The sequence below is a fragment of the Acanthopleuribacter pedis genome, assembly GCF_017377855.1.
In the GTDB taxonomy this organism is placed as follows: Bacteria; Acidobacteriota; Holophagae; order Acanthopleuribacterales; family Acanthopleuribacteraceae; genus Acanthopleuribacter; species Acanthopleuribacter pedis.
The window spans coordinates 1-186,903 of the sequence record NZ_JAFREP010000023.1 but is presented as its reverse complement, the minus strand read 5'-3'; the positions used below and the strand labels follow the sequence as shown (position 1 = coordinate 186,903).

The window sequence follows — 186,903 nt, the reverse complement described above, 5'->3', positions numbered from 1 at the left end:
TGGTTTGATTGGTGTAAAACGGCAAGCCGGGCTGATCGACCAACAAACGCGGCGGGGTCTGATCAAAAACCAGGGCATGCTTAAAGGTGCGCGCGGGTAAAGCGGCATGGGTCGCGCGAAACAGCAAGGTGTTTTCGCCTTCAATCAATGGAACAACGACGGAAAAGGCCCCGGATGGGTCCGGCGTCACGGCGTTGCCGTTGAGGAACAGCACGGAATCGGCGGGCGACAGGGTACCGGCCAAGGTTGCGGTCGGCGTCGCTTGATAGCGGTCATAGGGCTGCAAATCGAGGGAAATAGCGTCCTGCGCAAAAGTAAACAACATGGGCACGGACAAAAAGAGAAAAAGGGCAAGGCGAGGCATGAAAAACTCCAGCTTGCTGTTGTAAATGAGGTAAACGATGGTGAAAAAGAGTGGGTGAGAAAAAACAAATAAAGTGTTTAGCGTGAAATGTTTCGCAAATAATAACGTGAGATTGCGATCATACCACAAATGGGGCATTTTGAATTAAGAAGGCGGTTGGGCGCATTGCGGTCGTGTGCCCAAAAATTCCGGTGAGCCGGCTTGGTGGTAAAGGGCTCGGTGCCGGAGAATCATGCGACCGGTTTGCCGGTGGTTGCCGGCCGTGTGGCGCTTCTGCAGGCGTGGTGTCCATCCGATCACGGTTTTCGTTCAAAAATGATGACTTCCGATTCGAAACCGTTGTCGTAGACCTGGCCGAACACGGCCGATTCAATCGCCTTTACCGCATATTGGTTGAAGTAACTTAGGTAGTGTTCGCGCGTGGTGCGTTTACGCACGCCGACCGCGGTATCGGTTTCGGCGGTCACTTTGCCGTAACGGCTGTTTTTGAGCAGGATGGTGTGGCTGGTTAGCCGGGTTACCTCGGTTGCATAGTTCTTAACCACCTCGGGCTCCATTTCCTGAAACGAGGTGGCGTTGACGAATAATTCGAAGTCGCCCACCAGGGCCGGGAGTTGCCAGGGGCAGATGACCGCCGCACGAAACCCGTTGGCGCGCAATTGTTCCACCCTAATTGGCGCCAGGTCTCGGGTTTGCAAGTAGTTGGCGACCTTGCTCCGTCCAAAAGCGGCCTGCAGGTAATAGGTGGAAACCGCCGCGGTCGGCGGAATATCCACATTTACATAAAAATAATCGCGGGAGGGCGAACGCATGAAAATCTCGCCGAGTGAGCCGTAGCCGCCCCCGATTTCCAGCACGTTGCGGATGGGTTCGGTGTCCACTTTCTTCTTAAGAAAAGCAAGGCACTTAAGGTATCGCAGCATGGCGCAACTGTAGGTGCGACCATCAAATACGAATTGCTCCACCGGTTCACCGACGACCGATTCAAACATGCGATCAAATGCTGGGGCGCGGTCGAGATCGGCCGCGATCACCAGTTCGTAATCGCGACGTGCCTGCTCGTGGCCGTTGATGCGGTCGCGCCACAATTCAGCGAGTTCCGGCATCTTTTTGCCGAAATCATCGATGAGCCCGTCCATCGCCGCGCGGTCCAAATAATAATCGACCGAGCCGTAAATGGGCACGAACATATCGAGTGCACCCCGTTGGCGGCGAAAGTTGTGGTAGCCCTGTTGTTTGAGATCGCGAAGAATCGGCATCATGCCCTGGGCCCAAAATTGGGTGGGTTTAAACAGCTCGGGTGCTTTGGGGACGTCGGCCAACATGGCTTCAAGCAGCGTATCGTCCATGGGATGCTCCCTCCTAACGCAAGCGCGGCATGGGTTTCGCTCTTTTCTCGTGGGAACCGCGAGGCATGAGCCGGTGGATTGGTTTTTTTGCGATTGTAACCGATGAACGGCGGGGCAAGTGCTTTTATCCCAAGAAAAAAACCGCCGTGAACGGGGTTGGGCGTTCGCGGCGGCGTGCGGGTTTCCCCGCGGTTGAGCGGGCAAGGTGCGGTTTTATTAGAGCAGTTCCATGTTGGCGAAGAGTTTGCGGACCAAGGGCTTGCGGTGTTTCATGATCTCGCTGTATTCCTTGCCTTCCAACCGGAGGGCGTAGAAGTACAAACCTTTGCGGTGCTCGAGGTAACCCACCATCCAGCCGACCTTGGTGTCGTCCGGCATGCGGCACAGGCCGGTTTTCCCGCTAAAGCGATAGCCGTCACCTTCCTCCAGAATCATGATGTCCTTCATGGTGGCGGTGGTTTTTTCCCGCAAACCCAGCTCTTGGTTGTAGAACCGGCGCAGAAAAGCAACTTGGTCTACCGGGCTGACGCCGTAGTTGCCTTCAATCCAAAAATAAAAACCGGACGTCAAATTTCCGGGTACCGGGTACTGCCAATCTTTGAGATGTTTGGCAATCACTTTGTTGGTCATGGTATCCGCGAGGGTGCAGTAGTACCAAACAATGGAGTGTTTGAAGGCGAGGGCCAGTTTAGCCTGGTCGGTTCGCCAGCTTTTTCCCCACCAATCCTGTTCGGGGAACTTTTCTGCATCGCGTTTGATCACGGTGTCACGGTCTTTCAACACGCCGGTTTCCAGACCGACCAAGGTGTTGGGGATTTTGAAGGTTGAACAAGGCAGGGTGCCGATGTTGCTTTTGGCGGGATTGTGGATCCAGGTTTGATCGCTGTGCTGTTCGTAAAGAACCAGGGTCGCATCGAACCCGTCAAACAGGGTATCCAGGTTGCTGGGGGCGGGCGGGGTGTTGGTCTCCGGGGCCGGTCCCGCAAAGGTAGCAAGCACAAGCAGGGGCAAGACAAAGCTCATGATTGAAAACTCCAATGTGCAAAAGTTTGTTTATTGAATGAATGGTCTGGGGCCCGTGACAGAGTCTTCAGTTGTGCCAATCTTTCAACTTTTTGCACGCTTCATCCTTGAATCATGCTCGTCACCATTTCCGGGAACGCGATGAGCAGCGCCAAACCAATGAGTTGGATGATGATAAAGGGAATCGCGCCTTTGTAGATTTGGACCGTCTCGACCTCCGGCGGGGCGACCCCGCGTAGGTAAAACAGCGCGAAGCCGAAGGGCGGCGTGAGGAATGAGGTTTGTAAATTCATGCCGACCATGACGCCGAACCACACCAGGTCGATACCGAGCGCCGCCGCGGCCGGTGCCAACAACGGGATGATGATGAAGGCAATCTCGAAGAAGTCGATGAAAAAACCCAATATGAAAATGGTCAGGTTGGCGACGATCAACAAACCAGCCACCCCGCCCGGCAGATTGGTGAGCAGCGCCTCAATCCAAATGTCGCCTTCCAAGCCGCGGAACACCAGGGCGAAGGCGGTGGAACCGACGAGCAGGAACACCACCATCGCGGTCAGTTTGGTGGTGTATTGCATGGTTTCCTTGAGGCGGTCCAAGGTCAGGCGCCCGTTGATTGCCGCAAGAATGACCGCGCCGAGTGCGCCGAGCGCGCCGGCTTCGGTCGGCGTGGCCAGCCCGGTGAAAATGCTGCCCAATACCAGCAGGATCAGCGCCAACGGCGGTACCAATACCAGCGCGACCTGACGGAACAGGGCGGCGCCGCGCACCTCGCGCGCCTCGGGCGGGAGGGCGGGCATGAGGCTGGGTTTAAAGAACGCAACCGCCACCGCGAACAGAGCGTACAGGCCGGCCAGCATCAAACCGGGAATCAATGCACCGCGAAACAGGTCGTTGACCGAGATGCCGAGTTGGTCGGCCAAGACCACCAGCACCACGCTGGGTGGGATGATTTGGCCCAGTGTGCCGGATGCCGTGATCAGGCCTGCCGAAAGTTCCTTGGCGTAACCGTAACGGAGCATGACCGGCATGGAAATCATGCCCATGGCGACCACCGAGGCGCCGACGACACCCGTGGCCGCGGCCAAGAGGGCCCCGACAAAAACGACCGCCAGTCCAAGACCGCCGCGAACGGGGCCGAACAACATGCCGATGGTTTTGAGCAAATCCTCGGCCAAGCGCGATTTCTCCAGCATGGCGCCCATGAAGATAAAGAAGGGAACCGCCAATAGCACGTAGTTCGACATAATGCCAAAATTTCGATTGGAGAGCGCGAACAACAGGTGCCAGTCGAAAAAGCCTGCTTGCACGCCGATAAAGGCAAAAATTAACGAGGTGCCGCCGAGCGCAAAAGCCACCGGGTAGCCGCTAAAAATGAGCAGGAAGGCCACCACGAACATCAGGGGACCGAGCAGTGAATCATCCATGGTCGGCCTCCCGTTCGCGATCGCCGGTGTGGCCCAAAATCACCGCAAGATTTTTGAACAACTCGCTCAAACCCTGAACGGCCAGCAACAAAAAAGCGATCGGCACCATGGTTTTGATCGGGTACCGCGGCAAACCGCCGGGATCGTTGGAAATTTCCCAAACCTTCCAGGAATTGATCACGGAAGGCATGCTGACCCAAATCATCAGGGCGCAGAAGGGAAACAAAAAAATCAACGTCCCGACGACATTAATCCAGGCCTGGGCTTTTTCCGATAGCCGCCCGTAGAGGACATCGACGCGAACATGCTCACCATGGCGCAGGGTGTAGGCGGCGCCCAGTAAAAAGATCACGCTGAACATATACCATTGGAGTTCGATAAAGGCATTGCTGCTGAGATGAAAACCGGTCAGGCGGTCTGTTTTTCGGGCGACGGCGTTCCAGGCACCGATCACGACCATCAACAAAGTCAGCCAGCAGAGGGTTCGGCCGGTCAAATCGGAAAAGCGGTCAATACGGGCGGCGATACGCAAGTAAAGCGGCGGCATGCAAGCCTCCAGGCAGGAAAAAGGCGTCACTCCCAACGCGCGCACAGCTTGCGTTTCTTGCAGATCCGCGGGAACCGCGAGGAATGTGCTGGGTGAAAGGTCCGCGGTATTCTTGCAAACCGGAGCGCTTTAGGTCAAGGAAGGGTGGCGGGTGTGGGCTTATTTGGCGTTTTTTGTCGTCGGACCTTTGCCGGTAATCCTTGCTACAATGGGGCGACAATTACCTAAGAGGCGCGATAAGCGTGCGGGATTTTGGCTAAAGATCTGGAGCGAAATGGTTTGAAAAAAGCGGACGCGCACCCATTGGGTGCGTTGAGCATTTTTTCATGCCGTTGCAGCCCAGAGGTTTAGCTAAAATCACCGCGAGTTATCGTGCTTCTTAGGTATTATCCGAACATCATTAATAAAGGATGCATGTATGGTTTTCCGATCCGCTCAGCCTCCCAGCGAACCCAAAAAGGTTCAAGCCAAAACCGGGCGACGCGCCTTTTTATGGAAGGCGGCCTCCGGCTTGACCGCCGCCGCGCTGGTCACCCACGGGTGTGGTGGCTCGTCGCCCAACGGTCATGCCGATGGCGGTCCCGCCGTTCACACCTCGCCCAAGGTACGCTGGCGCTTGGCATCCAGTTTTCCCCGTGCACTCGACACGATTTACGGGGTGGCCGATACCCTGGCCAAACGGGTTAGCGATCTGACCAACGGGGCCTTCACCATTCGTCCCTATCCACAAGGCGAATTGGTTCCTGCGATGGAAGTGCTCGACGCCGTTCAGCAGGGCACGGTGCAGATTGGTCACACCGCTTCCTATTACTACAAAGGCAAAAATCCGGTCTTGGCTTTTGATTGCGCCGTTCCCTTCGGGCTCACCGCGCGCCAGCAAAGTGCTTGGCTGGTTCACGGCGGCGGCCTGGAGCTGATGCGCTCCGTGTTTGCCGATTTCAACATCGTCAACTATCCCGGCGGGAATACCGGCATGCAAATGGGCGGTTGGTTTCGTCGAGAACTCAACAATGCCAAAGATATCAACGGTTTGAAAATGCGCATTCCCGGACTCGGCGGTGAGGTCATGAGCCGCATGGGCGCGACCGTGCAGGTTCTGGCCGGTGGGGATATTTTCCCAGCCTTGGAGCGCGGTGCCATTGACGCCACCGAATGGGTCGGCCCCTACGACGATGAGAAACTGGGTTTCTACAAGGTCGCCAAGTTTTACTACTATCCCGGCTGGTGGGAACCCGGCCCCAGTTTGTCGTTTATGGTCAATCAAGCCGCGCTTGAATCCTTGCCCGCCCATTATCGCGGTGTGCTTGAGGTTGCCATGGCCGAAGCCGACCACGACATGATCATGAATTACGACCGCAAGAACCCGCCCGCGTTGGCCCGTTTACTGGAAGCCGGGGCGCAGTTGCGGCCTTTTGCGCGGGACATCATGGAGCTGGCGCGCAAGACGTCCTTTGATTTGATGGAAGAGCTGGCAGCCAAAGACGCCGGTTACCGCAAGGTCTACGAGCAATGGTCGGCATTCCGCGATGCGAGTTACCAATGGTTTAATACCGCTGAGACCGAATACGCCGCCTTTGCGCGCCAAATGATGGAATCGAAAGGTTAACCCGCGGTTCTTGCAAGCGTTAAGATCGCGCGGCCTGGACTATTGTGACCCGGCCGCGTGTTGCTTTGCTAAGCGAAAATGGGAACCCAAGGTGTGCCTTTTCAGCTTGGGTGAAATGGAATTGATGAGGAGCATGCATGCGTTTGATCTCTGTGTTGGTTTGTTTGACCGTTAGTTCGTTGTGGGCGCAAAACGAGGTTCGCCTTTCTTACACTCAGGTAACCCCCAACCTTTTTATGATTGAAGGGGTCGGCGGCAATATGCTGTTGTCGCGCGGCAAAGACGGTTTGTTTTTGGTGGACGATCAAGTCGCCTCGGTGTCTGAGAAAGTGGCTGAAACAGTGAAAGCGATTGAGCCCGGCCCGATTAAGTTCATTATCAACACCCACTGGCACCACGACCACACCGGCGGCAACGCCGTTTTCCGCAATGGGGGCACCCTCACGGTGGCCCACCGCAAGGTGCGCGAGCGGATGCAAAAAGAAAACTTTACCCACGCGCTTAATCGCAAAACCCCGCCTTCTCCCGAGGCTGCATTGCCCGTGATCACCTTCACCCGCGAAATGCGGTGGTATTTTAACGATGAGGAAATTCATATTTACCACGTCGGCAACGCCCACACCGACGGCGATTCCATCGTTTGGTTTAAATCGAGCAATGTCATTCACATGGGCGATGTGTTTTTTAACGGGTTGTACCCCTTGATTGATTACAGCAGCGGTGGCACCATGCGCGGCATGATTAAAGCCGTCAAGCGGGTGTTGAAAGATACCGATTCCGAAACCAAAATCATCCCGGGTCATGGGCCCATCGCCACCAAGTGGGACCTGATCCAATACCTGGAGATGCTGGAAGAAGTGGGCCAAAAGGTGCGTTCCATGAAAAAAGCCGGCAAAACGTTGGCAGAAATTAAAGAGGCGGCTCCCACCAAAAAGTGGGACGAAATTTGGGGCAAAAAGTGGCTCAAGCCGGATGAGTTTGTGGCCATCGTTTACAACGCACTTTAGCATTGCGCTTCTTGAAGAAAACGCCCGCGGTTGGGAAAAACAACCGGCGGGCGTTTTTTTGTGCCCGCTTCTCAAGCGCTTCCATCCAACGGTCGATAACCCTGTCAAACTGTTCATGTTTCTCGGAGTTGTTATGTCCTTTGCCACCCCGCGTCGTTTTGAGCGTTTTAATTGCGATATGGCCGTTTGGATTCACCCCAGCGGTGAAACCGAACCTTTGTTGGCCGAGGTCTTAAACATCAGCGGCGGTGGTTTTTTGTGCATTGTTGATCGACCCATGGAAACCCATCAACGCATGGATGTTTCCGTTGAGTTGCCGCAGCGTTCGGAGTTGGTGCCGGTGATTGCCGAGATTCGCCACATCCGCGAGCACGAGGATGGGAATTACCTAATTGGGTTGGAGTTTAAGGAGATCGAAGGCATGGCCGTGCCGGCGTTTATCGCTTACATCGAAGCTATGTTCCTGTAGGGCGGGTTGCTCATGAATGAACTCATGTTGCGTGAACGGATTGAGGATATTCTCAAAACCGGCAACAACAAGTTGTTGCGGCAGTTCTTAGAGCGGGAACTGTCTACCAACCGGCGCCAAATTTTGCCTTTGTTAAGCGAGGTCGTGGTCAACCTCGAGGGTCGGGAACGCTTGACGTTCCTCGAGGCGCTTTTGATCGATTCGGAACCCGACATCATCCCCGTGTTTATTGCCGCCATTCTCAAAGAAGGCAACCAGCTTTTTGCCAAAAGTATGTTGCTGATTTACCGAAACCTGACCCACTTTGAGGCGATTGCCGCGCTGGAGCGCGTGCGGTCGCAGTTGATGCCCGCGCTGCTGCCCGTTGTCGAGAAGGTGATGCTTGTGTTGCGGGGCCGGCACCACCATCGGTTTTTTATGCAGGCCTTTACCGAAGCGCGTGACGGCGGTGAGGCGCTGGACAGCGTTCTGGAGGACATGCTCAAAACGCCCAATCCCGATTACGTGCCTTTTTTCATGGAACACCTGCGCCAGGGCAGTATCCCGCAAAAGTTGGCCGCGTTGCAGGGATTGATACGGGTTGGCGAGGCCGATTTGATCGACGATGTCTTGGTTTTTTTGGCCGATGCCGCCAAGCGCCGCGACCGTTTGGAGAAATTTCGTCGCTTTCTATTGCGTGAACAAGGTTACGCGGAACGGGTTCCCGCCGATTACGCCGCGCTGATTGGGGCCATTGCCGCTTGGGATGACAATCGCCAACAGGCCTTTAAACGCCTGTTGGGCGGCGAGGGGTTCGAGCAGGCGTTGGCGATGGTGCGCGAGAGTTTTGGTTTACAAGAACCCCTTTGGCTTGAGGTGCGGGTTTTTCTCGGTCATGTGCTGGAGGGCGAGCTTCAATTAACCGGGGCGTTATACCGTTTGGGGCGTGCCTTCCAAAGCTGGGCCGACCAACAGCAGGATTTACTTCGGTCGACCTGCCACCTGTTGGGCATTTTACGCAACAGAAGCGGTGGTGAAGACCTGACCCAAAAGATTGAAGATGTGATCCATGAAAACGATCCGCTTCGCCCCGTATTTATGGTGGCTTATCTCAAAGGTTGCCAATCCAAAAACGCCCTAAAATTACTGCAGGCCTATATTAGTTTTCCGCCCGACGACCATGTCTTGTCTGTTTCGCTCGAGGCGCTCGGGTCTTATAAATTAGAACGACTTCCGCCCCAGGTTGTGAACCTGCTCCACGAACACGATGCCCCCGAGATCCACCGTCAAGCCGTCGGGCTGATGATTGATGCCGGTTTCGCCGAGGTCTTGTTCGAAGAGTTACTCATTGAATATGTACCCGCCTTGGTGGCGACCGCGGCGCCGGTGATCGCGGAACGCAAGGTGCCCGAGGGTGAGCTTTGTTTGGCAAAACTCCTTGAGCAGGTTGTCGACGACGAACAAGCCTTGATTCTCATCAAAGCCTTGGCCGCGTTTCCCGCCCCGGAGACGGGCGAGGCGGTTGCGCCCTTCTTTCAGCCGGGAAACCCTGTAGAAATTCGCGACACCGCGCTGTGCACCTTGCTGACTGCCGGCGGGCCGCGGGCTTTTGCCACTATTTTGGAGGTCCTTGAGCTTTATCCCGTCCAAAAGAAAAAGCAGCTTAGCACCGTCTTGATAAAGATGTTGGCCGAGACCGAGCCGGCCCGATACCCCGAGGATTTGGTGTGGAGTATGGCGTTTTGGACCGCCATCCTGATGAATGAACTGGACCCGGAAATCCGCGATGCGACCCTCGCCGTGTTGCGCAAGGTTGACTGGCACGGGGCCCATCATCCCGGCGTGTGGGTGGAAACCTTGCGCGAGATTGCCGAAAACCGCGATGGGTTGTTGTCCCAGCAGGACTGTACCCAATTGCGAACCCTGGCCTATAAAGTTGAGTCGACCCTGGGGCTGCGTCAAGGCGCGGGGGAAGATCGCAAGAGCCTCACCTACATGCTGGACAAGGTGGATGATCCCTGCCACCACGGCAGCGCCGGCGCCTTCCGGCGGCTCAACCTCATGTTCAAACCCCACATGCTTGAAGATTATCCCTACGAATACGAGCGGCTTATCAACATGGTTTTACAGTTTTTGGACCGCAACCAAGGGGTTCCCGAATTGGTCAAGGTCGCCATTGGTTTGTGTGTTCGGGTTGCCGATCCGCGGTTGGTCGAACGGGTTGATCAGTTTTTGGCCGACCCAAACCCGGAACTTGTTCAATTTGCCGACCGCGCCATGTCTTTGCTGCAGCAGCGCAAGGCGCCGCGACCGATTCGATCCATTCACGTTGTGGATGACACCCGTTTGATCACACGAACCCTTAATGCCGTGTTGAGCAAGGCGGGTTATGAAGTCGATATCGATAACTGCCCTCAAGACGCCATGGCTCGCTTAACCCAACGCAATTACGATCTGGCTATTGTGGATCTCATTATGCCGATTATGGATGGGCGTGTCTTTATCCGTGAGATGCGGGAGCGGCGCTTGGCGCCGGACCGGGTCATCGTGATTACCTCGAGCCGCGACGGCTCGGAGCACCAACGGGTGAAAGCGCTCGGCATCGACGGCTTTTTACTCAAGCCGTTTCCGATGGGAAAACTGGTTGAAATGATTGACAATCTCAGTACCGGGAGCAGCTAAAATTCGGTGTATCCCGGCCGGGGAATTGTTTTCGGCTCGGTACTTGCATCGCCAATCTTGTGTCTGCGGATGAAAAACAGCGAATAGCCAATGTTTCCCCACGCTGTTTTTCATTCGAGATCCACCAAACATGGCGATTTATGTCGTCACCTTGTACTCCCTTGTTTAACCCGTGACCCCGTCATGGGTTTTTCTTTTTTTTGGGGCGGGGTATTCGTTTTATCCAAGGGTTCTGCGCAAACACCGATGAAGCGCGGGGCGCCCGGCGCATCACACCCAAAAGGGCAACCCCACTGAGGAAAAAGAATGGGCAATGGAACTGCCTTGTTCAATCCTGGGCGGGAACAACAGCGCCGGTCGTGATAAACGAAACCTCTCATTTATTTCCATGCCAAAATCCACCAGCCATCCTTGCTCCATGTCACACTTTGCGAGAGAATGTGGGTGGTTTCATTTCCGCCTTGGACGGATTCATCGGAGTTGCTCATGTTGCGATTTTTTGGTGTCGGTTGCTTGCTCTTTCTTTTGAGTCTGCCGGTTTTTTCCTATGATCGTGTGACGCCGTTGCGTGCGCGCAAGTACTCCGCTTTCCGGGCCCACAGCATCTTGCCCGAGAATTTTCGCTATGTGATCCACAAAAACGGAAAACACCTTTTTGCCGGATTGGAAGCCGCGCTTGACGTACCCCAGAAAGACGTCACCGTGGAGCGTGTCATGCTCGAAAATCGCAAAATTACCCAACTTGTGAACAAGCAGGCACCTTTTGGGCAGGTGGCCCGTCAAATGGGTTTTGTTTCCGGGCTGGTTGCCGTGCTGGTCGACCCCTCGGAAACCGGTCCCAAACATGTCAACGAGGGTTTTGATTTTTACCTCGACAAAAAACTGGATCGGTTTCATTTTGTGTTTGACGGTTATCCCGGTCCCACCGTTACCGAGGATTGGCTCTCCACCCAGTTACAGGATGTGGTTAAGACGCGGACCCAGTATCGCGACATTCTCACCAAGGGTTATCGTCAGGTGAACGGCAACAGTCGTTACCTTTTTGACGAGCGTCATCCTGTCTTTGGTGTTTGCTCTATCTACTTTTCCAATGTGGCTCGACTCTCAGCGCATCTCTGGTATCATGCATGGGCTGCTGCCGACGGTGACCTCACCCGTACGCCTCTATTGCGCGAAAACCTGTCGCGATTGAAGTAATCCGACCGCGCGGAGCGTCACCGCCCCTCGCCCGCGTGAAACGGCACAGCAATGCTGTGGCATCCGCGTTTGCGCCCGTGGCGGGGATCTGTCTGACGTGCCTCGGTGCTGTATTCTTTTGTGCAGCAGGCCCAGGTGGGTCGGTTTGGCGGCCAATACGATGCGGAGAAAAAAGCGGCATGGCTACACAAGTGAAACGAGCGTTGATCAGTGTTTCCGATAAAGCGGGTATTGAAGACTTTGCACGGGCTTTGGTGGACAAGGGGTTTGAAATTCTCAGCTCCGGCGGCACCTTTCGTCATTTACAGAACGCGGGTTTGTCCCCGGTCAAAGTCGCGGATGTGACCGAGTTCCCTGAAATCCTCGGTGGTCGGGTTAAAACCCTGCACCCACGAATTCACGGCGCCCTTCTGGCTCGCTATGAACTGGACGAGCATCGCCAAGAATTGGCGAATCACAACATTCAACCCATCCAAGTCGTGGTGGTGAACCTCTATCCCTTTGCCAAAACTATTGCCAAGCCCGACGTTACCTTGGCTGATGCAATCGAGAATATTGATATCGGCGGCCCGACCATGGTTCGCGCCACGGCCAAAAATTTCAAGCACCTTTCGATTTTGACCGATCCGGCCGATTACCCCCGTTTCTTGGAAGAGGTTGACGCCTCCGGCTTGCCGAGTTTGGCGTTGCGGCTGCATCTTGCCCAAAAGGCGTTTCAACATACTTTTGCCTACGATCTCAAAATTGCCGATTACCTCGATGGTTTACAAGCGCAAGACGACCAATTGTCGCCGCTTGAGGATCAAGTATTGCCGCCCACGTTCCGTATGAGTGCCGCTCGCGAGGAAGTGTTGCGATATGGGGAGAACCCCCATCAGCGCGCCGCATTCTACCGCGTTGACGGTGCCGCGATGCCCGACTACATGACCCAGCACCAAGGTAAGCAGATGAGTTACAACAACTTGGTGGATATGGAAGCGGCTTGGCGTTGTGTTTGTGATTTCGAACGGCCCACCGCCGTGGTCGTGAAGCACACCAACCCTTGTGGGGTTGCCTGTCACGATGAACTGGAGCAGGCCTTCCGGCGCGCGCGTCAGGTCGATGCAACCTCTTCTTTTGGTGGTGTTATTGCCTTTAACCGGGAAGTGGACGAGGCGACCGCCGCCGCGGTTAACGAGCAGTTCGCCGAACTGGTGATTGCGCCCGCCTTCAGTGAGGCCGCCCGCAAGAAATTCAAGCGCAAGAAGAACCTGCGCGTGTTGCAAATAACCCTGCCCGAGAGCGGTCTGCCCCAAGGGCTGGAAGTGAAACGATTGGATCACGGTTTGTTGGTTCAAGATAAGGATACCGTGCGGATTCCCTTTGGCGATTGGAAGTTGGTTTCCGAGCGAAAACCCACGGATGAGGAACGGGCCGCTTTGATCATGGCCTGGACCATCGTTCCCCACGTGAAGTCAAACGCCATTGTTTATGCCGATGCTGATGGTGCGGTTGGTATCGGCGCCGGCCAAATGAGTCGGGTTGATTCCTCAAAGATCGGTATCAGCAAAGCCGCCGAGGCCGAGCTGGCGATCCAGGGGAGTGCCATGGCGTCCGATGCCTTTTTCCCGTTTCGCGATTCCGTGGATGCCGCCGCCGCCGCGGGGATTACCGCCATTGTTGAGCCAGGCGGCTCTATTCGCGATGAGGAAGTGATCGCCGCCGCCAATGAGCATGGGATTGCTTTGTTCTTTACGGGTACACGTCACTTCAAACACTAGTTGGTCCTCCTTGCGGAAGGCCCCGTGGGAAGGTGATCGTGATGCTGCATTCAGGCGGGACGGTGTTTGGCGGTGATCGACACGGTCCCGTTGTGGGTGAGGTGAAGCAAGGGATAAACAGGCATAAAAAAAAGGAAGTCGCCGAGGCGACTTCCTTACCGAGGAGGAGATTTACAAAGATTGTAATTTTTATGTCTATTCGCGGGGAGAAACGCGAATTCAGAGGGAAAAACTAAGTGTGTGCCGGTAACTTAAACACCTGTATCATTGCTGTGCATCTACGAAATATATCGGCCGAGGTGTGTCAATGTTTAATTAAATTGTGATTTTTTTCACTGGAGAGCCAGAAAAATGTATCTGGATTTGCAAGTATCTGAATTTTAACAGTTTGTTGCGGTGGGTTGCGCGTGTGTTCATGCTGCTGCTCGTGCGAAAAATTCTGAGGACCGACATAATATGCACTTTGGCGCACGCCGGTGCCGGCGTGATCGCGGGAAGCCACGCACCCTGTTTTGTTGTTGATGAAGCGCCGGTGGGAAAGCGCGGCTAGGGCGCGGGGTTTGTCGCGTTTTCCTCGGGTTCGGCCGATCTAAGCTGCTTGCGCATGGTGATTTGGTTCCGCTCGCCCGTTCGTTGGTAACTGAACTGGTCAACCAAGTTGCGGATGATATAAATGCCGAGCCCGCCGATGGGGCGATCTTTGATGTCGCTTTCGAGATCGGGTTCCGGGGTGTCGCTGGGGTTAAAGGCGACGCCGGGATCACATATGGTGGTGACAATCGCATTGTCTTCACGGCTGATTTCGAGCTGAATGTGGTGGCTTCCGTGGGGCAAGCCGCTGTACTTAATAATGTTCGAGACCCACTCTACCAGGGCGAGGTTGAGGGACATCAGGCCGTGTTGGTCCATGCCCTGCTCGCGGCAAAAAGCTTCGACCGCTTCGCTCATGCCGCGAATGGCTTCGAATTCATTGCTTATTTCGAGGGTGGTTCGGGCACTCATTACGCGTCGGTTTCGGAAACAAGCGTGAGGCTGGGTTTGCGGTTTGTTTCAACGAACAAGAATATGAAGCCGCCGAGAATGGGAAGTAACACCAGCGCAACAAGCCACTTCCAGCGTAGGTTGGCAGGGGAAAAGGTTGCGTCCCACCACTTTATGAACCCGAAACCGGTTACCGTCAGCCAGCTAAAAGCAAAAAAGACCCAAAGCGTGGTTTCAACGCCCATGGTTTGCAGCATCGTTAGGGAAAGCCAGATCACCGGACCCAGGGATATTAGTCCGATCGCGGCCAGCATCAAAACGGGGATTAGGTAGGCCAGATCGGAGAACCGGAAGCGTTCTTCCTTCTTTTGCAAAGCGTCCTCCTCAATTCACCCAAACATTATAACCGAAGCCCGAGTTGCTTGGGGACGCTTCCTGGCCGGGTGGTGGTTCCCGAGAGGGACTTGTGTGACGGCCGTGTTTGTGTCGGTGGGGAAATTCACATTGCCGGGGATTTTTGAGAGAAGGGTAAGCTCGCTTACCGATCAGCGGGAAGCAAGGGCAGCCGTTGTTGAAGCAGCGCTTAATGTAAAGGGTTCGCCGTGGAATTGTGCCTCTGGTTACATTCGAAAAAAACGCGCTTACAATAGCGGGTTCTTAAGTTGCTCTCATTGGGTAGCTTGTTGGCTTGGGCGGCGATAACTGTGAAAAATGTAACACTTGCGTAAAGAAAAAGAGTTGACTTCTTTTTCTGGTGAAGTATCCTGAAACACGCATCTAACACCTGTCCTTACGCTGGTAATTTATTTGGCCTCAGTTGACCATCGCCTAATGGTCTTACTTGAATCCGGCCAAAATCGTTCATATGTTTTGAAATTCAGAGGAGAACAAAAAAGATGAAAGCTTATTCAAGACTCCGTTCTTGGAGCAAACCCCTGCTCGTATTCGTCGCTTGCCTGTGCGCAATTACCGCCATGGCCGCCGACAAAATCGATCTGCGTCAACAGCCCGACATGTGGCGTGCCGCTAACTTGAACCCCAACGAAGCGCTGGTAAGCGTTGTGGGTTTGGACGCCGCCACCAACCAATTGACTTCTTTTTCCGACCGTACCGACGCCACCACCAAATTGCGTCACACCCGCTACCAACAGTACTACCAAGGTATTCCTGTTTGGGGTGAGAACATCGCCGTTACCCGCGATGCTCAGGGTGCCATCGTTCGGATGCACGGTCAGATCGTTGCCGGGATTGGTTCTGAGTTGGTTGACGTAACGCCCGCGGTTCCCTCCAAGCAAGCTTTCGCCGCCGCGATTCAAGACACCGTGGCTGTTCAAAACTTCGCTTCTCCAACCATGGAGAACGAAAAAGTTCAAATGGTTATTTACATCGCCGACAACGGCGAGCCCCGCTTGGCTTACTACGTCTCGTTTTTCGCGGATGAGAAAGCCGGCGGCAAACCCACCCGTCCCACCTACCTGGTAGACGCCAAAACCGGCGACTTCCTGCTCCAATTCGAAGGTCTGGCGCATGCTGATGCGACCGGCCCTGGTGGTAACCAAAAAATCGGTCGTTACGAATACGGCTCCAACGGTGTTCCTTTCTTGAACGTTGCTCAGAGTGGCAGCACCTGCTCCATGTCTAACGCCAACGTTCGTACCGTTAACCTGAACGGTGGTACTTCCGGCAGCACGCCCCACAGCTTCACCTGCCCCGAGAACACCGTTAAAGAAATCAACGGTGCTTACTCTCCCCTGAACGACGCCCACCACTTCGGTCAAGTTGTTTTCGACATGTTCAGCCAGTGGTTCAACACCGCGCCGCTGACCTTCCAGTTGACCATGCGCGTTCACTACAGCACCAACTACGAAAACGCGTTTTGGAACGGTTCCGCCATGACCTTCGGTGACGGTCGCAACACCTTCTACCCCTTGGTTTCTTTGGACGTATCCGCTCACGAAGTTTGCCACGGTTTCACCGAGCAAAACTCCAACCTGGTATACCGCAACCAATCCGGCGGCATCAACGAAGCTTACTCCGACATGGCCGGTGAAGCTGCTGAATTCTTCGACCGCGGCTCCAACGACTGGTTGGTTGGCCAAGACATCTTCAAATCCAACGGCGCCCTGCGCTACATGAACAACCCTCCCCAAGACGGTCGTTCTATCGATCACGCTTCCGACTACACCAGCGGCATGGACGTACACTACTCTTCCGGTGTATTCAACAAAGCGTTTTACTTGATCGCGACTTCTTCCAACTGGGACACCCGCAAAGCTTTCGAAATCTTCACCCGCGCCAACCAAAACTACTGGACTTCTTCTACGAACTACCAACAAGGTGCCCAAGGTGCTTTGGACGCGGCTGCCGACCTCGGCTACGACGCTGCGACCGTTGTTAACGCTTTCGGTCAAGTCGGCATCACCCTGAGCGGTGGCGACACCGGTGGTGACACCGGCGGCGATACGGGTGGCGACACCGGTGGTAGCGAACTGCAAAACGGTGTACCTGTTACCGGTCTTTCCGGCAGCACCGGCGACTTCGCGTTCTACACCATCGAAATCCCTGCCGGTGCACGCAACCTGAGCGTAAGCATCAGCGGTGGTTCCGGCGACGCCGACCTCTACACCCGTGCCGGTGCGCAACCTACCACCAGCCAGTACGACTGCCGTCCCTACCGTTCCGGTAACTCTGAAACCTGCACCGTGGCCAGCCCTGCCGCCGGCACCTTCCACATCGGTGTTCGCGCTTACAGCGCCTACTCCGGTGTAACCCTGGTCGCTTCTTACGATGAGGGCGGTCCTTGTACCTTGCCTAGCGACTCTGAGTCCGGTTTGAGCGCTTCTTCCGGCAACTGGGTCTACCGCACCGTCACCGTTGGTGAGTGTGGCGCTACCTTGAACGTCAACATCTCCGGTGGTTCCGGTGACGCCGACCTCTACGTTCGTGCCGGCGCCCAACCTACCACCACTTCTTACGACTGCCGTCCTTACCGCTGGGGCAACACCGAGTCTTGCTCGGTAAGTGTTTCCGCCGGTACCTACCACATCGGCATTCGCGCTTACAGCTCCTTCAGTAACCTCAACCTGAGCTACGAAGTTGTTGAATAAACCAAACCCACATAACCCGTCACTTCGCTGACGGAAACCAAGACCCCTTCACGCTACGGTGTGGAGGGGTTTTGCTTTTTGGATGCTCGTGTGGTGCGTGGTTTGGCGTCTTTTTTCGTGGCTTGGTATCCTTTATTTCTCAGGATAGCAGGATGAATAGAGGATGGGCGATGATGGTTTGAGCGCGTCCCGGCGTGGTAGCGCCTTGGATAACGGGGCCACCTGGAACCTGGTTCCGCGACGGGTGGCGTTGTCTGTAAAACAAACTGTCGTTTAGGATGGGTGAACGCATCAAGCGCGTGCCGAGACGCGTGTTTTTTTTCAGAGAGTCCACGGCGGTGAGGTTATTGGTTTACGATCCCGAGGATGATCGCAGGGGTGACGAATCCGCGTGGGACGCTTAAACCTAAGAAGCGCGATATAAGCCAAGGGTTTCTGCTAAAGATATGGAGCAAAATGGCTTGGGGAAAGCGGGCCGGGTTCGCGCACGACGTGCACCATTGGGTGCGGTGCGCATTTTTACAGGCCGTTGTAGCCCCGAGGTTTAGCGAAAATCACCGCGTTTCAACGCTTCTTAGGTTAAAAAAGGCAATGATCCAGGTGGACCCCTTTATCCGCGGCGCCTCTGAGCAGGGGTGAAGCAAGTCGCTGACCGCGTATCCTGTAATCATCCTGGTTTCCTGAGAAATAAAGAATCCCAAGCCCTGTCTAAAAGGAATCCCACGCCGGCGAACCCGGCCGCGCCAATGCGCGCTAATCCATGTATGCTATCAACCAACAATCCAAGGAACCGAGAAAGGGGGGTGGGTTTTGAAAATACCAGTGACCGCCGCGGTGCGGGTGCTGCGCCAACACAAGGTGGACTTTGAACCTTTTTTGTATCGCTATGAGCCGCAAGGCGGGACCGCCGCTTCCGCCGCGCATTTGGGTGTTGATGAGCACCAGGTCGTGAAAACCCTGATTTTTGAAGATGAGCGCCGTCAACCCCTGGTGGTTTTGATGCACGGTGATCGCCAGGTTTCCGCCAAGGAATTGGCGCGTTTGCTCGGCGTTAAAGCGATTTCGCCGTGCAAGCCGGAAGTCGCCCAGAAACACAGCGGTTATATGGTTGGGGGGACGTCCCCTTTTGGGACCAAAAAGAAGATGCCGGTTTATGTTGAACGCGGCATTCTCGAGCTGGAAAAAATTTACATCAACGGCGGCAAGCGCGGGTTTTTGGTTGCGATTGCGCCCGCGGTGTTAGCCGATGTTTTGTCGGCGCAGCCCGTGTCCGCGGCCACCTAACCTAGCGTAGAAGCGGGTGACGGGAAATGCGGATTAGTTGCTGTTCAGGGCAGCCATGGGTTGAGCGCGGCCTTTATCCAGTTGTTCGCCGAGGTTGGTTAAGGGGTTGATGTAGATCAGGGTGTGGTTTTCCTCGGGATGGAGGCGAACCACCATGCCGATCAATGTTCCGTTTTCTTGAGAAAAGACCGGTGAACCCGGTTGCGATCCCAGCGTGACCCTTTTGTCCAGGCGTGCGACCAAGCAACCCGGCTCCGTGGCCAGTATTTCACCCTCGCGCCATTGGAAGCCGAGCTTGGCTTTGAAATTTTTGTCGGCAAACCAAATACGGGTGCCGAGGACCGGGCCCTTGCCGCCGGATAGCGTTAAGATTTGGTTGCTGGGAAGTGCGCCTTCCAGCAGGAACAGATTGAGGTCGTCGCGGACATCCAGCGGCGTTTGGCTACCCGGGCGACCTGGTTCACCCAGTCGTTGGCGACTGGGTAGCGCTTGGGTTGGGTCCGTGACGGGCAGCCAGGCCACCGCGGTGGGTAAACCGCGGTTGTCCGCCGCCAGGTAGGCTGCCGCCGTGACGCCGATCAGTTGCTTGTCGGGAGTTTGAACCACAAACCCGCTGCCTTGGAGGGTTTGGTCGCCCTCTTGCCAGTACCACAGCGGTTGAAAAAGAAAAGGGTGATTGGGTGGCGGAACCTGGGTGAAGCCCGCGGCGGCGGCGTCGCTTGTCTGGTCGGCCGTTGCCGCCTGGTTTGTTTCTTGACCGGGGTCGGGGGTGTCGCCGCGGAACAGCCACATGCCGAACAGGGTCATCAGGAGCAGGGCAAGGCCCACGGGGGCGACCACTTTCAGCAAGGTTTTGGGGTCTTTGAGTTGTTCCGCTTGGGCGCGCCAATCCGTTTCGCGCAGGCGTTCCGGCAACCCTTTGAAGCGTGCGGGAAGTTCTTTGATGCGTTCGGGGAGTGCGCGTGCCTTGTCTTTGAGCGCGTTCATGTCGAATTCGCTCAGGCGTTCCTTGAGGGTGGCGATCAGTTCTTTTATTTTTTCGACCATGGGCACTTCCTCTTGGGCCGCTTATCGTCCGCTGCGCGGGCTTTGTTGAGCTTTTCATGAAGGATCGGGGGCCCTTGGCCTGCGAAGCTTGCGCGGCCTTGGTCCGCCGGCTATACTTGCGTTGCATTCTCGTCGGCAAGGAAGGATTGGATCGGTTCGCGTTGTGACCTCAGCGCGTGTAGTCTGTTTCGCCGCACACGACCGGCATCTCTTCGATCCATCCCACGATGTTGTGAACGTCCTGTTTCCACGAGGTGCCGATGGTTCCGGTTGATGTTTGCCAATGGTTTCGTAACAGCGCGGCGGCCCCGGGGTACGGGCGACCGCTGCAAATACAGCAACATACCCAAGGGGGAGATGATGGCCGGCATTTTTAAAGCATACGACATTCGCGGTGTTTACGGCGAAGTACTTGACGCGCAAATGGGATACAAGATTGGGGTGGCATTCAGCAACCTGATCGGCGCGGGTAAAACGATTGTGATCGGTCGCGACGGCCGTCCCCATTCCGAGGAACTGCAAGCGGCTTTCATCGAAGGTGTGCGCGACGGCGGCAGTCACGTGGTGAACATGGGTTTGTGTACCACGCCGACCTCTTACTTCGCCTGTGTGCGGGGCGCCTTTGACGGTGCCGCGGTGATTACCGCTTCCCACAATCCCGGCCAATACAACGGTATCAAATTGTCCCGTGCGAAGGCCGTTCCGGTTGGTTACGCCGAGGGCATCAACACGATGGAAGCGGCGATCAATGAAGACCGTCTGGTTAAAGCCGGGCAACGTGGTGATTTGACCGAACAAGATTTCAAACCCGCCTACCTTGATTTCCTCAAGGAAGCCTGCGCCTTCACCCACAAGTTTAAATTCGCCGTGGATTGCGGCAACGGCATGGGCGGCTTTTTGATTGAGGATTTCCTCAAAAAAACCGAACAGGAAGCGGTCGCGCTTTTTTGGGATATGGATTTTACCTTCCCCAACCACCTGGCCAACCCGCTCGACTTCACCACCTTGGAAGCGTTGCAGGCTAAAGTTCGCCAAAAGGGTTTGGATTTTGGGGTTGCCTTTGACGGCGACGCCGACCGCTGCTTCTTCGTTGACAATCAAGGTGAAGTGGTTCCCGCCGACATTCTGACCGCCTTGATCGCGGTTGACTTCCTCAAGAAACGTGGGCCCGGCGCCATCATTTACGACATTCGCAGCTCCAAGGTTGTTGCCGAGCAAATTATCGCCAACGGCGGTACCCCGGTTCTCTGCCGCGTCGGTCACTCCTTCATGAAGGCCAAGCTGCGCGAGATGGACGGCCCCTTCGGCGGCGAGTTGGCGGGTCACTTCTACTTCAAAGACTTCTTCTTCGCCGACAGCGCGTTCTACACCATGATTACGGTCATGAACATCATTGAAGAATCCGGTAAAACCCTGGCGGAACTGATTGCGCCCTTTAAGATCTACGTACCTTCCGGCGAAATCAACTTCAAAACCGAGATTGCCGACGATTTGCTCGCCGAGGCCGACACGGTATTCCCCAACGGTCAAGTCAACACCATCGACGGCGTTCGCATTGATTTCCCCGATTGGTGGTTTAGTCTGCGCAAATCCAATACCGAACCCTTGTTGCGTTTGGTTGTCGAGGCCGACAAGCAAGACCTGTTGGATGAAAAGGTTGCGGCTGTTCGCAAGTGGTTGGGTGACCGCGGCGCCGTGGAAATGGCCGGCGGCCACTAGGCTTCTCTGTTTAAGATAACCCGGTATGAGACGCGCGCCGGCCCGGTACGGGTCGGCGCGTTGTTGTTTCGTGCCCGTTTTTTGGCGCCTGTTCGCCGGCTGAGCCACAACCGGCAGGGCCTCATACCGCATCGTTGCTGAGACACTGAGTCACGAAACCGTCTGGTTTGAATCAGCCCTATTCTTTCCCACGACGCGGTGGAAAAGCGCCGGGGCCTACTGCATTCCGGCATTTTACCCAGAGTGTGTTTCTTGGTGGGAAAGTGGGTTCTCGTAAAAAATCTGACGGATAACTCCGTGGTACCCAGATAGCCAGACACCCCGCGCCCTTTTAGAATAAGACGACATCGTTTAATGCCCGCCGTGGTTGTGGTGGGTTGACGGGGCGTCGGTCGATGAATCACCAAGAAGACATACCGAAAATCGGGCCTAAGGTTCAGCTTCAAACCGCCTTCCTTGTTCTTTGTTTGGAGCCCGAGACCCTTTACAGTTGTGGCGGCGTTGCCGCGCGCGCCCAAGCGCGTCATTACGCACGTCTGCGTGATTCACTATCCCAATTTGCGCGTTCCAACAGTTTTTGCGGTTATCGCGAAGCGGGGTTAAGCGGGAAAATCAAAGCGGCCAATGGACGATTGGTGCCGGCCTACGCCGGTTCCGTGTGGCAGCGTCATGTGGGATACCACACCCTGCAAATCGCGCTTGAGCTTGCCGCGGTGTTGGCGCGATCCGCGCCGGCCGCCGGCGATAGCAATCAAGCATGGTGTGCCGATGCCATTGCACGCCGCTCCTTGGCCGGTGTTGTGGATCAACGGGAAGTTGCTTTGCGCACCCGCTTGTTACGCAGGCTTTGGCGTTTTTGGTTCGGGTTTTCCGTCGAATCAGATCAACCCTTGCCGGCCGTGGATTGGTGCCGGTGTGTACCTGAAGAAACGCGCCGCCTGGCCTTGGCTTGGTCGCGTGGGAGTAGCCAAGTTGCAGGTTTACCCCCGGTTTCCGCCGCATTCCAAGCCGCTTTGCTTTATGGGGGACGGCCCGTGGACGCTGACGTGTCCCACGCCGTGGTGCCCACGCCGCGATTCACGAATCCGGGGTGGCTGACCCCGGCGCGATTGGCGCTCGTCGCGGTGATGTTGATTGGCTTTTTGAGTGTTGGCTGGTGGTCGGATCGTCCGCGTTTGCCCGGCGCGATCATCAGCTCGGGGTCGGTCGCGTCGGTTCATGTGCACCGTGATGACGGGGCCTGTGCGCCTTGCTTGTCGCGTTCCGTGACCGGCGCCTTTGATGCTTGGAATCATAGTGAAAGGTCAGGACTGGATGGGGTAACCGGCGGGGTTCGAGGGGCGCTGCCAACACCGTTTCGAACACCGCCCAATCCCCCAACGCAGCCTGACTTGGTGCTGGGTTTCGTGCCGATGTCGCCTTAGGCTAGGAACGAAAACCGGGTCGGGTCGGACGGGGTGGGGGCTGCATTCCCATACCCCGTTGCGACCTCGGCTCGGGGCGGCGTCCCGCTGGACTCGGCCACGAGCCGTGAGCCGTTGTCAATGTCCGGTGGGTCGGGGTTTGGGCCGATGGTGCCGTTATCGGCGGAAATGCCTCGCACGTCTACGACATCTCGGTCTGGGAAACGTTCGGATTGAAGGGTGCTTGTGGGCTGGCGCAATGGTGCGATGGTGGTTGGATCAACCGGCGATGCGCGGTTGATGGGTAATAATTCAGTCAATGTTCCTCCTCGGGAGCATGGCATCGCCCTTCACCGGCCGGCCTTTCTCGGCGGTGTGTTGTGAAGCGGAACCTGGAACCCCGGCAAGAAACCACCTAGCCGGTAAGGTGCCGTTTACGAGGCGATACCCTGGGTATCGAACATCGGAGATGCCGTACCCAGGTTGAAACGGTGGGTGATCAGTGGGATTTACCCGACTCGTGGTGAGGGCAGGTAAGCTGCCTAGTTATAAGCTTTTAACGGTTCCGCTATCGCTTGTCGGGTAGATGGGCGCACCAGGATGAGGTGCTCTGTGCAACAACCCCGGGTTCGCGCGACCTGAGACACGCCGGTCGGTAGAAGCCGCCGCGAGGATCGGCAAGCACGGCTATTCGGCAAAAAGCTGAAACCATTGGCAGGTGACTCTAACACAACAGTCCGTTGCATCCCCCGTCAAGCTTTTCTGTGACACTTTGCCAAAAAAACAGCCCGTGCGGATAAGCGAGGCTTTGCTCGGGAACCAATTGATAAGCATGCTCGGTTGTGACATGTCCTGAGGAGGGGCGTGCCCGCGGGCGATCCGTTCGCAAAACGCGAAGTTTGGGTTCTGCACATTGACGGTGTTGGGGGTGGGGGCTTCGGCTGATGTTTGCTGCTGTTTTTTGATCGGCGGGAGGATTGCGATTTCAGGCCGGGATCATGGGCATTCCCAGTCTTCAAGCAGTTCCAACTGCTCGCCGGCATAAAGGTCGTTTTGGGCTTCGACATGCGCGCGCACTTCTTCGACCAAACGATCTTCCGTCCGTCCCTCGCAGTGGGCGAGCAGGATGCGGTTAATTTTGGTTTGAATCAATTTATCTTGGGCCTGAAGTTGGGTAAGTCGTGATTCCGCTTCCGTATTCGCTGCTAAGCTTCCGGCCAGGTCACCGGTTAAGCCTCTGAAAAAAGCGAGGTCCCCGTAGGCCACACCCGTGTTGAGTGCATCGCCGATACGTTCAAATTCCGCCAACTCTTTCTCAGCAAAGGTACGCGCCGCCGCCCAGCGTTTTCTTCCAAAGCTGACCTTGGCTTTGAGGTGGTAAAAATGACCGAGGTGTTTGACCTTGCCGCTTTCGAATCGGCTGAAAGCGATGTTCAGCAGTTCGTCGGCGCGTTCATAGCGGCGTTGGAACACCGCCGCGCTTGCCATACCGATCTCGCATTTAAAGAGATTGTTTTGTTTGTCGCGCAGCCGGTAGAGGTGGTGGGCCGCCTCGAAGCCGTTAATCGCATCCTGGTGTCGTGCCTGGTTAAGCGCGAGGTAACCCTGAAGGTAGTGGCAATGGGCCGCCAGTTCTGTGTCCGGCTGGTGATCCAGAATGTAAACCAGATTGCGTTCCGCCGCTGCCTGGTCTTGGTTCAGGTATTGGGTCCAAGCTAAACCGTATAACAGGGTTAAATGGCCGCTTTCTTGGAAGCGAGTTTCGAAAAAGGCCTGCGCTCGAGCCGGGCCTTCCTCGGTGAGAAGACGCATCCCGTCTCGGTAACTCTGGTCGGCCTGTTCCTTGGTAAGTGTGGTGAACAGGGTTCCGGTCGGCGTGGCCGAGGGCCTTGGCTGAGAATGGTGCCGATTAAGACCTAAGAAATAAGCGATGATTAAGGCCTGGACAAGAGCAATAAACATCAGTAAATATTTGATATTCAAGTCGTCGCGCTCCAGGTTTCATGATAGTTAGGGAGGGGACCCAGGCGATGCTTTTAATATAAGCAAAAACCTCCCGAGAATGTTTGGGAACCTGATCTGAGAATCCTTTTGAGGTTTGCCGGGAAGAAGGGAGCGGCAAGGGTTAACAGGGTGTGAATTGAGGGGTTGATGGGTGTGATGCGGCCGTCGAAACCGCGCGGGCCATGCGTTGCCGACAACAGGATTTGTCAAAAACAAGACCAATAGCGGCGTTACTGATGTATTTCATGTCAACTTGGTTGCTGTTGGGGTTCCAGCCCAAGTATTTGCCGCTACTAAGCCAGCTTTTGGCCCTGACGTGCCGCACATTTAGGACGTAGATTAGGGTTGGGCGATCACCCGTCGGATCTCTTGACTCCGCGTCTTTCCGAGAGTCTCGGGTACCGGCGGTTTTGCCGGGGCGCTTCACGAATGTCTTTGCGCATTTCCGGTGAGGTTGGGCGGTCCGCAAAACCAGATCGACCGAATGAGGCAAGAAGTGAGGGACGCGATGGTATATGAACGAGAAGCCGGTCTGCCCGGCCAAGAACAACCGGTACTGATTCTGTTGCATGAAGAAGAGTACGAAAACTGGGACCTCGAACGCGTCATCGAAAGTGACGGCATCATGCTCCTGGAAGATTTGGCGCGCATTCTCTTTTTGGATGAGGCGCGTTTGTTGGCGGTGTTACACAATCAGCCGGGGGGATTGATCCAGCAATGGCAGCGTTGGTTTGTGGATCTCGCCTATTTTCGCGAAGGTTTTGAGGGGTTTGCCGATGCCGATCCCTGCGAGCGACTTGCGGGCTAAAACGACCAAAGCCGCACGGTTGGTGCGGCTTTGGTTTGCGATTCTCAAATGAAACCCCTGTTGGTTCGGCGGGAAGGTGGCGCGGGATGCCTACAAATTGTCGAATTTGCGCTTTAAATCGAACTCTTTGCTGGTGACGATGTCTTCCAATTGTTGAATGCGGCGTTCAATGTCGGCGTATTGGTCTTCTAGCTGCGACATGGCGATGGCGGGGGTTTGGTGGTATTCGTCCTTGGAAATCGGTTCCTCGAAGGGGCCGTCATAGGTTACGGCATGTTGTGGGGGCATCCACAAGGTGAGGAAGATGTAGGTTAAAACAGCCAAAGCGCCGAGTGGTGGGAGCACCAGGGTGCCAATGGCCGCGAGCCGCAGCATGATGGGTGAAATGTCCAGGTGCTCCGCGAGGCCGCCGCAAACACCGGCAAAAATTCGATGGCGACGTACCGGACGGGGGCGACCGCGAAACATCAGGCGCTTGCCGCGAGCACGGTACCGGCGTGAGCGGGATGCGCGTCTGGAATCTCCTTCCATGAATTGGTGCCGGTAAGTGGTATAAGCCATAATTCCTACTCCTTCAAAGTTCCTACTAATGAACGGTGACCAAGTGCCTGGGGTTTGGTCCAAACCAACAAAAAAACGGGGGACACCCATAAAAACGGGATCGACGCGACCGAGGGGGCCGCAACCGGGAAAGCGGTGGTTAGTGGTGAGCGCGCTCGTATTCTGGTTTCTTTGTGAAAACAAGATAGACGATAAAACCAAGCACGGCCAGGGTTAAAACACTTTTGCTGAGCAGGAAGTGGAGGATTGAGCCGGCGATGGCCGCGATCAATCCCAGCAAGCCGGTCAGTACCTTGAGCACGAGCCCGGATAACCAGATCGCACCGACAAGTGCGGCGCCGATGCAGGCGACTTCAAACACTTTTTTCATGAAATTTTTCCTTGTTTCGTCTGGTGCGCGAGAATTTCTTCCAAGTGACCGAGTCGTTCCTGCAACCGTTGGGCGCGTTCCTGAAGGGGCCGCGGGTTCAGGGTCGGGGGCTCGCCTGGCTCAAGCGGGGCGGATTCGCTGCCGGGGTTGAGTTTTGCCATGCGTAGGTCGAGCAGGCGGTTGGCGAGGCGGTAGCCCATGTACAGGAGCGTCAAGGTGACGGGTGTGACAAAAAAAATAAAAAGTGGAATGAGATCATCCAAGGTGATACCTCCGGTGGCCGGCCGGGCCAAGGTGCATGGGGCGCGCGCCACCCCATGTGTAAGTGTGGTGAGAACGGCGGGAAAGGCCCGCCGCGGTGCGTTAGCCTACGGCGGCGGTTTCTTTCTTGGGGGGGGCGATGGCCTCGTGTTCTTTGGTCGCGATACCCCGTTCTTCCTTTAGGCGCTGCAGCTCCAGCTCGACGGCTTCGTTTTTAACGAGATCGGAGAACTTTTTCTCAAGGCTCTGGTTGCTGATCGACATCACCTCGGCTTCCGCGCGGTAGCGGTCGATGCGTTTTTCGTAATTTTCGAACTTGGCAAAGGCACCGGTGGTATTGATACGGTAGATTTTGTCTTCAACAGCACGGCGGTTTTTGGCGCTTTTGTGGCCGGCGATGAGCAGACGCTGACGACCGCGGGCGGCTTCCAGCTTTTCTTCCAAACGACCGATATCGCCTTGGTATTGGTTGCTCAAATCGGTGGACTCTTTGTGTTGCTCGGTTAACTCGCGGACTTTGCCTTCCGCTGTTAATTTTTGTTCCAGAGCTTCTTTGGCAAGATCTTCGCGGTTGCGATCCAAGGCAAGATTGGCTTTAGCTTGCCAATCGGAAACGCGTTGTTTCTCGGTATCCAGGGCGCGTTCAATACGAATACGGTCCGCGACAACCTCGGCGGCGGAAGATTTAACCTCGGTCAGGGTGTCTTCCATTTCGTGAATCATCAGCTTAACCAGTTTCTCTGGGTTTTCAGCCTTTTCCAAAATAGAGTTGACGTTCGAATTAACAATTTCGCTAATTCTAGAGAAAATACCCATAGTGTCCTCCTGTGTGGGTTTGTCACGCGGGATACCCATTAGCAAGCATGTTGCCAAACTTATCGATCATTATTAAATAGTTGGTTTTAATGTAGCTTATGGAGTTGAGGCTGTTCGAACTCTGCCGGCTTAGGCGGGTGCAATCGCCAAGGGTTGTGGCGGTCTGTTTGGCGAAAACTGCGTGGATGTGGCGATATATTAAAGGTGGTTTTTCGGCGCATTGTTTCGCATGCCCGCGGGGTTTAAGAAGGCGTCGCTCGTGATTCCCGTCTCCATTTCATGTATGGTAAAAAGGTTGGGTCGGATGACCCGATAGGATTGAAGAACGAAGGTTAAGGACACACATGGAAGCCAAACTCACCAAAGACATTGAAGAACATATCGCGCTGTTTCAAAAGTTGCGCGACGGCTATCTCGGCGAGGTTGAGGCCATTGGCCGTTTGCTCTGGAAACGCCTCGAGCAGGGCCACAAAATTTTGGTGGCCGGCAATGGTGGGTCCGCGGCGGATGCCCAGCACTTCGCCGCCGAGCTGGTGGGTCGTTATTTGGTTGAACGCCGCTCGCTGCCCGCGATTGCCTTAACCACGGATACCTCCATATTGACCGCGGTTGGCAATGATTATGGGTATGACCAGGTGTTTAGCCGTCAGCTTGAAGGGCTCGGCCGTGAAGGTGACGTTTTTATCGGAATTAGTACCAGTGGCAACAGTGAAAACCTGGTGCGCGCCATGAACAGCGCCAAAAAGATCGGTGTGACCAATGTCGCCTTGGTCGGCAAAGGCGGCGGGCGTATGAAACCGCTCGCGGATGTGGCGCTGGTGGTTCCCTCCGACCATACGCCCCGCATTCAGGAAGGCCAGCAGTGGATTTGGCATACCTGGTGTGACCTGATCGATCAATTCCACGGTTAAACCGAGAATTCCGTTGGACGCACCCGTTCGGGTTCGATCACCTGTTTCGCCATGGCTTTCCGTGGCGGCGGCCCTGGTTTTGACCCTGCTCACCTTTGCCGCGGGTGCCATGCTGGGTGTCGCGGAACTGCAATGGCACGATCTCTGGCAAAGTGAAAGTGTCACCGCGCGTATTTTTTGGCAGTTGCGTGTGCCGCGGGTGTTAACCGCTTTCTGTGCCGGCGCAGGTTTGGCAAGTGCCGGCCTCATTTTTCAGGCCTTGTTTCTCAATAGTTTGGCGACGCCTTACACGCTCGGCGTGTCGAGTGGGTCGGCCTGCGGCGCCGCCGCGGCGATTGTGCTCGGCGGCATGGCCTCCGGTGCAACTGGTATGGGGGTGACCCTGGGGGCCATGACCGGGGCCGCCGCGGCCACCGCCCTCATCTTGGCCTTTAGCACCACCCGTCTGGGTACCCAGCGCCATGTTCTGCTGCTCGCGGGTGTTGCCGTTTCTTTTTTCTTCTCCAGTTTGCTGATGCTGATCCAATCGCTGGCGTCCTTTTATCAGTCGTTTCGCATTATTCGCTGGTTGCTGGGAGGAATCGCCGTGGTGGGTTATGGTGAAGCCATGGCGCTTGCCGTTGTCTCCGGCTGTTTCTGGTTGGTTATGCTGGGTTTGGCCCCGCATCTGAATCTTTTGTTGCTCGGTGACGACCTGGCCCACGCGCGCGGCCTAGCGGTGAAAACGATTAAACGCCTTTTGCTGGCGGGTGTGTCGCTTTTGGTGGCAGTGATTGTCAGCATCACCGGTCCCATTGGTTTTATCGGGATGGTGGTTCCCCACGTTTGTCGGCTGGGTTGGGGTGGCGATCACCGGCGCTTGGTGTGGGTTGTGCCCCTGGTCGGTGGTTTGTTTTTGGTGTGGTGTGACTTGGTCGCCCGGTTACTCATGCAACCCTCCGGGTTACCGGTCGGCGTCATGACTTCTCTGATCGGCGCCCCGTTTTTCTTTTTCCTGCTGATCTCAAGTAACCGCCACGACCGCGTTTTGTAGCTTGAAACTACAACGAAAAAGCCGACCGGCGGGCACCGGTCGGCTTTGCTGCAAGGGCGTTTTTTGGAGAATTAGTACTTGCCGAACTCACTGTCGTCCAGCGAGATGATTTTGCTGGGGTCGATGGCGCTGCCGGTCCGTTTGGCCGGGCCGCCATAGCCGCCGGCGGGTGGCGCGCTGGGTGCCGGACCGGGGGCGATGGCCGGGGCCGGCATGCCCATTTGCTGTGCCATAAAGTCCTGGAACATTCGCATCATCTCGGGTGAGATGTTTTGCGCCATTTGCGGTGCTTCGCGTTTTTTCAGCTTGAACTTGGTCATGACCTCGCGCAAGTGACTGGACTGGCTCGACAGCTCTTGGCTGGCCGCCGCACTTTCTTCCGCGTTGGCCGTGTTTTGCTGGGTGACCTGTTCCAATTGGCCCAAGGCTTTGTTGACCTGGGAAATCCCCTGTGCCTGCTCGTTGCTGGCGGCGGCGATTTCGGCGACCAAATCGGTGACCTTGGTAATGCTCTCGACGATTTCGGTCAGGGCACCGGCCGTGTGACCGGCGATTTCGGTGCCGGTGTTGACCTTTTTGATGGATTCCTCGATCAGGGCCGTGGTTTCCTTGGCCGCGTTGGCACTGCGCGCGGCCAAGTTGCGAACTTCTTCCGCCACAACCGCGAAGCCTTTGCCGTGAACCCCGGCGCGCGCCGCTTCAACCGCCGCGTTTAATGCCAGCAGGTTGGTTTGGAAGGCGATTTCGTCGATGACCTTGATGATCTTGGAAATGTTTTTACTGGATTCGTCGATGGCCCGCATGCTGGCCAACATTTCCTGCATTTGGGTATTGCCGTTTTCAGCCGAGGAACGCGTTTGCATGGCCAATTGGTTGGCCTGGGTGGCGTTTTCGGCATTTTGGCGTGTTTGCGAGGCCATTTCGGTCATGGAAGCCGTGATTTCTTCCAGCGCGGCAGCCTGTTCGGTAGCGCCTTGGGACAAACTCTGACTGGCGTCGGATACCTGGCGGGCACCGGTGTTGACCTGTTCCGCGGTGAGTTGGACTTGGGCCAGAATTTCATTTAATGAGTTCAGGGTTTCGTTGAGCGCCGATTTCAACATCCCGTGATCACCCTGGTAGTCGCCGGTAACGAATGCGGTTAAGTCGCCGTCGGAGACCCGGGTCAGCTTTTGTTGCAACTCACCAATTGGTGCCACAATGGCGTCGATGATGTTGTTAATGCCCTTCATCATGGGAATGTAGGAGTCGGTCAAATTGCCGGTCTGGCCCCGTTTTTGGAGATTGCCGACGTTGCAGGCTTCAATCAGTTCGTTCACCGAATCGCGGTAGCGGGCGCGTTCGTTGTAGTCGATCCACTCAACCGCGTTGCCAATGTGGTTGCCGTCGTCATCGTAAAGCGCGCTGGCGTTGAGTCCGAACTCCAGTCCGGCGACAGAGATTTCGCTTTTGTAGGGCAAGTTGCGAACGTCGCCGAGGATGGCGCGTTGTTTGGCGGGGTTTTGGTGGAAGCTGTCGATATTGGTTCCGACCAAGTTGTTGGCGTCAAAATTATCGAATGCCTTGCGCAGCTCACTGGTGTACTGCCCGAGCAGGTTGCGGACCGCCGGGTTACAAAAAGTAATGTTTAAATCCCGGTCACACATCATGAGGTTGGTGGCGGCGCCTTCGATCATGGATTCGAGGGCGGTGGCGCGTTCGGCGCGTTCACGAGAGCGGGTGACGTCCTTCCATTCCAGCGAGTTACCGATGTAGTCGCCATTGTCGCCGTACATGGCGGAGACGTTGAGTTCGAACAGGAGGTCGCCCACTTTAATATCGGCGCTGTGGGGCAAGTTGGTAGGGTCACTCAGTAAACCACGCTGATGCGACGGTTTCTTGTGAAACTGGTCGATATTGGTACCGATCAGGTTCTCGGCTGAAAAACCGGGGTACTGATGACGGAACTGCTCGATGTTGGTGTTGAACAACCGGAAGGAAGCGGGGTTGATGGTGCGAATGACCAGATCGCGGTCGACCGTGATCATGGCGGTACCGGAGCCTTCCACCGCGGATTTGAGGCGGGCGACCTCATTTTGACGTGCGCGCGTTTCGGTCACGTCGTACCATTCGAGGGTGTTCCCGATGTATTCCCCTTCCTCCGTGACCATGGCCGTGACTTGCAAATTAAAAATCAGGTCGCCGATATAAATATCGGTTTCATAGGGCATGTTTTCGGGAGAACTGAGGACGCGGCGCTGAACCTGAGGGTCCTTGTGAAAGCGATCAATGCAGGTGCCGACCATGCTGTCGAGTGTGAATCCGGTGTAGACCCGCTTGAAGGTATCGAGATGGCGGGCGATCATGCGCCGCGTGGCCGGGTTGATGTAGGTGATCACCAGATCGCGATCAATCATTATCATCGAGGTCCCGGAGCCCTGAATGGAGGACGTGTATTGGGCGATGCGGGTATTCCCGATAGCGCCTAGGGCCATCTCTTCCAGCACGACCGTGGCGCCGGTGGGTTCGCCTTCGTCGTCAAGCCAGGGGTTGATTTTTATGCTGAGGGTGACCGTTTCGTGACTACCGTGGTGCTCGAAAGTGATCGAATCATTCAGCGCTTCAGCGTCCCGCATCGCTTGATCGATGGGGGTTGCCTTGCGCTTGGGATAAAACGCCGTCCAGCATTTTTTCCCGATCACCGCGTCGGCTTTTTTGCCGGTAAGCAACTCGCAGGCGTCGTTCCACGCGACGATCTTGGCGGCCGCATCCACAACAAATGTCGCAATTGGGTTGCTTTGAAATAAGGTGGCAAAGTCAATTGATCCGCCGGCCTCGGTCATAATTTCCTCCTGTCTTGGGGGTCCCTGGTGTGTATTAAGGGATGAATCATTGTGCGCTTGGGTTGATCACGCTTCGGTGGGGGTTGGGTTTTCCGGGGGACGGGCATGGGCGGCGTTGCGGAACAGCAAGGCCTCCGCGTCGAGCAAGATTTTGACGTTTTCACCAACCTTGCCCATACCGCGCATGAATTGGTTGCCCCTCCCTTTGCGGAAGTGTTGGGATTCCTCGATGTAGGCGTCGGGGATTTCCAACACCTCGGAAACGGTATCAACGATGAGGCCCACGGTTGTGTCCTTGGCGTTGATGACGATAATGCAGGTGCGCTCGTCGTAGTCGCGCTGCTTCATGCCGAACCGGAGACGAACATCCATCACGGGAATGACCTTGCCGCGTAGGTTAATGACGCCCTTGACGTAATCGGGAAGATCGGGCACGGGCGTTATTTTTTGAATGCCGATGATTTCCGTTACGAAGCGAATAGCCAAGCCGTAATCTTCTTCGCCGAGAATAAAGGTGAGGAACTTTCCTTCCTGGGTGTCTTCGACGACGTCGTTCGCGGTTGTGCCGGCATCTGAAGTCATAAAAACGCCTCCAATGGCAAGAGGGCCGGAAGTTTGCAAGAGTCAATTTTTTGCGGGAGAAACCACAACACTTATCGTTCGCGTTGCTCGGTTTCATTAATCCGTTGTTTGGAAAATGCCAAAAAGATGAATTCTTTTGGGCGGTTGTTGGCGGAGGACGTGGATAACCGTGTAAAGCCAGGATTTACACGAACTGGTTGACGATGGTTTGGATGTTGAGAATCAGGCTGATACTGCCGTCGCTGAGGATCGAGGTACCGGAGACACCGGCCACCGAACCCAGGTAGGGCGAGAGGCTTTTGATGACGGTTTGGTACTGGCCGCGGATTTCATCGGCGAACAGTGCGGCCTTTTGGGTGCCGTGTTCAACCACAACGATAATGCCGTTTTCGAGCTGCTCGTGGTCGCAAGGCGTAGAGAAGAAACGGCTGAGGCGGATGATGGGGATGAGTTCCTCGCGCAAATGGAGATGGGCTTCCCGATCCACATCATTATGGATTTGATCGGGGCGGCAACGCAGAGATTCGCGAATGTAACCCAGGGGAATGGTGTAGAGCGCGTAGCCGACACGCACCAACATGCCCTCCACAATGGCGAGGGTAAGCGGAATGCGAATGGTGAAACGCGTACCTTGGCCCAGCACACTTTCCGTCTTGATGTTTCCTTTAACTGTTTCCACACTTTGGCGCACCACGTCCATGCCCACGCCGCGGCCTGAGATGTCCGTCACCTGCGCGGCGGTGGAGAAACCCGGTTCGAAAATCATTTCGTAAATGCGCTCGACCGGGGGATCTTCCGGCTTTTGCCACAAGCCTTTTTGGCGGGCTTTGGCGAGGACGGCGTCTGGATCGATACCGCGGCCGTCGTCGCGGATTTGGATGATAATTTCGCCGCCCTCATGGGCCGCGCTCAACCAAATCGTGCCCGTTTTTAACTTTTGTGACGCCTCGCGGTGGCTTGGGGCTTCAATGCCGTGGTCGATGGCGTTGCGGACGAGATGCAACAGGGGATTGGATATGGCTTCCACCATACTTTTGTCGATTTCCGTCTCTTCCCCTTCAATAATTAATTCGACCCGTTTCCCTTGCTTCTGGGCGACGTCCCGCACGACGCGGTTCATCTTGCGAAAGGTCGGCCCGATGGGCAACATGCGCAGGCGCATGACCGAATCCTGCAAATCGCGAGAGATTCGGTTGAGTTGGTTGGCAGCCTTGCGGAAATTGTCGAGCCGGTGACCCGCGAGATCGGGATTGGCCGTGACCATATTTTCGGCCACAATCAGTTCCCCGACCAAGGTAATCAAACCGTCTAGCTTGGACAAATCGACGCGAATGTTGTTCTTACTATTGGTTGTGGTGGAACCGCGGCTGGGTTCTTTGGCGCGGCGTTCCTCCTGCACCTTGAGCGCGGTTTGCAATTGTTGTTCGTTAATGTCGCCATGGGTTTGCAGAATTTCACCGAGGGGTTGCGCTTGTTTTTGTAAGGCGATTTCCAGGCGGTCGTTTTCAATGAAACCCAATTCCACCAAGATTTCACCCAACATGCCGGCTTCGCCTTGGCTACTTACCTCGGCAACCATTTGTGTGAGTCCGGTTTTTTGATAATCGTCCAGCAACTTGATCCAGGTGTCGGCGTGCTCGGGTACGCCCTCATTGGTTTCGAGGGTGCTGACGGAGTTTTTGAGCTCGTCCACGACTTTCAGCATCAGGTTGATGCCTTTTTGATCCGGTTTGAGCACATGGCTTTTGTAATCTTCTAAAACGGATTCGAAACTGTGGCCGATGGCCTCCAGCAGGCCGTAATTGAACAGACCGCAATTGCCTTTAAAGGTATGCATCGCCCGAAACGCGGCATCAATTGCTTCCTGGTCGCCTTGGTTTTGCTCAAGGGCCAACAGGCAGGTTTCGGTATGTTCGAGTTGTTCCTCGGCCTCAACCAGAAATATCTTCAGCATTTCGGGGGTGATGCTGATGCGTAGTTCTTCGGGTAATTCGTCGTTGATACCGATGTCGACAAAAGGGGTCGCCTCCGCGGCGTCGTCGCCGGAAGCAATTGAACCCTCGGTCAGGTGTTCAAAGGCTGTGACCAGTGCTCCGATGTCGTAGGAAAAGAAGGCTTCTAAATTGCTTGCCTGCAACAAGCTTAATAAATGGGACAGCGCGTTCATCGCCCGTGCGCTGAGGTCCATAAACTGAGTGTCGACCCGTTCCAAATTGGGCGGGCCGTTAAAAAACGAAGCCATTGGGCCGGCTAACTGGTATATCGGTGCGAGATTGAGGAAGTCGGCACTGTCTCGAATGGATTGAAGCTGATCGTGAATCGCGCGCCAAACACCCTGTAAGTCTTGGGGTTGGGCGTAGAGCGATTCAATGTGACCGTTGATGTCGTCGAGTACGTTTCGACTGTCTTCGGCAAATTCGATGAAAATATCGAGTTCATCAGCAGAATGTTGCGACATAAGGTATTAGGTCCCGCTATGGAGGTGGTGAAACGTCCTTTCAGCCCGGACCGCCTTGAATCGTGCAACCCGAACGATGGGGGCGACGGTCAGGCGACAACGTTATGCACAACGCCGACGGGGGCGCGCTCACAACCCAGCCGCCGGAGCGGTGTGGTGCTGAAAACAAAAATGCGAAGGTGTGGAATCCTTAGTATTATGCCGGCTTTTACGCGGGTTGAACACTGGAACATCGAAGTTGAGATCTCGTTGCCCCGATGGATTGGGGCTGCTACATTCTTCATTCTTTAGGGACTGGGTACATGACAAGACGTATCTTTAAAGATTTGGGAAGGAGACCGCGATGCGCGTACTTTTACAACGAGTGAGTCATGCCGAGGTATCGGTAGAGGGTTCGGTAACGGGCTCAATTAAAGAAGGTTATCTTTTGTTGGCAGGATCTGCCGCGGGGGATGACCTGGCCATGGTGCGGCGAATGGCGGAAAAAATTGTTCATTTGCGCTTGTTTCCAAACGAAGCCGGCAAATTTGACCGCTCCTTGCTCCAGGTGGGTGGTGGCGTTTTGGTTGTTTCTCAGTTCACGCTTTACGGTGATGCGCGCAAGGGTCGCCGGCCCTCATTTACCGGCGCCGCCCCGCCCGATTTGGCTGAACCTTTGGTTGAAGCTTTTGCCGCCGCCTTTGAGGCGCTTGATGTGGTTTCGGTGGGGCGGGGTCGGTTTGGTGCCCACATGAAGGTTAGCCTGTGTAACGAAGGTCCGGTAACCCTCTGGCTTGACTCCGACACGCTGTTTCCCCGGTAGGCCCACGGCCTGGCAGGCCCACCGCCGTGCCGCTTGAATGGGGGAGAAGGTGTCTGGTTTTGGCGCTGTCCATGCGGTCTCGCCGAAGTCAAACGGGCTTTTCCCCATTGCCCTCATTTCCGTGGTAGAACTCAACCTTTTTCGGGCCTCGCCGATACATTCCTTTACCAATTGCAATAACGCTTTTTGGCATTTCGTCGCCGGCTTCCCTTGACAGCAAAGGATGAAGCCCGGCTTATGGTTGGCACGGCATGTTACGCGGGCTTTTCGGTAAACAAAAGCAGTTACAGGGCAAGGACATTGAACTGCTTCTTAAGATGGTTCTGGTTGATCGTGAACCCGCGTCTGTTAGTAGTGATTCCTTCAAATTTGTCTCGGATGTGCTTGACTACGACGCCACCATTTTTCAGGTGAAAAATACCCTGACCCGGGACGAGGTGCTCTATCAACTTCGCGGCAAAGAGCTGGAAGTATTTTTTCCCTACGAGCTGACGCTTTACCGCGGGGCGACTTCTTTGGCCGGCTTGGGTCTGGTGCGCAACATGCAAACCCTGAAGTTTCGTGTACCGGAAGCCATGGTGCAGGATGAACACCGAGGCGCCTACCGTGTTTCAAAATTTACCGATAAACCGACGGTTACCTTTTCAACCAACTCGTTTGACCTGCTTAAGGCGGCGCTTGCCGACGTCTCCATGACGGGCGCGGGGGTTCGGCTTGATCCGCGCTGGTCGATGAGCGGGATCAGTTTAAAACGGGGTTTGGTTGTATTGATTGACTTGCGCATTAATCGCGACTTGCGGATCTCGACCTCGGCCGAGATTCGTTATCTCTCAGGCAACAAAATGGGGTTGAAGTTTCAGGAATTACCCAAGGACGCCAAAGAGGGGCTGTACCGTTTTATTGTCAAACAGCGTCGGGAAGAGCAGCGGGCGATGGTGGAGTCTCAAAAGAAAATTGCCGCGATGGACCGACCCGACAAAAGTGTCAGCGGCAACGGCAAACCGGTGGTTTTGGAGAAGCCGAGCGGCAAACCCATTGCGCTGGTTGCCGGCGATCAGGGCGAATGGTACGAGTCGCTGCACGGCGCGTTGAATCGCAAATTTAATGTGTTGCATTGCTCTACCAGTGTGACGGATGTACGCAATCATCTGGAATTGAAACCCAACCTCATCCTATTCGAAATCGGCCGCCAGGATTTGGAGGGTTTGGCGCAACTGAAACGCCTGTCACGTTTGACCCCGGCGGGATGTGTTCGCATGTTTTATGGGCGCGAGGTTGCGCCGGAGACCGTGGACCGCTTGGCGGAACAGGGTGGAGAAAAAGAATGTGTCGTAGACCTCAATCGGTTCAAAGTTCTGTTTTTGTTTAAAGCTGTCGACAATTATTACATTCGAAAGACGCCCCATTAACCCAAAACGCTTGCGAACCGCGCCGCGATGAACCCAATCTGTTGCAGGATGGTGGCGCTTTCGCCGTGTTCGCCCAATTGGTTCTTAAACGTGGGTTAATGAGCGGTCTCCGTTTCGAGGGCCAGCACAAAACGTTGATCCTCGTTGGGGTCTTGGTAATCGACCAAGGTGCCGGGTTGATGACCGCGGCGACGTGCATCCCGTTTCACCGCCTTAATATCGATGCCCGCGGCGCGGATTTTTGCTTCGATGTCTTCACCGACCAATTGCTCCAAGCGTTCCACCGCGTCGGCGGGAAATTTGAGGCGAACTTTGACCGATCCGTCCCGCCAGAGGGTCATGCTCAGGTGTCGCGCCACCGATTCAAAGCCCGCGTCGCTCACGGCGCCCTGTTCCATGGCGTCCAAATCCGATGCAAATCGATCAAGTAGGGGGCGCAGGCAAAGATGCCATGAAATTTTGGTTTGCCAGCGGTTTAGGTAAAACAAAAGGCCTTGGATGCTGCGCACCAGAAAAAAGATATCGCCGGGTGCGCTCATACGGAAGTTCCAGCGATCCTCGCCGAGAAGGTCGGCCAGTCGTTCATTGCGATGCCAGGTTTGGGTGTCGTATTGGGCTGGATTGCGAAAGGGCTCGAATAAGATCGCGCAGAGGTGCGGTAGCTTGCGGCGCATCGGCAGAAGGTGACCGAGGTTAAAACCCAGGTGCCCCAGCCAGGCGAGGGGGTCCCCTGAGCCACGGATGGTGGCGCGAATCAAACCGAGCAGCGCGAGTCGGCGTTGCCGATTGAGTTCGAGGACGGAACCGAAATCAAACATCACAATTTGTTGGGGGTCCTCGCGAAAGCGATAATTGCCCCAATGGGGATCGGCATGGGCCAAACCATGGGCGAACAACATGTCAAAAGCGTGTCTGGCCATCATTAACGCGAGCTGGAAACGCGTTTCTTGTGGCCAGGAAAGGGTTTCCGCCAGGGTTGCCCCTTCCTGCCATTGGGTAACCAGAACGCTTGGCCCGCACAGGGGGTCCATGCATTGGGGGACCACGATGTGGTCCGGGTTGGAAACCGCGTCGCGGTAGCGGGTCTGCATGCGCGCTTCTCGGGCGTAATCCAGTTCAACCTCAATCCCGCTAAGCAGCTCGTCGATGAGGGCGTCCATTTGGGGGCCGCCGATGAGGTTGCGTGCTTTGCCCGCCATTTTGACCGCGGCAAGGTCGTGGCGCAAGACGCGGTCGATGCCCGGAAAGGCGGTTTTAACCGCGACCTTACCAAATGATTTGGCGGTAGCACGGTGGACCTGGCCAAGCGAGGCGGCGTTGCCCTTCGGATCAATGTCCTCCAAAACCTCGCGCCATGGCTGTTTCCATTGTTTTTCCAATTGTTTCAAAATCACGTGGAGGGGAAGGGGTTGGCCGCCTTGGTTGAGTTCATCAAAGGCTTCCGCTTTTTCGCTAGAAGAAGCAAGCGAAAAAATTTGCCCGATTTTTTGAGGTAGCCCGCGCATGCCACCCATGCGTTGCGCGAGGTGGCGGCGTGCTCTGTCCAGGACCTCGGGATCCCCGTCTTTTTCTAGGCTGGAAAGTTGGACCATTTCGCGGGCCAGACCGGCATTGGCGAGGGTTCGTCCGAAACGTGACTTTTGCAAATGGGGTTCCTTGTTCAATAGGTATCTTCGCCGAAGGGCAAAAGGAGCTGGCTGGTTTCATTCATGGTGCGGTTGGCCAGGTTCGAGACCGTGATGCCGAGAAGCCGGACCTTGCGTTGGCCTGCTTCGCTGTTGCGCAAGAGCGACTTAGCGACGTGGGCCAGCGATTCGGCGTCATTCATAAACTGGGCCTGTGTACCGGAGCGGGTGATGGTGCTGAAATCATCATAACGCAATTTGAGGGTGATGGTTTTGCCGCGTGTTTTTCGTTTTTGAAGACGGCGGGCGAGTTCTTGGGCAATGAGGTCCAATTCGTGTTCCAGTTGGGCGAGGTTGTCTATGTCGTGGCGGAAGGTTTCTTCGACCCCGATTGATTTTGCTTCCCGGTGTGGCTTTACGGGGCGGGTGTCGATTCCTCGTGCAATGCGGTAGTACCAAGCACCGGCTTTGCCAAACAAGCGAATTAAGTCAACTTCCTCAAACCGCTTCAAATCAGCGCCTTTGAATATTTCAAGGGCGTGCATGCGTTTTTCAGTCGCTTTGCCGATGCCGAAAAATTTGCCGATGGGGAGTTGTTCAATAAAGGCTTCGGCCTGGGTTGGCGGAATGACGCAAATGCCGTTTGGTTTGTTGATGTCCGAGGCGATTTTGGCCAAGAACTTGTTCGGCGCGACCCCGGCGGAAGCGGTAAGGTCGGTGCGCTTCAGGATTTGGGCGCGAATCTCGTTGGCCAGCCAGGTTGCCGAGGGGTTGCCCGACTTATTGTCGGTGACATCAAGGAATGCTTCGTCAAGGGAGAGGGGTTCCACCAGATCGGTGTGGTGAAAGAAAATACGACGGATCTCTTGGGAGACGGCTTTATAGACGTCGAATCGGGGGCGCACAAAAACGGCCTCGGGGCAGAGGCGGTAAGCGGTGGCACAAGGGATGGCCGAACGAATACCAAAGGTCCGTGCTTCATAGCTGGCTGCACAGACCACGCCCCGTGATTGGGGGCTCCCCCCGACCACGACCGGCTTGCCACGAAATTCGGGGTGGTCGCGTTGTTCGACGGATGCGTAAAAGGCATCCATGTCGATATGAATGATTTTGCGTTGGGGAAAAGCGCCGTCCATCACAACCGTCCGAGCCGGAAACCAGCGGTTCGTTCCGTTCTGTGCGCGATGGGCGGTGAACGCCCGGCAGCCGAGCGGCAACGTATCATGGGAATCAGCGTGCTTTTGAGGGCGCTTAGGTCATCCGTTGACCGTTTCCATCTCGAACCTGTGACAGTTCATCCCGCCGGATCGCGCACCACGGGTACGAACCCTATCGGTTTTACTACGAAAACCGGCGAAGCGCGTTGCAAAATACGACAACTTTTTTGTTGTTAAGCTTGGTGGCGTGGTTTTCGGGTTGGAAACGGGTTGCCTGGCCGGCTTGCACCGGGGCCGCGGCGATTTATCGGCGTGGCTTCCTCGGAAAAAGCGTTTTGAGGATTTTGATTCCTGCGAGGTTAAACAGCCCGTACAAAATGGTCAGCCCATCGCTTTCCTTGAATTTTTTGATCCTGGCCGCGGCGGCTGCTTCCGTAAGCTTGCCACGCTCTCTTCGAAAGGTAATGAAGGAAATGGCTTTTTTCCGGACATTCTCCAGGGATCGTGATTCCCGATGAAGAATACGTTCCATTTCTGCGAGTACTTTTACTTCTTCATGGCGCTCAATTTGTAGTTCAAAAATTGCGGATACTTTCTTGTAAATAAAGTCGAAGCCGAACGCATTGCTTTTCTTGCCACGTGGCGCTCTTATTGTAAACAATTTTGAACGCATAATCACTTGCCACTCCAGACCGATGATCATCGCTCTTAATTCGCATTCCTCGAATCCGAACGTGAAACGCGGGTCGTTTTTTAAAATATGAAACATTAACATCGCGGCTGAGCCTGTCACCTAAGAAGCGCGATAACTCGCGGGGATTTTGGCTAAACCTCTGGGCTGCAACGGCCTGAAAAAATACTCACCGCACCCAGTGGGTGCGCCTCCGTTTTTTTTCAAGCCATTTCGCTCCAGATCTTTAGCCAAAATCCCTGGCTCTTATCGCGCCTCTTAGGTGTCATGAATAAGAAGGTAAGCGACCAGATGTTGGCAATTGCGATGCGCGGGGCTTTATCGTATTTAGTGACAATTTCCGCCAATGTGAAGCTCGCGCCGGTAAGAAAGGCAATTAAGTAATCCATAAGACACATGAGCTCCTGAACGACTCGGACGAATGAAGAATCTTGCAAGACTAAAAAGGTTATATAAAGGTTCGCAAAGATTAGGCTATGTGATAATGGGCTTGCTTGTGCTGATCTTTGGAGGGTAGCGTAAAGAAGTACTATCGGACGCTTACGAAAAGGAACCCTCGGTGATCACATTGCAAGTTGATGAGGCCCTCTTTTTGTAGATCTTTTAGAATGGTGTTGAGGTCTAGAGAGGACAAGCATGCTTCGGCTGCAAGACGGGGGGCGGCGATGAATTTTTTTTCCTGAATGAGATCCCAGGTGTTTTCGATTTCGAGATAACCGGGTTTGTTGGTTTTGCGTACCGCGTCTTCAGGGAAGACGAATGGCTGATTGTCTTTTTGTGCGTCGTGCGCATTGGGAAAGTTTTTTCATTTGAAAAGTGAACGGAAGAATGACATTTTTCGCCTCCTGAATGTTTTTTTTGTTGTGACCCTCAATATAGTCATCCCTGGTTGGGATTGCCAGGGTTTTTTTAAAAAAAAATCGATGTAACCCCCTGGCAGATGCGGGATTGGGGGTTCTGCGACTTTCGCCGGCACGTCCATTTCAGCCCGATTGACTTGGGCTGGATTAAAGCGTTTTGAGAAACCCGTTGGAAATGACAGGTTTAGTTTTGGTTGTGATGGCGCTTCTTGAACCGAAGCTCGCCACAGGGCACCCCGGTCTCAAGGAATTTCACCTCGAAATGGGTGCGTCCCGCTTCCGGTTCCGTGATGTCAATCGGGCCGGCGTAGGTTTCCATCATGCTACCCAGGTGCGGGTGGTGTGCTAACGCGTATCGAAACTCGCCTAAATAAAAGGCTTCGTTGGAGGCGATGACCAAGGTGCCGTTTGGTTTGATGAGTTTGGCGAGCAGCGGCAGTATCGGGTGGTAGGACCAGCGTTTTTGGCGGTGTTTCGGCGGCCACCAAGGGTTTGGGTAGAAGATGGTGATTTGGTCCAAACTTGCCGCGGGGAACTTCGGTAGCATGGGGATCACGTTGGTGTGCAAGCCAAACAAGTTGAGACGACCGGCTTTTTCGATTCGTTCCTGCATGGAACCACCCCGAAAGCTTCCTTTGTCGATGCCCAGGTAGGCCGTGTCGGGATTCCTGGCGCTCTCGCGAAGAATGTAGCGGCCCAAGCCACAGCCGAGGTCCAAGGCTCGGGTCGGATAGTCAAAGAAGGCCGGCGGTAAATCCGGCAAAACGCTGTTTTGCCAGCGGACCAGGTAACGCGTCAAATCGGCGCGTGACCAGGCTTTCTCCATTTGCCGAACCGCGTCGGCGTCAGGGTGGGGAATCTCAAAGGGCGGCGGTTGCATGCTTCCTCGTCTCGGCCCGGTTAAGGACCGAGCAGCCGGCTGGCTTTAGAATTGGTAATGGGGCGGTAAGATCCGGGTAACCGGTCTCTGGGGCGTTAGCAGGCGCTGCTCGCGAATCCGGTTGAGTAATGAGATGATGGTTTGCGGCGGCGCGCCGGCCTGTTGGTGAAAGACCAGCGCGGTTTCCAGAACGGACACGTATTCGGGCGCCAAGGATTCGGCGTGGGCTAAAACCTCGAAACCCTCTTCGAGCAGACCCGCGATGAGGTAGGTGCGGCACAAGGCCAGGGTGGTTACCACGGAAAAAGGGTTTTGGCGATGACCTTCTAAAAAGGCCTGCATCGCAATTTCTAGGTAGGTTTCTTTCTGAACCGCGTGCAGCGGGCCGTTGGTGAACAAAACCTCGTAGTTTTCAATTTCGAAAAACTCGGCCGTATCCTTGTCGATCAACCAATGGTTTTGTTCCGTGGCTAGGAAATAGAGATCGAGGAACATACAGCCCAACACATATTGGGTGAGGTAAAACTGTTCGCTGGTGGATAAGGCGTTGCGAATGCACATCAGCGCATGGTCGAATTCGCCACGTTGAAGAAAAGCAAAAGCCAAGTGGGTGTGGAGAATATCGCCCGCGGCGGTGCGTCGCTTGAGTAGGGCAAACCATAAGTCCACAGCCTCGCGAAAACCAGTTTCGGGAACGGCAAGGGTGGGTTCCCCGGCGGGCAAGGCGCGGAAGGTGTTGGCAACGCGGTGATCGCCGTATTCCTTGAGATCGCGGAAGAAAACCACAAGACCTTGGTTAAACAAGGCCTTGTGGCGTTCCGCTTTACCGATTCGTGCTTCGCTAAAACGCTTAAAAATCGCTGCCGCCTGATCAAACGCCTCGGTTCTGGCCAAACAGATACCGAGCAGGTTCCAGGTACGGAAATCGTCGGCGCCTTGGTCCAATTGCTTCTGCAACAGATCCTTGGCTTTTTGGAATTCGGCCCGTTGGATGAAGAGTTCCGCGTTGCGGAGGTTCGGTCCAATCGGGGTTTCCTTGGCGTTGCCGTGGGCGGTCAGGGATTTGTTCAAGCGCGCTCCTCAATGCCGGCCTGGGCGGCGGCAAGTTTGGCAATGGGAACCCGATAGGGGGAGCAAGATACGTAGTCGAGACCGACTTGGTGGAAGAAGCGAATGGAGTCGGGATCGCCCCCGTGTTCGCCGCAAACACCGAGTTTGATGTCGGGTTTGATTTCGCGACCTGCTTCCGAAGCCATTTTGACCAAACGGCCGATGCCTTTCTGATCAATGGACTTAAACGGATCGCGTTTGTAGATACCGGCGTCGATATACAGCGGCAGGAAGCTGCCGGAGTCATCGCGGGACAAACCCATGCCGCATTGGGTGAGGTCGTTGGTGCCGAAAGAGAAGAACTCGGCCGACTCGGCGATCTCATCCGCGGTGAGGGCGGCGCGGGGAATTTCGATCATGGTGCCGATGGGAATCTCCAGCCCGGATTCGCGGATGATGGGCTCAATCGAGCGTTTGACGTGGTCCAGTTCGCCCTTGGTTCCGATCAGAGGCACCATCACCTCCGGTTGGGCGTCGACACCCTCGGCGCGGGCGCGGTTGACCGCGCCGACGATGGCGCTCACCTGCATGCGGTAAATGGTGGGGTGGGAAATCCCCAGGCGACAACCGCGGTGGCCGAGCATGGGGTTGGATTCCTCGAGATCGCGAACCCGCGCCCGGACGGCCGACGGGGTCAAACCCATGTTGGTCGCCAGACTTTCGATCAGCGACGCCTCGTGGGGTAGGAACTCGTGGAGCGGGGGATCCAGCAAGCGGATGGTGACGGGCAGGCCGTCCATTTCGCGGAACAACTCGTAAAAATCCTGTTCCTGATGAGGTTGAAGGGCGTGCAGGGCTTCGATTCGCGATTCTTCGTCGTGGGCCAGAATCATCTTGCGCACGTTTTGAATGCGATCTTCACCGAAGAACATGTGCTCGGTGCGGCACAGACCGATGCCGCCGGCGCCGAGCAGACGCGCGACGCGGGCGTCGGCGGGGGTGTCGGCGTTGGTGCGAACCTTCATCACGGCGATGTCGTCAATCCACGACATCAGTTTGGCGAATTGTTCACCTTGGGAGCCGGCTTCGAATTGACCGGTTTCCAGCTCGCGCAACAGGGGCGAAGAGGTGGTGGGGATTTTGCCTTCCAACACTTCACCGGTGGTGCCGTCAATGGAGATGAACTCGCCTTCCTTTAAACGGCGACCGCCCATTTGAATGGTGGACGACTCGTAGTGAACCGTCATCACCGTACAACCCACGACGCAGGGTTTACCCATGCCGCGCGCGACAACGGCGGCGTGGGAGGTCATCCCACCGCGCTGGGTCAGAATGCCGGTTGAGGCGTGCATGCCGGCAATGTCTTCCGGTGAGGTTTCCTCGCGAACCAGGATGACGGGCAGGCCTTCTTCGGACATACTGACGGCTTTCTCCGCGGACAGGGCGATCACGCCGGTGGCCGCGCCGGGTCCGGCGTTGAGACCGCGACCGAGCAGACGACCGTCTTTGAGCAGTTGTTGTTTGGCTTCTTGGTCGAACTCACTGGCGAGCAGTTGCGAAAGCGAGTCGGGCACAATTTTTTGGATGGCTTCAATGCGGTCAATCAAACCTTCGTTGTAAAGGTCGATGGCGATGCGCAGGCTGGCTTTGCTGGTGCGTTTCCCGTTGCGGGTTTGGAGCAGGAACAGCTTGCCGTCTTCCACGGTGAATTCGGTGTCCTGCATGTCCTTGAAGTGTTTCTCCAGGACGACCAGGGTGTCCAGCAATTGCTGGTAGACCTCGGGCCAATGGGCGGCCATGCTTTCGGGATCGTCCGGGTTGTCGATTTTATTGGGGGTGCGGATGCCCGCGACCACGTCTTCGCCTTGGGCGTTGCGCAGGTATTCGCCGTAGGGACCGGGTTCACCGGTAGAGGGGTTACGGCTGAAGCAGACACCGGTACCGGAGGATTCGCCCATGTTGCCAAACACCATGCTTTGCACGTTGACGGCGGTGCCCCAGTTGTCGGCGATGTTGTTGATTTTGCGGTACAAAATGGCGCGATCATTGTTCCAGGAATCAAAAACCGCGTTGATGGCGCCCCACAACTGATCGCGCGGATCCTCGGGGAACGGTTGGCCGTGCTCTTCCTTGATGAATTTTTTATAGGTGGCGATGAGTTGTTTTAGTCCGTCCAGGGAAATGTCGGAATCGATCTTGACGCCTTCGGCCTCGCGCTGGTCTTCCAACATGTTCTCGAAATCGGAATGGCTCAGATCCAGCACCACGTTGCTGTACATTTGAATAAAGCGGCGATAGGAGTCATATGCAAAACGGGGATTGCCGGTTGCGTTCGCGAGCTGTTCCACCGTGTCGCGGTTGAGGCCCAGGTTGAGAATCGTATCCATCATACCGGGCATGGAAACCCGTGCCCCGGAACGAACCGAAAGGAGCAAAGGCGCGGCGTCGCCGCCACCCAACTTCTTGCCCAGTTCTTGTTCCAGCCAGGTTAAGTTTTTCTCAATTTCGGCGCGTAACCCGTCTTCCAACTGATGGTTGTTGTTGATGTAGCTGATACAGGAACGGGTGCCAATGGTGAATCCCGGGGGCACCGGCACGCCCATGCGGCACATTTCGGCAAGGCCCGCGCCTTTGCCGCCGAGTAGGTCGCGCATGGTGCCGTCTCCGTCGGTCACCGTTTTGGAGAAACGAAAAACATCGGACATCCTAATAGCTCCTTTTTTTCCCTCACTGTCTGCCAACTGGGATAACACAATGAGCCGCGCTCCGGCCTTGTTGCATCAGCCGTTGTCGCAGCGACGCGGCCAAGCACAGGGATCGTGTCGCCAATGGGTCGGCATGTGGCTCATTCAGGCTCATTGAATCAAAGCGTCCAAAAGCGTCCATTGCGGTTTGAGAAAGCGTTGTATGTAGGATGATCCAGCACGGGATCCGCGACAAATGTGTCGCGGCCCGCGAATTCATGGCCGGCGAAAACCGCGTGACGCCTTATTTTGGCGCTAACGTACTGATATCAGCCACCAATCCGAGTGTCAAGCCGATTTCCCGGCACATCGCCTTGCGGTTAAGGCGCAAGGCGTCCTCGTCGACGTTGATGTAAACGCCGTCGGTGCCGAAGTAGGCTTCGGCCGGATCGGCGAGGGTGACCATGAGGTCCATCGCATCCTCGTACCGTGCTTCGCCAACCGCCTTTTCGATATCGTGGCGGACGGCGGTGTATTCGCGCCAGAACCGCTGCTCGGCCGGGTCGCTCAGGAGGTTTTCGTCGAAATCACCCAGTTTATCGCTTTCATCGGCAATGACGTTTTTCATGCGCTTCAGGCTCAGCGACAATCCGCGGAAGTCTTCTTTTTCCTGCTGTTCCGCTACCGCGCTCGCGCGCTGATACACTTGGTCGACGCGCGCGTGGCCCGCGGCCAGAACCCCTTCGACCACGTCGTAATCGAAACCGCGCACCTTGCGCAGGTAGTGGCGGATGCGTTCGATGCAGAACTGCTGCAGCGTCTCCGCCAAATTCTCGGGCGGGGTGACGCCCGCTTTTTCGCGGTACAGTTCCAGCGATTTGGCGACCAGCGCGTCCAAATCCAACGGCAGCTCGGCTTCGACCAAAATACGAATGATCCCCTGGGCCGCGCGGCGCAAGGCGTAGGGGTCCTTGGAGCCGGTCGGAATCAATCCCACCGCGAAACAACCGACCAAGGTGTCGAGTTTGTCCGCGACCGAGATCAGGCAACCCAGTTGGTTGAGGGGGAGATCGTCGTCCATCGAGCTCGGTGCGTAATGGCTGTAAATCGCTTGGCAAACCGGTTCATCTGCACCTTGGTGACGCATCAACAAACCGCCGATTTCGCCTTGTAACTCGGCGAACTCAAACACCAAATCGCTGACCAAGTCCGATTTTGCGTGTTGGGCGGCCTGCTTCAACTGACCTTTTTCCACCGAGGAAAGGGACAGGCTGTCCGCCATGAACGCGGTTAGGTCGGTCAAACGGTCGGCTTTGTCGCGGTAGGAGCCCAGCTCCTGGATAAAGGTGACATGGTCGAGTTTGTTGTACAGATCCTCGAATTTTTTCTCGCGGTCCGTTTCCCAGAAAAACTTGGCGTCGTACAAACGGGCGTTGAGCACCCATTCGTTGCCCTTGCGGACCAGTCCTTTGCGGTCCTCGGGTACCGAGGCCACCGAGAGGAAATACGGCATTAGCTTGCCGTGATGATCCTGTACGGTGAAGGATTTTTGGTGTTCGCGCATGGAGGTGATCAAAACTTCGCGGGGAATATCGAGGAATTTTTCGTCAAAAGAGCCCAGCACCACAAACGGGCTTTCCACCAGATCGGTCACCTCGGTCAGCAGCGCTTCATCGGCGACCAGCATGCCGTTGATTTGGGCCAGGTAGTTGTCGATTTGGGCTTGGATTTTGGCTTCGCGTTCCTCGTGGCCTACCGCAATGTGGCGTTCGGCTTTGCGTTGGAAGTAGGTGTCAATCGCGTCAACCGCAAAAGCCTCGCCGCCGCTGAAGCGGTGGCCGAAGCTTTGGTTGGCCGCGGCCACGCCGGCGAATTCAAAGGGGATCACCGCGCCGTCGAAGAGGGCCAGAATCGAACGTACGGGACGAATGAAAGGTTCCTCGCAGGCGCCCCAGCGCATTTTTTTCGGGAAATGCAATTTGGCCAGCAACGCCGGGATTGCTTCCGCCAGGATCGCCGCCGTTTGCCGGCCCTTGACCTCGAGCTTGCCGGCAACCACTTCACCTTTTTTGCCTTGGGTGCGGAACAGTTGGTCCGGGTTCAGACCGGCGTTGGCGCGCAGGAACCCTTGCAGCGCTTTGCTGGGGTTGCCTGCCGCGTCGTAGGCGATTTTGACGGGCGGTCCGAGAACCGTTTCAACCCGGTCCTCTTGCGCCGCTTGAATGTTGCGGCAGGTAACCACCAACTGGCGGGGTGCGCCTAAGGATTCCATTTCGTCGAATTCGAGGTCGGCCTCGGCCAAAACTTTTTCCAAGCCGTCGCGCAGATCTTTATGGGCGCGGCGCAACATGCGCGCGGGAATCTCTTCAGTCCCGATTTCCAATAAAAACTCAGCCATGGTTGGCCCCCTCCTGCAATGCGACGTGAAGTTTGGCGACCGCGCAGGCTAATTTGCGGACGCGGGCGATGAAGGCCGGTCGTTGCGTGGTGCTGACCGCGCCGCGGGCGTCGAGCACGTTAAACGCGTGCGAGCACTTGAGCGTGTAGTCATAAGCGACCAAGGGCAGGTTTTCCTCAAGCAGGCGGAACGCTTCTTTTTCGTAAAGGTCGAACATGTTTTTATGGAGATCGATGTCGGCCGATTCAAAGCAGTACTTTGAGAACTCATATTCCTCGCGTTTGCGGGCGTCGCCGTAGGTCACGCTGTTGGACCAGGGCAGGTCGAAAATGTTGTCGACCCCGCCGAGGAACATGCACAATCGCTCGATCCCGTAGGTGATTTCCACCGGAATCGGCGCCGTATCAATGCCGCCGACTTGTTGGAAATAGGTGAACTGGGTGATTTCCATGCCGTCCAGCAGGACTTGCCAGCCGACGCCCCAGGCACCCAGGGTGGGGGCTTCCCAGTTGTCTTCTTCAAAACGAATGTCGTGGTCTTCGAGATTGATGCCCATCGCCGCCAAGCTCTGCAAATACAGCTCTTGAATGTTGTCGGGGGAGGGTTTGAGAATGACCTGGAATTGGTAGTGCTTGTGAACGCGGAACGGGTTCTCGCCGTAGCGTCCGTCAACCGGTCGGCGGCTGGGTTCGACGTACGCCACGTTCCATGGATTGGGCCCAAGCGCCTTCAGAAAGGTATGCGGGTTCATGGTGCCCGCGCCGACTTCGATGTCGTAGGGTTGGCTGATGACACAGTCCTGCTGCGCCCAATAATTCTGCAGCGCCAAAATGAGATCCTGGAATTTCACAAGAGCCGCCTTTCGTTAAATTGATGAACCAGATTCGCTCGGGTTTTAATGGGTTTTGCCAAAAAATGTTCCCAGATGTCGCCGAGTGCCCGATGCAGCCTGGTTAAAGCTCCCCATTGTAGTGCATAGTCAAGGAAGGGCTCAATCTTTAGTTCAAAGAGTTGCGTCGTGTAGTCGGTGTCACCGGGTAACCATGGGGCGGGCCGGATTCCGTGGTTTTCAGCCAGGTCCTGCAACAGCCATTGCAGCGATTGTGGGTCGCGGCTGAAAACCCCCGCGAAAACCAACAGCCAGGTTTCCAAATAGGCGTTGAGGTGCGGCATCATTCCCGGCAGGAGCTTGCCCGCTTTTTGGCGCCTTGCCAGGAAATCCATCAGGTGGATCAGGAGACGGGTCACCCGCGCATCCTCTTGGCCTTCCGGTTGGGATTGGTGGATCAGCCAGCCCCAGTGATGCATCAGGCTGAGCCCGAGGTAGTTGCCGGCCACGTCAAAGTTGTGGTCCAGCAAACGGATTTCGCGAATTTGATGCAGGTTTTGGTGTTGTTTGCCGCTGAGTTCGCAAGCCACGCGGCAGAGCGGCGTGAGGTACACCATGGTGACTTTTTTGGAGGTGCGCAGGATCAAGGCGCGTTGGCCCTCCTCCTCGGTGAACACATGGACAATGTACCGGCTCGCCGAGAGGCGGGTGTGGTGAACGACGAAACCCTGGCACTTCTGCTGCATCAAGGGCGAACTCCCGGCGGTTGCCTAAATCGTGAAGTAGTCGCGCAGCACAAACACGATGGAAAAGTAGACGCAGACCGCGATGAAATCGTTAAAGGAGGTTACGAAGGGGCCCGTGGCCAGCGCCGGATCGAAACCGATCCGTTTCATCGCAATCGGGATCACCGTGCCGGTAATCGCCGCCGCCGTCAGCGTACACATCATCGCCGTCAGCACCGTGAGCATCATGCCCAGGCCGCCCCAGTACAAGGCGAAAAAGCCAATCATAAAGCCGCAGACCACGCCTAGGGACAGGCCGACCTTGGCCTCTTTGATCGTTGAGGTACGTGCCTCGCGGAAGTTGAGTGAGTGGTTGGAGAGCAGGCGCGCCATGATGGTGGAAGACTGCACGCCCACGTTGCCGCCCATGGCCGAGATCATCGGCACAAAGGTGAAAATGCGCGCGGCATCCTCGCCGAACACATCGCGTTCCGTGAAACGCATAATCATGACCACCAGCAAGCTTCCCGCGAACGAGGCCATGATCCAGGGCAGACGCAGGCTCACAATTTTAAAGGTTTTGTCGCGCACCAACAGTTCCTCGTCCGAGGTCCCGATCATTTGGTACAGGTCCTCTTCCGATTCTTCCTGGATAACGTCGAGCACGTCGTCCACCGTGATGATGCCGCGTACATGGTTGTTGTCGTCGATGACCGGGACCGTCACCTCGTCGTGCTTGCTCACGATTTCGGCCACTTCCTCCTGGTCGAGGTTGACGTGGACGGGAATCACGTCGGTCCGCATGAAGCTGCCCAACTTGGCAGGTCGTTTTTGCAGCAACAACTGGCGCAAGCTTACCTGGCCGACGAGTTCTTTGTTGCGGGTGACGTAGACGAACATCAGGTTGATGGGGTCCAAATCGCGGCTGCCGCGGATTTGTTCAATCGCGTGTTCTACCGTTTGGTTCTCGTCCAGCGCCAGAAATTCCGTGGTCATGATGCGCCCGGCCGAGTCTTCCGGGTAGTTCATCAGCTGGCGAACGTCGTTTTGTTCTTCCTCGGGAATGCGGGCGACCAGTTGTTCACGGGCCGGTTCGGGAAAAAGTTCCAGCAGCCAAACCACGTCGTCGTCGCTGAGTTCGTTGAGCACAATCGCCCACTCGGGGATTTTCAGGAACGGATAGATGCGGGCCAGGGTGCTGGTGTCGAGGGAGATCAAGGCCTCCGCGCAATAACTGATTTCACTGAGGAGTAGGGTGCGGACCGCGCTTACGACTAAGTCGAAGTCAAGCGTATCCAGCACCGAGGCAAAATCTTCCGGGTAATTTTCGTGGGCCAACCGCAGTAGGGAGACGCGATCATCGCGTTCCAGCGCACTTTGCAGTGCATCGCGGAGCCTTTCCCATTGTTCGGGTGTGCTGACTTGTATGATGTCCATTATGGGGTGCGCCTCCGCCGCAAAAGGTTCGTGGTATGGCGTTGGGTTCCGGCAACGCGCTGTTTGTGGTTTCGGGAACAGGAAGTCGTTGCGGGGCAAAGCCCGATCCCCCCAACCGAAGCCAGGGTCGCGAAAATCATCACTGGTGCTTGAAGGTGGGGCAAGGCTCTAGGGTAAGCCGGCTTGTCCGATCTGGCCAGCCTTTTTCTCGCGCGATTTTTAAACCCGCATTTCTCACTAGGAATTCTGCTACGAAGCCGAAAGCCATGCGATTACGAGGGGGCGGCCCCGCGAAAAGTCGGCCCCCGGTGCCGTCTCTCGGTCGTCAGCTTCGACCTCACAAGGCTTTCACCTAAGAAGCGCGATAAGAGCGAGGGATTTTGGCTAAAGATCTGGAGCGAAATGGTTTGGGAAAAGCGGAAGCGCACCCCTTGGGTGCGGTGAGCATTTTCACAGACCGTTGCAGCCCAGAGGTTTAGCCAAAATCGCCGCGAGTTATCGCGCTTCTTAGGTTTCAGCCTCTCGCAACGAATCCTTGTGGGAAATGCGGGTCAGAAGCCCATCGCGCAACGGGTGACCGATCTCCGAAGAAGAACGCCGCGGTGATCGAATCCTGCCCGGGTTTTTGCAGCAATTAGGGCCCTTAGCCCGCATGTCTCACCAAGGATTCGTCGCGAGAAGCAGAATTCCTTGTGAGAAATGCGGGTTAGGGGTGTTCATCCGCGTGTTCATTGTTAAAATAGGGGTTTTGATGATAAGCGGTTCGGTTTTTTCATGTGCCGGACTCAAATCAAGGTTTACGACTTCTTTGCGTTTCGCCTTTTTTTCACGCCTATCGAATACCCCCCTCAGCTTCTCCCTATTTTCTCTTTTATGGTTCTTTTTAGAGGGAAACAATGAATCTGCTTTCGTTCGTCAAGGCTGTTCTGGTCTGTGTCTGGATTCTGCCCCTGGCCATCCATCTCGATTCCCGCCGTGTCGCCGCCGATTTGGATCCCCACCAAAACGGACTCACCCAAGCCTTACCCGACAACACGATAACTCTGACATTCGATGAACCCCAAATTCCCCTCAATCAGTCGGTCGACGGGACCGTGCTATTGAACCGGGACGGGGACCCCATCCCACCGCTGAGCTTTTCCTACGATGCCGCCAAGCCGGTATCGCAGACGCTGTGGTTCTCTCAGGATTTCTTGAACAACCGCCGCGCGGATTTTGAAACACCCGTGCTCGAGCCGGCCGACAACGAAAGTGTGTTGACCCTCGATTTCGGTGAACCCGTGGATCGCGTCCGTTTTGAATACGAACTCCAAGGGTTGCCAAAAGGTCGCGACGCCGTTTACCGTGTCGAGGCCTACGATCCGCTGGGAACGCTCGTCGGTAGCTGGTCCCGCGAGCTGGACGGCACCTTTCAGCAGTTTGAAGACACCATGGACTACGACTCCAACGTGCCTTTTTCGCGTTTGCAAATGCGCTTCGAAACCGACCGGTTTGCAGGCGAGGCCATCGCCGTGGGTGACCTGAGTTTCGTGCCCGCCCGTGAACCGGATCCCACCTGGTTCGATACCATTTGGGTTGCGCTGATCGTGTTTGTCATGGGTGTGATGTTGCTGGTGATGCGCAACCGCCGTGTCGGCCGGATTTAAACCGTTCCGGCCGCTACGTGAGCGACCTCTTTCATCCCGCTTGGCATTTCGCTTTTGAAACGATGGCGTACATGGTCGGCTTTCGCCTTTATTTGGCGCGCCGGGCCAAGCGCGACGGTGATGCTCAGGCGCTTGCTTCCCTTGTCGTCGCGGTGGGTGCCGTCTTTGGTGCCTTGCTTGGTGCCAAGCTCGTTTTTTGGTTTCAGGAGCCCTACCGCGTCGCCTTGCTCCTGCCGAATCCACGCGCGCTCATCGGCGGGAAAACCATCGTCGGGGGCCTAATCGGTGGGCGAATCGGCGTGGAAATCGCCAAAAAAATCATCGGCATGACCGAATCGACCGGCGATTCTTTTGTGACACCCGTCGCCGTGGGCCTGATTATCGGCCGTCTCGGCTGTTTTTTTAGTGGGTTACACGACGGAACCCACGGGATTCCCACCATGCTACCCTGGGGCGTTGATTACGGCGACGGCCTCGACCGTCACCCAACCCAGCTCTATGAGATCGTTTGGGTGGCCGTGCTATGGCGACTTATTCGCGGTTGCGAAGCGCGCTTCCATCGCGCCGGCGATCAATTTCGCGCCCTGCTTGCCGGGTACCTTTTCTTTCGCCTTGGGGTGGAATGGCTCAAACCCGAGGCGCCCTTGCATCTCGGCTTGTTGACCGGTATTCAGTGGGTTTGTCTGGTGACGCTCTTGATCGACGCGCCGCACCTATGGCGTGTGACGCGTGGGTTGTTCCGCGCTTAATGGAACGCTGAAACCACATTCCTATCCCGCTTTGCACCCGGTAATGCGCGATTTACAAGAGACAGCCTTAACCCGCCTTTCTTCCCGTGGGCGGCGTGCACCTCTACTTTAATTTTAGTTGAAGTGTCGTTGTTTCACCGCCTGGGTCTGCTTTTGGTTCGTTCTGATTTCATCGCATTCCTTGGGTAACTTTCGCTAAGATGGAACCCATCCGATGTGATAAATGATGGGACATAACGCGAAACGGCCGATAAGGTGTTTGCGTTTGTAAAGGAGGCGATTGCGTGACCGCCAAGGTGAGGCCTTATCTTTTTTACGATACCGCGACCTCGATTTGCAGCCGTTGCTACCGTCGTTGCGAGGCCAAAATCCTCATCGCCGACAACCGCGTTTACCTGGAAAAGTGGTGCCCATTACATCAACGCGAGCGTGTCCTCATCGCCGACGACGCCGATTATTACCGCGATGCGCGGGAGAACTACCTCAAAGCGCCGGAAATGCCGCGCCGCTTCAACACGCCCCTGCATTACGGTTGCCCCTATGATTGCGGCATCTGCCCCGACCATATGCAACACGGCTGCCTCACCCTCATCGAAATTACCGATCACTGCAACCTAGCCTGTCCCATTTGTTACGCCGGCAGTGGTCCCCATCGCCCCGGTTTTCGGTCGATGGAAGAGATCGAAGCCATGCTCGACGCCGTCGTCGCCAACGAGGGCGAACCCGATGTGGTCCAGATCTCCGGCGGCGAACCCACCCTGCACCCCGAATTCTTTGCCGTCCTCGAAGCCGCCAAGCAACGCCCCATTCGCCATTTAATGGTGAACACCAACGGCATTCGCATCGCCAAAGAACCCGATTTCGCGCGCCGCCTCGCCGATTTCATGCCCGGATTTGAGCTTTACCTGCAATTCGACGCCTTGTTGGATGAACAGGTACGTCCCTTGCGTGGTGCCGATCTGGTCGCGCTGCGTCGCCGCGCCCTCGATCGCCTCAATGAACTCGGCATTTCAACCACCCTGGTGGTAACCGTTAAAAAAGGACTGAACGACGGCGCCCTCGGTGACATCATTGACTTTGCCGTTGCGCAACCCTGTGTGCGCGGTGTGACCTTCCAGCCCGTGCAGGTCGCCGGCCGGACTGAGTCCTTTGATCCCGCCGTTGATCGCATCACCCTCACCGAGGTACGTCGGCGTATTCTCGAGCAAACAACCTTGTTTCAACCGCAAGATCTGATTCCGGTACCCTGCAATCCAGACGCGCTTGCCATGGCCTATGCCCTCAAAATGAAGGGAAGATTGCAATCCTTAACCGGGTTGATCGACCGCGAAATCCTATTAGGTGGGACCCGCAACACCCTTGTTTTCGAAAAAGATGAAACCCTGCGGCAACACTTTTTCTCCCTGTTCGCCACCAACCATTCGCCTCAAGGCGCCGCCGCCAAATTGGCCGATCTGTTGTGCTGCCTGCCACGGGTGCAGCTTCCCGGAACCTTGGATTACCGCAACGTCTTTCGCGTGTTGATCATGCAGTTTTTCGACGCCTACAGCTTCGACCTGCGCGCGGTCAAAAGGTCCTGCGTCCACATTGCCCAACCCGACGGGAAGCTGATTCCCTTCGATACCTACAACCTGTTTTACCGCGACGAGGCCAAGGAACGCCTCGCCCGAATCCGCGACGCGTTAGACCGGCAGTACCAATCGCAAGCCGAAAACGAATAAGGTTTACCCCTGGCTCCTTAGGAGGTTCCCCGTGGAAGACATGCCCGAAGCGCAAAACCAAGAAAACCAAGGCCTCGAACCCGAGGACCGGCCTCAACCCGATAGGGTCCGTTACGACAATGTTTGGTTGGGTTTGGGCGGCGGTTTGATCTTTTTGGTTTTTTTCTCCGTGCTGAGTCTCTTGTTTATTGAGCTCCTTGCATGGTGGCTTGCCGCGGGGGCACTCGTGTTTTTCGGCTCACTTTTTATGGGCTTTCGTCAATTTCCGCGGTTGGCATTGGGACTGATTCTGTCGCTTGGGGTCTATGTCATTCTCGTGGTGGGTGGCTGCATCCTGTTGATTGCCAACCTCGACTTTCATTAAGGCTTTTCTTTTTCTGCCGAAACCGTTTGAGTAGATCGATTTGGCCCAAATCCAATACGCGCCTCCGCGTGGGAGAACAATTCTGAGCACCGAAGAAGCATGGTGGAAACCTGAGCAAGGTCGTTTCACGGAGCATAACCGGTGACCCTTCGCCCATCGTTCCCATGACAGATCCTGGGAGAACCTTATGAATGATCCTATGAACCAAGGAACCACCAACCCGTATCAAGGCAACCGCCGTGCTTTTGGGCAAACCGCCTTGACCGATATGCTGGATCGCATGTTGTTGGGGGTCGCCGCCTCCTTTGTGCCTTCCGTCTTTGTGGTCGGTGTGGTTTTTAGCGGACTTGTGGAAGACGCGGATGGGCCCGGGTTCTTTTCCGGCTTTTTGATGATCGTGATGATGGGTGTGTTTCATGCCGGCGCCATGGTGCTCGCGCGATTCTTTGGGTGTAAGCGCCTCGTTAAAGGGCTTTTGTTTGGACCGGTTATTTTGGTGCCCGCGTTCTCCGTTCTCCTTGGTCTTATCTTTTTCCTTAATTAAAAAAGGCTTTTGCGTTTTTTGCGCCGGATGCAAGGGGCTCACTGAAGGAATGCCAAAGCGGCTTGGCGGGCCGCCTGCATCAGGTCTCGGTCGCGCCATGGATCGCCGAATTGGAAATCGGAGACACCCGACTGACGCTTGCCAAAAAATTCGCCGGCGCCGCGTCGCTCCAAGTCATATTCCGCGATCTCGAACCCATCGTCGTGTTTTTCTAGAAAACGCAGCCGTTGCAGTTGGTCCTTGTCGGGAACGCCGTCGACCATCAGGAAACAAAAGGCTTGGCGACCGCCGCGACCGACCCGGCCACGCAATTGGTGCAGTTGGCTGAGCCCGAAATAATCGGCGCCTTCGATTACCATCACCGTGGCTTTCGGTACATCGACGCCGACCTCAATCACCGTGGTTGCCAACAACACGCGGTGACGTCCTTCTTTAAACGCCGTCATCTCCGTGTCCACGCGGTCTTTGTCGAGGCGGCCGTGGACCAGGCCCACCGAAACGCCCGCAAATTCGTTCTCGCGGAAACGTTGCCACATGGCGTTCGCGCTGCGTTCCTCGTCTTCCGCCTCGCCCTCAATGAGGGGGAACACCCAAAACACCGATTCACCCGCGTCCAGCCGTTTGCGCGCGAAGGCTACCACCTCGTCGCGGTTGGCCGCGCGTTTGAGCGCCGTGCGCACCGGCTTTTGGAACGCGGGTCGCTGACGGATTTGCAGGACGTCGACCTCACCGAACAAGGTCATCGCCAGCGAGCGGGGAATCGGCGTGGCTGAAAAAGCCAGGTAATGGGGTTCGCGTCCTTTTTGGAGCAGGGACGCCCGTTGCGCCACGCCGAAACGTTGCTGTTCGTCGATCAGGACCAAGCCAAGTTTGGCAAACACCACATCCTCCGCCAGCAAGCGGTGGGTACCGATAACCAGGTCGATTTGCCCGCCGCCGAGGCCTTCCAACACCTCGCGGATCTCGGTGCGGCTTCGTTTGCCGGTCAGCAAGGCGCAGCGAACGCCGAGTGTCGCCAACAGTTGCGCCGCTTTTTGGTAGTGCTGATCGGCCAACACCACCGTCGGACATAACAGCACCGTTTGCCAACCCGCCAGCTTAAAAAACCAACCCATCGCCAGGCCGACCACTGTTTTACCGCAGCCCACATCGCCTTGGATGAGGCTGTTGAGTTTTTTACCGCCGCGCAGCCATGCCGTCATTTGATCAATCACGCGGCGTTGATCGCCGGTGAGTTGGAAGGGGAGTTTGGCTAGGAACGCGTCCCGTTCGCGGTCGTGGGGTTGCAGGCGGGGATAGTGGCGGCTGGGAACCTGTTGTTTCGCCTGGATGCGTTGGCAATGGAAGTGGAAGAACTCCTCAAAAACGAGGCGCCGCCAGGCCGGATCTTGGCGTTTCAGGATTTGGTCCAATTGCACGCTGTTTTCCGGGTTGTGGATGCGGCTGATCGCCTCGGCATGGCTGGGAAACAGAAAGTGGTTCATCACCTTGGCCGGCAGGGTTTCTTCCCGTGGAATCTGTTGGATGGCCGCCTGAACCCAGCCATTGATTTGCGCCGAACGCAAACCGCCGATTTCGCGGTAGACCGGTTCGATTTGGGGTTCGCCGGTTTCCGGGTTTGCATGGGCGGCGACCACCTCGAAGTTGGGACTGTTCATCGTGCGCCCGTTGCGTTCGTAGCGGATCTTGCCAAACAAGGACAGCGTTTGGTTTTTGATGATGCGGTCGTGGATGTGTGTTTGGTTAAACCACACCACGCGCAGGGTACCGTGTCCGTCGTCGACCAGAATTTCCAATACCGGAATGCGCTTGTTTTTGGTGATCGACAGCTCGCGCGAGATGACCCGGCCGCGGATGTGAACCTGCTTCTCCAGCGGGGCTTGAGGGATCGGCAGGATTCGGCTGTAGTCGAAATAATCACGTGGCAAAAGGGCGAGCAAGTCGCCAAAGGTGAGCACACCCGCCTTGGCCAATTTCTCCCGTGACTTGGCACCGAGACCTTTGATTTTCATTTTGGCAAGCGGTTGCGCTTGCCACGGGGTGTTTTCCCCGATTTGGGTTTCTGCGGCGGTCACGGTTCGGTCGCCACCTACAAATTAAGGTGGTGAATCAGTTTGGGCAGGCTTTTATTCGACGGTTCGCTGGCAATTAATTCGCCTTTTTCATTGTACACAGCGAGGTAGGGTAGGCTGCCGATGCCTTTTGCCTGGGCCAATTCCGAGTCCCAATTAACGATGTCCAGCTTGTAAACGACCAAACGGTCGCCGTAGGTTTTTTTGAGGCCGACCAGGCTTTTGTCCAGTTCTTTACAGGGCGGGCACCAATCCGCGTAAAAATCAAATACCGTGAAGTGGCCCGGTTTGACGTGGTCTTCCAGGTTAATGTCTTTCCCCGTGCTCAAAACTTCAAATTGGATCGCGACATCGGTCGTGGTGGTACTGCCGGGTGAACAGCATCCCAAACCGATCAACAAAACCAAAGATAACCAGCGTTGCATGCATCTGCTCCTTCGCGCGCTTCGCCCCGTATTCTACCTGAAAATGGGCGCCTTGCTTGTCGCCTCGCGCTTTTCAACTGCGATTTGCTTAGTTCAGGTCGGCGCCGCCCGGCCTGGCCGACTGCTGTAGCAGGTCGCGCCATGTTTGCACCACATCGCGCTGTGAGGTCAACGCCAAGCAGGTGCCCGCCGGCGTGTCCAGGGCCAAACACCGGCTGTGTAAGGCCTGGTAAGGCAGCCGCCACCGTGTTAAATAAGCCGCCGTGTTTTTATCTTCCAACCAACGTAAAAAAAGTTGCGGATCAGCCCCGTATTTTTTGTCGCCGACGATGGGAAAACCCAGACCCGCGCAATGGGCGCGCAACTGGTTGGTACGGCCCGTGATGGGTTTGAGCTCCAGCACGCTCATATCCTGGTCGAGGTCGTGCGCGACCGCGGCCACCTCGGTGCGGGCCGGTATGCCGTCGGGATCGGGAACCGCCTTTGTATAAATGAGGCTGTCCTTAGCCAGCGGCATCTCGATGATCGTGAGCTTGGTGGGGAAGCGCCCAAACACCAGCGCCGTGTAACTTTTGGCGATGCGGTTTTGTTGGAACTGCATTTGGTAGAAACCCCGCTGATCCGGCTGTTTGGCAAAGGCGATCAAACCCGAGGTTTCAATGTCCAGGCGATGAACCGGGCTAAGTGCCGCGTTATTTGTTTGTGCTCGAAGGAGATGCAGCAAGGTGTTTTGGTAAAAATCACCCGTCGGCGTCACCGGTAAACCCGGTGGTTTGTCAACCACCAGGAGGGAGGCGTCTTCGTGGACGATGTGGATGTCATCGGGGACCACCGGTTCTTCCCAAGGGGGTCGGAACAGCCGGGGCTGATCACCCGACCTGAGGACACTTTCGCGAGTGAGGGTACGATCATTACATTGGAAATAACCGGCTTCGAACCAGGTGTCTACCGGCTTTCCCACGAACAGCCGGGCGTGCTGCTGCAGGTAATCGTCGAGCACAGGTTGCCCGGGACCTTTGTTCTTCGGCAGCAGGATCCATTGACCGTGATTGAGGCGAGCCATTGGGCCGTTCCTTCCGCGGGACTTTGTCCCGCCCCCTCCTCGTGACTTCGTCCCATGCCTGCGGCGGGACTGGCGGAATTGTATCTCTTTTCCGCGGCGCCTCGGTTAGAATGTTCCCTTTCGGGGCATCTCGTCCGCCAATCGCCAAACTCGGTGGAGGTCCAGCTTGAACAGAGATCGTGACGGTATTTTCCTACCGCGGCGTATGGTTTTTTTGCTGATCGCCGGTTTCGTATGCATCAACGTCTTTTTTCTGTTGATGGGGATCCTCATTGGAAAGGACGATCTCAAGTGGAACGAAAAGTTAGAAAACCCTGATTTGGCCTCGAACCAGCCGCTCATCGACCCCAATCTCAATCGCTCGCCGCTGGAAGAAGAATTATCCGTCTTTGAAGACGAGGTGGCCTCGGACCCCGACGACTATGTCAACCAAGAGCCCGACTACCTGAACGACACCAACATGGATCGGCTTACCGAGCGCGTGGAAACACCGCCGCCGGTGACCACCGCCGCGGCGGAGCGGTCCGAGCCGGAACCCACCCGACCCGTTGTAAAACCGCGACCCAAACCGCCCGCCAACAAGGTGGTCGCCAAACAAGCGGCTGAGTTAAGGGGCGGGTTCTGGATTCAAATCCTCGCGGGCAGCGAAAAAAACAAAGTAGAAGATTTCCGAAAAAAAGTGTCGGCGCGCGGTTACGGCACCGCGTTGATTAGCGAAAGCGGTATGTACAAAATACAGGTCGGTCCCTACCGTAACCGACCCGAGGCCGATCAAGCCGCCGCAAAACTGAAGCGCGTTTTCGGGGTGAGTACCTGGATCCGAGAACGTTAGCGTCCCTTTTTGACGTTTAGCCGCGCGCCCGCAGGCCCCCATCAGGATGGTGGATCGTGACCCCGCTCGCCAACATGGGGCTTGGCGCCCTGGCGACAAAGCAGCCGCGAAAACCGCCCAACGAAGCAAAGCATTCAGCCCGTCCCCCATAAAAAAAGGTGCCCAATCCCCGCCGTGCATGGTGCTTGCTTCATGCATGGCCCGGATTGGACACCGACCACCGTTCGTGCCCGCTTTTCCGAGTTGGTTAAAGAACAACGCGCTGATGGAGAGGAATGCGGGTTACTCCGCATTTCTCACAAGGATTCGTCGCGAGAAGCTAAACGCCTTGTGAGTACGAAGATTACGACCGAGAGACGGTGCAGGCGTAGCAGCTGAGGCGAAGGCGACTCGACCGAGTAATGCGGAAGGCCGCCCCCTTGTAATCGCACGGCGTTTAGCTTCGCAGCAGAATTCCTTGTGAGAAATGTGGGTTAAGGATAGGCGTTGAGGAATCCGTCGGAGAGGATCAGGCGGACCGCGATCCGTTTGGCGCGCTGGATGGCGCGGTCTTTACGGCCTTCGCGTGACACGCGGTTCTCCCTTGAGAAACGCCGGCCTTCCCTGTTGCGGGCGCGTTCTTGTCTCATGAAGGTTTTTAGCGATTCTTTTTGGTTTTCTTCCAGCACGCTTTCAATGCCGTTGAGGGCCAAGCGGGTTTTGAGGCGTTTTTCACGGCTCAGCCGTTTGATGTCGCCCCGTAACGCGTTTAATTGTTCTTCTTGCTCGGGCGAGAGGTCGGCCCCGCCCTCAAGCTGTTTGCGAATGCCCGCGGCGGCTTCGGTCAGGGCTGTTTTGGCCGCGTTGAGCTGGGGGTCCATTTCCGTGTGCACCTGGTCCCAGTTTTGTCGGTAGCCGCGCAGGCTTGCGACTTGCTCCGGGCTCAAACTGAGGCTGCCCGCGAGGTCGGCTGCTTTGGCGTTGCGTTTCCAATCGCGGATGTACTTTAGGTCGTCGTTGTGGCGTAGGTCTTGGGCGTTGACCGTTGCCATTGAGAGCAAGCTTGCAATCAGCAGGACTTCGATGAAAACCAACACTTTTTTCATGGTGAACCTCCACGGCACAAATCGGATTCAGTTACCTCTAAGGTGCTGTGCCTGTTGCTGCAATGGACCGGGCACCACCGCGGATGGTTTAACGGCCGCTGTGATTTTTTTGCCTTCCCCTTCATGCATTGCCTGTTGTTTCCCCGCGTCGGTTATAATCCTAAGGAAACGCGATAAATCGCGGTGATTTTAGCTAAACCTCTGGGCTGCAACGGTCTGTGGGAATGTTGGCCGTACCCGGGGGGGCGCTTCGTGCGCGACCCCGGTCCGCTTTTTTTCAAGCCATTTCGCTCCAGATTTTTAGCGAAAATTCCTCACGCTTATCGCGTCGCTTAGGATAATGCCCCACCATGAATGACCCTACTTTTGATTCGTTATTTGCCCGTGCCGCTGAACGTCGTGCCGCCGGGCCGCGTTGTCGGTTCGCCCCCTCGCCGACCGGACCGCTGCATCTGGGCAACGCTCGTTCCTTGCTGTTGGCCTGGTTACACGCGCGCCTTTTGGGCGCCGACCTCGTGATGCGCATGGAAGACCTGGATCGGCCGCGTGTCAAAGCCGGTTCGGCCGCCCAAATTTTAGACGATCTGCGCTGGTTGGGTTTGGATTGGGACGAGGGTCCCGACATCGGCGGTCCGCTCGGCGACTACACCCAAAGCCGGCGCGACGCGTTGTACCAAACCGCGCTGGATCGGCTGATCGCTCGTGATCTGGTCTTTCCCTGTTTTTGCTCGCGCAAGGATATTGAACGCGCCGCCAGCGCGCCCCACGGCCATACCCTGACCTATCCCGGAACCTGCCGCCGGCTTGATGAGGCGGGGCGTTTCGCCGCCCAGGCGCGGCATCCCGACCGGCGGCCCGGCTTTCGCCTGGTGGTGCCGGACCGGGTGGTGACCGTTGAAGACGCCGTGCTCGGTGTTCAGCGCCAGGACTTGCGCCGCGAGGTCGGCGATTTCGTGGTGCGGCGTTCCGACGGTTTGTTCGCCTACCAATTGGCCGTGACCGTGGATGACGCCCTCATGGGGATCACGCACATTTTGCGGGGCGAAGATTTGTTTCCCAGCACGCCGCGCCAAATTTACCTATGGGATTTGTTAGGTTATTCATGCCCTGAGTTTTGGCATGTGCCCTTGATGTTGGACCCCGCCGGAAAAAAAATGTCGAAACGGGACGGTTCGGCCTCCATCGCTGAATTTCGCAATGATGGGGGGCGGCCGGAGGTTTTGGTTGGGCAATTGGCGGCCTCCCTGGGTTTGGCTGAATCCGGCCAGGCCCTTTCCGCGCGGGAATTGCTGGGATCCCATGATCTGTCCTCATTAAATAGATGTCTGGCGACCGCCGCCGGCCGCGTTTCGCCGGCCTAACAGCCGCGCGATTTCCGCTTTACCCAGCTTCATTTGACGCTAGACTGTAGTTGCGTGGCACTTTCCCGCCGCGCATGCAGGGAACGAGCGGAACACGAGGATTTCAAGGAAGATGGCGAACAGGGACGATCAGGATCACAACCGACGCGGTTTTCTCGGCGAATTTTTTTCGCACTTCCGCAAAGGGGTTGGCAACCAGGTGGATCGCAAGTTGGGCAAAATGCTCAAGGCACCCATCCGTCCGCCCGGCGCGCGTTCTGAACTGGAGTTCCTGGCGAGTTGCACCCGCTGCGGCGCCTGCATACAGGCCTGTCCCTACGGCGCGATCAAAAAGAAACCCATCGAAGCCGGCTTGACCCAATCCGCGCCCCACATCGAACCCTCCGTCCAAGCCTGCCACCTGTGCGAAACCATGCCCTGCATCCAAGCCTGCGACGACGGCGCCCTGATTCCCACCAAACCTGAGGCTGTTGACATGGGGACCGCCGTGGTTCAGCCCGAGCAGTGCTTGACCTTTGACGGCAAGGTTTGCACCCTGTGTTACGACGCATGCCCCTATCCAGAGCGAGCGCTTACCATCGGCGAAGATTTTCACCCACGCGTGCTCGACGCCTGCACCGGTTGCGGCTTGTGCGAACAACATTGCCCCGTCAACCCCGGCGGCATCCAGGTTTACAGCCCCACCCGTTACCGTGCCGAACGCGTGGAGCAAGACACTTTTTTTGGATGGATTGATGTTGACGATCAGCCACCCAAGCGCTGAGCCGCAAGCGTTGTGCGCGTTTTTGGTGCTGCCGCCTTTTTGTGACGGGGGCACGCCGTGAAACTTTTTTCCTGGTTGACGGTCGCCGTAGTACCCGACATGGCCAAATCGCTGTTGGCCGGTTCGCGTGAATCTTCCCGGCGGGGCGACCCGCCCGATCTCGAGGCCCTGATGCAGGCACACCTTCAAGGCGACGCCGACGCCTTTCCGCAACTCATGGAATACTACCGCCGCGATCTGTGGGGATTCCTGCGCAATCGCCTGCATTCCCACGCCGACGCGGAGGACCTGTTCCAAGATATCTGCCTCAAAGTTTTCGACAAACTCGCCACCCTCAAAGAACCTTCGGCCTTCCGCTCCTGGCTGTTCGCGATCGCCCTCAATCAGGTGCGCAAGTTTTTTACCAAAAAGAGGCCGATCAGCCTGGAGGCCGACGCCGAGGAGGAAGGCGGCGCAAGCATTGTTTTGGTGGATCCGACCCGCCTGCCTTCCGAGCAACTCGAACTCAAGGGCGATTTGGCAAAATTACGCCGTCATCTCCACGTATTAAAAGAAAGAGACCGCGACATTTTGTTGCTCGACGTGATCGCCGAGGTGCCCCAGCACCGCATTGCCGAGATGTACGACATGAACCTTAACTCGGTGAAAACCGTGATTCGCCGCGCCAAAATCAAACTGGCGCGTTTGATGGCGGAGGATCAAACATGAGTGAACCCATGACCCTCGACCGCCTGGAAGAACTGCTGGAAACCATGGAACCGGCGGAAATCCGCCGCGATTATGCCGCCGAACTCGCGGCCGACCCCCGCTGTGAGGCCATGCTTGAACACTTTGAAAAGCTGGACGCCAACCTGGAGGCCTTGGCCGAATTGGAACCCGCGCCCGCGATCCCGGTCCCGAGAGCCGAGGGGGCCGTGGTCTCGCTTCCCAAGCGACGCCCCTTGGTTCGTTGGCTGACCTTTGTCGCACCCCTTGCCGCCGCCTTGGTGGTGGCCTTGATGATCAGCAACGATTGGCATCCGCAACAGGTGCTGGACGATGTCCCCGTTGCGGCGGAACCCACCACCCGAGACGACGAGGGGCTTGCTTTTGCCATGGAGGAATCCAAAGACGGCGACAGCAGCCTGGAACGATTGCGCGAATTGCCCGCGGAAGGTGCGCCTTACCGCGAGGAATCCTCGCGATCTACGGCCGAAAAGGCAGACGGCCGGGCATCCTTCGGCGATGAAAGGGTGGTTGCTGAAGCGCCGGCGGAACCGACCCTTCCGTCCCGACAAAGGGCGCGAAGCGCGTCCGACGTCGCCGCCAAACCCAAATCGACCCCGGCACCCAAACCGGCCGCGGAAAAACTTCGGTCCCTGGCTGATTCGGTTCGGGCCTCGCCGCCGGCCACTGCTGAACCTGAGTCGCCTGTTGACCGGTCGGGGACGCGCCAAGTGGCATCCGCGCAAGGGGATGCGTCGCCGGAGCCCGCACGCGAAGAACGCGCGGACGACGCGATGCCCGGAAAAACGGTAGACGAATCCATCACCGTAACGGGATCGGCGCCCGAGGACGAAGTCGCCGTTGCATCTCATCATTCGCGTTCCGACGCGGCCAAAAAAAGCGAGCAGTTGGAGGCCCTTGCCGATGAGGTCACGCGCCCTGTTGCGGAGAAGGTCGCCGAGATGCCCGTGGCTGAGGCTGCCGGTATTGCCGAACAAGAGGTTTCTGATAAAGTGGCGGCGTCTGATCGGGAAGGTCCGACTGAGCAGTTGTATGACAGCGGGGATCTTGACTCTGTTGCGGTTGAAAGCGCCCCTGAATATGACGCGGCGCCGTTGCCCCGCTTGGCACAGAAACAAGCGGCACTTGGGGCGGAACAAATGATTGAGGTGACCGAGCTCTCAAAAGAGCGGCGCAAGGAATCCGACGTTGGGACCAGGTTAAGTGAGCTTGAAGCCTTGTTGTTAACGCCGAATCGCAGCAATCGTGCCGCGGTGGCCAAACTTGGCGAAACACGCGCGCGGCTCCTGACGGAACTAGAAAACGCATGGCAAACGCGTACCGAGCCGCCTACGAATCTGGTAGCCGGGCGTAAGTTATGGTGGCCCCCTTTTGGCGATAGGCCACTCGAACCCGAGCAATGGCAACAGTTTTGGCGTAACAGTCCCGTTGCCCGCCGCTCCGCCGTTTGGCTTTACCCAAAGACATGGCGCGGTGATGATCGGTTGCTGGTCGATGTCCAAATGAACAACCAAACCACCACCGTGCTCGTGGTTTTTCGCAACAACCGGCTGCAGTTGCGGCAACCCTGATCCCACCAAGAAAATCCGTAAGCGTCGCCCGCCTCCCTCTAATTGGATCGGCTCAGGTTTACGCCATGGAACCGACGGCGGGCCACTCTTGCAGGTTTATAACGGTCGGCGTTTGCCGTGGAGAACAAAAAAGGCACCCTCTGAGGGTGCCTTTTCAAATGCGAATCGGGTTTTTAGAAGCGGTAGATGCCGCTTACCGTGGCGGCCCGTGAAGAATCCGCCACCTCGACCGCCGCGTCAAATTGCAGGTTGGTCCCGAAAGACCAGCCTAAACCGAGCGAGTAGTGGTTGTTGTCGTCTTCAAACGCGTTGAGGAAAAAGACGTCGCGAACCGAGGGACGGTCGACGTCGCCTTCCAAGATTTGGCTGTCCTCAATGTTGTTGGTGGCCGCGTGGTACGGATCCAACCAATAACCCAAACGCAGGGAGAGGGGATAGGCCAGGTTGAGGAAGACATATTCCATACCCACGTGGATCTCCGTGACGTCCTTCATCGATTGGGTCACCAGCAGGTCCTCGACGCGAACACCCGAGAAATCAATCAGTTCGTCGGTGATTTCCGAGTAGTATACGCGGTTGGCGTCGACATTCACCGTGATGTTATCCAGCGGCGCGAAGCTGATACCGATGCCCAGTGAATCCGGTACCTTAAACAAACCGATCTGGGTGAAATCGTCGGGTACGCGTGGGAGTGGTTGGTCTTTGGTCAGGGTTGCCGTGTACTCGAACTCGGGCTGGCTTTTGTAGGTCACACCCAAGGAGAGTTCCTCGGCCGGACGCCACAGAAAACCAATGATACCGCCGAAATCTTCGTCTTCACCGCGCGCCAGTTTTTGAACCTGCACCGTGTTTAAGATTTGGCGAAACTCGATGATCGAGTCCGCTTGGTAATCCATTTGGCTGAAAAAGACCGACACGCCCATCGAGAACCGGTCGCCGATGCCGAAAGCAAAAGACGCCCCCACGTTGAGCATTTCAATGTCTAAAATGTCCGTGGACGGGTTGAACTGCAGTGGGTTGTCGTCCTGATCGCAGTTCGGATAAAAATCCGCGTTCAAGTGGCAGATGGTGATGGGTTCGGTGCGGTAGGACCGCTGCAGGTTGGCCTGTTGGTGCATGAAAAACCCATAGCGCAGGTTGTTTTTGGGAAAAACCATCGCGACATAAGGTACCTGGAAGGTATTTTCGGGTGCCTCGGATTCGGTGAAGTTGAAGTCAAATTCGAAAATGTTCTGCTGCTGGATGGTCCCGCCGAAAAACGGGATCTCGTTATCCTGGCGTTCGTAGTTGAGTTCAAATGCGAGCGAGCGTTTGGCGGTACGCAGCATGCCGGCCGGGTTGGCTACCGGCGCGGTGGCGTCGTCTGCCAAACCGATAAAGGCGCCGCCGAACCCTTGCGAACGGGCGCCGGGATTGCCGAAGCGGAACTGGAGATCGCGCGCCGAGCGGTTGTTGTGTTGGGCAAAACAGAGCGTCCCCGTGGCGAGCAGGAGTAGGCAAACCAACAAACGATTCATGGGGGTCCTCCTAGAAGCGGTAGATGCCGGACAGGCTGTAGGATTCGGAGCGGTCGGCGATGTCGGCGGCCAAATCGATGGCGAAATGTTGGCCGAAGCTCATGCCGGCGCCGAAGGTGATGTGGTTTTGATCCTCGGCAAACCGTTGCAGAAACGCGTTGTTGCGGAAGTCGAGCGCCAAATCACCGGCGGGGTTGGTGTACGCGAACAATATCTGGGTGTCCAGTTTTTCGTTTTGCAACGCGTGGTACGGCTCCAGGTAGTAACCCGCCCGCAAGGAAAGGGGGTTCTGCAGGTTGACCAGAATGTACTCCATGCCCGCGCGGTATTCGGTGGTATCCGAAACGACCTGACGGTTGTCGGCGGGATCGTTGGGGGCACCGAAGAAGGTGTGGAAATCGTCGGACATTTCGGAATACATCACGCGGTTCACTTCCAAGGTCACCAAAAACACATCGGTCGGTTTGAAGCTAAAACCCGCGCCGAAGCTGTCGGGCATGCTAAACACCGCGCTGCCGTTTTCCACCGGCAGTGGATCGAAGGACAAATCGTCGGTGCGAAGCCCGGAAGTACGGTGATCGTAGTCGAACTCCGGCTGTTGTTTGTAGGCAAAACCCACGGAGAAGCGCTCGTTGGGCGTGTACAGCAAACCGATGTTGGCGCTGATCGCGCCATCGTCGCCGTCGACGTCAATCACCGAGGCCGCTTGACCCACGAAGGGGGCAATCGCGTCCAGAACCCGGGGGTCGATGGAGAAATCGGGGAACAGCGCCGCGAAATCGGGGACCAGCAGCGAGGTGTTGCCCTCGTACTGAAAGTCGTTGTAGCTGACGGTCACCCCGACGGCGAGTCGGTCGGTGAGGTTGATACCGACGCTGCCGCCGATGGAGCGCATCTGCAACTCGATAAAGTTGCGGCTCGCCGAGAAAAAGACGAACTGGTTGAGGTCCAGGTAGGTTTGTCCTCGGAATGGCGGAATGGTCACACCGTTGGTTTCAAAGGTGCGGTCGAAGTGCGCTTGTTCCGCGTAGTAGACGCCCCACTTGATCTTGCTTTTGGTGTGAACATAAGCCAGAAACGGAATGGTTGACACCGATTCGGGGAAGTCGCGTTCGTTGAGGTCGAAGATGAAATCCTGAAGCCCCGACTGGGTAATGGTGCCCGAATAAAAAGGAATGTTGTTGTCCCGTTCCAATTGGCTGAACTCGCCGATCAGGGTGGTACTGGTCATGTTGGCCAGGCCCGCCGGGTTGGCGAGAATCGCCGTGGTATCGTCGGCCAAACCGATGAATGCGCCGCCCATCGCCTGGGCACGGGCGCCCGGATTGGTGAAACGGAACTGCAGATTGATATTGGCGTACATATCGTTTTGCGCAAATAACCCTAGCGGAATCAAGGGTATCAACAGAAAAAAGAGCTTTTTCATGATCATCGCCTTCGTCAAGAATTAAGCGGTTTGTATTGAGGGAGTTATGCCAGTATACCAACAGCCGCGCGCCGATGCACCTTTGAACCGATGAGAAAGTTGTCAGGGTGGGCGATGCTGCTGTTGATGAACCCGCCCAACCTAGCCGTCCAGCGTCTGTTGCGGTGGCATGGGGGCGGAGAAAGAAGCGCTAAACCTACCATCTTGTGCAGGTTAAACGGTGATCGTGGATCAGCGCTTCTCAAGGTAAGTGACCCAACTCACCGGATTGTTGCGGTCCGGCAAACTTTGGTGTTGGTAATCGAGGGCTTAACGGAAAAAAAAGGGCGGCGACTTGCAAAATATACCAACCGGTATGTATATTGGAGTTGAAAAGGAGGTCGCACGATGGGTAAATCGTCCGAAACACGCACCAAACTCTTGGAAACCGCTGTCAATTTGATTTGGCAAAGCAACTACAAAGCCGTCGGCGTTGCCGAGATTTGTAAACAGGCCGGGGTCACCAAAGGGAGTTTCTACCACCACTTCGAAAGCAAGGCCGATCTGTTTGTGGCCGCCTCTGAACACAGTTGGGAGCAGTTCCGCGCTGAATTCGACATTATTTATTCACCGCGTTTTGGACCCTTGGAGCAGTTGGAGAACTTGATTCAACTGGTTCTAGAACAAAGAGGTTGCGAGACGCGTGATGACGGTAATCCGGTGGCCGGTTGTCCCTTCTTCACCAGTGGCAGCCAAGCCGGTTGCGGGGAAGAAAAAGTGCGCAACGTGACCCTCGAAATGACCAACCGTTCCAATCGGTACAATGCCGCCCTGGTGCGCAACCTCAAAGGCGCGGGCATGTTGGAAGGGGATGTCGATCCCGATCAAACCGGACGCATGTTGCACCACTACATCCTCGGGCTGTTGATGTACGGGCGCGTACGCTTTTCAATTCAGGCAGTTAAGGACGATTTGCGCGACGGGATTTACCGTTTGATTTGCCTCAAGCCCGAGTTTCGCCGTACCCAGGCCGAGGCTGATGCGGCCGTGAAGGAAGCCGAGCCCGCGCTGTCCTAAGCTAAGATAACCAACCGGTACGAAGGATCGTCAGGCGTTGCGCCGCATGTTTTGCGGCTCAGCGCCTTTTTTGTGTTTGGTGGTGGATTTCGAAAAAGTAGTTGGTTGTTTAAGTTGTTGAGAGATAAAAGTTTTGCTGCTTTGGGTTGGAGCGGGCGGGGTGTGCGCCTTTTTCTTTGGGCTGAGCTTGAAACGAAACCGTTCCGCCTATTTACACGATTTTTTCAAGAAAAATCGGCCGATTACTTGACGCATACCGACCGGTACGTATATATTCCAGGTCATCAAATAAACCCGAGGTTCGTGCCTCAAGGAGTTTCCTATGACGTCTTCCACTCAGCCCGCTTCACGACGCAAGCTTTGGTCCTCCGCCCTGGTCCTGACGGTTGCGGTCGGCGCCGGCATTTTGCTGTTCCCCGCCCGTTCCACCGCTGATGTCCAACCCCAATCCGCCGCGCCCCCGGCCCCCGAGGTTCACGTTGAAACCCTCGCATCCCAACAAAAACGGACCTGGCAAACCTTTAGCGGTCGCTTGGCGGCGGTTGACCAAGTCGCGGTTCGCCCCCGGGTCGGCGGCATGATCACCGAGGTGCTTTTTGAGGAAGGCGCCCGGGTCGAACAAGGTCGTCCCTTGTTTGTGATTGACCCGCGTCCTTTTGAAAACGAACTGGCCGCGGCCAAGGCCGATTTGGGTTCTTCCCGTTCGCGCGTTGATCTGGCCCAACAGGAATTGCAGCGCCTCGACGGTTTGCTGGCACGCAAGGCTGTCTCCAAAAGTCTGTTCGACGTGGCCGAAAACGATTTGAAAGTGGCCAAGGCTTCTGTCCGCGCCGCCGAGGCCCGCGTCAAACAAGCCGAACTCAACCTCGAATACGCCCATATCAAAGCCCCGGTGACCGGCCGCATCAGCCGCGCCGAAATTACCTTGGGCAACTTGGTTGAGGCCGGACCCGGTGCGCCGGTTTTGGCGACCATCGTCGCCGACGACCGGATCTACGCCGAATTTGACGTCGACGAGCGGACCTACATCAGCAGTGCCGCCGCCACCCGTTCCGCGCGTCTGCCGGTTTCCGTCAAACTCAACAGCGAAAACGATCTGAGCTTCGACGGTTACTTGCTTGCCTTCGACAACAAGCTCGATCCTTCCTCCGGCACCATCCGCGCCCGTGCCCTGCTGGAAAACCGCGATCACTTGCTGGTTCCCGGCATGTACGCTTCGGTTCGTTTGGGTTCACCCAGCGAAACCTCGGTGCTGCTGGTGCGCGACGAAGCCGTGGCCACCGATCAGGACAAAAAATACGTCTACGTGATCGATGATAATAACCAAATCACCTACCGCCAGGTCACCTTGGGCCGTTTTATCGAAGGCAAACGCGAGGTTAAAACCGGGCTGAACAACGGCGACCGCGTTTTGGTGAACGGTCTGCAGCGCGTGCGTCCCGGTATGCCGGTTCAACCCGTTGAAGCCGGTAACGACCTGGGCTAAAAGCATCTGATCACCTACGCCACTTTGCCTATTCTCCAACCCATTTAATAAAGGTAACCCGACCGGCGCGCCGCTGCTTGCTTTTCGGCCGTCCGCTCTTTGGCGGACCCACGGCGACGCCCAGCCGTCGCGGTTACCTGTTGTTTCCCGTGCGCTGATTCGCGCCACGGTCGGCCCTTGCTGTGCCTGGGTCCGAGGAGCAGTCTGATGAATCTTTCCAAAGTGTTTATTGACCGGCCGATTTTCGCCGGTGTCCTGTCTGTCTTTGTTTTTTTGATCGGTTTGGTGGCCATGTTCCAACTGCCGATTTCGGAATACCCCGAGGTCACGCCGCCTTCCATCGTGGTGAACGCCTCATTTCCCGGCGCCAACCCAAAAGTCATCGCCGAAACCGTGGCCGCGCCCTTGGAAGAGCAAATCAACGGCGTTGAAAACATGCTGTACATGAACTCGCAGTCGACTTCCGACGGGCGCTTGACCTTAACCATCACCTTCGCCATTGGGACCGATCCCGACTTGGCCCAACAGCAGGTGCAAAACCGTGTCAGCCAAGCCTTGCCGCGCTTGCCTGCCGTGACGCGCAACCTGGGGGTGACCACCGTCAAGAGTTCACCCGACCTGACCATGGTGGTTCACTTAACCTCACCCGACGGTCGTTACGACAGCCTCTACCTGCGCAACTACGCCGTGCTGAATGTTCGCGACGAATTGGCGCGCATCACCGGCATCGGCCAAGTTCAGTTGTTTGGCGGCGGCGATTACGCCATGCGACTGTGGTTGAACCCGGAGAAAATCGCCGAGCGCGGTTTGACCGCCGGCGAGGTCATCGCCGCCGTGCGCGAACAGAACGTACAGGTCGCGGCCGGTGTGATCGGCGGCGCGCCTTACGACAATCCCGGCGCCCACCAGTTGCCGATCAACACGCAAGGCCGTTTGAGTTCGCCCGAGGAATTCCGTGAACTGATCATTCGCACCGACGACCAGGGCCGTATCACGCGTTTGGCTGATGTGGCCGAGGTGGAAATGGGCGCCTCCGATTACGCGCTGCGCAGTTTGCTCAACAACCGCAACGCCGCCGCCCTGCCGATTTTCGCCGCGCCCGGTGCCAACGCGCTCGACATTTCCGAAAACGTACGCGCCACCATGGCCGAACTCAAAACAAATTTCCCCGAGGGCCTCGAATACGAGGTTGTTTACGATCCTACCGTGTTTGTGCGTGACTCGATTAAATCCGTTGTCCGCGTTCTGTTCGAGGCGTTGATTCTGGTTGTGCTGGTGGTCATGGTGTTCCTGCAACGCTGGCGTGCGGCCGTGATTCCCTTGATGGCGGTGCCGGTTTCGATTGTCGGCACCTTCGCCTTTATGTACCTCTTCGGTTTCTCGATTAACGTACTGTCTTTGTTTGGCTTGATTCTCGCCATCGGGATCGTGGTCGACGACGCCATCATCGTGGTTGAAAACGTGGAACGCAACATAGCCGACGGACTGAATCCGCGCGACGCAACCATTAAAGCCATGCGCGAGGTCACCGGCCCGGTCATCGCAACCACCCTGGTTTTGATCGCCGTGTTTGTTCCTATCGCCTTCATCAGCGGGTTGACCGGCCAGTTCTACCGTCAATTTGCGCTCACCATCGCCATCTCCACCGTGATCTCCTCATTTAACTCCTTGACGCTTTCGCCCGCGCTGTCGCGTTTGTTGCTCAAGCCGGAAGGCCAGGAAAAAGATTGGTTGAGCCGCACCATACAGTTTTTGTTCGGTTGGTTCTTCCGCCTGTTCGATCGTTTCTTCAAGCGCAACGCCGACCGCTACGCCAACTCCATCGGCGGCGTATTGCGCCACCGCGGCCTGAGCATGGCGGCCTACGTCCTGCTTTTGGGCGGCACCTACTTCGCTTTTCAAAGCGTGCCTTCCGGGTTTATCCCGGTTCAAGACAAGCAGTATTTGGTCGCATTTGCCCAGTTGCCCGAGGGTTCTAACCTGGATCGCACCGAGGCCGTCATCCGTGAAATGTCGCAAATCGCCTTGGAAACCGAGGGCGTCGCCGATTCGGTCGCTTTTCCCGGTTTGTCGATCAACGGTTTCACCAACAGTTCCAGCGCGGGCATTGTGTTTGTGGCGCTCGAGGACTTCGAATCCCGTGATCGGCCCGATCTGGGCGGCCTGGCCCTGACCGGTCAGTTACAGGCCAAGTTCAACGGCATTGAAGAAGCCTTTATTGCGATTTTCCCACCGCCGCCGGTGCAGGGCTTGGGCACCATCGGTGGGTTCAAACTGCAAATCGAGGACCGCACCGACCAGGGCGACGCGGCCCTGGCGCGGGCGCTGCACGAGGTGATCGGGCGCGCTTACCAAACCCCGGAACTGGCCGGTGTGTTCTCCAGCTACCAAATCAACGTGCCGCAATTGTTTGCCGACTTGGACCGCACCAAGGCCAAGCAATTGGGACTCAACATTAACGACATCTTCGAAACCATGCAGGTTTACCTGGGTTCGCTGTACATTAACGATTTCAACAAGTTCGGGCGGACCTACCGCGTGATCGCCCAGGCCGAGGACAGCTACCGCGATCAGCCGCAAGACATCCTCAACCTGAAGGTGCGCAACAACCGCGGTGAGATGATTCCGCTCGCCGCGGTGATGAAGGTCGAAGAAACCTTCGGTCCCGAGGCCGCCGCCCGTTACAACGGGTTCCGCGCCGCCGACATTAACGGCAATGCCGCGCCCGGCTTTAGTTCCGGTCAAGCCCAAGCCGCCATCACCCGGATTCTCGACGAAACCCTGCCGCCCGGCATGCAGTACGAATGGACCGAATTGACCTACCAGCAAATTTTGGCCGGGGATTCGACCCTGATGGTCATGGGTTTGGTGGTGTTGTTTGTGTTCCTGGTGCTGGCGGCCCAGTACGAAAGTTTGACGCTGCCGTTGTCCATCATCCTCATTGTGCCCATGAGCATGCTCTCCGCGTTGGTGGGTATCAAGCTGACCGGCGGCGATAACAACATCTTCACGCAAATCAGTCTGTTCGTGTTGATGGGGTTGGCCACCAAAAACGCCATCCTCATCGTGGAGTTCGCCAGGGAATTGGAGAGCCAGGGCATGGCGATTGTGGCCGCCGCCATTGAAGCTTGCCGCTTGCGCCTGCGCCCGATTCTGATGACCTCCTTCTCCTTCATCATGGGTGTGTTTCCCCTGGCGATTTCAACCGGTGCCGGTTCCGAAATGCGCAACGCCATGGGGATCGCCGTATTCTCCGGCATGCTCGGCGTGACCTTCTTCGGCCTGTTCCTGACCCCCGTGTTTTACGTGATCCTGCGCAAACTGGAAACCCGCGGCGCCGCAACGACGCCCGACCAACCCACGCCGACCCCGGTGGTGCCTGACACGGCGGAGGTAGTTTCATGAAACGCACGATGATTTTGATGTTGACCCTGCTGGTGACCTGGTCCTGCTCCGTGGGCCGACAGATCCAAAGCCCCGAGTACAACCCAACCGTTCCCGCGGCTTTGCAAACCCCACCCGCCGAGCGTTTTAACGCGCGGGAACCGGTGGCGGCCTGGTGGTCGCAATTGGAAGACGAGCAACTGGTTACGCTGGTTTCGGAAGCCTTGGCCCACAACCACGATGTGCGGGTTGCCTTGGCAAACCTGGACGAGGCGCGCGCCCTGACCCGCGGTATCAAGCGCGACCGTCTCCCCACCATCGGGGTGAACGCCGCGGCCCAGCAACAGCGCAGCAGCGACGAGGGTCTGTTTGGCCCTTTGCCCGACCGCGACAGCGAACTCTATGACGTGGGTTTTGAAGCAAGCTGGGAACTGGACCTGTTCGGCCGCGTGCGCAACCGCATCTTGGCCGGCGAGGCGCGGTTGCGCATGGCCGAGGCCGATGTACAAGGCGTGTATGTCAGCGTCGCGGTTGAGACGGCGCGGGCCTACATCGACTTGCGCGGCGCCCAGTACCGATTGGACGTGGCCCAACGCAACGCGGCCAACCAGCGCAAAACCCACGAACTGATCCTGGCCCTGGCCGACGCGGGTCGTGGTGACCAACTCAACGTCGCGCGGGCACGCACCCAACTCGAGTTAACCCAGGCCGGTATTCCGATTTTGTCCGCGGAAATCAACGCGGTACTCAACCGCTTGGCGCTGTTAACCGGCGACACGGTTCCCGATTTGCGCGATCAGTTGGCCGCCGTCAAACCCTTGCCTACACTGCCCGACTCGGTCGCCGTCGGTGATGCCCGCGGTTTGTTGGCGCGCCGTCCCGACATCCGCCGCGCGGAACACGCCTTGGCCGAGGCGACGGCCCGCTACAACCTCAACGTGGCCGAACTCTACCCCAAGGTCAGCCTTTTCGGGAGCCTCGGGTTTTCGGCGACCTCCTTGGGTGATCTGGCCGGTGCATCAGCCTTGACGGGCGGCATCGGACCGCGTTTGCAATGGTCGGCCTTTAACCTGGGCCGGGTGCGCGCTCATATCGATGCCGCCGACGCCCGTACCCGTGCGCAACTGGCCACCTTCGAGCGTTCCGTTTTGGCCGCGCTCCACGAAACCGACGCCGCCATGGTCGGCTTGACCCGCGCTGAAGAAAGCCGCGCCCGTTTGCGCGAGGCCGCCAAGGCCGGTGCCGAGGCGGTTGAACTTGCGCGCCTGCGTTTCGACGCCGGCGTGGATGACTTCCTCGATGTGCTTGACGCCGAACGCACCTTGCTCCTCGCCGAGGAACGCCTGGCCCAAGGCGAAATTGAAACCGTGCAAAACCTAATCAATGTCTACCAAGCCCTGGGTGGCGGCTGGCAAACGGCCGCGGATTCCGGTTCTTAACCTTCGACCCCTTATCGCCTAGCCCGCATTTCTCACAAGGATTCGTCGCGAGAAGCTGAAAGCCTCGTGAGTACGAAGATTACGACCGAGAGACGACACAGGGGTCCGACCCTTCGGCGTAGCAGCGCTACGACGAAGGCGGCTCGACCGAGTAATGCGGAAGGCCGCCCCCGCGTAATCGCATGGCCTTCGGCTTCGTAGCAGAATTCCCAGTGCGAAATACGGGCTAGCACGGCCGCCGACTGTCTCAACGGCGGCTGCCCGCTTCCACCTCCATTTTCCCGCCGTGGTTTCCACCATGGCGGGTTTCTTATGCGCCAACCCGCACGGCTCACTTGCCCGCATTGCTTGCGACGAATCCTTGTGAGAAATGTGGGCTTGGGTTTCAGCCTCGCGGTAAGGGTCCTTGTGAAAAAGGCGGACTATGAGCCTTGTGTTAGCGCGCGGCTGTTCGGGGCACTGCCCACGACCGGTACCGTTTTGGGACGGACGCCCGCGATTTGCTCCACCACGTGTTGGGCCGACATCATCGCGCCTTCCTGCCATCCGGGCAGGCTTGAGACTTGGTCGCCGACCATGAAGAAGCGGCGGTCCGGCGCCAGCAGGCGCGCATAGGCGTCGCGGTCGGCGGTGCTGTCGGGCTGCCATTCGGCCCAGCCGCCCCGTTGATACGGCACCTGTTTCCAGGCAATCGAGAGGCCCAGTTCTTCCGGGACAATCCCAAAATCACGGAATTCGGGGTGCAGGTTCACTGCCCCGGAACGCGCGGTTTGCAAGCGTTCGGCCAGGCTTTGTGCCGCCAAGGTACGCGCCCGGTTTGAAAAGTTGTAGGTCCCCGTGAGCGTCCCCTTGGCCGTGAAGTAGTCGTTGGACGGGTACCACATTTGCGTCATGTTGTGGTTGATCCAACTGATCCCGCCGTAGATTTGGTTGGTGTCGTTTTCCCAGAAGCGGGTGTTGGCTTGCCAGCCGACCTTGCAGGTGTCGGCAAAACGACCTTGGTTCACCGCCGCGCGGTATTCCTGGGTGAAGTTGACATTCATGTGTTGCAGGACCGGGATCGGGATGTTGCTGATGCAGTGATCGGCGGTGGTCATCATTTCTGAACCGTTCAGCCTGTAGTACACGTTGACGTGGTTGTCGTGAATATCAATGCGGGTGACCGGCGCGCTAAGGGTGACGAGGTCGCCGACCTGTTCGACAAATCCCTCGACGATTTTGTCCATGCCGCCCACCGGTTGGAACAAGGTCGGCTGCCACGGGAAATCATCTGGTTGGTAGAAACTGTTCAGCCAGAATTCGGAGCGCAGCAGGCTTTGCAGCGGCAGTGGCGGTTCACCCAAACAGTCTTCCTGATTAAAAACGGTCAGCGGGAAGCGGCAGCCGGTGCGGTTGGAGCCACAATAGGTGAGGTCGTTACAAGCGTTGCTCGGTTGGCCGAGGTTGCCAAAGGTTTTTAACAGGCTGAGCAGGTTTGCTTTATCTTCCTCGTTGAGCATGTCGTCCAGCGCGCGGCGGTTCACGGCCTTGGCCAGCATTTCGGCGATGTAGCCGCGCGTGTCGTAATCCACTTGGCGGTAAACCTGGGCGCCGCCGGCAAAGGCCTGGTCGGTTTGGAACAGGTTGGCGGTGGTGTTCATGATGTAGGGTTCCAGCGCCACGTTGAGTTCTTGGCAATAGTGCAACACGCGGCGGTGGTGGTAGGGCAGGCGACCCGGCCCCATGTTGAGGTAAAGCCCCTCGTCAAATTGACAGGTTTGTTGGGTACGCCCGAATTGCGGGGTTTCCTCAATCACCGTATCGCCACGGCGCACGGTATGGCTGCGACCACCGTAGCGGTCTTGGGCCTCAAGCACGCGCACGACGTAACCCGCGCGGCTGAGTTCGTAGGCCGCGGTTAAACCACCGATGCCCGCGCCCAGGATCACGACGGAGCTTTGCCGCGACGCTTTTTGAGGGATTTTCGGGGGGCCGGCCCAGGCCTCGGGTTTGTTAACCAGGCCCATGGCTGTCATGGTTTCATACAGCGCGGCGGCGCCGCCGACACGGCCCACCTGCTCTAAAAAGGTACGGCGGGTGATACCGCCTTGCTTGCCTTGCCGCATCCTCGTCTCCTCGGACGCCGAACGGACCCGTATTTGGGGAGGACGAACCGGGCCGCGCGTTACCGCCGCTGCAGCGGATAGCTGATGGGTTTCATTTTTAAGGGTGAAGCTAGTTTCTCAGCCCTGGTAAAAAATGTCAAACGGCGCGTTGTGTTTGATGGGCAATAATAATAATGAGCGCGGTCTTTTCTGTTTAGGGAAAGCGATTTGGCCGATGGTACCGCGAGCCGGTTGCGCTTTCTTTCTCGGGCTGCATGGGATTGGCTAAGCGCAAGTTGGTATCAAATTCAAATGTGATGGTTGAAAAAGTGGGAATGCCCTCGGTCTCTAATTCGCGTGAAAGCGTGGTATTGATGCGGTCGCTATGGGCGGCCATGCCGCGGTCATTGGCGAGATAGGTCGCAATTTCGCGCGCCATATTCAAATCGACATCCGGGTTTTGATCCAGGTTGGGAACCAGCAAAACGTTGCGGTTTTCACGCCCCGTTTCCCGTGGAAGTTCATGTCGGCTATTGTTACGGGAACTTTTCGGGCGAAACCTTTGGCTGCAACGGCCTAAAAAATGCACTCCGCACCCAATGGGTGCGGTCGTACGCGACCCGGCTCGCTTTTTCTAGTTTTTTCGCTTCAGATTTTTTGCGGAAATCCCGTGCTTCAGCGCCTCTTCGGTTTTATTTCTGGATTCGGCCGGCCGGCCCTGCACGGGTTTGGAAAACCCCGGGTTTACTCTTTTTCCGCTGAGCTTTCCTCGTCGGCGGTGGGCGGTTCGGTGCGTAATGCGGCCGTGTCGAATTGATAGTGGGTGTTCGTTTCGCTGTGGGCGCCGTCCACCTCATTTTTGCGGGTGAAGGTGATGGCGATGTGGTGGGTGTTTTCCCCAAAAAGCGTGCTGTTGGCCAAGTGTTCGGCCATTAGGCGTGCTAACGCGGGATCGTTTTCAGGTGCTTCGGTCTCATTGGGTATCACGACCAAATTAAGTTGGTTGACCCCGTTTTGTAAATTGAATTGTAAGTCGTCGACGGTGACGGGAAATTTGTCCCCTAACCCCGCGCTGATTTCCTGAACTTGCTGTACCGCGTCCACCAGCCGGCCGCCGGTTTCTTTGATGGTGTCCCAATTCATGGTGATGAGCAGAGCGGCGATTGCGACCATTAAGCCAACGACGGCAAAGCAGCCGCCGAATAGGTGTTTCAATTTCATGGGTTGATCTCCTTGCTGGGTTTCATGCGTTGGTTGATTCGGCGTGAGGTCTCTCCAAATAGGGACGTTCCCTGGCGGCGCCATTTCTAGAAAACAAGAAGCTTGCTGTCTTCGGCTGTCAAGACGGGGTCAAAAAAACTTTTGGTTGTGAATCGGCAAAAAAACAATGATCGACCAAGCGTGGAAGTGGATACCAAGCTTTGTCGGCTCAAAGTGAGGATCGCTCAATGTGTGTTCGCGAAAACGAGCGGTTTTCCGAAAACAGCCGTGCCGTTTTTCAGGTGAAAAGGATTAGGTGACCACGCCAAACCGTCGGTTGTGTTTCAATGATTGTCGGTAAGTTGGTGCGAAATGCGGGTTAAAGTACGAACTCTAGGGCATCAACCAAGGTGGCCACACCGTGGACCGTGACGCCGTCTAATTTTTCTTCGGCGTTGGCCAATGGGCAAACGACCCGTTTAAAGCCGAGGTTGAGGCATTCTTTCATTCGCAGGCCCGCTTGGCTGACGGAACGGACCTCGCCCGCCAAACCCAGCTCGCCAAACAGGGCGATGTCACCGCCCAGGTTAAGGTTGCGAAACGAGCTGAAAATAGCCAATGCGAGGCCGAGATCGATGGCGGGTTCGCTGATGGCGATGCCGCCGATCACGTTGACGAACACGTCGAGGCCTTGCAGTTGCAGCCCCGCCTTCTTTTCCAGGACCGCCATGATCAGCGCCAGCCGGTTGCTGTCGATACCCATGGTGACCCGTCGCGGGCTGGCGTAGGTGGAGTTGCTGAGCAACACCTGGATCTCGACGAGCAGCGGGCGCGAGCCTTCAACGGTGGGGATGACCACGCTGCCGGCGCTTGCCTCGGGGCGTTGCTCCAACAGGACTTTGCTGGGGTTGGGCACCTCGCGCAAGCCGTCGGAGCCCATTTGGAAAATGCCCAGTTCTTGGGCCGGGCCGAATCGGTTTTTCTGGGCGCGAATCAGGCGCAGGCTGTGGTACTTGTCGCCCTCGAAGTAAAAAACGCCGTCGACCATGTGCTCCAGTGTTTTGGGGCCGGCGATGTTGCCTTCTTTGGTGATGTGGCCGACCAGGAAAATCGAGGTGTTGCGCGATTTGGCGATGTTCATCAACTTGGTGGTGACCTCGCGCACCTGGGTTACGCTGCCCGCGGCGGAGGGGATATTGGATGAGGCGATGGTTTGAATACTGTCGATGAACACCACATCGTAGCGATCCTTGTCGATGGCGTTTTCCACGTGTTCATAGGAGGTTTCCGCCAGCAGCATCAGGTCGTCCGCGTCGAGGCCCAGCCGTTCGCCGCGCATTTTTATCTGGGCCAAGGACTCCTCACCGGACACGTATAGGACGTTGCGGCCCAGTGCCTGCAAGTTGCCGGCAACTTGCAACATCAGGGTTGACTTGCCGATGCCGGGATCACCGCCGATAAGCAGCAGGGAGCCCGAAACCAGGCCGCCACCGAGGACCCTGTCCAGTTCGCCGAGTTTCGTGGAACAGCGGGTGGTTTCCTCGGTGACAATACTGCCGTAACGCATCAGGTTGGCACCTTCACTGTCGCGCTCGCGCCGGCCCGGCGGCCCGCCCACGGTGGTTTGGTTCATACTCCCCCAGGCGGCGCAACTGGGGCACTGACCCAGCCATTTGGGGGTTTGGTGTCCGCAACTTTCACACTGGTACACTGATTTAATTTTGGCCATGGGCTTGCCTCCGCGCAGCATCATAACAAAAAGCAACAGGTCCGGCGGTGTCACTGAGCGGGAAACCTGTGTCGGCGAGGGGTGTCTTTTCTGCCGTTGGGTTATTCACCAAAAGGTCATCGTTCGAGTGAAGTGGCTTGCGTTGGGTGGATGGATAACCCACGAGAAATGATTTATTTTCGCGGGGTATCATCGGTAAATGCGCTGGTTTTTTTACGGATGGCTCGCTATCGATTTCACCTTAAAAAACCAGACTTGGCTGAATGCTTTGTCATTTTTTACCGTATAATAACCAAAACCTTTTACCTGGATCCTTACCAAGGCTTTGCAAGGAGTGGAACTTGAAGAATGGCTGGATTGCGCTGATGGTCGGTTTGACGGCCCTGATGATGAGCTTCAGCGGATGTGTACCTCAAGATCCCATGGTCGAAATTCGCAAGTTGGAATCGCAAAAGAAAATCCGTGAGGCGAAAGATAAGTTCGAGGCGTACCTTGGCTCCAAAGAGGATCAGAACGTCAGCCGCGAATACGTCAAGTTTCTGCATCGCAACAACCAGTTACAGTTTTTCCGCGATCAGGCCCGTGAGCACCTCGCTAAGTTTCCCGACGATACCGACATTAAAGAATTGCAGTACGAGCATTTCAAAGACCTCGCCGTTTCATCCGAGCAGCGTGGTGACTTCGGCGATGCGATTCGGTACATTACCAAACATTTGCTCTCACCCGATTTTCCCGAGCACAAGGATTGGGAAAGCCGGCTGTGTAACGTGCTGCTCAAGTGGTACAACAGCGGCAAGGAAAACAACAACAAAAACCTGATGGGAAAGGTCTTGTTGGATATGGAAAACCTTGGCTGTGAGAATTTGGCCAAAACCCTGAGAAAGCAGGACGGCCTTTAGAAACGACCCAAAACACGCGCTGCGCCGGCGGCGTTCTGCCGCTGTGCCGGCGCGTTCGGATTTAGACGGTTTCGGGTTTCTCGGCCATTTGGGCGCGTAACCCGGAGACCCGGTTCATAGCGTCGCCGACCGCGTATACCAAGGTTTGGCGGCGACCGTAGATCAAGACCGACTTTTTGGCACGGGTTAAGCCGGTATAGATGAGTTCTTTTTTGCAGAGTGCGTTGCGGTGTTCCGGCAGCACCAGCACCACATGGCCGAACTCACTGCCCTGACTTTTATGGACGGTCATGGCATATGCGAGCGTGATGTCGCCGCGTCCGGCGAAGGGCACGGCGCGGTAACCGGTTTCCGTGCGGAACACCAGTTGCCGTGAGAGGTTGCCCAAATCATCGGTAACCAGGAGGCTGATGCCGATATCGCCGTTAAACAGGCCGCGTTGGTAATCGTTGCGGGTGATCAGCCAGGGCGCGCCCTGTAAGAAGAACGTTGGGTGGCGGAAGGCGCGTTCGATGATGCCCTTGCCCCGGTAGATGCGTTCTTTGAAGAGTTGGTTGAGGGTGTCGACACCGGTCATGCCGCGCTGGGTCAGGCACAGGACGCGCATTTCGTCCAGCGCACGGAAGATCTTGGTGAGGTTCTCCTGGTCGCGCGTCAAATGAAGCGGCATCGCCGAGAGGTGTCGGTAAGGCGTGAAGTAACGGTTGCAAAGCAGGTCTACTAAATCGAGATAACCCAGTTTGTTTGGTTCGGCGAGGGTGACCCCGGACAGCGGTGGGACCTCATCTTGTGCCAGCAGGTGGATGTGTTGGCCGGGGTCGTTGCCGAACAGCAGTTCGGGCTGCATTTGGTTACTTTTGGCCGCCACGGCGCTGATGTTGCGGCCGCCCGCGTCTTTGCTTTGGCGGAACGTGGTGACCAGTTGCACCACGCAGTCGCGCAGGCGGGAGACCGGTGCTTGAACGGTATCCTTGGTGCCGCGCCGTTGTTGGAGGTTCGCGATCAAAGCCGCGTGGCCGTCGTCGGCGGGTGTCGGGCCCGCCTCGCGGGTCAGGTCGCGGAATACGGCGCCCGCGTCGACCGAGGGCAATTGGTCGGCGTCGCCGAGCATGATCAGACGGGTGCCGGGCGCGAGGGCGGCGAGCAGGCGGTCGGTGAGCAGAATGTCCAGCATCGAACTTTCGTCAAGAATGACCACTTGGGCCGGAAGCGGATTGATGGGTCCATGTCGGTAGGTGGAAGAATGGGGCGACCAGCCGAGCAGGCGGTGGACGGTGCAGGCTTGCGGGAGGGCGCCAAACCAGGATGCATCGGTGCCGACGGGGTCGATGGTTCGGCTGCCGCGTAGGAGGGATTCACTGATGCGGTTGGCGGCGCGACCGGTAGGCGCGGTTAATTGAACAGCCTCGGCGGGCACCCCTTGTGCCTGGAGCAAACGCAGGATGGTGAGCACAATCGAGGTCTTGCCGGTGCCGGGTCCGCCAGAAATGAAACAGACCGGGGCGTGCAAGGCGGTGAGTGCCGCTGTTTTCTGTTCCAGCGCCAGGTCGATCGGGCGACGGTCGGGATCGCCGAAACCATGGGTTCCGACCGGGTAGGTGTCAAAGATTCGGGTCAGGTGTTCGGACAGGTCCGTGCCGACCGTGCGCCAAGGGCGACTGCAGAAGGCGCGGAGGCGGTTGGCGATGCTGCGTTCCGCCTGGAAAAATCCCTGGCGGTACAAGGCGTGCCGTTCGCTGTCCACCACAAAAGGAACCGCGGGGTTGAGGGTGCCTACCGTGGTGAACAGATCGGTTTCGGCCGCGACCAGGTCGGCGAGGGTTTGGGCCAAGGATTGATCGTCGGCATGTCGGTAACCGAGCAAACCGAGTCGCTGTTCCAAAAACAGGGGATCCAGGCTGAGAAAGGTATTGCCCTCGTGGGTCGCGGCTTTTTCAGCGAGGAGCAGGGCGAGCAGTAAGTTGTTGGGTGATTGGGCCAGGGAGGCGATCTTGCGGGCGGCAAAAAAATCGAAGGAAGCCAAGCCGTATTGGGTGGCGCAGTCCAAAATGCGTTGTTCGTCGTCGTTCAACGAAAAGATGGTGTGTTTTTTTAAGCGCTGCATCACCGTGCCGAGCGCCGAAACATGGGTTTCCGTAGTCACCATTCCGCCCTAACCATGAAATTAAAACCAAGGAATCTCCGAGCCGTGACGGGCCCATTCTAACAGTCGGTGACGGGAAAAAAACGGAGGAATCACGGGGGGTCGGTAAAGCGCAACAGGCCGTGGTGTTTAGCAAATGTAAAATTTTTTCTACAGGTAAATCAATGCAAGATGTGGACACCCCTCAGCAATAAGCACAAGATGTAGGGTGTTTCAGTTCTGAAATTCCCGATTTCGTGCCGGCCGGCCGTACCTGGTTATGGCCGCCCCGCCGTTTTGGGTGAGCGTCCTGTTGGGGCCGGCCGTGCTTTCAAGTGGGCGCGCTTAGAATTGCGTTCCCAGCGAGAGGTACAGACTGTTGCGGTCTTGTTCGGCTTGGCCGTAAGCGAGGTAGACCGGGCCGAGGATGGTGTCGGCCCCGATGATGAAGGTAATCGCGTGGCGTAGGTTGTCCAGCCGGATTTGTTCGCGGGTGTCCCAAACGTTGCCGCTTTCGATCCAGCCGCCGAGGTAGACGCCTCTCCCCAGCGCGGCCGGCAGGGAACGGAAACGGTTGTAATAACCAAATCGGGCGACACCCAGCAGTTGTCCGCTGAGTTGGTCGGTACGGTAACCGGAAAAGGAGAGCAGGCCGCCGGCGGCGAGTAGGTCGTAATTAGGGAGCGTGCTGTTGAGGTTGTGGCCCAGGTTCATGCTGCCGAAGAAGGTGTGGTTGCCGCGGGTGCTGAACATGTCGAGGGAGCCTTCGAGCTTGCGGTAGTCGTCGTCCGCGCCCAGTGATTCGCGGGTGTCCTGGTAAAGCAGGGTCAGGGAGGTGCCGCGGTGAGGAAAATTGGTTTTATCCAAGCGGTCGAGTTCGAGCGCGGCCGTCCACTGGCCTACCTCAAAGTTGGCATCGTTTAAATCGAACAAACCCGAGTCGGTAATGATGTCCGTGACCAGGTCGGTTTCCAGGTCCGTGCGCACCTCGCCGCGGTCGATGCCGACGCGGAACTCGCCCCAGGTGCCCATCTGGTAACCGAGCGCGATGCCCGCGCGGAAAAGGTCGATATCGACATCGGTCAGGGTTTCGTCGCCGATGAGGAACGGGACGGTGCGGGTGCCGAACTCGATCGAGGGGGCCGCGAACAGCGGGCCGCGGTAATTCAGCGGCTGGTAGAACTCGGTGAAGATGCGGTTGACGCGGCCCAGTTCGACATCGTTGCGCCATTCAGCGCCGAGACGGTTGATGCGGGTCATGGTGGTGTTGAGCAACAAGCCGAACAAATCGTTGTCGCGTAAATCGCCGCCCATGTTGAAGCCGAAGTGGAAGTAATTGGGACCCCAAGACTTCTCGCGCAGCGAAAGAACGAGTACTGCTTGTGGCGGGGTGCTCGGGTCCGGGGGGAGATCGAGGTATTCAACGCGGAAGCGCACGTCTTCAAAATCGCCGAGTCCGTGGATCGCCAGCAGGTTGGCCATGAGGATGTCGACGTCGATGGGTTGCCCGATTTCGAGACCGATGCGGTTTTCAATGAAACGGTGGTGAACCGTGTCGAGCCCTTCAATGGTTATTTGGGTGAGGATCGGCGCGGACAGGCGTTTGCTCTGGACTTGGTCGCGCCAGGCCCGCCAAGCTTGGGGTGTGACCGAGAGGTCCTCGAGTTGCTCGAGTGTGTGTTGGGGGATGAGGGTGCCGCGGCGTACCGTTTCGGAGAGGCTGATGAAGTCGAGGAGGCCGATGCCGTCGATGGGCGGCGTGATCAAGAAATCGGCTTGGCCGAGGACTTCTTCTACGTTGAGGCGCGAGAGCATGCCGACCGCTTGGTTGGTGACCGATAGGAAGGAATTGAGTTGGTCGCGCGAGACCAGGGGGTCGCTGATGTCCACGGCGATCACGATGTCGGCGCCCATGTTGCGCACAATATCAATCGGCAGGTTGCGGGTCATGCCGCCGTCGACGAGCAGACAACCGTCGAGCATGACCGGTGCGAGCACGCCGGGGATGGCCGCGCTGGCGCGAATGGCGTGGGCCGGGGCGCCGCGGTCGATGACCACCATGGAACCTTCTTCAATGTCGGTTGCCACGGCGCGGAAGGGAATCGGCAGGTCGTCGAAATGTGGGTGGTGGGCGACACCCATGGTGCGGGCCAACAGTTCCATGGTGAGTTTGTGCCCTGAGCGAAAACCTTGGGGCGTGGAAAGTTTGCCGTTTTGGATGCCCATCTGAAGGTCGAGCACATAGCGTTCTTTGTCCCGTTTGCGGCGAAAGTTGAGCACGAGGCGGTTGGGGGTGTCGACCAGGGCGTCGGACCAGTCGATGCCGGTCAAGCAGGCCTCCAGTTCCGAGGCGCTGAGGCCGGAGGCGTAAAGGCCGCCGACGACCGCGCCCATGCTGGTGCCCGCGATGTAATCAATCGGGATGTCCATGGCCTCGAGCATTTTGAGGACGCCGATGTGGGCCAAACCCTTGGCACCGCCGCCACTTAGGGCCAGACCGATGGTCGGCCGTCCCGGATCGTTGGCCGGTGCTTGGTGCTGTTGGGCGTGAAGGGTGCCGGGAGCCGGCAAGAGACACAATAAAAGCAAGATTCGCATTCGCATGGGTTCGCTCTTTTCCGGTTCGGTAGTGGGCTGACACGGGTGTGACTTTACGGGAAATCGGCGCTTTTGCAAAGGTGCGAAATCCGACCGGCCCAGGTGTAGAATTTGGTTCCGTAAAAAAAAGGGTGCGAATCCGCAAACCGTGGTGCCGGTTTCTTGCCAAATACAAGTGTGCCAACCTAATATAAATGGATGGGCGCTTGTTGACGGGCGTGTCATGGTGTTTTTCCACGACTGCCGCGGCGGATTGGCGACAGCATCTTTTGGGGGAGGCTTTATGAGCAGCAGTGACGCATTGGCCCGCGCCACAAACGACAAACCGGTTCCGGTTTGGCAAAACATCCTCGTGATTTTGGGAACCCCGATTGCGGCGGCGATTGCCGTGCCGCTTTATGCGTACTACACCGGCTTCGGCGCGTTTGAATGGGCGTGTTTCGCTTTTTTCATGTTGGCGACCGGTTTGTCTATTACCGCCGGTTACCATCGCCTCTGGTCGCACCGCGCTTATGAAGCCCATTGGTTGATGCGTTTGTTTTTCGCAATTTTCGGTGCCTGCGCCATCCAGAACAGCATTCTCAACTGGTCCGCCGATCACCGACGCCACCATCGCCACGTCGATGACAACGACAAAGATCCCTATTCCATCAAGCGTGGTTTTTGGCATGCCCACATCGGTTGGATCTTGTTTAATGAGAAAGGCGCGCAAGACTTTAGCAATGTCAAAGATTTGCAGCGCGACCCCATTGTTATGTGGCAGCACCGCTACAACCTGACCCTCACCCTGACCACCAACATCGCTTTGCCCCTGCTGCTCGGATTGCTGAGCGGCAAATTGTGGGGGGTGTTCATTTTGGCGACCCTGCTGCGCGTGGTGCTCAACCACCATTTCACCTTTTTCATTAACTCCTTGGCCCACATCTGGGGACGGCGCCCTTACAGCGAGGACAACTCCGCGCGCGACAACGATTTCCTGGCGCTGCTGACCTACGGCGAGGGTTACCACAACTACCATCACCGCTTTCAGTACGACTACCGCAACGGCATTCGCTGGTGGCAGTTCGATCCCACCAAGTGGTTGATTCGAAGCGCGTCTTGGGTGGGTTTGACCTCGAAATTACGCACCGTGTCCGCTTTCCAAATCGAAAAAGCGCGTGCGGCGCTACAGTACCACCGCACCATGGCAAGCCTCGCACCCCACTCCCGTTGCGAAGAGTTGCGCGCCAAGCTCGAGTTGCAATACCGCGAGTACCAACAGGCGCTCAACGATTGGACCACCGCCAAGCAGGAATGGGTCACCGCCAAACGCGGCCAAATCAACGACAAATTGGAGCGTTTGGACCAACGCATGCGCTACTTGGAATACACCTACCGCCTCAAGCTCCAACGCAAGCGGTGGCGCTTGCTCAACGCGCAACTGGCGAGCTAACCCGCATTTCTCACAAGGAATTCTGCTACAAAGCCGAAACCCATGCGATTACAAGGGGGCGGCCTTCCGCATTACTCGGTCGAGCCGCCTTCGCCTCAGCTGCTACGCCGATAGGTCGGACCCCGAATGGTCGGACCCCTGCGCCGTGGCTTGGTCGTCATCTTCGTACTCACAAGGCTTTCTGCTTTTCGCGACGAATTCTTGTGAGAATTGCGGGCTAAATCACTTCAGGCAAAACGAAAAAGCGGCCCGGTCGAGGCATCGACCGGGCCGCTTTTGTTTTGAGGCTTAACGCTTAGAAATCGTAGCGTAAACGGACGTAGTAGAAACCGCCGTTAAAACCGAACGGGGTGAATTGGCTGTAGAGGTTGCCTACGCCGGAACGGGCGCCGGGGTTTTCCTCGGGGAAGGTGTCGAAGATGTTTTGGCCGCCGATGGTGATGCCCAAACGTTCGTCCCAGGTGTAGGCCAGCTCCGCGTCGACGAGGTATTCGCCGCCGTAAACCTGCACGTCTTCTGAATCGAACCAGTCGTCGAAGTAGCTCAGGCGACCCAGTACGCGGAAGTTACCCATGCGGTGGTTGGCCGCCAGGTTCCAGCGGATTTCGGGCAAACCTTCTTGCAACTCGCGGATGCGGGTCGCGTCGAGGGTGTCGGGGTTGAACTCTTCAACCGAGGTCTCGGTTTGGTTGAAGACCAGGCTGAAGTCGGTGTCGCCGCCCAAGGCCTCGGGGCGGTAAGTAGCGACCAGGTCAAAGCCTTCGGTTTTGGTTTCGAAGTCGTTGGTGAAGAAACGGAAATTCTGCAGGTTGGCGGCGCTGGTGACGCCTTCGGCCAGCAGATCTTCAACCTCTTGGGGGGTCAGTGCAAACAGTTGGGTGACGGCCAAACGATCTTTCAACTCGATGTTGAAATAATCCAAGGTGACGTTGATTTCGCCCAGCTTGAAGATGGTCCCCACGGTGTAGTTAATGGATTTTTCTGCAACCAGGGGTTCGCCGCCACGCAGGCGGGCGACCGCGGAAGAAGAGGGAATGGTGCCGTTGTTGACGAGTTCGCCGGCGGCGATGTCAAACTCGGTGGATACGTTGAAGGCGTTGGATTGGCCGGGTGTCGGCGCACGGAATCCGCTGCTGACGGAGCCGCGCGTGGCGAAGGCTTCGTTGAAGCGGTAGTTGAACGCGAATTTGCTGTTCATGGTGGTGCCGAAGTCGTCGAAGTCCTCAAAACGGGTGGCAACACCGGCCGTCCACTTTTCGCCAGTCAGTTCCAGGTCGGCGTAAAACGCGAAGTTGCCGCGGTCCCAGGAACCGGCCGCGAGCGGCGAGAAACCAGGAAAACCGTTAGAGGCGGCGGAGAAACCCTGGTTGGCCAAGCCGCCGATGGCGTAAGACTCAGCTTGGCCGAGGCCGATTTCGAAGGTTTCTTCGCGGTACTCGGCGCCCGCCGCGATGTTGGCGCGTTCGCTCAACGCGTAAGAGGTGTCAAAGTTGAAGCTGATCTCTTCTTGTTTGTAGAGACCGGGATCGAACGAGGTGGGTGAATCCGGGCCCAAGGACGCGTTGACCGTGTTGAAGATGAAGAAGTCAACTTCGTTGGCGCCGTAGCTCACGCTGGCGTCCCAGTACAGGCCGTCTTCGGTGGTGCCTCTGATACCGGTGTTGATCGCGTTGTCGACCACGTCACCGCCGAAGCTGGGGGTAAACCCGCCGGGGAACAACTCTTGGAAGGTCCAGCAGTCGGGGTTGGCAAAAACTTCGGCCAGGGCCGTAGGATCGGGGACGCCGTTGACGATGGGTACGGTGGGGCAGTCGGCGGAGCCGTCGAGTACACCGTCGCGCGCGTCAATCAAGTCACCGACCAGCAGCGTTTGACCGCCGTCGGCAGAATATACCGCGCTGCGTGTGTTGGGGTTACGGAAGTAGAAACCACCGGTTACCGTTTTGCTGACGTAGTTGGCGTGGCCGTAAAATTTTGAACCGTTGTCGAAGGTGTAGCCCCAGTTGGCCCACAACTTCAGGTCGTCTTCAATTTCGGGCGAGCCCCAGATCTGCGCTGGATTGGCGACCGCCGTATTGCCTGCCGCGATTAAACCCGCCGCATCGTCCCGCTGCACACTGCGGTTGGTGGGGTCGGTCTGACCGTATTCGAAGCTGAGGTTCAGGAAACCCAGCTCACCCCAAGGCAGGCCCACGTTGCCGCTAAAGGTGATGGTATCGCCGTCGCCTTCTTGGTAGGAACCGTTGCGTACTTCCAGGGTGGCGCCCTCACGGTCTTCTTTCAGCATGAAATTCATCACACCGGCAATGGCGTCTGAGCCGTATTGGGCCGAGGCGCCGTCGCGCAGCACTTCAACTTGGCGCAGGGCGATGGAGGGGATCGCGGAAATATCCGGGCCTTGGGCGCCGTCGGCGACCCCGTTACCGAGCCAGTAGATGACCGCGGCGCGGTGACGGCGCTTGCCGTTGACCAGGACCAAGGTGTGGTCGGGGGCCAGACCGCGCAGGTTGGCGGGGCGGACAACGGTGGCCGCGTCACTGATGGGTTGGGCGTTGACGTTAAAAGAAGGAACCAGGTTGCGCAGTTGGTTGGTGATGTCGGTTTCGCCTGAGTTGGCGATGTCGCCGACTTGCAACACGTCGATGGGAACCATGGATTCGGTGGCCGAGCGCGGTTTGGCGCGGCTACCGGTTACAACCAGCGCTTCGTAAAGCGTGTTTTCCTCTTCCTTTTTCTCCTCTTTGTTCTCTTGCTCTTTTGAGGAAGTCTCCTCCTGGGCAAGCACGGGGGCTGAAAAACTGATCAGCGCAAAGCCGACCAGGGCGAACAGCAGTGCTTGGTTCAATCTACCGTGCGTCATAATCTCTCCTATGATGAATGAATAAACAGGGATGGAACCCTGCCACGAAACCGAATGGTTCGATTGGGTCGCTCGTGAGGATGTTCCGCAAACTGGTGATAAGCCTTCGCTTGATCAAGCGATGGATGGATCAAAAATCAAGGCTAAGCGGAATGAAGAAATAGATAGGCCCAAGTTAAGGTGGGGGGTAACCGGCACGGTTCAAACACCTTTGAATGGGTTGAAAAGGTCAGCCGGAAGGATAAGATCAAGAGTCCTAACTTGGGTTGTTCAAGCGAAGTATAGCGGATTCCACGATCAGGTTTGAATGCTAAAACGGTTATTTTTTCTAAAGCGAGTGTGTTTTTGTGCCGAAATGGACGCTTTAGGGGAACCTTTTGGTGCTTTTTCCCGTTGGCGTTTGTTCTTAAATCGCCTGCTTTTGTTTCGCACCATAGAATGCAACAACCCCAACAAACGCCTTGGCCGCGGGCCGGCGTTTCTTCTTATCGCTGGGTGATTCGGTTGTGCGTGTTAGCAGCACAACCCGAATTGATCCAGGGTATCGGCCAAATTTTCGTCTGTCAGGACCACCGCGTTCCGCACTGCTGTCGGCAGCGTTTCTTCGGCGTCGGCGTCCAAAATCTCGCTAAGGTACAGCGTTTGTTGCCAGTGGACTGCCTCGCTGACGATCTGTTGGGGATCCTTGCAGACGATGGCGGCCACGTTGGCCGCTTCCGGGTCGCGCAACAAGGCGATGCGGCCGAAAACCGTCAGGATGGTGCGCAACTGGTGGCCGAGCACCGCGTTGGCTTCGGCGTCTGCCAAGTTAAAAGCCGCGAACCCGCCCGGGGCTAAAGCGGTGTGGATCAGTTGCATGAATTCGCGGGTCATGAGGTGGGGCGGCAAATCAATGGCGCCGTAGCAATCGCAGAGCAGGATGTCAAAGGCCGGCAGGGATTCTTCGGCCAGGCAACGGCGTAAGTCGTCTTCCAACACCCTGGCGTTGGGCTCGAGGAAAAAATGCTGTTTGGCACATTCGATGACGCGGGGGTTGATTTCAATGCAGGTTTTATCGAGTTCGGGCCAGATCGCGGCGGCCGCGTGCCAGAAGCCGCAACCGCCCAAGCCGCCCATGAGCATGGTTTTGGGGGCCGCCCCGCGGCGGCGTAGGTAACCCAGGTAAAGCGCCACGTAGGAAAGCACCGGTTTACCGGGCGTATCGCAATCAATCGCCCCGTGCAGGCTGTCTTCAAAGTAAAGCAGCTTAAGGTGGGGATCCTGGGTTTCGCAAACGCGCAACCACTCAAAATCGTCCTGGTAATCGTGCAAGATGGTGGCTTGTGGGGGCGGTCCGTCCTGGAGGTCGGCCATGTGGTACTGCTTCAAAACCGTTCCTTCACGGGGATTAGGATTGTTCCGACCAACGAACCGGCAAAGTGCGCGGACCGCGTGCGAGGGAAGAGCCCGTCTGCCAGGAGACGCCCTCCGCCACCAGTTTGGCTTTTTTCAACCGGGGTAGGATGACGGGAATTGCTTGGTGCGCGATCACGCGCAGCAGATCTTTATCGATGATGGGCAACAAATCCAGGGCAAGGGGCTGCTTTAAGGTGCGATCGGGTTGAAAGGTGTCGGGATTTTCAGCGAAGGCGGGGTCGCGGTGCGCCGCGCCGAGGCAGAGCCAAACACTTTGGCCGCGGTGGACGGCTTTCCCGTGGAGCATGACGTCTTCGTGGGCCATGAGCGGGAAAAACTGAACCGGCGAATCGTAGCGCAGGCACTCCTCGAAGGTCGCGCGCATGACCGCGGGATCGTCGAGCGCCAGATCCTGTTCCTGATGGTAGTGGATGAGCGGAATCAAGGCGTTGCCCAAGCCGTGGGCGCTGTTTTCGGTTAGGGTGTGCAGTAAAAAGACCAGCATGTCGACCAAGTCTTCCTCGGCGACGGGATCGCCCTGTTCGGGTGAGGCCAACAATGCGGTGAGGGCGTCTTCGCCGCCGGTATTGCGCAGTTGTTTGGCGGAGACCAGTTCGAGGTACATGCGCAGGAGGTCGCCGAAAATAAGGTTTTTGGAGGAAATGCGGCCGCCCATGCCCGCCAGTTCGAAAAGGCGTCCGTCCAGTTCGGTGAGGATTGAACGGAAGCGGAACCGCATGGTTTCGGGGACGCCGAGCAAATCGGCAACCACACCCAGTACCAGGGGTTTGATGAACCGTGCCATCAGGTCGGAGATGCCCCATTCGGGAAGGGCCGCGGCCAACCGCTCCGCCTCGTCCCGCCATAAGCCGGCGTACTTTTGCAGGCTGCTTTCGGTGAGGATATGGTCGAGGCGTTGGCGGAAGTAACTTTTTTGGACCGGGTTAATGAGGCGATACCAGCGGTTGCAGGCCGCTTCAAAAGGCATCGCCTCTTCATCCACCTCGGTAAAGATCGGTTCGAGGGAAAAGCGGTCGTGGTTGAGGAAACGATGGATGTCCTCGTTGCCAAAAACCATCCAACATTCGAGCGCACTCCAATGCAGGGGGTCGTCCTCGCGAAAACGGTTGTAAAAAGGATAGGGATTTTTGAGCGCATCGGGCAGGAACGGATGGAATAAAGGGGTTTGCGGCATGGGAATTCCTGAAGCGTGACAGTCTCATTGGGAAGGTGGCCGTGTGGGTTGGGGTTCATACCTTAAGAAACGCGATAACTCGTGGTGACTTTAACGAAACCTCTGGGCTGCAACGGCCTGGGAGAATGCGCAACGCACCCCGTGAGTGCGGTCGTGCGCGACCCCGGCTCGTTTTTCCAAACCATTTTGCTCCAGATTTTTAGCCAAAATCCCTCGCTCTTATCGCTCCGCTTAGGTCAAAACTCGATCAGCCCGGACGGAAATCCGCGTGCAAACAAGCGGGTCGACCAGCCACCATTATAATGAAGTTACGTCGCTTTGGAATGATTCTGTGCGGTGCAACCCAAAAAAGCCTTTTGCGTCGGTTTGGCCGGTGTTGGCCAGGTGGCGTTAAATTGGTGCGGCATGAAAACTGTGGCTGCTGGGCTATGGTTTGGGGCGCGGTAAATTTTTGCGATGGGTCTTTTGGTTTCGCCGCGGCCGCCCTCTGTTCTTCACTTAAGCGGGGGCTTTTGCTATGGTGAATCCAGCTTGTCGGTAAGAAGCGGTCGTGTTGAACTTCCCGTTGCCAGACTTTTTGTCTGCCGGTTTGGGTTCGCCCGATGGATTGCATCGCCGGCTTGTTCGTGGGGTTCTTAGCGCCTTCGCCCGCGTCCACTCGGACGTGTTTTTCGCGTTGTTCCCCCGAACGCGTTCCTCGCGTTCTCTCTGGCGCGTTTCTCGCGTTTCCGACGTGTCTCTCCCGTCGTAGATTCTTAACCACCGTGGCATCATGACTCACTTACGCGCGTTTTTCCTGCTCCATCTTGCATTGTTTCTGACCGTGGCGAGCGTGCAGCCCGCCCATGCTTGGCAGTCCCAAGTCCTCAAAAAGTTAGACGACCAGAGTTTTGCCGCGCTTGCCAAAGGGCGCGGCGCCTACCTGGATGTGCGTGTCGCGGACCCCGCCGACTTAATCGGCATGGTTAAGTTGTATACCGGGCGCTTCGGTGATCCGAAATTTTCTCTCAAAAAATACGAGGTGACGCGGGTTAACGCCAAGCGGGCTTTGATTCCCTATTTCCAATTGTCACCTACCTTCCGCCGCGCCTATGTTGCGGCCATGTGGCCTGGCAGCAGCCTGAAGGGCTCGCGTCTGCGGCACCGAGTTTTGTATCCCGGCCACGAAACCTTGTGGTCGATTTCGCAGATTTTTACCGGGACCGGTACCCACTGGGAGCGCATCAAAAAAGCATCGGGCCTCAAGTCAGATCGGGTTTACAAGGGTTTGGTGGTGTCCATTCCCAAAAGCATTCTGTTCCGCGAGTTACGGGGCGATTTGGTGAGTGATCTTCCTCGGCCGGATGATCCCAGCCCGGCCGTGCCCCACGAAACGCCGGCGACCGAGGTGGTGCCGCAAGCCTCGTCCTCGCCGTCGGCGGACGCGGCGGAACCGACCGCTCCCGGTCCCGTGTTTCACGACCCGAAACCGATTCAGCAGGTGACGCCGACACCCGTGACCGAAACCCCGTTACCCTCCTTCGAGGCGACGCTAAAAGATCAACAAGACGCGTCGTCCTCGGGACCGCCTGAAGAAGTTACCGGACCCTCCGAGGAGACGCCGGGGCCGTCCGAGGAGACGCCGGGGCCGCCTGGCGAAAACCCGGCCGCCGGCGACGACGATACCGAGCCTTCCAGTGCCTCGGGTGATGTCGCCGTCGGTGAAGAGCCGATTGAAGCGCAAAAGGATTTTGTCGAAGCGCAAGACAACGTCGCTGACACAACCTCGGGTGAAGCCGAGCAGACTGACGTCCCGGCGGAAGAAAAACCCAAGCCCGACGCGGCGGCACAGCAACGGATTCTCAAACATCTGGCAGAATTGGACAAAATGCGCGCCATGCTGAGCTGGGGAAAAGACGGGAAAGGTCGCTTTGCCCAATACCGTTTAAAAGCGGGCGAGGCCATTTACAGTTCGGTGGTCGTGCGTTTTTGTGGTCTGACGCGGGCGGCCGATGTTAACCGTGTCGCGCGAACCATTATCCAGCGCAATCAGATTCGCGACGAAACCGATTTGGCCATCGGTACCCCGATCCGCATTCCCTACGAATTGCTCGAACCCGAATACATGGCCAAGGACGATCCCGTTTTCCAAGCCTATTTGGAGAACTTGGCCGAGGTTTCCATGATGGCCACCACGGTGGCCTCGCGCAACCTCGACGGCGTTTACATCATCCTAGACGCCGGTCACGGCGGACGCGATCCCGGCGCCATGCCCCACGGGATTTGGGAAGATGATTACGTCTACGACATAATGTGCCGGGTCAAAGCGCGCTTGGAAAAAGAAACCGGCGCCGTGGTGATCCCGACCATTCTCGATCCATCCGTATCTTATAAAGTGCAAGATGTGCGTAATTTTCGTCGTGATAACGACGAAGTCCTTTTAACCCAACCGCGTTATCCGTTAACCGCCAAAAACATGGCGGTCGACGGCGTTCACCTGCGTTGGCTGATTGCCAACCACCACTACCATCGCCTGGTCAGCCAGGGGGTGAAACCGGAAAACATTTTGTTTGCCAGCTTCCATGCCGAGTCGCTGCACCGCAGCATACGCGGCGCCATGTTCTACGTGCCCGATGCCCGTTTGGGGCCGAAACGATCCCCGGCTTCGCGTTACAAACGTTACGCCGAGTATCGTGGCAATACCTTTACCTTTTCCAAGAAGCAGTTGCGCAAGGCGCAGGCCTTGAGTACCAGCTTCGCCATGAATCTCAAAGCGGCCAAAAAAGAGGCCGGAATTCGGGTTTACCATCAAAAGCCGATCCGTTCGGCGATCTATCGTAACCCGCGCAAACCATTTGTTCCCGCCGTCATTCGCTATAACCGGGTGCCGACCCGCGTGTTGGTGGAGGTGTGTAACCTCAACAACAAACACGATCGGGCCAACATGAAAAATGCACCATTTCGGCAGAAGGTTGCGGATGCGTTCGTTCAGGCGCTGTTGCGTACCTACCAAACGGACGGCGCCTAGGGGCGCTCGCCGGCCGGGGACCCAATTTCAGAAAGGACAGGAGGAGCAGCGATGGCTGTGATTCGCGCGAATCGGGGGACTGAACTCAAGTGCAAGGGCTGGGTTCAAGAAGCGGCCTTCCGCATGATTCAAAACAATTTGGACCCAGAAGTGGCCGAGGAACCGGATAAGTTAATTGTTTACGGCGGGCTGGGTAAAGCCGCGCGTAATTGGGATTGTTATGAGGCCATCTTGCGAGAGCTTCAGCAGTTGGAAGAGGATCAAACCCTGCTGGTTCAGTCGGGCAAGCCGGTGGCGGTGTTTCAATCACACAAGGATGCCCCGCGTGTTTTGATTTCCAACTCAATGCTCGTGCCCAATTGGGCCAACTGGGAGCATTTTCACGAATTAGATCGCAAGGGATTGATGATGTACGGCCAGATGACGGCCGGCTCTTGGATTTACATTGGAACCCAGGGCATCTTACAAGGAACCTATGAGACCTTCGTCGAGGCGGGTCGCCAACACTACGGCGGCGATTTAGCCGGTCGCGTGATTGTGACTGCCGGGCTCGGTGGCATGGGCGGCGCGCAGCCGCTGGCGGCAACCATGGCCGGCGCGGCGTGTTTGGCGATTGAAGTGGACCCGGTCCGCATCCAGAAACGTCTAGAAACCCGTTACCTTGATGAAAGTTACGACAATTTGGACGACGCCTTGGCCCGGATCGAAAAAGCGCGTGCCGGCAAAGAAGCCGTTTCCGTCGGTGTGCTTGGCAATGCGGCCGATATTTTGCCCGAATTGTTGGCGCGTGGTTTTTTGCCGGACATGCTCACCGATCAAACTTCCGCGCATGACGAACTCAACGGCTATGTACCCAACGGCTGTAGCTTGGAAGAAGCGGTTACCTTGCGCGAGTCGGACCCGGACCGTTATCAGAAGGAATCCCTGCGGACCATGGGCGAGCATGTTCAGGCCATGCTGGATTTCCAGAAACGCGGGGTTCCAACCTTTGACTACGGCAACAACATTCGTGCCCAGGCGCAACGGGTAGGCGTGGAAAACGCCTTTGATTTCAAAGGGTTTGTGCCTTTGTACATCCGGCCTTTGTTTTGTCAGGGCAGTGGGCCTTTCCGTTGGGTGGCGCTTTCGGGTGATCCCGAGGACATTTACACCACGGATCGTGCGCTTAAAGAACTTTTCCCCGAGAACCACGCCTTGGCCCGTTGGTTGGATGAGGCGGGTGAAAAGGTCCAATTCCAGGGGCTTCCCTCGCGTATTTGCTGGCTGCCTTACGGGGACCGCGCCAAAGCCGGTTTGATGTTTAACGAGCTGGTGCGCAGCGGCAAGGTGAAGGCGCCGATTGTCATTGGCCGTGACCACTTGGATTCCGGGTCGGTTGCTTCGCCCAACCGGGAAACCGAAGGCATGAAAGACGGTTCCGACGCCGTGGCCGATTGGCCGATTCTCAACGCCTTGATTAACACCGCCAACGGTGCCTCCTGGGTGAGTGTTCACCACGGTGGCGGTGTGGGTCTGGGTTACTCCATTCACGCCGGCATGGTGGTTGTCGCCGACGGTAGCGACGATGCCGAGCAACGTCTGCAGCGCGTGTTGACCAGTGATCCGGGCATGGGCATTGTGCGCCATGTGGATGCGGGTTACGAGCTTGCCGAGGAACACGCGCGCAAAAAAGGCGTCCATGTGCCGATGATGAAAGCTTAGCAGTTTGGTTTAAGCTGAAGCGAGCCTGCCCAAGGTGGGCTCGCTTTTGGTTTTGACGGCGCTCAGGTCTTGGATGAAACCCAAGCAGCGCCTCGGCGGGCCTGATGCAAGTTAGGGCTGGGCATTGAGACGACAGAATGTTACTATTCTAAGTTTTGTTTAGCGAATGAGAACCCCGCGTAACCCAAGGCAGTCAGCGGATTTTTGCCTCCAGAAGACCATACTTTTCTGATGGATTGGGTTGCGATCTTTTTGTTTTTTATCGAACACGCGAGGGATGTATGCTCAATGGGCTTCTGAAACGAGTGCAGTATCGTAATATTGCCGCGCTGTTTTTTGTTGTTGTGTCTTTGATTTTTTTGGGTGCTGTTGTTTTTCAGAGCCCGGAACCAAAAGAAGTTGCGGTGCCTGAACCGGTTCCCGTTGTCGCGGTGCCGGTCCCGGTTGAGCCCGAGGTGGTTGATCCCCGTTCCTTGTTGACCTGGAAACGCGGTGCTTTTGGACGGACGTTAATTTACACCCAACTTCAGCAACAGGGTGTCGAGGGCGGCGACATTCACCGCATTATCGACTTGCTGACGCCCGTTTATAACTTTCGGAAATCTCACCCCGAGCATATGTGGGAAGTGGGTTTTCATGAGGACGGCCGACTCGCCGCCTTTACATTAAAAGTATCGCCTGTTGAGATATACGACATTAACGATCTGGACACCGAGGCCGTTTTACAACGTCGCGAGATTGAAACCTTTACCGAAACCAAAACCGTGCGTGGCACCATTGACATTAGTTTGTTTGGTGCCTTGGCTGAAGAGCCGCAAACCGCCGTGCTGGCCGGTAAACTTGCTAAGGTATTCGCCTGGGATATCGACTTTTACAAGGATCCCCGTCAAGGCGATCACTTCGATATGTTGGTCGAAGCCAAGTACGTTCGCAACGATGACGGTGTCCATTTTCTCGAATACGGCGAGATTTTGGCCGCCCGTTACCAGGGTGCATTTGATACCTATGACGCATTTGCTTTTGACGCGGGTGATGGTGAACTAGGTTACTATAATTCCGAGGGCAAGTCGCTTGTCCGTGAAATGATGCGCTCGCCGCTGAAGTTGCAGCGCGTTACCTCGCGCTTCAATAAAAATCGCTTTCATCCCGTGCTGAAACGGCGCCGTCCCCACAACGGGGTTGACTATGGTGCGCCGCGCAACACCCCGGTGATGGCGGTTGCCTCCGGTCGGGTTGTCCGTGCCGGTCGCTACGGTGGCGCCGGGATTGCCGTTGAAATTAAGCACCGCAACAAAATTTTGACCCAATATTTTCATCTCAACAAAATCGCCAAGGGCGTCCATGTTGGCTCCCGTGTCAAGCAGGGTGAGGTGATTGGTTATGTCGGCAAAACCGGTTACGCCACCGGTTACCACCTGCACTTCGGCATGAAACGCAACGGCCGCTATGTCGATCCACTGGCGCAGAAGTTCCCACCCAGTACGCCGGTCCCACAAGAATTGCGGGGTGCCTTTCAGACCAAGGTTGCTCATTACCTGACCCAGATTGACGGCGTGGATAACCGCAATGTCCTGGTTCGCAAAGCCGGGGATTCTGCCGGGGAAAAGACAAGCCAAGCGGATTGATCGCCGCGTTATTGCGCCCCGGCGCGCGCCGGGATTCTCTGCAAACGCGGTGGCCGGATCGACGTCGAGGCCTTGATGACGCGGGTTTGCCCGCGGATCGCTTGGTCGCCCGGCGGGTTTGGTGCAGGACATCGGGGTTTCGCCGGCTTCCGCCCAATCGAACGACCGCTTCAAAAATACGACATGTTCCCGGCTTTTTCGGTATGATCGGGGCGCGAATGACGGCCGGGTTTTTTGGCCGGCCGGCGACCGTCGCCTCGCAACGGTCGCTTGGGCGAAGGGGGAATAGGTGTCCCAGGAAAACACACTTCACGAAACATTAGCCGCGGTGATTGATCCGTTAACCGAATGGTCCTTGGGTGATCAGGGCTCGCTGGTTTGCGCGGAGGAACGCGACGATGAAGTGCGCGTAACGCTTGATCTGCCGTATCCCTCACTCTTGGGTGAAGCGGCTTTACGTGCCGCGGTCGAAGCGCGGGTGCGTACGTTCACCACGAAACCGCCGCGGCTCTCCTTTTCCCAGACGGTTAAAGCCGTGCCGGTGCCGGGCAAACAGAAAATTCCCGGCGTCGCCAATCTGATCGCGATTGCCAGCGGTAAAGGTGGTGTCGGTAAATCGACCGTGACCGTTAACACGGCGATGGCTTTGCAGCAAGCCGGTGCACGGGTTGGCATCTTGGATTGCGATCTATATGGACCCAGCGTGCCCGCCATGTTTGGGGTTGAAGAGCAAATGGTTGCCAACCGCGAAAAGAAATTGGTTCCTGTCGACGTTTACGGCATCAAAATGGTTTCGATGGGGTTCCTTATGGCGCGTCACCAAGCCTTGAGTTGGCGCGGACCCATGTTACACAAAATGCTGTCGCAATTCCTCTTCGGGGTGGATTGGGGCACCTTGGATTACCTCCTGCTTGATTTACCCCCGGGTACCGGGGACGTGCAACTGAGCCTGACCCAATTGGCGCCCATGGCCGGGGCCGCCTTGGTTACCACGCCGCAAAAGGTTGCACTGCGCGACGTGATGCGCGGCTTGGAAATGTTCAAGGATGTGGGCGTGCCCGTGTTGGGATTGGTTGAGAACATGAGCTACTATGCCTGCCCCTGTTGTGACGAACGAACCTATGTTTTCGGTCGTGACGGTGGCAAACGCTTGGCTAAGCGATACGAAATCCCGTTTTTGGGAGAAGTGCCTATGTCGCGCCGGGTACCCTCCGCGCTGGGGAGCGGCGAGCCGCTGATGCTGCGCGCCCAAACCGACGCCGCGGAGCCCGGGGTAGCCACCCTTGCCGCCGCGTTTCGAGATGTTAGTGCCCGTTTGATCGGACGCTTGGTCGTGGCCGAGCCGCGTTTTGCGGTGGGCGGACCCGACGCGATGGAGGTGTAACGTGACCACATCACCTGAACAAAAAACCGTACAGACCCGAACCAACGCCCATGCCGTGGTCGCCGTGCATTCGGCCAAGGGTGGTGTCGGTAAATCAACCGTGAGTGTGAATCTCGCCGTGGGTTTGGCGCAACGAGGTTTGCGTGTGGGTTTGCTTGACGCCGACATTCACGGACCCAGTGCCACCTTGCTGCTGGGCAATGCGGATTGGCCTGATCCGGGACCGGAACCCAATACCATTCACCCCCTCAAGGCACACGGCATCCATTTTATTTCGATGGGGAACATCGCCAACAAGCAAACTCCGCTGATTTGGCGCGGCGCCATGGTTCACAACATGTTGTCCCAATTCTACAGTCAGGTGCTTTGGCCGGAATTGGACATTTTGCTGATTGACATGCCGCCGGGTACCGGCGACGCTTTGCTGACCACCGCCCAGGCAGACCCCCCCAGCGGGGTGATCGTGGTCAGCACGCCCCAAGAACTGAGTTTGCTGGACACCGTGCGCGGTGTGCGGGCCTTCCGTGATCTCAATGTGCCCATTCTCGGTTTTGTCGAGAACATGAGTTTCTTGAGCTGCACGGGTTGTGGTTATGAAGACGACCTCTTTGGGAAAGGTGCCGCCGAGGCCGTCGCCGAGCAACTCGGCTTTCCGTTTTTGGGCGCGCTGCCGATTGATTCCGTTATCTGTGATTCCGGTGATGCCGGTGTTCCCTTTGTGTTAGCGCGGTCCGCCTCTGCATCGGTGCAAGCGATGAACGCGATTGTGGATAAGGTACATGCCGGCCTCGACGATCTCGATGTGTTGGGCGCTTGGTCCTTGGAATGGGCGGAACTCGATTGGCTCACGCGCGTGGCCGAGCCGCCGGAACAGCGCGAGGCGGCGGGTTACCCGTTGCGCGCCTTGTGGCAGGTGAGTCGGGATGAATTGGGGCTGATGTGGGCCGACGGCACCACGCAAATCATCGGGACCCGGCCCTTGCGTCTGGCCTGTCCCTGCGCCCGTTGCGTCGACGAGATCAGTGGTGAACCCTTGTTGGATCCCGACACGGTTCCCAGCGACATCACCCTGCGTGTGGTTAAAAGCGTCGGCCGTTACGGGCTAGCCCCCGTGTTTAGCGACGGCCACAAAAGCGGGATTTTTAGCTTTCCATATCTGCGCGCCTTGGGCGCCCCGGGTTAGCCCGCAATTCTCACAAGGAATGCTGCTACGGGGCAACCCATGCGATGACGAGGGGCGGCCTTCCGCGGGGCGGCCGGCCGCCTTACTCGGTCGAGCCACCTTACTCGGTCGAGCCACCTTACTCGGTCGAGCCACCTTCGCCTCAGCTGCTACGCCGATTGGTTGAGCCCGCGAAAGGTCGGCCCCGCGAAGGGTCGGACCCCGGTGCCGTCTCTCGGTCGTCATCTTCGTGCTCACAAGGCGTTCAGCTTCTCGCGACGAATCCTTGTGAGAATTGCGGGTTAGCGTTTCTCCAGGATTTTCACCATGCGGGTGATTTCTTCGGCAATGCGGTGGAGTGGGAGTTGGCGCTCGACCGCGCCGACGTTAAACGCCTCTTGCGGCATGCCGTAAACGACACAGGAGGCTTCGTCTTGGCCGATGGTTTTGCCACCGGCATGGCGAAGGTGCAGCATGCCTTGGGCGCCGTCACGGCCCATTCCGGTCAAAATGACGCCGATGCTGTTGGCCGCAACCTGTTCGGCGACCGAGTTCATCAACACCTCGACCGAAGGACAATGGCCGCAAACCGGTTCGCCCTCGGCGCAGCGAACTTGGTAGATTCCCCCGGTGCGGCGTACGCGCATGTGGCGATCACCCGGTGCGATCAGCGCTTGGCCTGCCAAGACACGGTCACCATCCTTGGCTTCTTTGACCACCAGGGACGATTGTTGGTTTAGGCGACCTGCAAACATTTCGGTGAAACCGGGCGGCATGTGCTGGACAATGACAATACCGGGTGTGTCGGGCGGAAGGTTGACCAGAATTTCGCGAATCGCCTCGGTGCCGCCGGTGCTGGCGCCGATGGCGATGACCTTGTCGGTAGAGACCGCCAGCGCTTTTTTGGGTTGGCCGGCCGCGGCGGGGGAGCGAAGCTTGCTGCCGCGGTATTCTTTCCAACGGCTGACATCCACGGTTGAAGCGATTTTCACCTTGGTGCGCAGCTCTTGCATCATGGCGTTGAGGCCGTCATGTAAGTTGGAGGCGGGTTTGGTAACCACCTCGACCGCGCCGGCTTCCAAGGCATCCAGCGTGATTTGTCCGCCTTTTTTGGTGAGCGCGCTGACCATAACCACCGGCAGTGGGTACTGAGGCATGAAACGGCGCAGAAATTCGACCCCGTCCATCCGCGGCATTTCTACGTCGAGGGTGAGGACGTCCGGTTGCAAACTGACGATTTTGTCCCGGGCCACGAAGGGGTCGGCGGCGGTTCCTACGACCTCAATGCCTGGGTCGCGGCTCAAGCCCTCGAGGAGAAGCTGGCGAACCAAGGCGGAGTCGTCCACCACCAGCACTTTGACCTTACGTATCGCCATGAACACCTCGCTAGGGTTTTCGATAGACAGCCGGCTTGACGTAGTTAAATCGATTATTGATTCGAGTTAGCGTTTCCGAGTGGCCGATAAACAGATAGCCGCCCGGCTTTAGGCTTTCGTACAGTTTGTCGGAAACCTGGGCTTTGGTTGCTTCATCGAAATAAATCATGACATTGCGGCAGAAAATGACGTCAAACGGCTTTCTGAAGGGGTAAACCTTGTTAATCAGATTGAAGCGACGGTAGGTTACCTCGCGTTTAACCCGTGGATTCACCTCATATTCCTTTTCGGATTGTTTCAGGAAATAATTTAAAAGAAAGGTTTTGGGCAGCATGTCGACCTGATCGGCCTTGTAACGACCTTGCGCGGCAGTGGTTAGCGCTTGACGAGACAGGTCCGTCGCCAATACGCCCGCATCCCACATGGGGTATTCATTTTTAAAAAACTCCATCATCAACATCACCAGCATGTACGGTTCTTCGCCGGTGGAAGAGGCCGCGCACCATACACGCAAGTCTCGCGAGTTTTGTGCGATCAATTGGGTGCGAATTTCGGGCAGACAATGGCGGGTAAAAAAGGTGAAGTGGTCGGGCTCGCGGTTAAAGAAGGTGTAGTTGGTGGTGATGCGATTGACCAGTTCGGTGAAGTTTTCGTCCGAGGGGTGCGTGCGCAAATAGTCGTAGTACTCGCCGAAGTTTCTGAATTTGTTGATGCGCAACAATTGTTGAAGGCGACGTACGAGCAGCGAACGTTTTTCGTCGGTTAAGTGAATGCCGAAGTTTTTGTAGATGAGGTCGCGGAATAGCGCGAATTCCGCGTCGCTGATGTCCATGCTGCGCTCAAGGTTGAACTCTCTCAAAAAGTTCTGTTCGATCACGGGCCTACCTTCGAAGGGTTAGGTGCTGGGCCGTCCTAGACGGGGATACCAGTCCGAACTCCTGATTCGGTCCACACGAGCGACGATCGATTCGCCGGTGCGACAATTAAAAACAATTTTTCGACCGCGGAAACCACCGACATCCATAGTACCAATTTCAATACCTTGTTGTTGCAGAATTTCCCGACCGGCCCGCACATTTTCGTTGCCCAGCCCGGGCTCATAATCGGCCGCATTGCGGTTTTCAGCACCGCCGAAGATTTGTGCTTCTAAATCCTCGCGCCGTGAGCCCGCTTGCAAAAATTGGCGAATCAGCCAGGCGAGGGCCGGGGCCGCGTAAATCGAGGTGGCGGGTTGGCCTGCGACGCGAATGGGGCGGAAGTAATGGTTCATGCCGCCAAGGGTGCGCGCGTGATCGTGGAGTGTCACCACGACCGAGGCGCCGACGACTGTCCACAAGCGCTCGCTCACGTGGGGCACCAGCCCGAAACCCGGCTTCACAAAGCTGGAGTCAGGTTCTCGTCGGGTGCACTGGTATTGCTTCACTTCGACCTCGGCGTCGCGAAATATCCTGGACAGCAGGGGCGGACAAAAAGTACGTTCACCGTCACACTTCAATGGGTATGGGGTAAAAGGGCCCGTAAAACATACTAAAGGGCAATGTCTAGCGCGGCAAGAAAAAATCCGATCTTTGTTTTTAAAATCTTGGTTTGAAACGGTTTTCTAGGCTTCATGTTGTGTTGTTTGAATCGAACCCTACTTTATCTTGTATTTGAAACATTTTAAGCATTGAAGTGTCCTGGTTTGAGGGCGATTGTCGCCTCCGGGGGACGGTGGGCGCGTCGCGGTTGAGGCCGCGGTTTTTGTCGGCGATCGTTGAAGGGGGCGGTCAAAATCGCGGAACGCGCTTCTCGGCGCTCGGTTACCGCGTTTTTGTGAGCCGAACAAAAAATAGGCGCCCCGCGGCGAGGTCCGAGGCTTGCGATGTGCTAGCCCGCATTTCTCACAAGGATTCGTCGCGAGAAGCTGAACGCCTTGTGCGTACGAAGATGACGACCGAGAGACGGCGTGTGGGTCCGACCTTTCGCGGGGCCGACCAATCGGCGTAGCTGCTGAGGCGAAGGCGGCTCGACCGAGTAATGCGGCCCCCCGCCGCGCGGAAGGCAAACCCTCGTCATCGCATGGGTTGCCCCGTAGCAGAATTCCTTGTGAGAAATGCGGGCTAGGTGGGGTTCGCGGCATGCGTATTGAAGGATGACCGGTGGTTTGGCCCGGGGGCTGTCCTGTTCGGGGGACAGTGGGCCGATGTTCACTTTTTGCCTTTTGTGAAGGGGCGCACCTGGATTTTTTGTTTCGATCACTTGGAACTGCTAGAGTACCGAGAATATGCGTCGACGCCCCCTTTGGCGCGGATAACGAATCGTTTTTGATGTCCATCTGAAGCGTGGGCATGGGGCGAGCGACATGGTTAAGCGTATATTTCAGTACCCATCCCTCGCCTCAGCGTTGGAATTCGGTCAAAGCGGAGTGCTTAATGGTTTCCTGGTTACTTTTGTCGGTTTGGTTGATGGGGTCGCTTCCCACGGAGCCGGTCGCGGTTCATTTGCGGAGTGATCGTGTCGACGATTTCACGGGTTGGCAGCTCATTTGTGATACCGACGCCGACTTTCAATTTAACCGGGATGGTTCGCTCCAATTGGTGATTCCCGAGCGTAGTGCCGCCTTTGAGGTGGTGGACGGCGCACGGCAAACCATGTTTGTCGGCGCTTGGTCGACCTACGGTGCGGGCGAATCGATTGTGATTTTTGTCGACGGGCGCGGCTTAAACGTCCATCAAGTTGTGAGCGCGGGACGCACCGCCCAATCGACCTGGGACGTGGCCGGCGAGGTTTCGGTTATCCAGCCCAAGGATCACCCCGAGCGGGTCACCGCGCAAACCTCGGATTGGCTTAAGGAAGAAGCCGAGGTTCTGTTGCAGAAAACCAACCTCGGCGGCGGCTCGCCGATTCTTCGCGGGATGTCCGGCAATCGTGTGCTCCTGATGGTCGATGGTTTTCGGCTCAACAACGCCACCTTTCGCCTGGGTTTAAACCAGTACCTCAACTCGATTCCCGGCGCCAATTTAGAGCAATTTGAAGTTTTGGGCGGTCCCAGTGGGGTGCAATACGGTTCAGACGGCTTGGGTGGTACCGTCCACTTGCGTACCAACGATCCCGCCGAGCAAAAGGGTGACGCGCTTCACTATCACGGTCAAATTAGTTCCGCCGACGAAAGCACCACCCACCGTTTGCACGGCCATGCGGCCTTCGGTAATCTCGCTTTTGCCGGCCACTTTAGCTTAAATCAATACGAAGACCTCGAAGCGCCCGATCCCATCGGCGCGCAGGTTCCCACCGGTTACGACGCCTGGGACGGCTCCCTCAATATCACCTATAAACTAAATGAAAACCAACGGGTCCGAATCATCAACAGCGTTTCGCGCGGTGATAATGTGCCGCGCACGGATCGGGTCATCTCCGGCCGTGATCTGCTGTGGGAATACCACCCTCAAGAATTTCGGCTACACGGGGTTCGTTTTGAATCCAGTACCCCCTCGCTCCTGATGGACCATCTCGATATCGGATTGGGCCTGATGCAGCAGGATGAAGGTCGCCGCCGTATTTCCAGCCGTTCGCCCGACGAATTGGAATTGGAGCAGGACCGCACCGAAACCCTTCAGTTCAACGGCAGCTTCACCAAGGTGGGGCAACGAAGCCAATGGGTATACGGCTTTGACTTTGCCGACGACGGTGTCGAATCAGCCGGTCTGCTAACCGATCTCACCACCGATACAACCGTGGTGGCGGGCTCCAAGTTCCCCGACGGCTCGGCTTTTCAAACGCTTGGTTTGTTCGTGACCAACGAAAGCAACCTTTTTGGCAATCACTGGTTGCGCCTGGGTTTACGGCATACCTGGGTCGAATTAGAGGGAAGTTTGGCGGAACCGATTGGAAACGTACGTCAAAAAAACAGCGAACTGACGCCGACCGCGACCTGGGCGATGCGCAACGACCGATACGTTTTAAACCTGGGCGTGAGCCAAGGATTTCGCGCGCCCAGTTTGGAAGATAGTTTGGCGCTGGGCGCCAGCAATCAGGGCTTTGATGCACCCAACCCGGATTTAGAACCGGAGCGTTTGTGGAATTATGAGCTCAACCTGCGCTTCCGTTTGGCGCGGGCCACGGTTGAGGCCGGAGTTTACCACGCCCGATACGAGGACCTGATGGACAAGGTTCCCGGGACCTGGCAGGGGCGCGACACCTATAACGGCGAACAGGTGTTTGTGATTGACAACGTTGGTGAGGCCGAGGTAAACGGTGCTTCGTTGCAAATTCAAGGTCAAGTAGGGTTGCGCCACGGTTGGCGTGCCGACGCGGCTTGGACCAAGGGGACCAATACCGAAAACGACGAACCCATGCGGCGCATCCCGCCACTGCGGGGGAACCTGTCGTGGCGCTATCGTGCCGGTCAGTGGAACCTGAGCGGTGTCTTTAGTTGGGCGGACCGTCAGGACCGGCTTTCCAGTGGTGACATCAGCGATAACCGCATTCCCGAGGGGGGCACCCCGGGTTACGGTGTGTTCCACTTGCGCGGCAATTACCGGTTTAATGAGTTCCTCGACGTGAAAGCAGGGTTCGAAAACCTGACGGACAAGCTTTACAAAAGCCACGGCTCGGGTGTGTACGAGCCGGGCCGTCGGTTGATGTTGGGGCTTCAAGCGAGTTGGCGCTGATGCAGGATCCCGTCGATGTTAAATCAGCTTAAACAGGACCCAGTTCAGCACGCTAATTACCAGGGCGGCAAGGAAGGTGGTTCCGAAGTTGTCGATCTCAAAATCCTCGATGATCTGGTCCGTGAGCCATAGCAAACCGGCCTGAATCACCAGGGTAAACAAACCCAGGGTGAGAAAGGACAGGGGCAACGTTAGGATAACCAGCACCTTGAACAGCAAGAGGTGGATTAGGCTATAGACAACGGCTACTTTGACGGCGGTCAGGAAGTTCTTAATTTTGATGCCGGGCATGACCGATGAAACGCCGAAGATAACGCCACTCATGACCAGGGTTCGCACAATAAGGTCCAAGGCTAAGTCCTCCGAGAGTATGGAAATGGGTTAACGGCGACGGCGCCCACTTCTTCTGGTGAGCAATGGGGGCTAGGAGCCGTTGCAAAACATGGAATGGTTCCATCCAAGCTGTTGCGACCGGCGTGGGTCAAGTAAAAAAAGGGACGTTTGCCCCAAACCCTCGACCTTTTGGGCGCGGGGGAACAACATGGATGCGAGCCCCCGCCGGCGAAAGGGTACGGTAACCGCGAGAAATGCGGGCTCAAGGCGTCGGAATCACAAGCCATCGGCATTTAGCTCGGCACCAATTCCATCAGGCAATTGGAAAAGCTTGGATCAAGGTACCTCTTTATTGAGGTGTAATGCGAAGTTTTCGCGCTGCCAATAGCCTTGTTCCAGTTCTAAATCGTGTCGGGTCAAGGGATGGTCGGCGAGCCAGTCGGGTGAAACCGAAAGGTAAATGTTGCGTTCTTCCCAGTCAATTTCAATGTTCGGCAAGGGCCGATCACTGCGATCCCGGCAAAACAAAAAGGCCAAGCGGAACACAAAAACCAGCGGCCAATCGAACACGTTCTCGTAGGGAAGGTTGTCTGTTTTGAGGCGTTTTCGGTGGTTGACCACCAGGAAGCTGAGCAGGCCTTGCTCAATTTTGGAAAAGCCGTCCATGTCCGTGTTGAGTAGCAAATAACCGCCGTGCTTGTGGTAACCGGAATGGGCGAGGGCTAAGCCGATTTCGTGAAGATCCGCCGCCCAGCCGAGGATTTTTCGGGCCATGTCGCGCCGGTGTAGCAAGGCGTGGGAAACCTGGGGGAACAGTTGTAGGGCTAGGTTGCGGACGCGTTCCGATTGGACGGGGTCGACCCCGTAGAAACCCGCCATGGCTTTGACCGAGGCGACGCGGATGTCGTGGTCCTGCTCGCGGCCCACCATTTCGTAGATGACCCCGTCGCGTAGGCTTTGTTGGGAGACCAACATTTTGGGAATCGAGAGTTCGTGAAAGATCCCGTAAAGGATAGAAAACCCGCCGGGAAAAACGGGGACGCGGTCCTCGCGCAAACCGGCAAATAGGCCGTTGCTCATTTTTTTTGCCTCGAAGAGTCGGTCACGGATGGCGTCCAACGCCTCGAGGGTGATGATGTTGTCGCCGTTGGTCATGGCCGCGATCACGTTGCCGATGGCTTTAATGGTGCCGCTGGCACCTACCGCGCGCTCCCAATTTTCCCCACTGAAGGTGGCGTGGTAGCGCTGGAGTTCCCTGCCCACATGGACCATGGCTCGGTTAAAGCCACGACGGGTAATGTTTCCGTCGGGAAAGTATTTCATGCTGAAGGTAACGCATCCCAGTTCGCGACTTTCCATGACGTCCGGCTCGTTGTTGGTACCGATCACAAATTCCGTGGAGCCGCCACCGATATCCACCACGAAATTGCGTTTGCGAGACCGAGGCAGGTGCTGGGCCACGCCTTTGTAGATAAGGCGGGCCTCTTCGCGACCGCCGATGATATCGATCGGTACCTTTAGGGTTTGGCTGATTTTCTCCAAAAAGGCGTAACTGTTTTTGGAGGAGCGCAGTGTATTGGTTCCCACCGCGCGGATGTGGTCGGGGTCTACCCCGCGCAGACGCTGCTCGAATCGCGCCAAGCATTCCAGCGCGCGAGTCTGGGCGGCCTCGGAAATGCTGCCGTCCTCGTCGAGGCCCATGCGCAGGCGTACCGGCTCCTTGAGGGTGTCAATCACCTTGACTCGGCCGTCCTGGCGTACGCGGGCTATGGCGAGATGGAAGCTGTTTGAGCCCAGGTCAACGGTGGCAATGGTCATAGAGTTAGGCATGAAAATGTCTCGGTGTTTAGGAAATTTGTTGGATTTTATCCTTTATCGGTTAAGGAACGCGCTCCAGTGAACTTTTTTTGATTTGGCTTTGGTTTTGACGCGTTTGATTTTGCCCAGAGCCGCCTCGCGTTTCTCCGCGATTTCGATAATCCGTTGCTGACAACCTTTTTCTTCGGCCGCGTTGGACGGTTGACGCTGCTCGTAGGTTCCGTCCGATTGCATTTCCCAAGTACTGTAGCGATCCTCCAGTTGGATGTCGAGCAGGCGGGTTAGATCTTTCTGAAGAATGGGATCCTCAATGGGCACCACCACCTCGACGCGGCTTTCCAGATTGCGTTTCATGATGTCGGCACTGCCGATGTAGAACTCAGGCTCGCCGCCGTTGCCGAAATAATAAAGACGGGCGTGTTCGAGAAAACGGCCGACAATGCTAATGACGGTGACGCTTTCGCTTAGGCCCGGAATACCGGGACGCAAACGGCAGGTATCGCGCACGATGAGGTCGACTTTGACACCGGCTTGGCCGGCTTTGTAGAGTGCGCGCGCCACGTCTGAGTCTTCTAAGGCGTTCATTTTAAAACGAATATGCCCTTGGCGCCCCTGGCGTTGGTGTTCGATTTCCCCGTTGATTTTGTTGATGATTTTGCGCTTCATGTCGCTCGGGGCAACCACCAATTTGCGGTACTGGCGTTTTGGCGTGAAGCCGGTACTGAGGTAGTTAAAGAACTCGGTGAGGTCTTGGCCGATCTCGGGATCGCAAGTGAACAAACCAAAGTCTGTATAAAGTCGCGCCGTCCCGCCGTGGTAGTTCCCCGTGCCGATGTGGGCGTAGCGGCGGATGCCGTCGTAATCGCGACGAACGACCAAAATCGTTTTGCAATGGGTTTTGAAGCCAACCACACCATAGGTTACGTGAATGCCCGCTTCCTCCAGACGGTTGGCCCAGCGGATGTTCGCTGCTTCATCGAACCGAGCCTTCAGTTCCACAACCACCGCGACCTGTTTCCCGTTCAGCGCGGCGTTGACCAGTGAGTGAATGACCTTGGAATCTTTACTGGTGCGGTAGAGGGTCATCTTAATCGCGCGTACCTTGGGGTCGTTGCTGGCTTCTTCCAAAAAGCGCTCAACCGAGGAACTGAATGATTCGTAGGGGTGGTACAGCAAAATGGGACCGTTGCGGCGCAGATTGTGGAAGAAGTTGGATTTTTCCCGCAGGCGTGGGTGATCGACCGGATGGTGTTTGGGATCGCGTAAGTGAGGCAAATCCAGCATGGCAATTTCGAAGAAGTCGGTTTTACCCATCATACCGCCGACCTCAAAAACATCCGATTCTTCGTCCAGCCCCAGCTCGGCGGCCAGCATGCCGCGATCATTTTTGCTTATCGAGGGTTCAACCTGGAGCCGCACAATGGATGCGAAGCGGCGGTAGCGCAATTCGGTTTCAATCATGGCCAATAGATCGTCGGCCTGTTCCTCGTCCAACTCGGTGACTGCGTTGCGGGTTACCCGGAACTGACAACAATCGATGATCTCCATTTTTGGGAAAAGCAGATCGAGGTTGTGGGACATGACGTCTTCCAGGCGGGCGTAGCGGTACGTACCCGGAATTGAGAGGAAGCGCGGGACATCGGCGCCGACCGGCACCTTGACGCGTGCCAGGGCCGGTTGCATGTCGCCCGCGCCCGGATGACGCAGCGTGACCAGCAGGTTGAGGGACAGGTTGGAAATAAAAGGGAAGGGGTGTGCCGGATCAATTCCTTGCGGGGTAACCAAGGGGTAGATGTTCGACTGGAAGTAGGTGCGCAGGTAGTACTGCTCTTCCGCGGTGAATTGATCCCAGGTCAGCAGTTCGATGCCGTTTTCGGCCAGTTCCGCCATGGTTTGTTCAAATAACGCGTTTTTGTCTCTTTCCAGTTTGCGGATGATTTCGTGGCAGGCCTCGATTTGTTGCTGTGGGTTGCGGCCGTCGACCGAGAGGTCGGTGATGCCGGCACCGATCTGTTGTTTGAGGCCGCCGATGCGCTTCATAAAAAATTCATCGAGGTTGGAACAGGTGATGGCGATGAACTTAGCGCGCTCCAAAAGGGGGACGCGGTTATCGCGGGCTTGGGCCAAAACACGCAGGTTGAAATTGAGCCAGGTTAGCTCACGGTTGAGATAGAGCTCGGGTGCGTTGAGGTCCCAGGTGTGTGTCGGCTCTTCGGTGGGGTTGGCGAGCCGACCGCCGCCGGGGCTGGTTTTGCTGCTCACGTTGATGGTCTGTTCTTCCGACATGGGGCCTCCTAAAATGCAATGAAATAACACGAAATCAAATGGACAAAGGGCGTTGGGATTGTGGGCGACCGCGTGCTCAGGGTGTATCGGTCGTCGCCTGGTCGTAAACGGCGACCAGGCCGTGGGGGCGCGTAATGGAAACCAGTTTGGTGGTTCCGGGAGCCAGAGCGGCCCAGTCGGTTGTAAGTTCGAAATGAACCAGGGTGGCGGTGGGGATCAATTTACCGTCCTCGGGAATGGTGAGGGGGGCCGCGCTTAATTCGTGCGCTAATTCTTCCAAGTCGGGGTTATGCCCGACAAGCATCGCGCGCTGGACGGAATTGGGTATCCCTCGCAGGGTTTGGATGAGGGTGTGTTGGTCGGCAAAGTACAGGTTTTTTTGGAAAATCACGCTGCTTAGATCAAAATTCATGGCGCGGCACAGGCGTTCCGTCGTGCCGCGTGCCCGATTGGCGGTGGACGAGAGAATCTGATCGGGTCGCAGTGCTTGGTCGCGCAGGTACCAACCCATGTGTGTCGCATCGCGGCGACCGCGTTTTTTGAGCGGACGATCATAATCGTCGAGCGTTGGATCCTTCCAAGAAGATTTTCCGTGGCGCAGTAAGAAAAGCTGGTGTGGCATGGGCAACTTTATTAAAACTTGTTGGTTAGCTGGTGGTTGTGGATGTGTTTCGATTCGACTAATCATAGCACTTTGGCGCGCTTTGGGGAAGTCTCCAGCAGGGAGCAGGCTGGGGGATGCGGGGTTGCGATTGTCGCATGGAGACGGAAGGTACCCGGGTTAAGCCGGCATGCTTTTGGGGTTGACCACCAAGCTTTCCACCAGTTTATACACGTGGGAGCCCGGCTGTTGCGGCCACGGATCACGACCGTTGTCCGTGGCACGCGCGTGGGCCATGGCTGTATTCAGCCGTTGCATCAAGCCGGAGAAATCATGGATCTGGGCTTGGTCCATTAGGTGTTTGCGGTACTTTTTGATGCTTTTCGGCATTGCCCGGGTCGGGTTTTCAAAGTGAAAAACCAACCATAAATCGAAACTGGGGTTACTGACCGCCATTTGGTAACCCGCTTCAATGCAGTGGGTCACGGCCTGCTGCAGGCTTCCTTGGCGGTGGTAGCGATCCCGGTCGACAACCATCCAGAACTGATCGTGGCCGGGATGGTAGCGACGGTTTTTGTGAACCTCCGCGTGCAGGCGCCGAAAGGTGCCCATAGGAGAGGGGTCGTGGCGTTCTTGAGCGCGGGCGATGACCAGCTTGCAATGGTGATTGAGATGGGCGCGTAGTGCTTCGAAGTATTGGACCTCGTCCTTTTGCCCTTCCACGGCGATCACAATGGTTTTTCGCAAAGTGCGAATGCCTTTCTTACGCCGGTATTTAGACGACATCTTTGCCCCAGTCAACCACTTGGGCTGGTCGTGGGACGGCCCCGTAGCGGCCTTGACGGTACGCGGTCTGCACATCTTTATCGTAGCGGGTGTTGCCAAATTCAAGCAGGGAGTAGAGTTCGGTGGCCCCGTCGGGGGCTTTTTCGCAAAACCAGATTTCACCACGGCGTAAGCGTGATAGGTCCATAAGTGAGGGGTGATGGGTGGTGAAAATCAGTTGAGAGACCGGATTGGGGTTGATGTCAAAATACCACTCGCATAAATACGCGATGAGTTCCGGGTGAAGGTTGCGGCCCATCTCGTCGATGACCACCACCAACTCGGGGGTGGTGGTGAGTTTGTAATAAGCGGGTAGTAAATCAATAAGGCGTTTGGTTCCGTCCGATTCTTCATCCAGTTCGAAGGTGTGTTCCGTGTGGCCGAGTTGGGAGCGATGCTGGGTGGTTAGGTGATACCTTGTTTCGCCGGGATGTTGGCCGGGGTCTGTTCCCGGAACAGGTTCCACGTTAAGCCGGGAGATGCCGGTGTCGGCCGCGCCGATGAATTTGTTGACGAAACGCGCTAAATCGGGGTTTGCCACCAGTTGGGCGCCGAGGTTGGTAGGTTTGTCGTTGGGGGTGACGATGAGCAGCGAATCGGTGAACCAATCCACCATGAAATCAAAGACTTTGACGTTGCGCTCCACGGATTCGGTGAGGAACAACACGTTGGGTCGGGTGCCGCGCGCGACGAAGGTAATGAATTGCTTTTCTTTTTTGGTGAGTTTGGCGAACCGCGAGCCTAATTCCAGCTCGGCGATGCCTTCTTCATTGGTGGTTCTTTTGTAGATAAGGCGTTCGGTGTGCGCACCGGAGCGCGATAAGGTTTCAATCAGAACGCGGCCGTGGAGCAGGGTGATTTCGTAGCGGTAAATGTTGCCCTTGGTTTTGACGGCGATTTCAAAGCGGGTCCAGGTGTCGGGATGGGAGAATTTATAAGGTGTGTAGCCGATGGGTTCTGATTTTTCCCGGCCGCGGGTGACAAAATCTTTAACAAAAGCCAGAGCTTTGACCAGGTTGCTTTTGCCGGAAGCGTTAGCCCCGTAAATTAACGCGCCGCGCAGCAGGTTGACGTCATTGCCGCCTTTGCCTTTTACCATGTGGTGGGGGTGAATGCGTTCGCCGTAACCGGCCATGTTCAAGGAGGCCGCATCTTCAAAGGAGAGAAAATTTTTGACCATAAATTCCAACAGCATGTGCACCTCCGGGGATGCAGTGGAATCTATGCTTTTTGTTGAGTAAGTCAAGTTGAAGCGAGAAAAAATCACGTTTTATTAGGGAGATCTACGTATTTTGTTTTAAGGTGTCGACTTTACGAGAAAAACTTGATTTAGATGGGTCCAACTTTTGGGACTGTTCGGCGCCCGCCTAACCCGCGTCCAGCTTTTTCGGGGTTTCGATGGATCGGTGTTAGGATGTTCTTCGTCAAAATAGCATCTGCTTCAGAACTACCTCGGAGGAACGTTGATTATGTTGTATCTTTCTGGAAAAAAAATGGTTGCCCTTGCGCTTCTGCTGGGCGTGCTGCCGCTTTTCGCGGCGGGTCCCCAAGGCAACGCGGACGAGAAGTCGGCAGCCTTGGCCGCCAAAACAATGGCCGCGATGGGTGGGGCCGAGAACTACAACAATACCCGCTTCTTGAGTTGGAACTTTTTCGGTTCACGACAGCATTATTGGGATAAATGGACCGGTCGGGTGCGCATTGAAGATCTGAAAAACAACATGCTGGTTCTGATGAACGTCAACACCAAAGAGGGTGAGATCTTTGAAAATGGCGAGAAGGTGACCGACGAAGCCAAGCAAAAGGAATACCTGCAAAAAGGGTACGAATGGTGGATTAATGATTCCTATTGGTTGGTGATGCCCTACAAATTGCGTGACCCCGGTGTGACCCTGGCTTACGAAGGGGAGGGCAAAACCGAGGCCGGTCAGGATGCCGACGTGATTGCGATGACCTTCGAATCCGTGGGCGTGACCCCGCAAAACAAATACAAGGTCTACATCGGCAAAGACGATAACTTGATCCGCCAATGGGACTTTTTCCCGACTGCCGATGCTGCCGAGCCGCGTTTCAAAACGCCTTGGGATGACTGGGCTCAGCACGGAACCATTCAGCTTTCCGGTAATCGCGGCAAGTACAGCTTGGCCGATATCAAAGTTCACGATCAACTGGCCGATGCGGTGTTCACCGATCCGGCGCCCGTTCAAGCGATGTAATTTATTCCCAAATTCAATAGAAGCAGCGATTCCGGCCTGGACCGGAATCGCCGCCTACTGGGAACGAACATGGGGGTCTCTTTGTGGGTTTGGGACTTCGCGGCGGATCAGAGGTTTGACCGACGACTGACGGCACCACTGCCGTGGTTCCTGGGAAGAACCTTGGTGGTGGGACGCTAAAGTTGTGGGAACCTCATCGCTTCTGGAGCGATGGACCAAACAAAAGATATCGATGGAATCTAAGCTTGGTGCTGATCGGATGGTGGTCTGCCGTGATCAAGTTATCCCGTGGGAAATCAAGAAAACCGGGCAGGGTTTTTTCCATTTGGCAGTAACGACTGCCGGCCACGTCATCCAGGTTTCGGGTTGGAAGGGTTAAGAAGCGATCTGTTGTTCACCCACGTTGGGTGAGAAGATTTCGGCCATCATGCAACGGGCGCTGCCGCCGCCGACGGTTTCAATGGTGTCGATTTTGACCGGAACCAATTTGCCGTAAGCCTCGAGCCGCGCTTTTTGTAAATCGGTAAAACCGTTGTACGCGTTTTGGCTCATGACAATCAGGTTCTGGTTGAGGGGATTGCGGACCTGTAGGATGTTGCCGCAGAAGTGGCGCTCCATTTGAAACATGCTGATATCAATGATTTCATGGTTTTCCGCCAGTTTGTCGACAACCCGTCCGCGTTCGCTCGGGTCAACAATGCATTCGCTGCAAATGACCGCGAAACCGTCGCCGATACTCATCATGACGTTGGTGTGGTAAACCGGCAGGCCGTTGCTGCTGGCGGTTTTAAACAGTACACCTTCGCGATAGCGGCGCAGGTTGATGAAGTTATTAAACTGAAGTGGATGGCAGCGTTGCGACTCGGCCGCGTATACCACCTCGTTGCTGTGATCGATCACCATGCTGCCCGTTCCTTCCAAGATGTACTTTTTCTCGGTGAAACGGCCCACATTGATCAAGTTGCGTATATAAAACCCGTTGTCTTCCAGCAACTGTTCCACGTCTTCAAAGCGACGTTCGGCACGGCGGTTTTCGGCCAGCATGGGGTAAGCCACGATGGTACCGTCGTGTTCGGTGGAAAACCAGTTGTTGGGAAAAACGGCGTCCGGGGTTTTTATCCAAGAATTGGCGCTTTTTTCGAGCACCAACACGCGAATTCCTTCAGCGCGCAAACGAATGACCATGTTTTCAAACTCGTTCATTGCTTGGGCGTTGACATTGTTTAAATCGGCGAGTGGACGGTTTTGGAACTCGTTGTCTCTGCCGGTTTCTTCGTTGAAATCAAAATCAAAGGGCCGAACCATGAGGATGGTATCGGCGAGTCGTGCTGTGTTAAGAGGCACTCCAACCATCTCACGAAATCCTGAAATGTGAATTTCAAGGCTTACTGAACCTGAATAGACTTTTTCAGACCTTGAGACATAAAGCTATCACAAGCTTCAAGGAAGAAAAACAAAAAAAATAAAAAGGATGTAAGTATTTGTAAAGTAATGGTTTGGTTCGGGGTTGCGGTGCCTTTTTTGCGACGGTTTTCCCGCCCGTTCCAGTGTTAGAATGAGGTGCCGGTGAAGATGCGCCCGGGAATGAAACAGGCCGTGGCGTTGTTTTCCGGCTACCTTCGCGGTCGTGCGCGGATGCCGAGATGTTTTTTTCGGGGGGGCCGCTGTCGCGATCAGGAGGTGTCTTTTGATTTCACAATCACATCATTAGCCCGCGGCGCTCACAAGGATTCGTTGCGAAAAGCTGTAACCGTTGAGATGACGAAAAGTATGACAAAGCGCAAGCGTGGGCGTAGCAGTGCTACGTCGTGGACCTTTGACCGAATAAGTGAAGGAATCGCAACGGTTTTCGTTTCATAGCAGCATCTCTTGTGGACAATGTGGGTTTAGGGGGAATAATGGCTGCATCATCGCAAGCAGACAGTGCCTTGGCTTCATTTATGGAATGGTTCACCGCGCGTAACCCGGGTGAACCCGAGTTTACCCAAGCCGTTAGCGAGGTCGCGGAAGTTGTCGTTCCGTACATCGCGGCGCATCCTGAAAAGGGTTACGCCGAGGCGAAAATCCTCGAACGCTTGACCGAGCCGGATCGGGTCTTTATGTTCCGGGTCCCGTGGATGGATGATCAGGGCGTCTTTCAGGTCAATCGCGGTTACCGTGTCCAAATCAACAACGCCATCGGACCTTACAAAGGCGGTTTGCGTTTTCACCCAACTGTTAACCTCAGCGTGCTGAAGTTTTTGGCGTTTGAGCAGATCTTCAAAAACAGTTTGACGACCTTGCCGCTGGGGGCCGGCAAAGGTGGCGCCGACTTCGATCCCAAGGGCAAATCCGACGCTGAGGTCATGCGTTTCTGCCAAAGCTTTATGACCGAGTTGTGCAAACACATCGGTTTCGTTACCGACGTTCCCGCCGGTGATATCGGCGTGGGGGCGCGGGAAATCGGCTACCTGTTCGGTCAGTACAAGCGTATTCGCGGTCACTTTACCGGGGTTTTAACCGGCAAAAGCTTGCAGTACGGCGGCAGTTTGATTCGTCCCGAGGCGACCGGCTACGGCAATGTGTATTTTTCGCGGGAAGCCATCCAGCATGTCGACCGTTCCTTGGAGGGCGCCGTGTGCAGTGTTTCCGGTTCGGGGAACGTGGCCCAATACACCATCGAAAAACTCAACGAACTCGGGGCCAAGGTCGTTACCGTCTCCGATTCCTCCGGTTTTGTTCACGATCCCGAGGGCATCGACAAAGCGCGTTTGGCCTTCATCATGGCTCTTAAAAACGAGCGACGCGGCCGAATTAAGGAATACGCCGATGAATTTGGCGCAAGTTTTCATGAGGGGCAAAAACCTTGGGGGATTGCCTGCGATTACGCTTACCCCTCCGCCACCCAAAACGAGATCGACGAGGACGATGCGCGGGCGTTGATCGAAAACGGTTGTAAAGGGATTTTTGAAGGCGCCAACATGCCCTGTACCCACGCCGCCATCGGCTTGTTTCAGGGGGCGGAACTTTTGTACGCGCCTGGCAAAGCTTCCAACGCGGGCGGCGTGGCCACGTCCGGCCTCGAAATGAGCCAAAACAAGCTGGGCCTGCAATGGACGCGTGAAGAGGTGGACCAAAAACTCACCGCTATCATGCGCGACATTCACCAGAAGTGCGTGGAACACGGTTCAACCGATGGTTCCGTCGACTACGTCAAAGGCGCCAACATCGCCGGCTTCGAAAAAGTCGCCCAGGCCATGATGAGCCAGGGTTTGGTTTAACCGCGTTTCATTCGCCCGCATTTCCCGGTGAAGGGAAATGCGGGTCAGCGGTGCAGCCGCATGAGTTCTATCGGGTCAAAGCGCCTGGCCAAAAGCGCCGGCGGCAGTGCCGTGGCCAACGCCACCAGCGCCAACAAACCCACTGAGGTCGCCCAATCGGCGGGGTGTGGGCTCATCGGGGTGACCCATACCCAGGCGACGGGGATACAGGCCGCGATGCCCGTTGCCATTCCGGCGAAACCACTGCCCGCCACCAGCAACAACACCTCGGCGAACAGGTTTTTGCCGATGAACGCCGGTGAGGCGCCCAGGGCGATGAGGGTGCCGAATTCCTCCCGCCGATAACGCAACTGAAGTTGGTAGCTGATCAGAATGCCCAGACAACTCAGCAGCAGGCAGACCGCGCCGACCAGGCCGCCGTGGGCTGCCAGCAACGCTTGCGAACGGGCCGTGAGTTGGTTTTGTTTGAGGGGGAGGCGCAGATCGTAACGCAGGTGATCCAGCCCGCTTTCCGCCAAAAAGTGTGTGAAGCGGCGGCCGACGTCGGCTAATTGCTCGCGGTTCGCCGTGCGAATCAACACGAATTTCAGCGGTCGATTCCCGTGCAGCAGGCTGTCCAAGGGACGCACCACCAGGGCCGCCTCGCGAATGTTGAGGAACTGATGGATTTGGCTGCCGCCCGCCTGAAGACCGTTGCTGATGCCGCGCACCTGATACCATTCCCCGCCGAGTTTCACGTGGGGTGTGGCCAGGCTGATGCCGAGCTGTTCCGCGAGGGTGCTGCCGATCACCGCGCGGTTGACGTGCTGGTCTTCCTCGCGCAAGGGGTCGCCCGCCGCCAATTTGGGTTGAAACACCGCCGTGAAGTCGGGATCGGTGAACAATACGCGCGCTTGAACCGGTTGGCCTACCGCGTTGGCACCGAGCGCGCTTTCGAAAATCGGCAGGGTGCGCCACTGGTGGTTGTCGCTCAGGCGCCCCAATCCTTCGAAAAAACGCGGCGGCAGGCGCTCGTTTTCGTGCATGTACAGCAGCGCCGAGTTTTGGCCCAATCCCTCGAACTCGCGCAGGACCGCCTCGAAGGTTCCCCGTTGCGAGGCTTGGGTCAGGGTTAACAGCAGCAAACTGAAGGCGATGCCCAATCCCGATAACAGGGTTTGCCCTAGGTGTCGCGCCAAATAACGCCGGGCGTGGCGCAGGTGTCCGCCGCTCACCTGGGTTGCTCCCACGTCTGATATTGCAGGCGACCGTCGCGGAGGGCCAGGACTCGGTCGAAACGGTTGGCAACCTCCGGTTGGTGGGTTACCGCGATCACCGCGCCCGCATAAATTGCCGGATCAAGCATCAGGTCAAGCACGCGGCCGCCTGTTTCCACATCGAGGTTACCCGTCGGTTCGTCAGCCAGGAGCAAGAGCGGTTGTTTGGCGAGGGCACGCACCAGCCCCGCGCGTTGCTGTTCGCCGCCCGAAAGTTGGGTCGGCCGGTGTTTGCCCCGTTCCGTCAGGCCCACGCATGCCAGCAGATGGGTCACCTGGTTGGGGTCGGCGGGGACACCCGCCAGCTCGCAGGCGAGCACCACGTTCTCTTCCACCGTGAGGTAGGGGATCAGATAGTGCGCTTGAAACACCATGCCGATGTGGCGGGCACGCACCTCTTCTTTTCTGCCGCGTTCCAGTGTGTCCACCGCTTCGCCGTCGAACAGGAAGCGGCCCTCGTTAAATGATTGGAGCAAGGCCAATATATGGAGCAGCGTGCTTTTTCCCGCGCCGGAGCGGCCCATAATGGCGATGCGCTCGCCATGGCCCAGCGTCAGCCCGAGATCGGCCAGCACGGAAACCGGGCCGTAGGCAAAACGAAGCCCCTGCATTTGGATTAACGGTGTTTGTTCCATGGCCGCCTAAAAAAGACTGACGCGGTCGTCGGCATTAAAATCGCCGTTGAGAATGGCCTGCTGCTGATCGTAGTCGAGCACCGTGACCGGCAACCAAATCGTTTCGCCGTTGCGCAACACGCGGCAGTTGGTTTGGTTGTTGCGTTCGGTAAGCCCCGTTCGCGGCAGCGTCCAAATGTCTTCGAACCGATTGGTTATCACGGCACAGCGCACACTCATCCCCGGCCGCAAATCGGCGGGAGCGTCGAGTACCTCGATGTTCATGTCAAACGCTTTTTCGCTGTCGTCGCCGCGCCGCTCGGCCAGCAAGCCGATAAAAGCCACCCGCCCTTGAAAGGGGCGACCCTGACGGGCGTCGGCGACCAGCTCAACCGCCATGCCTTGTTTGACCTGGTTGAGCAAAAACTCGTTAATGCGTGTGGCCACAAAAAGTTGCTCGGTATTTTGCACGTTGAGAATCGGTTGGGCGCGCCGGAAGCCAAAACCGACCGAGGGTTTGACTTCCTTGCCCTCGCGAAAGGATTTCCGGTAGATCACCATGCCCGCGTGGCTGCTGACCACCGTGCATTGGTCCAGGTAGGTTTCGCGCAGGCTGATGTCGCCGGCCAGTTGCGCCAGTCGTTGGTCGATGCGGGCCAGCCGTTGCGCCTGCTGGTCCTTCAGTAGGGTCAGCCGGGTTTGGAGTTGTTCCAGCTTGTTCGCCGCCAACTGGTCCTCGGCCTCAAGGGCGATTCGCTCGTCGTTCATACCGTGTTTTTGGTAGGTGCGATGCTTAAACGCCGCTTTCTCCAGCTCGTATTTTGCCTTGAGCAGGTTTTCGCGGTGGGTGTCCAGTTCGAAGGTGGTGATGTAACCGCGCTTGGCCAGCAGTTCGAGATCGGTTGTTTCATTGTCGAGGCGGCGTACCTTGAGCTCGTGGAGGTGGCGTTCTTGTTCGAGCTGCTTGAGCTTGGAGGGGCCGCTAAATTTAACAAAGGTTTCTAATTTTTTGGCGATTTGGCGGCGATCATATTCGGCCTGTTGCAGTGCTTCCTGGAAATTGAGTTGTTCCAGCGCGTATTCCTCACCCAGTTTCGCCCGTTCCTGGATTAGGTTGTTGTGCTGGAGTTGCAGGTCGCGTTTTTCCTGGGTGAGTTCGCTGTCGTCGAAATGGATCAGCGGCTCGCCGGCGTTCACCACGCGTCCTTCTTCGACCAGCCAGGTGATTTTCATGGTTTTGGCCGGGATGTTGGAGGAGTAAACCGTCGCGTCTTGGGCTTGCAGGCGACCAGTCAGCGGAATGCGCACCTCGTAGTTGGGGTGAAACCGCGGCGCCGCGTAATCGGGTTTGGTCTCCGCGACCTCGGGCGAGGTGCAATGGAGCAAGCTCAACAGCAGGATTGCGGGCCACGGCAGGCTTTGTAAATAACGGAAAGGGGATTGGCGCGTCATAGAGGTTCCCGGCTGGGTGCGACCCGCGCGATGGATTCTAAAATAGCGGCGCGGGTGCGATGGCTAATTACTGGAGCTAACAACTAACACAAGTCGGCGGGAAAAACCAGCCGAAGCGGGGAGGGCAGGCGCCCCAGACGGGTGGATTCGGGGCGTGCTGAGGGTGCAGGTCTGTGAGCTTAGGCTTTTAACCTAAGAAGTGCTGACGCGGTGATTCTCGCTAAACCTCTGGGCTGCAACGGCCTGTAAAAATGCTCACCGCACCCAGTGGGTGCGGGCGTGCGCGACCCCGGCCCGCTTTTACCAAGCCATTTCGCTCCAGATCTTTAGCGAAAATCCCACGCTCTTATCGCGCTTCTTTAGGTTTAAAGAAGGGGCAATGTAAGGTTCTATGTTGGGTAAAAATGCAAAGTTACGGGAAAGAGGATGCTGCACTCTGTGCGCGAGGCGGCTTGTTGCTTGATTCTGGTTATCTAGTGTTGAATTTGTGATTTTCGGAAAATTCTATGTTTTCATGCTGTCACTTCGTGGTTATACTCGTTTTGTGTGTTTTCTTAACAACAAATTAGGAGAGAAATGATGTTCAAGAGAGTTGTTGTATCCACGATTGTGTTTATCACGCTTGCGTTCGGCGTATCCCAGGCTGTAATGGGCCAACACCCTTGTGTTGCCGAGGCTGACCGCGTTGCTGAACGTGGCACGGGGGCGTGGATGGATGCCTTCGAACGTTGCTACTGCCGCGTTGAATATTGCTTGTAATTGCGAAAAATCATTCTAGGCGAGAAAAATGCTTTGAAAAATCGTTGGTTCCTTGTTTTGGTCACCACGCAGTTTTCGGAACTGTCCCGTGTGGCCGCCGCCCAAGTTTCCATCGGCATTAATCCTGCCTTGACCCCCCACGCTTTCGGACAGCAAACGCCTTTGCAAAGCTGCCGTGCGGAGGCGAGCCGGCGTTTCGAGTGGGGAGCCTGGGAATGGTACGATTGACTAGACCGCTGCCTGTGGCGTTTTGATCGCTGCTACGAAGCACCTGCTGAGACGATATACATCGCCGCGGCGCGAAAGGCGGGGAACGCTTGTGTGATCGGTTCCGAACAAGGACGGGTCCAAGGCGCTTCCCCGCGTTTTTGCGTGTGGGGGCCGCGGGTGAAAGATGCGGCGACCTAAGAAGGTGTTCATGGTTTGGGTCGGTTTCTTTTGTTTTTTTCTAACTAGATTTAGATAGGTGAATCTATAGTGATAACTCTGGTTTTTGTGTGTGGAAATTTGAGAAATTCGTGAGTCGGATGGTTGAAGTAATTAATCGAAGTTATTGTGTTCGGTTTGGTTGAGCAAGGTGAAAAAGTATTTTTCCGTTTACCAAGGCTTGTTATAATCCTGCCTGACTTGTTCCGATTTAACCTGAAAGTTATGAGTTATAGATGGTTCGTGCTCTGTAAGTATCGGGTTACGTAAGTCAGTTCTTTATCCTAAAAATGGTATTTCGTTTCTCTGTGCATGTAAGGCTGTTTTCTGACGCCTGATTGGTGTCTTGAATCGGCACTCAGGTAGAGGGAGGGGCCCGCGGCACAGGAAAGGAATGACCGTGGTTCTTGCTTCGTTGCGCTTGTGTTGCGGAACCGGTGGGGACCAAACGCACCTCAACAGGAAACACTACAACTTCGACCATGCACCTCTGCCTCGAAGCGGTCAGGTGGTGGTTTTGGAGGGTCAGCCTTGACGATTCTAAAAGTAAAATCCCGATCAAAGCACTTGGATGCAATCTGTCAATTTTCCTTGTTGGTGCTGCTTACGATTTCTGGTGCTTTTGCACAGATAACTGAGCCTGAAAATGGCCAGGATCAGACGATTACGTTAGGGCAGACCTTGACTTTTGACGGCCACGGGGGGATTGCTTACGATTGGGATTTTGATAATTCAGGAATTGACGCCATTATCGGCGCCGCCTCCGCGGGACCTTATGAGCGAACTTTTAATCGTTTGGGAGAATTTTCGATTGTCTTCACGCGTCACCGAAGTAATAACTCTACCAGAACTGAGAGGATGACGGTTACGGTTGTTCCCGATATGCAAATTCTACAACCTTTGCAGGATAGCGTGGTTGCTGTTGATGCTCCTATGGGCGAACGGCTTGTTCTGGAAGGGTACGTTCCGCGCCCAGATGGTGAACCCGAAGGGTTCTATGAATTTGGTTGGCGGGTAGGTGATTTTAGGGTTGGACACGGGGATGTCTTTGATTTCATTGGCGAAAGCCCGGGAGAGCAGTTGATTCCACGCGCCGCTCCCTATGATGTGGTATTTACTGTAAATTATCTTGATGCCGATGGGGTACGGATCTATCGGAATGCCGATGAAGTACGTAAAATAACCGTTTCCAATCGTCCTCGGGTGAGTATTGATTCGCCACCTTACAATAATGGTGCGACCCTGATAATTGAACCGGGAACCAGGGTTAATTTCCAAAGTACCGTTACCGATCTCGATTATGATCCAGGCTCTCCATTGGATGATGACCCCGATGATACGACCTATTCTTGGATCATTACAGGAAGGAATGGTCCAAGTGTTTTTTCTATTCTTCCCGATCCCGGCGAACGATCAGTAAATTTTTTTGGCGAATACACGCTTACACTGGAAGTTGAAGACGCATGGGGCTTGGCGGGAGTTGCTGATGATCCCGTCGACAATCCATCAACGCGGGAGATCATTGTGAGCCATGCGCCGGAAGGCGTGTTGGATACCTCAAGAGGGCCTGGGCCGGTCATTTATATAAATGAAGGCGAGGGCCTCGATTTAATTGCCGGTGGTTCTTCTGATCTAGACAACAGCGTTATTGCAGATACAGACCCCTTGACCTTTAACTGGACCTTTGACGGACCTATTGCAATTGATCCCATTGTGACCGATGCGCCGGGCGATCCTTTTCGTGACTTTGTTTTCCCTGGACCGGGAACTTACACCGTTACCTTAACCGTGGTTGATAGCCTGGATGTTCCCGATCCAACCCCCGAAACGGTAACCGTGGTTGTCAACGACCGGCCCGATGCAACCATCCTGGAACCCACCGAAAGCCAACTCATTCAACCGGGCGAGTCGGTGGTTTTTGTGGGGGATGTGGTTGATAGCGATGCGATGTCTCTTGATTATGAATGGCATTTTGACGGTGGGGCCGCCACCAATTCCAGCCAAAATCCGGGGCCTGTCACCTTTAACAGTTCCGGCGCCTTTGACGTAACCTTTCGCGCGACTGATGATCGCGGGGCCGAAAGTGCGCCGGACAGCGTACGCGTTACCGTGAGCACCCCGCCCGATGCGGTGATTACTTTTCCGGTCGAGGCCGCGGTTGTTGAGGTGGGGACGACAGTCAACTTCACCGCCAACGGCATTGATCCCGATCCCGGTGCGGCTCTGGTATATGACTGGGTGATTGTCGGGCCGGATGTGAATGAAACCTCGGATGCGCCGAATCCACGTGTGTTTTTCCCGCGCTCGGGTACCGTCACCGCGACCCTGACCACTACCGATGAGTACGGTGCGGTGGATGCCACCCCCGCGCAAGTTACCTTCTTTGTGAACAGTGCGCCGAACGGTGTGATCAGTGAACCCGCGGGTGATGTTCTCCTCGGCACCGGGGAAACCATCGACTTTGTCGGCGCGGGTCAAGACCCCGACCCCAGTGCCACGTTTTCCTTTGCCTGGGACTTGCCGGGCGGCGATCCCGGCAGCAGTACGGCGCAAAACCCGGCCGCCGTTGCCTACAACACCAATGGTGGCTACACCGCCACCCTCACCGTTCGCGATAACTTCGACACCGTCGACCCCACGCCGGAGCAACGGTCGATTCGCGTCTCGGATCGACCCGAAAGTTCCATCACCGAGCCTGTCGAAGAAATCATCGCGGTGCGCTCCGGTTCTAGCCTGACCTTTCGCGGTGTGGCTACCGACACCGACGACGGCGGCAGCGTGACCCTCTCTTGGGATTTTGGCGATGCGGCCAATTCGCTCGAGGGCACCGAGGTGACACCCAATTTCGGGACCAGTGGCGAATATACCGTCACCCTGCGGGCGACCGACGGCTACGGCCTTGGCGATCTCACCCCGCCCACGCGAACGCTCCGTGTCAGTGACGCCCCGGAGGGCAGCATCGTGCAGCCTACCCGCGGACCCGAAATTGCGGTCGCCCTTGGCGAGTCACTGACCTTTGCCGGTGCATTTACCGATGCCGACAACAACGGTCCGCACCTGTACCAGTGGGATTTGGGGGTGCATCGCGGCGTCAGGAATACCCAGGACCCCTTTGAATTTCTTTTTGAAACCGCGGCCAGTGGGCCCGTCACCTTTACCGTCACCGACGGTTGGGGCATTGTCGATACCGAACCCGCCACCCTGATGGTGCACGCAACCAACCGGCCCAACGGAATCATTCTCACCCCGGCTGAGCCCCAGGTCACCATCGTTACCGGTGAATCCGTTGACTTTTCCGCGCGTGCCACCGATCCCGACGGCACCACCGAGTTCTCCTACGAATGGGATTTCAATGGCGGCGCCACGACCAACGTCGATCAATCGCCCGGCCCCGTTTCCTTTGTGCGGCCCGGTGTGTTTGCGGTGACCTTTACCAGTTTTGATAATTTTGGCATTGCCGACGATACCCCCGACGCGGTGACCGTGCGGGTGACTGATCGTCCCGAGGGCAGCATCCTCGAACCCGAGGGCAATCAGGTCATCGGCATTGGTGAATCGGTGGTGTTTCGCGGGCAAGGTGTCGATCCCGACAGCGACATCAGTGTCGGCGAGATCGGTTATACCTGGGATTTCGGCGAGGTTGCCGGCGACAGTAACCTGGAAAATCCCGGTCCCGTCGCCTTCAACCAACTCGGCGTTTTTCCGGTGAGCCTGACCGTTCGCGATGGCTGGGGCGTACACGACAACACGCCGGCGAGCGTGACGGTCACCGTGGGACGGCGACCCGATGGGACCATTACCGAGCCGGCCACCCCGCAAGTGGTGCTCAATCCCGGTGAAAACCTGACCTTCACCGGTTCCGTTTCCGATCCCGATGATTCGGCACCCTACCATTACGATTGGCGTTTTGGGGAGGACGATCAAAGCTTCGCCACGGCGACCACCGACCCGATCACCTTCCCCGAGCCGGGCCGGTTTCCGGTCAGCTTAACCGTGCGCGACGCCATGCCGTTGGCCGACCTGTCGCCCGCGACCATGGAAGTAGTGGTGAACGATCCGCCCGAGGGGATTATCAACCGCGCGGGACTTGCTGATTTGGTTGATCACCATGGCGAACTGATCGCCGAGCCAGGTGATGTTCTTACCCTGCAGGCCGAGGCAAGTGATCCCAATACGTTGTCGGGTCTACCCGCCAACACCACCTTTTCTTATCAATGGCGGCTTCAGACACCGGGCGGCGTAACTGAACCCATGGGTGCCGATTTAGGACGACTCGATTTGGAGGTCCCAGGCGATTACGTCATTATCCTGACCGTAACCGATGATCGTGGTCAGGAAGATCGGGAACCTGACGAAATTCGTTTTCGGGTAAACGCGGATCCGAATGTGGCGATTACCGTGCCCGATTTGGACGTCATTATCAACCCCGGTGATTCGCTGGCTTTTGTCGGTGTTGTGAACGATCCCGACGGCGACAACCCGGTGATGCCCAACTGGCATTTCGGCATTGACGACCTGCCGGACAGTAGCGAACTCGAACCCGAGGCCGTTCAATTCACCGAACCCGGCGTGGTGACGGTGACCTTTTCCGCGGCCGACGCCCTTGGCTTTGTTTCGCGAGAACCCGCGCAACGGGTGATTACCGTCAACGACCCGCCCGCGATTACCTTATTCCACCTGGACGGCGTCGAGCCTGAAGAACTGGTGGCGGTGCCCGAGGGTGCGATGGTCGACTTTTCCGCGACCGTTGCGGATACGAACCCAGCCTCCGGTTTGCCGGCTCAAGACCCGGCAACGCTTCAGCTGCTCTGGGATTTCGGCGTTCTGCCCAACGATACCACCAACGCACCCAGCCGCACCTTCGTTGAGCGCGGCATCTACCCGATCACCTTTAGCGTGACCGACAGCTTTGGCGGGGAAAGCCGACGCGATGTGACCGTTGTTTCCACCGCGCCGCCGGTCGCCGAGTTGGTACTGCCGGACCAAGACGCACCCACGGTTAACTTGGGTGAGGGTCTGGTTTTCGATGCGGACGGCAGCGACCCCGATTTGCCGCCCGGTGAATCACTTTCCTTCGTATGGGACTTTGACGGCGAGCAAGTGTGCGAAACACCGCCCTGCGAGGAACCCGGTGATATCATCCGCGCCCAATCACCCGGTTTGGTTTTGTTTGAGGATGATGTGGATGTGCCCAGGCTCGAACGTTTGGTGACCCTAAACGTAATCGATAACTGGGGTTTGCCCAACCTGGAAGAAATCGTGATTCCGGTTCATGTCAACCGACCGCCCATCTTCCTGCAGCTCGCGGTTTACACCCCGCCGGGTGTCATCAATTGGCGTTCCAACCGTGCCTTTGTTCGTGATCGCGACGATGCCGACCGCAATCGCCACGAGCATGGCTTGCCGAGTCAGCCGGCCGAGGGGGCGCTAAACCGTGACAATGTGAATGATGGCGAACTGCGTTTTTACAGCTACCAGTTTTCCGATCCACTCGGCAATCAGAACTCCAACCGCGCCGAGGATTACGGGGCTTTTCCCTTTGATGTCACGGTCACCGATCCCAACGGTGCATCCTACGAAGGAACCGGCCTGGCCATGATTCTGCCGGAACTGTTTATGGAAACCATGGCAAATTGGCCGGAGCTGCCGATCACCGATTGTTTTCACGAAGATGATGCGGATTGTGCCGATTTCAACCGCGGCCTGGAAATCGATACTCTGTTGGAAATCTTGGCGCGGCCGCACCTCACCGAAAACCAACCGCCCGTGGTCGGCGACGACTTTTTCGCATTCACCCTCGGCTTAAGCCAACCGATGAACCTCTTGCACAATGATGAGGATCTGAATGACGATACCCTGGTTTTGGGCCTGCCGGATGCAACCGGTTTTGGTATTCCCTTGGTGGCTACTGCCCAGGGTGCCGAACTGCAAGTTCCCGACCACGCCGGGTTTGACCACTTCAGCTACACCGTGGTCGAGGACTTTCTCAGCGATCAACCGAATGCGGCGGTCCCCGGTGATGTCTACCTAGCCATGAGCACGGGCGCCGCACCCAACCAATGCAACAACGCGAACCTCCTGGCTTGGGTGCCGGGTATACACGAGGATGCGACCGAAACCGCCGACAACACCACCTACAGCAACCTGGTTGCCCCCGAATGCAAGCTCCAATTCGACGGACCCGAGGTTTGGTGGGGGGTTCGTTTCCCCGAAAATGTGCCCGATGTAGGATTCGCCATCGATACCCTGCCCGGCGACTTAACCAACCCGGTTGGGGATACCATCCTGCAAGTGTTTGTGATCGATCAACCGGGCCTGATGGGCGACATGTGCAACGCCGAGGGGGAAGTCATGTGTTTCGACAACATCAGCGGTGCCAACCTGTATTCCCGCTTTGCGGGTAACGCGCGGGATTACGCGGGTAAGGCGCTGTTGTTGATGGTTGATTCGGTGAGTGACGAACGCGGCCAGGTTCGGTTGAACTTGAGAACCACCGCGCGCAATCCCTAAATAGTTAATCGCTCGAACCGGAAAACCGGGGATGTGTCAGTTTGTGACGCATCCCCGGTTTTTTTATTGGGCGTGCAGGTAAGTCCGTGGTTCTCGCCGGCCGTGGCGAGGCGCTGAAATGGTGGTGAATCCGAAGACTACGGTAATTGCGGGGATAGGTGGGTCGTAGCGGATAGCGGATAATTGCGGGGATAATTGTGGGGACAGGTAGATGGAAGGTGTTGGTTGTGCACGGGATGAACCGGCGCTCCTTCAGAGCGCAAGCCATGGTGGCGTTTGAACCCAGCGTTGGCCAAAGGCATGCCGTGCGCCTTTGGCCAACGCTGGGCTGAAATCCGGCAGGGCTTCACCCTGCCACCGGTAAGCGGACCGGCGTCCCATATCGTCATTGGGACAAGTTGGGCAACGGGGTGTAGGAACCGCGGGGTCATTTTTGAACGCTGGTGACAGACGGGCAAGGCGATGATGCACGGGCAAGGCGATGATGCACGGGCAAGGCGATGATGCACGGGCAAGGCGATGATGCACGGGCAAGGCGATGATGCACGGGCAAGGCGATGATGCACGGGCAAGGCGATGATGCACGGGCAAGGCGGTGACAGACAGGTGCAAGAGGCTCTCGAGTAACGGGTTACCGGGTCAAAGTGGGTGTGTCGGATGGGTTCAAAAATCGGTGCGCATCGGATGAGACGCCGGCGTGGAAACCGTTGGCACGGCAACGCCGTGCCGGAATCTAGCCCAGGGTTCGCACCCGACGCGAAGCAGGCGGGTGCGCACCCTGGGTTAGCAGGGAAGGAACGAAGTACGCTGAAGGCGTACCGGGGAATTGCGGGGACAGGTAGATGGAAGGTGTTGGTTGTGCACGGGATGAACCGGCGCTCCTTCAGAGCGCAAGCCATGGTGGCGTTTGAACCCAGCGTTGGCCAAAGGCATGCCGTGCGCCTTTGGCCAACGCTGGGCTGAAATCCGGCAGGGCTTCACCCTGCCACCGGTAAGCGGGCCGGCGTCCCATATCGTCATTGGGACAAGTTGGGCAACGGGGTGTAGGAACCGCGGGGTCATTTTTGAACGCTGGTGACAGACGGTCAAGGCGGTGATGCACGGGCATTGCGGTGACAAACAGGCATTGCGGTGAGAAACAGGCAAGGCGGTGACAGACAGGCAAGGCGGTGACAGACAGGCAAGGTGGTGACAGACAGGTGCAAGAGGCTCTCGAGTAACGGGTTACCGGGTCAAAGTCGGTGTGTCGGATGGGTTCAAAAATCGGTGCGCATCGGATGAGACGCCGGCGTGGAAACCGTTGGCACGGCAACGCCGTGCCGGAATCTAGCCCAGGGTAGGCACCCGACGCGAAGCAGGCGGGTGCCTACCCTGGGTTAGCAGGGATGGAACGAAGTACGCTGAAGGCGTACCGGGGAGGGGACAAGGCGGTGACAGACAGGTGCAAGGGGACAAGGTGGTGACAGACAGGTGCAAGGGGTTCTCGAGTAACGGGTTACCGGGTCAAGGTCGGTGTGTCGGACAGGTTCAAAACCGGTGCGTATCGGATGAGGCCGCGGCGTGGAAACCGTTGGCACGGCAAAGCCGTGCGGGTGTTTCGTACCCATCACCGCGATTTAACGCGCGCCCACGGTACACAGCTTTTTCCGAAAAAACGGCGCAATTGGGCTGGGTATACCCGCGATCTCGTCAAAAAAGCCTCTTTAAGGACATTGATTTGATATAATCCAGGCGTTTTCAGTCTGGTTTCGGTACAGCCGTCTATTTTAAGATGCTGCACTGTTTTGATCAGGCTCCGGTTTTCGCGGGCCGTTCCATTGGCCCGACGCCCCGGGTTTCTATGCTATACAACCGCGCGTTTCACAAGATGACTCCCGTTGATTACCACGGGAACAATCGCGATGCGTCGGTTTCGGGAATGCTTAACCTAATTGCCAATAGACCGTCGATGGGTACTTCGCTTTGGCGGCGCGAGAAAAATATATTCCTGGCGAAAAACGGGTTTTGGTGAAAAAGCGCTGAGAGCCCGCCGTGTCAGATGGTTGCTTTGGAGGCTTGGCCTTGGTGGTTCAACGAATGATGCACACTCTCGGAAGATCCGATACGTTGCGTTTCTTTATTTTTGCGGTCCTGGTTTCGACGAGTGCCGCTCTTGCGCAAATTACCGAGCCCGAAAATGGGGCCGATCAGTTTATCACTTTAGGCTCATCCTTAACTTTTGACGGCCGCCACCCCAGTATCTTCAATACCTTTGACTGGGATTTTGATAATTCGGGCATCGCGCCGCTTACGGATGTTGACGACGCCGGACCTTACACGCGTACCTTTAACCGCCTTGGGACTTTTACCATTACCTATGTTCGCTACTTCTTCGGGAGCACTGTTACCACCGATACCATGACCGTGACGGTTGTCCCTGACATCCAAATCGATACACCGGGTAGCTTAGCCGTTGTCGCGGCCGATGCCTCGCCCGATGAATGGCACTCCTTTTCTTCCACCATTCCCGTTCCATCTGGTGAACCCGCGGATTTTTACGAGATTGAGTGGGTCGTGGGTGACTATATCTCGCCCAACCAAGGCTTGTTCCGGTTCCCCGGGGAAGATCCGGGTCGCCAAGAACTCACGCCTTCTGGGATTTACCGGGTTATTGTCGACGCTACCTACCTCGATGCCGACGGTGTCGAGGTGATCACACGCGGTGCCGAACAAATCGATGTGGTCGTTGCCAACCGACCCGAGGTCACGATTGACCAGCCGGCTTTCAATGCCGGCGCACCCACCATCATTCCCACCGGGGGAACCATTAACCTCGAAAGTACGGTTACGGATATCGATTATGCCGACGGCTCGATTTTTGACGGGCCCGGAAACGCTCAGTATACCTGGCGCTTGGCGGGGGCGGCGCCTGATGAATCAACAGAAGATCCCGGCTCCGTGACCTTGTCGAATTTTGGTGCTTATACCTTTACGCTGGAAGTAAGGGACCGATGGGACTTATTGGGTGTCGCCGCCGACACCGTCAACAACCCGCTGACACGCGAGGTCATTGTCAGCCACGAACCGGTGGGGAATTTGACCACCTCGCTCGGCGCCGGCCCGGTCATTAACATCAACGAGGGCGATCCCATTGATCTCATTGCCGGCGGTTCCACCGACCAAGACAATGTCCTGGTCCCCAACTCTGACGACCTGACCTTTGTCTGGTCCTTCACCGGTCCGGTTGCAATCGACCCTTTTGAAACCGATTTACCGCGCGATCCGGTTTCCGGCTTCCTGTTTCCCGGTCCGGGTACCTACACCGTGACCCTTACCGTGCGCGACAGCCTGGGTGTGGTAGACCAAACGCCTGAGGTCATCACCGTTAACGTGAATGACCGACCCGACGCCACCATCGTCACCCCCAACAGCGATCAACTGATTCAACCCAATACCACCGTGAACTTTGCCGGTGAGGTCGTTGACACCGACGCGGTTTCTCTCACCTACGCCTGGAATTTCGACGGTGGGGTGGGGACCGACAACGTGGAAGATCCCGGTGACGTATCCTTCCCCAACGCGGGTATTTACGACGTGACCTTCCAAGCCACCGATGACATGGGAGCGCAAAGCACGCCGGCCACCGTTCGTGTCACCGCGAGTACACCCCCCGATTCCAGCATTACCGCGCCGCTGAACAACGAGGTGCTGGAAGTCGCTTCCTTTATTAACTTCGCGGGGACGGGGACCGACCCCGACGATGCGGTACCGCTCGCTTACTCCTGGCGGATCCAAGGACCGGGTGTGGATGACACGGTCACCCAACAAAACTTTTCGCGCCAGTACGGCACGCCGGGAATTTATACCGCCACCTTAACCACCACCGACCAATACAACGTTCCCGACGCGACGCCCGCGCAAATCACCTTCGTTGTGAACAGCTTCCCCAACGGGGACATCGCCGAGCCCGCCGCGGACGTGGTGATTGGGACCGGTGAATCCGTAACCTTTGCCGGTCAAGCCGGCGATCCCGACGCGGGCGCCACCTTCACCTACGATTGGGCGTTACCGGGAGGCGATCCCGCCACCAGTACCCTTGAAGATCCGGGCGCCGTTACCTACAACACCAACGGGGGTTACACCGCGACCTTTACCGTACGCGACAACTTCAACACCGCGGATCCCACGCCCGCCACCCGTCAGATCCGCGTTTCCGACCGACCCGACGGCAGCATTACCGCCCCCGCCGACGACGTGATCACCGTGATCTCCGGCTCAACCGTCTCCTTCGCGGCTTCCGCCACCGACGCTGATGACAACGGCTCGCTCACTTATGAATGGGACTTCGGCGGCGCGGCCGTGGCCATGAACGGTGCCGCTGTCAATGCGACCTTTGGCACCAGTGGCGAGTTTACCGTCACCATGCGTGCGCGTGACGGCTACGGCTTGGTCGACGGAAACCCGCCTAGCAAAACCCTGCGTGTGACCGACGCCCCCGACGGTGAAATTATCGCGCCGACAACCGCGGCTTCGATTGCGGTCGCCGTCGGCGAAACGCTGCGTTTTGAGGGTGCTTTCACCGATTTGGACAACAACAGCCCGCATACCTTCCTATGGGATTTTGGTTTGTTGGGTCGTACCAATACCAACCAATCGCCTGGCGAACTCCAGTTCGATTCGGTTGGGAGCGGTTTGGTAACCTTCACGGTTACCGATGGTTACGGGATTGCTGACCAGGATCCGCCCGGGTTAACCGTCAACGTGACCAACCGTCCGAACGGCACCATTCTGACCCCGGCCGAGCCCCAGGTCACCATCGTTACCGGTGAGTCGGTGAACTTTACCGCGGAGACCACCGACGCCGACAACAGCACGCCCTTTACCTTTGCATGGGACTTTGACGGCGGCGCGGCCGGCAGCACGGTCGAATCGCCCGGTGCCACCGCGTTCAACACGCCGGGCGTCTACAACGTCAGCTTCACCGGCATAGATGCCTTCGCGATTGAGGACGATACACCCGACACCGTCACCGTGCGCGTCACCAACCGCCCGGAAGGCACCATTCTCGAACCCGCGCAAAACGTGGTGATCGGCGTGGGCGAAAGCGTAACCTTCCGCGGCGAGGGCAGCGATTCCGACAGCGACATCAGCCCCGGCATGGCCTATACCTGGGATTTTGGCGGGGTGGCCCCTTCCAGCGATCAGGCCGAGCCCGGCTCGGTGACCTTCAACAATACCGGCACCTTTACCGTGTCGCTTACGGTCCGCGACGGCTTCGATGTACCTGACGACACCCCGGAAACCGTGACCGTGACCGTCGGCGAACGTCCCGACGGCACCATTACCGTACCGGGAACCGAGGAAGTGGTGATTAACCCCGGCGAGGCCGTGACCTTTACCGCTTCCGTTTCCGATCCCGACAACTCCACCCCCTACAGCTACGCTTGGGATTTCGATATCGCCGATCAGGTGTTTGCCACGCCGACCACCGACCCCATCACCTTCCCCGATGCGGGCCGCTACCCGGTCGCGCTCACGGTGACCGATACCATGACGCTGGCCGACCTGTCGCCCGACACCTTGACCGTGGTGGTGAACGATCCGCCCGAGGGCACCATCAACCGAACCGTGCTTGGCGAATTGCTCGATAACAACGGTGAACTGATCGCCGGTTTGGGCGATCAACTGACCTTGCAAGCCGAGGCAAGCGATCCCAACACCCTGTCCGGCTTGCCCGCCAACACCAGCTTCACCTACGCTTGGTCCTTCACCGGACCGGGCGTGAACCAGGCGTTCGAAGGTGCGGCACCGGGTGTGCTTAACCTCGACACCATCGGTACTTATACCTTGACCCTGACCGTTACGGATGACCGCGGCCAAGCCGACTTGGAACCGGACAGCATCGCGTTCCGGGTGAATGACGATCCCGACGCCGTGATTACCCAACCCGAGCTGGACCTGGTCGTGAATCCCGGTGAATCCCAATTCTTCGCGGGGACCGTTTCCGATACCGACGGCGATAACCCGGTTGTTGCCAACTGGAATTTCGGCATGAACGGCGTGCCCGACAGTTCCGATTTGGAACCCGGTCTGATCGAATTCCTCCAGCCCGGCCAAATTACCGTGACCCTTACCGCGACCGACGCCTTGGGTTTGACCTCGCGCCAACCCGCCACACGGATCATTACCGTCAATGACCCACCCAGCATCGATCTGTTCGAGCCAGGCGTGGAGGACGGTGGTTTGCTGCCCGTGGAGCAGGGGAGCACCGTGGATTTCTTTGTCTCCGTAAGCGATGAAAACCCGCTTTCCGGTTTGCCCGACGAGGCACCTGAGTCGTTGAACCTAAACTGGAATTTCGGTGCATTGGGGTCCGCGAATACCGCCGGCACCGACGTACAATTCACCAACCGCGGCGAGTTCCCGGTCACCTTCACCGTGCGCGATAGTTTTGGTGGGACCACCACGCGTACCTTGACCATCGCCTCGACCACGCGTCCGACCGGTCAGATTGTTTCGCCGGACCAGGACGCGCCCGTGGTGAACCTGGGCGAGGGTTTGGTGTTTGAAGCCGAGGGCAATGATGACGATCTCCCAGGCGGCGAATCGCTGCGGTTCGTTTGGGATTTCGACGGTGAGCAAATTTGTGCGTCACCGCCTTGCCCCGATCCGGGAGATGTGGTCGGCACCGAGGATCCCGGTTTGATCCTTTTCGAAGACGACATGAACGTGCCCGAACTGATCCGGCGCGTAGAAATGAACGTTTACGACAACTACGGCTTGGCCAACGCCGAACCCGCGGTGGTGAATGTACGGGTGAACCGACCGCCGAGTGGCTTGCAACTGGTGGTGTACACGCCGCCCGGCAGTTCCCTGTGGGGTTCGAACCGTGCGTTGGTCGCGGATCGCGACACGGTCGACAATGGGTTGCACCTGCAAAGTTTGCAGACCCAGCCCGCCTTGGGTACCGTGGAAGTGGCTACCGAGACCGACGGCCCGCGCACCTTCTATGATTACAACTTCATTAACCCGAATGGAAACCCCAACTCCAACCGTGTTGAAGACTACGGATACTTCCCCTTTGACGTGCGCGTCACCGACCCCAACAACGTGGTCCTCGACGGTGTCGGCGCGGCCATGATTCTCCCGGAAGAGTTCATGTTCTCGATGCGTGATTGGCCGGAGACCGCCATTACCGACTGTTTGCAGCCGGGTTCCGAGGATTGCGCGGATTTCGTGCGCGGTCGTGAAATCGACAGCATGGTGGAAATCCTCAATGCGCCGCATCTGGTGCGCAACCAACCGCCGACCGTGGTCGACGACTACTTCGTGTACACCGTGGGGCCCTTTCAAATTCTGGACGTGCTCGCCAACGATTTCGACGGCAACGAGGACAGCCTTGAACTGATCAACGTCCCGGCGACTTCCGACTTGGGTGTCAGCCTCGCCGCCGCGGATGTCGTCCAATACCAAAACCGTAACTTTGTCGGTTTCGACCACTTTACCTATTCCGTTCAGGAGCGTTTCCCCGACAACTCCTTGGGAACCGTGATCGACGGTGATGTGTACCTTGCCGTCAATACCAGTACCCCGCCGAATCTGTGCAACAACGCCACCTTGCTGAGTTGGGTTCCCGGCGTCAGCGAGGATGACTCGGTGATTCAAACCAACGTGGGGTTCACCAATGAGATCCTGCCCAACTGTAAACCGGAGTTCGACGGCCCCGAGGTATGGTGGGCGATTCGTTTCCCCGAGGATGTCCCCGCGGTCGGTTTCACCATCGATACCCTTCCCGGCAACATCAATGATCCCATCGGCGATACCGTGCTGCAGGTGTACCGCGTGAACCAACCCGGTGCGCTCGCCAACATGTGTGCCAACCGCGACCTGCTGGACTGTTCCGACAACATTAGCGGCGCCAACCTGTACTCGCGGTTCACCCACGGCAACGCCCAAGACTTCGCCGGTCAGGTGCTCTTGTTCATGGTCGACGCGGTCGACGCCGAGCAGGGCACCGTCCAGTTGAACTTGACGACCCTGCCTTAACAGACCCTGAAACCAGAAAGGGACGGCGCTGATCGAAGCGCCGCCCCTCGGGTCCCAAGCTGTCTGGATTTACTCTTCGGTTTCGCTTGGATCTCCGTTTGTTGGGGCCAACACCGTGACGCGCCGGCTCTCCTCGGCCCCTACCAAGACTTGGCCGCCGACTGGGTTGACGGCCAAGGCGCGAATGCCGCGTAAAAAATCGATGGCGTTCGGGCTATCGTCGATGCGTTGGATCAGCGTTCGTCGACCGGCTGCCTGTTCCAGAACAAAAACCGAGGGTGTTTCTAGTGAGCCGAAAAAGACGCGGTTTTCATCAAATAACAGGGAACCAATGGGCGCGATGGGATTCATGTCGGAATCGACGAACCGGAAGCTGTCCACGTGGGTTAGGGTTTGTCGCGTTGCATTCCAGTCAAACACGTGGCATTGCTCGAAATCTCTGAGCCACAACTGACCGCGTTGGGCGTCGAAGTCCAGCGCGTGCAAGTCGTTCCCCTGAACCGGACTCGGCCAAGCGGTGATGGTCCCCGTTTTGGTCCAGCCTGCCTCGCCTTCCTCGGTAAAAAGAACCACTTCCCCCGTTGAATAGGAGACAAACAGGGTGTTGTTGTCCGTCAACGCGAAGCTGCTCGCATCGAAAATGGGTGTCATCGTGTCGAACCCCGGGTCGAGGTTTTGGTCGTGGGTTAAGCGGCCGGATTCGGGATCCCGACGGTACGCGACGATACGCCCGCGACTGTCAAAGGCCAAGAGCCACCGCTGATCCGCCGTAAGGGTGAAGGCCATGACCTCGAAATACTCGGCTTCGCGCTCAAATGGCAGTTCCACCCGTTGGATAAGCGCCAAATCCCCGCGTTCGGTGTGCCGTTGCAACACACGAATTGCGCGTTGGTTTTGGACGTAAAGAAAACGGCCGTCGTCCGTCAGTTCGAGTTGCTGGAAGAAATGGTCCATCGTGCCCCCGGCCTCATCAGAGAACGGACAGGTGATGTGGTTTTTGTCCGTAAGTGCGCCGGTCTCTGGGTTTTGCCGTGCGTGGTACAAGCCTGAGTCCATGGTTGCAATGTAAACGTCGATTCCGTTGGGTGCGATCGCGAGGTCCCAGGGTCCGTAAACGATGCGGTCCTGTTCGGTTTGGTCATAACGCTGGACCACCTCGTAAGCGGCTCCAGGTGCCCTTTGGTTGAGAATGTCGATCATCCCAAGGTCGGGAAAGGTGACAAAGCGGCCGTCACGCAGAAAAAAATCCACTTGGAAATAACCGCGCCTCGCGAAGCCCATGTGCGCGCGTGGTTCGTTGGGGGCGAAAGGGAAACCGATCTCCACCACATCTGGTTTGGCGTCCATTTTCTTAAACAACAGGAGCAAACCCAGATCTTCATGGAATGCCGTGTGGGTATAACGGTCCCAATATTCGCCACCCCAGTGATCAAATGGACCCAGGTCCGTTGCGCGAAAGTCGATAATCGCACCCCGATCCAAATCGAGGTACAGTTGATAAATCAATCGGCGCGGCTGACCCGCGAGGAGGATCGTGCGCCCGTCGCGGCTGAATTCACAATGGGTTAAGTCGTGTCCAACGATTAAAAAATTAGGGTCGACCCGCATGGCGCGCACCCCGGTTTTTTCACCGTCTTCGTTGAACTGGATCAGGGCGAGATCCGTGTCCAAGGGTGAATAGACAAGCAGCATTTGCTGTTCGGGCAACCATTGGGCGTGGGTGATATCGGTCCAAGCGAAAGGGGTTTCAGCCGTGGTGGGATAGCTGTAAAGCGGGCTGAGCCGTCCGCTGTCCAGATCTCGTTCCAGGACCAACAGCCTGCCGTTTTCGCGTGTAAAAACCCGGTCTCCCCGGTCGTTGAAAACAAAGATGCCGTGGTCGTAGCCGGGCCCAAAGTGTGCCGCTTCGATCTCACCGTTGTTGCTGTCGCGGGTGAAGACACCGATCCCGTTTTGGCGGTTGGCATCACGCTTGAGCACGTAAAGATGTCGGTCGTCGGGACTGATCACCAGGCGCCGTGCATCCGCGAGCCCCCGCGCGTCCAAGCGCCCACTCAGGGCTTGCACAAGGTGCGGGGGTCCGCTTGCGGGCAAGGTGAATACATTAATTCCTGGAAAATCAGACATGTCACCCTTGCCGAGGACATACAGGTACTGCTCGGCGCGGTCGGTTTGGACACTGGTTACGCCGCGGAGGAAGGCGCCGTCCTGGCGTTGTAGCCAATCGGCAACGGGTTGGTAATCGGCAGACAAGGTGCCGGCAAGCAGGGGGAGAAGCAGGAGCAATCGTGTTAAAAACATGGTGGCCTCTAAAAGGAATGAATGTTGGCCGCCGATCCCGCCAAGGGGGCCGAGCGCACCGCGCAGCCATGAAGAAGATAGAGAAGGTCGCCTGGGGATAGGGAAGGACGACGCGTATTTTGGGGAATAAATGAAACCCAAAGAAAGGGACGCGGGCCGGACCGCAACCGGTCGTTTTAGATCCGCCGGTGGGTTTGATTCGTAGGCGGGGGGCCTTTCCGTAAAGGAAGGCCGATTCGAGGGGCGCCGCGTCGCCCTCAAGGGAGCAATGGCCATGCCCGTTTTGGGGATGCTGTTCGTTTTTGCCGTGGTCGTGTAAATCTTGTGGCATGTTAAGGTTAAGGCTCACTGAATCAGTGGTTTGGCATTGGTTTTGGGGCTTTGTGTCTGTGTCGCCGGTGACAATGGATTTTGTGAACTTCCCGAGCATGGGGTTGGTTCGCGGGTGAAGCCCCGCGCGCCGTGACAGGGTTGGCGGTCGCCGCCGTTGTCGGGCCTTTATCGCGGGTGGAGCTTTTTGTGTTATCTTTACACCCAGCTCGGCGCAACCCCGTGTGTGCGCCTTTTTTTGACTGAAATGTTGTATGAATGCATTGGCATCGGTGGGTGTTGGTTGTTTGGCCTGCCCGCTGTGACCGCGCGTTTCCAAGAGACGAACGGTTTTTGGTGAGAAGGACGAATCGATGCTTCGGTTGTTGGACCAAAGCACAGGGCCGCCGACAGGGTTCGGTGGCAGGGGGAGGAAGACACCATGGCTGTCGCCTGCGATTATTTAGATGAAGTATGCCGTGATGCGTTCCGCTTGGCGGAAATGGATTTTGCGGCGGATATGCCCGACGGTGATGTGACCGCCGAGGTGCTGGCGCTCGCGGGACGCACCGCCACCGCGCGCCTTTTTTGTCGCGAGGATGTTTCCATGGCCGGCGCCGCCTGGCATCACCAAATTGTCGCCGCGTTTCGGGCCCGTCGGCCGGGTGCACGTGTTGACGTGACCTGCCACCACGCCGACGGCACGCGTCTACCCGCTCAATCCACGTTGTTTGAATGGCGCGGGGATGTGGCCGATTTGGTTGCGCTGGAACGGCCCTTTCTCAACTTCTTAGGACGGGCCGTCGGCATTGCCAACGCCACCCATCGCTATGTGGCCGAGGCCCGCAAATACACCCAACATACCCAGATTCTCGATACCCGCAAAACGCTGCCAGGTTATCGCTATCTCGACAAATACGCCGTCTTGTGCGGCGGCGGTCGCAACCACCGCCTCAATTTAAGCGACGGCGTGCTAATTAAAGAGAACCACATTGCCAAGTTGCAGGGCGTGCGCCAAGCGCTCGCGTTTGTGCGTCAGAACCTGCGCAAGGACGTGCCCATCCAAATCGAGGTGACCTCCATGCAGCAATTGCGGGAGGCGCTGGAAGAACAGTGTCCGCTGATTATGGTCGATAACTTCACCCCCGAGATGGTGGCGGAAGCCTGCGCCCTTGACCGTGGCGACAGCCAAATCGAGGTCAGCGGCGGCATTACCTTGGAAACCCTCGGCGCCTATTGCCGACACAGTCCCGACCGCATCTCCATTGGTGCGATTACCCACTCCATTAAAGCTCCCGATCTCAGTTTGTTGATAAGCGAGGATTAAGCTCATGACCGTTTCTGTTGCAACCGGATCGACCCCACGCATCGATCCCGGTCTGGACCTCTTCGAGGAAATTGAACGACTCAAAAAAGAGACCGACACCATTTTGTTGGCCCACTACTACCAGGAAGGTGACATTCAGGATATCGCTGATTTTATCGGCGACAGCTTGGATCTTGCCCGGCGCGCACAGGCCGTAACCCACAAGCGCATTTTGTTCGCGGGTGTGCACTTTATGGCCGAAACCGCCAAAATCCTCAACCCGAGCAAAACCGTGCTCATTCCCGATATGGCCGCCGGCTGTAGTCTTGCCGACTCCTGTCCGCCCGACGCCTTTGCCGCCTTCAAAGCCAAACATCCCGACCATCTCGTCGTCAGTTACATTAACTGCACCGCCGAGATCAAAGCGTTGAGCGACATTATTTGTACCAGCACCAACGCCGTCGACATCGTTAACTCGATTCCCGCCGAGCAGCCTATCATCTTTGCGCCCGACCGGTTCCTTGGCGCCTGGGTACAGAAGAAAGCGCAACGGGACCTGGTTCTTTGGCAGGGGAGCTGTATCGTCCACGAGAATTTCAGCCACAAAAAGCTGATCGAATTGAAGGTGGCCCATCCCGCCGCCAAGGTTGTCGCGCACCCCGAGTGCCCACCCGACATTCTCGATGAGGCCGATTTCATCGGCAGCACCCGCAAGATCCTCAACTTCGTGTCCGACGATGCGTGCGATACCTTCATCGTGGTGACCGAGGCCGGCATCATCCACCAAATGAAAAAGAACGAACCGGAAAAAACCTTTATCCCCGCGCTCAACGACGACGAAACCTGCAGTTGTAACGAGTGCCCCTTCATGAAATTGAACACGATGGAAAAGGTTTACCTGGCCTTGCGCGACGGCGCACCCGAGATCCACATGGAAGAAAGCTTACGTGCTCGGGCCGAGTTGCCGTTATTGGAAATGTTGAAACGCAGTAAATAAGCCGTGGGCGGCGACGGCCCCTTCGTTGCCGCCGACTTGAACCGGAACCGTCCCGTTCAAGCTACTCAAGAAAGGAACATCATGGACGTACTCGAGTCGGAATTTTTGGTGATCGGCGCCGGTATTGCCGGTCTGTCGTTTGCCCTGCGCGCCGCCAAGTTGGGCAAGGTGAATGTCTTGCTGAAGGACAGCTTCCAAAAGTCGTCGACTCAGTACGCGCAGGGCGGCATCAACGCGGTGCTCGCCGAGCAGGATTCGTTTGAATCCCACACCCAAGACACCCTTGATTGTGGCTACGGCCTGTGTGACGAGGCCGTCGTGCGGATGGTCGTCGAGCGCGGTCCCGAAATCATCGAGGACCTGATGGCCTGGGGCACCGATTTCACCCGTGATGGTGAGCGGCTCAGCCTGCACCGCGAGGGCGGCCACGCCCACAATCGCGTTGTCCACGCCAAGGACGCGACCGGTGCCGAAATCATGCGGGCGCTGATTGCTTCCGTTCGCAATGAACCCAACATCACCATTTTCCCCGACCACATGGCCATCGACTTGATTTTTCAGCACCAGCTCGGCGGCAAATCGATTAACGAAAACACCCGTTGTATCGGCGCCTACGTGCTCGAAAGCCAAACGTCCATGGTTAAAGGTTTTGTCGCCTCCGTTGTGTATTTGGCCACCGGCGGGATCGGCAAGGTCTATCCCTACACCTCGAATCCGCGCACCGCGACCGGTGACGGCATTGCCATGGCCTACCGTGCCGGCATTGAGGTGGAAAACATGGAGTTTATCCAGTTTCATCCGACCATTCTTTACCATCACGAGGTCAACCGTTTCCTGATTACCGAGGCGACCCGCGGCGAGGGCGGCATTTTGCGCGACAAAAACGGTCGCGCTTTTATGGCCGACTACCATCCACGCAAGGAACTGGCACCTCGCGACGTCGTGGCGCGCGCCATCGACCGCGAGATCAAACAATCCGGCAACGGCAGCGTGTTCCTCGACCTAACCCACCTCCCCAAGCCACATCTCCAGGATCATTTCCCCAATATTTACGACACGCTGTTTGACCTCGGTATTGACATCAGCGTGGACATGATTCCGGTTGTTCCGGCCGCCCATTACCTGTGCGGTGGATTACGCGTCGACCAACACGGCCGCACCCGTTGCGCGGGCTTGTTCGCGGGTGGTGAGTGCAGCAACACCGGGCTTCACGGCGCCAACCGCTTGGCGAGTAACTCCTTGTTGGAGGCCGCTGTATACGCGAAGACCTCGTTTGAATTTATTGAAAAGCTTCGGGAAACCGAGCTGATTAAGCCGCCGCGCAACATTGCGCCTTGGGTGTACCACGAAACCTCCGACGCCTACGAAGAGACCTTGGTTTCGCCGCTCTGGAAAGAGGTACGCCAGTTTATGTGGAACTACGTCGGCATCGTGCGCACCAACAAACGTTTGGACCGCGCAATTCGCCGCATTGAGTTTCTGCGCCAAGAGATTGAAACCTCTTATTGGAACTTCCGCATCAGCAAGGATCTGATTGAACTGCGCAACATTTCCATTATCGCCGAGTTGATCATTCGCTCGGCCGCGCAACGCAAGGAAAGCCGCGGCTTGCACTACAACGTCGACCATCCCGAAACCTTGGAACAATACGCGCAGGATACCTGCTTGATGTTGCACCGGCACGGGCTGTTTCGATGATGGTTTGAGGATTCTTTTTTCAGGATGGTTAGAGGATCCTTTCGGTGAACCCTGGTTTTGGTACGCGGCGGTGTCCCTTTTTGGCGGTTTGAATGGTGGATGCGGCCGGATAGGGCGGCCCTTTTGCCGCCTAACGTTCCGTAGGGCTGTAGGGTACCCGACGTGGATGGTGCCGTGGCTTCGAATGCCTGTACCGGGGTGCTCGGTGTTTACGGGTGGGAATGCCCTGAAGGGACTGGAATTAAAGGTGTTGTGGGTGTGCAGCGCCGCGGGGGCCGGGCGAATCGGTTGCGGGTTGTGAGGCCGACGCCTTCAGCGTCTGCACGAGGGGAACTCCTGAGGACCCAGAGCAAACGGTTGTTACACAACCCTTTGATCTGGGCTGAAATCGCCGGCGCCCTCGGCGCCTAAGCGCCGTCAGCGCGGCCGGTTGACGCGCGCCTCCGGCGCACGGTTCAAATTTTTTGTGGTCCACGGATGACGGTGTGCGAATCCCGCCGGGATTCGCCGGATCGCCCACATGCAAACCCGGCGTGTGATGGGGGTTCGCCGGATCGCCCACATGCAAACCCGGCGTGTGCGGAGGGGCGCCGGATCGCCCACATCCAAAGCGGGTGTGCGTGGGGAAACCGGCCGGATCACCCGCCTCCAAGTTGGGCGTTTGATGGGGACGATCCTCGGGTTATCCTCGATCGGGAACCATCAGGATCATGCGAATTGCGTCTAGGCGGAGGCGCGACTCTTCCAACAGATCCACGATCAGGTTCAACCGTTCTTCAATGAACGCCAGTTCCTCCTCGCGGATGCTGGGGTTCAGCTTACGCAGGGCCATCAAGCGTTGGTATTCCTCTTTCAAGCTGTTCATGGCGCGGTCTTCCGCCTCGTGGCGGTGATCGACCGCGATGGCCTCGGCCTCTTCTTCCGCGACCTCAATCAACTTGGCGAGGATGTCGCCCAGCGCTTGGCGCTGCTGCTGGAGTGTGGCCATCGGACCTTTGTCGAGCTTGACTTCTTTTAGTGCCTCGAGCAGATCGGGACGCAATTGTTGGTTTTGGTCGACCGCGATCAGGATCGGTAGCGGGGCCAGGTACTCTTCGAGGGCGACGCCCTCGTTGACCGGTGACTCCAACACAAACAAACATTGGACCAAAATCCCAGGCTCGGGCGCCTTCTTCCAAAGCGAGAACGAGGTGCTGCCGCGTTTGTGGGCGAACATCAGGTCGATGGCGCCCAGGACCATGGGGTGATCGTAACTGAGGAAGGTCACGTCCTCGCGGATCACCGCTTGCTCGCGATCATAAGTGATTTCGATGCCGTCGTCGCCCAAGTACGGGAAGGACTCGACGAACATGTGCGAGCTGGGGCGCACGTACTGGTTGTCGGGATGGTCGGCGTCATGCACGTTGACCCCGAACAAGTCGAAGACGCGGTCCATGAAGTCCTTGAGCTCCAGATTGTCGTCGATTTCCACGATTTCCTCGACCAGTTCATCGGCCACGTCCGGGTTAAAGGAGTGCAGTTCCAGCAGGCGGTCGCGCCCCTGTTCAATGCGTTGCTTGACCTCGTTGGCCAACACGCGACTGCGTTCGATGAAGGCGTTGATCGTGTCCGGCGTCTTGAGGGCCGTAAACAGGGTGAAGATTTCGTCGCGCACGTGCTCGAAGATGTAATCGCCGTCGATCAAGTGTTGTTCGAAGGCGTCCAAACCCTCGTGGTACCAGCGGAACAGGTACTCTTGGGGGGAACCCTGCACGTAGGGAACGTGGATTTGAATGTCGTGGTGCTGGCCGATGCGGTCGAGGCGGCCGATCCGTTGTTCCAACAGCGCCGGGTTCAGTGGCAGATCGAACAGGATCAGGTTGTGGGCGAACTGGAAGTTGCGGCCTTCGCTGCCGATCTCGGAACACAACAGCACTTGGGCGCCTTCTTCCTTGGCAAAGTAAGCCGCTTGGCGGTCGCGTTCGATCAGGCTCAGGTCCTCGTGGAACACGGCCAGATCGATGTTTTTGGCCAGCGCCAACATTTCTTGCAGCGCCAGTACCACCACCTTGTTGGAGCAGATTAACAAGAACTTTTCTTCTTGGTTGCGCAGGAAGGCGATCAACCACAGCAGGCGTGGGTCTTGGCGCCAAGCGCGTTGCAGCAAGCTGGCCGCCTCGGTGAGGTCCATCTTGACCTCGTTTGATTGGAACGCCGGCGCGCCCGCGAGCACCCGTTGCCCTTCGAACCTATCGTCAATGAGTGGGATGGTGACGTCGAGGTAGTCCTCGTAGTAGCGGTTGCTTTCCAACGCAATCGGGTGGACGATGCGCCGCGGGAAACCTTCCAGTACCTTGCGGCGGTTGCGAAACACCATGCGGCCGGTACCGTGGCGATCAATCAGCGATTGCAGGAAGTTTTTGCCCTCGGCTTCGTCGCCCGCCTCGGCTGTTTTGGCCTGCTCGTGTAGGGCGCTGTCTTTCGGGAACAATTGTTCGGTGGTGGCGGCCAAGCCGTCGGTTTTTTGTTCCAACACTTGGTCGGCCAGTTTGGCCAGTTCACCGTAAAGCTCGACCTCATTTTTAAAGGCTTCAAAATTGTTGAAACGGTCGGGGTCCAGCAGTTGCAGGCGGCCGAAGTGGCTTTCCAGACCGAGCTGGCGGGGGGTCGCCGTGAGCAGCAAAATCCCGCCCGCGTGTTTGGCCAGATCTTGGACCAGTTGGTATTCCTTGGAGACCTTTTCTTGGGACCAGGTGAGGTGGTGGGCTTCATCAACAATAACCAGGTCCCAATCGCCTTCGACCACCTGTTCGCGCAGTTCTTGGTTGTGGGCCGCCTCGTCGACACTTTGCAGCACACATTGGAAACTGTAATAGGGGTTGGTGTCGGGGTGGGTTTTGGCAAGTTCGCGCGCCTGGCCGGCGGTCATGATGTTAAACAGCATGTTGAATTTGCGGTACAGCTCGGTGAGCCATTGGTTGACCAGGTGGTTGGGGACCAGGCAGAGCACGCGCTTGGCGCGGCCCGTGGTCCACATTTGGTGGAAAATCAAGCCGGCTTCGATGGTTTTACCCAGGCCGACCTCGTCGGAGAGCAGGACGCGCGGATGGTAGCGGCGTGCGACTTCCTGGGCAATGTAAAGCTGGTGACGGACCAACTCGATACGGGCGCCGACGAAACCGCGGCACGTGGAGGAAAGGCTGCGTTGGCGTACTTCCCAGGCGCTGACGCGCAGATCGAACTCTTTGGGTTTGTAAATCTGGCCCGCGAGGAGTTGTTCTTCGGGCCGGCTGTAAACCAAGTTGTGGTCGAGTTCGGTTTCGGGCAGGATGCCTTCTTCGCCGAGGTAAAACAAAATGCCGTTTTGTTCTTTGACCTCAATGACCGTAAAGCCGCCGCCGCGGTTGTCGCGAACTTCTTCGCCCACTTCAAACTGGACGCGTTTCAGCGGCGCTTTGTCCCGAGCGTAGATCCGTTGGGTCGAGGATGCCGGGAAAAAGACCGTAATGTTGCGCGGCCCGACTTCTTTGATCATGCCCAGGCCGAGGGTGGGTTCCCCTTGGCTGGCGCAACGTTGTCCTACTACCCAATCCGACATGAATCCTCCTGCGGTTGTGTTTCCGGCGCGCGTGCGGTATGCACCGCGCTTTTTTGGGAACGGTGTGTGGGTGGGGCCGACGCGGAAAAAGCTCGAGCGCGGCGGCCGGGATGCGAGGGTGCCGACTAGGCGGTGTTCTCCTCATCTTCGAGCGGGGGAGCTTGCTGCTTGATGACGCGTTCGTAGAAGGCACGCGCGTACATAAACAACAAATAATAGGTGGCGATTGCCAGACAGAAAAACGAAAAGTGGAACCAAATGTTGAGGGACAGAAACGCGGCGATAACCGCCCAGTTCATCCATTTTTTGGGGAACTTGTGAAACCAAAATCCGCCGGGTGTATCGAATTTAAGCGTGGAGATCATGCTCCAGCTCAGCAAGACGATGAGGCCGATGGAATAGGGGAACAGGTTTTGGAGGGTGAGGTGCTCCACCACCCCGAGGCTGGTGAGAATCTCGGATTGGGGGGCCCAGTTGAGCAGGGGCGGCCATAGGATGAGGGCGAAGGATGCGGCCGGAATCGGCAGGCCGGTGAAGTGGGTTTTGCCGTAAATCGAGGCCGTGATGTTGAAGCGGGCGAGACGAATGGCGCCGCACACCATAAACATCATCGGCAACAGGTAATACATGCGGTCGATGCCTTGGGCGTGGACGACGAAACGCGCGTAAATGAAGGCGGGGGCCAGGCCGAAGGCGATCAGGTCGGACAGTGAGTCGTACTGGATGCCGAACTCGCTGGCCGTGTTGGTCATGCGGGCGACCTTCCCGTCGAGGCCGTCCATCACCATGGAAAGCATCAGCATGTAGGACGCTTTGACGAAGTCGCCGTTGGCGGCGAGCATGATGGAGATGAACCCAAAAACCATGGCGAAGCTGGTGATGGTGCTGGGAAAAATGATTTTGACGTTACGTCTGCGGCGATATTTGCCGACCATGTAGGGAACCTCGACCGATGAGACCTGTGCTGGATAAGGTGTGGAAACCTTGCGCCGCGCGGTTTTTTGCGAAAAAGGACGGCGTGGCGCAAAAAAACCGTGCCACACACTCTACCTTATTCGACTCGGTGGTACCACTGTTTTACGGTCAAGGCTCCAAGATGGGAACGACATTGCCGATTTCATACGGGCGCCGGTTTTCACCGACCTTCTTTTTGACGAAGCCTGGCGGCGTCGAAGGTTCGCTGCCTCGTGTCGGGGCTTGTCCAAGCAGGGCATTCGCGGGGCGTAATTCAAAAGGGTCTCCTGTCCAGATGCGTGCGCTCCTCACGCATTGGGTTGTTTTGGGTACCCGAATGGTTCGGTGGGGCTCCTCGTGGCTAAGAGGCGCGATAAGCGTGAGAGATTTTCGCCAAAATCTGGAAAAAAAGGCTTGAAATTAACGGGCCGAGGTGGCGCACGAACGCACCCACTGGGTGCGTTGAGCCTTCTTGCCGGCCGTTGCAGCCCTGAGGTTTCGCTCAAATCTCCGCGAGTTATCGCGCTTCTCTAGGTTCCATGGTTCAGGAGCAGCTTCGCGGGACCAGGAACCCGTTCTCGATGGATTCACAGCAGCTCAGAGGAATTCCTGATGCCTACGAAATGTACTTATTGGGCGGGCCGCTTTAAGAGACGGTTAAAGTGTTCGCCCATTCTCGCTGTGACGCGAGCCGAACTGATGACGATGCCATGTTGCTTGGGTGAGATAATTTTGCCGACCACTTCGATTTTTGCGCTTTGGGTGTGCTCGCGAAGATCTTTCTGTTCTTTAGGTGACTGGTTTGTGAGTTTTGATGCAACCTCTTTGGTCAATTTCCTTCGATAGTCATGAACTTCAGGAGTAAGTTTGGATTTGTTTTTACTGATGATTGTTTCAAGTGCTTGCTTTCTCTGGGCCGGAGGTTTCTTTCGGAGTTTACGGAACTTCTTTCGGTCCTTTTTGGAGACGTTTTTCTTAATAGCTTTTAGATCGACATCATTCCCCGCTTTGAGTTGATCGTGTGCTTCGAGAAGTGTGTTTAGGTTTTGGAAATCCTTTGAATGACTGAGTATTTCATTAGTTTTTGTCTCGATGAATTTATGAATTCCTTTTTCGTTGGCGAGATTGTTTATATGATTAACCAAATCCTGTGAAAGCTTAGTTGTTTCTCTTCTCATGGGTTGATTAAAGGTAGGTATTCCGGTGCTTTGGTCTGCGCTCTCACTAAGTAAGAGTGTTGTTCGATCAAGCACTTCCCGGCGGCTCGTTGTATTTCCGCCTGTTGTTCTCGTGTGGCCGTGTTGCCACGCTTGGGATGGCTGATTCGTTACCGGCAACTTTCTACGTTGCCTGACTTGGCTCAAAGCTTTACTGACGCCAGAAGGTTGGGCGTTAGGAGGGGGTTGGGTGCTCCGGCCGTCTGGTTCATTTCCTACCTGTAACCTTTGCTGAGAAGCATTGGGGCGAACATGAGGGAGTTTTGGTTCCATTGATCATCTCCTTTTTTAGTGTTTTTAGTGAAACCTGTGATTTGTTTTGTAGCAATGATTCGATATGAAATGGAAACCGCCCTATCGCAACCTTAATGGAAAAGGTCGAAAGGGAAATATCATTAAAGGACTAAATAAAGCGGTATCCGAAAGATACCTTGTTTGGATGGTGTGTTGGTAAAGGGGTTGTCGCCGGAAGTTAGAAAGCCGGGTGAAACCCATGCACCACCCGGTTCGAAAAAGAGGCTCCGACCGCCTTTTAAACTAAGAAGCGCGATAACTCGCGGTGACTTTGGCTAAACCTCTGGGCTGCAACGGCCTGTAAAAATGCTCACCGCACCCAGTGGGTTCGTCCGTGCGCGACCCCGGTTCGCTTTTGCAAACCATTTTGCTCCAGATTTCTAGCAAAAATCCTTCGCGCTTGTCGTGCGTCTATAGGTCGGCGCCTTCTTAATAGGGGCTATTTTTCGAGGCTGTGAAGGAGTTTTTCTTTGGTTTTTCCTAAGAAGGAATTTTCAGTAACTTTCATCTTGAAGCTATCTTCTTTTGAATGGACATTGCTGTGATAAGAATCTAAATAGGAAAACAGCTCCGTTCCGGCATCTTTAAACAAGGCTGAAGATGCTTGTGGATCCTGGTTCTCACTATAGGCCTTCATGGCTTTCCTGAGTTTGGCTTTTTGTAAGTCATCAAAATGATCTGCTTGATTGACTTCAGTATAGATCGGTGAGTTTGAGTTGGTAAGATTTTTGAAAACTTCGTCGAATTCTTTCTTGTGTTCTACAGTGAAGTCTTGCCAGGTCTTGTTGAGGTTATTAGGGTTGTTCTCTTTCATGATATTGAACTTGGTTTGGATATAACCTAAGGTTTCGGATCCAAGGATCTCGAAATGCGCGATGGTTTTCTCATGTTTCGCTGCCAATTGTACGGAGGCTGATGCACCGGAAGGCGTGGGGATGGTCAACTCTGGGCTTTCGAACCCAGTGCCACTTGTGCTCGAAAAACGCATGTACTCTAAAAGGTAATCGTTCTCGGATTTGCCAAAATTAAAGGTTAATTTTAGATCGGTTTCTTTTTTTAAGAAGTCGAGCTCTTTGAAGCCCCCGATGACTGTGGCAACAGTATCCTTGAAGTTCTTCTTAAAGTCAGCTTTTTTTAACTGAGGAATCTGATCAAAAAAACGGAACTTATTGATGTTCCCTTTTGCCAAACTCAAAAGACCACTTGCGATTTTGCCACCCTTTAGGTTCATGTCCACCGAAATACTTTCGCCGTTGTCATCCGATTTAAATGCATTACGGGTATTGTTGTACGTAATCTTGCCCCCTAATGACGCGTAATCATCAAGCTTGGCTTCAAATTCGAGGCTAGCTTCTAGCTTATCTCCTTTGATTAGTTGCTTGAATATCCGAGAGACATGTTTTTCTGTGATTTTTGGGTGGTTTAGGCTTTTTTCGAACTCTTTGATTTCGTAAAGGTGACCTTTGTCCGACATGCTGTTTTTGTGTGAATCAGGAAGAGCTGCTTCGTGGATGGCATTTAATTGACTAAAGGTGACAATCACCGACTCAAGAAAACCCTGGCTGCTGTGGACATCGTACTTGTTCTTAAATTCTTGAACGGCATCACTCATTTTTTCGTCTGATTTGCGACCTCTGTGGCACTTACAAAAATTGTCGAAATCGATTTTAAGGTCTTTGATCGCTTCATAGGACTTCTTTTGTACCTCGACGCGATCTGCTTCTTTTCCTGTTTTTAGCTGTTGATCAAGATTCTTTAGAAAAACGCCTGACTTTTCACTTTTGAGAACCGAGGTGCCTTGCGGGATTTTGGTTTTTGATTTAAAGTTCTCAAAGATCTTTGGGTTTTTTTTGAGCGCTTCGAGCATGGGCATCTTTTTTGAGACCGTGTAGCTGGTTGTCGCCACATCCGCGGTGATGCTGATGTCTAGAACGTATTTGGCAACCTCTGCCTTTAATGATTCCTTCACTTCAAGGGCATGCATATGATGACCCTTCTTTTCTTCCGTCTCAGGAATAATAAGTTGATCGGAAGTGGAAAAGATTTTATTCATGATGAGGTGCTTTTGGAGAGAATTAAAACTTTTTAACATATCGTTGTATTGGTCTTTGCCGAAGCGATGATCGAAGGCTTCTAGAACCTTGTCTTCAATATAATCGCCATATTTGCTAAATACCTTGCCTGTTTCCACGCTTCCAGAAAGCCCTAAAGAAAGGGAGGCAATCTTTTCATCACCGATTTTTACGGTCAAACCAATGGTCCCTTTTTTCGTATCGCTAATCTGGCCACTGTCTTCCGTTGCGAGGGTTAGTGAAAACCCGGATTCCAATTTGGCACCAAGCGCTTGGAGTTTTGCCGCGCTTGCTTCGGCGCCTACCTTTATGCTTCCAGAGGTTTCTTTTTTGAATCCTGCTGATTCCAGTTCTGTAAACTTTTTTTGGAAATCCATTCGAAGGGTATTGTGGAGACTCTTCCGAAGGCCAATGCCAAGATGAATGGTCAGGCCATGCATCGTGTCACGAATAGACTGATTCTTGTTGCCTTGTAAAATCCCGTTTTTCTCTCCTAGCTTGCTGATGATTTTTTGGTAGAGTCGCGTTTTGGCCTCGTCTTGGTTTGAAATCTTAAGACGATCATATTCATCGAAAACAGAGCCTAGGTTTAACCCACTATTGGTATTGCTCTGCAAATAATGTTCAAGGTTGCAACAGATCGTTCTTATGTCTTCTGGATTATTGATGTCATACGAGTGCGGCATGGTAGCGTCAACAATCTTGGCATCTTTGGGGATTTTACCTTCTTTGAGTAGTTTTGCGGTCGAGTCGTAGATGTTTAAAAGACTAAGAAGTTCGCTGTTGGTCAAGGGTTTGTTGGCTTTTATGTGCTTTTTATAGAACTCAGAATTCTCAAAGTTCTGTTGTGCTTCTTTACCAAAGGATTCACCGATGCTTTTTGCCGCCCGACCTGGGGATGTCGTTTTGTCCGGCCCAAATGATGCCGCCCTGTATGGCTGGGGTTGAGGTGAATGAAGGTGTTTCCTTTTAGTTTGTTTCGGTGGGGTGTGTTTTTTCTTATTGCCGGTTCTAGGTTTTTTATGCTCCGATTGGTTCTTTGGTTCTGCTTGATGATGTGCATCTTGGTGTGATTTTAATGTCGGTTTTCGTTGTTTCGAAGTAGCCTTTGTTGCCATATCACTTTTTCCAGATTCGCTTTGGGTTGTATGTTTTGATGCCGCATGGGCGACGTGACTTTTTTTATGTCTGGCTTTTGCCAGTTTGGTGTTTTGTTTTTGGGTGTTAGACGTTGTGTCGGTAGCATTTTTGGATTTTTTAGCTTGCTCTGCTGATTTCTTAACGAGGTTTTGGGCTGTTTTGGGAATTGCACCAAGGTTCATGTCTGTTCTCCTATTGTGATGAAACTATTTCCTTCTCTGCTATAAATATGGTGCTTTTTTGTGGAGAGATAATGGAGGATATGTTTTAATTTGTGCTGAAATTGTCAATATTTGTAAGCCCGCTAGTGAGATTATGTTTTTACCTGATGCGGCTTCTTGGTTCAGGTGCTCAGGGGCCCGAAGCGCTCCCGGTGTTTCAGATCGGTTTTTTCAATTGCTGTGAGACGCGAGCAATGGGACAAGGACGCACGCCGCATGTCCAGGCCGCTGCGAATGCAGATCTTCGCAAGCCGTGTCCTCCTTGCAACGGGGGTTAAGAAACCTTCCCCATGGTTGGTCTCTTTTAATTGTGGGTCGTTGATCAGGTCCCCGGCCCTTCTCAATCTGCCTTGACGGCAAAACACAAGCGCTTGAGCGAATTCACGTGGGGTCGTGTCGATGGCTCTGGGGTTTTGTTAACGCCCTCATAAGGTGGCCGGACTTTCTTATCAATCCCTGCTATGAAACCTGAGAGGCGCGATAAGAGAGAGGGGTTTGGCGAAAGATCTGGAGCGAAATGGTTTGAAAAAAGCGAGCCGAGGTCGCCCACGAAGGCACCCATTGGGTGCGGTGAGCATTTTTACAGGCCGTTGCAGCCCAGGTTTGGCTAAAACCACCGCCACTTATCGCGTTTCTTAGGTTAAAGCACGATGAGCAACCGGTGTGATGAATGCCTCAGTTCGTGACCGGGCAAATCTGGCTATGCCAAAGGCCCCTTTTCCCAGCTCAGGTGGATTCTTGCGCCACCAAGTGGGGAGCGGTCCGCCCTAGCAAAGCCACCATGGGCAATCATGATTTGATGAACGATGGCCATGCCCAAACCCACGCCGCCGGTTTGGCGGGAGCGGCTCTCGTCCAGGCATTTAAATGGGATAAAAATGCGTTCGCGATCTTTTTTAGGGATGCCTGGCCCGTCGTCGTCGATAATCAGGGAAACCGTGGTTTCGTTTGTTTCCAACCCGATGTGTATCTCCGTATTTGCGTATTTTTGGGCGTTTCGAATGGTGTTGATGAGCGCTTGGCGAAGAAGGGGTAGGTTGCCGGTGCAGAAGAACGCCGAGGGAACGGTCGGGATGATAGACACGTGGGGGTTCAATTCCGATAAATCCCCAATCAGCTCATGCACCATCCTTCCCAAGGCGATGGGTCCCATGTTCACTTGTTCCTGGCGATGGGTTAACCGCGCCCATTGCAGCATTTCCTTCGCGAGCATTTCCATTTCGTCAATGTCTCGATCCATTTTTTGTAACAGGGCCGCGCTTGTTTTTCCGCTTCCTGGGCTTTGCATCATATCCATGGCCAAACGGAGCCGGGCCAGCGGGGTCCGAATCTCATGGTTCAGTGCATGGGTAATGACTTTCTGTTCCTCTTGCATGCGAACCATTTCGTCCGAGAGCCGATTGAGGCTGTTGCCCAGGCGCATCAGGGGATCGGGGCCGGTCTCACGCGCACGGACCGTGAAGTCGCCTTTGCACATTCGCTCCGCGGCATCGATTAATTGTTTCAGTACCTTCATGAACGACTTCTCCAGCAGGGACAACAGGGTGAAAAGGAACCATGCGCCAAGGATCCATCCGTAAAAAACCATCGTTAGTTTGTTTCTTTCTGAGGGGGCTCTTGTGATGCCTAAATAAGAATTTTGATCAGAAAGGTAAAGAATCGACTGAATTCTTGGGAGAAAGAATGACCACTCGATCCGTGTCAAGCGGCCTTGTTCGCGAAGCGCTTCCTGCGCCCCCGCGTCGAGGTCCACCTCGTGCGCCTCAAGGTGTGTCACCTGCCAGAATTCGTCAGATCGTGCGGGAGCCGTGCCAGGGGTGAAGTTCGGGAAAGAGGCAGCGAGACTGTGCGCCAGTAAGGTGACGTATGCATCGTGGGTGGTTTCTGTTTGATGGTGAAGCAGCAACCTCGTTCCGTACATGCCCAAGCCGCAGGTGATCCAATAAGCTGCGATGAAGGTGAATCGCCCGATACGCATGGTGTCCCATCCTTTTGTTAATTAGGGACGACCAAATAGCCGCGTCCCCACACGGTTTTGATGTAGGTTCGGTCCGGTGCTTCTTTTTTGAGCTTTTTGCGGAGGCAAGAAATGCGCATGTCGATCGAACGATCCAGGCCGTCATAGTCGATTCCCTTGATCGCCTTGTAGATCATGTCTCGGTTGAGAACCTTGCCCGCGTGTTCCATCAAAAACCAAAGGAGCTCGAATTCGGTGTCCGAAATAGGCAGCGGTTGGTCGGATAGGGAAACCGTGCGTGTCTGTGCGTTGATCGTCAGGTTTTGTACGCGGAGTTCCTCAGGCGCGTCCATGGATCGACCCGCTCGGCGTAGCAACGATCCCATGCGCGCGAGCAACACGCTGGAGCGAAAGGGTTTTGTAATGAAGTCATCGATGCCCGTGTTAAGTGCGGTGACCTCGGTTAAATCCTCGTCTACCGCGGTGAGCATGATGATCGGTCCTGGGTATTGGGGGCGAACCTGTTTGCATACTTGTAATCCATTAAGACCCGGCATCATCAAATCTAAAATCACGAGATCGGGTTGGCGCGCCAGGATTTTTTCCACGCCCTTCGGTCCGTCGGGCGCATGGTCAACGGTGAACCCTTCAGATTCCAGAAACTGCACCAGGAGGTCCGCCATCAGCATGTCATCTTCAACGAGTAGAATGTGGGGCATCTTGACCATTCCTTCCTATGTCGTTTCGTCCTTTTACCGGTGACGGCGATGCGGGTTGGGGTTGGCGACATTCCGGCTTGTTCCAGACGTTACCGAGTCAAAACGCGAGATGTCTCCGTTTTGGTTTGTCACGAAAAATCCCTTGATGGAGAAAACCATACCAAAACCGAGCCGGCCAAATTGTATAAGAATTGTCAGGGGCGGCGTCCTTTGGCCGTCGGTATTCGGGTTTGGGAAACGGGCAAGGTAGCGAGGCGTAATTTGGCTTGTTCCGTGTAAGGATGGTCCTTGCCGAGTTTTTGCGCCAATTCTTGGTGGGCCGATTGGAGGACCCTCCTGGCAGAGGCATCGTTTTTACGTGCGAGTGCTTTGCCCTTAATTGATTGGAGTTGTTGGAATACATGATGGCTGGGTGGTAGGCGGATTTCCAAGCGAACGCGCGCCTTCTCCAGTAAGGAGAGCGCCTGGTTTGGCGTTCCGAGGTCGCTTTCTAAATCAGCCAGGTTAAGGAGGACTCCGACTTCAAGGTAGTGATCCCGCCATGGAGGCCGAGGGGAGACTTCCCAGATCGCTTTTAAGGCCTGGTAGGCGGCTTCCTTGTTGCCGGTTTTTTGCTGGAGTGTTGCCTGTTGGTATGCGAGCCGTTCGGCCAGGTTTTCCTGTTGGAGGGTGGCGAGGTCTTGTTCGATTATTTGAATGATTTGTGTGGCTTTGTCCAATTGGTCTTGTGCTAAAAAAACATCGAGGAGTGCGAAGTGGAAGTGGGTAATGCTATTATGAGGTCTTTTAAACAAAGATTGTGCAATCGTGAGAGCCTCTAGGTAATGTGATTCCGCTTCATCTAGGCGGCCTCTTTGTAGATTTAAAAGTCCAACACCACCCTTCACTTCCATATAATGAAAACTTTTAGGTCCTTCTTTTTCATGAGCCCAAGACAAGATACGATTTAGTTGTCGCTCCGCTGTCTCAAAATCGCCCATGGTAATCTGAATTAATGCGAGATTTCTTTTTGCCAAACGCGAGGTTAAATGAGCTTCGTTCTGGAGCCTTTCATAAATGGCAACCACTTCTTCATACCGTGCAACAGCATCGTCGAGGCGATTTTCTCGTTCAGATAAAATCGCTAAATTATAGAAGGTCATGGCAACATCAGGATGATCCCGGCCAAACAATTGCTCTCGTTGGGAAAGGCTGCGCATGTGGTATGCCTTTGATTTCTTAAAGTTTCTCTGGCCTGAATAAAAGGCGCCTAGGTTGCCGAGTGCGTCCGCGATGGAAGGATGCGTTTCGCCCAATGTTTCGGTGCGGAACGCGAGCGTTCTGAGGAAAAGGACTTCCGCTTGCTCTAAGTCGCCCTGTCTGGCGTGATGAATGGCCAGGTTGTTGAGCGCCTTACCAAACACCGGATGATTGTTGAGCTGTTTTTTTCTGTAAATTTCTAAAGTTTCTCTTAATAGAATTTTTGCTTCTTGGTGGGCACCTTGTGCTTGATGAATAAGTGCAAGGTTTATTAAATTATTAGCGACTTTGATGTGTTCCTTTCCAAAAAGAAACTGCATAATCTGAATCGCCTTTCGTGTTGTCTGTTCGGCACGCTGGTAAGTGCCGTTGTTGTAATAGTTAAGACCTAGTGTTGTGAGAATTTCAGCTTCCATGAGACTGTTTTCCCCACGCTGGTTACGCGCAATGGAGAGCGCTTCATCTAAGTACGTTTTGGCTTGGGTGTATTTGCCTTGATGTCGATACAACTTAGCGCGACTATGTAAAAGACTTGCCCACGAAAGGTGGTTCTTTCCGAATGCCCTAAGGTAAATTTTCTCCGCTTGTTGCAGGCAAGCATCTGCTTCCTCATAGTCTCCTTTCTTCATATAAGTGAGTGCCAGAGTGGTCTGGCTATCAGCTACACGAATGTGATCTTTGCCAAAGTAACGCTTTTCGCGAGTCAAAAGCTTCTTTTGCGTTTGAATACTTGAATTGTAGTCGCTCATGGCAGCCTGCAGGTTGCCTTGGTCGCGCCGCAACATAAGCCCTTCGTCTTGGGGAAGGTGATGGTGAAGAAGTTCGGCAGATGCCAGTGCGTTTTGAGCTGCCATAAACCGACCCGTCTTCAGACACAGCCTTCCGTACGCATGCTCTAGGCGGGCCTTGCGGCGATTATCCTGCTGGTTCTCTTTTTTGAGCGTATCAAGGCGTGCCTCTGCCTCGTCAAAATCGCTGTTCATCAATAGGGTCTCAAAAAGTTCGAGTTCCAGTTCGTAGGGGGTCGTCCCTTGAGTTTTGTGGTTTTCCAGCGCTTGGGTAAGTAATGATTTGGATTGATCCACATGACCCATTCCTCGGTAAACACGGCCCAGGGTTGCGAGGAGCCGATTGTTGATTTCCGGTTCGTCCTGCAGGGTTTGAGATACTTGAAGCCGACCGCGTTCAAGAAGGTCATAAGCGGAAAGATCGTTTCGGAGGCTCAAATGGGGATCTGCTTGGTCGAAAAGGGATACCAAGAACTGGGTGACTTGAGCGGTGGTGCGTTGCTCCTTGGTCGCCAAATCTCTTTCTCGGGTAAGTCGGGTCTGTTGGATGGATGCATAGATGGAAAAGAGCAAAAGAAAAATTAGGCTGCCGGCGCCCAGCACCACCGGCCCTTGATGTCGCGCAACAAATTTTCGCAGGCGATAGGATCGCGTCGCCGGTCTGGCTTCAATGGGCATGCCCCGTTGGTAGAGCTGAATGTCGTGGGCAAGCGCCGCGATGGTTGGGTAACGATCCTTGGGTGCAAAAGCCAGGGCCTTCAAGACGATGGTATCGAGATCCCCTTTGAGGTGGCGGGCCATTTCTTTATAGATGGTTCCCCCTGCTTGGGCGTGGGAGCTGGGCCGCGTCAGTGGATGCTCTTGGACGGTTTGAAGGATGGTAAAGAAGTCATGGCTTTTAAATTGGTAGGGGCGTGTCCCGGTTAATAATTCGTAGAGAAGGACCCCCGCGCTGTAAACATCGGTGGATGCGTTGAGGCGTTCTCCGCGAATTTGTTCGGGGGAGGCGTATTCTGGCGTCATGATTTGATCCGAAAGCGCGGTCATGGTTTGCTGCGCCTGAGTTTCGGGATCGAGCATGCGGGCAATACCGAAATCCAGTAATTTAGGTTCACCGTTGGGTTTGATCATGATGTTTTTTGGTTTTAAGTCGCGGTGAATGACCATTTGGGCATGAGCATGACCCAAGGCGTCACAAATTTTAAGGAATAGTTCTAAACGTTTTTCAAGGTTGAGTGGGTGGCTCTCTAAGAAGACATCGAGCGTCGTACCGGCGATATACTCCATGGCGAGCCAGGGTTGACCGGTTGGTAAAACACCGGCATCAATCAAGTGCGCAATATTTGTATGGTTCAATCCCGATAATATTTTACATTCTCGCTGGAGGAGGATTTGCATGCGCGGATCCCACCTCGATAACGTTTTTAGGGCAACCTTTAAATCCAAATCATCAAGACGGCTCGCCAGGAATACGGTACCCATGCCGCCCTTTCCAAGGCGCTTTTCGATTTTGAAAGGGCCACAACGCTCCCCGGGCAAGATTGAATCGGCTGGAGGATTCGTCGGCGCTTGTTCTTCGCCGGCGGATAAAGGGGGATTTGTCGCGAGGGAGGCGTCCGGCCTCTCGAACTCATGTTCCTGATCCTGTTTTTGCTTTAACCATTCTCGGAGGGTCGCACCCAAATGGGCGTCACTTTGTTGGAGCAATACCTCACCGGAAGGTGTGTTTAACGATGGGCGATCCTTGAAACTTAGTACCCTATCCAAATGAGTCGCAATCGTGGCACCGACGGAGGAAGAAGTGTCTGGGCCTTGGTGCATCGAATACCCCCTGGCGTGAGATGGTCTGGTGGTGTTGGTTTAAGAGGTATTGGTGCCGGCCGGGTAGCGATGCTTCCTTTCCAAAATGGGGCGCGGCGAAATAGCCTTCGGATGTTTTTTTCGCCCTCAAATCCTGAGTACGGTGGGTGGCGAGTGTGGAAAAGGGTGAGGCTAGGATATTTCCTTTAAAGGTGCCTGTAAAGGAAAAGTGAAGATGTCGGCAAACGACCCATATGTCTTTGTGGTGGTTAACCTGTTTCTTTTTTGTCTTCATAGTGTTGCTTGAAAATACACTTGTTCCAGGTGGATGCGTAGTTTTGGAAGAGGTGGTTGAGGTTAGATCCTAGGAAGCGCGATAACGCGCGGTGATTTTCGCGAAAACTCTGGGATGACACGGCCCGTAAAAATGCTCACCACACCCAAAAGGTGCGCGTCCCGTATGACGCTGATCCGTTTCTTCCAATCCATTTTGTTCTAGATTTTTGAAAAACTCCTCGCTCGAATCGCACCTCTCAGGGAGAAGGCCGAACGCTGTCTCATTTGTGTGGGTGTTTGTCTCAAAGGTTGTATGTTGGAGGGCACCTTTTGTAGGAGCCTGGGGAAGGATCAACGACCCCGCCTTCTGGCGAGGCGCATTGGGTTCTTCATTTTTTGAGCTGACATTTTCTTACAGTTTTGTTGAGAATTTGAAACAACCTTATTTGAGCAGGGCGTGTATCTTTAGAGAAGTAAATGAGTCACAAGAACGTGATCTGTAAAGCTTTTGGCGTTGAGATGTCTCTTGCTGGAAATGATCATCTAATGGTTTTTTTTGTTTTACATGCCATTAAGCAAAGGCTCTTCGACTGATGCTGCTAGGAGGTCCTGATGATGCGACAAAGAAAGCTGAATCCCTTGTTTCGACAGTGGCTAGGTGACGTGCAAGGGTTTTTAATCAATGAACAAGGCGATATAGTTTTCTGCCAGAAAACGGGTGTGACTTTTTCAGTTAGCCTGGTCGGGGATGGTCGCTTCATGCAAATGCAATACCTTGTTTGCGAAATACCTAGCCGTGGCAAGGCGGATTATTTCTATGAAGCATTGGTGTTAAACGCGCTGCAACCAGTTGGGCATGTTGCGTATCTTGGCGTTGATCCGGTCAATGATCATCTTGTGCTTAACTCGACGCTTTCTACACGCTGGGTTTACCGTGCATCCATTGGGTTGCACTTTAAAAGGTTTTCTGAGAAAGCCTGGAACCTTCAATCACAGTTAAAGAAAGACATGTATTTTCAAGTCGCTTCATTTTGATAGTTTTTATGGCTAAGACCTAAATCATCTTACGTTGGAGAAGTCAATGTTTCTTAAGGAATATGTGCTAACAGCAGGAAAAGAGAAACAACCTGTCGAAACACATTCGGCGTGCAAAGGTAACTTGCGTTTTGTGCCGGTTGATATTGCATGTTTCTCTACGTGGCTAAAGCTTAACGTGCATGATGGTCAACAACGTCACACCTTCCAGGTTTTTGATGTTGTAAAGCAAGGTTATTGGAATCGAGAGGGGGGGCTTTGGGATATATACCTTATTTTTTTCGAGGAACAGGCTATCGGTACCTTCACCTGTAGCTTTTACCCCGGTCAACCGGAAATATTGAACTTTGGGGGCTTTTTAATTGATCACAACTATCAAGGGAAGGGTTTTGGATGCATGGCGCTACAGAAGTTAATCCAATGGGTTCCGCGGCTCTATCCCGAAAGGAAACAGATTGTTTTGGATGTTGACCCTCGAAACCGAGTTGCTGTTCGATTATATCGAAAGCTGGGTTTTCGGTATCGAGGTTGGCGCCCTCCGTTTTTTCGAATCTATGAACGAGACTTGGCGTGATTTGAACAAATTTTGAATGCATGCCTTTGCTATGTAATTGGAAAGGGTCTTGGTGAATAAAGGACAAAAAAAGAAGAGGAGGTTCGTTATGTCCCAGGAGTCTTTTTTGCTTGTGATTGAGCGCTTTTGCAAGCAGTTGGAAATAGAAATGGTTGAGGCGGATGAAAATGGTTATTACAGCTTCATCTTGTATGGCGAAATTGAAATTAACATTGAATATGATGAGGAAAGCAGGGGGGTATATCTCTTTTGTTCCCCTGGGAATTTACCTGATAAGGGGCTGGTTGCCTTTCAACGGGAAATGCTGGAAAGCAATGTCTACCGAATGGGAGATCAGCCATGTCTTGCCATCCTTGAGGACATGGTGATGCTTGTGTTTGATATGCCGATTGAAGTGGCCGACCCCTTTGTTCTTCAAGCAAAAATTACGGGTCTTTGTTCTGCCTGGAGTGATTGGAAGGATAAGTTGGAAATGATGCCAGATGAAGAGGATGGCTACACGGAAGACGAAGATGCGTTTTTCGAGCGCGAGACGAGTTTTGCACAGTTCCTTCGTTTGCGCGCATAACAACGAGAAAAGATGTGATTCAAACCTAGTTTCTTATAAAGCAGTTCGTAAGCAGAGGTGATGTGGTCTTCTGAGAGCGAATTCTTTCATTTGAACGCGAGAAAAATTGGAGGGTTGGTCAATGGAGCCAAAAATCATATTGGGAAGTCAAAGACTGAATCAGGTAAAGCCTGTTCAAGAGCAACGAAACACAAATGCAGCCGATCGTCGGGATATCTCGGGTGCCAAGCCCTTGTCTCAGGCTCTGGGCCGTGCCAAGTATCAACACCAGATTGCTTTGAAGGGGCACCCGGATAAGAAGCCGAGTCTAAATAAGGAAAACATTTTCTCAGCATCTGTTCCCAAAAAGGGTTCAAATCCAAATAGTAAATATAATAAAGGCGTGTTGAAGAATACGTTGGACAATCTCCAGAGAAAAGAATTGAAACACATTGAAAAACAGCTTGTGAGAGACCTGTCAAAAGTTGAAGGCTTGCTTAAGGATATTGACAATTTATCGTCTCTTGAGGGTATAGATCTTGCCGATGCCAAAGACGGTATTCCGGGTTATTCAGATCCAGTCAAATTTTTCTACCAGAAAGGACTGTTACCTAAAATTCACCTCGGCGAACAAAAGAAGTTAATAAATGCTGCGTCGGAGGTTCTGAAAAAAGGTAGTAATTATGTCCAAAATTTGAATGAAACTGAAGTAGCGTTTACGCTTGATTTTATGAAGCGTTATAAAGACGGTGCTCACGCGGGGCATTCGGAAAAAGATATACATAAAGCAAAAAAGCGTATCAATACATTCATCAATATGTATCGTAGTGCTTCCGTTCCAACGTCCAAAACCCAACCGGATAAGGCCATGCTAAGGGTGCCGGAAAGCAGGCACAAAGAAACTGCATCGCGAAAAGAAGTGCTGAAGGCCCTGGGGTCTCTTAAAAAAATGCTTCCCGAGCTTCTTCGTGTGAGTCCGTTTGAACTTTCCCGTGTCGACAAGCTCAATGATCACATCAGTAACCATCAGATCGTAAAGTTTTTAAAAGATAGTCCCGTTAAAAACATCTTAGATGATCCGCTCGTTTCGAGCGCGGTTGAAAACCTCGAAAATGCCCTTTCTTTTCTGCACAGATCGTCCGCTCGTGACGCCTCCTTTTACTCGCCGACAGCGTTAGGGTGGGAGAAAACCCAAAAATAGATTGGCCTTCGCCTTTCCATGGCTTTCTTACCCAGGAGGCGTGATTAAAGCGTGGTGTTTTTGCTAAGGGTCTGAAGAAAAAAGGGTTGAAAAAGCGAGCCGAGGTCGCATACGACCGCACCCACAGGGTGCGGTGCGCATTTTTTCAGGCCGTCGCGGTTCAAAAGTTTAGCTAGGGTCACCGCGGGTTTTCGCGCTTTTTGGGTCTTAACCCCCCTCTGTTCGCGGGCAAATAGAGAGCGAACGATTGGGGCGTTGCCCACCGATGGATCTAGCATTCGTGTTTACGGGAGCAGGGCGATGATGCGGAGCGGACCGCCTGAGCCGGCTTGGATTTTCATGGGGAGGGCGATGATGTAGGCCCCCTTGGGCGGGAGTTGGTCGAGGTTGGCGACGTTTTCAAAAGCCGGGATGTTGGCGGCAAACAGGATTTGGTGGGTCTCGAAGAGTTGGGATTGGCCGTAGTCGATGCTGGGCGTGTCGAGGCCGATCGCGTCGATATGGCGCTCGGCCACCAGCCAGGCGGCCGCCTCGGGATGCAGGCCGGGAAAGTGGAGTTTGGGTACGGCTTGAGGGCCGCGTTCGGCGGTGCCCAGGTACTTTTCCGCGTCGGGCCAGTGCTTGCCGTTGCCGGTACGAAGCAGGACGATGGCGTCCTTGGGCATTTGGCCGTGCTGTTTTTCCCAATTTTTGAAATCACCAATTTGAACCTGGTAATCGCGGTTGCCCTTGCATTGTTTGCGCACGTCGATGACCACGGCCGTGCCCATCAATTTTTGAATGGGGATTTGGTCGCAGGTCCAGGTATCGGCGGCGAAGTGGATCGGCGCGTCCAGGTGGGTGCCGCCGTGTTCGGCCGCGGAGAAGCTGTTGGCCTCGTAGTAAAAGCCATTGTCGGTGGTGCCTTTGAAGTCCTCGTTGAGTTGGAAGCCTTTGGCGGTGGGCCAGTACAGTGTTTTTTCGGAGAAGGCGTGGGTCAGGTCGACGAGTTTGGCGTTGTCGAGGGCGGAAAAATCAGACCAAAAGCAGATCAGGGAAAGGGAAAGCAAAACAGGCATGGTGTGCTCCTGCAACAAACGGCCCGCTCGTAGAGAGGACCCGTGGATGGGGTGAATGGGGAAGAGGATTCCTGCATTGTAAACCCAAAAAGAGCCGATGGGGTATTCTTCGCAATTACGCTTCACCGTTTGTTTGCTTGGGGTCCTACCAGAGCGAGGGCTTTCTGATGCACTGACGGCATTTTTTCCTCAGCCGGCGGATCTGAAAGGCCATGTAGTTCCAGTGTGCAAAATTCCAAAGGCATACATTGGCTTTTTGGCGCGTCAAGGCATCACCCGCTTTTTCGTCAATATTCACCACCTCTGAATAAGGGCCGTCGTAGATGTGCGCCGTTTTTTCGATGACCCCCGTCACAAGTTGGGTGTGACTTGCCCTGGTTCCCATGGCATTGCTGCGAAAGAGATCTCCAGGTTGTGTCTTCCTTTGACGGTCCAAATCATTCGCCTGGGCCCCATCACCGAAACGATAGAGCGTGTTAACTGGAAGCTCGAGGTCGGCCGCGTCGGTTGAGGCCAAAAGTTCTTTCTTGAAGCTGCAAAAGCCCAGTATCCGGTCATGATCTTCATTGTTAAGACCTTGAGGGCAATTGGCGTTGGTAATGTGAACGGGCAACCCATTATTGAAGGCAAACTCTAATAAAAACGCGAAAGCAAAGTCTTCGCTTGAGGCTTTATCTAGGTTCTTGTCTGAATTTGCCAAAGAGCCGGCGCGATGCGCTGCCTCCCGGTACGCTGCAACAGTTGCTTCCGTCCACCAATTTCGGGTTTCCCAGACGGGATTTGGCGATTCGGTATCTGTTTCGAGGAGTTCGTAGTTTTCAAATTGCTGATAATTCACTAGCCCAAATACGGGGCTGGAAGTCGGTAATGTCCGTGGGTTTGAGAGTTCGCTTCCTTTGCATTTTGCAATACGGGGCATGGGAAACGGCATCAGTCCTCCGTTGATTTGAAAAGGGGTGTTTGGTTGCTTTAAGGTCGCTGGGTTGGGCAGTAAATAATACATTGTTGAGTAAAGGGGTGCTGTGTCGCTGTTGTGTTTTTTTGAGTTAGTTGAAATATTTATCTTCTTCGTCGAGTAGTGTTAGTAAGGTTTGTTCTGGTAATTGAACTTTATCTAAGTCCGTGACATCACTCCATTCTTCGTTGTCCAGGATTTCCGCTATAAATAATTGAACTTTATGCTCATTTGCTTTCTGAATTATCGTTCGAAGATCTTTGCTTCTTTGTGGGTGGTCGTTTAGAAAAAGTTCGCAGCTGTAAAAAAAGGTTCCTTTGCCCAGTGTGAGGGCGTTTGAAATTGATTTTAGGCTTGAATTTGTTATTTCTTTTTATTGAATAAGCGAATTTGTTGTTTTTGACGGGGGCGTTTGTGGATATGGATATTTTTGACAATGGCCGGCTCCTTAAAGATCATCTGGAATAGAGTTATTGTTTGGCACTCCTTCGATGGGAGTCTGGTAGTTACCACCGTGTCATTTGCGCAGGTGCTCATTTTCTGTGGCTGGGTTTGATCTCGACCTTTGAGGAGCCGCTTTTGTAAAACAACCAGCCCTTGTCGGCGGTAAACGCGACCTTGCCTTTTTTGGATTTGACCGTCCAATATGTAGTTACAACCACGCTTTGAAATCAACCAAGCGGCTGCGGCTGAGCGAAAAGCTGCCGTGTTCGAAGGTGTCCAGTTCGCCCGCGCCCGAGGCCAAAACGCGATAGCTTTTCACAATGTGTTTGCGGATAATAACGGAACGGTTGATTTGAAAGAAGTTGGCGTCATTGATTTCGTCCGCGAGGTGCGCGATGGTGAGGTCGGTCAGGTATTCGCTGCCGTTGGTACCCATTGCAAGGGTGTAGCGGCCCTCCTTGCGAAACAGGTCCACGTCTTTGAGCCAGACCACCATGTGGACCCCGTTTTGGTGGCAGACGATTTTTTCGAGACCGCGTTTCTCGGTCAGGATCTCGCTAATATTTTCGATTTTGTTTTGTTCCTTGCGTACTTTGGCCAGGCATTGTTCCAGGCGTTCTTCCTCGATGGGTTTGAGCAGGTAATCGCAGGCGTTTTCATCGAAGGCTTTGAGCGCGTAGTGATCGAAGGCCGTGCAGAAGACGATGATCGGACGCTCTTTCAAATAGGGCAGGACGTCGAAACCGTCCAGAACCGGCATCTGGATATCGAGAAAAACCAGGTCGGGTTTGTGTTCGTTGATTTGTACAATCGCCTCGACCCCGTTTTTTGCCTCGGCCACGACTTCGAGATCGCCGAATTCTTCCAACTGGTCGCGCAATAAGCCGCGTGCCGCCGGCTCGTCATCCACGATGATCACTTTCATGGTTGTGCCTCATATGAAATGAAAAAATCAGATTGCCTTCCTCGTAATTGTATTGCAACTCTTGGTTGTAGAGAAGTTTGAGCCGTTTGTTAATGTTGCCGAGGGCGTGGTCGTCGCTGAGGCAGGCCGAAAAGGGGCGCCGCAGTGGTTGACCGTTGTTGGCCACCGAGACGTGAACCGAGCCGTCGACCAGCGCACAGTTCAGGCTGACATGCACCGCGTCCAGCGTGTTTTTGACGCCGTGGACGCAGGCGTTTTCCACCAGCGGTTGAATGATGAAGCCAGGAATCTTTTTTGCGTGTAAATCCTGTGGACACACGGAGTTGTAGGTTAGTTTGTCGGGGAACCGCAGCAGTTGGATTTCCATGTAGCTGTCGATCAAACGAATCTCGGCGCCCATGGTCGACCAGCCGTCAAGCGTGGCCTTGTGGTTCATGCGGAAGATTTGGCTGAGCTTGCGCAGGATGCGTTTGGCTTTTTCCGGGTTGTTGCCCGCGAAGTAGATGGCGGTGTTGAGCGCGTTCTGCAAAAAGTGGGGGTTCATTTGCGAGTGGAGCAAACGGATTTCGGCTTCTTGGCGCAGTTCAATTTCTTTTTCTTTTTCGACCCGTTTCTGCAGGATGGTGGTTTCCAGTGCCAGCTTTTCGTTGTCTTCTTTGAGGTCGGTTAAGCGCCGCCAAACCAGCAGAATGATGGAAAACAACAGGATGCCGATGAACCAGGGGCGCATCCAAATCGGTGGTTCAATCGTGAAAGACAGTTCGGCGGGGGCGCCCAGGTAGGCGCCGTTTTCGTTGCCGGCCTTGACCAGGAAGGTGTAACGGCCCGAGGGCAAGCCGGCGTACTGGACACTGCGGCTGTCAATTTCTCGCCAGTCCGCGTCGAAGCCGTCCAGCTTGACGCGAAAGCGGGTCATGTCGGGGCGGCTGTAGTTTAGGCCGGAAAACTCAATGCGCAAAAAGTTTTGGTCGTGGTCCAACACGTTGTGGGTGTCGAGCGCCAGGTTGCGGTCGTCGCTGACAAAAGCCGTGATAAAAACGGGGGGTTCGCCCGCGGGTTGTTCGATGTGGGGGTTCATGCGGTTGACGCCCTTGCGGCAGCCGACCCACAGCATGTCGTTGTGGTCGAGCCAGACCGCGTTGGCGTTCATCTCTTCATAGGCCAAACCATGGCGGCGGTTGAAATGGCGGAACGCGTTGTTTTGCAGCCGCGAAAGCCCCTCGTTGTGGCCGATCCACAGTGAGGCGGTGGGTTGGTGCCACACCAAAAAATGGATCGCCGAGCCTTGTAATCCCTGCTGGTGGCCGATCCGTTCGAACTGGTTGTCAATCATCACCGCGAGCCCGAAGCCGGTGCCCAACCACAACCGATCACGGTTGTCTTCAACCAGGCTCAGCACCCGGTTGTAGGGGAGGCCGCGATCCTCGTCAATCACCCGCAGCCGCGAAATCTCCAGTTCCCCGTCGAGGCAGGCCAGCCCGTTTTCCGTGCCGAACCACAGCCGGGTATCGCGGGTTTGGTAAAGACAAAACACCCGTTGTCCCGGCAAGCCCTGCTTGGGGCCGAGGTCGCGAATGATCTCCCAATCGTCGCCGGAAATTCGCAGAACACCGCGCCGGTCGGTGGCGACCCACAGGCGGCCCAGATTGTCGCGGAGCAGATGACGCACAAAAACATCGTCCCCGTCCTGTTGTAGCGGGAAGGGCTCGGCGCGCGCCCAGCCGACGCGGGTGCGCCACAAGCCGTGACGGGTGCCGATCCATGTCCAGCCGTCAGGCGTGGTCAGCAGCGCCCGAATCTCGTCATTTTTCAAGTCGCGATTTCCTGGCCATGGGGCGGCGGGTTGGTTGAGTTGGTTCAGGTCCAGCTTGCGGACCCCGGCGCCCGTGCCGAGCCACACGCTGTCCGGTTCGGGTTGGGCAATCGACCAGACGTCAAGCCCCAGGTTCTGCGGCCCGGTGAAACTGAAGTTCACCATGTTGTTGAGTTTGCTCACGCCGGAATGGGTGGCGAACCACCAGCGGCCCTCGCGGTCCGGTTGAATCTGGTACACCATGCCTTCATGCAAGCCGTTGGCGGTAGTGAGTTTATGCACGCTGCCGAGTCGGCTTTGTGGGTCGAGGGTGATGCGGCAGGCCCCGTTTTCGTGGCCGAGCCACAGGAACCCCGCGGGATCGTAGGTCAAGGCGCGAATATCGTCACCGCCGAATTCGTCCGTACCGCCGAGGTAGATTGTTTGGTTGTGGCGGACCGCGTACAAACCGGCGGCCGTCGCCACCCACAGGGTATCTTTACCGTCGTCCGCAAAGCGGTTGACGCGAACCGGCGGCACCGTCATCCACACCGGGGCCGGCCGGAACTGCGAACCCTCAAACTGGACCAAGCCCGCGTCGGTCCCCACCGTTAACACGCTGTTTTCGTCCTGCCACACCGCGTTGATGCGGGAGGTGCCGGCGCCGGGAATTTTGGGGTAATGCTCGAACTGACCAAAAGGGGTGAGCACGCTCAAGCCCGTGTCGGTGGCAAACCATAGTTCGTCGTAACGGCCTTCCAGGATGTGATTAACCACGACGTTTTTGCGGTAATTCAAGCCGCGGTAATAGGTGATCGAGCCGTTGTCCCAGCACAAGGCGCCGCGGTTGGTGGCGATCCAAATGCGGTCCTGGTTGTCTTGGGTCAGGTAACGCGCGTTGAGCGGAATTTGCGGCCGGTCCGCGAACGGATTTTGGAATTGGTGCCCGTCGTAGCGGCGCACGCCCGCCGGCGTCCCGAACCACAGGAACCCGTTGCGGTCCTGGAGCAGCGTTTGCACCGAACTTTGCGGTAAACCCTGAGCGACGGACAGGTTTTCAAAGGCCAAACGTTGCGCCCAAAGCGGGTCGCACCACAGCCATAACAAACAGCCCGTCACGCAAATGATGCGGCGGGCTGCCGGGCCTGATCGGTTTTGGATGCGGGAAAGGACGGCACAACGGCGGGTCATGTCAAAACTTGAAATTGCGTAAATTAAATCCGTGTTTTTTCAATTTCAGCAGATTACCCGAGGCTTGTGTTAAAAGCATCAACTTTAAATGGTCGCTGTTGAGTTTTTTGTAGCCAAACGCCGGCAAAATGCGGAACGCCGTCGCCGCCGGTTCACCGCCGAACGCTAGGTTGGCGTCAAGGCGCAGCGCGATGCCGTTGTCGCCGTCGAAGGTGAGGCTCGCGCCTTGGATCATGCGGTTCTCGTCGTAGCTCAGCACCAAGTCACCGCGGCCCTCGGATTTTACCGAGTTGTTGTAGAAGGTGATTCGCGTCGGCATCCATTGGTTGTCGTAGCGAAAGGTCATGTTCATATAAATGTTGTCGCGGGTGTTGGTGTAGAAAATGACCGCCGGCAGGTGGGTCGCGCGGTACAGCCAAATCTCATAACCGCCTTCCTGATAAAAGGTCCACAAGCGTTTGAGCGGGATCGGTGCCTTGCGCGTGCTTTTTTTGCGGTCGGCGGGCCCTTGCGGTTTGTAGAAGTTGATGACCTCCACGTCGTTGTTCTCGAAACGACCCGTTCCGGTGTAGACCGCGCGGTAGACACCGCTTTCCAGCATGTGGCGGCGCATGTCACCCAGCTCGCCTAGGAAGTAGCTGCGGTAGTTGGTTAGTCCGGCGCCCTCCTTGCGAGCGCGGTTGGGTTTGTCGGAAAAGGCGCGGAAATCGTGACTGGTCATGAAGCTGCGCTTGAGGTCGTCGATGATTTCCATGTCCCCCATTTCGCCCTTGAGGTTGAAACGGTAGCGGCCGTTGGGGGTGTGTAAACCCTCCGCGTTGACATCGAAATCAATCGCGTCTTGGGAAGCGAGGCGTTTGTCCAGGCGGCCGGCGGGGAGCGAGGCGTCCAGGGTGGCGCGCACATCAACACTTTTGGCCGCCTCGTATTCCACCGGCAGCCAATACTGTTCGATGGATTCGAACATGGCGTTGAGCATCGCGTGGGGGGCTTTGCCCGGGTGGCGGGCCAGGTTGTCGACGCTGGGACCGTTCACGCGGGCGCGTGGTTTGTAATTTTTGACGCTGGACTGCGCCATACAGGCCGAACCGATTGCAATCAAGCAGATCAGCAGGACTTTGGTGGTGGTTCGGGGGGTCATGGAGCCTCGCTCGGTTGTGCGCCGCGGCGCTACTTGGTTTCTTTCCAGTTGGTGCCGGTTCGGACCTCGGCCACCAGCGGCACCTCAAAATGCACCACATGTTCCATGGTTTCGCCTAGGAGCCGGCTCACCACTTCTTTTTCTTCTTCGGGGCATTCGAGGACCAATTCATCGTGGACCTGCAACAGGAGTTTGGCTTGCAGGTCTTGTTCGCGGATCGCCTCGTCCAGGCGGATCATCGCGATTTTAATAATTTCCGCGGCCGTGCCCTGAATCAGGGTGTTGACCGCCAAACGTTCGCCTTGGGCTTGTAGGTTCTTGTTGCGCGAGGCCAGTTCCGGCAGTTGGCGATGGCGCCCGAAATAGGTGCGGATCTCGCCGATTTCCCGTGCCTTCTCGATGACTTCGTCGCGGAAGCCCAAAACGCGCGGCATTTTTTCGAAGTAGGTTTCCATGTACTCGCGCGCCTTTTTGCGGGTAATGCCCAACTCTTGCGCGAGGCGGAACTCGCCCATGCCGTAGATCAACCCGAAGTTGATGCTTTTGGCCGCGCGGCGCATGTCGTCGGTGACCAGGTTGACGTCCACGTCCATGATCTCGCCCGCGGTGCGGCGGTGGATGTCTTCGCCGGAGCGGAAGCCCTGTACCAGGGTATCATCGCCGCTGAAATGGGCCATCAGCCGCAATTCGATTTGCGAGTAGTCGGCGGCGACAAACACCCAGCCGTCGCGGGGTACGAAGGCGGCGCGAATGTCACGGCCCATTTCGGTACGGATCGGGATGTTTTGCAGGTTGGGGTTGTTGGAGGAGAGACGACCGGTCGCCGCCACAAATTGGTTAAACGAGCTGTGGACGCGGCCGGTTTTAGGACAAATCATCGTGGGTAAGGCGTCCACATAGGTCGATTTCAGTTTGGTGAACATGCGGTATTCAAGGAGTTTGGCGGGCAAGGCGTGCCCCTTGGCGCTGAGTGTTTCCAGCACCGATTGGTCCGTGCTGTAGGACTTGGTTTTGCTGGTTTTTTTGACCGTGGGCAGGCCGAGCTTTTCAAAGAGAATCACACCCAACTGTTTGGTGCTTTTGATGTTAAATTCTTCGCCCGCCAGTTCGTAGATCGCTTGTTCCAAGGCCTCGATTTCTTCCGCCATTTTGGCCGACATGGTTTTGAGGTAACCTTCGTCGATTTGGACGCCGCTGTTTTCCACCCGCGCCAGGACCGGGATCAGCGGGCGCTCGACCGTGTCGTAAACGCGGTGCAGGTCTTGTTCCTTGAGCCGCGGGAACAAGATGTCGTAGAGCTGGAAGGTGATATCGGCGTCTTCCGCCGCGTAGTTGCACGCCTTGTCGAGGGGGACCTTGTCGAAGGTCACCATGTCCTTGCCACTGCCCGCCACTTCATCGAAGTGGATCGTGCGGTAATTGAGCAGTTTTTCGGCCAGGTGGTCCATGCCGTGGCGGTCCTCATTGGGGTTGATCAAGTAGGACATCAACATCGTGTCTTCAATGCGGCCCGCGACATCCCAACCGAGGTTAAACAGCACGCTGATGTCGTATTTGGCGTTGTGGGCACATTTGATAATGTTCGTGTCGGCCAGCACGTCCTTGAGCAGGGCTTCGGCGCTGTCGGACCACGTCGCGTCTTGGCCCTCGTGGCGCAGGGGCACGTAATAGGCCTGGTTGACCTCCGTGGCGAGGGCCATGCCGACCAGTTCGGCTTCGATGGTGTTGAGCGAGGTGGTTTCGATATCGAACACGAAAAACCCTTTGTCGCGGATCTCGGCGAGGACTTCCTTGAGACGTTCTTCGGTATCCAAAAGTTGATAATCTCTGCTGATCCGTTTCAGTTTGGGTGGGGTGGCGTCCACCAGGGATTTGAAATCGAGGCGGGTGAAGAAGGCGCGCAAGCCGTTGGCATCCGGCTCTTTACGCACGTATGTGTCTTTGTCGAACGTCAAGTCGAGGTCCGTGCGAATCGTGATCAGGGTTTTGGTGAGGTCGATTGTTTCGCGTGCTTCTTCAAAACCCGTGCGGGCCCGTTTCGCCGTGATTTTGTCGAGGTTTTCGTAAATGCCGTCCAGTGAACCGTACTCGGCAAGGTACTTTTTGGCGCCTTTTTCGCCGACCCCTTTCACGCCGGGGATGTTGTCGGCGCTGTCGCCCCAAATGGAAAGCAAGTCGATAATTTGGTTGGGGCGACACCCGAAAAACTCCGGGATACCGGCTTCGCCCAGATAGTGCACGCCTTTTTTGGGATCAAACATCACGATGTCGTCGCCCTGCACCAATTGCAGCATGTCCTTGTCGCCGGAAACGATCACCGCCTGAACGCCTTGTTCGGCCGCGCGTTTGGCGAGGGTGCCGATGATGTCGTCGGCCTCAAAGCCAGGCATGGCGACCATCGGGATGTTGTAGCCCTCGATCATTTCTTTAATGAGCGGGATTTGGGGGACGAGGCTCTCGGGCATCGCGTCGCGGTTGGCTTTGTATTCGGGATAAAGTTCCTTGCGGAAGGTGGGTTCCGAGGTATCGAACGCGATGGCGAGGTATTCCGGGTTCTCGTCCGCGATCAACTTGCGCAACATCATGGTAAACCCGTAAACCGCATTGTTGTCGATATTGCGAATGGCATAAAAAGAACGGAAGATATGAGCAAAGGCATCAACGATAAAAAAACGTTCGCGCGTCAAGGAAACACCTCGTATGGATGGTGGGCCCGGGGGAATCAGCAAAAGACCCGCTGGGGCCGATGTGAGCAAAAATGGGTGGCTCGTGCCGGTAACCCACCATCATAGCAAGCTTGCCAAGCATTCGAAAAGAGACCGAGCCGGGTTCCTGGCAGCATGGGTTCCTCCTTCGCGACACTGGAACCTAAGTGAAGCTTTGTGGTATTTAACACGGATAAAGATCTTGCGAATCAATTGTTTGAACCGATGTACTAGATACGGCCCTCGCCATCCTCCCACTTGGTGAAGAAGGAACGTCCGCATGGAATACGATCTCTATTCGCAAATCGAGTCTTTTAACACGAAGCTGACCATGAACACGCTGCAGTTTTTGATGCAGCATGGCGAGATGAAAAAGTTCAGCAAGGGCGATGTGATTTGCCGCGAGGGTGATGCCTCGGAATCCGTGTACATCATTGTCGACGGGGTGGCGCGGGTTGAGAAAATCGACCCCTTCGGCAACGTCAACACCATCGCCACCGTCAAAAGTGGCGCTTTGATTGGGGAAATGGGTGTGTTCCTCAACATGAAACGTTCGGCAACCTTGGTCGCCCACAAAGACATGACCATGGCCGAGTTCACCAACCAGAACTTTATCAATGCCTTGCCGAAGACGCCCGACATCACCGTGCGTTTGTTGAAATCCATGGCCGACAAAATCAACATGATCAACCAGAAGTACACCGATCTGTTGCTCAAAAACTCGATCCTCATGATCGGTCTCTATGTTTTGAGTTTGGCCGAGGGGAAAACCGGTGCTGAACGGGAAGTGCGTTTGCAAATTCCCGTTGTGTTGAAGCAGGTCGGCATTAGCGCGAAACGCTTGAAGTCGGTCCTGAACATTTTTTTGCGCAACCAACTCATTGGAAAATGGAAAACCAACCAGGGTGAGGTTGTCTTTAAGGTGAAGCCCGGCGAGTTGCGCGGCTTTCTCAAGGGTCTGTCCGCCGGCGGTTAATGTTCCGGCCGGTAAATGCCGCGTCGCGACTTAGGGGCGCGCCGGTTTTCGACCCCTTTATTCCGCGCCGTGCCGTCGTCGTTCGGGCCGTGTCTGGCCGACCATTGGCCCGAGGAATGCAGGGGTTCTGGGTCACATTTCCGACTAAAAGAGGGCCGTTTGCGGCGTAGCACCTAAAAAAAATCTTGTGTCCCTGGCCAAATGGACCGATAGAGCTTAAAATGGGCCTGGGTTTTCTCATTCAAATTTGACAAACACGCGGGGGCCCGGAAACCCGATTACCCGTGATTCTGTTTGTCGTTGTAACCGAGCGGTGAGCTGTTTGCGACACGGCCACTGACTTTTTCTTCGTTAACCCACCTAATTGCAACGTCTTTTTAGTTTCGCCCGCAAAAGCAGGGGAAGGTTTTTGCGGCGTTTGTTGGGTCTCCGTGAGCCCGCGAACCCTGGTGAAACGCCACAACACCATCATTTTCTGCGCCCGGTTCTTGTCCTGTCCTCAGGGGTGATCGGTCGTGAGGCAGATCTACTCGGGGGGAGTTCATGGCAGTCAAGCACACGCTTGATCTTTTGGCGACTTTGGGGCGCGCGTTTCACTATTTTCCGCCGCTTTACGTCAATTCGATCTTGGGTCACCCCCCCAATTGGGTGCCCCCTTACCCGCGCTACTCCGAGTTTCGCATTCTCGACCCGCGCAAACCCATGCGCGCGCTAGGCTACCTCATTGACGCCGGTCTGTTTCCCATTCCCATGAAACGGCCCGGTTGGTTGGGTTTCATCCCCGAGGTCTTTTTTCTCCAAGAACCCCATGTCATGCACTGGCAGGGCCAAATGCAGGATTACGACAGCTATCCTGATGAGTCCTGGTTCTTTATCAACGGTGTAACCTCTAATAATGATATTGCCAAGTTGCAACGTGCCTGTTTGACCGAACATTTTCGTCGCCCTATCACCATCATTCAAAACCCAACCGATTCGATTTACCTCGATATTCTCGAGGCCGCCGTCGGCAAAACCGGCGCATGGATGGCGCAACCCGCGCACTTGGGCGCCGTTGAAATCAAACGGGTGTTGTGTTCCTCCAAGAAAAAAGTCGTCGTGGTTGCCTATTCCCAGGGTTCCATCATCATGGCCAACATCCTGCGCGAGCTGCAGCGCTGTCCCGAGGCCAACGCCCAGCTTCATAAATTGGAAATTTACAATTTCGCCAATTGCTCCGACCGCATGGAGTACACCGATCCCGTGCGGCGCGTACCCTACATCGAAAATTTCGCCAACCGCCAAGACTTGGTGGCGCGGCTCGGCGTGTTGGCGCCCAAAAAACGCGGCATCATCAACATCGACGGCCCCGTTTTTGTGCGCGAGGCCTACGGGCACCTGCTTAACCAGCATTATCTCTACCACCTGCTTGATGACCGCGGCCAAAGCACCTACCACTACGACGACCGCCAAAGCGCCTCGGATTACGCCTTTGAAGGCGAACCGTTCCCGCGTTTGTTTACCTACCACAAAGATTATGTCGGGCCTTCTTGGGAAGAGATGCACCACAACCCGGCTATGCGGATGGGCGCTTAAGCCAAGGGCGCTTGATCGCGCAAATTCCATGATCGCGCGTTTTTGGTCCGCGACCTTGCGGGCCCGGGTGTCTACCCCCGAATCAAAAGCCCGAGGTTTTTGAGCAGGCCTTCACCCACCTTCGTATTGGGGTTGGTTCTACAAGGCAGGCCTTGTGTGTTTTTTTTGTTGTGCGCGGGATGATGTCTGTGAAAGTTTTTAATTATCCTTTAGAATATGAGACCAATCTGAATTCCTTGTGAAAAACTAAATATCGAAGACTTGCGGCTTGGCGGCGTTGTGCTGTCTTGTGTTTGTCTTCTTTGGCTTTTTTGTGGCGCCTTCTTTGGGTGTTCGAGCGATTGCGATTTTCTTTGCTGTTTTTTTATCTGTAGGTGTTTTGTTATGGTTCGCTTCTTTGTTGTTTGGCTTTTCTTGGCTTGTGTCGTCTGCTTCGCCCAAGACCCTCCTTCCGTTGTGCTCGACCCCTTGCCTGAATTCACCCGCGAGGACAGCGTCACCCTTTCCGGGTCCGTGACACCCGCCGACAGTGTCGTGACGCTTGGGTCGCTGGCCGTCACCGTCAACCCCGACGGTACCTTTTCCCACACGCTCGCGCTTAACGACGGTTTTAACAGCTTCTTTTTGGCCGCTACCCATGGCGATGATCCCCCGTTTCAACGCGGCATCACCCTCACCCGCGACACGCAACCGCCCACCTTGACCCTCACCGGAGTTTCCGACAGGGCGCGGGTCAACCGCACTCCCTACACCCTCGTCGGGCGGGTCGCCGACGACCACGACGACCGGCTCAGCCTCACCCGCGACGGCAACCCCGTCGTGCTGGAAAACGGTGCCTTCCGCGACCCCGATCTCGCCCTACAACCCGGTGACAACCATTTCACCTACGTGGTCACCGACCGCGCCGGCAACAGTGCCGAACAAAGCATCACCCTCTCTTTTAACGACCAACCGCCGCAACCCGCGATCACCGCCCCCGACCACCTTGCCGCCGGCGACAACTTCACTTTCGCCGTCTCCTTCGCCCAGCCCGAACAGATCGCCGCCTACCGCGTCAGCCTTAACCAAACCACCCTGCACCAAGCCGAGGACGGTGCCCCCTTCCAAATCCAACAGGTCGCCGACGGGAACGAAACGCTGTTGCGTTTTTCCGTGCAGGCCGAGGACCTTTGGGGCAACAACGCAAGCACCGAGCACCTTGTCCACATCGCCTTCCCCGCCTTCGGGTACGGGACCTTGCTCGACGACCGCGACAGCCGCCCCCTCGCCGGCGTCGCCCTGCGGGTCACCACCCCGTTGCAAAGCCAAGACCTGGTCAGCGGGCCCGACGGCGATTACCAATTCGCCCTTTCCGGTTCGCCCGTCACCCTGGAAATTCGCGATCCCACCTACGTCCAGGCCCGCCGCCGCCTCGACACCCCCGAGGGCGGCGGGCGCCGCTTTGCCGATTGGCGCCTGACCCCGCGCGGGCCACCCCAATCCACGGCCGTGCCCTTCCAGAACGACCAACTCGATCTGCGTTTCAGCGGGTTCACCGGCACGCCGCGGGTCTCGCCTTTTACCGCCCAGGCCCAGCCCGTCCCGCTCCCGCTCGATTGGACCCCGCTCGCCGGCTTTGAACTGGCCGACGTCGGCGGAACCGGTCGCATCGAGGCCGTTTTCCGGCGCCTGCCCTACACCGCGCCCGCCGGCGCCACCCTGGTCCTGTTCCGCGCCGAATCAGACGGCTGGCGCGTGCTGTCCTTATTAAATGGAACCCTCGCCACCACCGTCGACACCCGCGCCGGCGCCTTCCTGCTCGCCGCCCCCGCCGGGGCGACCAACCTGCCCGCCGTCGGTGACCTGATCCAACACACCCGCGACCACCACCTCGGGCTCAGCCAATTAAGCACCCTCACCATCGATCCCCCTGTCGTTTCGCTGCTCAAACAACCGCAAACCGAGGTCACCGTCACCGCCGCGCCCACCGCGCCTTCCGGCTCCTGGGCCCGCGTCCACGTGCGCGAACGCCACCAACACACCGCCGGTCCCATCGACCTACCCGAACACACCCTCGACCTGCTCCTCTTTCGAAATCCCTTCGACAGCAGCGCAAGCATGCGCGGTTCTTTCCCCGTCCATACCCGCATGGACATCGACCGCACCCAAACCCGCAACGCCCATGTCCTGTTCACCGGCATCGCCTACCCACCCCCCGTCGACGGCTACCGTTTCCAAAACGAGGTGCGCCTGGAAACCCTGAGCCTGAGCTTTCCCCATGCGGGTAGCCAACCCGTCAACGCCTTCGCCGACACACCCACCGATCTACCCCTTATGAACGGGGCCGATTTGATCATGGGTTTTCAGTGGAACGCCGCCGCCACCGTCCCCGCGCCGCGGCTGCGCCTGCGCCAACCGGCCCGCGCCGCCATGATCCTCCTGCGCCGTGACACGCCCGGCACCTGGCTGTTCGTCGGCGCCCTCCAACACGACGGCACGGCCTGGCACAACAACGACGGCACCTGTGAACTCGACCAAAACGGATGGTACGCCCTGGTTGCCCTCGATTTCGCCGTCGGTCGTTTCAGCGGCCGCACCCTCATGGGCGGTAACCCCTTGGCCGAGGTCGCCCTGCGCACCCCGTCTCATCCCTGGCGCGCGCTCAGCGACGCCGACAGCGCCTACCACTTCTTCCTACCGCTTTGGGATCAAGCCCAAAGTGTGCACGCGCAACAGCCAGCCACCGGCTTCCACGCCGCGCGCACCTTCGCCGCCGTAACCGCCGCCAACCAAACCGGCATCGATTTCAACCTCAACCGCGCCAACCTGCTGCTCGTCGACCACCAACCCACGGCTGAAGCCGTCGCCGTCCCGCCTTGGCGGTTTATCGACCTCGATTTCAGTCAACCCCTCGTCTGGGATCCCGATCTGCTCGCCCAACACATTCAGCTCAGCGGGCCGGAAGGCACCATCCCCCTCCGCTTCACCCGCCGCTTCAGCGCCGGCAGCGTGCGCATTCGCGCCCAACAAGCACTCGCCCAGGCAACCACTTACACCCTCAACCTCGACCCCGCCCTCCAGGCCGAGTCCGGCGACCTGCTCGGCAGCGCCACCCAATTCCGCTTCACCACCCACACCCGCGCAAGTGAAACCCCACTGGATCTCAACCCCTGGTACCTCGCCGAGGACAACGGCAACCTGGTGCTACACGCCCCCGGCGACACCTTCCCCGCCGGCAGCCAACTCGTCGTGCTTAACCTCGACACCGCATCGAGCAGCAGCGAAACCCTCGCCGCCGGCGCGCTCGCCCGCGTCGTCTCAGGGGCTCCCGGCCACCGCATCCGCGTCGATCTCACCACCCCGGGTGGGCAGCTCGGGTCCCGCGTCATCGACAGCGTGCGCCGCGACGGCAACCGCATCCTGCTCGGCAGCCAACCCTTCCAAATCCCCGTCGGCGACGGCCTGACCCTGATCGCCGAAAACATCCTCACCGGCGTTGGCCGCGAACTAACCTGGCGCCAACTCAGCGCCGCCGAAACCACCCGGTTGCAAGGGCAACTCCCGCAAAGCCAACGCACACCGGGGCCTTCCCTCGGCGGCTTTATCCTCGAAAGCGGCGACGGCCAGCCCTTGCCCCGCTTTCAGGGCCGGCTCGTCGCGGATTTGCGCGCGCAATCCGCCCTGCTCGAGGCCGCCCCCGATCAAACCCTCGTCTTGCGCAACATCCGAGAAGGCGTAAGCGCCCCCGCCGACCCCCGTCAGCCCGACGTCCTCAGCGACCACACCATCGCCCAATTCCAAGGTGCCTCGCCCGTCAGCGCACCCGCGGCCGGAAAAACCGCCGGCAAACGTTCCCTCAACACCTTGTACAACTTTGATTTTTTCAGCTTGGACAATCCCCTCATTGCCGCGTGGAACATCGCGCTTTATCCGCCCACCACCTATGTCGCCAACATCTATAGCCTGCGCGAGGAAACGCCCCCCGTCCAGATGCCGGAGTCCCAATTGATGTGGGCCGAGGCCGCCGAATGGCAAGAATCCACCTACCAACGCGGCGACAAAAACTACCGCGCCATGCGCCACACCCCGCTTTACGAGGTCGTCAACACCGGTGAAAACACCGCGCTTGAGTTTGTCGGCCTCACCGACCGCACCGGCTGGACCCAAATCTTCAGCACCCACGGCAGCCAACCCAGCTATTTCGCCATGGACCCCGTTAGCAATGCACTGGGTTCGGCCGCGCCTCAAAGCACCGGCATTTCCATCAGCGGCCTGCTCACCCTTCGTTATGCCGCCCTGCTGAACTGGCCCGAGGCCGGCGACGGCCAAACCCCCAACCAGGACGTTCAGGTTGAATTCGAGGTCGTGGATCTCAAGTACAGCGGGGAGACCCCTGAACCCGCCGTCACCATCAACAGCAACGAAACCGCGCGCCTCACCAAACTCGGTCGGGTTAAGCTCGCCGAGAACCGCGCCATTCGTGTCACCTTAACCGCCGCCAACAACCCCTTCACCCGCGTTTCCTTCGATGCCGATTACCAGGACACCGTCACCCTGACCCCCGAAAATGCCGGCTTCCAAATCCAGTTCCGCTACGAAAACCTCCCCCGGGACCGGTCCTACAGCGACCTTACCCTGCGCTTCACATCCGCCGCCTACCCCGAACGACAGCTCGAGCGACGCGTCTGGTTCATCGGCGAAACCGGCGACATCGCCGACGACCCCGCCAACCCGCCCACCGTGACCGGCACCCTCCCCGCCGACAACGACCGCGACGTGCCCATTTTTGATCCCATCCAAATCGCCTTCAGTGAACCCGTTCGTGGTGTTTCCGAGGCCAACATTGAACTGGTCGATCAAGACCAAACCCCTGTCCCACTCGACTTTGAAGACCTCGCCGGTGAACCCATCGGCAGCACGGATTGGGTTCACAAGGTGTATGCGCGCCCGCAAACCATCCTCAAACTGGACCACGCATACCGCCTTCGCATCCGCGGGGTACGTGACCAGGGCGGCAATGCGCTGCGCATCGTCACCCGGGACGGCGAGACCGATACCTATCAAGCGCGTTTTCAAACCCAACCGATAAAACCCGATCCCATTCAACAAGCCGAACGAAGCCAGCGCGGCTACACCCAGTACCGCAATCTATTGATTCAGGTCAGCCATCGCGAGGCCGTCCAAGACCAACCCGGGGGCCTGACCATCGAGGTCATCGAACCCGGCGACGGGGACCGCCCCTGGCTGGTAAACGCCCGCCACGAGTTAGTCACGCCCGCGCCTTTTTTCCCCAAACCCGCCCTCGTCACCCACCAGGCCCTGCTCACGCCCCTGGGCGACGAGGTGAACGCCGTCGAGGGGCCGAGCCGCAAACCCGTCAAACAGCTCCCCGGCGGCAGCGTGCTCGCGATCACCTACTGGGACGGCAACCAAGCCGTCAACCGCATGTTCTTGCTGCGTTGGACCGGCGGTTCATTCACCGCCATCGGCCACCTTCCCGTCGCCTCACCCGGCATCATTAATGATGTGATCGCCCAAGGCCCCTTTTTGGTGTTCGGCCACAACGCCTTTGAATCGCAGGGCAGCCAGATCGGCCGCATCGAGGTGCGTGACCTTCGCACTTACCTCGCGAAGCTCGAAGAAATTCGCGAGCGCGAACTGCGCCAGTCCCTGAGTCCCCATCAATACCTCACCGCCTTCACCGACGCCGGCATGAGCGCCCAATTCTTTTATCCGCGCGGCATTTTCGACCTCGAGCCTTTTGTTCATACCGACACCGAGGAACAGATCCTCTCCTTTACCGCCGCCGCGGCAACCTTCCCCGGTGTCGGCAAAATCACCGCCGGCGACAACAGCTTCTTGCCGCCCGTCGACACCTGGTACGACCAACGTTTGTTGTTCCGCGCCCATTACCCCGAGGAAGCCGGGCGGGAAATCCCCGCCGACGCCCCCGCGCGGCCGGGCGGCACGCGCCTGCGCACCGCCGTGCTGCCGCAATTGGGCGTGCGGGATTTGGGTTTGCGCAAGGTGCGTGACCTGACCCTGTTCGTTGAAAACTTCGGCGACGGCACGGACAGCGGCACCAGTGTGCTCCACTTCATCGAGGTCCCCGAGGACAAAGCCGGCAAGGCGCGTACCGCGCCGGTCTTGCCACGCGTGACCCTCGCCTTCAACGGCCGCATCGGCAACATGGCCGCCGACCGCCACACCGGCCTGATCGCCGTCACCCTCGACAAGGATTTAGAAAGTGGGGAAAAGGGTCCGCTCAACGTCGTGCTCATCGATGCCCGCGCTGTTTACGCCGGCCTCCAATCCGAGGCGCCCGTGCGTTTGGCCGTTAACCATCAGTCCCCCTTCATTACCGCCGAGTTCGGCGGCGAACTCGGCAACGCGCTCGGCGACGCCTTGTTTTTCCACGAGGGATTCCTCTACTGGACCAACGGCAAAGTCGACCTGATCCGCCAACCCGTCAACACCGGCTTACGCCGCGAACTGGGTTGGCTGAGCTACGACATGACCGTGTGGCACAGCGACCCCAAACAACGCCGCTTGGTCCCCGAGGAATGGCAACGGCAAACCACCGTCGTGCTCCACGCCGCCGACCTCGCCGCCGCCGAACAGGACCCCGGCCAGGGGGTGAGCGATGCAGTGAAACGGATGTTTACCACCGAGATCGGCACCTTCCAGGTCCAACTCTTTCCCGACGAACACCTCGAACTCACCATGCGCTGCCTGGACCCCGAGTGGGAAAAAACCTTCGAGGTCGAACCGACCCAACAAAGACGGATGATCAGCGTCAACACCGCCGAACTCGCCACCTGGCTGGAAAGCCGACAGGAAACCCTAAAAACACGCGGCATGCTGGGTTACGAGGTGGCGCTTAACATCAGACACAACGGCATCACCCGCCTTGGCGAACACTACCCCTTCATTGTGCGCTACATCAACCCGCCCAACAACGATCCCTACCGTTACGCCGGCAACCTCGATCTGCTCAGCCGAACCCCGACCGAATTCGCCGTGGACGACGCCGTGCGCGCCGTCGACAGCCGCATCGACCTCAGCACCATGCGCTACCATCACGGGGATTTCCACGGCTCGCTCGGCACCTTCGGCGTCGGCATGCGCGACAGCGGCGCCCTGCACCTGGGTTCGGCTGTTTGGTTCCGCCCCAAGGATTTACCCGCCCAAATCACCGGCGAACGCCTCAAAGCCGATCAACGCATCCTCCTCGGACAGCCAGGGTTATGGCGGGTGGAGGCCGATCTCAAGCAGGCCGGGAAAGCCGTTGTTTTTCGGGATGATCCCCTCAGCAAACTCAGCTACCACGACAAGAAGTGGGTGCTGGAACATCGCGAAACCATGACCTCCACCTGGTACAGCAGCTTGCCGTTGCCCGCCTACCATCCGCTGTTCGACAGCCTCAACAGCGCCGAGGCCGACAGCGACACCGACATCGACAAGAAGGACCGCATCATCTACCCGCTGATGCGTTACCAGGCCGCGAGCAATACGCCGGGCGCCCTGTTCGGCCGGGTCATCGAACGCGAACGCAAGGATTTCCCGTGGCAGAACAAGTTCCAGCGCGGTGATTTGGACGAGGCCGTCACCGACCTGCCCACCGAACTCACCGACCAGCCCGCCGACGGCGCCGCCAAACGCAAGGTCGAACGCAGCTACCGACCCCACCTTTTCGGGAACCTGCTCGAGGAAGTCAAACGCGGCACGCGAACCGTTCGCTACAGCTACGACGCGGACGCCTACCTGATCGCCGTCAGCGAACAAGG

Annotated in this window: 122 protein-coding genes; 51 read left to right on the top strand and 71 right to left on the bottom strand. The window is 56.3% G+C overall.

The features are described 5' to 3' along the window. The 5 genes from J3U88_RS23000 to J3U88_RS22980 all read right to left on the bottom strand — a co-directional run. Nucleotides 1-364: hypothetical protein (locus tag J3U88_RS23000; RefSeq protein WP_207861339.1), on the bottom strand; the 364-nt coding region annotated here is incomplete at its 3' end. A gap of 296 nt (nt 365-660) precedes the next feature. Further along, nucleotides 661-1,713 (bottom strand): putative sugar O-methyltransferase, encoded by a 1,053-nt coding sequence (locus J3U88_RS22995; protein ID WP_207861338.1) that lies wholly within the window; start codon nt 1,711-1,713, stop codon nt 661-663. Between the two features lie 216 nt (nt 1,714-1,929). Beyond that, entirely contained in the window at nt 1,930-2,736 is an 807-nt protein-coding gene (locus J3U88_RS22990; RefSeq protein WP_207861337.1) for a class D beta-lactamase, read from the bottom strand. Nucleotides 2,737-2,837: 101 nt separating this feature from the next. Further along, entirely contained in the window at nt 2,838-4,163 is a 1,326-nt protein-coding gene (locus tag J3U88_RS22985) for a TRAP transporter large permease (protein ID WP_207861336.1), read from the bottom strand. Then, the gene (locus J3U88_RS22980) at nt 4,156-4,710 is read right to left on the bottom strand and encodes a TRAP transporter small permease subunit (protein ID WP_207861335.1); all 555 of its coding nucleotides are present in this window, start codon (nt 4,708-4,710) and stop codon (nt 4,156-4,158) included. Before J3U88_RS22980 ends, J3U88_RS22985 begins: the two co-directional genes overlap by 8 nt. 418 nt (nt 4,711-5,128) lie before the next feature. Here J3U88_RS22980 and J3U88_RS22975 point away from each other — a divergent pair, with 418 nt between their 5' ends. The 6 genes from J3U88_RS22975 to purH all read left to right on the top strand — a co-directional run bounded on the left by J3U88_RS22975 (nt 5,129) and on the right by purH (nt 13,410). Next, on the top strand, nt 5,129-6,316 hold the full coding sequence (locus J3U88_RS22975; protein ID WP_207861334.1) for a TRAP transporter substrate-binding protein: 1,188 nt from the start codon (nt 5,129-5,131) through the stop codon (nt 6,314-6,316). 137 nt (nt 6,317-6,453) lie between these two features. Beyond that, a complete protein-coding gene (locus J3U88_RS22970) occupies nt 6,454-7,323 on the top strand; it encodes an MBL fold metallo-hydrolase (RefSeq protein ID WP_207861333.1) in 870 nt (289 codons plus the stop codon). Between the two features lie 133 nt (nt 7,324-7,456). Beyond that, nucleotides 7,457-7,792, top strand: coding sequence for a PilZ domain-containing protein (locus J3U88_RS22965; RefSeq protein WP_207861332.1), 336 nt, complete (start codon nt 7,457-7,459; stop codon nt 7,790-7,792). 12 nt (nt 7,793-7,804) lie between these two features. Next, a complete protein-coding gene (locus tag J3U88_RS22960; protein ID WP_207861331.1) occupies nt 7,805-10,453 on the top strand; it encodes a response regulator in 2,649 nt (882 codons plus the stop codon). 486 nt (nt 10,454-10,939) lie between these two features. After that, a complete protein-coding gene (locus J3U88_RS22955) occupies nt 10,940-11,650 on the top strand; it encodes a hypothetical protein (RefSeq protein WP_207861330.1) in 711 nt (236 codons plus the stop codon). A 179-nt stretch (nt 11,651-11,829) separates the two neighbouring features. Continuing rightward, nucleotides 11,830-13,410: a bifunctional phosphoribosylaminoimidazolecarboxamide formyltransferase/IMP cyclohydrolase gene (gene purH / locus J3U88_RS22950; protein WP_207861329.1), complete on the top strand. Its 1,581-nt coding sequence runs from the start codon at nt 11,830-11,832 to the stop codon at nt 13,408-13,410. Between the two features lie 546 nt (nt 13,411-13,956). Here the strand turns inward: purH and J3U88_RS22945 are convergent. After that, on the bottom strand, nt 13,957-14,412 hold the full coding sequence (locus J3U88_RS22945; protein WP_207861328.1) for an ATP-binding protein: 456 nt from the start codon (nt 14,410-14,412) through the stop codon (nt 13,957-13,959). Further along, entirely contained in the window at nt 14,412-14,765 is a 354-nt protein-coding gene (locus J3U88_RS22940) for a hypothetical protein (protein WP_207861327.1), read from the bottom strand. The genes J3U88_RS22945 and J3U88_RS22940 overlap by 1 nt, the downstream gene beginning before the upstream one ends. A 522-nt stretch (nt 14,766-15,287) precedes the next feature. On the opposite strand from J3U88_RS22940, the gene J3U88_RS22935 reads away from it, so the two are divergent. Together J3U88_RS22935 and ybaK are read left to right on the top strand one after the other, a co-directional pair. Beyond that, nucleotides 15,288-17,498 (top strand): M4 family metallopeptidase, encoded by a 2,211-nt coding sequence (locus J3U88_RS22935; RefSeq protein ID WP_207861326.1) that lies wholly within the window; start codon nt 15,288-15,290, stop codon nt 17,496-17,498. Between the two features lie 810 nt (nt 17,499-18,308). Further along, nucleotides 18,309-18,782: a Cys-tRNA(Pro) deacylase gene (ybaK, locus tag J3U88_RS22930; protein ID WP_207861325.1), complete on the top strand. Its 474-nt coding sequence runs from the start codon at nt 18,309-18,311 to the stop codon at nt 18,780-18,782. A gap of 33 nt (nt 18,783-18,815) precedes the next feature. On the opposite strand, the gene J3U88_RS22925 is transcribed toward ybaK, so the two are convergent. Then, complete coding sequence (locus J3U88_RS22925) at nt 18,816-19,829, bottom strand: hypothetical protein (protein ID WP_207861324.1); 1,014 nt, start codon at nt 19,827-19,829, stop codon at nt 18,816-18,818. Nucleotides 19,830-20,189: 360 nt separating this feature from the next. Between J3U88_RS22925 and J3U88_RS22920 the strand changes: the two genes are divergently transcribed. Beyond that, a complete protein-coding gene (locus J3U88_RS22920) occupies nt 20,190-21,548 on the top strand; it encodes a phosphomannomutase/phosphoglucomutase (RefSeq protein ID WP_207861323.1) in 1,359 nt (452 codons plus the stop codon). 395 nt (nt 21,549-21,943) lie between these two features. Beyond that, the gene (locus J3U88_RS22915; RefSeq protein ID WP_207861322.1) at nt 21,944-22,972 is read left to right on the top strand and encodes a hypothetical protein; all 1,029 of its coding nucleotides are present in this window, start codon (nt 21,944-21,946) and stop codon (nt 22,970-22,972) included. Here the strand turns inward: J3U88_RS22915 and J3U88_RS22910 are convergent. Together J3U88_RS22910 and J3U88_RS22905 are read right to left on the bottom strand one after the other, a co-directional pair. Beyond that, nucleotides 22,969-23,271, bottom strand: coding sequence for a hypothetical protein (locus tag J3U88_RS22910; protein ID WP_207861321.1), 303 nt, complete (start codon nt 23,269-23,271; stop codon nt 22,969-22,971). The two genes, J3U88_RS22915 and J3U88_RS22910, sit on opposite strands and share 4 nt — an antisense overlap. 676 nt (nt 23,272-23,947) lie before the next feature. Beyond that, on the bottom strand, nt 23,948-24,934 hold the full coding sequence (locus J3U88_RS22905) for a hypothetical protein (RefSeq protein ID WP_207861320.1): 987 nt from the start codon (nt 24,932-24,934) through the stop codon (nt 23,948-23,950). A gap of 529 nt (nt 24,935-25,463) precedes the next feature. On the opposite strand from J3U88_RS22905, the gene J3U88_RS22900 reads away from it, so the two are divergent. Then, on the top strand, nt 25,464-25,763 hold the full coding sequence (locus J3U88_RS22900) for a hypothetical protein (RefSeq protein ID WP_207861319.1): 300 nt from the start codon (nt 25,464-25,466) through the stop codon (nt 25,761-25,763). Nucleotides 25,764-25,853: 90 nt separating this feature from the next. Here J3U88_RS22900 and J3U88_RS22895 read toward each other — a convergent pair whose 3' ends face one another. From J3U88_RS22895 to J3U88_RS22880, 4 genes are all read right to left on the bottom strand, one after another. Next, nucleotides 25,854-26,324 (bottom strand): PspC domain-containing protein, encoded by a 471-nt coding sequence (locus tag J3U88_RS22895; RefSeq protein ID WP_207861318.1) that lies wholly within the window; start codon nt 26,322-26,324, stop codon nt 25,854-25,856. Nucleotides 26,325-26,463: 139 nt separating this feature from the next. Further along, a complete protein-coding gene (locus J3U88_RS22890; RefSeq protein WP_207861317.1) occupies nt 26,464-26,694 on the bottom strand; it encodes a hypothetical protein in 231 nt (76 codons plus the stop codon). Next, nucleotides 26,691-26,957, bottom strand: a complete 267-nt coding sequence (locus tag J3U88_RS22885) for a hypothetical protein (RefSeq protein WP_207861316.1) — start codon at nt 26,955-26,957, stop codon at nt 26,691-26,693. Before J3U88_RS22885 ends, J3U88_RS22890 begins: the two co-directional genes overlap by 4 nt. 100 nt (nt 26,958-27,057) lie before the next feature. Further along, a complete protein-coding gene (locus J3U88_RS22880) occupies nt 27,058-27,771 on the bottom strand; it encodes a PspA/IM30 family protein (RefSeq protein WP_207861315.1) in 714 nt (237 codons plus the stop codon). A gap of 344 nt (nt 27,772-28,115) precedes the next feature. Between J3U88_RS22880 and J3U88_RS22875 the strand changes: the two genes are divergently transcribed. Then, nucleotides 28,116-28,682 carry a D-sedoheptulose-7-phosphate isomerase gene (locus J3U88_RS22875; protein WP_207861314.1) on the top strand — a complete coding sequence of 189 codons (567 nt, stop codon included), beginning with the start codon at nt 28,116-28,118 and terminating at the stop codon, nt 28,680-28,682. 13 nt (nt 28,683-28,695) lie between these two features. After that, complete coding sequence (locus J3U88_RS22870) at nt 28,696-29,715, top strand: FecCD family ABC transporter permease (RefSeq protein WP_207861313.1); 1,020 nt, start codon at nt 28,696-28,698, stop codon at nt 29,713-29,715. Between the two features lie 71 nt (nt 29,716-29,786). Here J3U88_RS22870 and J3U88_RS22865 read toward each other — a convergent pair whose 3' ends face one another. The 3 genes from J3U88_RS22865 to J3U88_RS22855 form a co-directional block, all read right to left on the bottom strand. Further along, nucleotides 29,787-32,537 carry a methyl-accepting chemotaxis protein gene (locus J3U88_RS22865; RefSeq protein WP_207861312.1) on the bottom strand — a complete coding sequence of 917 codons (2,751 nt, stop codon included), beginning with the start codon at nt 32,535-32,537 and terminating at the stop codon, nt 29,787-29,789. Nucleotides 32,538-32,603: 66 nt separating this feature from the next. Continuing rightward, nucleotides 32,604-33,119, bottom strand: coding sequence for a chemotaxis protein CheW (locus J3U88_RS22860; protein ID WP_207861311.1), 516 nt, complete (start codon nt 33,117-33,119; stop codon nt 32,604-32,606). Between the two features lie 184 nt (nt 33,120-33,303). Then, a complete protein-coding gene (locus J3U88_RS22855) occupies nt 33,304-35,577 on the bottom strand; it encodes a chemotaxis protein CheA (protein WP_207861310.1) in 2,274 nt (757 codons plus the stop codon). A 343-nt stretch (nt 35,578-35,920) separates the two neighbouring features. Between J3U88_RS22855 and dtd the strand changes: the two genes are divergently transcribed. Both dtd and J3U88_RS22845 read left to right on the top strand, forming a co-directional pair. Further along, entirely contained in the window at nt 35,921-36,379 is a 459-nt protein-coding gene (dtd, locus tag J3U88_RS22850; protein ID WP_207861309.1) for a D-aminoacyl-tRNA deacylase, read from the top strand. 251 nt (nt 36,380-36,630) lie between these two features. Then, nucleotides 36,631-37,788: a PilZ domain-containing protein gene (locus J3U88_RS22845; RefSeq protein WP_207861308.1), complete on the top strand. Its 1,158-nt coding sequence runs from the start codon at nt 36,631-36,633 to the stop codon at nt 37,786-37,788. 95 nt (nt 37,789-37,883) lie between these two features. On the opposite strand, the gene J3U88_RS22840 is transcribed toward J3U88_RS22845, so the two are convergent. From J3U88_RS22840 to mgtE, 11 genes are all read right to left on the bottom strand, one after another. Further along, on the bottom strand, nt 37,884-39,434 hold the full coding sequence (locus tag J3U88_RS22840; RefSeq protein WP_207861307.1) for an AarF/UbiB family protein: 1,551 nt from the start codon (nt 39,432-39,434) through the stop codon (nt 37,884-37,886). Nucleotides 39,435-39,448: 14 nt separating this feature from the next. Continuing rightward, the gene (gene dinB, locus J3U88_RS22835) at nt 39,449-40,549 is read right to left on the bottom strand and encodes a DNA polymerase IV (RefSeq protein ID WP_207861306.1); all 1,101 of its coding nucleotides are present in this window, start codon (nt 40,547-40,549) and stop codon (nt 39,449-39,451) included. A gap of 325 nt (nt 40,550-40,874) precedes the next feature. Beyond that, the gene (locus J3U88_RS22830) at nt 40,875-41,339 is read right to left on the bottom strand and encodes a hypothetical protein (RefSeq protein WP_207861305.1); all 465 of its coding nucleotides are present in this window, start codon (nt 41,337-41,339) and stop codon (nt 40,875-40,877) included. 125 nt (nt 41,340-41,464) lie between these two features. Continuing rightward, a complete protein-coding gene (locus tag J3U88_RS22825; RefSeq protein ID WP_207861304.1) occupies nt 41,465-41,650 on the bottom strand; it encodes a hypothetical protein in 186 nt (61 codons plus the stop codon). A 655-nt stretch (nt 41,651-42,305) separates the two neighbouring features. Beyond that, complete coding sequence (gene trmB, locus J3U88_RS22820; protein ID WP_207861303.1) at nt 42,306-43,001, bottom strand: tRNA (guanine(46)-N(7))-methyltransferase TrmB; 696 nt, start codon at nt 42,999-43,001, stop codon at nt 42,306-42,308. Between the two features lie 45 nt (nt 43,002-43,046). After that, nucleotides 43,047-44,072, bottom strand: coding sequence for a hypothetical protein (locus J3U88_RS22815; RefSeq protein ID WP_207861302.1), 1,026 nt, complete (start codon nt 44,070-44,072; stop codon nt 43,047-43,049). Next, a complete protein-coding gene (ppdK, locus tag J3U88_RS22810) occupies nt 44,069-46,756 on the bottom strand; it encodes a pyruvate, phosphate dikinase (RefSeq protein WP_207861301.1) in 2,688 nt (895 codons plus the stop codon). Before ppdK ends, J3U88_RS22815 begins: the two co-directional genes overlap by 4 nt. 283 nt (nt 46,757-47,039) lie before the next feature. Further along, a complete protein-coding gene (glyS, locus tag J3U88_RS22805) occupies nt 47,040-49,133 on the bottom strand; it encodes a glycine--tRNA ligase subunit beta (RefSeq protein ID WP_207861300.1) in 2,094 nt (697 codons plus the stop codon). Next, nucleotides 49,126-49,983 (bottom strand): glycine--tRNA ligase subunit alpha, encoded by an 858-nt coding sequence (gene glyQ / locus J3U88_RS22800; RefSeq protein ID WP_207861299.1) that lies wholly within the window; start codon nt 49,981-49,983, stop codon nt 49,126-49,128. Before glyQ ends, glyS begins: the two co-directional genes overlap by 8 nt. Then, nucleotides 49,980-50,708: a recombination protein O N-terminal domain-containing protein gene (locus J3U88_RS22795; protein WP_243436104.1), complete on the bottom strand. Its 729-nt coding sequence runs from the start codon at nt 50,706-50,708 to the stop codon at nt 49,980-49,982. Before J3U88_RS22795 ends, glyQ begins: the two co-directional genes overlap by 4 nt. A 24-nt stretch (nt 50,709-50,732) precedes the next feature. After that, nucleotides 50,733-52,124: a magnesium transporter gene (gene mgtE / locus J3U88_RS22790; RefSeq protein ID WP_207861297.1), complete on the bottom strand. Its 1,392-nt coding sequence runs from the start codon at nt 52,122-52,124 to the stop codon at nt 50,733-50,735. A gap of 896 nt (nt 52,125-53,020) precedes the next feature. Between mgtE and J3U88_RS22785 the strand changes: the two genes are divergently transcribed. From J3U88_RS22785 to J3U88_RS22765, 5 genes are all read left to right on the top strand, one after another. Further along, a complete protein-coding gene (locus J3U88_RS22785) occupies nt 53,021-53,770 on the top strand; it encodes a hypothetical protein (protein ID WP_207861296.1) in 750 nt (249 codons plus the stop codon). A gap of 71 nt (nt 53,771-53,841) precedes the next feature. Further along, nucleotides 53,842-54,519 carry a prolipoprotein diacylglyceryl transferase gene (locus J3U88_RS22780; protein ID WP_207861295.1) on the top strand — a complete coding sequence of 226 codons (678 nt, stop codon included), beginning with the start codon at nt 53,842-53,844 and terminating at the stop codon, nt 54,517-54,519. Nucleotides 54,520-54,803: 284 nt separating this feature from the next. Further along, complete coding sequence (locus tag J3U88_RS22775) at nt 54,804-56,240, top strand: radical SAM protein (RefSeq protein ID WP_207861294.1); 1,437 nt, start codon at nt 54,804-54,806, stop codon at nt 56,238-56,240. 31 nt (nt 56,241-56,271) lie between these two features. Then, entirely contained in the window at nt 56,272-56,604 is a 333-nt protein-coding gene (locus J3U88_RS22770; RefSeq protein WP_207861293.1) for a hypothetical protein, read from the top strand. 187 nt (nt 56,605-56,791) lie between these two features. Then, nucleotides 56,792-57,148, top strand: coding sequence for a hypothetical protein (locus J3U88_RS22765; protein ID WP_207861292.1), 357 nt, complete (start codon nt 56,792-56,794; stop codon nt 57,146-57,148). Between the two features lie 38 nt (nt 57,149-57,186). On the opposite strand, the gene J3U88_RS22760 is transcribed toward J3U88_RS22765, so the two are convergent. The 3 genes from J3U88_RS22760 to J3U88_RS22750 form a co-directional block, all read right to left on the bottom strand. Continuing rightward, the gene (locus tag J3U88_RS22760; protein ID WP_207861291.1) at nt 57,187-59,223 is read right to left on the bottom strand and encodes a helicase-related protein; all 2,037 of its coding nucleotides are present in this window, start codon (nt 59,221-59,223) and stop codon (nt 57,187-57,189) included. A 14-nt stretch (nt 59,224-59,237) separates the two neighbouring features. Then, complete coding sequence (locus J3U88_RS22755; RefSeq protein ID WP_207861290.1) at nt 59,238-59,645, bottom strand: thioredoxin family protein; 408 nt, start codon at nt 59,643-59,645, stop codon at nt 59,238-59,240. A gap of 88 nt (nt 59,646-59,733) precedes the next feature. Next, entirely contained in the window at nt 59,734-60,708 is a 975-nt protein-coding gene (locus tag J3U88_RS22750) for an RluA family pseudouridine synthase (protein ID WP_207861289.1), read from the bottom strand. 166 nt (nt 60,709-60,874) lie between these two features. Between J3U88_RS22750 and J3U88_RS22745 the strand changes: the two genes are divergently transcribed. Further along, nucleotides 60,875-61,540 (top strand): SPOR domain-containing protein, encoded by a 666-nt coding sequence (locus J3U88_RS22745; RefSeq protein ID WP_207861288.1) that lies wholly within the window; start codon nt 60,875-60,877, stop codon nt 61,538-61,540. Nucleotides 61,541-62,013: 473 nt separating this feature from the next. On the opposite strand, the gene J3U88_RS22740 is transcribed toward J3U88_RS22745, so the two are convergent. Further along, on the bottom strand, nt 62,014-62,625 hold the full coding sequence (locus tag J3U88_RS22740; RefSeq protein WP_207861287.1) for a BAR domain-containing protein: 612 nt from the start codon (nt 62,623-62,625) through the stop codon (nt 62,014-62,016). A gap of 350 nt (nt 62,626-62,975) precedes the next feature. Here J3U88_RS22740 and gluQRS point away from each other — a divergent pair, with 350 nt between their 5' ends. The 4 genes from gluQRS to J3U88_RS22720 all read left to right on the top strand — a co-directional run bounded on the left by gluQRS (nt 62,976) and on the right by J3U88_RS22720 (nt 67,046). Next, nucleotides 62,976-63,986 carry a tRNA glutamyl-Q(34) synthetase GluQRS gene (gene gluQRS / locus J3U88_RS22735; protein ID WP_207861286.1) on the top strand — a complete coding sequence of 337 codons (1,011 nt, stop codon included), beginning with the start codon at nt 62,976-62,978 and terminating at the stop codon, nt 63,984-63,986. 112 nt (nt 63,987-64,098) lie between these two features. Further along, nucleotides 64,099-64,749, top strand: coding sequence for a 4Fe-4S dicluster domain-containing protein (locus J3U88_RS22730; RefSeq protein WP_207861285.1), 651 nt, complete (start codon nt 64,099-64,101; stop codon nt 64,747-64,749). Nucleotides 64,750-64,806: 57 nt separating this feature from the next. Continuing rightward, entirely contained in the window at nt 64,807-65,457 is a 651-nt protein-coding gene (locus J3U88_RS22725; RefSeq protein ID WP_207861284.1) for a sigma-70 family RNA polymerase sigma factor, read from the top strand. Then, nucleotides 65,454-67,046 (top strand): hypothetical protein, encoded by a 1,593-nt coding sequence (locus tag J3U88_RS22720; RefSeq protein WP_207861283.1) that lies wholly within the window; start codon nt 65,454-65,456, stop codon nt 67,044-67,046. The genes J3U88_RS22725 and J3U88_RS22720 overlap by 4 nt, the downstream gene beginning before the upstream one ends. Before the next feature lie 173 nt (nt 67,047-67,219). Here J3U88_RS22720 and J3U88_RS22715 read toward each other — a convergent pair whose 3' ends face one another. Further along, nucleotides 67,220-68,563, bottom strand: coding sequence for an OmpP1/FadL family transporter (locus J3U88_RS22715; RefSeq protein WP_207861282.1), 1,344 nt, complete (start codon nt 68,561-68,563; stop codon nt 67,220-67,222). 10 nt (nt 68,564-68,573) lie between these two features. After that, nucleotides 68,574-69,989 carry an OmpP1/FadL family transporter gene (locus tag J3U88_RS22710; RefSeq protein WP_207861281.1) on the bottom strand — a complete coding sequence of 472 codons (1,416 nt, stop codon included), beginning with the start codon at nt 69,987-69,989 and terminating at the stop codon, nt 68,574-68,576. Between the two features lie 387 nt (nt 69,990-70,376). Between J3U88_RS22710 and J3U88_RS22705 the strand changes: the two genes are divergently transcribed. The 4 genes from J3U88_RS22705 (at nt 70,377) to J3U88_RS22690 (ending at nt 77,354) form a co-directional block, all read left to right on the top strand. Continuing rightward, a complete protein-coding gene (locus J3U88_RS22705) occupies nt 70,377-71,045 on the top strand; it encodes a TetR/AcrR family transcriptional regulator (RefSeq protein ID WP_207861280.1) in 669 nt (222 codons plus the stop codon). 322 nt (nt 71,046-71,367) lie between these two features. Then, the gene (locus J3U88_RS22700) at nt 71,368-72,531 is read left to right on the top strand and encodes an efflux RND transporter periplasmic adaptor subunit (protein WP_207861279.1); all 1,164 of its coding nucleotides are present in this window, start codon (nt 71,368-71,370) and stop codon (nt 72,529-72,531) included. A gap of 207 nt (nt 72,532-72,738) precedes the next feature. Further along, nucleotides 72,739-75,936 (top strand): efflux RND transporter permease subunit, encoded by a 3,198-nt coding sequence (locus J3U88_RS22695; RefSeq protein ID WP_207861278.1) that lies wholly within the window; start codon nt 72,739-72,741, stop codon nt 75,934-75,936. After that, the gene (locus J3U88_RS22690) at nt 75,933-77,354 is read left to right on the top strand and encodes an efflux transporter outer membrane subunit (RefSeq protein ID WP_207861277.1); all 1,422 of its coding nucleotides are present in this window, start codon (nt 75,933-75,935) and stop codon (nt 77,352-77,354) included. Before J3U88_RS22695 ends, J3U88_RS22690 begins: the two co-directional genes overlap by 4 nt. Before the next feature lie 422 nt (nt 77,355-77,776). On the opposite strand, the gene J3U88_RS22685 is transcribed toward J3U88_RS22690, so the two are convergent. The 4 genes from J3U88_RS22685 to radA form a co-directional block, all read right to left on the bottom strand. Further along, on the bottom strand, nt 77,777-79,459 hold the full coding sequence (locus J3U88_RS22685) for a flavin monoamine oxidase family protein (protein ID WP_207861276.1): 1,683 nt from the start codon (nt 79,457-79,459) through the stop codon (nt 77,777-77,779). 193 nt (nt 79,460-79,652) lie between these two features. After that, nucleotides 79,653-79,922 carry a hypothetical protein gene (locus tag J3U88_RS22680; protein ID WP_207861275.1) on the bottom strand — a complete coding sequence of 90 codons (270 nt, stop codon included), beginning with the start codon at nt 79,920-79,922 and terminating at the stop codon, nt 79,653-79,655. A gap of 260 nt (nt 79,923-80,182) precedes the next feature. Beyond that, entirely contained in the window at nt 80,183-80,659 is a 477-nt protein-coding gene (locus J3U88_RS22675) for a hypothetical protein (RefSeq protein ID WP_207861274.1), read from the bottom strand. Nucleotides 80,660-81,017: 358 nt separating this feature from the next. Continuing rightward, complete coding sequence (gene radA, locus J3U88_RS22670; protein WP_207861273.1) at nt 81,018-82,367, bottom strand: DNA repair protein RadA; 1,350 nt, start codon at nt 82,365-82,367, stop codon at nt 81,018-81,020. A 341-nt stretch (nt 82,368-82,708) separates the two neighbouring features. Here radA and J3U88_RS22665 point away from each other — a divergent pair, with 341 nt between their 5' ends. Further along, complete coding sequence (locus J3U88_RS22665; RefSeq protein ID WP_207861272.1) at nt 82,709-83,266, top strand: hypothetical protein; 558 nt, start codon at nt 82,709-82,711, stop codon at nt 83,264-83,266. Between the two features lie 61 nt (nt 83,267-83,327). Here J3U88_RS22665 and recD read toward each other — a convergent pair whose 3' ends face one another. Both recD and J3U88_RS22655 read right to left on the bottom strand, forming a co-directional pair. Next, nucleotides 83,328-85,412 (bottom strand): exodeoxyribonuclease V subunit alpha, encoded by a 2,085-nt coding sequence (recD, locus tag J3U88_RS22660; RefSeq protein ID WP_207861271.1) that lies wholly within the window; start codon nt 85,410-85,412, stop codon nt 83,328-83,330. A gap of 321 nt (nt 85,413-85,733) precedes the next feature. Next, nucleotides 85,734-87,992, bottom strand: a complete 2,259-nt coding sequence (locus J3U88_RS22655; RefSeq protein ID WP_207861270.1) for a patatin-like phospholipase family protein — start codon at nt 87,990-87,992, stop codon at nt 85,734-85,736. Nucleotides 87,993-88,269: 277 nt separating this feature from the next. On the opposite strand from J3U88_RS22655, the gene J3U88_RS22650 reads away from it, so the two are divergent. Continuing rightward, complete coding sequence (locus tag J3U88_RS22650) at nt 88,270-89,418, top strand: acyl-CoA desaturase (protein WP_207861269.1); 1,149 nt, start codon at nt 88,270-88,272, stop codon at nt 89,416-89,418. A 295-nt stretch (nt 89,419-89,713) separates the two neighbouring features. Here J3U88_RS22650 and J3U88_RS22645 read toward each other — a convergent pair whose 3' ends face one another. From J3U88_RS22645 to J3U88_RS22635, 3 genes are all read right to left on the bottom strand, one after another. Continuing rightward, complete coding sequence (locus J3U88_RS22645; RefSeq protein WP_207861268.1) at nt 89,714-92,278, bottom strand: TonB-dependent receptor plug domain-containing protein; 2,565 nt, start codon at nt 92,276-92,278, stop codon at nt 89,714-89,716. Nucleotides 92,279-92,791: 513 nt separating this feature from the next. Beyond that, entirely contained in the window at nt 92,792-93,646 is an 855-nt protein-coding gene (locus J3U88_RS22640) for a fused MFS/spermidine synthase (RefSeq protein WP_207861267.1), read from the bottom strand. A gap of 19 nt (nt 93,647-93,665) precedes the next feature. Then, a complete protein-coding gene (locus J3U88_RS22635) occupies nt 93,666-94,868 on the bottom strand; it encodes a cytochrome P450 (RefSeq protein ID WP_207861266.1) in 1,203 nt (400 codons plus the stop codon). Nucleotides 94,869-95,640: 772 nt separating this feature from the next. On the opposite strand from J3U88_RS22635, the gene J3U88_RS22630 reads away from it, so the two are divergent. The 5 genes from J3U88_RS22630 (at nt 95,641) to J3U88_RS22610 (ending at nt 103,768) form a co-directional block, all read left to right on the top strand. Continuing rightward, the gene (locus tag J3U88_RS22630; RefSeq protein WP_207861265.1) at nt 95,641-97,875 is read left to right on the top strand and encodes an N-acetylmuramoyl-L-alanine amidase; all 2,235 of its coding nucleotides are present in this window, start codon (nt 95,641-95,643) and stop codon (nt 97,873-97,875) included. Nucleotides 97,876-97,926: 51 nt separating this feature from the next. After that, on the top strand, nt 97,927-99,576 hold the full coding sequence (gene hutU / locus J3U88_RS22625; protein WP_207861264.1) for a urocanate hydratase: 1,650 nt from the start codon (nt 97,927-97,929) through the stop codon (nt 99,574-99,576). A 404-nt stretch (nt 99,577-99,980) separates the two neighbouring features. After that, nucleotides 99,981-101,201 carry a peptidoglycan DD-metalloendopeptidase family protein gene (locus J3U88_RS22620; protein WP_207861263.1) on the top strand — a complete coding sequence of 407 codons (1,221 nt, stop codon included), beginning with the start codon at nt 99,981-99,983 and terminating at the stop codon, nt 101,199-101,201. Between the two features lie 289 nt (nt 101,202-101,490). Further along, a complete protein-coding gene (locus J3U88_RS22615) occupies nt 101,491-102,585 on the top strand; it encodes a P-loop NTPase (RefSeq protein WP_207861262.1) in 1,095 nt (364 codons plus the stop codon). A 1-nt stretch (nt 102,586) separates the two neighbouring features. Further along, a complete protein-coding gene (locus J3U88_RS22610) occupies nt 102,587-103,768 on the top strand; it encodes a P-loop NTPase (protein ID WP_207861261.1) in 1,182 nt (393 codons plus the stop codon). Nucleotides 103,769-104,049: 281 nt separating this feature from the next. Here the strand turns inward: J3U88_RS22610 and J3U88_RS22605 are convergent, their stop codons facing one another. Genes J3U88_RS22605 through J3U88_RS22595 form a run of 3 tightly spaced genes read right to left on the bottom strand, consistent with a single transcriptional unit; the run spans nt 104,050 to nt 106,546 of the window. Then, a complete protein-coding gene (locus J3U88_RS22605; protein ID WP_243436093.1) occupies nt 104,050-105,123 on the bottom strand; it encodes a protein-glutamate methylesterase/protein-glutamine glutaminase in 1,074 nt (357 codons plus the stop codon). Nucleotides 105,124-105,133: 10 nt separating this feature from the next. Continuing rightward, a complete protein-coding gene (locus tag J3U88_RS22600) occupies nt 105,134-106,000 on the bottom strand; it encodes a CheR family methyltransferase (protein ID WP_207861260.1) in 867 nt (288 codons plus the stop codon). Between the two features lie 18 nt (nt 106,001-106,018). Next, nucleotides 106,019-106,546 carry a chemotaxis protein CheD gene (locus J3U88_RS22595; protein ID WP_207861259.1) on the bottom strand — a complete coding sequence of 176 codons (528 nt, stop codon included), beginning with the start codon at nt 106,544-106,546 and terminating at the stop codon, nt 106,019-106,021. Between the two features lie 988 nt (nt 106,547-107,534). Here J3U88_RS22595 and J3U88_RS22590 point away from each other — a divergent pair. Further along, the gene (locus J3U88_RS22590) at nt 107,535-109,772 is read left to right on the top strand and encodes a TonB-dependent receptor (RefSeq protein WP_207861258.1); all 2,238 of its coding nucleotides are present in this window, start codon (nt 107,535-107,537) and stop codon (nt 109,770-109,772) included. A gap of 18 nt (nt 109,773-109,790) precedes the next feature. Here J3U88_RS22590 and J3U88_RS22585 read toward each other — a convergent pair whose 3' ends face one another. The 6 genes from J3U88_RS22585 to J3U88_RS22560 all read right to left on the bottom strand — a co-directional run bounded on the left by J3U88_RS22585 (nt 109,791) and on the right by J3U88_RS22560 (nt 116,830). Beyond that, the gene (locus J3U88_RS22585) at nt 109,791-110,123 is read right to left on the bottom strand and encodes a phage holin family protein (RefSeq protein WP_207861257.1); all 333 of its coding nucleotides are present in this window, start codon (nt 110,121-110,123) and stop codon (nt 109,791-109,793) included. Nucleotides 110,124-110,441: 318 nt separating this feature from the next. Beyond that, on the bottom strand, nt 110,442-111,935 hold the full coding sequence (locus J3U88_RS22580) for a Ppx/GppA phosphatase family protein (RefSeq protein ID WP_207861256.1): 1,494 nt from the start codon (nt 111,933-111,935) through the stop codon (nt 110,442-110,444). 42 nt (nt 111,936-111,977) lie between these two features. Continuing rightward, complete coding sequence (gene ppk1, locus J3U88_RS22575) at nt 111,978-114,209, bottom strand: polyphosphate kinase 1 (protein ID WP_207861255.1); 2,232 nt, start codon at nt 114,207-114,209, stop codon at nt 111,978-111,980. Between the two features lie 76 nt (nt 114,210-114,285). Further along, the gene (locus J3U88_RS22570) at nt 114,286-114,831 is read right to left on the bottom strand and encodes a SixA phosphatase family protein (RefSeq protein WP_207861254.1); all 546 of its coding nucleotides are present in this window, start codon (nt 114,829-114,831) and stop codon (nt 114,286-114,288) included. A gap of 159 nt (nt 114,832-114,990) precedes the next feature. Next, the gene (locus J3U88_RS22565) at nt 114,991-115,596 is read right to left on the bottom strand and encodes an RloB family protein (RefSeq protein ID WP_207861253.1); all 606 of its coding nucleotides are present in this window, start codon (nt 115,594-115,596) and stop codon (nt 114,991-114,993) included. Beyond that, entirely contained in the window at nt 115,586-116,830 is a 1,245-nt protein-coding gene (locus J3U88_RS22560) for an AAA family ATPase (RefSeq protein ID WP_207861252.1), read from the bottom strand. The genes J3U88_RS22565 and J3U88_RS22560 overlap by 11 nt, the downstream gene beginning before the upstream one ends. A 274-nt stretch (nt 116,831-117,104) precedes the next feature. Between J3U88_RS22560 and J3U88_RS22555 the strand changes: the two genes are divergently transcribed. After that, on the top strand, nt 117,105-117,851 hold the full coding sequence (locus J3U88_RS22555; protein ID WP_207861251.1) for a hypothetical protein: 747 nt from the start codon (nt 117,105-117,107) through the stop codon (nt 117,849-117,851). Nucleotides 117,852-118,226: 375 nt separating this feature from the next. Here J3U88_RS22555 and ctlX read toward each other — a convergent pair whose 3' ends face one another. Further along, a complete protein-coding gene (gene ctlX, locus J3U88_RS22550) occupies nt 118,227-119,204 on the bottom strand; it encodes a citrulline utilization hydrolase CtlX (protein ID WP_207861250.1) in 978 nt (325 codons plus the stop codon). Nucleotides 119,205-119,749: 545 nt separating this feature from the next. On the opposite strand from ctlX, the gene gdhA reads away from it, so the two are divergent. Then, nucleotides 119,750-121,111 (top strand): NADP-specific glutamate dehydrogenase, encoded by a 1,362-nt coding sequence (gene gdhA, locus J3U88_RS22545; protein ID WP_207861249.1) that lies wholly within the window; start codon nt 119,750-119,752, stop codon nt 121,109-121,111. Nucleotides 121,112-121,155: 44 nt separating this feature from the next. On the opposite strand, the gene J3U88_RS22540 is transcribed toward gdhA, so the two are convergent. From J3U88_RS22540 to J3U88_RS22530, 3 genes are read right to left on the bottom strand one after another with little or no spacing between them, the layout of a single operon-like run. After that, on the bottom strand, nt 121,156-122,325 hold the full coding sequence (locus tag J3U88_RS22540; RefSeq protein ID WP_207861248.1) for an FtsX-like permease family protein: 1,170 nt from the start codon (nt 122,323-122,325) through the stop codon (nt 121,156-121,158). After that, nucleotides 122,322-123,002, bottom strand: a complete 681-nt coding sequence (locus tag J3U88_RS22535) for an ABC transporter ATP-binding protein (protein ID WP_207861247.1) — start codon at nt 123,000-123,002, stop codon at nt 122,322-122,324. Before J3U88_RS22535 ends, J3U88_RS22540 begins: the two co-directional genes overlap by 4 nt. Before the next feature lie 6 nt (nt 123,003-123,008). Further along, nucleotides 123,009-124,433 carry an HlyD family secretion protein gene (locus J3U88_RS22530; protein WP_207861246.1) on the bottom strand — a complete coding sequence of 475 codons (1,425 nt, stop codon included), beginning with the start codon at nt 124,431-124,433 and terminating at the stop codon, nt 123,009-123,011. 2,709 nt (nt 124,434-127,142) lie between these two features. On the opposite strand from J3U88_RS22530, the gene J3U88_RS22525 reads away from it, so the two are divergent. Together J3U88_RS22525 and J3U88_RS22520 are read left to right on the top strand one after the other, a co-directional pair. After that, nucleotides 127,143-132,128, top strand: a complete 4,986-nt coding sequence (locus J3U88_RS22525) for a PKD domain-containing protein (RefSeq protein WP_207861245.1) — start codon at nt 127,143-127,145, stop codon at nt 132,126-132,128. A 2,076-nt stretch (nt 132,129-134,204) separates the two neighbouring features. Next, nucleotides 134,205-140,153, top strand: coding sequence for a PKD domain-containing protein (locus tag J3U88_RS22520; RefSeq protein WP_207861244.1), 5,949 nt, complete (start codon nt 134,205-134,207; stop codon nt 140,151-140,153). A gap of 69 nt (nt 140,154-140,222) precedes the next feature. Here the strand turns inward: J3U88_RS22520 and J3U88_RS22515 are convergent, their stop codons facing one another. Next, nucleotides 140,223-142,454 (bottom strand): beta-propeller fold lactonase family protein, encoded by a 2,232-nt coding sequence (locus J3U88_RS22515; RefSeq protein WP_207861243.1) that lies wholly within the window; start codon nt 142,452-142,454, stop codon nt 140,223-140,225. 751 nt (nt 142,455-143,205) lie between these two features. On the opposite strand from J3U88_RS22515, the gene nadC reads away from it, so the two are divergent. The 3 genes from nadC (at nt 143,206) to nadB (ending at nt 146,764) form a co-directional block, all read left to right on the top strand. Next, nucleotides 143,206-144,090, top strand: coding sequence for a carboxylating nicotinate-nucleotide diphosphorylase (gene nadC / locus J3U88_RS22510; protein WP_207861242.1), 885 nt, complete (start codon nt 143,206-143,208; stop codon nt 144,088-144,090). 4 nt (nt 144,091-144,094) lie between these two features. After that, on the top strand, nt 144,095-145,066 hold the full coding sequence (gene nadA / locus J3U88_RS22505; protein WP_207861241.1) for a quinolinate synthase NadA: 972 nt from the start codon (nt 144,095-144,097) through the stop codon (nt 145,064-145,066). Between the two features lie 81 nt (nt 145,067-145,147). Beyond that, the gene (nadB, locus tag J3U88_RS22500; protein ID WP_207861240.1) at nt 145,148-146,764 is read left to right on the top strand and encodes an L-aspartate oxidase; all 1,617 of its coding nucleotides are present in this window, start codon (nt 145,148-145,150) and stop codon (nt 146,762-146,764) included. Nucleotides 146,765-147,446: 682 nt separating this feature from the next. On the opposite strand, the gene rapA is transcribed toward nadB, so the two are convergent. The 7 genes from rapA to J3U88_RS22465 all read right to left on the bottom strand — a co-directional run bounded on the left by rapA (nt 147,447) and on the right by J3U88_RS22465 (nt 162,763). Next, the gene (gene rapA, locus J3U88_RS22495; RefSeq protein ID WP_207861239.1) at nt 147,447-150,341 is read right to left on the bottom strand and encodes an RNA polymerase-associated protein RapA; all 2,895 of its coding nucleotides are present in this window, start codon (nt 150,339-150,341) and stop codon (nt 147,447-147,449) included. A 125-nt stretch (nt 150,342-150,466) separates the two neighbouring features. Then, nucleotides 150,467-151,276, bottom strand: coding sequence for a CDP-diacylglycerol--serine O-phosphatidyltransferase (gene pssA / locus J3U88_RS22490; protein ID WP_207861238.1), 810 nt, complete (start codon nt 151,274-151,276; stop codon nt 150,467-150,469). A gap of 648 nt (nt 151,277-151,924) precedes the next feature. Next, nucleotides 151,925-152,785, bottom strand: a complete 861-nt coding sequence (locus J3U88_RS22485) for a hypothetical protein (RefSeq protein ID WP_207861237.1) — start codon at nt 152,783-152,785, stop codon at nt 151,925-151,927. Between the two features lie 460 nt (nt 152,786-153,245). Further along, nucleotides 153,246-156,200, bottom strand: a complete 2,955-nt coding sequence (locus J3U88_RS22480; protein WP_207861236.1) for a hypothetical protein — start codon at nt 156,198-156,200, stop codon at nt 153,246-153,248. A gap of 739 nt (nt 156,201-156,939) precedes the next feature. Next, nucleotides 156,940-157,755 carry an ATP-binding protein gene (locus J3U88_RS22475; RefSeq protein ID WP_207861235.1) on the bottom strand — a complete coding sequence of 272 codons (816 nt, stop codon included), beginning with the start codon at nt 157,753-157,755 and terminating at the stop codon, nt 156,940-156,942. 479 nt (nt 157,756-158,234) lie between these two features. Next, complete coding sequence (locus J3U88_RS22470) at nt 158,235-158,915, bottom strand: response regulator transcription factor (protein ID WP_207861234.1); 681 nt, start codon at nt 158,913-158,915, stop codon at nt 158,235-158,237. A 194-nt stretch (nt 158,916-159,109) separates the two neighbouring features. After that, a complete protein-coding gene (locus J3U88_RS22465; protein WP_207861233.1) occupies nt 159,110-162,763 on the bottom strand; it encodes a serine/threonine-protein kinase in 3,654 nt (1,217 codons plus the stop codon). Between the two features lie 867 nt (nt 162,764-163,630). On the opposite strand from J3U88_RS22465, the gene J3U88_RS22460 reads away from it, so the two are divergent. The 4 genes from J3U88_RS22460 to J3U88_RS22445 all read left to right on the top strand — a co-directional run bounded on the left by J3U88_RS22460 (nt 163,631) and on the right by J3U88_RS22445 (nt 166,375). Further along, complete coding sequence (locus J3U88_RS22460) at nt 163,631-164,053, top strand: type III secretion system chaperone family protein (protein ID WP_207861232.1); 423 nt, start codon at nt 163,631-163,633, stop codon at nt 164,051-164,053. A gap of 46 nt (nt 164,054-164,099) precedes the next feature. Then, entirely contained in the window at nt 164,100-164,627 is a 528-nt protein-coding gene (locus J3U88_RS22455) for a GNAT family N-acetyltransferase (RefSeq protein ID WP_207861231.1), read from the top strand. A gap of 88 nt (nt 164,628-164,715) precedes the next feature. Then, the gene (locus J3U88_RS22450; protein WP_207861230.1) at nt 164,716-165,195 is read left to right on the top strand and encodes a type III secretion system chaperone; all 480 of its coding nucleotides are present in this window, start codon (nt 164,716-164,718) and stop codon (nt 165,193-165,195) included. Nucleotides 165,196-165,316: 121 nt separating this feature from the next. Further along, nucleotides 165,317-166,375, top strand: coding sequence for a hypothetical protein (locus J3U88_RS22445; RefSeq protein WP_207861229.1), 1,059 nt, complete (start codon nt 165,317-165,319; stop codon nt 166,373-166,375). A 284-nt stretch (nt 166,376-166,659) separates the two neighbouring features. Here J3U88_RS22445 and J3U88_RS22440 read toward each other — a convergent pair whose 3' ends face one another. The 6 genes from J3U88_RS22440 to polA all read right to left on the bottom strand — a co-directional run bounded on the left by J3U88_RS22440 (nt 166,660) and on the right by polA (nt 176,568). Next, nucleotides 166,660-167,433, bottom strand: coding sequence for a cyclase family protein (locus J3U88_RS22440; RefSeq protein ID WP_207861228.1), 774 nt, complete (start codon nt 167,431-167,433; stop codon nt 166,660-166,662). 145 nt (nt 167,434-167,578) lie between these two features. Then, nucleotides 167,579-168,364 carry a hypothetical protein gene (locus J3U88_RS22435; protein ID WP_207861227.1) on the bottom strand — a complete coding sequence of 262 codons (786 nt, stop codon included), beginning with the start codon at nt 168,362-168,364 and terminating at the stop codon, nt 167,579-167,581. A 676-nt stretch (nt 168,365-169,040) separates the two neighbouring features. Then, nucleotides 169,041-169,757, bottom strand: coding sequence for a LytR/AlgR family response regulator transcription factor (locus tag J3U88_RS22430; RefSeq protein WP_207861226.1), 717 nt, complete (start codon nt 169,755-169,757; stop codon nt 169,041-169,043). Beyond that, complete coding sequence (locus J3U88_RS22425; protein WP_207861225.1) at nt 169,735-172,740, bottom strand: sensor histidine kinase; 3,006 nt, start codon at nt 172,738-172,740, stop codon at nt 169,735-169,737. Before J3U88_RS22425 ends, J3U88_RS22430 begins: the two co-directional genes overlap by 23 nt. Before the next feature lies 1 nt (nt 172,741). Further along, on the bottom strand, nt 172,742-173,881 hold the full coding sequence (locus J3U88_RS22420; protein ID WP_207861224.1) for a hypothetical protein: 1,140 nt from the start codon (nt 173,879-173,881) through the stop codon (nt 172,742-172,744). 29 nt (nt 173,882-173,910) lie between these two features. Further along, on the bottom strand, nt 173,911-176,568 hold the full coding sequence (gene polA / locus J3U88_RS22415; protein WP_207861223.1) for a DNA polymerase I: 2,658 nt from the start codon (nt 176,566-176,568) through the stop codon (nt 173,911-173,913). Between the two features lie 298 nt (nt 176,569-176,866). Here polA and J3U88_RS22410 point away from each other — a divergent pair, with 298 nt between their 5' ends. Continuing rightward, complete coding sequence (locus tag J3U88_RS22410; protein WP_207861222.1) at nt 176,867-177,562, top strand: Crp/Fnr family transcriptional regulator; 696 nt, start codon at nt 176,867-176,869, stop codon at nt 177,560-177,562. 543 nt (nt 177,563-178,105) lie between these two features. After that, nucleotides 178,106-179,137 carry a hypothetical protein gene (locus J3U88_RS22405; protein WP_207861221.1) on the top strand — a complete coding sequence of 344 codons (1,032 nt, stop codon included), beginning with the start codon at nt 178,106-178,108 and terminating at the stop codon, nt 179,135-179,137. A 246-nt stretch (nt 179,138-179,383) separates the two neighbouring features. On the opposite strand, the gene J3U88_RS22400 is transcribed toward J3U88_RS22405, so the two are convergent. Next, nucleotides 179,384-179,578: a hypothetical protein gene (locus J3U88_RS22400; protein WP_207861220.1), complete on the bottom strand. Its 195-nt coding sequence runs from the start codon at nt 179,576-179,578 to the stop codon at nt 179,384-179,386. Nucleotides 179,579-179,605: 27 nt separating this feature from the next. Between J3U88_RS22400 and J3U88_RS22395 the strand changes: the two genes are divergently transcribed. Then, on the top strand, nt 179,606-186,903 hold a 7,298-nt coding region (locus J3U88_RS22395; RefSeq protein WP_207861219.1), incomplete at its 3' end, for an Ig-like domain-containing protein.

What these genes read in the sequence shown, in the direction of transcription:
- J3U88_RS22485 (WP_207861237.1), bottom strand. Translation starts at nt 152,785, where the DNA reads ATGGAACCAAAACTCCCTCATGTTCGCCCCAATGCTTCTCAGCAAAGG.
- J3U88_RS22970 (WP_207861333.1), top strand. Translation starts at nt 6,454, where the DNA reads ATGCGTTTGATCTCTGTGTTGGTTTGTTTGACCGTTAGTTCGTTGTGG.
- J3U88_RS22560 (WP_207861252.1), bottom strand. Translation starts at nt 116,830, where the DNA reads ATGCTGTTGGAATTTATGGTCAAAAATTTTCTCTCCTTTGAAGATGCG.
- purH (WP_207861329.1), top strand. Translation starts at nt 11,830, where the DNA reads ATGGCTACACAAGTGAAACGAGCGTTGATCAGTGTTTCCGATAAAGCG.
- nadA (WP_207861241.1), top strand. Translation starts at nt 144,095, where the DNA reads ATGACCGTTTCTGTTGCAACCGGATCGACCCCACGCATCGATCCCGGT.
- J3U88_RS22445 (WP_207861229.1), top strand. Translation starts at nt 165,317, where the DNA reads ATGGAGCCAAAAATCATATTGGGAAGTCAAAGACTGAATCAGGTAAAG.
- J3U88_RS22710 (WP_207861281.1), bottom strand. Translation starts at nt 69,989, where the DNA reads ATGAAAAAGCTCTTTTTTCTGTTGATACCCTTGATTCCGCTAGGGTTA.
- J3U88_RS22655 (WP_207861270.1), bottom strand. Translation starts at nt 87,992, where the DNA reads ATGCGAATGCGAATCTTGCTTTTATTGTGTCTCTTGCCGGCTCCCGGC.
- J3U88_RS22755 (WP_207861290.1), bottom strand. Translation starts at nt 59,645, where the DNA reads ATGCAACGCTGGTTATCTTTGGTTTTGTTGATCGGTTTGGGATGCTGT.
- J3U88_RS22765 (WP_207861292.1), top strand. Translation starts at nt 56,792, where the DNA reads ATGAATGATCCTATGAACCAAGGAACCACCAACCCGTATCAAGGCAAC.
- ppdK (WP_207861301.1), bottom strand. Translation starts at nt 46,756, where the DNA reads ATGTCCGATGTTTTTCGTTTCTCCAAAACGGTGACCGACGGAGACGGC.
- J3U88_RS22645 (WP_207861268.1), bottom strand. Translation starts at nt 92,278, where the DNA reads ATGACGCACGGTAGATTGAACCAAGCACTGCTGTTCGCCCTGGTCGGC.
- gdhA (WP_207861249.1), top strand. Translation starts at nt 119,750, where the DNA reads ATGGCTGCATCATCGCAAGCAGACAGTGCCTTGGCTTCATTTATGGAA.
- J3U88_RS22420 (WP_207861224.1), bottom strand. Translation starts at nt 173,881, where the DNA reads ATGACCCCCCGAACCACCACCAAAGTCCTGCTGATCTGCTTGATTGCA.
- trmB (WP_207861303.1), bottom strand. Translation starts at nt 43,001, where the DNA reads ATGCAACCGCCGCCCTTTGAGATTCCCCACCCTGACGCCGACGCGGTT.
- J3U88_RS22700 (WP_207861279.1), top strand. Translation starts at nt 71,368, where the DNA reads ATGACGTCTTCCACTCAGCCCGCTTCACGACGCAAGCTTTGGTCCTCC.
- recD (WP_207861271.1), bottom strand. Translation starts at nt 85,412, where the DNA reads ATGGTGACTACGGAAACCCATGTTTCGGCGCTCGGCACGGTGATGCAG.
- J3U88_RS22470 (WP_207861234.1), bottom strand. Translation starts at nt 158,915, where the DNA reads ATGCCCCACATTCTACTCGTTGAAGATGACATGCTGATGGCGGACCTC.
- J3U88_RS22465 (WP_207861233.1), bottom strand. Translation starts at nt 162,763, where the DNA reads ATGCACCAAGGCCCAGACACTTCTTCCTCCGTCGGTGCCACGATTGCG.
- J3U88_RS22995 (WP_207861338.1), bottom strand. Translation starts at nt 1,713, where the DNA reads ATGGACGATACGCTGCTTGAAGCCATGTTGGCCGACGTCCCCAAAGCA.
- J3U88_RS22650 (WP_207861269.1), top strand. Translation starts at nt 88,270, where the DNA reads ATGAGCAGCAGTGACGCATTGGCCCGCGCCACAAACGACAAACCGGTT.
- J3U88_RS22715 (WP_207861282.1), bottom strand. Translation starts at nt 68,563, where the DNA reads ATGAATCGTTTGTTGGTTTGCCTACTCCTGCTCGCCACGGGGACGCTC.
- J3U88_RS22890 (WP_207861317.1), bottom strand. Translation starts at nt 26,694, where the DNA reads ATGAAAAAAGTGTTTGAAGTCGCCTGCATCGGCGCCGCACTTGTCGGT.
- J3U88_RS22865 (WP_207861312.1), bottom strand. Translation starts at nt 32,537, where the DNA reads ATGACCGAGGCCGGCGGATCAATTGACTTTGCCACCTTATTTCAAAGC.
- J3U88_RS22720 (WP_207861283.1), top strand. Translation starts at nt 65,454, where the DNA reads ATGAGTGAACCCATGACCCTCGACCGCCTGGAAGAACTGCTGGAAACC.
- J3U88_RS22555 (WP_207861251.1), top strand. Translation starts at nt 117,105, where the DNA reads ATGTTGTATCTTTCTGGAAAAAAAATGGTTGCCCTTGCGCTTCTGCTG.
- J3U88_RS22875 (WP_207861314.1), top strand. Translation starts at nt 28,116, where the DNA reads ATGGAAGCCAAACTCACCAAAGACATTGAAGAACATATCGCGCTGTTT.
- J3U88_RS22690 (WP_207861277.1), top strand. Translation starts at nt 75,933, where the DNA reads ATGAAACGCACGATGATTTTGATGTTGACCCTGCTGGTGACCTGGTCC.
- J3U88_RS22895 (WP_207861318.1), bottom strand. Translation starts at nt 26,324, where the DNA reads ATGGCTTATACCACTTACCGGCACCAATTCATGGAAGGAGATTCCAGA.
- J3U88_RS22405 (WP_207861221.1), top strand. Translation starts at nt 178,106, where the DNA reads ATGGCAGTCAAGCACACGCTTGATCTTTTGGCGACTTTGGGGCGCGCG.
- J3U88_RS22605 (WP_243436093.1), bottom strand. Translation starts at nt 105,123, where the DNA reads ATGGCGATACGTAAGGTCAAAGTGCTGGTGGTGGACGACTCCGCCTTG.
- J3U88_RS22455 (WP_207861231.1), top strand. Translation starts at nt 164,100, where the DNA reads ATGTTTCTTAAGGAATATGTGCTAACAGCAGGAAAAGAGAAACAACCT.
- J3U88_RS22520 (WP_207861244.1), top strand. Translation starts at nt 134,205, where the DNA reads ATGATGCACACTCTCGGAAGATCCGATACGTTGCGTTTCTTTATTTTT.
- J3U88_RS22925 (WP_207861324.1), bottom strand. Translation starts at nt 19,829, where the DNA reads ATGGTCGAAAAAATAAAAGAACTGATCGCCACCCTCAAGGAACGCCTG.
- J3U88_RS22685 (WP_207861276.1), bottom strand. Translation starts at nt 79,459, where the DNA reads ATGCGGCAAGGCAAGCAAGGCGGTATCACCCGCCGTACCTTTTTAGAG.
- J3U88_RS22630 (WP_207861265.1), top strand. Translation starts at nt 95,641, where the DNA reads ATGACTCACTTACGCGCGTTTTTCCTGCTCCATCTTGCATTGTTTCTG.
- J3U88_RS22460 (WP_207861232.1), top strand. Translation starts at nt 163,631, where the DNA reads ATGATGCGACAAAGAAAGCTGAATCCCTTGTTTCGACAGTGGCTAGGT.
- J3U88_RS22780 (WP_207861295.1), top strand. Translation starts at nt 53,842, where the DNA reads ATGGTCGGCTTTCGCCTTTATTTGGCGCGCCGGGCCAAGCGCGACGGT.
- J3U88_RS22795 (WP_243436104.1), bottom strand. Translation starts at nt 50,708, where the DNA reads ATGCAGCAGAAGTGCCAGGGTTTCGTCGTTCACCACACCCGCCTCTCG.
- J3U88_RS22730 (WP_207861285.1), top strand. Translation starts at nt 64,099, where the DNA reads ATGGCGAACAGGGACGATCAGGATCACAACCGACGCGGTTTTCTCGGC.
- J3U88_RS22845 (WP_207861308.1), top strand. Translation starts at nt 36,631, where the DNA reads ATGTTACGCGGGCTTTTCGGTAAACAAAAGCAGTTACAGGGCAAGGAC.
- J3U88_RS22830 (WP_207861305.1), bottom strand. Translation starts at nt 41,339, where the DNA reads ATGTTTCATATTTTAAAAAACGACCCGCGTTTCACGTTCGGATTCGAG.
- J3U88_RS22750 (WP_207861289.1), bottom strand. Translation starts at nt 60,708, where the DNA reads ATGGCTCGCCTCAATCACGGTCAATGGATCCTGCTGCCGAAGAACAAA.
- nadB (WP_207861240.1), top strand. Translation starts at nt 145,148, where the DNA reads ATGGACGTACTCGAGTCGGAATTTTTGGTGATCGGCGCCGGTATTGCC.
- J3U88_RS22985 (WP_207861336.1), bottom strand. Translation starts at nt 4,163, where the DNA reads ATGGATGATTCACTGCTCGGTCCCCTGATGTTCGTGGTGGCCTTCCTG.
- J3U88_RS22740 (WP_207861287.1), bottom strand. Translation starts at nt 62,625, where the DNA reads ATGAAAAAAGTGTTGGTTTTCATCGAAGTCCTGCTGATTGCAAGCTTG.
- J3U88_RS22530 (WP_207861246.1), bottom strand. Translation starts at nt 124,433, where the DNA reads ATGACGCGCCAATCCCCTTTCCGTTATTTACAAAGCCTGCCGTGGCCC.
- J3U88_RS22565 (WP_207861253.1), bottom strand. Translation starts at nt 115,596, where the DNA reads ATGTCGTCTAAATACCGGCGTAAGAAAGGCATTCGCACTTTGCGAAAA.
- gluQRS (WP_207861286.1), top strand. Translation starts at nt 62,976, where the DNA reads ATGAATGACCCTACTTTTGATTCGTTATTTGCCCGTGCCGCTGAACGT.
- J3U88_RS22955 (WP_207861330.1), top strand. Translation starts at nt 10,940, where the DNA reads ATGTTGCGATTTTTTGGTGTCGGTTGCTTGCTCTTTCTTTTGAGTCTG.
- J3U88_RS22425 (WP_207861225.1), bottom strand. Translation starts at nt 172,740, where the DNA reads ATGACCCGCCGTTGTGCCGTCCTTTCCCGCATCCAAAACCGATCAGGC.
- J3U88_RS22450 (WP_207861230.1), top strand. Translation starts at nt 164,716, where the DNA reads ATGTCCCAGGAGTCTTTTTTGCTTGTGATTGAGCGCTTTTGCAAGCAG.
- J3U88_RS22980 (WP_207861335.1), bottom strand. Translation starts at nt 4,710, where the DNA reads ATGCCGCCGCTTTACTTGCGTATCGCCGCCCGTATTGACCGCTTTTCC.
- pssA (WP_207861238.1), bottom strand. Translation starts at nt 151,276, where the DNA reads ATGGTCGGCAAATATCGCCGCAGACGTAACGTCAAAATCATTTTTCCC.
- J3U88_RS22915 (WP_207861322.1), top strand. Translation starts at nt 21,944, where the DNA reads ATGAATCACCAAGAAGACATACCGAAAATCGGGCCTAAGGTTCAGCTT.
- J3U88_RS22675 (WP_207861274.1), bottom strand. Translation starts at nt 80,659, where the DNA reads ATGAAATTGAAACACCTATTCGGCGGCTGCTTTGCCGTCGTTGGCTTA.
- J3U88_RS22480 (WP_207861236.1), bottom strand. Translation starts at nt 156,200, where the DNA reads ATGAACCTTGGTGCAATTCCCAAAACAGCCCAAAACCTCGTTAAGAAA.
- J3U88_RS22410 (WP_207861222.1), top strand. Translation starts at nt 176,867, where the DNA reads ATGGAATACGATCTCTATTCGCAAATCGAGTCTTTTAACACGAAGCTG.
- dinB (WP_207861306.1), bottom strand. Translation starts at nt 40,549, where the DNA reads ATGGACGGCGCTTTTCCCCAACGCAAAATCATTCATATCGACATGGAT.
- dtd (WP_207861309.1), top strand. Translation starts at nt 35,921, where the DNA reads ATGCGCGTACTTTTACAACGAGTGAGTCATGCCGAGGTATCGGTAGAG.
- J3U88_RS22535 (WP_207861247.1), bottom strand. Translation starts at nt 123,002, where the DNA reads ATGGAACAAACACCGTTAATCCAAATGCAGGGGCTTCGTTTTGCCTAC.
- J3U88_RS22570 (WP_207861254.1), bottom strand. Translation starts at nt 114,831, where the DNA reads ATGCCACACCAGCTTTTCTTACTGCGCCACGGAAAATCTTCTTGGAAG.
- J3U88_RS22580 (WP_207861256.1), bottom strand. Translation starts at nt 111,935, where the DNA reads ATGCCTAACTCTATGACCATTGCCACCGTTGACCTGGGCTCAAACAGC.
- J3U88_RS22860 (WP_207861311.1), bottom strand. Translation starts at nt 33,119, where the DNA reads ATGACTTCAGATGCCGGCACAACCGCGAACGACGTCGTCGAAGACACC.
- ctlX (WP_207861250.1), bottom strand. Translation starts at nt 119,204, where the DNA reads ATGGTTGGAGTGCCTCTTAACACAGCACGACTCGCCGATACCATCCTC.
- J3U88_RS22430 (WP_207861226.1), bottom strand. Translation starts at nt 169,757, where the DNA reads ATGAAAGTGATCATCGTGGATGACGAGCCGGCGGCACGCGGCTTATTG.
- J3U88_RS22945 (WP_207861328.1), bottom strand. Translation starts at nt 14,412, where the DNA reads ATGAGTGCCCGAACCACCCTCGAAATAAGCAATGAATTCGAAGCCATT.
- J3U88_RS22880 (WP_207861315.1), bottom strand. Translation starts at nt 27,771, where the DNA reads ATGGGTATTTTCTCTAGAATTAGCGAAATTGTTAATTCGAACGTCAAC.
- J3U88_RS22855 (WP_207861310.1), bottom strand. Translation starts at nt 35,577, where the DNA reads ATGTCGCAACATTCTGCTGATGAACTCGATATTTTCATCGAATTTGCC.
- J3U88_RS22920 (WP_207861323.1), top strand. Translation starts at nt 20,190, where the DNA reads ATGGCCGGCATTTTTAAAGCATACGACATTCGCGGTGTTTACGGCGAA.
- radA (WP_207861273.1), bottom strand. Translation starts at nt 82,367, where the DNA reads ATGGCCAAAATTAAATCAGTGTACCAGTGTGAAAGTTGCGGACACCAA.
- J3U88_RS22975 (WP_207861334.1), top strand. Translation starts at nt 5,129, where the DNA reads ATGGTTTTCCGATCCGCTCAGCCTCCCAGCGAACCCAAAAAGGTTCAA.
- mgtE (WP_207861297.1), bottom strand. Translation starts at nt 52,124, where the DNA reads ATGGACATCATACAAGTCAGCACACCCGAACAATGGGAAAGGCTCCGC.
- J3U88_RS22705 (WP_207861280.1), top strand. Translation starts at nt 70,377, where the DNA reads ATGGGTAAATCGTCCGAAACACGCACCAAACTCTTGGAAACCGCTGTC.
- J3U88_RS22440 (WP_207861228.1), bottom strand. Translation starts at nt 167,433, where the DNA reads ATGCCTGTTTTGCTTTCCCTTTCCCTGATCTGCTTTTGGTCTGATTTT.
- J3U88_RS22965 (WP_207861332.1), top strand. Translation starts at nt 7,457, where the DNA reads ATGTCCTTTGCCACCCCGCGTCGTTTTGAGCGTTTTAATTGCGATATG.
- J3U88_RS22960 (WP_207861331.1), top strand. Translation starts at nt 7,805, where the DNA reads ATGAATGAACTCATGTTGCGTGAACGGATTGAGGATATTCTCAAAACC.
- rapA (WP_207861239.1), bottom strand. Translation starts at nt 150,341, where the DNA reads ATGTCGGATTGGGTAGTAGGACAACGTTGCGCCAGCCAAGGGGAACCC.
- J3U88_RS22635 (WP_207861266.1), bottom strand. Translation starts at nt 94,868, where the DNA reads ATGCCGCAAACCCCTTTATTCCATCCGTTCCTGCCCGATGCGCTCAAA.
- ppk1 (WP_207861255.1), bottom strand. Translation starts at nt 114,209, where the DNA reads ATGTCGGAAGAACAGACCATCAACGTGAGCAGCAAAACCAGCCCCGGC.
- nadC (WP_207861242.1), top strand. Translation starts at nt 143,206, where the DNA reads ATGGCTGTCGCCTGCGATTATTTAGATGAAGTATGCCGTGATGCGTTC.
- J3U88_RS22825 (WP_207861304.1), bottom strand. Translation starts at nt 41,650, where the DNA reads ATGGATTACTTAATTGCCTTTCTTACCGGCGCGAGCTTCACATTGGCG.
- J3U88_RS22935 (WP_207861326.1), top strand. Translation starts at nt 15,288, where the DNA reads ATGAAAGCTTATTCAAGACTCCGTTCTTGGAGCAAACCCCTGCTCGTA.
- J3U88_RS22515 (WP_207861243.1), bottom strand. Translation starts at nt 142,454, where the DNA reads ATGTTTTTAACACGATTGCTCCTGCTTCTCCCCCTGCTTGCCGGCACC.
- glyS (WP_207861300.1), bottom strand. Translation starts at nt 49,133, where the DNA reads ATGGCTGAGTTTTTATTGGAAATCGGGACTGAAGAGATTCCCGCGCGC.
- J3U88_RS22900 (WP_207861319.1), top strand. Translation starts at nt 25,464, where the DNA reads ATGGTATATGAACGAGAAGCCGGTCTGCCCGGCCAAGAACAACCGGTA.
- hutU (WP_207861264.1), top strand. Translation starts at nt 97,927, where the DNA reads ATGGCTGTGATTCGCGCGAATCGGGGGACTGAACTCAAGTGCAAGGGC.
- J3U88_RS22435 (WP_207861227.1), bottom strand. Translation starts at nt 168,364, where the DNA reads ATGCCGTTTCCCATGCCCCGTATTGCAAAATGCAAAGGAAGCGAACTC.
- J3U88_RS22990 (WP_207861337.1), bottom strand. Translation starts at nt 2,736, where the DNA reads ATGAGCTTTGTCTTGCCCCTGCTTGTGCTTGCTACCTTTGCGGGACCG.
- J3U88_RS22475 (WP_207861235.1), bottom strand. Translation starts at nt 157,755, where the DNA reads ATGAAGGTACTGAAACAATTAATCGATGCCGCGGAGCGAATGTGCAAA.
- J3U88_RS22785 (WP_207861296.1), top strand. Translation starts at nt 53,021, where the DNA reads ATGAATCTGCTTTCGTTCGTCAAGGCTGTTCTGGTCTGTGTCTGGATT.
- J3U88_RS22695 (WP_207861278.1), top strand. Translation starts at nt 72,739, where the DNA reads ATGAATCTTTCCAAAGTGTTTATTGACCGGCCGATTTTCGCCGGTGTC.
- J3U88_RS22590 (WP_207861258.1), top strand. Translation starts at nt 107,535, where the DNA reads ATGGTTTCCTGGTTACTTTTGTCGGTTTGGTTGATGGGGTCGCTTCCC.